The 230,686-nt window shown below is 70.8% G+C and carries 213 protein-coding genes, 1 other RNA gene, 1 pseudogene and 2 riboswitches (1 of these 217 running past the window's edge); of the genes and pseudogenes, 113 read left to right on the top strand and 102 right to left on the bottom strand.

Annotation, left to right across the window (positions count from 1 at the left end):
- Nucleotides 1-140, top strand: partial view of a glycerol-3-phosphate dehydrogenase/oxidase gene (locus ABEA24_RS23785; protein WP_345433211.1) — the 3' end only. 1,417 nt of this gene lie to the left of the window's left edge; the window shows 140 of its 1,557 coding nt (coding positions 1,418-1,557); its start codon lies beyond the left edge, outside the window; the stop codon is at nt 138-140.
- A 114-nt stretch (nt 141-254) separates the two neighbouring features.
- Here the strand turns inward: ABEA24_RS23785 and ABEA24_RS23780 are convergent, their stop codons facing one another.
- Nucleotides 255-956 carry a hypothetical protein gene (locus tag ABEA24_RS23780; RefSeq protein WP_345433210.1) on the bottom strand — a complete coding sequence of 234 codons (702 nt, stop codon included), beginning with the start codon at nt 954-956 and terminating at the stop codon, nt 255-257.
- Between the two features lie 170 nt (nt 957-1,126).
- On the opposite strand from ABEA24_RS23780, the gene ABEA24_RS23775 reads away from it, so the two are divergent.
- Entirely contained in the window at nt 1,127-1,774 is a 648-nt protein-coding gene (locus ABEA24_RS23775) for a phosphoribosyltransferase (RefSeq protein WP_345433209.1), read from the top strand.
- A 17-nt stretch (nt 1,775-1,791) separates the two neighbouring features.
- Nucleotides 1,792-2,379, top strand: a complete 588-nt coding sequence (locus ABEA24_RS23770; RefSeq protein ID WP_345433208.1) for a dienelactone hydrolase family protein — start codon at nt 1,792-1,794, stop codon at nt 2,377-2,379.
- Between the two features lie 80 nt (nt 2,380-2,459).
- On the opposite strand, the gene ABEA24_RS23765 is transcribed toward ABEA24_RS23770, so the two are convergent.
- Both ABEA24_RS23765 and ABEA24_RS23760 read right to left on the bottom strand, forming a co-directional pair.
- A complete protein-coding gene (locus ABEA24_RS23765; protein WP_345433207.1) occupies nt 2,460-2,756 on the bottom strand; it encodes a WhiB family transcriptional regulator in 297 nt (98 codons plus the stop codon).
- A 158-nt stretch (nt 2,757-2,914) separates the two neighbouring features.
- Entirely contained in the window at nt 2,915-3,826 is a 912-nt protein-coding gene (locus tag ABEA24_RS23760; protein ID WP_345433206.1) for a ferredoxin family protein, read from the bottom strand.
- A 313-nt stretch (nt 3,827-4,139) separates the two neighbouring features.
- Here ABEA24_RS23760 and ABEA24_RS23755 point away from each other — a divergent pair, with 313 nt between their 5' ends.
- From ABEA24_RS23755 to ABEA24_RS23740, 4 genes are all read left to right on the top strand, one after another.
- The gene (locus ABEA24_RS23755; protein ID WP_345433205.1) at nt 4,140-5,306 is read left to right on the top strand and encodes an EfeM/EfeO family lipoprotein; all 1,167 of its coding nucleotides are present in this window, start codon (nt 4,140-4,142) and stop codon (nt 5,304-5,306) included.
- Nucleotides 5,303-6,538: an iron uptake transporter deferrochelatase/peroxidase subunit gene (gene efeB / locus ABEA24_RS23750; protein WP_345433204.1), complete on the top strand. Its 1,236-nt coding sequence runs from the start codon at nt 5,303-5,305 to the stop codon at nt 6,536-6,538. Before ABEA24_RS23755 ends, efeB begins: the two co-directional genes overlap by 4 nt.
- Before the next feature lie 229 nt (nt 6,539-6,767).
- A complete protein-coding gene (locus ABEA24_RS23745) occupies nt 6,768-8,396 on the top strand; it encodes a phospholipase C (protein ID WP_345433203.1) in 1,629 nt (542 codons plus the stop codon).
- Nucleotides 8,397-8,521: 125 nt separating this feature from the next.
- Entirely contained in the window at nt 8,522-8,989 is a 468-nt protein-coding gene (locus tag ABEA24_RS23740; protein WP_345433202.1) for a hypothetical protein, read from the top strand.
- Between the two features lies 1 nt (nt 8,990).
- Here ABEA24_RS23740 and ABEA24_RS23735 read toward each other — a convergent pair whose 3' ends face one another.
- From ABEA24_RS23735 to ABEA24_RS23725, 3 genes are all read right to left on the bottom strand, one after another.
- Nucleotides 8,991-9,833, bottom strand: coding sequence for a TauD/TfdA dioxygenase family protein (locus tag ABEA24_RS23735; RefSeq protein ID WP_345433201.1), 843 nt, complete (start codon nt 9,831-9,833; stop codon nt 8,991-8,993).
- A gap of 135 nt (nt 9,834-9,968) precedes the next feature.
- Nucleotides 9,969-10,904 carry a YihY/virulence factor BrkB family protein gene (locus tag ABEA24_RS23730; protein ID WP_345433200.1) on the bottom strand — a complete coding sequence of 312 codons (936 nt, stop codon included), beginning with the start codon at nt 10,902-10,904 and terminating at the stop codon, nt 9,969-9,971.
- Between the two features lie 192 nt (nt 10,905-11,096).
- Nucleotides 11,097-11,879, bottom strand: a complete 783-nt coding sequence (locus tag ABEA24_RS23725; RefSeq protein WP_345433199.1) for a TIGR03084 family metal-binding protein — start codon at nt 11,877-11,879, stop codon at nt 11,097-11,099.
- A gap of 67 nt (nt 11,880-11,946) precedes the next feature.
- Between ABEA24_RS23725 and ABEA24_RS23720 the strand changes: the two genes are divergently transcribed.
- From ABEA24_RS23720 to ABEA24_RS23680, 9 genes are all read left to right on the top strand, one after another.
- The gene (locus ABEA24_RS23720; RefSeq protein ID WP_345433198.1) at nt 11,947-12,105 is read left to right on the top strand and encodes a hypothetical protein; all 159 of its coding nucleotides are present in this window, start codon (nt 11,947-11,949) and stop codon (nt 12,103-12,105) included.
- 335 nt (nt 12,106-12,440) lie between these two features.
- Nucleotides 12,441-14,096, top strand: coding sequence for a nitrite/sulfite reductase (locus ABEA24_RS23715; protein WP_345433197.1), 1,656 nt, complete (start codon nt 12,441-12,443; stop codon nt 14,094-14,096).
- Nucleotides 14,093-14,269, top strand: coding sequence for a PDDEXK family nuclease (locus ABEA24_RS23710; RefSeq protein WP_345433196.1), 177 nt, complete (start codon nt 14,093-14,095; stop codon nt 14,267-14,269). The genes ABEA24_RS23715 and ABEA24_RS23710 overlap by 4 nt, the downstream gene beginning before the upstream one ends.
- Complete coding sequence (locus ABEA24_RS23705) at nt 14,266-14,979, top strand: phosphoadenylyl-sulfate reductase (RefSeq protein ID WP_345433195.1); 714 nt, start codon at nt 14,266-14,268, stop codon at nt 14,977-14,979. The genes ABEA24_RS23710 and ABEA24_RS23705 overlap by 4 nt, the downstream gene beginning before the upstream one ends.
- A complete protein-coding gene (locus ABEA24_RS23700) occupies nt 14,961-15,722 on the top strand; it encodes a sirohydrochlorin chelatase (protein ID WP_345433194.1) in 762 nt (253 codons plus the stop codon). Before ABEA24_RS23705 ends, ABEA24_RS23700 begins: the two co-directional genes overlap by 19 nt.
- 492 nt (nt 15,723-16,214) lie before the next feature.
- Nucleotides 16,215-16,359, top strand: a riboswitch (cyclic di-AMP (ydaO/yuaA leader).
- 106 nt (nt 16,360-16,465) lie between these two features.
- Nucleotides 16,466-16,602: riboswitch (cyclic di-AMP (ydaO/yuaA leader) on the top strand.
- 13 nt (nt 16,603-16,615) lie between these two features.
- Entirely contained in the window at nt 16,616-17,380 is a 765-nt protein-coding gene (locus ABEA24_RS23695) for a CHAP domain-containing protein (protein WP_345433193.1), read from the top strand.
- A gap of 154 nt (nt 17,381-17,534) precedes the next feature.
- The gene (locus ABEA24_RS23690) at nt 17,535-18,131 is read left to right on the top strand and encodes an RlpA-like double-psi beta-barrel domain-containing protein (protein WP_345433192.1); all 597 of its coding nucleotides are present in this window, start codon (nt 17,535-17,537) and stop codon (nt 18,129-18,131) included.
- Nucleotides 18,132-18,384: 253 nt separating this feature from the next.
- Nucleotides 18,385-19,182 (top strand): TetR/AcrR family transcriptional regulator, encoded by a 798-nt coding sequence (locus ABEA24_RS23685; RefSeq protein ID WP_345433191.1) that lies wholly within the window; start codon nt 18,385-18,387, stop codon nt 19,180-19,182.
- Complete coding sequence (locus tag ABEA24_RS23680; protein WP_345433190.1) at nt 19,169-20,776, top strand: acyl-CoA dehydrogenase family protein; 1,608 nt, start codon at nt 19,169-19,171, stop codon at nt 20,774-20,776. Before ABEA24_RS23685 ends, ABEA24_RS23680 begins: the two co-directional genes overlap by 14 nt.
- A 3-nt stretch (nt 20,777-20,779) precedes the next feature.
- Here ABEA24_RS23680 and ABEA24_RS23675 read toward each other — a convergent pair whose 3' ends face one another.
- Nucleotides 20,780-21,490 carry a ThuA domain-containing protein gene (locus ABEA24_RS23675; RefSeq protein WP_345433189.1) on the bottom strand — a complete coding sequence of 237 codons (711 nt, stop codon included), beginning with the start codon at nt 21,488-21,490 and terminating at the stop codon, nt 20,780-20,782.
- A gap of 415 nt (nt 21,491-21,905) precedes the next feature.
- Here ABEA24_RS23675 and ABEA24_RS23670 point away from each other — a divergent pair, with 415 nt between their 5' ends.
- The 3 genes from ABEA24_RS23670 to ABEA24_RS23660 are packed head-to-tail and all read left to right on the top strand — an operon-like array spanning nt 21,906 to nt 25,036.
- Complete coding sequence (locus ABEA24_RS23670; RefSeq protein ID WP_345433188.1) at nt 21,906-23,216, top strand: ABC transporter substrate-binding protein; 1,311 nt, start codon at nt 21,906-21,908, stop codon at nt 23,214-23,216.
- Nucleotides 23,217-23,222: 6 nt separating this feature from the next.
- On the top strand, nt 23,223-24,107 hold the full coding sequence (locus ABEA24_RS23665) for a carbohydrate ABC transporter permease (RefSeq protein ID WP_345433187.1): 885 nt from the start codon (nt 23,223-23,225) through the stop codon (nt 24,105-24,107).
- Nucleotides 24,104-25,036, top strand: coding sequence for a carbohydrate ABC transporter permease (locus ABEA24_RS23660; protein WP_345433186.1), 933 nt, complete (start codon nt 24,104-24,106; stop codon nt 25,034-25,036). The genes ABEA24_RS23665 and ABEA24_RS23660 overlap by 4 nt, the downstream gene beginning before the upstream one ends.
- 40 nt (nt 25,037-25,076) lie before the next feature.
- On the opposite strand, the gene ABEA24_RS23655 is transcribed toward ABEA24_RS23660, so the two are convergent.
- From ABEA24_RS23655 to ABEA24_RS23645, 3 genes are all read right to left on the bottom strand, one after another.
- A complete protein-coding gene (locus tag ABEA24_RS23655; protein WP_345433185.1) occupies nt 25,077-26,660 on the bottom strand; it encodes a glycoside hydrolase family 43 protein in 1,584 nt (527 codons plus the stop codon).
- 76 nt (nt 26,661-26,736) lie between these two features.
- Nucleotides 26,737-27,804, bottom strand: a complete 1,068-nt coding sequence (locus ABEA24_RS23650; protein WP_345433184.1) for a LacI family DNA-binding transcriptional regulator — start codon at nt 27,802-27,804, stop codon at nt 26,737-26,739.
- Nucleotides 27,805-27,898: 94 nt separating this feature from the next.
- Nucleotides 27,899-28,921, bottom strand: coding sequence for a hydroxyacid dehydrogenase (locus ABEA24_RS23645; RefSeq protein ID WP_345433183.1), 1,023 nt, complete (start codon nt 28,919-28,921; stop codon nt 27,899-27,901).
- A gap of 260 nt (nt 28,922-29,181) precedes the next feature.
- Here ABEA24_RS23645 and ABEA24_RS23640 point away from each other — a divergent pair, with 260 nt between their 5' ends.
- The 3 genes from ABEA24_RS23640 to ABEA24_RS23630 are packed head-to-tail and all read left to right on the top strand — an operon-like array spanning nt 29,182 to nt 35,341.
- The gene (locus tag ABEA24_RS23640) at nt 29,182-30,699 is read left to right on the top strand and encodes a glycosyl hydrolase family 28 protein (protein ID WP_345433181.1); all 1,518 of its coding nucleotides are present in this window, start codon (nt 29,182-29,184) and stop codon (nt 30,697-30,699) included.
- A complete protein-coding gene (locus ABEA24_RS23635) occupies nt 30,696-34,070 on the top strand; it encodes an alginate lyase family protein (RefSeq protein ID WP_345433180.1) in 3,375 nt (1,124 codons plus the stop codon). The genes ABEA24_RS23640 and ABEA24_RS23635 overlap by 4 nt, the downstream gene beginning before the upstream one ends.
- A gap of 35 nt (nt 34,071-34,105) precedes the next feature.
- The gene (locus tag ABEA24_RS23630; protein WP_345433179.1) at nt 34,106-35,341 is read left to right on the top strand and encodes an alginate lyase family protein; all 1,236 of its coding nucleotides are present in this window, start codon (nt 34,106-34,108) and stop codon (nt 35,339-35,341) included.
- Nucleotides 35,342-35,391: 50 nt separating this feature from the next.
- On the opposite strand, the gene ABEA24_RS23625 is transcribed toward ABEA24_RS23630, so the two are convergent.
- Nucleotides 35,392-36,684, bottom strand: a complete 1,293-nt coding sequence (locus ABEA24_RS23625; protein WP_345433178.1) for an MFS transporter — start codon at nt 36,682-36,684, stop codon at nt 35,392-35,394.
- A complete protein-coding gene (locus ABEA24_RS23620; RefSeq protein ID WP_345433177.1) occupies nt 36,684-37,922 on the bottom strand; it encodes an aminotransferase class V-fold PLP-dependent enzyme in 1,239 nt (412 codons plus the stop codon). The genes ABEA24_RS23625 and ABEA24_RS23620 overlap by 1 nt, the downstream gene beginning before the upstream one ends.
- On the opposite strand from ABEA24_RS23620, the gene ABEA24_RS23615 reads away from it, so the two are divergent.
- The 4 genes from ABEA24_RS23615 (at nt 37,921) to ABEA24_RS23600 (ending at nt 42,618) form a co-directional block, all read left to right on the top strand.
- Nucleotides 37,921-39,327, top strand: a complete 1,407-nt coding sequence (locus tag ABEA24_RS23615) for an aminotransferase-like domain-containing protein (protein WP_345433176.1) — start codon at nt 37,921-37,923, stop codon at nt 39,325-39,327. The genes ABEA24_RS23620 and ABEA24_RS23615 overlap by 2 nt on opposite strands.
- A gap of 132 nt (nt 39,328-39,459) precedes the next feature.
- Nucleotides 39,460-39,948, top strand: a complete 489-nt coding sequence (locus ABEA24_RS23610; protein ID WP_345433175.1) for a DUF6194 family protein — start codon at nt 39,460-39,462, stop codon at nt 39,946-39,948.
- A 192-nt stretch (nt 39,949-40,140) separates the two neighbouring features.
- A complete protein-coding gene (locus tag ABEA24_RS23605; protein ID WP_345433174.1) occupies nt 40,141-41,253 on the top strand; it encodes a glycoside hydrolase family 53 protein in 1,113 nt (370 codons plus the stop codon).
- A gap of 168 nt (nt 41,254-41,421) precedes the next feature.
- A complete protein-coding gene (locus tag ABEA24_RS23600; RefSeq protein ID WP_345433173.1) occupies nt 41,422-42,618 on the top strand; it encodes a phosphodiester glycosidase family protein in 1,197 nt (398 codons plus the stop codon).
- A 267-nt stretch (nt 42,619-42,885) separates the two neighbouring features.
- Here ABEA24_RS23600 and ABEA24_RS23595 read toward each other — a convergent pair whose 3' ends face one another.
- Both ABEA24_RS23595 and ABEA24_RS53645 read right to left on the bottom strand, forming a co-directional pair.
- Complete coding sequence (locus ABEA24_RS23595) at nt 42,886-44,943, bottom strand: zinc ribbon domain-containing protein (RefSeq protein WP_345433172.1); 2,058 nt, start codon at nt 44,941-44,943, stop codon at nt 42,886-42,888.
- A 239-nt stretch (nt 44,944-45,182) separates the two neighbouring features.
- Nucleotides 45,183-45,260: a putative leader peptide gene (locus tag ABEA24_RS53645; protein ID WP_360890854.1), complete on the bottom strand. Its 78-nt coding sequence runs from the start codon at nt 45,258-45,260 to the stop codon at nt 45,183-45,185.
- Between the two features lie 125 nt (nt 45,261-45,385).
- On the opposite strand from ABEA24_RS53645, the gene ABEA24_RS23590 reads away from it, so the two are divergent.
- Nucleotides 45,386-46,699, top strand: a complete 1,314-nt coding sequence (locus tag ABEA24_RS23590) for an MFS transporter (protein ID WP_345433171.1) — start codon at nt 45,386-45,388, stop codon at nt 46,697-46,699.
- Here the strand turns inward: ABEA24_RS23590 and ABEA24_RS23585 are convergent.
- Nucleotides 46,684-47,064 carry a winged helix-turn-helix transcriptional regulator gene (locus ABEA24_RS23585; RefSeq protein ID WP_345433170.1) on the bottom strand — a complete coding sequence of 127 codons (381 nt, stop codon included), beginning with the start codon at nt 47,062-47,064 and terminating at the stop codon, nt 46,684-46,686. The two genes, ABEA24_RS23590 and ABEA24_RS23585, sit on opposite strands and share 16 nt — an antisense overlap.
- Nucleotides 47,065-47,164: 100 nt before the next feature.
- Here ABEA24_RS23585 and ABEA24_RS23580 point away from each other — a divergent pair, with 100 nt between their 5' ends.
- A complete protein-coding gene (locus ABEA24_RS23580; RefSeq protein WP_345433169.1) occupies nt 47,165-47,815 on the top strand; it encodes an NAD(P)-dependent oxidoreductase in 651 nt (216 codons plus the stop codon).
- A 149-nt stretch (nt 47,816-47,964) separates the two neighbouring features.
- Here ABEA24_RS23580 and ABEA24_RS23575 read toward each other — a convergent pair whose 3' ends face one another.
- Nucleotides 47,965-48,393 (bottom strand): SDR family NAD(P)-dependent oxidoreductase, encoded by a 429-nt coding sequence (locus tag ABEA24_RS23575; RefSeq protein ID WP_345433167.1) that lies wholly within the window; start codon nt 48,391-48,393, stop codon nt 47,965-47,967.
- On the opposite strand from ABEA24_RS23575, the gene ABEA24_RS23570 reads away from it, so the two are divergent.
- Nucleotides 48,352-48,903 (top strand): TetR/AcrR family transcriptional regulator, encoded by a 552-nt coding sequence (locus ABEA24_RS23570; protein WP_345433166.1) that lies wholly within the window; start codon nt 48,352-48,354, stop codon nt 48,901-48,903. The two genes, ABEA24_RS23575 and ABEA24_RS23570, sit on opposite strands and share 42 nt — an antisense overlap.
- Nucleotides 48,904-49,191: 288 nt before the next feature.
- Nucleotides 49,192-51,300, top strand: coding sequence for a glycogen debranching protein GlgX (gene glgX, locus ABEA24_RS23565; protein WP_345433165.1), 2,109 nt, complete (start codon nt 49,192-49,194; stop codon nt 51,298-51,300).
- 81 nt (nt 51,301-51,381) lie between these two features.
- On the opposite strand, the gene ABEA24_RS23560 is transcribed toward glgX, so the two are convergent.
- Entirely contained in the window at nt 51,382-51,792 is a 411-nt protein-coding gene (locus ABEA24_RS23560) for a hypothetical protein (protein WP_345433164.1), read from the bottom strand.
- 106 nt (nt 51,793-51,898) lie between these two features.
- Here ABEA24_RS23560 and ABEA24_RS23555 point away from each other — a divergent pair, with 106 nt between their 5' ends.
- The 4 genes from ABEA24_RS23555 to ABEA24_RS23540 all read left to right on the top strand — a co-directional run bounded on the left by ABEA24_RS23555 (nt 51,899) and on the right by ABEA24_RS23540 (nt 56,284).
- Nucleotides 51,899-52,609: a pyrimidine reductase family protein gene (locus tag ABEA24_RS23555; RefSeq protein WP_345433163.1), complete on the top strand. Its 711-nt coding sequence runs from the start codon at nt 51,899-51,901 to the stop codon at nt 52,607-52,609.
- Nucleotides 52,610-52,703: 94 nt separating this feature from the next.
- Complete coding sequence (locus tag ABEA24_RS23550; protein WP_345433162.1) at nt 52,704-53,753, top strand: ATP-dependent DNA ligase; 1,050 nt, start codon at nt 52,704-52,706, stop codon at nt 53,751-53,753.
- A gap of 110 nt (nt 53,754-53,863) precedes the next feature.
- Nucleotides 53,864-54,778: an alpha/beta fold hydrolase gene (locus ABEA24_RS23545; protein WP_345433161.1), complete on the top strand. Its 915-nt coding sequence runs from the start codon at nt 53,864-53,866 to the stop codon at nt 54,776-54,778.
- A gap of 69 nt (nt 54,779-54,847) precedes the next feature.
- Nucleotides 54,848-56,284 carry an aldehyde dehydrogenase family protein gene (locus ABEA24_RS23540; protein WP_345433160.1) on the top strand — a complete coding sequence of 479 codons (1,437 nt, stop codon included), beginning with the start codon at nt 54,848-54,850 and terminating at the stop codon, nt 56,282-56,284.
- Between the two features lie 10 nt (nt 56,285-56,294).
- On the opposite strand, the gene ABEA24_RS23535 is transcribed toward ABEA24_RS23540, so the two are convergent.
- Both ABEA24_RS23535 and ligD read right to left on the bottom strand, forming a co-directional pair.
- The gene (locus ABEA24_RS23535) at nt 56,295-57,035 is read right to left on the bottom strand and encodes a hypothetical protein (RefSeq protein ID WP_345433159.1); all 741 of its coding nucleotides are present in this window, start codon (nt 57,033-57,035) and stop codon (nt 56,295-56,297) included.
- Between the two features lie 69 nt (nt 57,036-57,104).
- Complete coding sequence (gene ligD, locus ABEA24_RS23530; protein WP_345433158.1) at nt 57,105-58,154, bottom strand: non-homologous end-joining DNA ligase; 1,050 nt, start codon at nt 58,152-58,154, stop codon at nt 57,105-57,107.
- Nucleotides 58,155-58,288: 134 nt separating this feature from the next.
- On the opposite strand from ligD, the gene msrB reads away from it, so the two are divergent.
- Entirely contained in the window at nt 58,289-58,690 is a 402-nt protein-coding gene (msrB, locus tag ABEA24_RS23525; protein ID WP_345433157.1) for a peptide-methionine (R)-S-oxide reductase MsrB, read from the top strand.
- Nucleotides 58,691-58,802: 112 nt separating this feature from the next.
- Here msrB and ABEA24_RS23520 read toward each other — a convergent pair whose 3' ends face one another.
- From ABEA24_RS23520 to hemG, 4 genes are all read right to left on the bottom strand, one after another.
- A complete protein-coding gene (locus ABEA24_RS23520) occupies nt 58,803-60,512 on the bottom strand; it encodes an amidase (protein ID WP_345433155.1) in 1,710 nt (569 codons plus the stop codon).
- Nucleotides 60,513-60,847: 335 nt separating this feature from the next.
- Entirely contained in the window at nt 60,848-61,375 is a 528-nt protein-coding gene (locus ABEA24_RS23515; protein ID WP_345433154.1) for a hypothetical protein, read from the bottom strand.
- Between the two features lie 124 nt (nt 61,376-61,499).
- Nucleotides 61,500-62,204 carry a hydrogen peroxide-dependent heme synthase gene (gene hemQ / locus ABEA24_RS23510; protein ID WP_345433153.1) on the bottom strand — a complete coding sequence of 235 codons (705 nt, stop codon included), beginning with the start codon at nt 62,202-62,204 and terminating at the stop codon, nt 61,500-61,502.
- Nucleotides 62,205-62,242: 38 nt separating this feature from the next.
- The gene (gene hemG, locus ABEA24_RS23505) at nt 62,243-63,703 is read right to left on the bottom strand and encodes a protoporphyrinogen oxidase (protein WP_345433151.1); all 1,461 of its coding nucleotides are present in this window, start codon (nt 63,701-63,703) and stop codon (nt 62,243-62,245) included.
- A gap of 191 nt (nt 63,704-63,894) precedes the next feature.
- Between hemG and ABEA24_RS23500 the strand changes: the two genes are divergently transcribed.
- Complete coding sequence (locus ABEA24_RS23500; protein WP_345433150.1) at nt 63,895-64,743, top strand: DUF4349 domain-containing protein; 849 nt, start codon at nt 63,895-63,897, stop codon at nt 64,741-64,743.
- 129 nt (nt 64,744-64,872) lie between these two features.
- Here ABEA24_RS23500 and hemE read toward each other — a convergent pair whose 3' ends face one another.
- Nucleotides 64,873-65,943: a uroporphyrinogen decarboxylase gene (gene hemE, locus ABEA24_RS23495; RefSeq protein WP_345433148.1), complete on the bottom strand. Its 1,071-nt coding sequence runs from the start codon at nt 65,941-65,943 to the stop codon at nt 64,873-64,875.
- Nucleotides 65,944-66,445: 502 nt separating this feature from the next.
- Here hemE and ABEA24_RS23490 point away from each other — a divergent pair.
- The 4 genes from ABEA24_RS23490 to ABEA24_RS23475 all read left to right on the top strand — a co-directional run bounded on the left by ABEA24_RS23490 (nt 66,446) and on the right by ABEA24_RS23475 (nt 68,993).
- Nucleotides 66,446-66,622 carry a hypothetical protein gene (locus tag ABEA24_RS23490; protein WP_345433147.1) on the top strand — a complete coding sequence of 59 codons (177 nt, stop codon included), beginning with the start codon at nt 66,446-66,448 and terminating at the stop codon, nt 66,620-66,622.
- 67 nt (nt 66,623-66,689) lie between these two features.
- On the top strand, nt 66,690-67,268 hold the full coding sequence (locus ABEA24_RS23485) for a DUF3000 domain-containing protein (RefSeq protein ID WP_345433335.1): 579 nt from the start codon (nt 66,690-66,692) through the stop codon (nt 67,266-67,268).
- Nucleotides 67,269-67,291: 23 nt separating this feature from the next.
- A complete protein-coding gene (locus tag ABEA24_RS23480; RefSeq protein ID WP_345433334.1) occupies nt 67,292-68,515 on the top strand; it encodes an HRDC domain-containing protein in 1,224 nt (407 codons plus the stop codon).
- Nucleotides 68,505-68,993: a GNAT family N-acetyltransferase gene (locus ABEA24_RS23475; protein ID WP_345433146.1), complete on the top strand. Its 489-nt coding sequence runs from the start codon at nt 68,505-68,507 to the stop codon at nt 68,991-68,993. Before ABEA24_RS23480 ends, ABEA24_RS23475 begins: the two co-directional genes overlap by 11 nt.
- Before the next feature lie 170 nt (nt 68,994-69,163).
- On the opposite strand, the gene ABEA24_RS23470 is transcribed toward ABEA24_RS23475, so the two are convergent.
- Nucleotides 69,164-69,976: a polysaccharide deacetylase family protein gene (locus tag ABEA24_RS23470; protein ID WP_345433144.1), complete on the bottom strand. Its 813-nt coding sequence runs from the start codon at nt 69,974-69,976 to the stop codon at nt 69,164-69,166.
- Between the two features lie 204 nt (nt 69,977-70,180).
- Here ABEA24_RS23470 and efeU point away from each other — a divergent pair, with 204 nt between their 5' ends.
- The 4 genes from efeU (at nt 70,181) to ABEA24_RS23450 (ending at nt 75,926) form a co-directional block, all read left to right on the top strand.
- The gene (efeU, locus tag ABEA24_RS23465) at nt 70,181-71,038 is read left to right on the top strand and encodes an iron uptake transporter permease EfeU (protein WP_345433143.1); all 858 of its coding nucleotides are present in this window, start codon (nt 70,181-70,183) and stop codon (nt 71,036-71,038) included.
- 152 nt (nt 71,039-71,190) lie between these two features.
- A complete protein-coding gene (locus ABEA24_RS23460; RefSeq protein WP_345433142.1) occupies nt 71,191-72,393 on the top strand; it encodes an FAD-dependent oxidoreductase in 1,203 nt (400 codons plus the stop codon).
- A 237-nt stretch (nt 72,394-72,630) separates the two neighbouring features.
- The gene (locus ABEA24_RS23455) at nt 72,631-73,833 is read left to right on the top strand and encodes a thiolase family protein (RefSeq protein ID WP_345433141.1); all 1,203 of its coding nucleotides are present in this window, start codon (nt 72,631-72,633) and stop codon (nt 73,831-73,833) included.
- Nucleotides 73,830-75,926 (top strand): 3-hydroxyacyl-CoA dehydrogenase NAD-binding domain-containing protein, encoded by a 2,097-nt coding sequence (locus ABEA24_RS23450; RefSeq protein ID WP_345433140.1) that lies wholly within the window; start codon nt 73,830-73,832, stop codon nt 75,924-75,926. The genes ABEA24_RS23455 and ABEA24_RS23450 overlap by 4 nt, the downstream gene beginning before the upstream one ends.
- A 75-nt stretch (nt 75,927-76,001) precedes the next feature.
- Here ABEA24_RS23450 and ABEA24_RS23445 read toward each other — a convergent pair whose 3' ends face one another.
- From ABEA24_RS23445 to dxs, 4 genes are all read right to left on the bottom strand, one after another.
- Nucleotides 76,002-76,817 carry a glycoside hydrolase family 16 protein gene (locus ABEA24_RS23445; RefSeq protein WP_345433139.1) on the bottom strand — a complete coding sequence of 272 codons (816 nt, stop codon included), beginning with the start codon at nt 76,815-76,817 and terminating at the stop codon, nt 76,002-76,004.
- A gap of 282 nt (nt 76,818-77,099) precedes the next feature.
- Nucleotides 77,100-78,455, bottom strand: a complete 1,356-nt coding sequence (locus tag ABEA24_RS23440; RefSeq protein ID WP_345433138.1) for an FAD-dependent oxidoreductase — start codon at nt 78,453-78,455, stop codon at nt 77,100-77,102.
- Between the two features lie 52 nt (nt 78,456-78,507).
- Nucleotides 78,508-79,989 (bottom strand): amino acid permease, encoded by a 1,482-nt coding sequence (locus ABEA24_RS23435; protein WP_345433137.1) that lies wholly within the window; start codon nt 79,987-79,989, stop codon nt 78,508-78,510.
- Between the two features lie 66 nt (nt 79,990-80,055).
- Nucleotides 80,056-81,957, bottom strand: coding sequence for a 1-deoxy-D-xylulose-5-phosphate synthase (dxs, locus tag ABEA24_RS23430; protein ID WP_345433135.1), 1,902 nt, complete (start codon nt 81,955-81,957; stop codon nt 80,056-80,058).
- A 120-nt stretch (nt 81,958-82,077) separates the two neighbouring features.
- Between dxs and idi the strand changes: the two genes are divergently transcribed.
- Entirely contained in the window at nt 82,078-82,650 is a 573-nt protein-coding gene (gene idi, locus ABEA24_RS23425) for an isopentenyl-diphosphate Delta-isomerase (protein ID WP_345433134.1), read from the top strand.
- Nucleotides 82,651-82,706: 56 nt separating this feature from the next.
- Here idi and ABEA24_RS23420 read toward each other — a convergent pair whose 3' ends face one another.
- Nucleotides 82,707-83,066, bottom strand: coding sequence for a MerR family transcriptional regulator (locus ABEA24_RS23420; protein ID WP_345433133.1), 360 nt, complete (start codon nt 83,064-83,066; stop codon nt 82,707-82,709).
- An 86-nt stretch (nt 83,067-83,152) separates the two neighbouring features.
- On the opposite strand from ABEA24_RS23420, the gene ABEA24_RS23415 reads away from it, so the two are divergent.
- Entirely contained in the window at nt 83,153-83,809 is a 657-nt protein-coding gene (locus ABEA24_RS23415) for an SDR family NAD(P)-dependent oxidoreductase (protein ID WP_345433132.1), read from the top strand.
- Between the two features lie 55 nt (nt 83,810-83,864).
- Here the strand turns inward: ABEA24_RS23415 and mug are convergent, their stop codons facing one another.
- Entirely contained in the window at nt 83,865-84,401 is a 537-nt protein-coding gene (mug, locus tag ABEA24_RS23410; RefSeq protein WP_345433131.1) for a G/U mismatch-specific DNA glycosylase, read from the bottom strand.
- Nucleotides 84,402-84,588: 187 nt separating this feature from the next.
- Between mug and ABEA24_RS23405 the strand changes: the two genes are divergently transcribed.
- Both ABEA24_RS23405 and ABEA24_RS23400 read left to right on the top strand, forming a co-directional pair.
- Nucleotides 84,589-84,861, top strand: a complete 273-nt coding sequence (locus tag ABEA24_RS23405; RefSeq protein WP_345433129.1) for a ribbon-helix-helix protein, CopG family — start codon at nt 84,589-84,591, stop codon at nt 84,859-84,861.
- Nucleotides 84,858-85,196, top strand: coding sequence for a type II toxin-antitoxin system PemK/MazF family toxin (locus ABEA24_RS23400; protein WP_345433128.1), 339 nt, complete (start codon nt 84,858-84,860; stop codon nt 85,194-85,196). Before ABEA24_RS23405 ends, ABEA24_RS23400 begins: the two co-directional genes overlap by 4 nt.
- Before the next feature lie 147 nt (nt 85,197-85,343).
- On the opposite strand, the gene ABEA24_RS23395 is transcribed toward ABEA24_RS23400, so the two are convergent.
- Entirely contained in the window at nt 85,344-86,825 is a 1,482-nt protein-coding gene (locus ABEA24_RS23395; RefSeq protein WP_345433127.1) for a GMC oxidoreductase, read from the bottom strand.
- Nucleotides 86,826-87,314: 489 nt separating this feature from the next.
- The gene (locus tag ABEA24_RS23390) at nt 87,315-90,071 is read right to left on the bottom strand and encodes an aconitate hydratase (protein WP_345433126.1); all 2,757 of its coding nucleotides are present in this window, start codon (nt 90,069-90,071) and stop codon (nt 87,315-87,317) included.
- 275 nt (nt 90,072-90,346) lie between these two features.
- Between ABEA24_RS23390 and ABEA24_RS23385 the strand changes: the two genes are divergently transcribed.
- Both ABEA24_RS23385 and ABEA24_RS23380 read left to right on the top strand, forming a co-directional pair.
- The gene (locus ABEA24_RS23385; protein WP_345433125.1) at nt 90,347-90,946 is read left to right on the top strand and encodes a PadR family transcriptional regulator; all 600 of its coding nucleotides are present in this window, start codon (nt 90,347-90,349) and stop codon (nt 90,944-90,946) included.
- Nucleotides 90,947-91,070: 124 nt separating this feature from the next.
- Nucleotides 91,071-91,559, top strand: a complete 489-nt coding sequence (locus ABEA24_RS23380; protein ID WP_345433124.1) for a DUF1707 SHOCT-like domain-containing protein — start codon at nt 91,071-91,073, stop codon at nt 91,557-91,559.
- Between the two features lie 120 nt (nt 91,560-91,679).
- Here the strand turns inward: ABEA24_RS23380 and ABEA24_RS23375 are convergent, their stop codons facing one another.
- The 5 genes from ABEA24_RS23375 to ABEA24_RS23355 all read right to left on the bottom strand — a co-directional run bounded on the left by ABEA24_RS23375 (nt 91,680) and on the right by ABEA24_RS23355 (nt 98,319).
- Nucleotides 91,680-93,674: a LamG-like jellyroll fold domain-containing protein gene (locus ABEA24_RS23375; protein WP_345433123.1), complete on the bottom strand. Its 1,995-nt coding sequence runs from the start codon at nt 93,672-93,674 to the stop codon at nt 91,680-91,682.
- A 153-nt stretch (nt 93,675-93,827) separates the two neighbouring features.
- A complete protein-coding gene (locus ABEA24_RS23370) occupies nt 93,828-95,033 on the bottom strand; it encodes an ROK family transcriptional regulator (protein WP_345433122.1) in 1,206 nt (401 codons plus the stop codon).
- A gap of 16 nt (nt 95,034-95,049) precedes the next feature.
- Nucleotides 95,050-96,369: a sugar ABC transporter permease gene (locus ABEA24_RS23365; protein WP_345433121.1), complete on the bottom strand. Its 1,320-nt coding sequence runs from the start codon at nt 96,367-96,369 to the stop codon at nt 95,050-95,052.
- Between the two features lie 9 nt (nt 96,370-96,378).
- The gene (locus tag ABEA24_RS23360) at nt 96,379-97,164 is read right to left on the bottom strand and encodes an ATP-binding cassette domain-containing protein (protein ID WP_345433120.1); all 786 of its coding nucleotides are present in this window, start codon (nt 97,162-97,164) and stop codon (nt 96,379-96,381) included.
- Between the two features lie 63 nt (nt 97,165-97,227).
- Nucleotides 97,228-98,319, bottom strand: a complete 1,092-nt coding sequence (locus ABEA24_RS23355) for a sugar ABC transporter substrate-binding protein (protein WP_345433119.1) — start codon at nt 98,317-98,319, stop codon at nt 97,228-97,230.
- Between the two features lie 880 nt (nt 98,320-99,199).
- Here ABEA24_RS23355 and gndA point away from each other — a divergent pair.
- Complete coding sequence (gene gndA, locus ABEA24_RS23350) at nt 99,200-100,624, top strand: NADP-dependent phosphogluconate dehydrogenase (protein ID WP_345433118.1); 1,425 nt, start codon at nt 99,200-99,202, stop codon at nt 100,622-100,624.
- A gap of 82 nt (nt 100,625-100,706) precedes the next feature.
- Here gndA and ABEA24_RS23345 read toward each other — a convergent pair whose 3' ends face one another.
- The 7 genes from ABEA24_RS23345 to ABEA24_RS23315 all read right to left on the bottom strand — a co-directional run bounded on the left by ABEA24_RS23345 (nt 100,707) and on the right by ABEA24_RS23315 (nt 111,523).
- The gene (locus ABEA24_RS23345) at nt 100,707-101,867 is read right to left on the bottom strand and encodes a GDSL-type esterase/lipase family protein (protein WP_345433117.1); all 1,161 of its coding nucleotides are present in this window, start codon (nt 101,865-101,867) and stop codon (nt 100,707-100,709) included.
- Between the two features lie 377 nt (nt 101,868-102,244).
- On the bottom strand, nt 102,245-104,899 hold the full coding sequence (locus ABEA24_RS23340; protein WP_345433116.1) for a polynucleotide kinase-phosphatase: 2,655 nt from the start codon (nt 104,897-104,899) through the stop codon (nt 102,245-102,247).
- Entirely contained in the window at nt 104,896-106,575 is a 1,680-nt protein-coding gene (locus tag ABEA24_RS23335) for a 3' terminal RNA ribose 2'-O-methyltransferase Hen1 (protein ID WP_345433115.1), read from the bottom strand. Before ABEA24_RS23335 ends, ABEA24_RS23340 begins: the two co-directional genes overlap by 4 nt.
- A 91-nt stretch (nt 106,576-106,666) precedes the next feature.
- Nucleotides 106,667-106,813 carry a hypothetical protein gene (locus tag ABEA24_RS23330; RefSeq protein ID WP_345433114.1) on the bottom strand — a complete coding sequence of 49 codons (147 nt, stop codon included), beginning with the start codon at nt 106,811-106,813 and terminating at the stop codon, nt 106,667-106,669.
- Between the two features lie 30 nt (nt 106,814-106,843).
- Nucleotides 106,844-108,604, bottom strand: a complete 1,761-nt coding sequence (locus ABEA24_RS23325; RefSeq protein ID WP_345433113.1) for a serine/threonine protein kinase — start codon at nt 108,602-108,604, stop codon at nt 106,844-106,846.
- 69 nt (nt 108,605-108,673) lie between these two features.
- The gene (locus tag ABEA24_RS23320) at nt 108,674-109,603 is read right to left on the bottom strand and encodes an LLM class F420-dependent oxidoreductase (protein WP_345433333.1); all 930 of its coding nucleotides are present in this window, start codon (nt 109,601-109,603) and stop codon (nt 108,674-108,676) included.
- A 36-nt stretch (nt 109,604-109,639) separates the two neighbouring features.
- Nucleotides 109,640-111,523 carry a hypothetical protein gene (locus ABEA24_RS23315; RefSeq protein ID WP_345433112.1) on the bottom strand — a complete coding sequence of 628 codons (1,884 nt, stop codon included), beginning with the start codon at nt 111,521-111,523 and terminating at the stop codon, nt 109,640-109,642.
- A gap of 193 nt (nt 111,524-111,716) precedes the next feature.
- Here ABEA24_RS23315 and ABEA24_RS23310 point away from each other — a divergent pair, with 193 nt between their 5' ends.
- On the top strand, nt 111,717-111,935 hold the full coding sequence (locus ABEA24_RS23310) for a hypothetical protein (RefSeq protein ID WP_345433111.1): 219 nt from the start codon (nt 111,717-111,719) through the stop codon (nt 111,933-111,935).
- A 226-nt stretch (nt 111,936-112,161) separates the two neighbouring features.
- On the opposite strand, the gene ABEA24_RS23305 is transcribed toward ABEA24_RS23310, so the two are convergent.
- From ABEA24_RS23305 to ABEA24_RS23285, 5 genes are all read right to left on the bottom strand, one after another.
- Nucleotides 112,162-112,533: a hypothetical protein gene (locus ABEA24_RS23305; protein ID WP_345433110.1), complete on the bottom strand. Its 372-nt coding sequence runs from the start codon at nt 112,531-112,533 to the stop codon at nt 112,162-112,164.
- A gap of 218 nt (nt 112,534-112,751) precedes the next feature.
- On the bottom strand, nt 112,752-113,159 hold the full coding sequence (locus ABEA24_RS23300) for a PaaI family thioesterase (RefSeq protein ID WP_345433109.1): 408 nt from the start codon (nt 113,157-113,159) through the stop codon (nt 112,752-112,754).
- Nucleotides 113,156-113,425, bottom strand: a complete 270-nt coding sequence (locus ABEA24_RS23295; protein ID WP_345433108.1) for a hypothetical protein — start codon at nt 113,423-113,425, stop codon at nt 113,156-113,158. Before ABEA24_RS23295 ends, ABEA24_RS23300 begins: the two co-directional genes overlap by 4 nt.
- Nucleotides 113,426-113,581: 156 nt before the next feature.
- A complete protein-coding gene (locus tag ABEA24_RS23290) occupies nt 113,582-114,868 on the bottom strand; it encodes a class I SAM-dependent RNA methyltransferase (RefSeq protein WP_345433107.1) in 1,287 nt (428 codons plus the stop codon).
- Complete coding sequence (locus tag ABEA24_RS23285) at nt 114,855-116,894, bottom strand: APC family permease (RefSeq protein WP_345433106.1); 2,040 nt, start codon at nt 116,892-116,894, stop codon at nt 114,855-114,857. Before ABEA24_RS23285 ends, ABEA24_RS23290 begins: the two co-directional genes overlap by 14 nt.
- 171 nt (nt 116,895-117,065) lie before the next feature.
- Here ABEA24_RS23285 and ABEA24_RS23280 point away from each other — a divergent pair, with 171 nt between their 5' ends.
- Together ABEA24_RS23280 and ABEA24_RS23275 are read left to right on the top strand one after the other, a co-directional pair.
- A complete protein-coding gene (locus tag ABEA24_RS23280) occupies nt 117,066-117,734 on the top strand; it encodes a potassium channel family protein (RefSeq protein ID WP_345433105.1) in 669 nt (222 codons plus the stop codon).
- Nucleotides 117,734-118,393 carry a potassium channel family protein gene (locus ABEA24_RS23275; protein ID WP_252778446.1) on the top strand — a complete coding sequence of 220 codons (660 nt, stop codon included), beginning with the start codon at nt 117,734-117,736 and terminating at the stop codon, nt 118,391-118,393. The genes ABEA24_RS23280 and ABEA24_RS23275 overlap by 1 nt, the downstream gene beginning before the upstream one ends.
- A gap of 108 nt (nt 118,394-118,501) precedes the next feature.
- Here ABEA24_RS23275 and ABEA24_RS23270 read toward each other — a convergent pair whose 3' ends face one another.
- The 6 genes from ABEA24_RS23270 to ABEA24_RS23245 form a co-directional block, all read right to left on the bottom strand.
- Nucleotides 118,502-119,323, bottom strand: coding sequence for a DUF3159 domain-containing protein (locus ABEA24_RS23270; protein ID WP_345433104.1), 822 nt, complete (start codon nt 119,321-119,323; stop codon nt 118,502-118,504).
- Nucleotides 119,320-119,727, bottom strand: a complete 408-nt coding sequence (locus ABEA24_RS23265; RefSeq protein ID WP_345433103.1) for an OB-fold nucleic acid binding domain-containing protein — start codon at nt 119,725-119,727, stop codon at nt 119,320-119,322. The genes ABEA24_RS23270 and ABEA24_RS23265 overlap by 4 nt, the downstream gene beginning before the upstream one ends.
- Nucleotides 119,728-119,782: 55 nt before the next feature.
- Nucleotides 119,783-121,771, bottom strand: a complete 1,989-nt coding sequence (locus ABEA24_RS23260; RefSeq protein ID WP_345433102.1) for an APC family permease — start codon at nt 121,769-121,771, stop codon at nt 119,783-119,785.
- A gap of 145 nt (nt 121,772-121,916) precedes the next feature.
- Nucleotides 121,917-122,591: a response regulator gene (locus ABEA24_RS23255; protein WP_345433101.1), complete on the bottom strand. Its 675-nt coding sequence runs from the start codon at nt 122,589-122,591 to the stop codon at nt 121,917-121,919.
- Nucleotides 122,588-125,119 carry a DUF4118 domain-containing protein gene (locus ABEA24_RS23250; RefSeq protein WP_345433099.1) on the bottom strand — a complete coding sequence of 844 codons (2,532 nt, stop codon included), beginning with the start codon at nt 125,117-125,119 and terminating at the stop codon, nt 122,588-122,590. Before ABEA24_RS23250 ends, ABEA24_RS23255 begins: the two co-directional genes overlap by 4 nt.
- 159 nt (nt 125,120-125,278) lie before the next feature.
- A complete protein-coding gene (locus tag ABEA24_RS23245) occupies nt 125,279-126,169 on the bottom strand; it encodes a LysR substrate-binding domain-containing protein (RefSeq protein WP_345433098.1) in 891 nt (296 codons plus the stop codon).
- Between the two features lie 71 nt (nt 126,170-126,240).
- Between ABEA24_RS23245 and ABEA24_RS23240 the strand changes: the two genes are divergently transcribed.
- Nucleotides 126,241-127,365, top strand: coding sequence for a YeiH family protein (locus tag ABEA24_RS23240; RefSeq protein WP_345433097.1), 1,125 nt, complete (start codon nt 126,241-126,243; stop codon nt 127,363-127,365).
- A 170-nt stretch (nt 127,366-127,535) separates the two neighbouring features.
- Nucleotides 127,536-129,008, top strand: coding sequence for a hypothetical protein (locus ABEA24_RS23235; RefSeq protein WP_345433096.1), 1,473 nt, complete (start codon nt 127,536-127,538; stop codon nt 129,006-129,008).
- Between the two features lie 26 nt (nt 129,009-129,034).
- On the opposite strand, the gene lysA is transcribed toward ABEA24_RS23235, so the two are convergent.
- Genes lysA through ABEA24_RS23220 form a run of 3 tightly spaced genes read right to left on the bottom strand, consistent with a single transcriptional unit; the run spans nt 129,035 to nt 131,015 of the window.
- Nucleotides 129,035-130,360, bottom strand: a complete 1,326-nt coding sequence (gene lysA / locus ABEA24_RS23230; protein ID WP_345433095.1) for a diaminopimelate decarboxylase — start codon at nt 130,358-130,360, stop codon at nt 129,035-129,037.
- Nucleotides 130,361-130,372: 12 nt separating this feature from the next.
- On the bottom strand, nt 130,373-130,645 hold the full coding sequence (locus ABEA24_RS23225; protein WP_345433094.1) for an Lrp/AsnC ligand binding domain-containing protein: 273 nt from the start codon (nt 130,643-130,645) through the stop codon (nt 130,373-130,375).
- 46 nt (nt 130,646-130,691) lie between these two features.
- Nucleotides 130,692-131,015, bottom strand: coding sequence for an SAV_915 family protein (locus ABEA24_RS23220; RefSeq protein WP_345433093.1), 324 nt, complete (start codon nt 131,013-131,015; stop codon nt 130,692-130,694).
- Nucleotides 131,016-131,183: 168 nt separating this feature from the next.
- Here ABEA24_RS23220 and ABEA24_RS23215 point away from each other — a divergent pair, with 168 nt between their 5' ends.
- Entirely contained in the window at nt 131,184-131,930 is a 747-nt protein-coding gene (locus tag ABEA24_RS23215) for a DUF4118 domain-containing protein (protein ID WP_345433092.1), read from the top strand.
- A gap of 21 nt (nt 131,931-131,951) precedes the next feature.
- Here ABEA24_RS23215 and ABEA24_RS23210 read toward each other — a convergent pair whose 3' ends face one another.
- From ABEA24_RS23210 to ABEA24_RS23165, 10 genes are all read right to left on the bottom strand, one after another.
- The gene (locus ABEA24_RS23210; protein WP_345433091.1) at nt 131,952-132,947 is read right to left on the bottom strand and encodes a sodium:calcium antiporter; all 996 of its coding nucleotides are present in this window, start codon (nt 132,945-132,947) and stop codon (nt 131,952-131,954) included.
- 47 nt (nt 132,948-132,994) lie between these two features.
- Nucleotides 132,995-134,827 (bottom strand): APC family permease, encoded by a 1,833-nt coding sequence (locus ABEA24_RS23205; protein WP_345433090.1) that lies wholly within the window; start codon nt 134,825-134,827, stop codon nt 132,995-132,997.
- An 11-nt stretch (nt 134,828-134,838) separates the two neighbouring features.
- Nucleotides 134,839-135,504, bottom strand: a complete 666-nt coding sequence (locus ABEA24_RS23200) for a response regulator (protein ID WP_345433089.1) — start codon at nt 135,502-135,504, stop codon at nt 134,839-134,841.
- Nucleotides 135,501-138,107, bottom strand: a complete 2,607-nt coding sequence (locus ABEA24_RS23195) for a sensor histidine kinase (protein WP_345433088.1) — start codon at nt 138,105-138,107, stop codon at nt 135,501-135,503. Before ABEA24_RS23195 ends, ABEA24_RS23200 begins: the two co-directional genes overlap by 4 nt.
- Before the next feature lie 73 nt (nt 138,108-138,180).
- Nucleotides 138,181-139,104 (bottom strand): potassium-transporting ATPase subunit C, encoded by a 924-nt coding sequence (locus ABEA24_RS23190; RefSeq protein ID WP_345433086.1) that lies wholly within the window; start codon nt 139,102-139,104, stop codon nt 138,181-138,183.
- Nucleotide 139,105: 1 nt separating this feature from the next.
- Entirely contained in the window at nt 139,106-141,289 is a 2,184-nt protein-coding gene (kdpB, locus tag ABEA24_RS23185) for a potassium-transporting ATPase subunit KdpB (RefSeq protein ID WP_345433085.1), read from the bottom strand.
- Nucleotides 141,289-142,950, bottom strand: a complete 1,662-nt coding sequence (kdpA, locus tag ABEA24_RS23180) for a potassium-transporting ATPase subunit KdpA (RefSeq protein ID WP_345433084.1) — start codon at nt 142,948-142,950, stop codon at nt 141,289-141,291. The genes kdpB and kdpA overlap by 1 nt, the downstream gene beginning before the upstream one ends.
- A complete protein-coding gene (locus ABEA24_RS23175) occupies nt 142,950-143,039 on the bottom strand; it encodes a potassium-transporting ATPase subunit F (RefSeq protein WP_345433083.1) in 90 nt (29 codons plus the stop codon). Before ABEA24_RS23175 ends, kdpA begins: the two co-directional genes overlap by 1 nt.
- 150 nt (nt 143,040-143,189) lie before the next feature.
- Nucleotides 143,190-143,600 (bottom strand): hypothetical protein, encoded by a 411-nt coding sequence (locus tag ABEA24_RS23170; protein WP_345433082.1) that lies wholly within the window; start codon nt 143,598-143,600, stop codon nt 143,190-143,192.
- 152 nt (nt 143,601-143,752) lie between these two features.
- On the bottom strand, nt 143,753-144,400 hold the full coding sequence (locus ABEA24_RS23165) for a hypothetical protein (protein WP_345433080.1): 648 nt from the start codon (nt 144,398-144,400) through the stop codon (nt 143,753-143,755).
- 552 nt (nt 144,401-144,952) lie between these two features.
- Here ABEA24_RS23165 and ABEA24_RS23160 point away from each other — a divergent pair.
- From ABEA24_RS23160 to ABEA24_RS23145, 4 genes are read left to right on the top strand one after another with little or no spacing between them, the layout of a single operon-like run.
- Nucleotides 144,953-145,357, top strand: coding sequence for a hypothetical protein (locus tag ABEA24_RS23160; protein WP_345433079.1), 405 nt, complete (start codon nt 144,953-144,955; stop codon nt 145,355-145,357).
- Nucleotides 145,354-145,752 (top strand): hypothetical protein, encoded by a 399-nt coding sequence (locus ABEA24_RS23155; protein ID WP_345433078.1) that lies wholly within the window; start codon nt 145,354-145,356, stop codon nt 145,750-145,752. Before ABEA24_RS23160 ends, ABEA24_RS23155 begins: the two co-directional genes overlap by 4 nt.
- Before the next feature lie 4 nt (nt 145,753-145,756).
- Nucleotides 145,757-145,999, top strand: a complete 243-nt coding sequence (locus tag ABEA24_RS23150) for a hypothetical protein (RefSeq protein ID WP_345433077.1) — start codon at nt 145,757-145,759, stop codon at nt 145,997-145,999.
- Nucleotides 146,000-146,027: 28 nt separating this feature from the next.
- Nucleotides 146,028-146,468 (top strand): YbaB/EbfC family nucleoid-associated protein, encoded by a 441-nt coding sequence (locus ABEA24_RS23145; protein WP_345433076.1) that lies wholly within the window; start codon nt 146,028-146,030, stop codon nt 146,466-146,468.
- A 489-nt stretch (nt 146,469-146,957) separates the two neighbouring features.
- On the opposite strand, the gene ABEA24_RS23140 is transcribed toward ABEA24_RS23145, so the two are convergent.
- The 3 genes from ABEA24_RS23140 to ABEA24_RS23130 form a co-directional block, all read right to left on the bottom strand.
- Complete coding sequence (locus ABEA24_RS23140; protein WP_345433074.1) at nt 146,958-147,338, bottom strand: hypothetical protein; 381 nt, start codon at nt 147,336-147,338, stop codon at nt 146,958-146,960.
- Nucleotides 147,339-147,482: 144 nt separating this feature from the next.
- A complete protein-coding gene (locus tag ABEA24_RS23135) occupies nt 147,483-149,201 on the bottom strand; it encodes an IlvD/Edd family dehydratase (RefSeq protein ID WP_345433073.1) in 1,719 nt (572 codons plus the stop codon).
- Nucleotides 149,202-149,270: 69 nt separating this feature from the next.
- Complete coding sequence (locus ABEA24_RS23130) at nt 149,271-151,442, bottom strand: MMPL family transporter (protein ID WP_345433072.1); 2,172 nt, start codon at nt 151,440-151,442, stop codon at nt 149,271-149,273.
- Nucleotides 151,443-151,611: 169 nt separating this feature from the next.
- On the opposite strand from ABEA24_RS23130, the gene ABEA24_RS23125 reads away from it, so the two are divergent.
- The 3 genes from ABEA24_RS23125 to sigJ are packed head-to-tail and all read left to right on the top strand — an operon-like array spanning nt 151,612 to nt 154,647.
- Entirely contained in the window at nt 151,612-151,734 is a 123-nt protein-coding gene (locus ABEA24_RS23125; protein ID WP_345433071.1) for a hypothetical protein, read from the top strand.
- Nucleotides 151,731-153,713, top strand: coding sequence for a zinc ribbon domain-containing protein (locus tag ABEA24_RS23120; protein WP_345433070.1), 1,983 nt, complete (start codon nt 151,731-151,733; stop codon nt 153,711-153,713). Before ABEA24_RS23125 ends, ABEA24_RS23120 begins: the two co-directional genes overlap by 4 nt.
- A 31-nt stretch (nt 153,714-153,744) precedes the next feature.
- Nucleotides 153,745-154,647, top strand: coding sequence for an RNA polymerase sigma factor SigJ (gene sigJ, locus ABEA24_RS23115; RefSeq protein ID WP_345433069.1), 903 nt, complete (start codon nt 153,745-153,747; stop codon nt 154,645-154,647).
- A 45-nt stretch (nt 154,648-154,692) separates the two neighbouring features.
- Here sigJ and ABEA24_RS23110 read toward each other — a convergent pair whose 3' ends face one another.
- The 4 genes from ABEA24_RS23110 to ABEA24_RS23095 all read right to left on the bottom strand — a co-directional run bounded on the left by ABEA24_RS23110 (nt 154,693) and on the right by ABEA24_RS23095 (nt 158,416).
- Nucleotides 154,693-155,145 (bottom strand): VOC family protein, encoded by a 453-nt coding sequence (locus ABEA24_RS23110; RefSeq protein WP_345433068.1) that lies wholly within the window; start codon nt 155,143-155,145, stop codon nt 154,693-154,695.
- 422 nt (nt 155,146-155,567) lie between these two features.
- A complete protein-coding gene (locus tag ABEA24_RS23105; protein WP_345433067.1) occupies nt 155,568-156,392 on the bottom strand; it encodes a DUF3710 domain-containing protein in 825 nt (274 codons plus the stop codon).
- Between the two features lie 3 nt (nt 156,393-156,395).
- On the bottom strand, nt 156,396-156,890 hold the full coding sequence (gene dut, locus ABEA24_RS23100; protein ID WP_425551224.1) for a dUTP diphosphatase: 495 nt from the start codon (nt 156,888-156,890) through the stop codon (nt 156,396-156,398).
- 110 nt (nt 156,891-157,000) lie between these two features.
- Nucleotides 157,001-158,416: an AI-2E family transporter gene (locus ABEA24_RS23095; RefSeq protein ID WP_345433066.1), complete on the bottom strand. Its 1,416-nt coding sequence runs from the start codon at nt 158,414-158,416 to the stop codon at nt 157,001-157,003.
- A gap of 316 nt (nt 158,417-158,732) precedes the next feature.
- Here ABEA24_RS23095 and ABEA24_RS23090 point away from each other — a divergent pair, with 316 nt between their 5' ends.
- The 6 genes from ABEA24_RS23090 to ABEA24_RS23065 are packed head-to-tail and all read left to right on the top strand — an operon-like array spanning nt 158,733 to nt 161,814.
- The gene (locus tag ABEA24_RS23090) at nt 158,733-159,329 is read left to right on the top strand and encodes a hypothetical protein (RefSeq protein ID WP_345433065.1); all 597 of its coding nucleotides are present in this window, start codon (nt 158,733-158,735) and stop codon (nt 159,327-159,329) included.
- Nucleotides 159,329-159,886, top strand: coding sequence for a MauE/DoxX family redox-associated membrane protein (locus ABEA24_RS23085; protein WP_345433063.1), 558 nt, complete (start codon nt 159,329-159,331; stop codon nt 159,884-159,886). The genes ABEA24_RS23090 and ABEA24_RS23085 overlap by 1 nt, the downstream gene beginning before the upstream one ends.
- Complete coding sequence (locus ABEA24_RS23080) at nt 159,883-160,503, top strand: thioredoxin domain-containing protein (protein WP_345433062.1); 621 nt, start codon at nt 159,883-159,885, stop codon at nt 160,501-160,503. The genes ABEA24_RS23085 and ABEA24_RS23080 overlap by 4 nt, the downstream gene beginning before the upstream one ends.
- Nucleotides 160,504-160,520: 17 nt before the next feature.
- A complete protein-coding gene (locus ABEA24_RS23075; protein ID WP_345433061.1) occupies nt 160,521-161,075 on the top strand; it encodes a hypothetical protein in 555 nt (184 codons plus the stop codon).
- Complete coding sequence (locus ABEA24_RS23070; protein WP_345433060.1) at nt 161,059-161,238, top strand: hypothetical protein; 180 nt, start codon at nt 161,059-161,061, stop codon at nt 161,236-161,238. Before ABEA24_RS23075 ends, ABEA24_RS23070 begins: the two co-directional genes overlap by 17 nt.
- An 18-nt stretch (nt 161,239-161,256) precedes the next feature.
- Entirely contained in the window at nt 161,257-161,814 is a 558-nt protein-coding gene (locus tag ABEA24_RS23065) for a hypothetical protein (RefSeq protein ID WP_345433059.1), read from the top strand.
- On the opposite strand, the gene valS is transcribed toward ABEA24_RS23065, so the two are convergent.
- On the bottom strand, nt 161,811-164,336 hold the full coding sequence (valS, locus tag ABEA24_RS23060; protein WP_345433058.1) for a valine--tRNA ligase: 2,526 nt from the start codon (nt 164,334-164,336) through the stop codon (nt 161,811-161,813). The genes ABEA24_RS23065 and valS overlap by 4 nt on opposite strands.
- A 118-nt stretch (nt 164,337-164,454) precedes the next feature.
- On the opposite strand from valS, the gene ABEA24_RS23055 reads away from it, so the two are divergent.
- Nucleotides 164,455-164,766 carry a DUF4235 domain-containing protein gene (locus tag ABEA24_RS23055; RefSeq protein WP_345433057.1) on the top strand — a complete coding sequence of 104 codons (312 nt, stop codon included), beginning with the start codon at nt 164,455-164,457 and terminating at the stop codon, nt 164,764-164,766.
- Between the two features lie 70 nt (nt 164,767-164,836).
- On the opposite strand, the gene ABEA24_RS23050 is transcribed toward ABEA24_RS23055, so the two are convergent.
- The 3 genes from ABEA24_RS23050 to ABEA24_RS23040 form a co-directional block, all read right to left on the bottom strand.
- Nucleotides 164,837-165,979, bottom strand: coding sequence for a hypothetical protein (locus ABEA24_RS23050; protein WP_345433056.1), 1,143 nt, complete (start codon nt 165,977-165,979; stop codon nt 164,837-164,839).
- 6 nt (nt 165,980-165,985) lie between these two features.
- Nucleotides 165,986-166,744 (bottom strand): hypothetical protein, encoded by a 759-nt coding sequence (locus tag ABEA24_RS23045; protein WP_345433331.1) that lies wholly within the window; start codon nt 166,742-166,744, stop codon nt 165,986-165,988.
- Between the two features lie 72 nt (nt 166,745-166,816).
- On the bottom strand, nt 166,817-167,113 hold the full coding sequence (locus ABEA24_RS23040; protein WP_141958915.1) for a DUF4193 domain-containing protein: 297 nt from the start codon (nt 167,111-167,113) through the stop codon (nt 166,817-166,819).
- A 319-nt stretch (nt 167,114-167,432) separates the two neighbouring features.
- On the opposite strand from ABEA24_RS23040, the gene ABEA24_RS23035 reads away from it, so the two are divergent.
- Entirely contained in the window at nt 167,433-169,025 is a 1,593-nt protein-coding gene (locus ABEA24_RS23035; protein ID WP_345433055.1) for a serine/threonine protein kinase, read from the top strand.
- Between the two features lie 32 nt (nt 169,026-169,057).
- The gene (locus ABEA24_RS23030; RefSeq protein WP_345433054.1) at nt 169,058-171,808 is read left to right on the top strand and encodes an ABC transporter substrate-binding protein; all 2,751 of its coding nucleotides are present in this window, start codon (nt 169,058-169,060) and stop codon (nt 171,806-171,808) included.
- Nucleotides 171,809-171,837: 29 nt separating this feature from the next.
- On the opposite strand, the gene ABEA24_RS23025 is transcribed toward ABEA24_RS23030, so the two are convergent.
- From ABEA24_RS23025 to ABEA24_RS23015, 3 genes are all read right to left on the bottom strand, one after another.
- Nucleotides 171,838-172,269 carry a hypothetical protein gene (locus tag ABEA24_RS23025; RefSeq protein ID WP_345433053.1) on the bottom strand — a complete coding sequence of 144 codons (432 nt, stop codon included), beginning with the start codon at nt 172,267-172,269 and terminating at the stop codon, nt 171,838-171,840.
- A 161-nt stretch (nt 172,270-172,430) separates the two neighbouring features.
- A complete protein-coding gene (locus ABEA24_RS23020; protein WP_345433052.1) occupies nt 172,431-173,531 on the bottom strand; it encodes a sensor histidine kinase in 1,101 nt (366 codons plus the stop codon).
- Nucleotides 173,532-173,560: 29 nt separating this feature from the next.
- On the bottom strand, nt 173,561-174,214 hold the full coding sequence (locus ABEA24_RS23015; RefSeq protein WP_345433051.1) for a response regulator transcription factor: 654 nt from the start codon (nt 174,212-174,214) through the stop codon (nt 173,561-173,563).
- A 156-nt stretch (nt 174,215-174,370) separates the two neighbouring features.
- Here ABEA24_RS23015 and ABEA24_RS23010 point away from each other — a divergent pair, with 156 nt between their 5' ends.
- Complete coding sequence (locus ABEA24_RS23010) at nt 174,371-174,541, top strand: hypothetical protein (protein ID WP_345433050.1); 171 nt, start codon at nt 174,371-174,373, stop codon at nt 174,539-174,541.
- Nucleotides 174,542-174,658: 117 nt separating this feature from the next.
- Here ABEA24_RS23010 and ABEA24_RS23005 read toward each other — a convergent pair whose 3' ends face one another.
- The 4 genes from ABEA24_RS23005 to ABEA24_RS22990 form a co-directional block, all read right to left on the bottom strand.
- A complete protein-coding gene (locus ABEA24_RS23005; RefSeq protein WP_345433049.1) occupies nt 174,659-175,483 on the bottom strand; it encodes an alpha/beta fold hydrolase in 825 nt (274 codons plus the stop codon).
- 158 nt (nt 175,484-175,641) lie between these two features.
- Complete coding sequence (locus ABEA24_RS23000; RefSeq protein WP_345433048.1) at nt 175,642-176,442, bottom strand: inositol monophosphatase family protein; 801 nt, start codon at nt 176,440-176,442, stop codon at nt 175,642-175,644.
- A 32-nt stretch (nt 176,443-176,474) separates the two neighbouring features.
- Entirely contained in the window at nt 176,475-177,473 is a 999-nt protein-coding gene (locus ABEA24_RS22995) for a ferrochelatase (RefSeq protein ID WP_345433047.1), read from the bottom strand.
- Nucleotides 177,474-177,565: 92 nt separating this feature from the next.
- Nucleotides 177,566-178,726: a lytic transglycosylase domain-containing protein gene (locus tag ABEA24_RS22990; RefSeq protein WP_345433046.1), complete on the bottom strand. Its 1,161-nt coding sequence runs from the start codon at nt 178,724-178,726 to the stop codon at nt 177,566-177,568.
- 172 nt (nt 178,727-178,898) lie between these two features.
- On the opposite strand from ABEA24_RS22990, the gene ABEA24_RS22985 reads away from it, so the two are divergent.
- From ABEA24_RS22985 to ABEA24_RS22940, 10 genes are all read left to right on the top strand, one after another.
- Nucleotides 178,899-180,209 carry a D-arabinono-1,4-lactone oxidase gene (locus tag ABEA24_RS22985; RefSeq protein WP_345433045.1) on the top strand — a complete coding sequence of 437 codons (1,311 nt, stop codon included), beginning with the start codon at nt 178,899-178,901 and terminating at the stop codon, nt 180,207-180,209.
- Nucleotides 180,210-180,607: 398 nt separating this feature from the next.
- Nucleotides 180,608-182,029, top strand: a complete 1,422-nt coding sequence (gene sepH, locus ABEA24_RS22980; protein ID WP_345433044.1) for a septation protein SepH — start codon at nt 180,608-180,610, stop codon at nt 182,027-182,029.
- A gap of 171 nt (nt 182,030-182,200) precedes the next feature.
- Complete coding sequence (locus tag ABEA24_RS22975) at nt 182,201-182,734, top strand: GNAT family N-acetyltransferase (RefSeq protein WP_345433043.1); 534 nt, start codon at nt 182,201-182,203, stop codon at nt 182,732-182,734.
- Between the two features lie 96 nt (nt 182,735-182,830).
- Nucleotides 182,831-183,268, top strand: a complete 438-nt coding sequence (locus tag ABEA24_RS22970) for a MarR family winged helix-turn-helix transcriptional regulator (protein ID WP_345433042.1) — start codon at nt 182,831-182,833, stop codon at nt 183,266-183,268.
- Complete coding sequence (locus tag ABEA24_RS22965; protein WP_345433041.1) at nt 183,265-184,329, top strand: MFS transporter; 1,065 nt, start codon at nt 183,265-183,267, stop codon at nt 184,327-184,329. The genes ABEA24_RS22970 and ABEA24_RS22965 overlap by 4 nt, the downstream gene beginning before the upstream one ends.
- Nucleotides 184,317-185,024, top strand: a complete 708-nt coding sequence (locus tag ABEA24_RS22960) for an MFS transporter (protein WP_345433040.1) — start codon at nt 184,317-184,319, stop codon at nt 185,022-185,024. Before ABEA24_RS22965 ends, ABEA24_RS22960 begins: the two co-directional genes overlap by 13 nt.
- Nucleotides 185,025-185,088: 64 nt before the next feature.
- Nucleotides 185,089-185,997, top strand: a complete 909-nt coding sequence (locus ABEA24_RS22955; protein WP_345433039.1) for an aldo/keto reductase — start codon at nt 185,089-185,091, stop codon at nt 185,995-185,997.
- 136 nt (nt 185,998-186,133) lie between these two features.
- Nucleotides 186,134-186,280, top strand: a complete 147-nt coding sequence (locus tag ABEA24_RS22950) for a hypothetical protein (RefSeq protein ID WP_345433038.1) — start codon at nt 186,134-186,136, stop codon at nt 186,278-186,280.
- A gap of 102 nt (nt 186,281-186,382) precedes the next feature.
- Entirely contained in the window at nt 186,383-187,048 is a 666-nt protein-coding gene (locus tag ABEA24_RS22945; RefSeq protein ID WP_345433037.1) for a hypothetical protein, read from the top strand.
- A complete protein-coding gene (locus tag ABEA24_RS22940) occupies nt 186,930-187,382 on the top strand; it encodes a M29 family metallopeptidase (RefSeq protein WP_345433036.1) in 453 nt (150 codons plus the stop codon). The genes ABEA24_RS22945 and ABEA24_RS22940 overlap by 119 nt, the downstream gene beginning before the upstream one ends.
- A 57-nt stretch (nt 187,383-187,439) precedes the next feature.
- Here ABEA24_RS22940 and ABEA24_RS22935 read toward each other — a convergent pair whose 3' ends face one another.
- Nucleotides 187,440-188,027, bottom strand: a complete 588-nt coding sequence (locus ABEA24_RS22935) for a TetR/AcrR family transcriptional regulator (RefSeq protein ID WP_345433035.1) — start codon at nt 188,025-188,027, stop codon at nt 187,440-187,442.
- 135 nt (nt 188,028-188,162) lie between these two features.
- Between ABEA24_RS22935 and ABEA24_RS22930 the strand changes: the two genes are divergently transcribed.
- Nucleotides 188,163-188,564: a nuclear transport factor 2 family protein gene (locus ABEA24_RS22930; RefSeq protein WP_345433034.1), complete on the top strand. Its 402-nt coding sequence runs from the start codon at nt 188,163-188,165 to the stop codon at nt 188,562-188,564.
- 63 nt (nt 188,565-188,627) lie between these two features.
- Here the strand turns inward: ABEA24_RS22930 and ABEA24_RS53640 are convergent, their stop codons facing one another.
- The 3 genes from ABEA24_RS53640 to ABEA24_RS22925 are packed head-to-tail and all read right to left on the bottom strand — an operon-like array spanning nt 188,628 to nt 189,711.
- A complete protein-coding gene (locus ABEA24_RS53640) occupies nt 188,628-188,786 on the bottom strand; it encodes a DUF397 domain-containing protein (protein WP_425551223.1) in 159 nt (52 codons plus the stop codon).
- Nucleotides 188,783-188,899 carry a DUF397 domain-containing protein gene (locus ABEA24_RS53635; protein WP_425551222.1) on the bottom strand — a complete coding sequence of 39 codons (117 nt, stop codon included), beginning with the start codon at nt 188,897-188,899 and terminating at the stop codon, nt 188,783-188,785. The genes ABEA24_RS53640 and ABEA24_RS53635 overlap by 4 nt, the downstream gene beginning before the upstream one ends.
- A complete protein-coding gene (locus ABEA24_RS22925; RefSeq protein WP_345433033.1) occupies nt 188,881-189,711 on the bottom strand; it encodes a helix-turn-helix domain-containing protein in 831 nt (276 codons plus the stop codon). Before ABEA24_RS22925 ends, ABEA24_RS53635 begins: the two co-directional genes overlap by 19 nt.
- Nucleotides 189,712-189,805: 94 nt before the next feature.
- Between ABEA24_RS22925 and ABEA24_RS22920 the strand changes: the two genes are divergently transcribed.
- Entirely contained in the window at nt 189,806-190,240 is a 435-nt protein-coding gene (locus ABEA24_RS22920) for an ATP-binding protein (RefSeq protein WP_345433032.1), read from the top strand.
- Nucleotides 190,241-190,304: 64 nt separating this feature from the next.
- Here ABEA24_RS22920 and ABEA24_RS22915 read toward each other — a convergent pair whose 3' ends face one another.
- Nucleotides 190,305-191,534, bottom strand: a complete 1,230-nt coding sequence (locus tag ABEA24_RS22915) for an MFS transporter (protein WP_345433330.1) — start codon at nt 191,532-191,534, stop codon at nt 190,305-190,307.
- 292 nt (nt 191,535-191,826) lie between these two features.
- Between ABEA24_RS22915 and ABEA24_RS22910 the strand changes: the two genes are divergently transcribed.
- The 4 genes from ABEA24_RS22910 to ABEA24_RS22895 all read left to right on the top strand — a co-directional run bounded on the left by ABEA24_RS22910 (nt 191,827) and on the right by ABEA24_RS22895 (nt 195,815).
- Nucleotides 191,827-192,825, top strand: a complete 999-nt coding sequence (locus ABEA24_RS22910) for an LLM class flavin-dependent oxidoreductase (protein ID WP_345433031.1) — start codon at nt 191,827-191,829, stop codon at nt 192,823-192,825.
- A 147-nt stretch (nt 192,826-192,972) separates the two neighbouring features.
- Nucleotides 192,973-193,950 (top strand): ATP-binding cassette domain-containing protein, encoded by a 978-nt coding sequence (locus tag ABEA24_RS22905; RefSeq protein ID WP_345433030.1) that lies wholly within the window; start codon nt 192,973-192,975, stop codon nt 193,948-193,950.
- A complete protein-coding gene (locus ABEA24_RS22900; protein WP_345433029.1) occupies nt 193,947-194,759 on the top strand; it encodes an ABC transporter permease in 813 nt (270 codons plus the stop codon). The genes ABEA24_RS22905 and ABEA24_RS22900 overlap by 4 nt, the downstream gene beginning before the upstream one ends.
- 102 nt (nt 194,760-194,861) lie before the next feature.
- A complete protein-coding gene (locus ABEA24_RS22895) occupies nt 194,862-195,815 on the top strand; it encodes an Lrp/AsnC family transcriptional regulator (RefSeq protein ID WP_345433028.1) in 954 nt (317 codons plus the stop codon).
- Here the strand turns inward: ABEA24_RS22895 and ABEA24_RS22890 are convergent.
- Nucleotides 195,784-199,011 (bottom strand): AfsR/SARP family transcriptional regulator, encoded by a 3,228-nt coding sequence (locus tag ABEA24_RS22890; protein WP_345433027.1) that lies wholly within the window; start codon nt 199,009-199,011, stop codon nt 195,784-195,786. The two genes, ABEA24_RS22895 and ABEA24_RS22890, sit on opposite strands and share 32 nt — an antisense overlap.
- A 135-nt stretch (nt 199,012-199,146) precedes the next feature.
- Nucleotides 199,147-200,481: an NAD(P)/FAD-dependent oxidoreductase gene (locus ABEA24_RS22885; protein ID WP_345433026.1), complete on the bottom strand. Its 1,335-nt coding sequence runs from the start codon at nt 200,479-200,481 to the stop codon at nt 199,147-199,149.
- A 341-nt stretch (nt 200,482-200,822) separates the two neighbouring features.
- On the opposite strand from ABEA24_RS22885, the gene ABEA24_RS22880 reads away from it, so the two are divergent.
- The 12 genes from ABEA24_RS22880 (at nt 200,823) to ABEA24_RS22825 (ending at nt 212,077) form a co-directional block, all read left to right on the top strand.
- On the top strand, nt 200,823-201,395 hold the full coding sequence (locus tag ABEA24_RS22880) for a YbhB/YbcL family Raf kinase inhibitor-like protein (protein WP_345433025.1): 573 nt from the start codon (nt 200,823-200,825) through the stop codon (nt 201,393-201,395).
- A gap of 249 nt (nt 201,396-201,644) precedes the next feature.
- A complete protein-coding gene (locus ABEA24_RS22875; RefSeq protein ID WP_345433024.1) occupies nt 201,645-203,564 on the top strand; it encodes a hypothetical protein in 1,920 nt (639 codons plus the stop codon).
- Nucleotides 203,565-203,788: 224 nt separating this feature from the next.
- Complete coding sequence (locus ABEA24_RS22870; RefSeq protein ID WP_345433023.1) at nt 203,789-204,061, top strand: hypothetical protein; 273 nt, start codon at nt 203,789-203,791, stop codon at nt 204,059-204,061.
- Nucleotides 204,033-204,548, top strand: a complete 516-nt coding sequence (locus ABEA24_RS22865) for a DUF6879 family protein (RefSeq protein WP_345433022.1) — start codon at nt 204,033-204,035, stop codon at nt 204,546-204,548. The genes ABEA24_RS22870 and ABEA24_RS22865 overlap by 29 nt, the downstream gene beginning before the upstream one ends.
- 28 nt (nt 204,549-204,576) lie before the next feature.
- The gene (locus tag ABEA24_RS22860; RefSeq protein WP_345433021.1) at nt 204,577-205,431 is read left to right on the top strand and encodes a DUF5753 domain-containing protein; all 855 of its coding nucleotides are present in this window, start codon (nt 204,577-204,579) and stop codon (nt 205,429-205,431) included.
- Nucleotides 205,432-205,531: 100 nt separating this feature from the next.
- Nucleotides 205,532-205,822, top strand: coding sequence for a hypothetical protein (locus ABEA24_RS22855; protein WP_345433020.1), 291 nt, complete (start codon nt 205,532-205,534; stop codon nt 205,820-205,822).
- 30 nt (nt 205,823-205,852) lie between these two features.
- Nucleotides 205,853-206,029 carry a hypothetical protein gene (locus tag ABEA24_RS22850; RefSeq protein ID WP_345433019.1) on the top strand — a complete coding sequence of 59 codons (177 nt, stop codon included), beginning with the start codon at nt 205,853-205,855 and terminating at the stop codon, nt 206,027-206,029.
- A gap of 191 nt (nt 206,030-206,220) precedes the next feature.
- Nucleotides 206,221-206,880: a lytic polysaccharide monooxygenase auxiliary activity family 9 protein gene (locus tag ABEA24_RS22845; RefSeq protein ID WP_345433018.1), complete on the top strand. Its 660-nt coding sequence runs from the start codon at nt 206,221-206,223 to the stop codon at nt 206,878-206,880.
- A gap of 125 nt (nt 206,881-207,005) precedes the next feature.
- Nucleotides 207,006-207,854 carry a metallophosphoesterase family protein gene (locus ABEA24_RS22840; RefSeq protein ID WP_345433017.1) on the top strand — a complete coding sequence of 283 codons (849 nt, stop codon included), beginning with the start codon at nt 207,006-207,008 and terminating at the stop codon, nt 207,852-207,854.
- Nucleotides 207,851-208,507: a 4'-phosphopantetheinyl transferase family protein gene (locus ABEA24_RS22835; protein ID WP_345433016.1), complete on the top strand. Its 657-nt coding sequence runs from the start codon at nt 207,851-207,853 to the stop codon at nt 208,505-208,507. Before ABEA24_RS22840 ends, ABEA24_RS22835 begins: the two co-directional genes overlap by 4 nt.
- A 682-nt stretch (nt 208,508-209,189) precedes the next feature.
- Nucleotides 209,190-211,181 (top strand): zinc ribbon domain-containing protein, encoded by a 1,992-nt coding sequence (locus ABEA24_RS22830; protein WP_345433015.1) that lies wholly within the window; start codon nt 209,190-209,192, stop codon nt 211,179-211,181.
- A gap of 32 nt (nt 211,182-211,213) precedes the next feature.
- Nucleotides 211,214-212,077, top strand: coding sequence for a DMT family protein (locus tag ABEA24_RS22825; protein WP_345433014.1), 864 nt, complete (start codon nt 211,214-211,216; stop codon nt 212,075-212,077).
- 17 nt (nt 212,078-212,094) lie between these two features.
- On the opposite strand, the gene ABEA24_RS22820 is transcribed toward ABEA24_RS22825, so the two are convergent.
- Both ABEA24_RS22820 and ABEA24_RS22815 read right to left on the bottom strand, forming a co-directional pair.
- Complete coding sequence (locus tag ABEA24_RS22820) at nt 212,095-212,757, bottom strand: 2'-5' RNA ligase family protein (protein WP_345433329.1); 663 nt, start codon at nt 212,755-212,757, stop codon at nt 212,095-212,097.
- Between the two features lie 20 nt (nt 212,758-212,777).
- Entirely contained in the window at nt 212,778-214,052 is a 1,275-nt protein-coding gene (locus tag ABEA24_RS22815) for an NsdA family TPR-like regulatory protein (protein ID WP_345433013.1), read from the bottom strand.
- A 148-nt stretch (nt 214,053-214,200) separates the two neighbouring features.
- Between ABEA24_RS22815 and ABEA24_RS22810 the strand changes: the two genes are divergently transcribed.
- Nucleotides 214,201-214,482, top strand: coding sequence for a hypothetical protein (locus ABEA24_RS22810; RefSeq protein WP_345433012.1), 282 nt, complete (start codon nt 214,201-214,203; stop codon nt 214,480-214,482).
- Between the two features lie 285 nt (nt 214,483-214,767).
- On the opposite strand, the gene ABEA24_RS22805 is transcribed toward ABEA24_RS22810, so the two are convergent.
- Complete coding sequence (locus tag ABEA24_RS22805; protein WP_345433011.1) at nt 214,768-215,238, bottom strand: hypothetical protein; 471 nt, start codon at nt 215,236-215,238, stop codon at nt 214,768-214,770.
- Nucleotides 215,239-215,688: 450 nt separating this feature from the next.
- On the opposite strand from ABEA24_RS22805, the gene ABEA24_RS22800 reads away from it, so the two are divergent.
- The 4 genes and pseudogenes from ABEA24_RS22800 to ABEA24_RS22790 all read left to right on the top strand — a co-directional run bounded on the left by ABEA24_RS22800 (nt 215,689) and on the right by ABEA24_RS22790 (nt 217,469).
- Complete coding sequence (locus tag ABEA24_RS22800; RefSeq protein ID WP_345433010.1) at nt 215,689-215,826, top strand: hypothetical protein; 138 nt, start codon at nt 215,689-215,691, stop codon at nt 215,824-215,826.
- Nucleotides 215,827-215,892: 66 nt separating this feature from the next.
- Nucleotides 215,893-216,153, top strand: a pseudogene (locus ABEA24_RS53630) (DUF2332 family protein); the annotation flags it as partial.
- Nucleotides 216,050-216,406: a DUF2332 family protein gene (locus tag ABEA24_RS22795; RefSeq protein ID WP_486303925.1), complete on the top strand. Its 357-nt coding sequence runs from the start codon at nt 216,050-216,052 to the stop codon at nt 216,404-216,406. The pseudogene ABEA24_RS53630 and the gene ABEA24_RS22795, both read left to right, overlap by 104 nt.
- Nucleotides 216,407-216,701: 295 nt before the next feature.
- Entirely contained in the window at nt 216,702-217,469 is a 768-nt protein-coding gene (locus ABEA24_RS22790) for a 1-aminocyclopropane-1-carboxylate deaminase/D-cysteine desulfhydrase (protein ID WP_345433328.1), read from the top strand.
- Between the two features lie 37 nt (nt 217,470-217,506).
- Here ABEA24_RS22790 and rnpB read toward each other — a convergent pair.
- The 4 genes from rnpB to ABEA24_RS22770 all read right to left on the bottom strand — a co-directional run bounded on the left by rnpB (nt 217,507) and on the right by ABEA24_RS22770 (nt 220,601).
- Nucleotides 217,507-217,893: RNase P RNA component class A (gene rnpB / locus ABEA24_RS22785), an RNA gene on the bottom strand.
- Nucleotides 217,894-217,909: 16 nt separating this feature from the next.
- Nucleotides 217,910-219,040 carry a bifunctional RNase H/acid phosphatase gene (locus tag ABEA24_RS22780; protein ID WP_425551221.1) on the bottom strand — a complete coding sequence of 377 codons (1,131 nt, stop codon included), beginning with the start codon at nt 219,038-219,040 and terminating at the stop codon, nt 217,910-217,912.
- Nucleotides 219,037-219,780 (bottom strand): zinc ribbon domain-containing protein, encoded by a 744-nt coding sequence (locus tag ABEA24_RS22775; RefSeq protein ID WP_345433008.1) that lies wholly within the window; start codon nt 219,778-219,780, stop codon nt 219,037-219,039. Before ABEA24_RS22775 ends, ABEA24_RS22780 begins: the two co-directional genes overlap by 4 nt.
- On the bottom strand, nt 219,777-220,601 hold the full coding sequence (locus tag ABEA24_RS22770; protein ID WP_425551227.1) for a Nif3-like dinuclear metal center hexameric protein: 825 nt from the start codon (nt 220,599-220,601) through the stop codon (nt 219,777-219,779). Before ABEA24_RS22770 ends, ABEA24_RS22775 begins: the two co-directional genes overlap by 4 nt.
- Before the next feature lie 181 nt (nt 220,602-220,782).
- On the opposite strand from ABEA24_RS22770, the gene ABEA24_RS22765 reads away from it, so the two are divergent.
- Together ABEA24_RS22765 and ABEA24_RS22760 are read left to right on the top strand one after the other, a co-directional pair.
- Entirely contained in the window at nt 220,783-221,061 is a 279-nt protein-coding gene (locus ABEA24_RS22765; protein ID WP_345433006.1) for a DUF6191 domain-containing protein, read from the top strand.
- A gap of 64 nt (nt 221,062-221,125) precedes the next feature.
- Nucleotides 221,126-221,494 carry a hypothetical protein gene (locus ABEA24_RS22760; RefSeq protein WP_345433005.1) on the top strand — a complete coding sequence of 123 codons (369 nt, stop codon included), beginning with the start codon at nt 221,126-221,128 and terminating at the stop codon, nt 221,492-221,494.
- A gap of 186 nt (nt 221,495-221,680) precedes the next feature.
- On the opposite strand, the gene ABEA24_RS22755 is transcribed toward ABEA24_RS22760, so the two are convergent.
- Nucleotides 221,681-224,530, bottom strand: a complete 2,850-nt coding sequence (locus ABEA24_RS22755) for an ATP-binding protein (RefSeq protein ID WP_345433004.1) — start codon at nt 224,528-224,530, stop codon at nt 221,681-221,683.
- 119 nt (nt 224,531-224,649) lie between these two features.
- Between ABEA24_RS22755 and ABEA24_RS22750 the strand changes: the two genes are divergently transcribed.
- From ABEA24_RS22750 to ABEA24_RS22735, 4 genes are all read left to right on the top strand, one after another.
- Nucleotides 224,650-225,417 (top strand): class I SAM-dependent methyltransferase, encoded by a 768-nt coding sequence (locus tag ABEA24_RS22750; RefSeq protein ID WP_345433003.1) that lies wholly within the window; start codon nt 224,650-224,652, stop codon nt 225,415-225,417.
- Between the two features lie 83 nt (nt 225,418-225,500).
- On the top strand, nt 225,501-227,300 hold the full coding sequence (locus ABEA24_RS22745; RefSeq protein WP_345433002.1) for a serine/threonine-protein kinase: 1,800 nt from the start codon (nt 225,501-225,503) through the stop codon (nt 227,298-227,300).
- A gap of 290 nt (nt 227,301-227,590) precedes the next feature.
- Complete coding sequence (locus tag ABEA24_RS22740) at nt 227,591-228,148, top strand: RICIN domain-containing protein (protein ID WP_345433001.1); 558 nt, start codon at nt 227,591-227,593, stop codon at nt 228,146-228,148.
- Nucleotides 228,149-228,555: 407 nt separating this feature from the next.
- Complete coding sequence (locus ABEA24_RS22735) at nt 228,556-230,130, top strand: alkaline phosphatase D family protein (RefSeq protein ID WP_345433000.1); 1,575 nt, start codon at nt 228,556-228,558, stop codon at nt 230,128-230,130.
- The last annotated feature ends 556 nt before the right edge of the window (nt 230,131-230,686 follow it).

Below are 230,686 nucleotides of genomic sequence, written 5' to 3'. Positions count from 1 at the left end.
TGCACGAAGGCGCCCTTGACGAGTCGGACCTCCTCGACCGCCGCACCCGTATCGGCCTCATCGCCGCCGACCGGGAGGCCGCCCTCCCCGCCGCCCGCCGCGCCCTCGCGCACGCGCCGGCCGGCACCGGCTCCCGCTGAACGTGCGCGGAAGCGTCGTCACCCGGCGGTGAGGGCGACGTTGATGATCACCAGCGCCCGACCGGATCCGAACCCGGGGAAACGCCCGCTGTGCGGGCGGACCGCCGGACTCGCTCATCGCGCCGGGGCGACGCATTCGAGGTGGATGTGCGACCGTGACGCCGGCGCCGTGACAGCCTCGCTGGAGACCGTGACGCGCGGCTCGGAGGCGCCGAGACGGGCGGCGACGTCGCCCAGGTCCGCGCCCGGGACGTCGATGTGCACGGTGAGCCGGCCGGGTGGGCGGGGGTCGGAGGCCATCTCCACCCGCGCGCCCGCCAGCCGGTCGGCGGGAATCAGGTCGAAGATCTGCTGGAGCACCGCGCCGACCTGGTGCGCGATCCCCCCGTCCGGGAGGTCCGCCCCACCGCTCAGGGTGATGACGGGACGCGCGGTGCCCGGCCCGTACGCGCGTTCGACCGCTCGTACGATGCTCGAGCGGATGCCGGGGGCGGTCCAGACCGGCGGCCAGAGGTCGAGCATCGCGCCCCGGAAGTCCTTGATCGCCTCGTCCAGGCCGGCGATCGCCTGTTGGATCATGCGGACGGCCCCCTCTTCGTCCACGTGCGCCTGGACATGGCCCAGTGCGCCGTGCAGGTCGAGGCCGACCGCGAACAGCCGGCGGATGAGCGTGTCCACCCGCTCGTGCGGGGCCCCGGCGAGGTCGTCGCCGGAGGCTCCGAGCGTCGGGTCCGGAAGCATGGGATCGACGAACGGCAGCCTGGGCTGGTCGGATGCCGGGGCGTTCCCACCGTACGGTTCCTCGGCGCGGCTCACACCGTCCCCCCTTCGCGCGATCCGCTGCGGGGGCAGCGCCGCGCAGGTCTGTCCGATTGATGGGGGATTGCGCTTTACATACTCCTACCCGACGGACGGCCGGATGCACATCTCCACCGCGGGGTAGGGCTTGAAGGAGAACGGCCGCTGACAAGCGCGGGGTGGTCATCGTGGGTTGGAGCCGTCAGGGAGTACGGCTGCCTTTCACCGACCGGGCGGAGGCCGGACGGCTGCTCGCGGAGCAGATCATGCCTCTGCGGCTGGCCGATCCGCTCGTCCTCGCGTTGCCCCGCGGCGGCGTTCCGGTGGGCCGCGAGATCGCGCGCCGCCTGGACGCGCCGCTCGACGTCCTGGTGACGCGCAAGATCGGCTGTCCGGGCCAGCCGGAGCTGGGCGTCGGCGCGATCGCCGAGGGCGGGGATCCGGTCTTCGACGCCGACCTCATGCGCCGCGTCGGCCTGACCGAGCGGGACCTGGACGAGACGGTACGGCGCGAGCGGGCCGAGCTGCGGCGCCGGATCGAGGCCTACCGGGGAGACCGGGCGCTGCCGCCCGTCAAGGGGCGGGACGTCGTGGTCGTCGACGACGGGCTGGCCACCGGAGGGACGGCGCGTGCCGCGCTCGCGGCGGTCCGGGCGGGAGATCCGGCAAGGCTCGTGCTCGCCGTGCCGGTCGGAGCGGCCCAGACGGTCAAGGCGCTGGCCGGCGACGCGGACGAGATCGTGGTGCTGGCCGCCCCCTGGACGTTCCGCGCGGTGGGCCAGTGGTACGTGCACTTCGACCAGCTGTCCGACGAAGACGTGCAGAGGCTCCTGTGAGGATCCCGGCGGCGGGCGTGTCGCTCGAAGCGGACCTGACCGACGGCGAACGCGGTCTGGTGGTCTTCGCGCACGGCAGCGGCAGCAGCCGCCGCAGCCCTCGCAACCGGCAGGTCTCGGCCGCGCTGAACACGGCGGGGTTCGGCACTCTGCTGTTCGATCTGCTCACGCCGGAAGAGGAGCTCGAAGACACCCGGACGGCCCGTTTGCGCTTCGACATTCCGCTGCTCGCACGACGACTTTCCGCCGTCGTGGACTGGGCCGGAACCCGGCCGATGGGCCTGTTCGGGGCGAGTACGGGAGCGGCCGCGGCCCTGGTCACGGCGGCCGAGCGCCCGGACGAGGTGGCGGCCGTGGTATCCCGGGGCGGCCGCCCGGACCTCGCCGGCGAGGCTCTAGCGGTCGTACGTGCGCCTACACTGTTGATCGTGGGCGGACGCGACCTGGAAGTGCTCTCGCTGAACGAGCGGGCGGCCGCGCGGATGCCGGCCGAGAAGGCGATCGTCGTGGTACCCGGTGCGGGCCACCTGTTCGCCGAGCCGGGCGCTCTCGAGGAGGTCGCCCGGCTTGCGGAAAACTGGTTCGCCCGCCATATGAGGGGGTGAAAATTCTGGATTGCTCGGCGCTCTGGCCGACCGGCCCGCGATCGGGCCCTCGTCGCGAAGCCGCAGGTAGCGGGGGGACGCTACGCGGCGTTGGCGCGACGCATGCGACGGCGACGCTCGGACGCGCGCTCGTCTTCGTTCAGACCGCCCCAAGTGCCATACTTCTCGGGCCGGGAGACGGCGTAGTCAAGGCAGTCGGTGCGCACGGGGCAGCGCATGCACACGGCCTTGGCCTTACGCTCGCGGATCTCACGCTCCGGCTGACGCTCGCCGTCGGGGCCGAAGAACAGGATGAGGTCCTCCCCCCGGCACTCGGCAGCGTCCTGCCAGCCCCAGCTGGGACGGGGGAGGTTTGCCTGCCGACGTACCTGAGCCATAGAACTACCACCTCGTAGCTTGCTGGGTGAGCAAATTTCGGTCACGGGCGCCATATCAGTAAGAACGCGCGCAAAACCTTGCAACGTCTTGAAGGGCCGTGATGTTCCCTGAGAGCCGCCGTGTCCGCACGGGAACGACGAATAGGGCCTCGCAGAGGCTACACGAGGGCCGCCCCGTTGAGAAGGGCCACCTCCCTTTTAACATACGTGGCGAGGTTCTCCGAACATCCCGGACCGCACGCGCCGGGGTCCACGCGCTCGACCCGGACGCGGTATCGCGCCAGGCCGGCGCGTACGACGGCGGTGTCGGCGATCATGGACTCCACCGTCACATCCGCCACCGCGACGATCCCGGTGTGCTCGCGGACGAAGTGCTCGGCGGCCTGCACGGGCTCGGGCAGACCCGCCCGGCCGCGGTAGCGGTCGAGCGTCACCTCGCCGCGATGGTACGCCCGCGCGGCGGCCACGGCGCCCTGCTCGTCCAGGTCCCCGTAGTACAGGCCGTGCGGGAGGCAGACGAGGTTGGCGGCGTAACGGTCGCCTCCCACGTGTGTCGTTTCCCACACCTGATCGCCGAAGCGCTCGCCGAGGGCGCGGGCCAGCGGCGCGCCGGTACGCGCGCAGCAGGCGTTCCGCCGCCCGTGGGCGCAGACCAGCAGCAGCGGATCCGCGACCGGCGGGCCGAACCCGGGGGCGCGCCCCGCGGCCACCGACGCCAGGTCCAGGCCTGCCAGCTCCGCCGGATCGGCCAGCTCCCGCCCCTCCAGCCACGGCGTCACGGGCCGGCCGTCCGGGGCGGTGTCGCCGGAGAACCCGGTGTACACCCACAACGGAGGCGTCGCGCGGCGCCGACCGGGAACCCGGATGAACTGGGCGCGCACGCCGTGCCGCGCGGCCCGCGCCAGCGCCTCGGCGACCGGCTCGGGTAGGTCGGTGTCCTCGATCCGTTCGGCCCAGGGACCCGGGTGCTCGATGAGCAGCCACGAACGCGCCTTCGTCGTGGCGCTGGCCAGGCACGGGCGCTCCCCGGTATGGCTTCCGGGGCAGTGGGTGCAGCGGCGGTCCGCCAAGGAGTCCCCCGTCGATCGGATGAGGTCGGGGATCGGCGGCGCCGATCCGATTAGGTAACCCTAACCTAACCCTTCGTCGCGCGATCTAACTTCTCCGGAGCCCATGCGCCCTGGTGACGCGCCGGTGACGGGGCGGTGAACCGACGGCGCGGACCCGGCCGTGCCCGGGGATACCCGCGAGAACGCCGTGCCGGGCGTCATACAGTGGCGTCCCGTGCGCCGCCGCCGGCGGCCGACGTCGCCGGACCGGCGCCGCCGGCCACGCGGAACGGAGCACGATCCCGCGTGGTGAGCCCCCTTTTTGAGGACGATGGTGACGAAAGTCTCGATGCGCGCTCCGGCGGTCGTCGCGGGAGCGGCGCTGCTGCTCGTCGCGGCCGGTGACCTCGCGCGCCCGGCGCCGCGGGCGTCGTCGGCGGCACCCGCGATCGAGGCGGGCGCCTCCGGCTGCGGCACGGGCCGGCCTCCGCTACGCCTGGGCCCGCAGGCTTTGCCGATGCGCAACGACGGTGACACCGCGGCCGACGTCACCCTCATCGACCCCGCGACGGGCGGGGTGTACGCCGAGGCCGAGGGGGTGGGCCCCGGGACCACCCGCACGCTGCGGATCACGCTCGGCCCGGGCGCGTACGCCTTCCACTGCGTGCAGGACGGGCCCGGCGACCCCGTCACCGGTCCCGTGACCCGGATCACCGGCTCCGGACGCGGCGCCGCCGCGATCGTCCCCGTCTCCGAGAACGACCTCTACGCGCCCACGCGCTCGTACCAGGCGTACGTCGCCGCGGGCCTCGACCGCCTGGTGGAGCGCACCGACGCCCTCCGCTCGGCCGTCGACGACGGCGACCTCGACGCGGCGCGCGCCGCCTGGACCCCGGCGCACCTGGCCTACGAACGCCTCGGGGCGGCGTACGGGACCTTCGGCGACTTCGACGGCAGCATCGACGGCCGTACGGAGGGGCTGCCCGGCGGCGTGCACGATCCCGGGTTCACCGGATTCCACCGCGTGGAGTACGGCCTGTGGCACGGCGAGTCCGCGTCCTCCCTGGCCCGCGTCACCGACCGTCTCGCCCGGGACGTCCGCGCCCTGCGGTCCGACTTCCCGAACGAGCGCATCGACCCGGCCGACCTGCCCCTGCGGGCGCACGAGATCCTGGAGAACACCCTGCAGTTCCAGCTCACCGGCGAGGCGGACCAGGGCAGCGGCACCACGCTGCGCACGTCCGAGGCCAATCTCGAAGGCACCCGGGAGCTGGTGGACGTGCTCCGCCCGCTGCTGCGCCCGCGTTACCCCGGCCTGGCCGGGGTCGACGCCGGGATGGACCGGATGGCCGCGCTGCTGAGGGGACGGTCGTCCGTCGACCGGCTCTCACAGGCCGACCGCGAACGCCTGAACGGCACGGTGGGCGAGCTCCTCGAACGGCTCGCCTCGATCGCCACGATCTGCGCCCCACGGCGGCGCTCCCAGGGAAGCGGGGGATGATGACCGACCGCCGATCCTTCCTGCGCGGCGCGCTGGCCGCCGGTGTGGCCGGGGCCGTGGCGGGTCCGTCCGCGGCCGGCGCGGCTTCGCCCGCCCGAGCCACCGAGGCGGCGACGCGGCCGTTCCACGGCGAGCACCAGGCGGGCATCCTGGAGCGGACGCGACGGCGGACCGTCGTCGTGTCCTTCGACGCCACCGCCGCCGGCCGTAGTGAGCTGACCGAGCTGTTCCGCACCCTCACCGACCGCGCCCGCGCCCTGACCGGCGGAGGAGCGCCGGGCGACACCGGCATCGCCGCGCCGCCCGCCGACTCCGGCGTGCTCGGGCCCGACGTGCCCGGGGCCGGGCTGCTGGTGACGGTCGGCGTCGGCGCGTCGCTGTTCGACGACCGGTACGGGCTGGCGGGCCGCAGGCCGCCCGGGCTGACGCAGATGCCCATGTTCCCCAACGACGCGCTCGAGTCCGCGTGGTGCCACGGCGACCTCAGCCTGCAGCTGTCCGCCGACGACGACGACACGGTCGTGCACGCGCTGCGGGACGTCGCCCGGCACACGCGCGGCGCCATGCAGGTGCGGTGGCGGATGAACGGCTTCTCCAGCCCGCCCCGGCCCAGCGGCACGCCGCGCAACCTCATGGGGTTCAAGGACGGCATCTCCAACCCCGACGTCGCCGACCCGCGAGCGATGAGCCGCCTGGTCTGGGCGGCCCCGGGGACCACCGGGAAGGGCCGGAACGCGCCGGAACCGGCCTGGACGGCCGGCGGCTCGTACCTCGTGATCCGGCTCATCCGGATGCTCGTGGAGTTCTGGGACCGCGTCGGGCTCGACGAGCAGGAGCAGATGTTCGGCCGCAGCCGCGACACCGGCGCCCCGCTCGACGGGAACCACGAGCTGGACGAGCCCCGCTACGCCGCGGACCCGATCGGCAAGGTCATCCCGCTGACCAGTCACATCCGGCTGTCGAATCCCCGGACGCCGCAGACCGCCGACAGCCGGATCCTGCGCCGTGGCTTCAACTACGACCGGGGCGTGGACGCGGTCGGCGACCTCGACATGGGGCTGATCTTCACCTGCTACCAGCAGGACGTCGCCCGGCAGTTCGAGACGGTCCAGCACAGGCTCAAGGACGAGCCGCTCACCGACTACATCCGGCCGTTCGGCGGCGGCTACTTCTTCGCGCTGCCCGGCGTCCGGGACTCCACGGACTTCTTCGCCCGCGCCCTCCTGAGCTGACCCCTGACGGGGCATGAAGCCCGAAGTGGGCGAATCACCCCGTTCGAGGGACAGATACCCCCAGGATCGGATAAAGATCAGTTAAAGATTCTTGAAGGAGTCATGGGGAGCTGTTTACGTCCTCGTCACCATACGTCAGCGTGATCGTCGACCCGGCCCGATGGGATCCCGGCTGTCCGGGACTCCGCCCGAGGACCGGCGCAGCAGAACCTTCACAGGAGGAAACACGATGGGTCCCGGAAAGTGGAAGGGCCGGCGGTCGGCGTTGATCGCCGGCTCGGTGGCCGCGGCCGGAGCGCTCGCGCTCGCCACGGTGCCGAGCTGGGCGAGCGGCGAGCAGCACCAGGGTGCCTCGCTGACCGCGGCCGAGAGGCCCGTCCGCACCAATACGCCGATCAAGCACGTCGTCGTGCTGTTCGACGAGAACATCTCGTTCGACCACTACTTCGGCACCTACCCGAAGGCCGCCAACACCGACGGGACGAAGTTCACCGCCGCGCGGCACACGCCCCGGGTCGACGGGCTGACGAAGAAGCTGCTCACGAAGAACCCGAACCAGTACAACCCGAAGCGCCTCACGCCTGCCCAGGCGATGACCTGCGACCAGGACCACGGGTACGCCAACGAGCAGAAGGCCGTCAACGGCGGCGCGATGGACAAGTTCGTCCAGTCCACCGAGAAGGACAAGTGCACCGGCCAGCCGATCCTGTTCGGCGAGCCGGGCCTGGTGATGGACTACTACGACGGCAACACCGTCACCGGGCTGTGGAACTACGCGCAGCACTACGCGATGAGCGACAACTCCTGGGACACGGTCTTCGGCCCGTCCACCCCGGGGGCGCTGAACCTGATCTCCGGGCAGACGCACGGCGGCTACGCGGTCGACCCGGTCAAGCACGCCAAGGTCAGTGACTCCTACGTCGTGCAGTCCCCGGACAAGGACGGCGTCGGCACGGTCATCAACGACCCCGACCCGGCGTTCGACGACTGCTCGGGCAGCAACCACACCTCGAAGAACAACCTGGCCGTGATGACCGGGAAGAACGTCGGGGACCTGCTCAACGAGAAGAAGGTCACCTGGGGCTGGTTCCAGGGCGGCTTCCGCCCGACCGGCACGGCGAACGGCTACGCCGTCTGCGGCGCGACGCACCAGAACGTCGGCGGCAACACGGCCACCGACTACAGCCCGCACCACGAGCCGTTCCAGTACTACAAGTCGACGGCGAACGAGAAGCACCTGGCGCCGTCCTCGGTCGCCGCGATCGGCCACACCGACCAGGCCAACCACCAGTACGACCTGAGCGACTTCGACTCGGCGCTCGCGGCGAACAACCTGCCCGCGGTCAGCTTCCTGAAGGCGGCCGAGTACCAGGACGGCCACGCGGCCTACTCCGACCCGCTCGACGAGCAGCAGTTCGTCGTGAACACGATCAACAAGCTCCAGAAGTCGCCGGAGTGGAAGTCCACGGCGGTCGTCATCGCCTACGACGACTCCGACGGCTGGTACGACCACAAGGCCCCGAAGATCCTGAACGGCTCGGCGGACGCCGCGGCGGACCAGTCCGCGCTGTGCGGCACGGCCAAGGCGGCCGGCGGCTACCAGGACCGCTGCGGCCCCAGCCAGCGTCTCCCGCTCCTCGTCATCTCGCCGTACGCGAAGGTCAACCACGTCGACCACCGCTACACCGAGCAGACGTCGGTGCTGAAGTTCATCGAGGACAACTGGGGCGTCGGCCGGATCGGCGACGCGTCGTTCGACCAGCGGGCCGGCGGCCTGTGGGGCATGTTCGACTTCTGGCACCCGCGTGCCGGTCGCCTGATCCTCGACCCGAAGACGGGCGCGCCGGTCTCCGGCTGATCCGCAGTCACCACCCTTTCCCGGAAGCCCCCGCCTCGGCGGGGGCTTCCGCCGTACGGGCGCCGGTTCCGGGCTCATGGCGTGGCGCCCTCGCGAGCGCTCCGGCGGAGTCCTAACGTGACGATGTGATCGCGATGGAGCCCGTTCCCGCATGGTGCCTGGTCAACGGCGAGTGGACGGAGCGCGAGGACCCGGTGATGGCAGCGTGCGACCCGCAGGGCGGCGACGTGTACGCCGCGATGGCCGCGCTCGGCTTCGAGCCGTGGTGCCGGATCGGCGACGAGGAGTTCGCCACGGGCCCGCTCACGCTGGCGGTCTACTCTCGCGAGAAGCCTCCGCTGCAGTTCCTGCTCCAGCTCGAGGGCAACGTCGGGAACGTCGTCGAGCACGTCTTCGCCGAGGCCCTGCCCGACGCCATGAACCTGCTGGCCTCCTGGGCGCCGGTGGCGCAGGCCGGCGCCCTCGTCGAGCTCGTCCGGCGGCTGGCCGTGGACGACGGCGAGGCGTCCCCCGTGCTGCGGCCTTCGGCCCCGCCCCGGCCGTTCACGACCGGGGCGACATCTTCGACGGCGATGGACCGCGTCGGCTCGTGAACTACGCGGACTGCGGGCCCTTGGGGACGCCGTCGTCGATCTCGGCGGGCGCGTTGATCGTGACGCGGTGCATCTTGCGGCGCTGGGTGTAGTCGGCGACCGCGTAGTGCTGGGTGGGCCGGTTGTCCCAGAACGCGAGCGTGCCGACCCGCCACTTGAGCCGGACCTGGAACTCCGGCGAGCGGACGGCGTCCTGCAGGAGCGGGAGCAGCGCCTCGTTCTCGCGGTCGTCGAGGCCGACCAGGCGGGTCGTCGAGCTGCGGTTGACGAACAGCGCCTTGCGCCCGGTCTCCGGGTGGACGCGCACGACCGGGTGCCGTACGGGCGGCCACTTGCGCTGCATCTCGGCCAGGTCCAGTTGGTGGCCCTTGTTGATGGCCTTGGTCACCGACATCGTGAGGTCGTGCTCGGCCTCGAGGTCGTCGCACAGCCGCTGGATCGACTTCGGCAGCGACTCGTAGGCGAGGTACATGTTGGCCCAGTTGGTGTCGCCGCCGACATCCGGCAGGATCACCGCGCGCAGCAGCGACCCCATCGGAGGCACCTTCATGAAGGTGTTGTCGCTGTGCCAGGAGTCTCCGCCCTCGCCCTTGGGGTCCTTCTGGTCGAGGATGTGGATCGCGCTCGTCGACGTCTTCATCGGCGGCTCGTTGAGCGTGCCGAACCGCTCGGCGAACGCCAGGTGCTGCTCGTCGGTGATCTCCTGATCGCGGAAGAACAGGACCAGGTACTCGAGCAGGCCCCGGCGGATCTCCGCGACCTCCTCGTCCGACGGTGGTTTGCGCAGGTCCAGCCCTGTCACCTCGGCGCCGATGTGCCGCGTTACGGGATGAAATTCGATCATGTCGGGAGCCTCCGTCGGTGAACCCCGCCGTACACAAGCAATCGCTAGGTTGCCACTTTTCCGCACGCCTGACCACCCCTGGGCGGGATGGGATGCCCGACGTCACGTCGGTGACAGGTGAGACGGCCGCGTGGGTCAGCGCCCGGGGGCGTCGTCCTCCAGGCGGGCGCGGGAGGTGAACTCCCCCGGCCAGAGCTTGTCGATCTCGGCGTTCAGGGCGGCGCCGATCAGGACGGCGAGCGCGGTGACGTACAGCCAGGCGAGCACGGCGATGGCCGCTCCCAGCGACCCGTACACCGACACCGCCGACGTGGAGCCGTCCAGGTAGAGCCGGAGGATCAGGCTGCCGAGCACCCAGATGGCCAGGGCGGTGACCCCGCCCGGCACCTCACGCCACCACGCCGTCCGCACCGGGACGCTGAGGTGGTAGAGCAGCGCCAGGAAGATGACCGCGACGATGACGAGGATCGGCCAGTAGAGAAGGCGCACGACCACGGCGCCGGACGGAATCCAGTGCAGCACCAGCGTCGGCCCGGCGACCAGGACGGGGATGATGATCAGGCCGACGCCGAGCCCGGCGAGGTAGAGGAAGAACGCGCGCAGGCGGGTCCGGATCACGCCGCGGACGCCCGACAGGCCGTGCGCGATGGTGATCGTGTCGACGTAGACGTTGAGAGCCCGGGATCCGGCCCACAGGGAGATCAGGAAGCTCAGTGAGACGATCCCGACCTTGCCGCCGCGCAGGACCTCGTCGAGGAGGGGCTCGACCACGGACTTCACGGTCTGGTCGGTGAGCACCGTCTCTGCGCGGTCCAGGACCCACTCACGGGTCTCGGCGATCGTCGCGGCGCCCAGGACGTTCCGGAAATGGCCGATCATGCCGATCAGCCCGAGGGCCAGGGGCGGCAGCGACAGCAGCGTGAAGAACGCCGCCTCCGCGGCCAGGCCGGTCACCCGGTAGCGGAACGCCGAGACGGTGGTGCCCCGGAGGATCTGCCAGAGGGCGGTGCGCATCCGGGAGACGGCGGACACCTCGGCAACGCCTGTCGGAGCGTCGGAGGCGGTGGTCACAACGATCTACCGTAGGGGCTTACGCACCCAGGATGGGTCATGACGCTCATCTCGCCGATCACCTTCGGCCGGCCGCCCCGGCCCCGAGGGGAAGCCGGGACCCCCGTCCCTGACGGGGAATCGAGGGCTCTTCGATCAGATGACCCGGTTCGAGCGACGGACGCATCGACAAGCTGTGACGATCATCACACATCAGGCGAACTGCCCTGGCCGCCGCCCGCTGCCGGGCGCTCCGGCGAACGCCTGCGCGACCTCCATCCATTCCTCGGCGACCGGGCCGGCGACCGTGAGGTCCACGTCGTCCCGGTGCCGTCGCTGCGTCACGACCAGGCAGAAGTCCAGCGCCGGCCCCTGGACGAGGTCGGCGGCCTCCTCCGGCCCCGCGGCCCAGCCGGCGCCGCTGGGGAGGGTGAGCTCCACGCGCACCGGCGTCTGCGGGACCGGCCTGCCGTGGACGGTGAAGCTCCACGGCAGCGTCCGCACGCCGATCTGGGCGATGTGGCGGAGCCGGTCGGTGGGCGTACGGCCGACGCCGACGGCGTCGGCCACGTCCTGTCCGTGCGCCCAGGTCTCCATCAGGCGGGCGGTGGTGAACGAGGCCGCGCCCATGTCAGGGCCGTACCAGGGGATCCGCGCCTTCGGCTCCAGGCCGGCCAGGACCTCGGCCATCCGGTCGCGGGCCGTCCGGAACCAGTCCAGGACCTCCTCGCCCGGCATGGAGCGCCGTTCGGCGACGATCCGGTCCGTGTCGAAGCCCTCGGCGATCAGCGTGCGGACCTCCTCGCGGAAGGCGTCGGGATCCGTCGCGGCGCGTACGGCCGCCTCGTCGAACCACGCCAGGTGGATGACCTGGTCGCGTACGGTCCAGCCCTCGGCGGGGGTGGGCAGGTCCCACGCCCCGGGCTCCAGGAGGCGCTCGAGGTCGCCCGTCTCCGCGCGCAGATCGGTGAGCAGTTCGTCCATTGCCACGGCCACGGGCCACAGCGTACAGAACCTCGTTCGGTCATCGCGGTGCGCGCGTGCGGGCGGGCACAATGGAGAGGTGGTCTGCCAAGCGTGTCGCGAGCGGCGGCACGATGAGTGCCGGGGCGGCACGTGGTGCGACTGCCAGCACCTGCCGCCCGAGGCCGCCCCTGACGAGGAGCGGTCCGCGTCCGGTGACGGCACCGAACCGGACGTCAACTGGCTGCGGCAGGGCTGAGATCAGGCCGCGCCGCGGCGGGAGATCGGCGTGCCCGGGCGGGCCGTCCCGCCCTGCGAGCACCAATGTGACGTTCGTCCGCATTTCGGACAAGGTTGGACAGTCATCGAACCACATGTCATCATCGGTGTATGGCTGCTGCGAATCCGTTGCTGGTTATGCGCCGGCACGTTGACTACCTCCGTGTGGGCAGCGCCATCTGTCGTTGACGCCTGATCACCGCCACTGCCTCATTGGCGCGCGGTATGCCGGTGTCACCCCCTTAGCTCAGCGTTGAGCCAGCAGTGCGACCTGCCGGCGTGCTTCGCGTCCACTCACCACGGAGGACGCGCACGATGCCACCCCGTCAGCAGCGGAAACGAGGCGAGGGCCAATGGGCCCTGGGCTATCGCGAACCGCTCAACAAGAACGAAGAGAACAAGAAGAACGACGATGGACTGAACGTCCGTCGTCGCATCATCGACATCTACGCCAAGGCCGGCTTCGACTCGATCGACCCCGCGGATCTGCGGGGCCGGTTCCGCTGGTACGGCCTGTACACGCAGCGCCGGCCCGGCATCGACGGCGGTAAGACGGCGGTCCTCGAGCCCGAAGAGCTCGACGACCGTTACTTCATGCTGCGCGTCCGGATCGACGGCGGCCAGCTGAACCTCGACCAGCTGCGCACGATCGCCGACGTCTCCTCGAAGTACGCCCGGGGCACGGCGGACATCACCGACCGGCAGAACATCCAGCTGCACTGGATCGAGATCGAGAGCGTCCCGGCCATCTGGGAGGCCCTGGAGTCGGTCGGGCTGGACACCACCGAGGCCTGCGGCGACACGCCACGGGTCATCCTCGGCTGCCCGCTCGCCGGGATCGACGCCGACGAGGTCATCGACGCGACGCCGCAGATCCACGACGTCCACGACCGGTACATCGGCCGCCCGGAGTTCTCCAACCTGCCGCGGAAGTTCAAGTCGGCGCTGTCCGGCTGCACGGCGCAGTGCACGATCCACGAGATCAACGACATCGCGTTCGTCGGCGTGGTGAACGACAAGGGCGAGGTCGGCTACGACATCTGGGCAGGCGGTGGCCTGTCCACCAACCCGATGTTCGCCAAGCGGCTCGGGGCGTTCGTCCGGCCGGAGCAGGTCCACGAGGTCTGGGCGGGCATCGCGGGCATCTTCCGCGACTACGGCTACCGCCGCCTCCGGCACCGCGCGCGGCTGAAGTTCCTGATGAACGACTGGGGCCCGGAGCGGTTCCGCGAGGTCCTGGAGAAGGAGTACCTCGGGTACGCCCTGGCGGACGGACCGGCGCCCGGAGGGCCCCGGAACGACCGCCGCGACCACGTCGGCATCCGCCGGCAGCGCGACGGCCTCTACTACGTCGGCTTCGCACCGAGGGTCGGCCGGGTCGACGGCGACCTGCTGCGTGTCATCGCGGACCTGGCCGAGGAGTACGGCTCCGGCCGGGTGCGCACGACGACCGAGCAGAAGATGGTCATCCTCGACGTCCCGGAGGACCGGACCGAGGCGCTGGCCGCCGAGTTGGAGGCGCACGACCTGCGGGTCCGCCCGTCGACGTTCCGCCGTCAGACGATGGCCTGCACCGGCATCGAGTTCTGCAAGCTCGCCATCGTCGAGACCAAGCAGCGCGGCATGGACCTGATCGACGAGCTGGAGCAGCGCCTGCCCGACTTCGACGAGCCGCTGACGATCAACATCAACGGCTGCCCGAACTCCTGCGCGCGCATCCAGACCGCCGACATCGGACTGAAGGGCCAGCTGGTCACCGACGCGAACGGCGACCAGGTCGAGGGCTTCCAGGTGCACCTGGGCGGCTCGATCGGCGGGGAGTTCGGCAAGAAGATCCGGGGACTGAAGACCACCGCCGAGGAGTTGCCCGACTACGTGGAGAGGGTGCTGCGCAGATTCCAGGAGGGCAGGCACGACGGCGAGTCCTTCGCCGCGTGGGTGCAGCGTGCGGAGGAAGGTGAGCTGAAGTGACCGAGAGAGCCGTTCCCTTCTACTGCCCCTACTGCGGAGACGAGGACCTCGAGCCGTACGAGAGCGACGGCGGCTGGCACTGCCGGGCGTGCACGCGCGCGTTCAAGCTCCGCTTCATCGGGCTCGGCGCGCTCAGCGCCACGGGCGCTCCCAGACGGGAGGGCTCGGCATGACACTCCTGTACGAGCGCGCCCCCGCGGCGCTCGACCTGACCGACATCGTCGAATCGGCCGCCGACGCACTGGAGGAGGCCTCCGCCGAGGAGATCATCCGGTGGGCGATCGCGACCTTCGGCGACCGGATCTGCGTCACGTCGTCCATGAAGGACGCCGTGCTGGTCGACATCGCCTCGAAGGTCCGCCCCGGCATCGACGTGCTGTTCGTCGACACCGGCTACCACTTCGCCGAGACGGTCGGCACGCGTGACGCCGTCGAGGCCGTCTACCCGGTCAACGTGGTCAACGTCACCCCCTCCCGGACCGTCGCCGAGCAGGAGCGCGACCTCGGGCCCCGGCTGTACGGCCGGAACCCGGACCTGTGCTGCCACCTGCGCAAGGTCGAGCCGCTGAACCGCGCGCTCGAGCCGTACCTCGCGTGGATCACGGGCATCCGGCGTGAGGAGACCTCGCACCGGCGCGGCTCGCGCGTGGTCGAGTGGAACGCCGCGCGCGGGAAGGTCAAGGTCAACCCCCTCGCCCGCTGGACCCAGGCCCAGCTCCACGACTACATCGAGGAGCACGGCATCCTGGTGAACCCGCTGCAGTACGACGGGTACCCCTCGATCGGCTGCGAGCCCTGCACCAAGCAGGTCGCGCCGGGCGAGGACCCGCGCAGCGGACGCTGGGCCGGCACCGGAAAGACCGAATGCGGCATCAACCTCTGAGCACGCGGACGATCCCGCTGGTCGTGGTGGCCCACGGCAGCCGGGATCCCCGTGCGGCGGCGACGATCGAGGAACTTCTCGATCTTGTTCGTCGTTCATCGGGGGTGCGGGTCGTGACCTCGTATCTCGACCACGCTCCCCCGGCCCCGGGGCAGGCGCTCGGTGGTCTCGTCGGAGAGGGGGCCGACGAGGCCGTCGTGCTCCCTCTGCTGCTCACCGCGGCGTACCACAGCAAGACCGACATCCCGGGGGCGCTCAGCGAGGTACACAGCGCCCACCCGCGGCTGACCCTGCACTACGGGGCGACGCTGGGCCCGCACCCGCTGATGACGCGGGCCCTGGAGCGGCGGCTCGCCGAGGTCGGCGTCCGCCCCGACCCGGGCACCGCTCTGGTGCTCGCCGCCGCCGGTTCCAGCGATCCGGCGGCGAACGCGACGATCGGCCGGATGGCGCGGGACTGGCGCGGCTGGCGCTCCGTCGTCCCCGCGTACGCCTCCGCGGCCCGTCCCACCCCTGCCGAAGCCGTACGCATGCTGTACGACGCGGGCGCGCCGCGAGTGGCGGTGGCGTCCTACTTCCTGGCCCCGGGCTACTTCGCGGACAAGGTCCGCGAGGAGTCCCTGGAGGCCGGGGCGGTGGCGGTCTCGCCCGTGCTGGGCGCCGCGCCCGAGGTGGCGGAGATCACCGTGCAGCGTTATCGCGAGATCCTGACGCGTGGCGATCGCGTCGCGGCAGCGGGCTGACACCTTCCCTCCGTGGCGCGCTGACACCTTCCCTCCGTGGCGCGCTGACACCTTCCCTCCGTGGCGCTCCGGCGCGCCTCCTACCGGGCGGCGGTCACCTGCCGTGACGGGCCGCGGAATACCCTGCGCCGTAAGGCTGTTCGGATATGTGGCGACGCTGATCGCCCTTTGCGGCCACTCATGATTGTTCTGGCCGGAAAGGTAAAAGTCGATCAAACGGCTGCCGGATTGATCTTTATAGCGATCTTTGTGGCACCCATCACGTGACTTATGTCCGACGGTGGTATTTGGCACGTCGCTATTTGTCTGATATGTTCCTCTCAGTCCGGCGACGCCCCCCACGCGCCGCCCGACATCCGCCGGCACGGCCGGCCCACCAGCGCAGACAGCGCGGCGCGAAGACGCGTGCGAGGGCCTCCGTACAGAGCCGAGACGGTTCATATCCCAAAACGCGCCACTCCCGTGGACTACCCGTTGATCCATTTTGGAGCGGGAGCGGCAACGTCGAGTCCGTGAAGATCACGGAGCCGGGGACCCATCAGAAGTCCCGGGGTGAATCGGCACATCCCCTGTGCCGTAGGGCCGACTTCCACGCCCGAACCCGTCAGCTAACCCGGTAGGCGTACTGGAAGTAAGGAGCAGAACCTTGTCCGCGAGTCCGCCCTGATCTGAATACCGGCCGTCACCGCTACCCCTAGCCCGGCGACGGCAGACGTGTCTCTTTGTTCGAGCCGCCCGCATGAGCGGGCGACCCGCTGAATCCGCACCTCGCGGAACCGGGGACCCACCGCATCACTGGGGTGAATCGGCACATCGTGCCGTAGGGCAGCTTCCACGCCCGAACCCGTCAGCTAACCCGGTAAGCGGCATGGAAGCCGAAGGAGTACCCCCCTGTGTCCCCTCGACACGCCAAACCCCGCTTCACCCTGAACCGCAAGACCCTCGCCGGCGTCATCGCCGGCACCGCCACCGCCGGCGCGGCCGCGATCACCGTGGCCTCCGCAGGGCCGGCTCTCTCCGCGCAGATCCCCGGTGCGACCCACCAGGCGGCGCACCATGTCGCGCAGATACCGAATCCCGGTATGGGTAGGGCGATCCAGACCAACGCCCTGCGCGACGACCCGCGCGTCAAGACGCGCGCCCTCGCCGCGCCGCAGAAGCAGGTGCAGAAGAGGCTGCCCTCGGCCACGGACGTGCTGAAGCTCGCCGTCTCCCAGGTCGGCACCACCGAGAACGCGGCCGGCGGCAGCAAGTTCAACCAGTGGTTCATGGGCACCCCGTACGCCGCGCGCGGCGTGGCGGAGAACGGCGGGTCCGTCGGCGACTACGCCAACGCCTCGTGGTGCGACATGTTCGTCTCCTGGGTCGGCGACCAGCTGGGCGTCAAGGGAATGGGCGCTGACGCGTTCACCCCGGCCCACGCCAAGTGGTTCATCTCGCAGGGCCGCTGGGGCAACGCGCCCAAGCCCGGGGCCGTCGTCTTCTTCTCCTGGAACGGCGGCGGTGTCGACGGCATCGACCACGTCGGCCTGGTCATCAAGGACAACCACGACGGCACCATCCAGACCGTCGAGGGCAACACGGACGACGCCGTGAAGATCCGGACCCGGAGCACCTCCTCTGTCGTGGGCTACGGCTACCCGGAGTACGCCCAGTAATCGCCCGGGCCGGCGCGTGCCGCGTCGCCGCCGAGCGATGCGGCGCGCGCCGACCTCCCCTTCCCGGGCGGTCCTTCGAATCCCCCTGGCATCGCCCCTGGGATCCCCCCATCCCTCATGCCCCCGTTCCCCCATGCCCCCGAAAGGAATTTCCATGATCAGGTTCTCGACGAAGGCCATCGCCACCGCGGCCGCCGGCGTCACCCTGGCCGGCGCCGGCGTGACCACCGCCCTCGCTTACGGAAACACCCCGGAGTCGGCATCCTCGGCGCAGAGCGCCCCCGCGGCGTCCGCCCCGCAGGCGCCCGAGCAGACCGAGAAACGCGTCGCCACGGCGAACCAGGACCGGCTGTTCGTGAGCATCAAGAAGGACCTCAAGAAGGAGAAGAAGGCGGCCCTGCCCGGCGGCGTCTCGACCGCGACGTCCTTCTGGGACCCGTCGACGGCCTCCGGCAAGCCGATGTCGTACCAGACGCTCGCCAGCCCGTACTGGCCGCTCGGCACCAAGGTGAAGGTCACCTACAACGGTAAGAGCGAGATCGGCATCGTGGAGGACTTCGGCCCGGCCGAGTGGGCCGTCGCGCAGCACAACCCGCCGGCGCTCATCGACCTGTCGGAGAAGATGATGCAGCACCTCACCGGCACCGCGTCGAACTCGATCACGGTCAAGTTCCAGGTCCTCGAACTGGGCAAGGGCGGCGTGTACCGCCACTCTGGCACCGGCTACGCCACGGCCACCGGCAAGGCGTAACCGCCCCCTCGACACCGGCAGGGCGTCACCCGCTCCCCCCCTCGCCTGCCGGTCCGGACGGCGCGGGATCCCCTCATTTGAGGAGATCCCGCGCCGTTCTGCCGTTCCCGACGGCTTGCTGTTCCCGGCGGCTCACCGTTCCCAGCTCACCGTTCCCGGCTTGTCCTTCCCCGGCGGCTTGTCCTTCCCGAGGGCTTGTCCTTCCCGACGGCCGCCCTTGCCCGGAAGGAATGAACTGCGGTTCAATTCTTGCGTGCCCTACCGCCGTACGCCCCGTGTCGAGGCCCGGCTCAGCGCCTCCCGGGACCGCATCCGCGCCGCCGCGCTGGCGGTCGTCGCCGAGCGCGGCTACGCCGGCTGCTCGATCGCGGCCGTCGCCCGGCGAGCGGGCGTCGCGACCGGCAGTGTCTACCGCCACTTCCCGGCAAAGGCCGACCTGGTCGCGGAGGTCTTCCGGGTGGCCTCCCAGCGCGAGGTCGACGCGTTCGCGCGCGCCGCGTCGCTGGAGAGCTCGGCGGCGGAGGGGATCGCGGCGGTGATCGAGACGTTCGCGGGCCGGGCCCTGCGGGCCCCGCGGATGGCGTACGCGCTCCTCGCCGAGCCGGTGGATCCCGCCGTCGACGCCGAGCGCCTGGTCTTCCGCCGGGCGTACGCCGCCGTCCTCGCCGGGCTCATCGGCCGTGGCATCGCCGCCGGTGAGCTCCCCGAGCAGGACGTCGAGGTCAGCGCCGCGGCGCTCGTCGGAGCCATCGGCGAGGCCCTCGTCGGCCCCCTCGCGATCGGTGCCGGCCGTTCCGCCGAGCCGCACGCCGCCGACGACGCGGACGTACGGGTGCATGCCGCCGGCCACGCGAGCGCACCGGAAGATGCCGCGGACAGCACGAACGCACCGGCACATGCCGCCGACGACGCAAACGTACCGGCGCATGCCGCCGATGGCGCGGACGCGCGAACACATGCCGCCGGCCACGCGGACGCGCAGGCCGGCTTGATAGCGCATCTCATCACCTTCGCCCAGCGCAGCATCGGAGCGGTCGATGACGACACATGAGGTCTTCAACCAGGTCCCCCCGCTCGTCGGTCATGACGTGGCCGACGACCCCGCCCTCCTGGACGGGCTCTTCCGCGAAGGCGGCGGCTGGGCGGCCGAGGCCGTCCACGAGCTCGGCCGGCTGGCGGGCACCGAGCAGGCGCGCGAGTGGGGCCGCCTCGCCAACGAGCACCCGCCGGTGCTGCGCACCCACGACCGGTACGGCCATCGCGTCGACGAGGTCGAGTTCCACCCCGCCTGGCACGAGCTCATGCGCGTCGCGGTGGGCCACGGCCTGCACGCCCGGGCGTGGACCGAACGATCCGGGGCGCACGTCGCCCGCGCCGCGAAGTTCCACGTCTGGCGGGTGGACGCCGGACACGGCTGTCCCATCTCGATGACCTATGCCGCCGTACCGGCGCTGCGCCACGCGCCCGAGCTGGCCCGGCAGTACGAACCGCTGCTGACGTCCGGCACGTACGACTTCGGCCTGCGGCCGCCGGCGGAGAAGCAGGGCATCCTCGCCGGCATGTCGATGACGGAGAAGCAGGGCGGCTCCGACGTCCGGGCCAACACGACGCGGGCCGTGCCCCGGCCCGACGGCACCTACCTGCTGACCGGCCACAAGTGGTTCACCAGCGCGCCGATGTGCGACGTGTTCCTCGTCCTCGCCCAGGCGCCGGAGGGCCTCACCTGCTTCCTGCTGCCCCGGGTGCTGCCCGACGGCACGCGCAACGCCCTCCGCCTGCAGCGACTCAAGGACAAACTGGGCAACCGGTCGAACGCGTCCGCCGAGGTGGAGTACGAGGACGCGGTCGCCTGGCGCGTCGGCGACGAGGGTCGCGGCGTCCGCACGATCATCGAGATGGTCAACATGACCCGGCTCGACTGCGTCATCAGCGCGGCCGCCGGAATGCGCGAAGGCCTCGTCCAGGCGACCCACCACGCCGCGCACCGCCAGGTGTTCGGCCGGTACCTCATCGACCAGCCGCTGATGCGCAACGTCCTCGCGGACCTGGCGGTCGAGTCGGAGGCCGCGACCGTGCTCATGCTCCGCCTGGCCGGGGCCACCGACCGCGGCGAGACCGCGTTCAAGCGGCTCGCCCTCGCCGTCGGCAAGTACTGGGTCTGCAAGCGGTGGCCCGCCCACGCCGCGGAGGCGCTGGAATGCCTCGGCGGCAACGGCTACGTCGAGGACTCCGGCATGCCGCGGCTGTTCCGCGAGTCGCCGCTCAACTCGATCTGGGAGGGTTCCGGGAACGTCGCGGCCCTCGACGTACTGCGGGCGATGGTGAAGGAGCCGGAGACGGTGGAGGCGTTCTTCACCGAGGTCGGCCTTGCCGCCGGTGCCGACGCGCGTCTGGACGCCGCCGTCGCCGAGGTCAAGGACTCGCTCACCGACGTCGCGACGCTCGAGCTGCGCGCCCGGCGAATCGTCGAGCGCCTCGCCCTGGTGCTGCAGGGCTCCCTGCTGGTCCGGCACGGGCACCCGGCGGTCGCCGACGTCTTCTGCGCCTCCCGCCTCAGCGGCGACTGGGGCCGCGCCTTCGGCACCCTCCCTCCGGGCGCTGACTTCGCCGCCATCGTCGAACGGGCCCGCCCCAAGATCGGCTAGCGCTCAACCCGGCGTCTCGGCGTCGCCCGCCGCAGGGCCGTCGGCGGACCCGTCGGGGGTCCAGCCGGCGGTCCAGCGCAGGGCGCCCAGCAGATGCTCGCGGAAGTCCGGCTCGGCGAAGGCCTCCGCGGCGTGGCCGAGCGCGGTGTAGAAGGTGCGGCCGGCGCCGTACTCACGGCACCAGACGAGCGGGTGATGTGGTCCCATGCGGCCGCCGCGGTAGCTGTGCTCGTCGACCGTCGCCAGCACCCGGACCTGTGCGGGACCGTCGCGGAAGTCGTACCACTCATCGGTCCGGTGCCAGCGTTCCGGCAGGTGGGCTGTTGCCGGATGAATCCGGTCGAGCACTTTTACCAGGCCCGGCTGCATCTCCGGATGCCCGTTGAAGCGGGCGCCGAGGAGCGCGCCGTATTCGGGCCAGTCGTACTCGGTGCAGGCGGCCGAATGGACTCCCAGGAATCCTCCGCCCTCGGCGACGTATCTCCGCAGCGCCTGCCGTCCCGCCGGTTCCAGGACGTCTCCGCTCGTGGAAAGGAAGACGACCGCGTCCCAGGCGGACGGCTGCTCCGTGGTGAACGCCGCGGGGTCCTCGGTGGCGTGCACGGAGAAGCGGTGTCGCGCGCCCAGCTCACGGAAGGCCGCGACGCCCGCGGAAATGGAGTCGTGCCGGTAGGCCGTCGTCCGGGTGTAGACGAGGATGCTTCGGCCGGCCATAAGTACTCCACAGATAGAAAACGTTTTCTACGCCATGGTACGACGTAGGGATGCCCGTGTCGACATGCGATCCCGGCACGGGTCCGGTCTCGGCCATGGCCGTGCGCAACCCGAACCGAACTCCGATGACCTGACAGGTGAGCGGGGCCGATGAAGCGGCAACCCAGCGGACACATCCCGGCAACAAACCGGCCCGCCCCTCTTGCCTGATCGGTGGCTGGTCCCTACATTCGACAGCAATCGTTTTCTATATCCCGCCCACAGCCCCCGCTATCAGGCGAGCCGTGACCACCCTCTCGTCAGCCGCCGGCGTCCACGCGCTCAGAGCCAAGGAACCGAACATGCCCCAGCCATGTCGGCCGTCCCGAACCCGCAAGCTCCCTCCCCGTGAACTCTTGATCCAAGGAGCAGCCCGATGAACCCGACCAGGAGGCGTCTTCCCGTGGCCGTGGCGGCCTTCGCCGTCGGCGGCCTGCTCACGGCCTGCGGCACGTCCGGTTCGAAGGCGTCCGGCCCGGCCACCTTGACCTACTGGGGGTGGGACCAGGGCCAGGCGGCCGCCGTGAAGTCCTTCAACGCAAGTCACAAGGACGTACAGATCAAGTACACGAAGATCACGGACGCCACGGCGCCGCAGCAGCTGACCAACGCGTTCAAGGCGGGCAACGCGCCCTGCCTGATGCAGAGCACCGCCGAGTACGTCACGACCTACGTCTCGCAGGGCATGCTGGCCGACATCAGCAAGTGGATCGCCCCGCACAAGGCGCAGTTCAACGCGGGCGCCTACGCCGGGACCCTCGTCCAGGACAAGGTGTACGGCGTCGCCACCAGTTCCTCGCCCGCCTTCACCATCTACCGCACCGACGTCTTCAAGAAGTACGGACTCAAGCCGCCGGCCACCTGGGACGACGTGATCGCCGCCGGCAAGACGCTGAAGGCCCACGGCATCAAGATCACCAACTACGCCGGTGAGGACCCCAGCACCCTGGAGACCCTCGCGATGCAGGCGGGTGCGCACTGGTACGGCATCGACGGCGACAAGTGGAAGGTGAACTTCCAGGACCCCGCCACCCTCAAGGCGGCCGCGGTGATCCAGCAGATCATCGACGACAACCTCAACTCCAGCCTGTCCTTCTCCGACTACGCCGCCGTCCAGCGCAACTACGACACCGGCGGAACGGTCACCCGCCAGATCTCCACCTGGCAGATGGCCGGCATGGTGAAGAACTTCACCAAGTCCCTGGGACAGTGGGCGCTCGCGCCCTGGCCCACCTTCAACGGCGAAGCACCCCGTACCCCGGCCGGTACGAACAAGAGCGGTGGCCTGAACGTCGTCACCTCACAGTGCAAGGACCGCGCGCAGGCCGCGCAGGCGGCGCTGTGGCTGTCGACCGACCCCGGAGCGGTCAAGATCATGGCCGACCCGGCCACGGGTGACGGCCTCATGCCCGCGGTGGCCGACGCCTCCCCCTTCATCGACAACGCGCTCCCCAAGACGTTGCTGGGCGACAGCTACGACGCCTCGAAGAAGGTGGTCACCGACAGCTTCCCCCTCGTCGCCACGGACTGGACGTTCGGCCCGGACTGGACCGCCATGTACACCGAGATGGCCACCGGCTGGGCGAAGGTGATGACCAAACAGCAGAAGGTCACCGATCTGCTGGCCCACATGCAGCAGTGGACGGTGAACGACCTGAAGTCCCGCGGTATCAGCGTCGAGGGCTGAGGCGGCATGGTACGCGCGCAGCGCTGGAAGGGCGCCGGGTTCACGGCGCCCTTCCTGCTCGGTTTCGTCTTCCTGTACGTGGTCCCGATCGGCTACGCCGTCGAACGCAGCCTGTTCACCGTCCGGCAGTCCGGGCTGGGGCTGAGCGGCGGCACGACGCGGTTCGCGGGCCTGCACAACTACCAGCGCGGGCTGTCCGACTCGACGTTCCTCGGCGCGGTGTGGCGGGTCTTCCTCTTCGCCTGTGTGCAGATTCCCGCGATGCTCGTCATCAGCCTGCTGCTCGCCCTGCTCCTCGACTACCTGGCCGGTCGTGTTGCCAACCGATTCCGGGTCGCGCTGCTGGTCCCGTACATGATCCCGGGCGTGGTCGCGGCGATCGTCTGGGTCAACCTCTACAGCCCGAACGTCGGCCCGCTCACCGCCCTGGGCAAGGTCTTCGGCTGGTCGTGGAACTTCTTCGCCCCGAGCATGGTCTGGCCCTCCATCGGCAACCTGCTCACCTGGCACGGCATCGGCTACAACATGTTGATCATCTACGCCGCGCTGCAGAGCGTGCCGCGCGAGTTGTTCGACGCCGCCCGCGTCGACGGAGCGTCCGAGCTGCGGATCGCGCTGCGCATCAAGGTGCCGTACGTCCGCGGCGCCCTGGTGCTCACCGGCATGATCTCCATCATCGGCATGCTGCAGATCTTCAACGAGCCGATGCTGTTCCGGCACGTCACCCCGCAGACCGTCACCGACAGCTTCACCCCGATCATGGTCATTTACAACCAGGCGTTCAACGCCGGCGACTACAACTACGCCGCCGCCCTGTCGGTGCTGCTGGCCGTCCTGCTGGGCGCCGCGTCATACGTCTTCTACCGGCTCACCACGCGGGAGGGCACATGACAGCGGTGTCCGACGACACCCCGAAGGCCGAGCCGCGGCCCGCTCACGCCGCGGTCCGGCGTCGTACCCGCCCCGACAACGTGAGCCCGGCGGCCCGCCGCGCCGGTCACCGTTTCGTCCTGCTCGGACTGGTCCTGTTCGCCCTGTACAGCCTGTTCCCCGTCTACTGGCTGCTGGTGGCCGCCACCAAGGATCAGGCGGGCCTCTACCAGACGAACGGGCTGTGGTTCTCGGGCATGCACCTGTGGCAGAACATCCGCCAGGTGTTCGGCTACGACGGCGGCATCTTCTGGCGCTGGATCGCCAACTCGTTCCTGTACGCCGGGGTCGGCTCCCTCGGCGGCACGCTGGTCGCGCTCGCCGCCGGCTACGGACTGGCCCGGTTCGACTTCCCGGGTCGCAAGGTCGTCTTCGCCTGCGTCGTGGGCTCGTTCCTGGTCCCCACCGCGCTGCTCACTCTTCCGCTCTACCTGTTCTTCTCTTCCCTCGGGCTGGTGGACACCCCCTGGGCGATGCTGATCCCCTGCCTGATCAACCCGTTCAGCGTCTACCTCGCCAAGGTCTACACCGAGTCGGCGGTCCCGTACGAGTTGCTCGAGGCCGCCCGCCTGGACGGCGCGGGAGAGCTGCGGATCTTCGTCAGCATCGTGCTGCGGCTGATGACCACCGGCGGCGCCACCGTGTTCCTGCTCGCCTTCGTGAACACCTGGAACAGCTTCTTCCTGCCGCTGACCGTGCTGCGCAGCCAGAACAACTGGACGCTCGCCCTGGGCCTGTACAACTGGAGCGGCAAGCGCGCCGAGACCGGCGTCGACCTCACCAGCCTGGTCCTGACCGGATGCCTGCTGTCCATCATTCCGATGGCCGTGATGATGGTGGCGATGCGCCGCTACTGGCGCTCCGGCGTGACCTTGGGAAGCCTGAAGTGACCGCGCGGCCCTCCGGCGCAGGGCACCGGAGGGCCGCTTTTCACAACGTGCGCAGTTCGAAGAGGTCGAAGTCGGCGGGGGTCCGGGTGCCACCGAGATCCTGGGCGCACACGCCCACGTGGGCGCCGGTGAAGCGGAGCCGCTCGCCGTAGTCGTCGGAGAGCCTGCTCGCGTCGAGGACCGGGCCCACCGGCCGCCAGTCGTCTCCGTCCGGAGAGGCGGAGAAGCGCAGTTCGGCGCCGTCGAAACGGGCGCGCAGGTGGACCAGCGGCCAGTCGGCGATCTCGATGTCGTCGTCGGGGAGTTCGCGGTAGACCCCGTCGTCGGTGAGGACGATCCCGAGGACGCGTCCGCGCCCCTCGGCGTGGGTCACCCGAAGGTAGTAGTGCGTGGTGGTGTCGTACCAGCAGATCAAGCCCGCCAGCTGGGAGAAACGCGAGGGACGGAAGTCCATCACCGTCCGGGCCTCGCAGCGCACGGCGGTGAGGGGCGTGGCGACGAGGCTCTGGTCGAACAGCGAATGGAGGCTCTGCCTGCCACGCAGACGCAGCCAGCCAGGGCGTTCGGTGAGGCTCAGCCAGGACGCGTCAGGGGGCACCCGAAGCGTGCTCCATGTCGGGTCCAGCTCAGGAGAGTCGAAGTCGTCGCGACTCGGCCGCGCCGACGGTGGCGCGACGGGCGCCGAGCATGGTGCCGGGACCTCCAGCCGCGGCGTGCTGCCGCCGTCGGCGAGCCGCAGCCAGCCGTCGCTCGTCCACTCCACCCGTTGCAGACAGGTCTCACGCCCGAGGATGCAGCGGGGCCCGTCGGGAGTGGCGACGGGCCGGGAGGCCAGGTGCGCGAGATACCACTCGCCGTCGGCGGTCTCCACGAGCTCGCCGTGCCCGGCCTTCTGCAGGGGGAAGCCGGGGGAATCGCGGGTGGTCAGCAGGGAGCCACCCGGGTCGATCTCGTACGGACCTGTCAGGGAGCGGGAGCGGGCCATCAGAACGCCGTGGTTCCAGCCGGTGCCGCCTTCGGCGAGCATCAGGTAGTACCGGCCGTCCCGGCGGTAGAGGTTGGGCCCCTCGATGAGCTCGTCGTGCCGCAGGATGTTGACCGGCTCCCCGACCAGGGCCCGTTCGCCGTGGTCGTACTCCTGGAGGACGATCCCCGCGAAGGACGGGTGCCCCGCACGGTGATCCCACTGCTGGTTCACCAGCCATGTGCGGCCGTCGTCGTCGTGGAACAGTGACGGGTCGAAGCCGGAGGAGTTGAGGAAGATCGGCTCCGACCACGGGCCGCCGATCGCGGGTGCGGTGATCAGGAAGTTGTCGACGTCCTTGAACGGGGAGCCGACGGTCCGCACGATGCTGTAGACCAGCCAGAACCGGTCGTCGTGGTACGAGAGAGAAGGCGCCCAGACCCCGGCGGAATCCGCCACGCCGCGCAGGTCGAGCAGATCGGGTCGGTCGAGGATGTGGCCGGCGGCCTCCCAGCGGACGAGGTCGGCCGAGCGGTGGACCATCACGCCCGGATACCACTCGAAGGTGGACGTCGCGAGGAAGTACTCCGCGCCGACGCGCACGATGCTCGGGTCCGGATGGAAGCCGGGCAGTACCGGGTTGTGCGTCCAGCCCGTCATCGTGATCCTTCCGTACACGCCGGCCACCGATGGGACCGGCCGTCTCCGGGTTCTGATGGGGACGAGGGACCTGTGGTCAGCTCCGCGCGGGGCCGACGGAGTCGCGGATGACGATGTGGGTCCCCATCTTCAGGTACTGACCGCCGCCGTGCTCGCTCCGGTTGAGGGCCATCCGGACCGCGGCGCGACCGAGCTCCTCGTGAGGGACGTGCACGGTGGTCAGCGCCGGGAAGAGATCTTCGGCGAGGGGGATGTCGTCGAAGCCGACCACGGAGACGTCGTCCGGAACGCGGACTCCCGCCTCGCGCAGCGCGAACAGCACGCCGGCGGCCACCATGTCGGTCATGGCGAAGATGGCGCTGAACTCGGCCTTCCGGTCGAGGAGGTCACGTGTCGCGCGGTATCCGAACTCGCGGGCGAAGGGACCCTTGACCATCAGGCCCGGGTCGACGGGAAGCCCGCGGCCGCGCAGCGCGCGCTCATAGCCGTGGATGCGCCCGGTCGAGGTCGGCAGGCCGTCGACCGTCCCGAGCAGCGCGATGCGTTCGTGACCGGCCGACAGCAGGTAGCTGGTCATCGCGAACGCGCCGCCCTCGTTGTCGTACTCGACCACGGTCTGCGGGACGTCCCCGTTCAGCGCCGGCCGTCCGCACAGGACCAGGCGGGAACCGCTCCCGTCCAGGGCGTGGGCGAGCTTGGCCATGCGGTCCTGGTACTCCGGTGTCTCCGGGACACCGCCGACCAGGATCACCGCCTCGGCGCGCTGCTCTCGCATCAAGTTGATCAGCGCGAGCTCGCGATCGGGGTCGCCGTGGGTCGTGCAGACGAGGCACAGCCTGCCCTCGGCGGTGGCCTGCTCCTCCACGCCGCGGGCGATGTGCGCGAAGAACGGCCCGGTGACGTCGTTCACGACGAAGGCGACGGTGTTGGACGTGGCGGCGACGAGCGCGCGGGCGTTGGCGTTGACGACATAGTCGAGCTCACGCATCGCCCGCCGTACGCGGGCCCGGGTGGCCGCGGCGACCGGGTAGGTGCCGCCGATGACCCGGGACACGGTCGCCGGGGACACCCCCGCGCGAGCGGCCACCTCTTTGATCGTGCGGCGTTGGAGCGATGCACCGTCGGCGGCCGAGCGTCTCGCCATCGATCCTCCCGCCTGTCGACCTGTCCAGGTCATGCTATTGGTTCCACCCGCCCATGGCGGGCGGGTGTCCCGGACGGTCATGCGACGCGGATGATCATGCCACGCGGTCCAGATCGGTCTGGTTCACCTGGTGGACGAGCGGCCGCCCGTCCGTCAGTCGTTCCAGCTCTTCGACCGCGCTCCGTCCCAGCCGTTCCAGCTCGTTGCCCATCGAGCCCGCGATGTGCGGGGTCAGGAAGACGTTGGACAGCCGGAACAGGGGTGAGTCGGCGGGCGGCGGCTCGGGGTCGGTCACGTCGAGGACCGCGCTGATCCGGCCGTCGACCAGCTCGGCGATCAGCGCGTCATGGTCGACGAGGGCTCCCCGCGCGGTGTTGATCAACACGCTCCCGTCCGGGATCAGCGCCAGGCGGCGCCGGTTCAGCAGTCCGCGGGTCTGTGGGATGTCCGGAGCGTGCACGCTGATGATCGTGCTGGTGCGCAGCAGTTCGTCCAGCGGCAGGAGCTCCGCGCCGAGGCGGCGGGCCTCGGCGGCGTCCAGGTAGGGATCCGCGAGTGTCAGGGTCAGGTCGTACGGCCGGAGCAGTTCGAGCACGCGGCGGCCGACCCGGGATGCCCCGATCAGGCCGACCCGGCGCCCGTAGTTTCCTACCGCGGGGTCGTCTTCGGGACGGCGGTATGCGGGGTCGGCGCGGTAGCGCTCCCGAGCCTCGAACACGCCCTTGCCGGCCATCAGGACCGCGGCCACGGTGTACTCGGCCACCGGCAGGGCGTTGGCCTGCGCCGCGCTGGAGACGAGGAGCCCGCGCTCCCAGCAGGCGTCGCCGACCAGGTGGCGCACGCTCCCGGCGGCATGCACCACGGCACGCAGCCGCGGGGCGGCCGCGAGGACGGCGTCGTCCAGCCCGGGAGAGCCCCATCCGGTGATCAGGATCTCGGCCTGGGCGAGGGCCTGGGCGATCTCCGGCTGATCGAACCGCTGAGCCACGAGTGAGGTGTCGATGTCCACCAGCTTCTCGAGGCGGCTCATGAGAGGCGCCGGGAAGAGCTGGGACACATACTGCGCGCGCATGGCGAACAGCGCTTTCGGCCGGTCGGCCATAGACCAACTCCCCATGATCTGATAGAAAACGATTTCTATCGTAGGACAGCCCATCCGAAGGGTCAACCACCGATCAACCGACCCGGCGGAACGCCGATCGTGACGCGTAGGAGCAGCTCATGACGGCATCGCGAAACCCTCGCGAAACATCGGCGCAACGTCTTCGCCATCAACCCCTTGTGGCGTCGCCCGGGTAGTCGTACATTCCGCAGTAAGCGTTTTCTATCGTCAGCTTCCTTCCCCGCCCGAGGCGGGCTCCCCCCCAGAGGTATCTGATGAACGCCTACATGTCCCGTCGTACGGCCCTGCGGACCGCGGGCGCCGCGGTCCTGGCGGGCCATCTCGCCGGCACTCCGGGCACCGCACGAGCGGCGGACGACGAGGCGGACGCCTCACTGGTCACCTACCCCGTTCCGAACGGGGCGCCGGTCAACGACAGCTTCGTCGTGAAGGTCCGCACACCACGGGGCCGCCGGCGCACGCTGGGCGTGTACCTGGCGACGCTCAACCTGATCAACACCACCACCGGCACCGGGCAGACGCAGAACTCCTCCATGGCGTACTTCGACTTCACCGGCTCCGTGGAGGTCTCGGTCACCTACACCAAGGGCCGCATCCACAGCGCGCGGATCCGGCCGGACTCCTACGGCATCCAGCCCAGGGTGCACGGCGACACGCTGACGTTCACCCTGACCGAGCCGCGCAACGTCGTCATCCAGGTCAACGACGACATCTTCGACTGCGTCCACCTGCTGACGAACACGGTCGAGACCGACGTTCCCCACCCCGACGACCCGAACGTCATCTACTTCGGCCCCGGCGTGCACACCACGGCCGACGGCACCGTGACCGTCCCGAGCGGCTCGACGGTCTACCTCGCCGGCGGCGCCGTGCTGAAGTCGCGGGTGGTGTTCTCGAACGTCCAGAACGCCAGGCTGATCGGGCGCGGCGTCATCTGGGCGGCGCCCGGGGGCGGCGTGACCGCCGAATACTCCTCCGACATCACCATCGACGGCGTCACCATGCTGGATCCGAACGGCTACGCCGTCACCGCCGGTCAGGTCACCGGGCTGACGATCCGGAACCTGCGGGCGTTCAGCGCCAAGGGCAACGGGGACGGAATCGACCTGTTCAGCTGCAAGAACGCCGTGATCGACGGTGTCTTCATGCGCAACGCCGACGACTGCGTCGCCATCTACAACCACCGCTGGAACTACTACGGCGACAGCAGCGACATCACCGTCAAGAACTCCACGCTCTGGGCCGACGTCGCCCACCCGATCAACGTCGGCACGCACGGCAACTCCGACAGCCCCGAGACGCTGTCCGGTCTGACCTTCAGCAACATCGACATCCTCGACCACCGCGAGCCGCAGATGCTCTACCAGGGCTGCATCGCCCTCAACCCCGGCGACAGCAACCTGATCAAGAACGTGCGGTGCGAGGACATCCGCGTCGAGGACTTCCGCCAGGGCCAGCTGATCAACATGCGGATCATGTACAACACGAAGTACAACACCTCGCCGGGGCGCGGCATCGAGTCGGTGTACATCAAGAACCTCCGCTACACCGGCACGCACGCCAACCCGTCAGTGCTGGTCGGCTACGACGACGAACACCTCATCAAGGACGTCACCTTCGAGAATCTCGTCGTCAACGGCACGGTGATCGCCGACAGCATGAAGAAGCCCAGCTGGTACCTGACGTCGGACTTCGTGCCGATGTACGCCAACGAGCACGTGACGGGCCTGAGGTTCATCACCACGGCCGAAGCCCAGGCGGCCCGCTCATGACCCGTGCGCTGAGCCGCCGCGGATTCCTCGGCGCGGCCTCCTCCGCGGCACTCGCGGCCGCCGTCCCGCTCCTTCCGCCGGCGCGGGCATGGGCGGACGAACGCGTCACGGGGACGCCGTTCGCCTTCACCCACCCGGGGCTCCTGCACCGGCAGGGCGACCTGGACCGCATGAAGGCGGCCGTCGAGGCCCGGCAGGACCCCGTCCACTCCGGCTTTCAGTCGCTGGCCGCGCATCCCCGCTCGTCCGCCGGCTACACCGTGCAGAACACGGGACAGATCACTTCCTGGGGCCGCGGCCCGACGAACCACATGAACGAGGCGGCCGCCGACTCCGCCGCGGCCTACCAGAACGCGCTGATGTGGTGCGTCACCGGTGAGCGGGCCCACGCGGACAAGGCACGCGACATCCTCAACGCCTGGTCGACGTCGCTGCAGGCCGTCACCGGAGCGGACGGTCAGCTCGGCGCCGGCCTGCAGGGCTTCAAGTTCGTCAACGCGGCGGAGCTGCTGCGGCACAGCGGCTACGACGGCTGGGAACCGGCGGACATCGCCCGATGCGAGAGGTCGTTCCTCGACGTCTGGTACCGGGCCGTGTCCGGCTACATGCTCTACGCCAACGGCAACTGGGACCTGACGGCCATGCAGACGATCCTCGCCATCGGCGTCTTCTGCGAGGACCGCACCCTGTTCGAGGACGCACTGCGCTTCGCCGCCGCCGGAGCGGGCAACGGCAGCGTGCCCCACCGCATCGTCACCGCCGACGGCCAGGGCCAGGAGAGCGGCCGCGACCAGGGGCACGAGCAGCTGGCCGTCGGTCTGCTGGCCGACGTCGCCCAGGTCGCCTGGAACCAGGGCGTCGACCTGTACGGGTACATGGGCGACCGGATCCTGGCGAACGTCGAGTACGCCGCGCGCTACAACCTCGGCCACGACGTGCCCTTCGTCCCGGACCTGGACCGGACCGGCAAGTACGTCAAGCAGTCCGTTTCAGCGACCTCGCGCGGCAACCTCCCGCCGATCTATGAGATGGCCTACGCGCACTACCACGGTGTCCGTGGCCTGCCCACGCCGTACACCGAACAGGTGGTCTTCCGCGGCCCTGGCGGCGCCCGCGTGGTGGAGGGCAGCAACGACGACCTGCCGAGCTGGGGCACCCTGACGTACGCGGGCACGGCCGCGCCGGCGCCGCCCGCAGCCCCGCCGGCCGCGCCCGCCGGGCTGCACGCCGTACCCGCGGACGGCACGGTCACGATCTCCTGGCTCGCCGCCGCGTGGGCGGACACCTACACGGTGCTGCGTGCCACCGCCCCGGGCGGACCCTACGAGCGGATCGCCGACGGGGTCGCGTCGACGTCGTACACCGACCGGCCGCCGCACCGCGGCCGGACGTACCACTACGCGGTTTCCGCGGCGAACGCCTACGGGCGTGGCGCTGCCTCGGCCGTGATCGCCGCCTGCGCCGGGCTGCCGGGACCGTGGACCGGCCGGGACGTCGGTGACGTCCGAACGCCGGGCGGCGCCGCCTTCGACGGCGAGCGATTCACCCTGGAGGCGGGCGGCGCGGACATCGGCGGCACGGCCGACGCCTTCCACCTCGTCCATCTGCCGCTGCGCGGCGACGGCGTCGTCACGGCACGAGTCGTGTGGCCGCTGAGCTCGCAGTACTCCAAGGTGGGCGTGACGATGCGCGGCGCGCTGACGGCGGACGCGCCGCACGCCTCGATGCTGATCCAAGGGCTTCCGCTCAGCACCTGGAGCGGCGTGTGGACCACCCGGACCTCGGCCGGCGGCGCGACCTCGGCCACCGGCAGCACGCCGGTGCCGCCGTCGCAGCAGCAGGCCATCACGACCGCGGCCGCCTTCCCGCTCTCGAACCTCGGCACGCTCCCGGACTCCGCGACGCCGCTGGCGGCGCCGTACGTGGAGGCGGCGGGCGACGGCTACCGGATGCGCATGCCGTACTGGGTGCGGCTGGAACGCAGGGGGCGCCGCCTCGTCGGATCGATCTCCCCGGACGGTACGGAGTGGACCGAGGTGGGCTCCACCGAGATCGACCTGGGCCCCGAGGTCCACGCCGGCCTGGTGCTCTGCTCCTGCCTCGGCATCGACGCACCGTACGCCGAGACCGGAACGGCCGCGTTCGACAACGTCACGGTGACCGCCCGCGGCGAGGGCGGCTGGACGACGCCTCCTCCCACCCGGACCGCCACCGACCAGCGGGCCGAGTCCGGACGCAGCGCGATCGAGTTGACCTGGAGCGACCCGGATCTGTCCGCGACGTACGCGGTGCTGCGCTCGACCAGCGCGAGCGGCCCCTACGCGCGGATCGCCACCGGCGTGCGACCCGTCGGCTTCGGCACCCGCATCCGGCACATCGACGCCACCGGGACGCCGGGAAGGACGTATCACTACGTCGTCGCCAAGACGAGCGCCGGCGGCCGGGGGCCGCGTTCGGCATCGGTGAGCGCGGTCATGCCGTCCCCGCCGGCACCCGTGATCACCAGCCCGGCCGCCGCGTACGCCGACCAGGGTGAGCCATTCCAGTACCTGATCAGAGCCTCGTCCGACCCGGTGCGGTTCTCCGCCCGCGGCCTGCCCGAGGGGCTCCGCCTGGACCACCGCACCGGTCTGATCGCGGGGAGGCCCGCCGAGACGGGCCGGTTCACGGTCGCCGTGACGGCGGCCAACGCCACCACGTCCGCCTCCGCCTCCCTTGCCCTCACCGTCGGCACGCCGCCACCCGCCCCCTGGACGTACGGCGATGTCGGCGATGTCGTCCTCGACGAACGGCTGTTGGGCACCTTTGGCGTCGCCGCCGTCCGCGCTCCGGGCGTCACAAGTCATGACGGCGGCGCCTTCACCGTGCGCGGCGCCGGTCCCGACCTCAACGTCAACGGCCAAGGCTGGACCGGCCAGTTCGCCCGCGTTCCCGTCACCGGCGACCGTACGATCACCGCCCGCGTCGTCTCCCGCGCGGGGGCGGTGACGGCCGACCGGGTGGGCCTGCTCATGGCCAAGTCCCTCTCGCCGTTCGACCAGGCGGCCGGAGCCATCGTGGCCGGCACGGGCAGCGCCGCCGCCGGGACGCCGCAGCTCCTGCTGCGCAAGACCGTCGCCGGCGGAGGCACCACGCTCGCGAGCGGCGCCGCGGTCCCGCTCCCCCTCTGGCTGCGCCTGACACGAAGCGGCACCACCTTCACCGCGGACTTCTCCTCCGACGGCGAGACCTGGACGCCCATCGGCCAGGGCACCATTCCCGCCTTCGGCGACGCGCCCTACTACGCCGGCCTCGTGGTCTGCTCCCGCGACCCGGACGCCCTGACCACGACGCTCTTCGACCACGTGAGCGTCACACAGACCACCTCCTGACCGGAAACCCCGCCCAGGGAAGGAGTTCCATCACAATGAGCCGCAGGAACACGCACGGGATGAGCCGACGCGACCTGCTCCGCGTGGCCGGAGGCGTCGCCGCGGCGAGCGCCGTCGGCGGCAGCGCGGCGCTCACCGCCGGCAGCGCGAACGCCGCGCCCGCCACCTTCACCCACCCCGGCATGCTGCACAACTGGGGTGACATCAACCGCGCCAAGGTGCGGGTGAAAGCCGGAGACGACCCGTGGCTGTCGGGCTGGAACAGGCTGATCGCCAACTCGCACTCCGCCAGCACCTGGAAGCCCAACCCGCAGGCCACCATCATCCGCGGCGGCACCGGCCAGAACTACGGCACCCTCTACAACGACATCGCCGCCGCGTACCAGAACGCGCTGCGCTGGAACGTCGCGGGAACCACCGCCAACGGCGACTGCGCGCGCGACATCCTCAACGCCTGGTCCGCCACCCTCACCACCGTCACCGGCAACGCCGACCGGTTCCTCGCCGCCGGGATCTACGGCTGGCAGTTCGCCAACGCCGCCGAGCTGATGCGCGGCTACAGCGGCTTCGACCTCGCCCGGTTCCAGAAGATGATGGTCAACGTCTTCTACCCGCTCAACAACCAGTTCCTCACCAAGCACAACGACGCGTGCATCACCAACTACTGGGCCAACTGGGATCTGTGCAACATGGCCTCCATCCTGGCCATCGGCATCCTCAACGACGACGCGGCAAAGTTCGACCAGGCCGTCAACTACTTCAAGACCGGCGCGGGGAACGGCTCCATCGCCCACGCCGTGCCCTTCCTCTACTCCAACGTGAACGGGAACGACCTCGGCCAGTGGCAGGAGTCGGGCCGCGACCAGGGCCACACCATGATGGGCATGGGCCAGATGGGCGCCATCTGCGAGATGGCCTGGAACCAGGGCACCGACCTGTACGGCTACGACGGCCGGCGCTTCATGAAGGCCGCCCAGTACGTCGCCAAGTACAACACCGGCAACGACGTGCCGTTCACCACCTACACCTGGGGCAGCGGCACCAACTGCTCGCAGCAGTCGCAGACCGTGATCTCCTCCGCCTCGCGCGGGCAGGTGCGACCGGTGTGGGACATGATCTACTACCACTACGCCCGTCGCCTCTACCTGGACGTCCCCTACATCGGTGCCATCGCCGGGAACGGACGCCCCGAAGGCGGAGGCGGCGACTACGGCTCCGACAGCGGCGGCTACGACCAACTCGGCTTCGGCACCCTGATGTACGCCAAGTGAGCGATCCCCCGGCGCGGGCGTCCCGGGTCCGGCGCCCGGCCGGGGCGTCCTCACCGGGTCAGGGCGGTAGCCGGCAGGGCGCGGAGCCTGCTGACCGGAGAGAGAATGAGGCCGATCACGACGGTGGCCGAGCCGATAGCGGCGATCGTCAGCGCGTGTTCGGCTCCGAGCCGACCTGACAGGAGCCCGGCGGCCAGACCGCCGAGTGCCCCGCCGCCGAACAGGAGGGTGCGGAAGACCGCGGTCATGCGGCCCATCATCGGCTGCGGCGTGAGGGTCTGGCGAAGGCTGACAATGATCACGTTCGCGATTCCCAGGCCAAGGTAGGTGGTGAAGAACGACAGGACGAACATGCTGATCATCAGCGGCTTCGGCCCTGCGGCGATGACGATCAGCGTCGGGCCGAGCAGGAGGGCGGACTGGGCGACCAGGTAGACCAGGCCGAGCCTGAAGCGCCTGATCACCCGGCCGGAGATCGCCGCGCCGATGAGGCCGCCGACGGAGGCGGCGGCGAAGATGCCGCCGAGGACCGCCGGGGAGAGGCCGAGGTCGCGGCCGCCGTACAGCAGGAACATGGTCCAGACGGCGATCATGGAGAAGTTGCAGCAGAACCCGACCAGCGCGAGCGCACGGAGGATGCGGTCTCCCACCACCCAGTGCAGGCCGTCACGCAGTTCGGCGAGCACGTGCCGCCTGGCCGCGGGATCAGGGGGCGGCTCGGCGGTACGGATGAGCAGCAACGACGCTACCGATGCCGCGTAGGAGAGGGCATCGACGACCAGCGCCACCGGTGCGGTGAGCGCCGACACCAGTAGCCCGGCCATTCCCGGGCCGGCCACGTCCGCCGAGGAGGAGCTGATGCTCATCTTCGCGGTGGCCTCGACATAGTGCTCGGGGCTTCGCACGAGTGCCGGGACGTACGACATCCAGCTCACGTCGAACACCACTGACGCGATGCCGACCGCACATGCGATGACCAGCAGTGTGCCCATGTTCAGCGCATGCGCCGCGTACAAGATGGGGACGAGGGCGATGAGGGTCATGCGGGCGACGTTGGCGGCGAGCATCGCCCGCCGTCGCCGTACGCGGTCGGCCCATACTCCGATGACCAGCGCGAGCCCCAGATAGGGCACGAGTTGGAGGAATCGCAGGAGGCCGACCTGTTCGTCGCTGGCGTGGAATGCCCGGATGGCCGTCAGCGGCAGTGCGAGGTTGGTCACCTGGGTGCCGAGCAGGGAGACGGTCTCGCCGAGCCAGAACGTGCGGAAGTCGCGGTTGCTCCACAGTCCCGTGCGCGGTGACGGCAGGGTGGCCGCGGAATCGGCCGGGGACGGGCGGCCCATCAGGCGCTGCCGCGGCGGGCGAGTTCGGCGACGGTGTCGGCGACGGCGTCGACTTCTTCCTCGGTGTTGTAGTAGTGCGGAGACAGGCGCAGACACCAGTCCACATCCTTGTCGCCGAAGTCGAACTGGGCGAACTCCCGGAAGCTCAACGCCGAGTTGACACCCCGCGCGTCCATCGCCTCCTTGAACAGGTGCGGCTCCCACCCGGCGATCTCGAAGGTGACCAGGGCGGCCAGGTCCAGGCCCCGGTCGAGAGTCCGGACTCCGGGGATCCGGGCGAGCCGTTCGCGCAGCCGATCCGCCAGAGCGGGTGTACGGCGGGAGATCGGCTCCAGGCCCACCCGCAAGGCGTAACGCACGGCCGCCGCGCAGCCGAGCACGGTCGCGTACGGGAACTCCCATTCCTCGAACCGTGCCGCCGTATCGACCGGCCGGTATTCGCCGGGCGCGACCCAGCGTGCGCCGTACATGTCGATGAAGAGCGGCTCGTATCCCTCGCGCAGGACCCGGTCGGAGACGTACAGGAAGCCGGAGCCGCGCGGGCCCCGGAGGAACTTGCGGCAGGTCGCGGTGAGCAGGTCGCAGCCGATCTCGGCCACGTCGATCTCGTACTGCCCGACGGACTGGCACGCGTCCACCAGATACAGCAGGTCGAGCTCGCGGCAGTGGCGGCCGAGCTGCGCTACCGGCTGTACGAGCCCGGAGTTGGTGGGGACGTGCGTCGCCGCCACCAATCGCGGGCGTCGCTTCCGCATGAGAGCCGCCATCGCCTCGACGTCGACGCCGCTGCCGTCCGCGTGGTCGGGAGCATGGACCACCTCGACGCCGAACCGCTTGCGCAGGGCAAGGAACGCGATCTGGTTGGAGATGAAGTCATTGCGCGTGGTGAGGATGACGTCGCCGGTCCGGAACTCGATCGCCGAGAGCGCTTTGGTGTACGCGTGCGTAGCGCTTCCAGAAAATGCGATGTTCCGAGGATCGGCCCCCAGCAGGTCGGCGATCGCCGCGTAGAAGTCGGCGACCCGGTCCGCCTGAGCAGCCGACGCCTCGTAACCGCCGATAGCCGCCTCAAGGCTCAGGTGGTCGCGCATCACCTCAAGCACCGAATCGACCAGGAGGCCGCAACCGGCGTTGTTGAAGTGGATGACCGATTCACAGCCGGGGGTGTCGGCCCGCAGGGCGGCGATGTCGAGAAGCGGTTCCCGATCATTGTTAGAAGCACTACCATTGATCTTCATGTCCGACGGTAGCAGTTCGGAAGAACTGGCGGCCATCCTGCGTGCCGAGATCGCCGCGTTCGCTCCCGGCGACCGGCTGCCCAGCAGCCGCGACCTGACCAAGCGCCATGCGGTCGGTCCGGCCACGGTGGCGCGCGCGATCGCGTTGCTGGCCGCCGAGGGCACCGTGGTGACCCGCCCCGGCAGCGGCACCTATGTGGCCGCACGCCGGCCCCAGGCGAACACGCGACCCGCGGACACTTCGTGGCAGGCCGTCGCGCTGGCCGGGCGCCACTTCGACCCCGGCACCCTGGACACGCCACGGGTGACCGACGGACTGATCGTCATGTCGGGCGGCTACCTGCACGAGTCACTCCAACCGACCAAGGCGCTGTCAGCCGCGCTCGCTCGCGCCGCCCGCCGCCCCGACGCGTGGCGTCGAGCGCCGGCGGCCGGCCTGGCCCCGCTCCGCACGATCTTCGCCCGATCGGCCGGGAGCGGCGTGAGCCCGCGGGATGTGCTGGTCACCAGCGGCGGCCAGGCGGCCTTGTCCATGGTGTTCCGGGCCATCGCCGCACCGGGCGGTCCGGTCCTGGTGGAGTCGCCGACCTACCCTGGCGCGCTGGCCGCCGCCCGTGCGGCCGGGCTCCAGCCCGTCCCCGTCCCCACCGACGACGACGGCATACGCCCCGACCTGCTCGCGGACGCGTTCGAGATGACCAAGGCCCGGCTGCTCTACTGCCAGCCGACCTTCCACAATCCCACTGGAGCGCTGTTGCCGCCCGGCCGCCGCCGGCAGATCGTGGACATCGCTCGCGCCGCGGGCGCCTTCCTCATCGAGGACGACTTCGCCCGCCACCTCGGTCACGGCCGCCCCGTGCCCCCTCCTCTGATCGCCGACGACAGCGACGGCACGGTCCTGTACGTCACCTCACTGACGAAACCGGCCTCGCCGAGCCTGCGTATCGGGGCCGTCATCGCACGTGGTCCCGTCATGCGACGGCTCCAGGGAATGCGGCTGGTGGACGACTTCTTCATCGCCAGGCCCTTCCAAGAGGCGGCCATCGAACTGCTCAGCACCCCGGCCTGGGACCGCCACCTGCGTGCCCTGTCCGCCGCCCTGCACGAACGCTGCACGACGCTGGCCACCGCCCTGGCCCGGCAGATACCCGACTGGACCATCACCCGGATCCCGCAAGGCGGCCTGCACCTGTGGGTCCGCCTCCCACCGGGACATACCGACACCGCCGCCGACGCGGCCCGTGCCCAGGGAGTCGCGGTCGAATCCGGCGACCGCTTCTTCCCCGCCGAGCCCTCCGGCGCCCATCTCCGCCTGAGTTTCGCCGCCACGGCAGACCTCGCCGAGCTCACCGAGGGCGTCCGCGGCCTCGCCGCCGCGGCTGACGACCTCGACCACAGACGCTGATGACTTCCGCGACTTGAGGGTCTGACATCGCCTTCCAGGTGGTCTGTCGGAAAAACTCTCAAATAGCACTTCAATGGAAGACTTGAAGGTAGGAGATCAGCCACATCTTTGATCGAGGAAGGGACGTACGCCGTGACGCAGGACGACATCGTCGAATTCGTGGCCGGCTTGCCGGGGGTGGCCGCGGAAACCGCGAGCGAGGCCACCGGAGCGCCGGAGATCGCCTGGGGCGACACGTTCTTCTACTACGACCCGGACGGCGACAGGCCCGTCGAACGGCTCCCGTTCGCGACGATCGTGATCAAGGACTACGACGGGTTCGACACGGCCTCCGACCTGAACCGCCCCGGCGTGTTCCGGCTGAACATCGCCGTCGGCCGGAAGAAGTTCGAAGAGCTCGTCGGCCACCCGCCCGCGGCGCACGCCGACCACAGAGCCGACTTCGACTACACGGTGACCGACCGGCTCCTCCCCCACCCGGTGTACGCCGCCCAGGGCTGGATCTGCGTCCTCAACCCCAGTGACGCGACCGCCGACCAGGCGCGTTCCCTTCTGAGCGAAGCGCACGCCCGGGAGGCCGAACGGCTCGACCGGCGCCGGCCGAAGCCCGGCCGGGCGTAGACCGCCCGCGCCGTACGGGAGCGGCGGTCGTTCGGGACGGGGAATCCGCACCGGCGCTCGCCGCTGACCGGCCCAGCGACGAAAGGGAATGAAAGCCGTTTACCCGGCTATTGACGTTCGCTTACCGTGACCGCTGACAGACCTGTAGCCGCGCCGGGGTCGCCGGTAACGGCCCGGTCAGAGGAGGTCGGGATGAGTGCGTACAGCCTAGGCTGCACGGCGAAGGTCCTCACGGCGCTCATCCTGTCGGCGATCACGCTCAGCGCGCCCACGCGCGTCTCCGCGGCGAACTCACTCGCCATGCTCGGCGCCGACGTGTCGAGCGCGCAGCGAGCCCTCGACCTCGGCGCGAAGTATTACGACGCGAGCGGGAACGCGAGGGACCCGCTCGACATCCTCAAGGGCCTCGGCGTGAACTACGTCCGGCTGCGGGTCTGGAACAACCCGGCCAGCGGCTACGACAACAAGGCCAAGGTGCTCGCGTACGCGAAGACGGTCAAGGCCAAGGGCCTCAGGCTGCTGATCGACTTCCACTACTCGGACACCTGGGCCGACCCGAGCCACCAGCGCAAGCCCGCGGCCTGGTCCGGTCACGCCATCAGCCAGTTGCAGACCGACGTGTACGACCACACCTACGACGTCTGCACCGCCCTCAAGGCCCAGGGCACCGCGCCGGACAGCGTGCAGATCGGCAACGAGATCAACGTCGGCATGCTGTGGGACGACGGCAAGGTGATCAACAACAACTTCACGAACCTCAGCCTGCTGCTCAAGGCGGGCTACAACGCGACGAAGGCGTGCAACGGCGGGACCAAGGTCGTCATTCACACCGCGGACGCCGACAGCGACGAGCACGCCCGCTGGTTCTACGACGGGATCACCGCCAAAGGCGTCAAGTGGGACATCACGGGCCTGTCGTACTACTGCATATGGCACGGCTCGCTGGCCAATCTTTACAACGTCATCGCCGACGTGAAGTCCCGGTACGGCAAGGATGTGGTCGTCGCCGAGACGGCGTACCCCTTCACCTCGGCGGATGCCGACGGCACGGCCAACTCCGTGACCTCGGGCTGCTCGGGCTACCCGCTGACGTGGGAGGGCCAGGCCACCAACTTCACCGACGTGCAGAACACCGCCCGTAACGCCGGCGCGATCGGCGTCTTCTACTGGGAGCCGACCTGGTACGCGGTCCCCGGCAACGGCTGGGATCCGGCGAACATCCAGGGCAGCGGGGACGGCTGGGACAACATGGCCGTCTTCGACTGGACCGGCCACGTGAACCCGAACGTCCGCTGGACCCCGTAGCCGGGGACCACGCCCGTTCCACACCGGAGCGGGCGCCTTCGTCATCCTCGGGACCCGACGGGGACGGCCTCTCCTCACCCGCGCGTCATATCGCCGCCACGGCCTTCAGGTCATGATCAGCCTGCCCTGGTACCCCAGAGAAAGGCGTGGCCCGTGATGAGGAAGTCGTTGATTGCGACATTCGTGGCCGCGGTGGTGGTGTGCTCCGGTGCGGGTGCGGCCACCGCGTCCGCCGAGGACGGACCGCTTTACACGAGTACGACGCGGGTCGCGCCCGGAGTGGTGTTCCGGACGTTCCAGACGAACAGCGCAGGCGGGCTGGTCATCGGTGACCTGCTCGAGGTCGACCTGCACGACCCGCACGTACGGGTCGGGTTGCTCCATCCCCCGGCGATCGCCCAGCGCGAACCGGTGTCGGCCATGGCCAACGCCCAGCAGGCGGTGGCGGGGGTCAACGGCGACTTCTTCAACATCAGCGAGACCCATCCGGGGATCGTCCCGACCGGATCGTCGGTCGGACCGGAGATCGCCGACGGTCACGACCTGAAGGCGGCGGTCCCCGACGGGCAGCGGTTCGGCCCGGCACTGCCCCCGGGCACGTCGACCCAGGACGTGCTCGGAGTCGGCCGGGACCACGAGGCGCGCGTGACCAACCTGCGCCTGACCGGCTCGATCCGCACCCGCCACGGCAGGCTGCCACTGCGCGGGCTGAACCAGTACGCCCTGCCGGTCGGCGGGATCGGCGCCTTCACCGCCGACTGGGGCGCGACCTCGCGGGCCCGCGCGGTCTGCGGCACCGACGCCGTGCGAAGCGATCCGTGCAGCCTCGACGCCGCCGAGGTGACCGTACGGCGCGGCGTCGTGACCCAGATGAGCGACGTGATCGGCGCGGGCCCGATCCCGGCGGACACGACCGTGCTGGTCGGCCGGGAGGCGGGCGCCGACACCCTGCGCGGTCTCCGGCCCGGCGACCGCGTACGGGTCCGGTACGACCTCGCGGGCCGCGGACACCTGCGGTTCGCGGTCGGCGGCTTTCCGATCCTCCGCGACGGCGCACCCCTGACGGGCCTGGACGCCGTCACCCGGGCCCCGCGCACCGGTGCGGGAGTGAGCCGGAACGGCCGGCGGCTGTACCTGGTCGTCGTCGACGGCCGCCTCGCGAACAGCGCCGGCATGAGCGTCGCCGAACTGTCCGCGTTCCTGGCCCAGGTCGGCGCCGACGACGGGATGAACATGGACGGCGGCGGCTCCTCGACCTTCGCCGTACGCGGGCCGGGCGAGCCGTACGTGACCGTGCGCAACACCCCGGCGGACGGCTCGGAGCGGGCGGTCGCCAACGGCATCGGGATCTTCACCCGCCCCTGAGCGTCGGCCGGCGCCGCCGTGCCCGCCTGAGCCGGGCGCGGCGGCGCCGAGCTTCTCGGCTCCGCCGACGGTATGAAGCCGCCGGCACGGCGCGGACCGTTCACCGGCGCCGGGTCGGCGCGCGATGGAGACGGGACCCGGAGCCCCGCCGCTCCGGGTCCCGAGCCTGTCAGGCGGCGACGGCCGACGTGTAGTGACGTGCCTCGTCGCCCTCGATGACGTGACTCTCCCTGCCGTCGACGCCGACCGGAACGTCGCCCGCGACGGTCACCCGGTGCAGCGTCTCTGATCAGCTTCGGGATCCGTAGTCACATTGAATTGGGTGCTGTGACTGGGGGATCTGTCCACCCGAGGTGGGGTGGCGTGGGCGTGTAGGTGGAAACCTGCGCCCAGCGCCGCTCCTTTGGGCCGGTGCCGTGGCCGGTTCCGGCTGGTGGGGATGGTTGAGCTGATCGTGTGCACGATAGTCGTTCGCACGCCCTGGTACCGGCAGGCCGCCCGAGGCGGTCTGTGGTCCGTGTGAGCGTGTCCCTCCGGACGCTGACCCGCCGGCCTTTGGAGGCTGGGGGTGGAGGGTGCCCTGCGTCGCCTGGGCACGGGGCGTGAGGTTCGGCGCGGGGTGGGGCCGGCTTTGGACCGGTCACCCCCACTGGCCTTAAGAGTCGCGGTCGGCGTGACGACCGCACTCGCTTCGAGTTCGTCGATCACGCGGGGGATGGCCATCTGGCCGGTGGCACGGTCGACGACGATGGTTTTGGTCTGGTGGGTGAGGCCGCGGGCGGCGATGCGCCGCCATGCGCCGTGGTCGCGGTCGCCTTGCCAGCCACAGTCAGGGTCGGGGCAGATCGCCCATTTCCACCCGGGTTCGCCGGGGCGGTCGGGTGCTTTGCAGTGCCGCAGCGGCATCAGACACTGCGGGCAGTGCTTGGAAGTGTTCTTCGGTGGGACGGTGACGACGGCGATGCCGGTCTCGGCGGCCAGGTGCCGCATGTTGCCGACGATCTGTCCGCGCACGGCCTGGGAGAGGCGGGTGTTGAGGGTGCGGCCCATGCCCTTGGCCTCCATCGACCGCAGATCCTCCACATAGATCACACTCGCCCCGGCGGCGATCGCCTGGTCCACTGCCCAGCGCGCGGCCGACCAAGCGAGCGCGTCGTTCAAACCTGTACGGCGGTCGGCGACGTGCCGGCGTTCGGCCGTCAATACTGCGTGCTTGGCGACCAGGTGGTGGTCCTCCTGGCTGCCGATGAGGCGTTCGTAGGCATCGGTTTTGGCGTGCAGGTGTTCGCCGTAGCGGCGCAGCCGGTGCTGGCGGGCCATCACCCCACCGGCCCGGAACATCGCCCCGGCCCCCAACGCGGTGATGGTGCCATCGGGACGCAAACGACAAGCCCCCGCACTGAGCAGGGTGTTCAGACCCCAGTCGATGCCCAGCGCCGTCGTGTGACCCTTCGGTTCGGCTTTGGGGACGGCGCGGGAGAACGCCAGGTCGGCATACACTTTGCCACCGGCCGGCCCAGTGGTGGGCCGGAGTGTGGGCAGGTGCAGCACCGCGCCAGCGGGCACGGTGGGCGGCAGAGTGAGTGGGCAGGCGACCCAGGCCCAGTCGACATACGAGCACGGATCCGGACGGACGGGCAACTGCAGCCGCAGCAACACCCTCGCTGGGTCATCGTCGGCGCGTTCCAGGGTGGCCTGCTGCCGGTCCACTGCGGCCAAAACCAGCATTCGCGCCACGCGCGGCGTATCTTCCAGGTCGAACACATCGGCCGGAAGCCGCCCATGAGCGTCGACAAAGGCGGTGATCTGCCTGGTGCGCGCTTTGACCACGCCGGCGGGCAGGGCCCTGCCGTCGGGGATCGCCTCGCGGACGGCGTCCCATTCGGCCAGGGTGCGTTTGGCGGGGTCGGCGGGCCAGGTCGCCAGGATCCCCGCGACCATCTCGGCGCGGTGCTGCGCGCCGCGCAGGATCCGTCCGGCCTGTTCTTGAGCCATCCGCATGATCCGGTCATTGACCTTGACCCCGCCTGGGACGGTTACGCCCCAGCCCAAGCGGCGCAACGCCATCCACGCATTCGACGGCAAGACACGGCCCGCACCATCCATCCCGGTGGCCAGAACGGCCACGTCGTCGGCATTCCAGTGCCCGGCCAATAGGCTGGCGGTCATCCCAGCAACCAGGCCCGTGGCCCAGCCCACCCGCTCGGCCACCACCCGCGCCGTCAGGGCCTCTCCGGTCTTCTCATCCACCCCGCCGCGCAATAGCGCGTGGGCGGTCGCGGTCCGGGCCACCTGACCGGCGGCCAACCGAAGTTTCCGGCTCATGCGACACGAACGGACGACACGCGACCAAGCATGTACGCACAGTAGCGACCTGTATCCGCATTCCGCCCGGTGATTCGAAAATCCGAGCGAGATCATCCCGTCAAGGTGCCGACCGCCCACTGGCGACGCACGCTTTCGCCATCTTGAGCGACCACAGCAACTCGCACCCTTACCGCTTCGCAATATTTCGGATTCCTAAGGAAACCTATGAGCCTGGCGAAGGGAGATCGGCGAGATCGTCAGCCGCGACAGCGGGCGGCGGCGACACGGACCAGGTCGACGTGCCGCCGGCGGGTGAGAGCGGGCCGGACGCGCATAAACAGATGCAAACATGCCGATACCGGGCTAGTCAACCTTCCCTACCGATTTAGCAGGGAATTGATTTCCCCATCCGTGGGTAAAGATCCGCCGGGGGATCGACGGACCGGACAAAGGACCAGACATGGGCATACCCCTGCTCGGCGACATCCGCGACCAGGCCGGCGGCCTCGACCGCGACCAGCGGAACGCGTTCCTCGCGGCATTCCTCGGCTGGATGATGGACGCGTTCGACTACTTCCTTCTCGTCTTCGTCATCACCGAGGTCGCCAAGGACTTCGGCACGTCGGCGGAGAAGGTCACCGTCGCGACGACGCTGACCCTCATAGCCCGGCCGCTCGGCGCGTACCTGTTCGGGCTATGGGCGGACAAGGTCGGCCGGCGGCTCCCCCTCATGGCCGACGTCATCTTCTACTCGCTCATCGAGATGATCTCCGGGTTCTCGACCTCGCTGACGATGCTGCTCATCCTGCGCTTCCTGTACGGCATCGGCATGGGCGGCGAGTGGGGGCTGGGCGTCTCCCTGGCGATGGAGAAGATCCCGCCGGAGAAGCGCGGCTTCTACTCCGGCATGCTCCAGGTCGGCTACCCCGCGGGCTACCTGGTGGCGGCGCTCGCCTACTTCGCGATCACCCCGCTGTTCGGCTGGCGCGGCCTGTTCATCTTCGGGGCGGTGCCCGCGCTCATCGCGCTGTGGGTGCGCTACCGCGTGGGCGAGTCGGAGGTCTGGGAGCGCACCAACGCCCGGCTGCAGATGACGCGCACGCCGCTGCGCAAGGTCTTCTTCGACCGGAAGGTACTGATCCGGTTCTTCTACCTGGTGCTGCTCATGACGGCCTTCAACTTCATGAGCCACGGCACGCAGGACGTCTACCCGACCTTTTTGAAGAAGGGGCTGCACCACTCCCCGCACTACGCGGTCGGCATCGCGGTGATCTACAACATCGGCGCCATCCTCGGCGGCGTCCTCTGTGGCACGCTCTCTCAGCGTTTCGGGCGGCGCCGGGCCATCGTCGGCTCCGCCATGCTCGCGCTGCTGGTGGTGCCGTTGTTCGCCTACTCCAAGAGCACGGCGCTCCTGGCGATCAGCGCCTTCCTGATGCAGTTCTTCGTCCAGGGCGCCTGGGGCGTCATCCCCGCCCATCTCACCGAGATGTCACCCGACGCCATCCGCGGCTTCTACCCCGGCGTCACCTACCAGCTCGGCAACCTGCTCGCCGCCATCAACCTTCCGCTCCAGGAGCGCCTGGCCGACTCGCACGGGTACTCATTCGCGTTCGGGGTCGTGGTGGCGCCGACGCTCCTGGCGGTGGTCCTGCTGACCGCGTTCGGGCGCGAGGCACACGGCGTGGAGTTCGGCAGCGCTCCCACCGCACCGCCGGACACCGAGAGTCCGGTCCAGGCCCCCGTGGCCGAACCTGGTCAGGCGACGTCGTAGCGCTCGCGGGAGCGGGCGATGGCCGTGATGTTCTCCTCCGCCCACGCGCGGAGGACGTCCAGCGGGCCGATCAGGCTCCGGCCGAGGTCGGTCAGCGCGTACTCGACGCGGGGCGGCACCTCCGCGTAGACCCGGCGGCTGACGAGGCCGTCGCGTTCGAGGGCGCGAAGCGTGCGCGTGAGGACCTTCGGGGTCACCCCGCGCACGCTTTCGCGCAGCTCGGTGAACCGCAGCTCGCCCCGCGCCAGGTGCAGGATGACCAGGACGCTCCACTTGTCGCCGATCCGGTCGATCACCTGCCGGGTGGGGCAGTCCGGGTCGTCGAGATCTCCCCTGACCGCGACCGCCACCGCGTTGGTATCCATGAGGACACTATAGGTCTTCAAAGACACTGATATCCGTTGGAAATCAACCGCCCACCTGGCCCGTTGAAGGCAGCGAGACCGAATCGATCAGGGAGAGACCATGGCGAAGATCGCAGTAGTGGGCGCGACGGGGAACATCGGCGGCAGCATCGTGCGGGAGGCCCTGAATCGCGGCCACGAGGTCACGGCCGTCGTCCGCGACCCGGCCAAACTCGGCGACCGCCCGGAGGCGCTCGAGGTGGCGGCGGTCACCGACGTCTTCGACCCCAAGACGATCGCCGAGACCGTCCGCGGCCACGACGTCGTCGTGAGCGCGCTCGGCAGCGCCGGAAAGGACTCGGGGGTGTACCAGCGGGCCGCCGAGGCGTACGTCGAGGCCCTACGCGGCCTGGGCGATGAGGCGCCGCGCCTCATCGTGGTCGGTGGCGCGGGCAGCCTGGAGATCGCCCCCGGCACGCGGGTCCTCGACCTTCCGGACTTCCCCGAGGCGTACCGGCCGGACGCCACCGCGCAGGCCGAGGTGCTCGCCTACTACCGCACGGTGCCCGACGTGAAGTGGACCTACTTCAGCCCCGCCGCGGAGATCGGCCCCGGCACCCGTACCGGCGGCTACCGGACCGACGCCGACCGGCTGGTCACCGACGCGGCCGGGGACAGCCGCATCTCCTACGAGGACTATGCCGCCGCCCTGGTGGACGAGATCGAGAAGCCGCAGTACATCGGCGCGCGCTTCACCGCCGCCGCCGTCTGATCCCTCGTACCCCCGTCCGAACGCGGCCGGTCGCCCGGCGAGGTGACCGGCCGCGCCGTACGAGCGGTCACCACCGGGCCGTACGAGCGGTCACCGCGGCACCGGTCCCGTCGTCCTCGAAGAAGCCACCGTCCGCGCCGTACGGGCGGTCACCACGGCACGGGTCCCTGGTCGTTGAAGAAGCCGCCGCTCGGGCCGTCGGCGGAGAGCGTGGCGAACTCGACGATGACCCGGGCGCCCTCCGCGACGGTACGCGTGCCCTGGTGGCCGGTCATGTCCGTCGCCGTGTAGCCGGGGGTGACCGCGTTGATCCGGATGTGCGCCAGAGTGGGATCCGCCGCGAACGCCCGGGCGTACTGGAGCGTCAGCATGTTCAAGACCGTCTTCGAGGTCGCGTACGCGAGCCGCCGGCCGGCGTCGCCGCCGAAGTCCGTGCCGTCGCCGGTCAGGGCGAGTGACGCGGTCGTGCTGGAGACGTTCACGACGCGCGCGCGGGCCTGCGCGCGGCAGGCGTCGAACGGACCCGCCGCAACGTCGTGGCCGCCGGACGCCGGCTCCTCGTCGAGCGGGGCTATCACCGGCTGAGTCTGGAAGACGTCGCCGCGGCGGCCGAGGTCACCCGCGTCACGATCTACCGCCGGTTCGGGTCCAAGCTGGGACTCCTGGACGCCATCGCCGAGGACCTCGCCCAACGCGCCCAGGTCGTCACCGCGGTCGGCGACGCCGCCGCGCTTGCCGACCCCGTGGAGGCGTTCCGGGCGATGGTGCGCGAGTTCTGCCGGTTCTGGGGCACCGATCCGGACCTGTTGCGCCGGCTCGTGAGCCTGTCCGCCGTCGCGCCGGAGGCGCAGCGGCTGATCGACGACCGGGAGCGGTGGCGCTACGACCAGATCGCCGGGTTCGTGTACCGCCTGGCCGTGACGGACCGGCTCCAGCCGGCGTTCGACGCGGACCACGCCGTCGCCGCCGTCGGAGCCGTCACCGGCTTCCCGGCCTGTGACGCCATGGCGAGCCGCCTGGGCGTCGGCCTCGCCGACCTGGACGGAGCCCTCATCGCCCTGCTCGCCGGTGTGGTCCGCCTGGAGTGACGCACCCGCCCGCCCGCGAATCCGCCGGTCGTGGAGCGGTCCGGCGGTGACGGCTCCCCGGGCGGGATGGGCGGGGACGTGGTTTCGGCATCCCCGCCCTGAGCGTTCGCGTCTACACATAGAGTGCATGCCTGGCGAACGCCGGGAGAACGACGAGTGCCGGGAAGGGTGGGTGCTCCGCGATGGCCGGACGGCACCGCTCTCGGCCGTTCCCGGGCGCGCCATTCGCGTATCGGCCGAGGTGCGGCAACAATCGATGAGTCTTGTCCGTGGACACCGAGGAGAACGATGCAGGAGGTCTGGCCGGGCACCCCTTACCCGCTGGGTGCCACCTGGGACGGCACCGGCACGAACTTCGCGCTGTTCTCGGAGGTGGCACAGCGTGTCGAGCTGTGCCTGTTCGACGAGGACGGCACCGAGACGCGCCACGCCCTGCCCGAGGCGGACGGCTTCGTCTGGCACGGCTATCTCCCCGGGATCGGTCCGGGTCAGCGGTACGGCTACCGGGTGCACGGACCGTACGACCCGGCCCAGGGCGACCGGTGCAACCCCGCCAAGCTGCTGCTGGACCCGTACGGCAAGGCGGTCGACGGCGACGTGCGGTGGCACGAGTCCCTCTTCTCCTACCGGTTCGCCGCCCCGACGGAGCTCAACGGCGAGGACAGCGCCCCGTACATGCCGAAGAACGTGGTGATCAATCCGTTCTTCGACTGGGGCGACGACCGCGCGCCGCGGACGCCGTACCACGAGACGGTGATCTACGAGGCGCACGTCAAGGGGCTCACACAACTGCATCCGGCGATCCCGGAGGGCCAGCGCGGCACCTACGCGGGGCTGGCCCACCCGGCGATGATCGATCACCTCAAAGAGCTGGGCGTCACGGCGATCGAGCTGATGCCGGTGCACCAGTTCGTCTCCGAGCACGCGCTGGTGGCGCGCGGCCTGGCGAACTACTGGGGCTACAACACGATCGGGTTCCTCGCCCCGCACAACGCCTACTCCTCGTCCGGGCAGCTCGGTGAGCAGGTCCTGGAGTTCAAGGCGATGGTGCGGACCCTGCACGAGGCGGGCATCGAGGTGATCCTCGACGTGGTCTACAACCACACCGCCGAGGGCGACCACCTGGGTCCCACGCTCAGTTTCCGCGGGATCGACAACGCGGCCTACTACCGGCTCCGCGACACCGACAAGCGGTACAACCTGGACTACACCGGCTGCGGCAACAGCCTCAACGGCCGGCACCCGCACGCACTCCAGCTGATCATGGACTCGCTGCGGTACTGGATCACCGAGATGCACGTGGACGGGTTCCGGTTCGACCTGGCGTCGGCGCTGGCGCGGGAGTTCCACGACGTGGACCGGCTGTCGGCGTTCTTCGACCTGGTCCAGCAGGACCCGATCGTGTCCCAGGTGAAGTTGATCGCCGAGCCGTGGGACGTCGGCGAGGGCGGTTACCAGGTCGGCAACTTCCCGCCGCTGTGGACCGAGTGGAACGGCAAGTACCGCGACTCGGTCCGCGACTTCTGGCGCGGCCAGCCGGCGCTGCAGGAGTTCGCCTCGCGCCTGACCGGCTCCAGCGACCTGTACGCCGACGACGGCCGCCGGCCGCTCGCCTCCATCAACTTCGTCACCTGCCACGATGGCTTCACGCTGCGCGACCTCGTCTCGTACGACCGCAAGCACAACGAGGCGAACGGCGAGAACAACCGCGACGGCACCGACGACAACCGCTCCTGGAACCACGGCGTCGAGGGCGAGACGGACGACCCGGCGATCAGGGCGTTGCGCGCCCGGCAGCAGCGCAACCTCATCGCCACGCTCTTCCTCTCCCAGGGCGTGCCCATGCTGTCGCACGGCGACGAGCTGAACCGCACGCAGCGCGGCAACAACAACGCCTACTGCCAGGACAACGAGCTGGCCTGGGTCTCCTGGGACGGAGACGAGGACCTCGTCGACTTCGTCCGTACGGTGTCGCGGCTGCGCAGCGAGCACCCGGTGTTCCGGCGGCGGCGGTTCTTCCAGGGGCGCACCCAGGGCGGCGAGCTGGACGGGCAGCGCGACATCGGCTGGCTCACGCCCGCGGGGGCGGAGATGACCGACGCGGACTGGAACATCGGATACGCCAAGGCGGTCGCGGTGTACCTCAATGGGGACGCGATCACCGAGCCGGACCCACGCGGGCAGCGGGTCCGGGACGATTCGTTCCTGCTGCTGCTGAACGCGCACTCCGACGGCATCGTGTTCCGCATTCCCGACGAGCGCTTCGGCGAGCGGTGGGAGGTCGTGCTCGACACCTCGCTGTCGAAACCGGCCGAGCGCGGACCCGTCAAGGCCAACGACCGGCTCGAGGTCACCGACCGGGCCCTGGTGCTGCTGCGCCGGGTCGTCTCGGGCTGAGACCGGCCCGGCACCGGCCGGCCTGAGGCTCGGCCGGTCGGTGACGTGCCTTGGTATGTGGCCGGCTTGTGGCGAAGGCCGTCAGCCGCGGCTGACCTTGATGGCGGTGAGCAGCACGAGCACGAACGTCAGGATGGCGACCGTGCCGTGGGCGAGCACGGCGATCAGCGGGAAGCTCTGTTCCGCGCCGCGCGCGTGCTTGCCGCCGCGTCCCGTGAGCCACCGGGTCAGCAGGGTGAAGCCCAGCAGCGCCACGACCGCGAGCGCGCCGAAGGCGCTCCACGCGTAGACGGTCCGGGCGGTCAGCAGGAACTCCACCCACGTCGCCAGTGCCACGACGGCGAGCGCGGGATGGCCGAGGACCAAGGCGGCGGGAAAACGGGTGATCTTGGTGGCCTGCTGCCGCAGGCCGCCGTTGGCGAGCCAGATGAACAGGAGGTAGGAGCCTGCGATGGCGGTCAGTATCCACATCACCAATGCGGCGATCTTCACGCCTTTCACCCCTCTTAACCGTTGTCCCACGGCAAGTCTCGTTTAAACGACACTGCGCAAAGAGCGCGATCCCGTCACGAACCGGCCGCTGTGCCACCCTGGTGCCATGCGACGACTAGAACCATCCGATCTCGTCGAGCTCACGGAGGCGTACGCCTATCCGGAGACCACTCCCTGGCTCCGGGGCAACATGGTGGCCAGCGCGGACGGGGCGGCGACGTCCGGGGGCAAGTCGGGCGGTCTGGGCAGTGCGGCCGACCGGCGGCTGCTGTCCCTGCTGCGCGGACTGGCCGACGTCGTCGTCGTGGGCGCCTCGACCGTCCGCGTCGAAGGCTACGGCCCCGTCCAGCCCCACGACTCGTGGAGAGAGCTCCGTACGGGCCGTGCGCTGGCGCCGCCGCTGGCCATCGTGTCGCGCTCGCTCGAACTCGACTTCGACGCCCCGCTCTTCACCGAGGCGCTCAGCCCCACCATGGTCATCACGTGCGCGTCGGCTCCGGACGACCGGCGCCGCGGCTGTGAGAAGCACACCGAGGTGATCGTCGCCGGTGAGGAGACGGTCGACGTCGCCGCCGCGCTGGACGCGCTGGCCGAGCGGGGGTTCACCCGCCAGCTGACCGAGGGCGGTCCGCGGCTGCTCGCCCAGTTCGTCGCGGCGGGGCGGCTCGACGAACTGTGCCTCACCGTCAGCCCGCAGATCACGGCCGGCGACGCGGCCCGGATCATCAACGGCCCGGGCCCGGCATCGACGCCGCTGCGTCTCGGGCACGTCCTGGAGGAGGAGGACTTCCTGTTCCTCCGCTATACACGCAGGTGAGAAGGGCCGCGCCCGCGATGGCGCCGCTGTCGTAGGCGTGGTCTATAACAGGGGGATCGTCTTCCCACGAGGGGGTCAGGTCATGGAGTTGCCCGTGAGCCCGCCGCTGGCGCCGATGCTGGCCAAGGCCGTCAAGGAGCTGCCGCGGGGGGATCTGCTCTACGAGCCGAAGTGGGACGGGTTCCGGGCGGTCGTGTTCCGCGACGGTGACGAGGTGGCGATCTACGGCCGCAACGGCAAGCCGCTGGATCGCTACTTCCCGGAGCTGGTCGAAGGCTTCCGCCGCGAACTGCCGGAGCGGTGCGTCCTCGACGGAGAGATCGTCCTGCGGAAGGGGCACGTCCTCGACTTCGACTCCCTGCAGCAGCGGATCCACCCGGCCGCCTCGCGGATCAAGCTGCTGTCCGAGGAGACCCCGGCGAGCTTCGTCGCCTTCGACCTGCTCGCGCTCGGCGACGAGTCGCTGATGGAGACCCCGTTCGGTGACCGGCGCGGCCGGCTCACCGCGGCGCTCGCGGGGGCGAAGGCCCCGGTGCACGTCACGCCCGCCACCGACGCGTACGACGTGGGCCTGCGCTGGTTCGAGGAGTTCGAGGGCGCGGGGCTGGACGGCGTGGTCGCCAAGCCGCTGGACGGGCCGTACGAACCGGACCGGCGGGCGATGTTCAAGGTGAAGCACGACCGCACCGCCGACTGTGTCGTCGCGGGCTTCCGCTGGCACAAGTCCGGCCCGATCGTCGGCTCACTGCTGCTCGGTCTGTACGACGGGGACCGGCTCCAGCACGTCGGCGTCTCCGCGTCGTTCCCGATGAAGCGCCGCCAGGAGCTGGTGGAGGAGCTGGAGCCCTACCGGGTCACGGACCTCACCGGTCACCCGTGGGCCGGATGGGCCGAGCAGACGGAGGCGACGGTCGACCGCATGCCGGGCGCGATCAGCCGGTGGACCGGCAAGAAGGACCTGTCGTGGGTGGCCCTGCGGCCGGAGCTCGTCTGTGAGGTCGCCTACGACCAGATGGAGGGCCGCCGGTTCCGCCACACCGCGCGGTTCCGGCGCTGGCGGACGGACCGTACGCCGGAGTCCTGCGGTTACGACCAGCTCGAGGTCCCGGTGGCGTACGACCTGGACGACATCCTCGGCGGCTGACCGCGGTACGAGCCCGGAGCACCGGTCCACTAATGCATCTTTTAATGATTGACGCATTAGTGCGGCAGTCGATATAACTAATGCATCTTCAGTGAAGAGAGGCGTTAGTCATGCCGGTGCTCCCTGTCGCCCGTACCGTCCACCGCCAGATCGACGTCGACGGTGTCCGCGTCTTCTACCGCGAGTCGCTCCCCGACCGGCCCGACGCGCCCGTGCTGCTGCTGTTGCACGGCTTCCCGTCGGCCTCACACCAGTACCGCCGCCTGATCGACGCGCTCGGCGCCGACCACCGGCTCATCGCCCCCGACTACCCCGGGTTCGGGCTCACCGAGGCCCCCGAGGACTTCGCCTACTCCTTCGATCGGCTCGCCGACGTCACCGAGGGGTTCGTCCAGCGGCTCGGTCTGTCCCGGTTCGTCATGTACGTCTTTGACTTCGGCGCGCCGGTCGGGTTCCGCCTCGCCGAGCGGCACCCCGAGTGGATCGCCGGCCTGGTCGTCCAGAACGGCAACGCCTACGCCGAGGGTCTGTCGGACGTCGCCCGCGACTTCATCGCCCTGCGCCCCGACATGCCCGGCGCCGAGGACACCATCCGCGGCCTGCTGACCCCGTCCGGCACCCGCGGCCAGTACGAGACCGGCGTCGCGGACCCCGAACTGCTCGCCCCGGACGGCTGGACCCTCGACCAGCACTTCCTCGACCTGCCGGGCCGTAAGGACGCGCAGGTGGCGCTGGCGTTCGACTACCACTCCAACGTCGAGCGCTACGACCGCTGGCAGGCGTGGCTGCGCGAGCACACTCCGCCGACGCTGATCACCTGGGGCGTCGGCGACCCGTTCTTCCCCGAGCCCGGCGCCCACGCCTATCTGCGCGACGTGCCCGATGCCGAGCTGCACCTCTTCGACACCGGGCACTTCGCCCTCGAGACTCACCTGCCGGAGATCGCCCCGCTCGTCGCCGGCTTCCTCGACAGCGCATGGAAGGACGCTTCTCCAATGACCACAACCAAGCGTACGCTTGGCTAGGTTCAGGCCGACGGCCGTGCGCGGCCGAAGATCGGTCGCGCGGAGGTCGCGCGTGGAGAAGGGATCACGATGCGGGAATTCTCGAACCTGATCGGCGGCGAACCGCGCGGGACCGATCGCATGCTCGACTCGGTCGACCCCGCGACCGGGACGGTGTGGGCGAGGATCCCGCGCAGCACGGCCGACGACGCGGACGCGGCGGTGGCCGCCGCCCGCGCGGCGTTCCCCGCCTGGTCGGCGATGCCGGCCGCCGGCCGGGCGCACGTCCTCCGCAAGGTCGCCGGCGTCTTCGCCGCCAACGCCCGGGAGCTGGCCGAGCTCGAGACCCGCGACAACGGCCGCATCATCACCGAGACCTCCAAGCGCGACGTGCCCGGCATGACGTACCTGTGGCAGCTGGCCGCCGCCGAGTGCGCGGCCGCCGTCGAGGGCAAGACCGTCATCCTCGGGCCGGGCAGCATGGGCTTCACCCGCCGGGTCCCCTACGGCGTGGTCGTCGGGATCATCCCGTGGAACTCCCCCATCTCCACGTTCTCGGCGAAGGCCGCGTTCGCGCTGGCCGCCGGCAACACCGTCGTCATCAAGCCCGCCGAACAGGCGACCGCGTCGACGCTGCGCCTCGGCGAGTTGCTGCGCGAGGTGTTCCCGCCCGGCGTGCTCAACATCGTCTCCGGGCTGGGCGAGGAGGTCGGCGACGCCCTCGTCCGCCATCCCGGCGTGAACCGGATCAGCCTCACCGGCTCCACCGAGACGGCCAAGCTGATCACTCGGGCCAGCACGGACGCCCTTAAACCGCTCGCCTTCGAGCTCGGCGGTAAGTCGCCCAACATCGTGTTCGCCGACGCCGACCTGGACCGCGCGGCCCTCGGCGTGACCACCCAGAGCATCTTCACCGCCAACGCGGGCCAGGTGTGCGTGGCCGGGTCACGGATCCTCATCCAGCGGCCGATCTTCGACGAGATGATCGACCGGATGACCGCCATCGCCCGCGGAATCCGCCTCGGCGATCCGCTGTCGGAGGAGACGACGATGGGGCCGATCGTCTCCGCGGAGCAGTTCCAGCGCGTCACGGGCTACCTGGAGATCGGCGCCAAGGAGGGCGCGGAACTTGTGTTCGGCGGGCGCTCGGGCGGCGAGATCGTCGACGAGGCGTACGCGGGCGGTTACTGGGTCGAGCCGACCCTGTTCACGACCGAGGACAACGGGCTGCGCGTCTGCCAGGAGGAGATCTTCGGCCCGGTCGCCGTGGCGCTGCCGTTCGACACCGAGGAGGAGGTGGTCGCGATCGCCAACGACTCGGCGTACGGCCTGGCGGCGGGTGTGTGGACGCGGGACCTGGGCCGCGCGCACCGCATGTGCCGGGACGTCGAGGCCGGCACGGTGTGGGTGAACACCTTCCGGAAGATGCCGCCGGGCCTGCCGTTCGAGGGCCTCAAGGACAGCGGCTACGGCCACGACTCCGTACTGGCCAACACCCGCGAGAAGTCCTGCATCATCGAGACCTAAGCGTGGCCGGTCACGACTCCCAGGGGATCTTGTTCAGTGCGATGTCGGCCGCCCGCCGCATCGCGGCCCGGACGTCGTCGCCGACCTCGGGGGCCGAGCAGTTGATCATCGCGATGACGTTGCCCCTGCGGGCGGCGAACAGGACCCAGCCCTTGGAGATCCCCTCGCACGCCTCCTGCCACTTCTTCCCGGCCGTCGCGCCCTGATATCTGAGGCAGCCCATGTCGGCGCGGTGGAGGCCGCTCGCCGCCGCGCCGGCCGACTCGATCCGCCCGCCGTAGAGGTAGAGGTTGAGCTGCACCTGGAAGGTGTCCTTCGGCGGGAACATGTTCGTGCCGTACGCGCACAGCGACCAGTGGTAGCCGCCCATCGGTACGCGCTTGGTGCCCTTGGAGCCGAACTCGGCGAGGAGGGCCCTGCCCTGCAGGTCGTCGTAAATCCGGCACGGGTCGGAAAGTCGTTCGGCGTGCGTACCGCGTGCTCCCCGCTCGAGGATCCCCGACGACCGGGCGACCAGAATGACGGCACCGACGGCCAGCATGAGGACGACCGCCCCGCCGACGACGAGCCACGGCCAGATCCGAGAGCGTCGTGGCGGCCCCGCGGGCGTCCCCTGCCACGGCACCTGGCCCGGCCACGGTGGCGGGAGCGCTGGGGAGTGCGGGACCGGCGCGGACGGCGGCCCCGGATCCGGCCTCGCCCAACCGCCGGCCGACGGGCCACCGGGCTCGGCAGGCGGCCACGATGACATGCGTTCCTCCCATAGCGGGAAAGCGCGGCGAAGTCCGCGAACGGGACGCACCATACCGCTACGGACGGGTCAGTCCTTGCGGGCCTTGCTCGGCTGGACGCGCTTCGGCTCGCCCTCCATCTTCGGGTAGTTGGGCGGATACGGCATGTCGCCGAGGCCGCGGTCCTGCTCGTCGCGGTCGGCCCACTCCAGCAGCGTCTCGAGGGAGAACGCCTGATCGTCGATGGCCGCGTGGAGGTCGCCGAGCTCGGCGAAGCGCTCCGGCATCGTCGCGATCGTGAAGTCCTCGGGCTCCACGTCGGGAAGCTCCTCCCAGGTGAGCGGGGCCGAGACCGGAGCGTGCGGCTTCGGGCGGACGCTGTAGGCGGAGGCGATGGTGCGGTCGCGGGCGTTCTGGTTGAAATCGATGAAGACCTTCTCGCCGCGCTCCTCCTTCCACCAGTTCGTGGTCACGAGGTCGGGCATCCGGCGCTCGACCTCACGGCCGAAGGCGAGCGCGCAGCGACGCACCTCGGTGAAGGTCCACCGCGGCTCGACACGTACGTAGATGTGGACGCCACGGCCTCCGGAGGTCTTCGGGAAGCCGGTGAAGCCCAGCTCGCCGAGGATTTCGCGGACGGCCTCCAGGGCGATCTTCTTGGCGTCGGCGAAATCGGTGCCGGGCTGCGGGTCGATGTCGATCCGCAGCTCGTCCGGATGGTCGACGTCGTCGCGGCGCACCGGCCAGGGATGGCAGGTGATGGTGCCGAGGTTGGCGCACCAGGCCACGGTCGCGAGCTCGGTCGGGCAGATCTCGTCGGCGAAGCGCCCGCTCGGGAAGGCGATCCGCGCCGTCTGGATCCACTCCGGGGCGTTCTTCGGAATGCGCTTCTGGTAGAACGCGTCACCCCGGTTGTCGGCACGAGTGGCGATCTTCGCCCCCTCGAACACCCCGCCCGGCCAGCGCTCCAGGGTCGTCGGCCGGTCGCGCAGTGCGCGCAGGATGCCGTCGCCGACGGACAGGTAGTAGTTGACCAGGTCCAGCTTGGTGTGCCCGCGAGCCGGAAAGTACACCTTGTCCGGATTGGTGACCTTGACGACCCGGTCTCCGACCTGGATCTCCACGAAAGGCGATGCCATAACGGCACGGTACAACCGCCCGCTGACAGATCATCCGGCGACGTGCGCGGGGACGCCGGTCCGCGTCTCTTACGCGTTTCTTACGGCGGCGGCGGGCCCGGAATGGCCGCCCGGGGACCCCGGTTATGCAGGGCATGACAGTCATTCGCAAGAGCGACGAAGAGTGGAAGGTCCAGCTGTCGCCCGAGGAGTTCCACGTCCTGCGGCAGGCGGGCACCGAGGCACCCTGGTCCGGGGAGTACGTCTCCACCAAGACGGAGGGCGTCTACCGCTGTCGCGCCTGCGGCGCGGAGCTCTTCCGCTCGGACACGAAGTTCGACTCGCACTGCGGCTGGCCGAGCTTCTACCAGCCGACCGAGTCCGACGCGGTCACGCTGCTGCGCGACACCTCGCTCGGCATGGTGCGGATCGAGGTGCGCTGCGCCCGATGCGACTCCCACCTGGGGCACGTCTTCGAGGGCGAGGGCTACCCGACCCCGACCGACCAGCGGTACTGCATCAACAGCGTCTCGCTGACCCTCGAGCCGGCCGAGTGAGCAGGGCCCCGGCCTGGCGGCCGGGGCGTATCGCTACCGCTCGAAGCGGACGATCCGGTAGCCGACCGGGTCGCACAAGCCGGGAGGCGGCGCGAGGCCGACGGGAGCCGTCTTAGAACTCCTTGGGGTACCGGTCGTACCAGGGCAGGTGGTTCTCCACCGCCTTCGCGGCGTTGAGCACATCGACGTCCGCGAATCGACGACCGACGATCTGCATCCCGACGGGCATCGTGCCGGCGAATCCGCCGGGCACGCTGGCGACCGGGTGGCCGGTGAAATTGAACGGGTAGGTCATGCACCATCCGATGGTGCGCTCGGTCGGTACTCCGTTGACCGAGGCGGGGCCCAGTGTGTTGCCGTCGGTGGTGTTGCGCACCGACGCGGTCGTCAGCGTGGGGCACACGATGTAGTCATAGCCTTTGGCGAACACGGCCTCGACCGCGTCGTTGACGGCGATCTCCAGGAATTCCCCGTGCTTGTACTGCATCACGCTCGTTCTCTCGGCGCGCTCCAGCATTCGGCGGAACTCCGGGTTCAGCTTGCCGACGTGCGGCTCCCGCATCAGGTCCACCGGGATGCCGTAGTGCAGGAACAAGTCTCGGGCGAAGCCGTAAAGAGCGCTTTGCATCATCACCCAGAGGTCGCTGAGCATCTCCTGGGTGACCGGCCGCTGTGTCCCCGACAGCAGATCCGTGGTGGTCATCTTGTCGAACCCGAGCGGCACCTCGTCGACCCGGGCTCCCGCTGCGGCCAGCGCGGTCACCCCGGTCCGGACAGCTCGCACCACCTCTTTCTCGACCGGGAAGATGTCCAGGTCGGGGCTGAACGCAACTCGCTTGCCCTTGAGTCCGCCACCGAGCCTCTGCAGGCTCCGCAGGTACGCCGGCCGATCCTGGATGCTGAACTTGTCCCCGGGGTGGAACCCGCCCATCACCTCCATGCTGAGGGCCGTGTCCTCGACCGTGCGGCAGATGGGGCCGGGGTGCAGCATCGGGTTGTACGGCAGGGGCGGGGCGTCTTGAGGGATGCGCCCGAATGTGGCCTTGAACCCGACTGTGCTGGTGAACGCCGCCGGGATGCGGACGCTGCCTCCGGCGTCGGAGCCTTGGCTGAGCGCTGTCAGGAAGCCGGCCACCGCGGCGGCGCTGCCTCCGCTGCTGCCGCCGGCATTCTTGGTGAGGTCGAACGGGGTGCTGGTGGGTCCGAAGGCGTAGTTGTCTGTGACGCCCTCGTGCCCGAACTCCGGAGTGTTGGTCTTGCCCATCGGGTTGATCCCCGCGTCCAGCACCCGCTGGATGTAGATGGAGTTGGACGGGGGGCGGAACCCCATCTCCTTGAAGACCACCGAGCCGAAGGTGTTGGGGGCGTCCTTCCAGAAGTCGAACAGGTCCTTGATGAGGTAGGGCAGCCCTTCCATCGGGCGGGCGGCGCCGTTCACGTACCGCTGCTCCGCGTCCCGTGCCCGGGCCAGCACAAGTTCCTCGGGGTGCCGGTACACGATGGCGTTCACCTTGTGGTTCAACCGCTCGATCCGCGCCAGGTACGCCTGGGCCACCTCCACCGGGGAGATGCGTCTGGCCCGCATCCCACGGAGTAGCTCGCAGGCGGAGAGGAAGCACAGCTCCTCGCCGTGCGGGGCCTTGTGGTTCCGGTCCCACCTGCCGATGGCGTTGGTGACCTCGTCAGGCGACGGGCCGGCGAGGGACGCGTCCCCGGTGGCCTCCGTGGCCTGGGCCGCGGAGCCCGCGAGGAGCGCGGGCGTGGCCGTCGCTGCCGCGAGGGCGGCCCCTCCTGCCACAACCTGACGTCTGGACATCTTCATGCGAGGGGGTTCTCCTGCCTTGGTGGTGATCCGCTCTCAGTCGCTGATCACTCGTCCTTGCCCCAGAAAGGTGCTGGAGCGGACAACGCGGGTCAACCCCCTCGACGCTGTTCGCGTCATCCCCGAGCCGCGGCCCGTCGCGAACATGGCCTTCACGGGATTTGGAGCCCTTCTAGGGCCTGTCTCGAAGTCCCCGTCCGTAGCGAGCGGCGTCCAGGTGGTGCCTCGCAAGGCGGAGGAGGGAGTCAGCCCGGTGTTGGCTGGCGACCGACGACAACGCGGCGAGGCGCCGCCTGGGCGCCGCGCAGTAGGACAGCGGGACTTCGAGACAGGCCCTAAGGCACGCTGGCCAGACGGCAGCCGTCTCCGGAGTCCATCTTGTTGGCGATGACGGGATATCCGTCGTTCTCCCGCGCGTGGACGAACACGACCGGCGCCCGGTCCCGGCTCTCGAGGTAGGCCGCGGCGACCCGGCACAAGGCGAGGGCGTCCGGCGCGTTCGCGTCGGAGCCGGGCAGGTCGGTGTAGACGCGGAGGATCGGCGCGGTCCAGATGACCTGCCGGACGTGCGCGGCGACCGCGCCGCCCTTCGCCCGGTAGTACGCCAGCGCGGCCTCGTCCCGGGCGTCGTCACGGGACACCGGCCCGGTCGGCGACGCGCTGGGGGTCGCCGTGGCCGGCCGGGGACGGTCCATCTCGGCCGCCGGCCGGCCCGGCCGCCGGGGCGGAGAGTCCGGCGGGAGCATGACGACGAGGACCAGCACGAAACCGGCCGCCCCTGCGAGGGCCACGCACACCGGACGCGCGGCCGCGCCCGGCAGCAGCCGGACGATCATGCCGGGCGCGTCGGCGGGCGGCCGCACGTGTCTGCCTCTGCGACGCCGCGATCGAGTCACGCGTGGAATACTCCGCCGCGGCAAGGCGACCCACCCGCCCGATGGGCGAGTCTTCCACCTTCCTTGACCCGTGGATGAGGAAGCGGCCGGATCAGGGCAGGTCGGCGACGAGCTCGGAGACCGGCTTGCGGGCGCCGGTGTAGAACGGCACCTCCTCGCGGACGTGGCGCCGGGCCTCGGACCCGCGCAGGTGCCGCATGAGGTCGACGATGCGGTGCAGCTCGTCCCCCTCGAACGCCAGGATCCACTCGTAGTCGCCGAGCGCGAACGAGGAGACCGTGTTGGCGCGTACGTCGGGGTAGCCGCGCGCCATCTTCCCGTGCTCGGCGAGCATCGCCCGGCGCTCCTCGTCGGGCAGCAGATACCAGTCGTAGGACCGGATGAACGGGTAGACGCAGACGTACCCGCGCGGCTCCTCCTCGGCGAGGAACGCCGGGATGTGGCTCTTGTTGAACTCCGCCGGGCGGTGCAGGGCCATCACCGACCACACCGGCTCGGAGGCGCGGCCGAGCGCCGTCCGCCGGAAGCGGTGGTAGATCTCCTGCAGATCGTCGGAGGTCGGCGCGTGCCACCAGAACATGTAGTCGGCATCGGCACGCAGCCCGGCGACGTCGTACAGGCCGCGCGTCGTGACGTCCTTGGCCGCCGCCTGCTCGAGCAGGTCCTCGACCTCGCGGGCGACCGCCGCGCGATCGGCCTCGGCCAGGTCACGGACCCGGAACACCGACCACATGGTGTACCGGATCACCTGGTTGAGCTCGCGTGCCTTCGGTCGGTCCGTCTCTGCGGCACTCACGGTCGCACTCCTCTTCGCTTTCCGGGGGACACCGGGGTTCACCCGGGCCGGCCGCCTCGCTCACCGACCGGCTCTCCGCTTCGATCCGATTCTCCCCGACCGCTCAGGTGTTCGAGCACCCGGGCCGCCGCGACGCGGGCGGATCCGACGCACGCCGGAATGCCGACGCCGTCGTAGGCGGCGCCGCACACCGCCACGCCGGGCAGCGTCGCGACCGCCGCGCGGATCCGCGCGACCCGCTCGAGATGCCCGACGGTGTACTGCGGCAGACCGCCGCCCCACCGGGTGACCCGCGTGTCGATCGGCAGCTCGGTGACGCCGCTGGTGCGGGCCAGTTCCGTCATGGCCGCCGCCTTCAGCTCCTCGTCGGAACGCTGGAGCGCCTGCTCGTCGCCGTACCGGCCGATGGAGCAGCGGGCCACGACGAGGGTGCCGTCGGTCAGGTGCGGCCACTTGGTGCTGCTGAACGTGACGGCCTTGACGTCCTTCGTCTCGACGGCGGGCACCAGATATCCGCTGCGGCGCGGCGGCTCGGGGAACGCCGTGCCCGCGTACGCGAACGTGACGACCGCCATACTGGCGTACTCGACGCGGCCGAGTTCGGCCGCCGCCGACGGCGACGCCTCCTTCAGGAGACGTCCGGTGGCGCGGGCGGGCACCGCGAGCACCACGGCGTCGACCTCGAGGGACTCCGGGTCGCGCGCGGGACCGATGGTGAGCCGCCAGCCACCGGGCGTACGGCTCAGCTCGCGGACCATCGTCTCGGTGCGTACAACGCCGCCGAGCTCGGCGACCTTCGCGGCCAGCGCGCCTGGCAGCGCGCCCATCCCGTCGACGAGCGTCGTGAACAGCGGCCCGGGAGCGGCGGGCGCCGCCTCGGTCACCGCGCGGGCGGCGGCGATCAGGGACCGGCGGCTCCGCGAGGCCGCGGCCAGGCCGCCCATCGTGGCCTCGAAGGACAGCTCGTCGACGCGCCCGGCGTACACCCCGCCGAGCAGCGGCTCGACCAGGCGGTCAACCACCTCGCGGCCGACGCGCGCGCCGACGAACTCGGCCACCGACACGTCCTCGCCCCGCGGCGTCTCCCGGCGGACCAGATCGAAGGGCACCCTGGCCAGGCCGCCCGGCGAGAGCACCTGGGAGTGGGCGAGGGCGACCAGGTCCGCGGGCACGCCCATGACCTGGCCGGCGGGCATGGGGTGCAGGGCGCCACGGCTCCAGATGGCCGACGAGGTGGTACCGGGGAAGGCGAGGTGGTCCCCGAGGCCGAGCTCGCGCACGAGCTCCAGGCCCTCCGGACGCCGCGCCAGCATCGCCTCGGCCCCTTCGTCCACGGGAACGCCGGCGATCTCGCTCACCTTGAGCTTGCCGCCGACGTCGGCGCCGCCCTCCAGAAGGGTGACGCGGGCGCCGCTCTTGGCCAGCTCGTACGCTGCGGTCAGCCCGGCGACGCCCCCGCCGACGACGGCGACGTGATCGCGATGTGACTCATCGGTCATGGGTCCACGATCGCAGACGTTCCGGGCAACCGGCATTCAGGGTGGCGGCGCGTCCCGCGACCGCAGCGCGGCCCCCGAACCCGGCGCGGGCCGTGATCGCGGCGCGTCGGCATCGTGACGGGATCGCGACCGCGGACCGGCAACGGTGACGTACGCCACAGCGTCCCTTTCATATGAGGGCTTTACTCTGCATGCTGATCGCCGTTCTGCTCCTCGGAGGCTGTGCCGGTTCGAGCAACTCGGGCGGCTCGAGCGGAGCCGCGGGCTCGGCGAAGGCGGAGGGCGCCGCGCCGTTGAGAGGATCGAACGGAGGCGGCCCGAACACCGCCCAGCAGGTCCGTCTGGAGCCCGCCCAGGCGATCGTCTACACCGCCTCGCTCACCGTACGCGCCCAGGACGTCACCGCCGCGGCGGCGAGGGCGAAGCAGATCGTCACCGGCGCAGGCGGGTACGTCGGCAGCGAACAGGCCGAGAACTCCTCCGGCGCGCGGCCGGGATCGACGATCACGTTCAAGGTCCCGTCGGCGAGGTACGCGGAGGTCCTCGACCGGTTGGGCTCCGCGCAGATCGGCAGGCGAACCTCCCTGCAGCAGCAGGCCGAGGACGTCACGCAGGAGGTCGCGGACGTCGACAGCCGGGTCGCCTCGGCCAAGGCCACGCTCGCCTCGTTCCGCGCGCTGCTCGCCAAGGCGACGACCGTGAGCGAGATCATCCGCGTCGAGCAGGAGATCTCTCAGCGGCAGGCGGACCTGGAGTCGCTCCAGGCACGCCAGCGGTCCCTGGCGCGGCAGACCGCGTACGCGACCGTGACGCTGCGGATCGATGGCAGCGGGCCGGCGAAGCGGCGTGCGCACGGCTTCACCGGCGGGCTCGCGACGGGCTGGCGGGCGTTCACCGCGTTCGTGAGCGGACTCGCGCTGGTCCTCGGCTGGGCACTGCCGTTCCTGACCGTCGCCGCGTTGATCGGCCTGCCGTTGTACGGCCTCCGGCGACGCCGGCGTCCCTCGAGGCCCAAAGCCGATCGCCCGGGAGCGGCCTGAACCCTGGCGTTCCGGAACGGAATGGCGAGAAGCGACCCGAGCCCCCACGCTCCGAAGCCGAGGGCGCCGCCGACTCCGGCCGCGCGGAGGGCTCCGCGCGGGACGCGAGGTGCCGGGCCTCGGCCGTGGTCAGCGGGCCGCCGACTCCTCGTGCACGAAGTCGGTGAGCCGGGCCAGCATGTCGGGGTCGGTCGTGGGCAGCACGCCGTGGCCGAGGTTGAAGACGTGCCCTTCGGCGGTGCGGCCCCGGGCGAGCACGTCGCGGGCGCGCGTGGCGATGACGTCCCACGGGGCGAACAGGATCGCCGGGTCGAGGTTGCCCTGCAACGCCTTGCCGGGCCCGACGCGCAGCACCGCCTCGTCGAGCGGCACTCGCCAGTCGACGCCGACGACGTCGGCGCCGGCCTCCCCCATGAGGCCGAGGAGCTCGCCGGTCCCGACACCGAAGTGGATGCGCGGCACGTCGTACGGCTCGAGAGCGGTGAAGATCTTGCGGCTGTGCGGCAGCACGGACGTGCGGTAGTCCTCCGGACCGACGCCGCCCACCCACGAGTCGAACAGCTGGATGGCGCGCGCCCCCGCCTCGACCTGGATCTTCAGATACGTCGCGGCGATGTCGGCGAGGCGGTCGAGCAGCCGGGCGAACAGCTCGGGCTCGCCGTACATCATCGCCTTGGTCCGGTCGTGGGTCTTGGACGGGCCGCCTTCGATGAGGTACGAGGCGAGGGTGAACGGGCCCCCGGCGAACCCGATCAGCGGGGTGCCGCCGAGCTCTCCCATGAGCGCGCGGACCGCCTCGCTGACGAACGGCACGTCGTCGGTTTCGAGCGGGCGCAGCCGGTCGACCGCGGCGGCGTCGCGGATCGGGTCGGCGATGACGGGGCCCACGCCGGGCTTGATGTCGAGGTCGATGCCGATCGCCTTGAGCGGGACGACGATGTCGCTGAAGAAGATGGCGGCGTCGACCGCGTAGCGGCGCACGGGCTGCATCGTGATCTCGACGACGAGGTCGGGCCGGGCGCACGCCTCGAGCATCGGGATGCCCGCCCGGGCCTCGCGGTACTCCGGCAGCGAGCGGCCCGCCTGACGCATGAACCAGACGGGGGTGTGCGGCACCGGCCGGCGACGGCAGGCGAGCAGGAAGGCGCTCTCCTCGCGCTGCTCCGGCCCGGCCCCGTGGGGCACGCTGTCTTGCGGCATGACGGTGCTCTCCTGTCTGGTTTTCGTGGAAGGTGCGGGCATGCGGCCCGCCCTGGATCGTCCCACGAACCGGCGCCTCACCGCGCACCACCCCGCAAGACCGGCGCCCCGTCCCGCCGGCCCACCAGGGTCCAGGTACCCGCTCCGCACGCACCGCCCCGCGAGACCGGCGCTCCCGTCCGGCCGGCCCCTTCTCGGGGTCCCCGGGCGGCGGCTCCGCACGCACCGCCGCGCGAGACCTGGGCGCCCGTCCGGCTCCCCCGTCGAGGCCGGGCGACGGCTTGGTCCGCATCACCCGACTTGCCCGCTGGAACGGTCCCGCAGCGGTGTCCCGGTCCCGTACGATGAGGCCGCGACGACGTCTGGCGGACAGACCGCAGGGGCATGGCCCTACGTCCGTTATGAGAATCTTCAGGACACGCCGAGCGATGTCCTGCAATCACGCCGGGGCGCATGCGAACGTGTGAACGCTCCCCCTGCCGGATCGAGGGAGGTCACCGAGATGGCCCTCACACGTCATTGTTCCGCCTGTGGCGGCGAACGCCGCTTCGAGCAGCCGCCGTGCGCGGACGGCCACGGCGCGGACTGCCCCGAGTGGGCGTGTGTGGACTGCGGCATGGCGATCCTGATCGGCGACACGCCAGAGCCCCCCGTGATCGCCCGCGCCGAGGCGGCCTGAGGGTCGCTGTGCACATGCGTGAGTCAAATCGTTCCGAGGCGTGCCCGGTGGATCGGCCGTACGCCCGATGACGGCCCCGAACGACCCCGTGCCCGGACCGTTCCAACGCGTGGTCGAGACGCTGCGGGCCATGGTCGACGCCGAGCCCGCGCGTCCCGAGCTCCTGCTCGAGGACATGCCCGCGCCACAGCGGCTGGCGCCCTACGCCGCGGCGATCATGGCGACGGTGTACCGGGAGGACGACACGGAGCTCGCCGTCGGCCGTCTGATCGTCCTGTACGACCCGGAGGGGCAGCGCGGCTGGGATGGGGACTTCCGGCTGGTCGCCTACGTACGGGCGGAGCTGGAGCCGGAGATCGCCGCCGACCCGCTGATCGGGCCCGTGGGGTGGAGCTGGCTGACCGAGGCGCTAGAGGCGCATCGGGCCGGGTACAAGGCCGCGTCGGGCACGATCACCCGGGCGGTGTCAGAGAGCTTCGGCGACAAGGACGCCGATCCGGCGACGACCGAACTGGAGCTTCGTGCTTCCTGGTCGCCGACGTGTGAGGATATTGCAGGACATATCAGTGCATGGTGCGATGTTCTATGTCAGGCGGCCGGCTTGCCGCCGGCGGGAGTGACCTCACTGCCGAGTTCAGGAGTTTGAGCACATACGGTAGGCGCGTGGAAGTGTCGGAAGCAGAAGTCGTACCCCTACTCGAACCACGGGAGGGCATCCCTCCGGTCATCGAGACGCCGGAGGCGTTCCAGGACGCCGTCGAACGCCTGGCCGCCGGGGAGGGCCCCGTCGCGGTGGACGCCGAGCGCGCGTCCGGTTACCGCTACGGTCAGCGGGCCTACCTCGTGCAACTGCGTCGCCGCGGTTCCGGAACGTTTCTGATCGACCCGGTGCCATGCCCCGACCTGTCCGCACTGGACGCCGCGCTCGCCGACACCGAGATGGTGTTGCACGCCGCCAGCCAGGACCTGCCGTGCCTGGCCGAGCTGGGGCTCGTGCCGCGCTGTCTGTTCGACACCGAACTGGCGGGGCGGCTGCTCGGCTATCCCCGCGTCGGCCTGGGCACGATGGTCGAGACGGTCCTCGGCTTCACGCTGGAGAAGGGCCATTCGGCGGCCGACTGGTCCAGCCGTCCGCTGCCCGCCGACTGGCTCCGCTACGCCGCGCTCGACGTCGAGCTCCTGGTGGAGCTGCGCGACGCGCTGCGCGGGCAACTGGAGGAGGCGGGCAAGCTGCAGTGGGCCGAGGAGGAGTTCGCCGCGATCCTGGCCACGCCCCCGAAGGAGCCCCGGCAGGACCCGTGGCGGCGCACCTCCGGCATCCACCGCCTGCGCAGCCGTCGCAGCCTCGCCGTCGTCCGTGAGCTGTGGACGACCCGTGACCGGATCGCCCGCGACCGCGACCTGTCCCCCGGCCGGGTGCTGCCCGACTCCGCGATCGTCGAGGCGGCGCTCGAGCTCCCGCGCACTCCGGACGATCTGACGGCGCTGGCGTCGTTCCGCGGGCGCAACACCCGGCGGCACGCTCCGGCCTGGTTCCGGGCCGTGCAGCGAGGGCGGACCCTTCCGGACGCCTCGCTGCCCGAGCACAGCATCCCCGGAGACGGGCCGCCGCCCGCCCACCGCTGGGCCGAGCGCGACCCGGCGGCCGCCGAGCGCCTGAGCGCGCTGCGGGCCGTGGTGGCCGCGCTGGCCGACGAGCACACCCTGCCCACGGAGAACCTCCTCCAGCCCGACACCGTACGGCGGCTCGCCTGGGATCCGCCGGAGGAGGTCACGCCCGAGTCGATCGGCGTCGTGCTCACCGCGCTCGGGGCCCGTGCCTGGCAGGTGGGGCTGACGACCACACCCCTCGCCAAGGCGCTGCTCCGGCTGGCCGCCAAGCGTGAGGTCTGACCGCCCGCCCCGCGCCGAACCGATCGTCACCCGGCGGCTCGTGCTGCGGCGGCTGGAGCGCGGGCCGGCGCGTGCGCTCGCCCGGGGCGACTGCTCGGGGATCGTGACGGCCGGCGGGTGGCCGACGGACGCGACCGCGATGGTCGCCCAGCGGGCGGCCGCCGACCCCGGCGCCCTCACCTGGCTGATCCACCACGAGGGCGCGGTGATCGGAGAGTGCGGGCTCAAGCACGGGCCGGGCCCCGACGGGGCGGTCGAGATCGCCTATGGCCTCGGCGGCCCCTGGCGATCACGGGGGTACGGCACCGAGGCGATCCGCGGGCTCCTGGGATGGCTCGAAGGATCCGCCGCCTGCCGTCAGGTGATCGCCGAGGTGCATGAGGGCAACGTCGCGTCCCGGCGGCTCCTGGAGCGCCTCGGATTCACCGTCGACCTCCTCACGCCGCCGTACGTCTGGTACGCCCGCGCCCTGGGATGAAGCCGGGCGCCCCGGACGCCCCCGCCCGATGGCCGGGCCCGCCGCACGGTACGCCGCCGTAGGTCCGGACGCCCGCGCCCCGCAATATGGCCGGGCGCGCCGTACGCTACGCCCCCGTACGTCCGAACGCCCGCGCGCCGCGATGAAGCCGGGTATACCGCGCGATGCGGTCAGAGCAGGACGAAGGACAGGCCGCGGGCCTTCAGCTTGGGGATGACCTGGCCCAGGGCTTTGATCGTCTCGGAGCGGTCGCCTCCGCCGTCATGGCAGAGGAGGATGTCCCCGCCCTTGGCCTCCAGCAGACTCCGCTTGATGCGGTGGGTGCCCGGGCGGGCCCAGTCGCGCGGGTCGATGTCCCAGTCGATCGGCAGCATCCCGTGCCGGGCCGCCGAGCCGAACACCGCGCGCGACCACGCCCCACCGGGCGAGCGGAAGAACTTCGGCACCACCCCGGTGGCGTCGCAGATGCGCTCGTGCGCCTCGGTGATCTCCTTGTCGACCTTCCGGGACGACAACGAGGCGATATCCAGCGGGTGGTTCATCGTGTGGTTGCAGATCTGGTGGCCCGCAGCGGCGATCCGCTGCGCCAGCTGCGGGAACTGCTTCACCTGGATGCCGATGAGCGAGAACGTCGCCTTCACGTCGTGCTCGGCCAGCAGGTCGAGCATCTTCGGCGTCCACTCCGGATGCGGGCCGTCATCGATGGTCAGCGAGATCGCGTTGGGCGGTGCGGTCGGGAGGACGTCGTGCACCGTGTGGATGGCCTCCTTGCGGCGCGGCAGCGGCGTCGGCGACGGAGGCTTGGGCGTGGGGGTGGGCGACGGGGTGGTGTTCGCGGGTGGGATGACGGCGCGGCCCCGGGCGAGGGGATGCCGGTTCGCGGCGGGGGCCCCTTTGACCTTGTCTCCGGCGAGCAGAAGAGCGGCGCTCGCCGCACCGAGAGTGATCATGCGACGACGCGTCACGACATCCCGAAACTCCACGTGTCAAACGGTATGCCCTAGTCGGTACCACTGGACACACGTGACCGGATCGCAACAGAGGAATCGCTACAGGGACGTGACGCATTAGACACCGTAATCGGCCTTTGAGTGACATTCCGGGCTTGCGTTCGGCGACCCCCTCCCGCACACTCGGTTAGGTTAGGTTTGCCTAAGACTCCCCCTGGTTCAAAGGAGCGCGTCCCCTTGCTGCTCGGCAACTTCCTCATCGGCCTGCGCGAAGGGCTCGAAGCATCGCTGGTCGTCAGCATCCTCATCGCGTACCTGGTGAAGTCGGGCAACCGACGGGCGCTCGCTCCGGTCTGGGCCGGCGTCGGCACCGCCATCGGGATCAGCGTCGCGTTCTGCGTGCTGCTGAGCTTCGCCTCGGGCGAGATGCAGTTCAAGACGCAGGAGGCATTCGGCGGCGTCCTCTCGATCGTCGCCGTCGGCCTCGTGACGTGGATGGTCTTCTGGATGCGCCGGGCCGCCCGGTTCATGAAGGCCGAGCTCGAGGGCAAGCTCGAGGGGGCGCTGTCCCTCGGCACCGGCGCGCTGTTCGCCGTGGCGCTCCTGGCGGTCGGACGAGAGGGCCTGGAGACCGCCCTGTTCCTGTGGACCAACATCAACGCCGCCCAGAGCAGCACCGAGCCGATCATCGGCGCCATCCTCGGTCTGCTCACCGCCGCCCTGCTGGGCTACCTGCTGTACCGCGGCGGGCTGAAGCTCAACCTCAAGCGCTTTTTCACCATCACCGGCGCGGCGCTCATCGTGGTGGCTGCCGGCGTCTTCGGCTACGGCTTCCACGACCTCCAGGAGGCCGGGATCCTGCCGGGGCTCACGTCGTACGCGTTCCAGCCGCACACCTGGTTCCACGGCATGGGCACCACCGGTCAGTGGCTGCAGACCGCCCTGCAGGGCGTCTTCAACCTCACGCCTCAGGTGACCGTGGTCCAGGCCGTGATGTGGGTGCTCTACCTCGTACCGGTCATGATCCTCTTCCTCCGCCCGGCCAAGCCGGCCGCTCCCAAGCCGCAGCGGCAACCGGCACCCGCCCAAGGCTGACCCCCCAGACGCCCAGCCCGACCGCCCCCGGCCGTCCCGGCCGGGGGCTTTCGCGTTTCCGGACGAAATTTCTCTTGACTGACAAGATACTCTAGTCTCAAGATGCTCCTATCAAGAGAAAGACCATCTCCGAGCGAACAGAGGGTGTCGTGATGCGAGTACTGATCGTGGGCGGCGGCGTGGCCGGCGCGGTGGCGGGGATAGCCGCGAAGAAGGCGGGGCTGGACCCGGTGATCTACGAGGCGTACGAGCACAGCTCCGGCCTCGCCCACGGTGTCTACCTGACCGTGGCGGTGAACGGCCTGGACGCGCTACGGGCGGTCGACGCCGACAAGGCGGTCACCTCCGGCGGCTTCCCGTCCGGCCGGATACGGTTCCTCAGCGGCACGGGCAAGCAGCTCGGCACCATGCCCCTCGGACCGGCGCTTGCCGACGGCACGGTCACGCACACCGTCCGGCGGGCGGACCTGTACGGCGGCCTGTACGAGGAGGCCGAGCGGCGCGGAGTCCCGATCGAGCACGGTAAGCGCCTGGTCGACGCGAAGACGGCCGGCGGGCGCGTGGTGGCGCGGTTCGCCGACGGGAGCACGGCCGAGGGAGACCTCCTGGTCGGCGCCGACGGCGTGCACTCGCCCACCCGCTCCATCATCGATCCGGCCAACCCGGGCCCGCGCTACACGGGGCTCGGCAACACCGGCGGGTTCACCCGCGACGCGGGGATCGACACCGAGCCGGGCGACTACGTCATGATCTGGGGGAAGAACTGCTTCTTCGGGTACACCGTGAGTCCCGACGGCGAGATCTGGTGGTTCGCCAACCCGCCCCGGGCGGCCGAGCGGTCACGGGAGGAGCTCCGCACGCTGACGACCGACCGCCTCCGCGAGGAGCTCGTCGGCCTGCTGTCGGCGGACCGGACGCCGGGGGCGCGCATCGTACGGGCGACGTCCGGCGACTTCCCGCTGACCAACCAGTACGACCTGCCGAACGTGCCGACCTGGCATAACGACCGGATGGTCGTCATCGGCGACGCGGCCCACGCCGTCTCCCCCTCCTCCGGCCAGGGCGCCTCCCAGGCCGCCGAGGACGCCGTCACACTCGCCCGCTGCCTGCGCGACGCCCCGGACGTCCCGCGCGCGCTCGCCGCGTACGAGAGGCTCCGCCGCGAGCGCGTGGAGCGGGTCGTGGCCTGGGGCTCGGGAATGAACAACACCAAGAAGCAGGGCGTGACCGGCCGCGTCCTGCGGGACCTGGCCCTCCCCCTCATCCTGCGGAACGCCGGGGGCCCGAAGGCGATGGCGAAGATGGCCTGGCTGTTCGAGCACCACATCGACTGGGACGCGCCCGTCGCGTCCTGACCGCCTGCCGTGTTCTGACCGCCCGGCGCATACTGACCGGCCGTCGCGCTCTGACCGGCCGTCGCGCTCTGACCGGCCGTCGCGTTCAGACCGGTCGGCGGGCACGGACGGGGCCCGCTCCGGGCCTGGGCACGGGACGGGCGACCCCGGGTTACCCGCCAGTCGTTACTGACGAGTAACCTATGGGTAGGAGTACTCAGGAGTGCTCCGCAGGCTCTGTCAGAAGGAGAACCGACCGTGCCCCGTACCGCACGTGACGTGGTCTTCGTCGACGGCGTTCGCACGCCGTTCGGCAAGGCGGGCCCCAAGGGGCTCTACGCCGAGACCCGCGCTGATGATCTCATCGTCCGGGTGATCCGCGAGCTGCGGAGGCGCAACCCCTCCCTGCCTGCCGACCGGATCGACGAAGTCGCCATCGCCGCGACCACCCAGACCGGCGACCAGGGCCTCACCATCGGCCGCTCGGCCGCCGTCCTGGCCGGGCTGCCGAAGAGCGTCCCCGGGTACGCCATCGACCGCATGTGCGCCGGCGCGATGACCGCCGTGACGACCGTGGCCGGCGGCATCGCCTTCGGCGCGTACGACGTCGCCGTCGCCGGCGGCGTCGAGCACATGGGCCGGCACCCGATGGGCGAGGGCGTCGACCCGAACCCGCGGTTCCTCGCCGAGAAGCTCGTCGACCCCTCCGCCCTGGTGATGGGGTCGACGGCGGAGAACCTCCATGACCGGTTCCCGCACATCACCCGCGAGCGCGCCGACGCGTACGCCCTGCGCAGCCAGCAGAAGGTCGCCGCCGCGTACGAGGCCGGGAAGATCCAGCCCGACCTGGTGCCGATGGCGATCCGCTCGCAGGAGAAGGGCTACGGCCTGGCGACCGCGGACGAGCCGCCGCGCCCGGACACGACGCTGGAGGGGCTGGCCGGCCTGAAGACGCCGTTCCGGCCGCACGGCCACGTCACCGCGGGCAACGCCGCCGGGCTCAACGACGGCGCCACCGGCTGCATCGTCGCGGCCGAGGACGTCGCCGCCGAGCTCGGTCTGCCGGTCCGGATGCGGCTGGTCGACTACGCCTTCGCGGGCGTCGAGCCGGAGGTCATGGGCGTCGGCCCGGTGCCGGCCACCGAGAAGCTCCTGGCCCGCAACTCGATCACGATGGACGACATCGGCCTGATCGAGATCAATGAGGCGTTCGCCGTACAGGTCATCGCCTTCCTCGACCACTTCAAGATCGCCGACGACGACCGGCGGGTGAACCCCTGGGGCGGCGCGATCGCGCTGGGCCACCCGCTCGCCTCCTCCGGGGTGCGGCTGATGATGCAGCTGGCCCGCCAGTTCGCCGAGCGCCCGGACGTCCGCTTCGGCCTCACGACGATGTGCGTGGGGATGGGCATGGGCGGCACGGTCCTGTGGGAGAACCCGAACTTCGAGGGGGGCAAGTGAGCACGGTGCAGACCTGGCGGTCGCTGCTGGAGGGCGACGGCCCGAGCCACGACGAGGTCGTGACGCACGCGCGCGTACGCGACGTCGAACTGCCGTACGGCGCGGGCACCATGGCGCTGATCACGCTGGACAACGGGTTCGACCACACCAAACCGAACACCTTCGGGCCGCGCGGCCTGCTGGAGCTGAACGACGCCCTCGACCAGGTCGCGGCGCGTGACGACGTCGCGGCCGTCGGCGTGACCGGCAAGCCGTTCATCTTCGCGGTCGGCGCGGACCTCAAGGGCGTGTCGGCGTTGGCCGGCCGCGAGGAGGCCGGGCTGGTCGCGCGGCTGGGGCACGACGTGTTCCGGCGGCTCGGCGAGCTGCCCGTACCGTCGTTCGGGTTCGTGAACGGCGCGGCGATGGGCGGCGGCGTCGAGGTGGCGCTGCACTGCACGTACCGGACGATCTCCTCCGGCGTGCCCGCGCTCGCGCTGCCCGAGTGCTTCCTCGGACTGGTCCCCGGCTGGGGCGGGACGTACCTGCTGCCCCGCCTGATCGGCGCGGAGAAGGCCCTCAAGGTCATCATCGAGAACCCGCTCAACCAGAACAAGATGCTCCGCGGGCCGCAGGCGTTCGAGCTGGGCATCGCGGACGCGATGTTCGAGCCGGCCGACTTCCTGGAGGAGTCGCTGCGCTGGGCCGCCCGGGTGCTGACCGGAGAGGCGACGGTCGAGCGCGCCGAGGTCGACACCGGCAAGGCCTGGGACGACGCCGTCGCGCAGGCCCGATGGTTCGCCGAGGGCAAGCTGCACGGCGCGGCCCCCGCGCCGCTGCGGGCGCTGGACCTGGTCGCGGCGGCCAAGGACCGCACCCGCGACGAGGGCTTCGCCGCGGAGGACGAGGCTCTCGCCGACCTGATCATGAGCCCCGAGCTCCAGTCCGGCCTGTACGCCTTCGACCTGGTGCAGAAGCGCGCCAAGCGGCCCGCCGGTGCGCCCGACAAGGCCCTCGCACGACCGGTGACCAAGGTCGGCGTGGTCGGCGCCGGGCTGATGGCCTCGCAGCTGGCCCTGCTGTTCGCCCGGCGGCTGAACGTCCCCGTCGTGCTCACCGACCTGGACCAGGAGCGCCTCGACAAGGGCGTCGGCTACGTCCACGCCGAGATCGACAAGCTGCTCGGCAAGGGCCGCGTCTCGGCGGACGAGGCGTCGCGGCTCAAGGGCCTGGTCACCGGCTCGCTGACCAAGGACGCCTTCGCCGACGCCGACTTCGTGATCGAGGCCGTCTTCGAGGAGATGGGCGTCAAGCAGAAGGTCTTCGCCGAGGTCGAGGCGGTGGTCTCGCCGGAGTGCGTGCTGGCCACCAACACCTCGTCGCTGTCGGTGACCGAGATGGCGTCCAAGCTGAAGCACCCGGAGCGGGTCGTCGGGTTCCACTTCTTCAACCCGGTCGCCGTGCTGCCGCTCCTGGAGATCATCCGGGGCGAGCGGACCGACGACGCCGCGCTGGCGACGGCGTTCGCCACCGGTAAGGCGCTGAAGAAGTCCTGCGTGCTGGTCAAGGACGCGCCCGCGTTCGTGGTCAACCGCATCCTGCTCCGGCTCCAGGCGGCGATCCTCACGACGGTGGAGGAGGGCACGACGATCGAGGTCGTCGAGCGCTCCACCAATCCGCTGGGCCTGCCGATGTCGCCGTTCGTGCTCATGGGCCTCGTCGGCCCGGCCATCGCCCTGCACGTCGGTGAGACGCTGCACGCGGCGTTCCCGGACCGGTTCCCGGTCTCGGAGGGCCTGGCCAAGCTGGTCGCGGCGGGCAAGCCCGGGGTCTACCGCCCCGACTTCACGCTCGACCCCGAGGCCGTCGCCCTGTTCGAGGGCGGCACCTCTCCGTCCACCGAGGAGCAGGTCCTCGCCCGGGCGCTCGACGCGCTCGCCCAGGAGATCAGGATCATGCTGGACGAGGGCGTCGTCGCGGCGCCCGAGGACATCGACCTGTGCCTGATCCTCGGCGCGGGCTGGCCGTTCCACCTGGGCGGCATCACGCCGTACCTCGACCGCACCGGCATCGCCGAGAAGGTCAACGGCACCCGCTTCGCGCGCGGGGCCTGACACCGGAATGGGACCGTCGGCGGTCACCGCGTTCCGTTCGCGATGGCCGCCGGCGGTCGACGTCTCGGGGCTCGATCAGGCCTTGTACAGCTTGATCCAGTCGACCTGCATGTTGCCGCCGGTGTGGGTGCGACTGTCGCCGGGGAACCAGTCCAGCTGGATCGTCGGCGCGAGCGTGCCGCGCGGGATCGCGGCGCTCTTGGTGGTGTGGAACCACCGCTTTCCGTCGACGTAGCCGTTGACCTGCGTGGAGGTGACCTCCACGGCGAAGGTGTGCCACTTGGTCAGGTCGACCCTGACTTGCTGCTGCAGCTGCTGGTCGTTCCCGTAGTGCAGGAAGAAGTTGGGGTGCGTACGGTTCGGGTCCTGGATGTCCTCCATGTAGTCGACCTCGGCGGGCTTGCTCTCACCCCAGAGCAGCAGTACGGGGTGGTAGCAGCCGCAGCCTTTGGCCGCGCGGACGCGGGTCTCCCAGCGGCCGTACTTGCGGATGCCCTTGTGCCAGGCCATGCCCTCCGACCAGCCGTTGGCCAGGCCCGTGATCGTCAGGATGCCGTTCTTGACCTTGGCCTGCGACGGGCGCCGCTTGGTCTTCTCGCCGCCCGGCTTGTTCTTGCCCGGGTCCTCGTACAGCTCCCAGTCCTTCTTGTTGACGGCCTTGCCGTTGAAGTTCTCCGCCCGGAGCGGCTTGCCCCACTTGTACCGGGCGGCGGCGGTACCGTCCGCCGCCTGCGCGGTCACGGGGGCGGCCTGCCGTGCGGCGTTGTCCGAGTAGCCGATCTTGGAGGCCTTCGACGACGAACCATCCGAGACGGCGATGCCGGTGACGACCGCACCGACGGCCACGGCGGTCCCGGCCGCGCAGACGGCGAGACGACGGGATTGGCGCATGGAACGACTCCTTCGAAAGGGGACAGGACACGGCGAGGGCCGTACGGCCACTCCCCCCGAAGCCGTCGAAGATCATACGGACGCCCCCGACGCGTGTCGGGGGTTTCGTCGAGCGTCGAACCCCTCGCATGCCAAGTTGAGGCCCCGGTCCCCGTACGGGGAGAGCCCGAAGTCCCGGTGCGCGATCGGGTCAGGAGAGACGGTTCAAAGGCCGGTACGCGGCGGAGTCAGGGGTACGCGGAGGGCACGCACGGCAGGGTCAGAAGAGCAGGCGCGGTGGTGTCAGGAGGTGCGCGGGCGGCAGGCGCGGCGGAGGGCGTCCCAGCCGGCGAGCTTGACCCGTTCGCCGCGGGCGAGCGTCCGGGCGAGCGCGATCTCCTCGGCGTCGATGCCGAGCCAGTCGTCGTACGTCACCGCGCGGACGTTCCGGGCCTCCAGCAGCGTCTCGATCGACGGGTGCTCGCGGACCCGGCCGTTCAGGTCGGCGAGCAGCGCGCGGACGGTCTCGGCGGCGTCGGCCTTGTTGGTGCCGATCACTCCGGTGGGGCCCCGCTTGAGCCAGCCGGCGACGTACTCCCCCGGCCGCGGCCGGCCGTCCTCGCCGAGCACGCGCCCGGCGTCGTTCGGCACGACGTACGCGCGCGCGTCGAACGGCACGCCGGGCAGGGGCACGCTCTGGTATCCGACCGAGCGCAGCACCATCCCGACGGGCAGGGTCTCGTAAGCGCCGGTGCCGACGACCCGGCCCTCGTCGTTCAGCGTCGTGTGCTCCAGGCGCAGGCCCTCGACCCGCTCGGTGCCGAGGATCTCCACGGGCCGCAGCCAGAACCGCAGGTCGAGCCGGCGCGGGCGGCCCTCGGCCGGTTGTCCGGTCCACTCGCGCATGACCGCGACGTTGCCGCGCACGTGCCGGTCGGACTCGGCCAGCGCGGCGCTCATCGGGTCGAGCTCCATGTCCTCGGTGCGGATGTGCACCTCGGTGTGCGGCAGCCGGCCGAGCTCGCGCAGCTCCTTGGTGGTGAACTTGGCCTGCGCCGGCCCCCGCCTGCCGATCATGTGGATGTGGCGCACGGCGCTGCCGCCGAGCAGGTCGAGCACCGGCTCCGGCACGTCCGTGGCGCGGAGCTCGTCGGCGGTCTTGGCGAGGATCCGCGCGACGTCGACGGCGACGTTGCCGACCCCGATCACCGCGACCTCGTCGGCCGACAGGTCGACGTCGAGGTCGAACGCGTCGGGATGGCCGCAGTACCAGTTGACGAAGTCGGTGGCGGCGACGCTGCCGGGCAGGTCCTCCCCCGGCACGCCGAGGTGCCGGTCGACCATGGCGCCGGTCGCGTAGATCACCGCGTCATAGCAGGTGACCAGGTCGTCCCGCGTGAGGTCGCGGCCGAGCTCCACGCCGCCGAGGAAGCGCACCCCCGGGTGCTCCAGCACCCGCTGCAGGTAGTTCGCGATGGATTTGATCGACGTGTGGTCCGGGGCGACGCCGTACCGTACGAGGCCGTACGGCGTCGGCAGCCGATCGAAGACGTCGACCTGTACGTGCCCGTCCGCCTGCTTCACCAGGGCCTCGGCGGCGTAGATGCCCGCCGGCCCGGACCCGATGACCGCCACGCGGAGCGGATGTGTGACCGCCACGTCGCCATTGTGCGCACAGATCGCGCCGGACGTCAGGACCGGCGCGGCCACATCACCGGGATTCGACCGTCGGTTTTACCGCCGGTTCACCCGCCCGGCTGTGGCGCTGCCCGTACGCGAAGTAGATGACGAAGCCGATGAGCATCCAGACCACGAACCTGATCCACGTCTCGACCGGCAGGTTCAGCATGAGGTATATGCAGGCCAGGACGGCGAGGATCGGCACCACGGGCGACCACGGGACGCGGAACGACCGCGGCAGGTCCGGCCGGGTCCGGCGCAGGATCACCACGCCGATCGAGACGACCACGAACGCGAACAGCGTGCCGATGTTGACCAGGTCCGCCAGGGCCGACAGCGGCACGAAACCGGCGATGATCGCGACGATGGCACCGATGATGACGGTCATCCGGGCCGGCGTGCCGAACCGCGGGTGGACCTCGGCCAGCCACTGCGGCAGCAGCCCGTCGCGGCTCATCGCGAAGAAGACCCGGCTCTGGCCGAGCAGGAGGATCAGCACGACGGTGGTCAGCCCGGCGAGCGCCCCGATGCTGATGATCGTGGCGAACCCGGAGTGCCCGACCGCCTTGAACGCGTCTGCCAGGGGGGCCTCGATGCTCAGCCGCCGGTAGTTCTCCATGCCGACGACGACGAGGGAGACCGCGACGTACAGCGCGGTGCAGATGATGAGCGAGGCGATGATCCCGACCGGCAGGTCGCGCTGCGGCTTCTTGGTCTCCTCGGCGGCGGTCGCGACGACGTCGAAGCCGATGAAGGCGAAGAAGACGATCGCGGCGCCCGCGAAGATCCCGGCCCACCCGTACGTGGAGGGCGTGTAGCCGAACAGCACCTGGACCAGCGGTTCCTGGCTTCCCTGAACCGAGGGCGTCGGAACGGACTTCGGGACGAACGGGTGGTAGTTCGCGCTCTTGATGAAGAACAGCCCCGCGAAGATCACGAAGAGGACGATCGCGAGCTTGATCGTCACGATGACGGCGTTGACCCGCGAGGAGACCTTGATGCCGAGGACGAGCACGCCCGTGACGATCAGGACGATCAGGGCCGCCGGGATGTTGAAGGTGGCGTGTTCTCCGGCCACGGAGGAGGGCAGGTCCCAGCCGAGGTCGCCGAGCAGGCTCTTGGCATAGCCGGACCAGCCCACCGAGACGGTCGCCGCCGCGAGCGCCAACTCCAAAACGAGGTCCCAGCCGATGATCCACGCGGGCAATTCGCCGAGCGTGGCGAAGGAGAAGGTGTACGCGGAGCCGGCCACCGGCACGGTGGAGGCGAACTCCGCGTAGCACAGCGCGGCGAGCGCGCAGGCGATGCCCGCGGCCACGAACGACAGCGCGACCGCGGGTCCGGCCTTCTCCTTGGCGACCTCGCCGGTGAGCACGAAGATGCCCGTGCCGATGATCACCCCGACGCCGAAGATCGTCAGATCGAGTGCGCTCAGGTCCCGCCGTAGTCGGTGACCAGGCTCGTCCGTGTCCTGAATGGACCGTTCAACCGTTTTGGTACGGAAGACACTCATCTGACTCCCTCTACGACGTATGGCCTCCTCTACCCGGTGATGGCAAAACTAACGGACTGTTAGATCTCAGGACTCGGTGGGTTCGAGTACCTCGTCGCGCGCGGTGGCCGCCGTGATGTCCCGGGCCAGCCCCTGCGGCGTCAGCCCGATGTCGGTGAGGATCTGCGCGCGCTTCGCGTGGTCCAGGAAGCGGTCCGGGATGCCGAACGTCCGGACCGGCACGTCGACGTCGGCGTCGCGCAGCGCCCGCGCCACCGCGTCGCCCACGCCGCCGACCCGGCTGTTGTCCTCGACGACCGCGACGAGCCGGTGCCCGGACGCCAGGCCGGGCAGCTCGGGGTCCAGCGGCTTCACCCAGCGCGGGTCCACGACCGTGACGCCGATGCCGTGCGCGTCGATGAGCCGGGCCGCCTCGACCGCCACGCCCGCCATCGGGCCCGCCGCGACGATCAGCACGTCCCGCTTCTCGCCCGACCGGACGAGCACGTCCATCCCGCCGACCCGGTCGACGACCGCGACGTCCTCGGCGACCGGGCCCTTCGGGAACCGGACCACCGTCGGGCCGTCATTGACGTCCACCGCCTCGCGCAGCAGCTCCGTCAGCCGGGTCTCATCACGAGGAGCGGCGACCCGCAGCCCGGGGACGACCTGCAGGATCGACATGTCCCACATGCCGTTGTGGCTCGGCCCGTCGTCGCCCGTGACCCCGGCCCGGTCCAGGACGACGGTGACCGGCAGCTTGTGCAGGGCGACGTCCATGAGCAGCTGGTCGAACGCGCGGTTGAGGAACGTGGCATACACGGCGACGACCGGGTGCATGCCGCCGAAGGCCAGGCCCGCCGCCGAGGTCACCGCGTGCTGCTCGGCGATGCCCACGTCGTACGTGCGGTCCGGGTAGGCCTCGGCGAACGCCGCCAGCCCCGTCGGGTGCAGCATCGCCGCGGTGATGGCCACCACGTCCGGGCGCTCGGCGCCCACCGCCACCAGCTCCTCGCTGAACGCCTTGGTCCAGGTACGCGAGCTCTTGGCCAGCTTCCGCCCGGTGGCCGCGTCGAACAGGCCGGGGGCGTGGAAGGCCTCCTCCTCGTCGTTCTCGGCGGGCGCGTAGCCGAAGCCCTTCCGCGTCATGCAATGCACGATCACCGGCTCGCCGAAGTCCTTCGCCTTGCGCAGCGCGTGCTCAACGGCCTCCTCGTCGTGGCCGTCGATCGGCCCGAGATACTTCAGGCCCAGGTCCTCGAACATCGCCTGCGGCTGCAGGATGTCCTTGATGCCCTTCTTGATGCCGTGCAGCGCCTCGTACGCCATCGGCCCGACGACCGGCGTTCGCGGCACCGTGCGCTTGATCAGGTCGAGGGCGTGCTCGTACCCCCGCGTCATCCGCAGGTCGGCGAGGTGGCTGGCCAGCCCGCCGATCGTCGGGGAGTACGACCGGCCGTTGTCGTTGACCACGATGACGACCCTGCGGTCCCGGCCCGCCGCGATGTTGTTCAGCGCCTCCCAGGCCATGCCACCGGTGAGCGCGCCGTCGCCGATGAACGCCACGACGTACCGGTCGCCCTCCCCGCGCAGCTGGTACGCCTTGGCGAGCCCGTCGGCGTACGACAGCGCGGTGGAGGCGTGGGAGTTCTCGATCACATCGTGCTCGGACTCCGCCTGGGACGGGTAGCCGGACAGGCCGCCCGCCTGGCGCAGCGAGCCGAAGTCCTGCCGGCCCGTCAGCAGCTTGTGCACGTACGCCTGGTGCCCCGTGTCGAAGAGGACGCGGTCGTGCGGCGAGTCGAAGACACGGTGCAGGGCGATGGTGAGCTCGACCACGCCGAGGTTCGGTCCGAGGTGACCGCCGTTCTTCGATGTCGACACCGCGGTGACGAGGAGATCTCGTATCTCGCCGGCGAGCTGCGGAAGCTGCTCCGGAGCCAGGCGCTTGAGGTCCTCGGGCCCTCGGATCGACTCAAGAAGGGTCACGCGGGTCATCTCCTCGTATTTTCTGCGGATGCTGATTTTAGTGGTCGCTCGACCATGAGACGCCGAGCCCCCCGGCCGAGTTCACGTGGCGCAGCGTAGCGATCGGATATAAAGACAGTGATGGATGACGAACGAATCGTGCTGCTGGGCGCCGACGGCCACGCCATCGGCACGGCCCCGAAGGCGTCGAGTCACCACGAGGCCACTCCGTTGCATCTGGCGTTCTCGTGTTATCTCGCGGACGCCGCGGGGCGCATCCTGATCACTCAACGAGCGCACGCCAAGCGAACGTTCCCGTCGGTGTGGACGAACAGCTGCTGCGGCCACCCCGCCCCCGGCGAGGGCCTGCGCGACGCCGTCCGCCGCCGGGTACGGCTGGAGCTCGGTCTGGAGATCGAGAGCATGACGCTCATCCTGCCGGAGTTCCGCTACCGCGCGACCGCCGCCGACGGAATCGTCGAGAACGAACTCTGCCCGGTGGTCCGCGCCGTCGCCGTCGGCGACGTCCGCCCCCACCCGGACGAGACCGCGGCCGCGGGCTGGCGCGACTGGGAGGACTGCGTGGGGCTCGTGGACGACCCGTCGGCCTCCCCGTGGTACCGCGAGCAGATGGCCGAGCTCGTGCCGCTGGGCAAGCCGGCCGACTGGCCGGCCGCGCCGACCTCGCTCCTGCCGCCCGCCATCGCCTGGTAGTCCGCGGTTCGACGCCCGGCCCGGCGGCTCAGACCGCTCGCATCGCATGATCGCGCTCAGCGTTGTAGCGCGGTGGTGAGCATGGCGTCGATCGCCCGCCTCGACGCCTCGAGCCGAGTGATCGATTCGGCGATGCGGCCGCGTTCGCGCCGCAGGTTGTTGATCATTCCCGGACACGCCGACGGTACGAGACGCTCTCCCTCTTCGTGCACGCAGTGCAGGAGCCGGGCGATGACCGCGGTGGGCAGTCCGGCGGCGAGCAGGGCACGGATGTGGCGCACCGCCTCGACGTCCGCCTCACCGTACTCGCGGTATCCGTTGGCCAGCCGCACCGGCCGCAGCAGCCCCTGCTCCTCGTAGTAGCGCAGCAGCCGCCGGCTCACACCGGTCCGTTCCGCCAGAACGCCGATCCGCACGACCCCTCATTCCCGGCTTGACCTTCACATCGATGTGACGGCTTACCGTCCCGATTATCCAGTGATCCCCGATAAAGGAATGTCTAATGCCGAGTGCAGTGATCATCGGTGCCGGACCGGGAATCGGCCGGGCGGTGGCCCGCCGGTTCGCACGCGAAGGCCTGCCGGTCGCGCTGATCGCGCGAAGCGAGGCGACCCTGGAGGCGTCGGCCGACGCGGTCGCCGCCTCCGGCGTACGGTCCGTGTCCCTGACCGCCGACGCGACGGACGAGACGGCGCTGCGCCAGGCACTCGACGAGGCCGCCGCCGAGCTCGGACCGCCCGAGGTCGTCGTGTACAACGCCGCGATCATCCGCGCCGACCGACCGGGCGAGCTGTCCGTACGCGGGCATCTGGACGCCTGGGCGGTCAACGTCGTCGGCGCGCTCACCGCCGCCGCCCACGTGGCCCCCGCGATGACGGCGCGCGGCGGCGGATCGTTCCTCATCACCGGAGGGATGCCGGAGCCGAAGCGCGAGTACGTCAGCCTCTCTCTCGGCAAGGCGGGGGTGCGCACCCTGGTGGAACTGCTCGACCAGGAGTACGGGCCGTCAGGCGTCCACGTGGCGAGCGTGACCGTGGCCGGCCCGGTCGCCCCGGGAACCCCTTTCGACCCGGACGACATCGCCGAGCACTACTGGCGCCTGCACGCCCAGCCCGGCGAGCAGTGGACGCGGGAGGTGGTCTTCAGGGGCACACCATGATCGCCGAGGGTCTTCGTCGCCAGGGCCCCGGAAACCCTCGGCGGGAGTCCTCCCGTCAGTCCCTCAGCCGGCGGAACTCCTCGGCCAGCGCGTCCAGGGTGTAGTGCGCGTTGAGGCCCGAGGGGTTCGGCAGGATCCACAGCGCCGCCCCGGCGAGCCTGTCCTCCTGCGGGCCGATCTTCACCTTCGGGCGCCCGAACGCCGTCCGGAACGCGGTCACGCCGAGCACCGCGACGACCCGCGGCCGGTGCTCCGCGACGAACTTCTCCAGCAGCGCACCGCCCTCCCGCAGCTCCTCGGCGGTCAGCTCGGCCGCCTGGGCCGTGGCACGGGCCGCCAGATTGGTGATCCCGGCGCCGTACGACGGCAGCAGGTGCTGCTCGCTGGGATGCAGCAGCCGGTCGGTGAAGCCGGAGCGGTGCAGCGCGGGCCAGAACCGGTTGCCCGGACGCGCGAAGTGCCATCCGGTCGCGGCCGAATAGAGCCCCGGGTTGATCCCGGAGAACAGCACCCCGTCCGGCGGCGGCACGACGTCGGGGATCGTCCGGTCCTTGGCGGCCTCCAGGTCGGCGGCGGTCGGTCGGCTCGTCACGATCGGACGATACCGCCCGGCCGCCCCCGTCAGGGCAGGACCTCGCAACGACGCCCAGCGCACCCGCCGGCACGACCGGAAGCGATGATGTCAACTCTAAGTTGCAGGGCGTTTACTGTCCGCACAGCATCACGCCTGTGTCGGCAACTGTGTACAGAAAGTGTCGACAGGTTCGTACACTACGAGCATGGGGACGGTGACCGTGAGGGTCAGCACAGACACCCGTGACCGCATCGCCGAGTTGGCGAGAGAGGCCGGCCAGCCGATGTCCGCCGTCATCGACGAGGCGATCCGCGACTACGAGCGCAAGAGGTTCTTCGAAGATCTCAACCGACAAGTCGCCGCTACCAGAGCGGACCCGGAGGCCTGGGCCGACCATCAAGCGGAGACGGCCGTCTTCGACAAGGCCGCCGGCGACGGCCTGGCGGATCTCGACGACACCGACTACTCCACATGGTGAACACGCCGCGGAGAGGGGATATCTGGCTGACCGACTTCGGAGAGCCGCTTGCACACGAGCAGGGGTTCCTCCGCCCCGGGATCATCGTGAGCGCCAATGGATTCAACCGAGCGGGGTCAGGTCTCGTCTTCACGGTGCCGACCACGACCACCAAGCGTGGGTGGCGAACCCATGTCGAGGTCGGAACCCATACCGGACTCCGGCAGACGAGTTGGGCGCTGGTCGAACAGATGCGCAGCGCTTCGACCGATCGGTTGAGACGCCGCATCGGCGAGGCCGACGCCGTCACCATGGAGCGCATCTGCGCGATCGTCCGGAGACTTCTGGAGATGTGAGACGGGCGGCCTCCCCTGGGCCGCCTGCGTTCTGCGGCTTACGCTGAAACGACAGTTTTCTCGCCCGAGTAGAACGCGTTAGACGGACATGCCCGCCCCGGCGCCCGTGTTCTCCCGTCGCACCCGGCCTATCCGCGCGTATCTGCGTTACTGCAGGTCGGTCGCGATGATCTTCTCCATGTTCCGTTCGGCGAGCGCTGTGATCGTCACGAACGGGTTCACACCGATGCTGCCGGGAATGAGCGACCCGTCCACGACGTACAGGCCGTCGTAGCCCGGAAGCCGGCCATAGTTGTCGGTGGCCTGATTGAGTACGCACCCGCCGAGCGGATGGTAGACGAAGTCGTCGCCCCAGGTCTTGTTAACGCCGAACAGGTCGGACCGGTAGACCGTGCCCGCCTTGCTGTTGATGGCGTCGAACACCCGCTTCGCGGCGTCGATCGACGGCTGCGTCTGTGACGCCTTCCATGAGAGATCGACCTTGCCGGTCGTGGAGTTGAATGAGAACGCGGCGCGGTTCGGGTTCTTCGTGATCGCCAGATAGAGGTTGATCCAGGTTTCGGTACCGGCCGGGAACGGAGCGATCTCGGCGAACACCGGACCATTCGTGTCGGCCCAGTTGTCGATCCCCATGGCGGGCATTCCCGACTGCAAGGCGCCGGTCAGGTCCAGCCCCGCCCGTGCGACCATCACGTTGCCGTTGTTACCCCAGCCCGTGCCGACCGCCGAGGGGAGATTCGACAGCTTGCCCTGGGCTCGCATGGAGACCAGCAGCTTGCTCGTGCCCACGCTCCCGGCCGCGAAGAACACCCGGTCGGCGGTGACCGTCTTTTGGGTGACGGTGTTGCCCGAGGTGTCGATCTGAACCATCTCGACCGTGTATCCGCCGCCTGATGCCGAGGCCACGGAGGTCACCGTGTGCAGCGCCGAAATCGTGAGTTTTCCCGTCGCGGCCGCCGCCGCGAGATAGGTCTTGTCGAGCGACTTCTTGCCGTAATTGTTGCCGTAGATCACCTCGGAGGCCAGCGCCGAGCGCGGCACCTGGTTCGCCGCTTCCTGCTTCATGTAGTCGAAGTCGTAGACGTTGGGCACGAACGTCGTCGCGAAGCCCGCGTCGTTCGCCCGCTTGCGGCTGACCCGGGCATACTGGTAGCAGTCGGTCGTCTCGAACCATGCCTGGTCGATGTTGTTGACCCCGAGGCCGGTGTTCGCGCGCGGGAAGTACGTCGAGTACATCTCGTTGGAGTTGACCGACGGCAGCACCTCTTCGAAGTAGGCGCGCTTTGGCGTGACGGCCATGCCCCCGTTGACGAGTGAGCCGCCGCCCACTCCGCGCCCTTGGTAGACCCGGGTCGCCGCGAAGCTCTCGGAGTCGAGCGCGCCCGTGTACTTCGAGATGCTCTTGTTGGCCGGGGAACCCAGGAAGTAGCCGACCGGCTGGTCCGTCTGGGTTCGCAACCAGAAAGACCGCCCGTCGGGGTTGAGCATGTTGCAGAAGATCTTTCCGTCGGACCCCGGTGTGGTCCAGCTCTGCCCCATCTCCACGATATGGGTGTCGATGCCCGCTTGTGTGAGACGCAGCGCTGCGACGGCCCCGCCGTACCCGCTGCCGATGATGAGGGCCGGCACGTGATCTCCGGTGGCGAGCGCCCGCCGTGGGGCGGCGGCCGCGGCTGTCCACCACGAGGGCATCGCGAGAGCCCCCAAAGTGGAACCTGTTCCAATCAGGAATCGACGACGGGAGATACCGTCCAGTCGCCGTCTTCTGCCTGGTCGCGAAGCTCTGCCGTTGCTCATGGCGCCACTCCCTGGAAATAAAAAGTGAACTTGTTATATATGCATTGCGCAGGCATGTCAGCAGTTACTAACGAGTAACATTTGATCGCGGGTGGGCTTGCGGGGGCCGAATACCGTGTCGCCCCATACGACCTGGGCGTATTCGTGAAACAGGCCACAGAGCCGGCCTCGCCGGAGGCCTCTGATCTCGGCGTCGAGGGGATCGGGCAGTGCCCGCGGCGGACCGGCCTGGTTCAGAGAGCCAGGCCAGCGGCACCCTCGGAGCATGAAAGGGCCGCCCCACCTCCGGCTGGAGGTAGGGCGGCCCTTTCGGTCAGCGGGTTACTTCTTCAGGAGGGAGCGCAGGACGTACTGCATGATGCCGCCGTGGCGGTAGTAGTCCGCCTCGCCCGGCGTGTCGATGCGGACGACCGCCTGGAACTCCTTGTCGCCCGCCCGCACCGTGACCTCGCGCGGGGTCTCGCCGCCGTTCAGCGCCTCGACGCCGACGATGTCGAAGGTCTCCTGGCCGGTGAGGCCGAGTGACGTCGCCGACTCGCCGTCCTCGAACTGCAGCGGCAGGACGCCCATGCCGATGAGGTTCGAGCGGTGGATGCGCTCGAACGACTCGGCGATGACGGCGCGGACGCCGAGGAGGCGGGTGCCCTTGGCCGCCCAGTCGCGCGAGGAGCCGGAGCCGTACTCCTTGCCGCCGAGGATGACCAGCGGCGTGCCCTCCGCGGCGTACGCCTGCGCGGCGTCGTAGATGGACAGCTGCTCGCCGTCCTTGACGGTGACGCCGCCCTCGGTGCCGGGGGCGAGCAGGTTGCGCAGCCGGATGTTGGCGAATGTGCCGCGGATCATCACCTCGTGGTTGCCTCGGCGGGAACCGTACGAGTTGAAGTCCCGGCGCTCGACGCCGTGCTCGGTGAGGTACTTGCCGGCCGGGCTGTCCGCCTTGATCGCACCGGCCGGCGAGATGTGGTCGGTGGTGACCGAGTCGCCGAGCAGCGCGAGGACCTTGGCGCCGCGGATGTCCTCCACCGCCTCCGGCTTGTCCGTCATGCCGTCGAAGTACGGGGCCTTGCGGACGTACGTGGAGTCGGGGTCCCACTCGAAGGTGTTGCCGGTCGGCACGGGGAGGGCCTGCCAGCGCTGCTCGCCGGCGAACACGTCGGCGTAGTCGCGGGTGAACATCTCCTGCGCGATGGCCGACTCGACGACCTCCTCGACCTCCTGCGGCGACGGCCAGATGTCCTTGAGGTACACCGGCTGACCGTCGGAGCCCGTGCCGATCGGGCCGTTCACGATGTCGACGTCCATGGAGCCGGCGAGGGCGTACGCGACGACGAGCGGCGGCGAGGCCAGGTAGTTCATCTTGACGTCGGGGTTGATCCGGCCCTCGAAGTTACGGTTGCCGGAGAGCACCGAGGTGACGGCCAGGTCGTTGTCGTTGACGGCCTTGCTGATCTCCTCCGGCAGCGGGCCGGAGTTGCCGATGCAGGTCGTGCAGCCGTAGCCGACGAGGTTGAAGCCGAGCTTCTCGAGGTACGGCGTGAGGCCCGCGCGGTCGTAGTAGTCCATGACGACCTTGGAACCCGGAGCGAGCGAGGTCTTCACCCACGGCTTGCGGGAGAGGCCCTTCTCGACGGCCTTCTTGGCGAGCAGCGCCGCGCCGATCATGACCGACGGGTTCGAGGTGTTGGTACAGGAGGTGATCGCGGCGATCACGACCGCGCCGTGGTCGAGCTCGAACTCGGCGCCGTCCAGGCTGACGGTGACGGGGTTGCTCGGCCGGCCGGCGGCCGGGTCCACGGCGCTCTCGTGGGGCCGGTCGCCGTTGGCGCCGTGGGAGATGGCCGGCGAGTCCGAGGCCGGGAACGACTCGGCGGACGCCTCGTCGGTCGGTCCCCCGATGCCGTTGTCCGGGACGTAGTCGCGGACCGCCGTGCGCCACGCCGTCTTGGCGTTCGACAGCGCGATGCGGTCCTGCGGGCGCTTCGGGCCGGCGATCGACGGGACGACGGTGGACAGGTCCAGCTCGAGGTACTCGGAGTACTCCGCCTCGCGGGACGAGTCGTGCCAGAGGCCCTGCTCCTTGGCGTACGCCTCGACCAGGGCGACCTGCTCGGCCGGGCGGCCGGTGAGCCGCAGGTAGTTCACGGTCTCGTCGTCGATCGGGAAGATCGCGCAGGTGGAGCCGAACTCGGGGCTCATGTTGCCGATGGTCGCGCGGTTGGCCAGCGGCACCGCCGCGACGCCCTCGCCGTAGAACTCGACGAACTTGCCGACCACGCCGTGCTTGCGCAGCATCTCGGTGATGGTGAGCACCAGGTCGGTCGCCGTGGTGCCCGCCGGGAGCTCTCCGGTCAGCTTGAAGCCGACGACGCGCGGGATGAGCATCGAGATCGGCTGGCCGAGCATGGCGGCCTCGGCCTCGATGCCGCCGACGCCCCAGCCGAGGACGCCCAGGCCGTTCTGCATCGTGGTGTGGGAGTCGGTGCCGACGCAGGTGTCGGGGTAGGCGACGCCCTCGTTGTCGAAGACGACGCGGGCCAGGTGCTCGATGTTGACCTGGTGCACGATGCCGGTGCCCGGCGGCACGACCTTGAAGTTGTCGAAGCCGTTCTGGCCCCACTTGAGGAACTGGTAGCGCTCCTTGTTGCGGCCGTACTCGAACTCGACGTTGCGCTCGAACGCGTCCTCGCGGCCGAAGACGTCGACCTGGACGGAGTGGTCGATGACCATCTCGGCCGGGTTCAGCGGGTTGATCCTCGCCGGGTCGCCGCCGAGGTCGCGGACGGCCTCCCGCATCGTCGCCAGGTCCACCACGCAGGGAACGCCGGTGAAGTCCTGCATGATCACCCGAGCCGGGGTGAACTGGATCTCCTGGTTCGGCTGGGCGCCCGGGTCCCAGGCGGCCAGCGCGCGGACGTGGTCGCCGGTGACGTTCGCGCCGTCCTCGGTGCGCAGCAGGTTCTCGAGCAGGACCTTCAGGCTGTACGGGAGGCGCGCCGAACCCTCGACGGCATCCAGCCGGAAGATCTCGTAGGACGCCTCGCCGACGCGCAGGGTCTGGCGGCTGCCGAAGCTGTTCAAGTCGTCTCCTCCTCTACGCGCTCCCCGAGCGCGGCTACCGCTCGCATGGCGTACGCGGGGGTTCTGTTGGTGGATACGTCAGGATCCTCCCCCAGCCGCCCACTTCCGCGCGCACTGAGGCTCGCCTAACTTCTCCGCAATTTCTCTCGACATCAAGGTATCACGTTTATCTCGACATCAAGGTATCGAGGGCCGGCCTTGACAACGAGCGTTTCCGATATATCGTTTGAGTATCGCGAACGATCTGAGATGGCTCTCAGAAGGGAGAACCGAACATGCATAACGCGACATTCGACGCTCCGTGGCAGGCATGGGCCGGCGGCCGCCGTGGTGGCCGCGGCCGTGGCAGGCGAGGTGGCCCGTGGGGCTGGGGTCCCCCCGGATTCGGCCCGTTCGGCGGTCCACCGCCCTGGGCGGAAGGCCGGGCGAAGGCCCGGCGCGGCGACGTCCGCGCCGCGATCCTGGCCCTGCTGGCCGAGGAGCCGCGCAACGGCTACCAGCTCATCCAGGCGATCGAGGAGCGCAGCGACGGCGAGTGGCGGCCGAGCCCCGGCGCGGTCTACCCGGCGCTGCAGCAGCTCACCGACGAGGGGCTGATCGAGGGCACCGAGGAGGAGGGGCGCAAGACCTTCCGCCTCACCGAGGCCGGCCGCGCGTACGTCGAGCAGCACACCGACGAGGTGAACGCGCCGTGGGACGCGATGACCTCGGACGTCCGCGAGGACGTCCGGAATCTGTTCAAGACCGCCGGCGGAGTCGCCGGGGCCATGATGCAGGTCGTCCGTACCGGCTCGGAGGCCCAGGTCGCCCAGGCCAACGAGATCCTGGCCGAGACCCGGCGGCGCCTCTACCACCTCCTCGCCGAGGACGAGTGACCCGGCCGCCGGCCGAGTCGGAAGGGTGAGTGAGGTGATGTCCGAGCGCACCCGACGCAGCGAGTGGAGCGGCCGACCGAGGCACGACGTCGGCCGCGGAGCGAGTGAGGAGGGTGAGCGAGGGATGAAGCACGACGACCTGCGGGTCGGGGACGCTGAGCGCGACGAGGTGGCGTCGGCCCTGCACGAGCACTTCGCGCAGGGCCGGCTGACCCGGGAGGAGCTCGACGAGCGGCTGTCGGCCGCGCTGTCCGCCAAGACCGTCGGCGACCTGCGGAAGGTCACCCGGGACCTGCCCGCCGGCCCGGACGCGCTCTCGCGCCCGCTGGCCGGGCCGGGCCTCCCCGACTGGCGCGGGCCGCGGCGGGCCGGGCCGCCCTGGGCCGGTCCCCACTGGGGCGGCCCGCCGTGGGCCCGGCACGCCGAGCGGATGGCTCATCGGGGGCGGCATCCGCGGTTCGGCCCACCGGCCGGCGTGTTCCTCATCGCGCTGTTCGTGATCGCGTTCGTGACGCACGGCTGGTTCGTCTTCCCGCTGTTCGCCGTCGTCTGGTTCACGATGGCGTTCGTCGGGATCCGGCACGCTCGCCGGTGGCATCGCCTCACGAGGTGACTCACGGCGGAGAACGAACCGCAGGGCCCCTTGCGGGCCCCTGCGGCGACAACGGCAGGGCCCCGCAAGGGCCCAACAACGGGCGGCAGGGCCCTTTGCGGGGCCCTGCCGCCCGTGCCGTCAGCGGGCCGTGACGGCGAAGCGGTCGAACTGCGCGGGCACGTACGAGTCGAGCGCCAGGCCCGACTGGCCGTGGTCGAACGTCGCGTCGGTGACGGCGGCGACCTGCCGGCCGTCGACGAACGCGCTCACGGCCGTGCCTTCGAAGCGCAGCGCCAGGTGGTGCCATCGCCCGGTGCCGAGGGCATCGACGGTTCCGGTGGCCAGGGTCCGCGTGGTGCCGTCGTTCTGGACGACGTACAGCGACCACGCGCCCGTGTCGGCGACCTTCAGGTGGTAGCCCTTCCACAGGACGAGGTTGGGCTTCTTCCGCGGGTCGAGCTGGCCGACGATCCGGCCGAGCAGTTCGGCGGAGCCGGCCTGCTCGAGCTGGACGTCCGTCCCCGTCTCGTAGTCGGTCCAGGCGGCGTCACCGACCAGGGTGAGCGGCGCGGGCACCTTGGTCCACTTGTTGGGCTGGGTGGTGATGACCTGGCGCAGGCACTTTCCACGGTGCGACCCGTGGGCGCACTTCGCCACCTCGAACGCGCCCTCCATGTCGGAGAAGTAGCGGGGGGTGGCGCCGCGCCGGTACCCGTCGAACGACTCGGTGAAGGGCAGCGGCAGGTTCGCCGCGGCCGGGGAGACGGCGGATCCCTTGCCGCCCCCGCCGAGGGTCGTCAGCGTGTAGACGCGGCCGGGCTCGAGGGTGATCCGGTACGAGCCGTCGGCGTCCGCCCGCAGGTCGTCGCCTCGGGCGAACCACGTCGCGGGATCGGCCGAGGACAGCTCGGTGGACCACACGTGCAGCCGTCCCCGGGAGAGCCCTCTCGCCGGGCTCACGGTGATCGTCTGCGGTCCGGTCGCGGCGGTGGTCTCGACGACCGTGGTGTGGTCGGGCCGCGCGGCGGGCGAGCGCAGCGTCACGTACGTGCCACCGCCGTCGAGGTAGCCGCTCGCGGAGTCGAGGTAGCGCCAGCCGGGACGGGCGAACTGCGAGGTCTGGGCGACCGTCCACAGCGTCGGGCCGAGCTCGTAGTGGCCCGTCCAGGGTTCGTTGGCGCGCAGGAAGCCGCTGCCCGCGTACTGGACGGTCGGGTACCAGCCGTACGCGGCCGGCCAGTTGATGAACGCCGTCATGCGCCCGTCGACGTACTCGTGGTTGATCTCGGCCGCGAGCCGGGGCGCGCCGGTCAGGTAGTCGTTCCACCCGGACTCGCTGGCGAAGATCGGCTTGCCGAGGCCGATGGCGTCGGCGGAGCTGGAGCAGTGCACCGCACTGCACGGGTAGTGGATGCCGACGACGTCGACGGCCGCGTCGAAGGCAGGGTCGTTCTTCAGGTCGGTGGCGACCTGCCAGCCCGCGTTATCGGCGGCGACCAGCTTGACGTGACCGTATCCCGCGCGGTTCAGCGCGGCCCGCAGGTCGACGTACCACTGCTTGTCCCAGCCCTTCTCGTTCCAGCCGCCGAGGTAGTCGATGCTCAGGTGGTGCCGCCGGGCGCACCCGAGCCAGTCGGTCAGGTAGGCGATGTTGTCCTGCGACCAGAACCCACCGTGGAACCATCCGGGCGCGCCCCACTCGAGGCCGTACAGCTTGATGGCGGGGTTGCGCTTCTTCGCCTCGCTCATCAGCCACCACTCGTAGCCGCGGTCGCAGTTCACCTCGCCGGGAACGCGCGCGTGGCTCGGCTCCGCCCCGTTGCTGGAGTCGGTGTCGCTGCCGATCTCGACCTTGAGGATGTCGAGCGAGGCCCCGTAGCCGGGCTTGAACAGGTAGTCGAGGATCTGGCGGCGCTGGCGTTCGGGGTAGTCGACGATCAGGCGTGAGGTGCCGCCGCCGCCACTGATGGCGCCGACGCCCTCGTACACGCGCCCCGTCCCGTCGGGGTCGACAGTGATCTTCTGTGGCTCGGTCTGCGCGGTGGCGGGCACGGCCAGGCCGGTGACCAGTGTCGCCGCGAGGGCGAGCGCCGCCAGCGGCCCTCGCCGTACCGATCGTTTCCAGCGTCTCATCGGACTCCTCTCACGTGGCCCCCGAGACTCGTGGACAACGGCATGGCGGACGCGCCGGCCAAGCGTTCGATATTTCGAACCGCGTCCGACCATGCCGGGACCATGGAAGCCGGGCCGCGCGATCACGTCAAGATCGCGGTGAGAGAGGGAGGTTCAGGCGGCCAGGCTCGTCAGGACGCCGATCGGGTCCTCCAGGAGAGGCGCGAAGGCGAGTTCGGCGGCGCCGATGACCTGGGCGTCCGTACCGAGGGCGGAGACCGCCAGCCGTACCTGCTCATGCGGGGCGACCAGGGACGATCGGGCGACGGTCCTCCGTACGACGTCCTCGGTGACGGCGAACAGCTCGCCGAGCGGACCGCCGAGGACGACGATGTCCGGGTTGAAGGTGTTCACGAGCATGCCGACGCCGGCTCCGAGCCACCGGGCGACCCCGGCGGCGGCCTCCGCGGCCTTCGGCTCACCGGCGGCGACCCGGGCGAGCACTTCCCGGTAGGCCCGCAGGCCGCCGTCGACCGGCCGGCCGGCGGCGCCCAGCAGCGCCTCGACGCCGGCCTCGGTCTCCAGGCAGCCGACGGACCCGCACCGGCAGAGGCGGCCGTCCGGGTTGACGCGCAGGTGCCCGATCTCGCCCGCGTACCCGCCGCGGCCGCGCAGGGGCCGCCCGCCGACGAGGATTCCGCCGCCGATGCCGATCTCGCCGGAGATCACGACGACGTGGTCGTATCCGACCGCGGCGCCGCGCCAGTGCTCGGCGAGCGCGCCCAGGTCGGCGTCGTTGGCCAGGAACGCCGGCAGGTCCAGCCGCTCCCCCAGCCGCGCCCCGAGGGGCAGGTCGATCCAGCCGAGGTTCGGCGCGAACCTCAGCAGCCCGTCCTCCTGGCGGACGACGCCGGGCACGGACAGGCCGACGCCGACGCAGCGGGCGCCGTCCGGCGCTCCGACGCGCAGGCGACGGCAGGCTTCGACGATCGCGTCGACCGTCGCGTCGAGCTCGCTCCAGTCCCGGCCCGGTTCGGCCTCGACCCGGTCGAGCACGTCGCCGCCGAGCCCGACCCGGGCCACCACCAGATGGCGGACGCCGAGGTCGACGGCGAGGACGTACGCCGCGTCGGGACAGGGCACGACCTCCAGCGACGGCCGGCCGGCCCGCCCTCGAGCGCTCGCGGAACGCTCGAGGACGAGACCGGCCTCGACCAGCTCGGCGACCAGGTCGCCGATCGTGCTGCGGTTGAGCCCCATCTCCGCGGTGAGCTCGGCCCGGGACCGGCAGCCGTGCCGGTGCACCTCGGTGAGGATCGTGCCCAGGTTGTGACGGCGTACGTCGTCCTGCGTCGATCCACGGATGCGCCGGCGTGTCACGAGATCGCTCCGGCGCTCAGCGGCCGGTCGCGGAGCGCCGCCGCCTGGCCAGAGCGTCGATGCTCGCGGCGAGGAGCAGGAACCCGCCCGTGACGATGTAGTTGAGGTACGCCTCGGCGCCGAGCAGGCCGAGACCGTTGATGATGGTCGCGATGACGAGGCCGCCGAGGACCGCGTCCCGCGCCTTGCCCCTTCCGCCGAACAGGCTCGTCCCGCCGATGACCGCGGCGCCCACGGCGTACAGCAGGGTGTTGCCCGCGCCGGCGTCCGGCGTGACGGAGTTCAGGCGGGACGCCGCGACGATGCCGCTGATCGCCGCCAGCACCGAGCCGATGACGAACACCGACAGCCGGATGGCGTTGACGTTGATGCCCGCGCGGCGGGCCGCCTCGGCGTTGCCGCCGACCGCGTACACGTGCCGTCCGTAGCGCGTACGGGCGAGGACGAACGTGCAGATGATCAGCAGTACGGCCACGAGCGGGACGCCCCACGGGACGCCACCGTAGAACAGGGCGCCGTTCGGGTTGGCGGCCCGGTTCAGGTTGAGGACGTACGCGCCGCCGAGCAGCGCGATCGCGACCAGGGCCACCTGAACGGCGACCAGGGCGAACGGGCGCCGGGACAGTCCCTTGGCCGTCTGCCGCTGATGCCGCAGCAGCTGGATCGCCGCGTACCCGACCGCACACACCGCCGCGACGGTCCAGCCCAGCCAGACGGGCATGTACTTGTTGGCCACCGCGTAGATGACCTTGTCGTGGACGGGGACCGTTCCACCCTGACCGATCAGCTTCAGCGCGATGCCCTGCAGACCGAGGAACAACGCCAGCGTCACGACGAAGGACGGGATGCGGACGATCGCGACGAGCGCGCCGATCATGGTGCCGATGGCGACCCCGGTGACCGCCGCGGCGAGCACGGCGACCATCCAGTTCTGGCCGCCGTCGACCAGCAGCTTGGCCATGACCGCGGCGCACGCGCCGCTGGCCACACCGGCCGACAGGTCGATCTCGCCCAGCAGCAGCACGAAGATCAGGCCCATCGCGAGGATCGTCACCGGCATGGCCTGGACGAGCAGGTTCGCGATGTTCCGGGCGCTGAGGAAGGTCTCCGGGCGCAGCCCCCAGAAGAAGATGATGAGGACGGCCAGACCCAGGATGGCGGGCAGCGCGCCGAGGTCACCGGTGCGCAGCTTGATGAAGTAGTCGTTGACCGCGGACGAGACCGTCTTTTCGCGGGTGTCGACGGAGAAGTCGGAGTCGGCGAGCGTGGGCACCGCGGTCCGCGCGGAGCCCGGCGCCGGCTCGACGATGTTCGGCTCGGGTGTATCGGTGGACATCGTGGAACCTCAGATGCTCTCTGCGGCGGTCGAGGGCGCCAGGCCCAGGTCGCCGGATCGCCCGGTGGTGATGAGCTCGACCACCTGGCTGTGCGTGACGTCGGACCGTTTGACATCGGCGGCGACGCGGCCCAGGTAGAGGGCGGTGATCCGGTCCGCCACCTCGAACACGTCGTTCATGTTGTGCGAGATCAGCACGACCCCGTGCCCGGTCTCGGCGAGCCGGCGGACGAGGTCGAGGACCTGCCGGGTCTGCGCGACGCCGAGCGCCGCGGTCGGCTCGTCCAGGATCACGACCTTGGACTCCCACAGCACGGCCTTGGCGATCGCCACGGTCTGCCGCTGGCCGCCGGACAGGCTCGCGACCTGCTGGCGGACCGACTTGACGGTGCGCACCGACAGCTTGGCCAGCGTCTCGCGGGCGGCCTGCTCCATGGCCGCCTCGTCCAGGACGATGCCCTTCTTGCGCTCGCGACCGAGGAACATGTTCTGGGCGATGTCCAGGTTGTCGGCCAGCGCGAGGTCCTGGTAGACGATCTCGATCCCGAGCCCGGCCGCGTCCCGAGGACTGTGGATGCTCACCGGCCGGCCCTCGAACATGAAACGGCCGGAGTCGCTCGGGTGGATCCCGGCGATGCACTTGATCAGCGTCGACTTGCCGGCGCCGTTGTCGCCGACGAGCGCGGTCACCTGTCCGGGGTAGACCGCGAAGTCGACGTCGTGGAGCACGTGGACGGCTCCGAAGCTCTTGTTGACCCCCACCAGTTCGAGGGTGGGGTTTCCGTTCTCAGACAACGCTCGCACTCCCTCGGGAGGCGGAAAGGGGCGCCCGGGCGAGACCCGGGCGCCCCTCCGCACTCACTGGATTCCGGCCGCCTTGCACTTCGCGGCGTAGGCGCCCTTGCACAGCTCGTCCTTCTTGACGAAGCCGTCGTCGACGACCTGCTTCACGTTGTCCTTGAAGATGCCGATCGGCTTGAGCAGGATCGACGGCACCTGCCGCTTGCCCTGCGGGTCGTTGGAGGTGGCGTTGGTCTGCGGCTTCTGGCCCTTGGCCAGCGCGGTGACGACCTGGATGAGGCCGTCGGCCTCCTGCTTGATCGGCTTGTAGACGGTCATGCACTGCGTGCCGTCGAGGACGTTCTGCAGGCCCTGCGGGGTGGCGTCCTGACCCGTGACCGGCACCTTGCCCGCCACGTTGTTCTTCTTCAGGATGGACACCGCGGCGTTGCCGAGGCCGTCGTTGGCGGCGAGCACGCCGTCGATCTTGCCGTTCTGCTGGGTGTACATCTGCTCGAAGATGGTGACGGCCTGCTGGTTGTCCCAGTCCGGCACGTCCTGCTCGGCGACCTTCTTGTAGTCGGTCACCTTGTCGAGCACCTCGTGCGCGCCCTGCTTGAAGAGGGTGGCGTTGTTGTCGGTCGGCGAGCCGTTGAGGTAGGCGATGTTCGCCTTCTTGCTGCCCAGGCACTTCTGCAGGCCCTGGCCCTGGACCCGGCCGACCTCGACGCCGTCGAAGGACACGTAGTAGTCGGCGGAGCCGCCGAGCGTGAGCCGGTCGTAGTCGATCGTCTGGACGCCCTGCGCCTTGGCCTTGCTCTCGATCGCCGCGCCGGAGTTGGAGTCGAGGTTGACGATCGCCAGCATCGTCACGCCCTGCGTCAGCATCTGGTCGGCGATGGACTGCATCTGCTGCTTGTCGCCCTGGGCGTTCTGAATCGTGTAAGGAATCCCGGCCTGCTTGAACGCCTGCTCCAGCAGCGGCCGGTCGAAGCTCTCCCAGCGGACGGACGACTTCGTGTCCGGCAGGATCACGCCGATCTTGCCGACCTTCGACTTGCTCGTGCCACCGGACTTTTTGCCGTCGTCGCTGTTGCTGCCACAGGCAGCGAGGCCGGCGGTCGCCATGGCCGCGATCGCAGCGATACATGCCGTGCGCTTCAAGATCACGTCGACACCTTCTTCGGGGGTCCCCAGGAACGGTTTGTTTGGGCGCACAACGTATTCCGCGCCCAGCAGTTCGTATAGAGGGAGGAAGCCGGAGAAATCTGACGGTTACGACATCGAAATCTGGTCGTCACATAACACTAGGGAGCCGCAAGACTACACACAGCCACACACGCCATCCAAGCGCTCTGTAAACCTTCCGAACAGTAAAAAAAAGTTAACCTTGAGCAGGCACGATGGGGTCCGGACGGGAGGTCGAGGCCACGAGGCGGCGACGGCACCACGCGCGCGTCCGCCCGGCGACGGGGACCCGGGTCCTGCCCGCGCCACCGAAAATTAAGCATCCAGCCCCTACCGGACGCTGCCGGAGCGTGCTAGTCCGATCCGCGTACGCGCGCCGAGCGAGCACGCGGATATCGGCCGAAAAGGGCGGGAGATTTCCCCGGTCGACGGTCTTTCGGTCACCGCCGCCGGGTCGGCACAGGCGTCCGCGGGCGGTGTCTCCGCGGCCGCACAACCATGGACCGGACGCCCGAGAACGCCAGGCCTGATAGCTCCCCTGAGCACTGGAAAGCCGAATCGGGTACGAGCCGGTGTCGCGGCATCAGAAGCAAGATCGCAATAATTGCGGTCCGGGTCCGAATCGCGGCGATCTCCGGGGCGATATCTCCGGTCGCGGCGGTGAATCGGACGGCCGAAAACAGCGGCCCGTACGATTCTCCCGGAAAAACCACGCACATTAACCAGCGTGACGGCACAGGCCGTCGGACCCGGAACGGTGGCGCCGCGACAGCCCTCGGCGGGTCGCCCGATCACACGGCCGCGGACGCCGCGCCGAGCCCTGCGGAACCCCGGCGCCGTCGCGCTGACTAGTGTCGTCTTCATGGGTAGCCAGATCGGTGTCACCGGGCTCGCCGTCATGGGCCAGAACCTCGCGCGCAACATCGCCCGCCACGGGTTCCCGGTGGCCGTGCACAATCGGACCGAGAGCCGTACCAAGCAGCTCATCGAACACCACGGCAGCGAGGGCGACTTCACGCCCGCCTACTCCCTCGAGGAGTTCGTCGCCGCGCTCGACCGGCCCCGCCGGATCATCATCATGGTCAAGGCGGGCGCGCCCGTCGACGCCGTGATCAAGGACCTCATCCCGCTGCTCGACGCCGGTGACATCATCATCGACGGCGGCAACTCGCACTACGCGGACACCCGGCGGCGCGTCGCCGAGCTCGCCGAGCACGACCTCCACTTCGTCGGCGCCGGGATCTCCGGCGGTGAGGAGGGCGCCCTGCTCGGGCCCAGCATCATGCCGGGCGGCCCGCGCGAGGCGTACGAGCCCGTCGAGCAGATCCTCACCGCGATCGCGGCGCAGGTGGACGGCACGCCGTGCTGCGCCTACATCGGCCCGGACGGCGCCGGCCACTACGTCAAGATGGCGCACAACGGCATCGAGTACGCCGACATGCAGCTGATCGCCGAGGCGTACGACCTGCTCACGCACGCCGCCGGTCTGAGCGCCCCGGAGATCGCGCAGGTCTTCGAGCAGTGGAACGAAGGCGACCTGGAGTCGTTCCTCATCGAGATCACCGCGAAGGTGCTCGCGCACACCGACGCGGCGACCGGTAAGCCGCTCGTGGACGTCATCCTCGACCAGGCGGAGCAGAAGGGCACGGGCCGCTGGACCGCCCAGTCGGCACTGGAGCTCGGCGTTCCCGTCACCGCGATCACCGAGGCGGTGTTCGCGCGGGCGCTGTCCTCGCGCAAGGACGAGCGGACCAAGGCGTCCACGATCCTCCCGGGCCCGGCCGGCGGGAAGGTCGAGTCGGACTTCGTCGACGCCGTGCGCGACGCGCTGTACGCCTCGAAGGTCGTCGCCTACGCCCAGGGTTTCGAGCAGATCCGCGCCGCGTCGAACGAGTACGGCTGGGACGTCGAGCCGGGCACGCTCGCGACGATCTGGCGGGGCGGCTGCATCATCCGGGCGCGGTTCCTGAACCGGATCAAGGACGCGTACGACCGCGACCCGGAGCTGTCGAACCTCCTGCTCGACGACTACTTCCGGGATGCCGTCGCGGGCGCCCAGGACGCCTGGCGGAAGGTCGTGCGCACGGCGGTGGAACTGGGCGTGCCCACGCCCGCGTTCTCCTCGGCGCTGGCCTACTACGACGGCTTCCGCCGCGAGCACGGCCCGGCCTCGCTGATCCAGGGCCTGCGCGACTACTTCGGCGCGCACACCTACCGACGTACCGACCGGGACGGCGTCTTCCACACCCTCTGGTCGGAGGACGGCCGCGAGGTGTCCGCCGACTGAGTCGCTCCCGGCGACCGAGCCGCTCCCGGGCGCCGGCGCCCGCATGGACGCCGGCGGCCCGGGTGACGTCGGCGGTCATGCGTCAGCGGGCGAACGGGCCGCCGTCGGCGAACGCGAGCGCGGCGAAGCGCTCCCCCATCCGGCGGTACCCGGCCGCGTTGGGATGCAACGCGTCGGGCAGGTCGGCGAGGTCCGACTCGCCGAACAGCTCCCGGCCGTCCAGGTAGTGCAGATTCGGGTCCGTGGCCGAGCGCTCGGCCACGATCCGGCGCAGGGCGTCCCGGATCACCGAGAGGCTCAGCGCGCCCTCGGCCAGCCGCGCCGGGTCGCCGACCGTGTCGAAGCGCAGGACGCCGTCCTCCATGACGGGGAGGGTCGGTCCCGGCCGGTCCTCGACCATCGGGCAGAGGATCGGCGAGATCACCAGCAGCGGGGTGTCTGGGTGCCCCTCCCGTACGGTGTCGATGAAGCCGTGGACCGCCGGCTCGAAGGCTCTCAGCCGCATCGTGTCGCCGTTGACCACGTTGATGCCGAGTTTGAGGCTGATCCAGTCGGCGGGCAGGTCACGGATCGTCCGGGCGGTGAACGGGTCGAGCATCGCGTTCCCGCTGAACCCGAGGTTCAGGACGTTCACGTCGGCGGTGTGCGCGGCCACGACGGGCCAGGTGCCCAGCGGGCTGTCCGCCTCCCCGCAGTGGCTGATCGAGCTGCCGTGATGCACCCAGCGCGGCCGGGGGTCCGGCTCGGCCGGATGCACCGGCCCGTCGGCGCGCAGCGCGATCAGCTCGACCTGGGCGCTCTGCGGCAGCCAGATCTCCACCTGCTTACGCCCGGACGGCAGCGGCCCGAAGCGTACGGTGGCGGGCTCGCCGGGGATGATCTCGGGCGGCTTCACCCCGGCCGGGTCGAGCACCAGCACGTTGCCGTCCGGTGTGACGACCCGCTGGGCGGGCGTGCCGTCGACCACGAGCTCGAACACGCCGCCGGGCCCCACCTCCTCGACGGCCACGTTCAGCGTCTTGGTGATGAGCACATCGAGCTCCAGCGCCGTCGCCTCGGTGCCGAAGACCATGCGCACGCCGGACGGCTGGGCCACCACCATCTCGCAGAACGGGGTCGGGAACTGCGGCCTCGTCCAGCTCGGCAGTCGCCAGGGCCGCACCCCGGCCTTGGTGCGTTCCAGGTCGAGCGCGCCCCGGATGTCAACCGGGCCGTCGAGCAGAGGGACGTCGGCAGGCGCCATGGATCCACCTTTCGTCTCCGGGCCGCAGGCAGCGGCCGTTCCGAACGTACGACGCCGGAGCGCGGTGCGGAAGATCGCGGACATATGGCACGTCCCTCACCGGACGACCGCCGACGAGTCCCGGCGCGGCACGCGGACGATCACCGGCGGCTCTTAGAGGCCGTCCCAGCCCGTGGCCTGTGCCATCAGCTGGTCACGGACCTCGGCGAGCGCGGGGAACACGGGCGCGCCCCGCCGGGCCGGCCGGCCGAGCGCCGCCCCTCCCCCACGCGCCGCCGGCAAGCCGAGTCACGGTCGGTCTGCGGGCGGCGCGTCGCACACCGCCACTCGACCAGGCACGCCGGGCCTGATCGGGCGCGTCGCTCAGCGGCCGTTCCTCACAGGCGCGGGTCGACCGGCTCGGACTCCAGGGCGAGCACGCCGAACACCGCCTGGTGCACGCGCCACAGGGGCTCTCCGGCGGCCAGCCGGTCGAGGGCCTCCAGGCCGAGGGCGTACTCCCGCATGGCGAGCGACCGCTTGCGGCCCAGCGACCGTTTCCGCAGCCGCTCCAGGTGCTCCGGCTCGGTGTAGTCCGGCCCGTAGATGATCCGCAGGTACTCCCGTCCCCGGCACTTCAGTCCGGGCTGCACGAGGCGGCGTCCCCCGTCCGGACCGGCCGGCGCCGGTCCGCCGTCCACGTCCCACCCGGCCGGCTCCGCGCCGCCATGCCCGCCTCGGCCGGCCGGGACCGGTCCGCCGTGCCCGCCTCGGGTGGTCGGGACCGGCCCGGCGTTCCCGTCCGGTGGCATCGGCTTGACGACCATGCCCTCGCCGCCGGCCGCGGTCAGTTCCGTCCACCAGGCGATCGCGGCGGACTCGTCACCGGACAGATCGAGGACGTACGACCGCGTCGGCGCGAACAGCTCCCCGTCGGCGGCGGCCAGCCGGTCGGCGGTCGCCAGGTGCCAGAGGTGGTCCCGTTCGGCGTAGGAGCGGCCCTCCGCGGCCAGCACCTGGAACGGTGCCAGGCGCAGCCCCTTCAGCCCCTCCGTCGGCCAGCAGTAGCGCGCGTACGCGTCCCGGAACAGGTCCGCGTTCGCGGAGCGGCGCGCGACGCGGTCGCGCAGCGCCCCCACGTCCAGGCCACGGGCGGCGGCCCGGTCCAGGACGTCGACGGCCATCGGCAGGGCGGCCCGGGCGGCGGCGCCGGTCGCGGCGTACTGCGTGCGCAGCAGTTCGACGGCCTTGGCCGACCAGGGCATGAGCTCGCAGTCGAGGACGAGCCACCCGGTCTGGAGCTCCTCGAACAGGCCCCCGGCGGCCGTACGGACCCGCTCCAGGAACTCCTCGGTCGTCGCCGGGTCCGGGAAGAACGACCGGCCGGTCCGGGTGTAGACCGCTCCGGTGGTGCCGTCGTCGACGCCGAAGCGACCGGCGGCGGTCTCGGCGTCGCGGGTGACGACCACGATCGCCCGCGATCCCATGTGCTTCTCCTCGCACACGACCCGCGCGACGCCCTGCCTCCGGTAGGCCTCGAACGCCTCGGCCGGGTGCTCGAGGAACCCGTCGAGCGCGGACGTCGGCGCGGGGGCCATCGTCGGCGGCAGGTACACGAGCCAGCGAGGGTCGACCGCGAACCGGCTCATGACCTCCAGGGCGGGCCAGACGTTCTCCTCGCGGACGCTGACGCGTCCCATCAGGCGCGTCTCGACCGCCTCCCCGATGTCGGTGACGCGCAGCACGCCCGACTCCCGGTGCGTTCCGGGAGCGGTCTCCGGGACGAGCGGCCGGACCGGCTCGTACCAGACCTGACGGGCCGGGACCGAGACGATCTCCTTCTCCGGGTAGCGCAGCGCGGTGAGCCGGCCGCCGAACACGCAGCCGGTGTCGACGCAGAGCGTGTTGTTGATCCATTCCGGCTCGGGCACGGGCGTGTGCCCGTACACGACCATGGCCGCGCCCCGGTAGTCGTTCGCCCACGGGTAGCGCACTGGCAGCCCGTACTCGTCGGTCTCCCCCGTCGTCTCGCCGTACAGGGCGAACGACCGTACGCGGCCCGACGCCCGCCCCTGGTAGGCCTCCTTCAACCCCGCGTGCGCGACGACGAGGCGGCCCTCGTCGAGGACCAGGTGGCTGACCAGGCCGTCCATGAACGCCAGCGCCTCCGCGCGGAACTCCTCCGGCTCGTTCGCGAGCTGGTCGAGCGACTCCGCCAGCCCGTGGCCGACCGTGACCCGGCGGCCCTTGAGGGCGCGTACGAGCTTGTTCTCGTGGTTGCCGGGGACGCACAGCGCGGTCCCGGCGGCGACCATGCCCATGGCGAGGCGGAGGACGCCAGGGGTGTCCGGCCCCCGGTCGACGAGGTCGCCGAGGAACACGGCGGTACGGCCCTCGGGGTGCGCCGCGCCCACGGCACGGCCGAGCGGGTCGCGCTCGACGGCGTAGCCGAGCGAGGCGAGGAGGTCCTCCAGTTCGGCCCGGCAGCCGTGCACGTCGCCGATCAGGTCGAACGGGCCGGTCAGGTGCCGCCGGTCCGACCAGGACTTGTCGTACGTGACGACCGCCTGGTCGATCTCCTCGCCGCGCAGCACGTACGCGCGCCTGAACTCCCGGTCCAGGGCGCGCAGGCCGCGCCGCAGCTCCCGGCGCTGCCGGGGGACGACGTGGTCCGGCAGGTCGCGGTCGGTCCGGGCGGCGTTGCGCTCGATCGCGACGGACTCGGGGACGTCCAGCACGATCGCGACGGCGAGCACGTCGTGCTCCTTGGCGATCCGCACGAGCTGCTCGCGGGGGCGCGGCTGGACGTTCGTCGCGTCGACGACCGTGAGCAGGCCGCGCCGCAGGCGCGTACGCACGATGTGGTGCAGCAGGTCGAAGGCGTCGGCCGTCGCCGACTGGTCGTTCTCGTCGTCCGAGACCACGGCCCGGCAGTGGTCGGAGGAGACCACCTGCGTCGGGGCGAAGTGACGGCGCGCGAAGTACGACTTGCCGGAGCCCGACACGCCGACCAGCACGACGAGCGCCATCTCCGGGATCTTGAGCTCCGTCATCGCGCGAACACCCCCATCTGCGTCGGCGAGCCGACCTCACCGTCCTCGTCTCCGACCGGGACGTACCTGACCCGGTAGCCGTATCTCCCGGCGACCTTCTCCGCCCATTCCCGGAACTCCGCCCGGGTCCACTCGAACCGGTGATCCGGGTGCCGGAACCCGGTGAGCCCCTCGTAGCGCACGTTGTACTCGGCGTTCGGTGTCGTGACGACCACGACACGGGGCTGCGCGTCGCCGAACACCACGCGTTCGACGGCGGGCAGCCGGGGCACGTCCACGTGCTCGATGACCTCCATGAGCACCGCCGCGTCGTGCCCGCGGAACCGGTCGTCGGCGTACGTGAGCGCACCGGTGAACAGGTTCGATCGCTCCTCCTGCGCCCGCGTCAGGCGAGCGGACTTGAGCCGGCGCTGAGCGATCATGATCGCCCGGGGCGAGACGTCGGTGCCGAACACCGACGTGAAGTACGGGTCCTTCAGCAGGCGGGTCAGCAGCTTCCCCGAACCGCAGCCGAGGTCGATCACCGTGTGCGCCTCCTCGGCCCGCAGCACGTCGAGGACCGCCTGGATCCGGCGCTCGGCGAGCGGCACCGGCGGGACGGCCGCCTCGGTCTCCGGCTCGACGTCGCCCGGGTCGACGTGACCCGACTGGGCGTGACCCGGCGTGGCATCCCGCGGCTCGACGTAACGCGACTCCGCGCCGCCCGGCCGGGCGTCAGCCGACTCGGCATCCCGCGGCTCGGCCTCCCCCGGCTCCACGTGACCCGGCTCCGCGTCGTCCGGCTGCGCGTCAGCCAGCTCGGCATTCCCCGGCTCGGCGCCCCCAGGCTCGGCATCCTCAGGCTCCACGTCGGACAGCTCCGCGTCGCCGGGCTCGACGGCGGTCGGGTCGGCCTGGGGCGGCTCCTCGTCGATCGGGGCGCGGTCGAGCGCGTCGTCCGGCGCGTCGTCGATGTCGGCGAGGCGGGCCAGCGCCGTACGGACGAGGCCACGCCCCTTCGCCAGGTAGCGGCGGGTGATGTGGCCGCGCTCCGGGTGGACCGCCAGCCAGCCCTCCCCTGCCCGGATCAGCTTGTCGACCTCGTCGGAGGCGACCCAGTAGTGCTTCGCGTCGTCGAGGACGGGCAGCAGGACGTACACCTGGTTGAGCGCGTCGCAGAGCCGCAGTTCGCCCTCGAGCGTCAGCGTCACGTAGCGCGAGTCACCCCACTGAGGGAACTCCGGGTCGAGCGGGACCGGCCGGGCCTCCACCCGCCAGCCGAGCGGCTCGAACAGCCGGCGGGCGGCGTCCGGGCCACCCCGGCACGGCAGTGCGGGCAGGGTGATCGTCAGTGGGATCGGCGTGGCCGCCAGCTCCGCGCGGTCCCGGCTCGCGCCGCGCATCGCGGTGCGGAAGACGTTCGCCATGGCCGAGGACAGGAGGGAGGACGCGGCGTACGGCCGGTCGTTGACGTACTGGCCGAGCGAGAGGTCCGGCGTCTTGCGGGCCTTGGCCAGCTTGATCGGATCGACGTCCAGAAGCAGCGCCGCCGTGCACTTCTCCGGTGACGCGTCGGGGTAGAACACGTGCGCCGTGCCGAAGGACTGCGCGAACGCCTGGACCCGGCCGGGGTGCTTGACCAGCAGGTATCCGAGATCGGTGGCCGGGCGTGTGGTCGTCGTGATCGTCAGCAGCACACGGCACAGTGTCCCGGATGTCGTGGCATGTCCCCCACCGATTTTCTCGAGGCCTTTCCGGGGCCGGGCGAAGAATCTCGCCTTCTCGGCGTTAAGCGGCGGCTGGATGCTCGGCGTCGACGACGTCTGCCGGAGCCGACACCGTGAAGGGGGCGTCGTAGTCCAGGAAGTCGAGGTGCTGGGCCTTCGCAGCGCTGGAGCGGAGTCCGGGAGCCGCTGGAACCTGTTTCCTGACCATTCGATCAGGGTTGAAAGCCTCGCCTTTCGCTCAGCGCCAGGACGCCTTGGCGAGGACATCTGGAACGTTCGGGTCGGAGCTGACGTCGATGATGAGGACCTGCCGGTCGGGGACGTACCATTCGCGCTCGGAGTACCCGTCGGCCGTCTTGTGAGGGTCTGACTGGTCGACGCAGTCGACGACGTACTCGCTGTAGGTCGCCGGGCGCCCGCCGATCTGACGCTGCTCGGTGAAGGTCGGCTTCTGTGGCGTGACGATGAAGGTGCTCGGTCGGCCCGGGCACGACTCGGCGCCCGAGGACGGATAGTACATCCGGTGTCCCGCCTGGTAACTGCCGAAGCCCTCCGATCCGAGGGTGATCTGCTTCGCGCCCATGACCCAGAACCCGGTGCACGACGCCTCGAAGAATTCCTCTTTCGGCTTCGTGCACGGTTCGGTCAGCACGTGCCGTCCGGTCCCGGTGTCGGCGACGGTCCAGCCGGTCGGCAGCGGCAGGCCGAGCGTGTCGAACCACGTGAGGTTCGCCGCGTGCGTCGGTGAGGGCGAGGTCCGGGCGTGGCCGGGACGGGACCTCCCCGGGAGAAGCGTCGTGGCGGCGACCGCGAGAGCGGCCACGCAGGCCACGGCGCCACCGGCGGCGAGCAGCGTCCGCGCCGGCCGCCGGATTCGCAGCGGCGTCCCCGAGACGGTCGACCACCCGTCATCCTCTCGCCGGGACCCGTCGGCCGAAGCAGAGCCCGGCTCTGTAACGGAGATCGTGGCGCCGGGGCCCGCCTTCTCCGCGCGGAGGCCCGGGTCCCCGGAGAGGGACTCGTCCGCCGCCGTACGCTTCCCGCCGACCGACCACCGATTCTCCCCGCCGGCAGACCGTACGCCTTCCCCGCCGACCGATCGCCGGTCCTCCCCGCCGGCCGACCATAGGCCCTCCTCGTCGCCCGGCCGCAGGCCCTCCCCGCCGGACGACCGCAGGCCATCCTCGCCGGGCGATCGGCGGTCCTCCTCGCCGAGCAGCCAGGACAGGGCCTGCCGCGCCGACGGCCGCCGGGTGGGGTCCTTGTCCAGGCAGGCCGCCGCGATCTCCCGTAGGGGCCCGTCGAGGTCGCCGAGGTCCGGCTCGGCGTGCTGGATCCGGCTGACCACCGCACCGAGGTGGTCCTCCCCGAACGGCGCCCGGCCCGTCGCGGCGTACACGATCGTCCCGCCCCACGCGAACATGTCCGCCGCCCGTCCCGGCGGCTCGTTCCGCAGCTGTTCGGGCGCCATGAATGCGGGTGTGCCGGTGACGTGGCCGCTGAGGGTGGCGTCGACGACGTGCGCCACCCCGAAGTCGATCACCCGGGGCCCGTCGGGGCCCAGCAGGACGTTGGCGGGCTTGAGATCCCGGTGGACGACGTCCGCCTGGTGGATGGCGACAAGGGCGGTCGCCGTGCCGATCGCGAGGCGGTGCAGCGCCGAGCCGTGCAGCGGCCCGTCCTCGCGGACGACCTGGCGCAGCGGGGGCCCGTCGATGAACTCGCTGACGATGTACGGCAGATCGCCCTCGACGTCGGCGGCGAGGATCCGCGCCGTGCAGAACGGGTCGACCTTCCGCGCGGCGGCCAGTTCCTTGGCGAAGTAGCGCCGCTCGCGCGCGTCGCCGCCGAACCGCAGGAGCTTGACCGCCACCCGCTCGCCCGACGGCGACTCGCCGAGGTACACCACTCCCTGGCCTCCGGCGCCCAGGCGGCCGATCAGCCGGTGGCCGCCGACGGCGGTGGGGTCCTGGGAGTTCAGCGGCTGGACGGAGGGCATGCCGGGATTCTGCCGCAGGATCGGTCGTCCGGAATCCACGGATCCCGGACGACCGACGCGGCAGGGCGGTCAGACCTGCGGAAGGACCTCGTTCGCGATGAGCTCGAGGTGGTCCAGGTCGTCGAGGTCCAGCACCTGGAGGTACATCCGCTCGGCGCCGATCTCCCGGAACCTCCCGATCGTGTCGACCAGCTCGGCGGGCGTGCCGGCCAGGGCGTGCTGCCGCAGATCGTCGACGTCCCGGCCGATCGCGCCGGCCCGGCGCGCGAGCTCCGCCTCGTCCCGCCCGCAGCACACGACCTGCGCGGCCGAAAAGATCATCGACTGGCAGGACCGGCCGCCCTGCTCACACGCCGCGCGGACGCGCTCGAACGCCGAGCCGGTCTCCTCCAACTGGTGGAACGGCACATTGTACTCGTCGGCGTAGTGCGCGGCAAGCTGCGGCGTGCGCTTGGCGCCGGCCCCACCGATGATCACCGGCGGGCGGGGCTGCTGCGCCGGCTTCGGCAGCGCGGGCGAATCCACCAGCCGGTAGTGCCTCCCCTCGAACGAGAAGGTCTTGCCCGTGGGGGTCTCCCACAGCCCCGTCACGATCCGCAGCTGTTCCTCCAGCCGGTCGAACCGCTCGGCCAGGCTGGGGAACGGGATGCCGTACGCGGTGTGCTCCTCCTCGTACCATCCCGTCCCCAGGCCGAGTTCGACGCGTCCTCCGCTCATCTGGTCGACGTTCGCGACAGAGATGGCCAGCGGACCAGGCAGGCGGAAGGTCCCGGCGGTCACGAGCGTGCCGAGACGGATCCGCCGGGTCTCCCGGGCCAGCCCGGCCAGGGTGATCCAGGCGTCCGACGGGCCCGGCAGGCCGCTGTCGCCCATTATCTTCACGTAGTGGTCCGATCGGAAGAACGCGTCGAAGCCGTACTCCTCCGTGGCCTTGGCGACGCGGAGCAGGGTGTCGTAGCTCGCCCCTTCCTGGGGCTCTGTGAAGATCCGCAGAAGCATGCCTTCCATCCTGCTACTCCACCGCCGCCCCGCGCACTACCGGATCTGACCTTCTTCGCTCCGCCGGCGACCGATCCGAAGGAGGAGCAGCCCCGCGCCCGCCAGCCCGAGACCGCCCAACGCGACCGTCCCGTAGGGGAAGCCGGTGTGCGGCAGACGGCCGGCGTGCGGTAGCCGGCCGGCACTCGGGACCTGCCGCGCGGGGATCGGCCGGGCGTTGCGCGTGTGGCACGCCACGCTGTTGTTCCCCGGGTTCTCGTCGGGCGTTCCGGAGCCCACCGTGCTGACGCAGCGGAGCCTGCCGGGGTGGGTGTGCGGCCGGCCGCGGACGGCCAGCCGGAGCGTGCGGGTCTTCCCCGGCGGGATCGAACCGAGCGGGCAGATGAAGCCGGAGCCCTGGGTGACGCAGTGGTGCCGGCCCTTGCCGATGACGATGGGCGTGTCGCCGCCCGTGGCCTCCTTGCTGCCAGACCCGGCCGGAACCTCCGCCCTGCCGCCGGGCACGGTCGGAACCTCCGCCCTGCCGGCGGTCCCGGCCGATGACTCGGCCTTGATCCCGGGGCCGGCCGGCGTCTCGGCCGGACCGCTGCGGTGGATCCCGGACTCGGCCCCGACCGCGTCCGCCTTGCCGGGCGTGGCCGCGACCCGCGCCGACGGCGACCCGCACGGCGCGGCCTGGACGGCGGCACCGCACGCCGATGTGGTGTCTCCGCGCTGCGACGCGCAAGCGCCACAGGACTGCTGCGTCACCGGAGGCCGCACGCCCGCGCACGCGCCGCAGGCCTGCTGCGTCACCGGAGGCTGCACGCCCGCACACGCACCACAGGCCTGCCCGGCCGCGGAGTTCGGCGCGGCGCAGGGAGGCGGGACCTGCGCCGCGTGGGCCGCGCACGGCGGGTTCCCCGCGGTCGGCCGCGAATTGTCCTGCGTGCCCCCGCACACCGGGATGGCGGGCTTGAGCGGCGCGATCTTCCCCGCGAGCGTCTGCACCGGACCGAACGGGGAACCGCAGGGCGCGCCGACCAGGTCGTCCACCACGGAACTGCGGACCACAACGGCCTCGGCGGTCTCCGGGCCTTCATTGGTCACGGAGATCTCGTACGGCACCTCGCCCCCGGGCCGTACGACCTCCGGAAGAACGCTGTCGGTGACCGCCAGATCGGTGGGCCGCGACGCCTTCACGGGCGGAAACACCGCCTCCCGCGCCGTGGACCCCGGCCGCCCCTGCCACGAGACCTTGGCCGGGCTGGACAGTGGCCGCCCGGTCGGCGTGTTCGGGTCGACCTTCGCCGTCAGCGAGCCGTGCTTCGTCTGCCCGCCGGAGACGATCCCGATGTCGCAGACGAGGTCCTTACCGCCTCGCCAGTGGCACTTCTGCGGCGTGGCGACCACCTTGAGGTCGCGGTTCGGCCTCGTGGTGAGCGTGACGTTCTTCGCCGGCGCGGATCCGGCGTTGGTGACGGAGTACGGCCAGTTGTAGGTCCGGCCGGGCACGACGGGTCCCTGCGGAGCCCGCGCGTCGAGGATGATCCGCGTGCGCGGCGGGAGGCGCCGCCCCTTGCGGTCGCGCTTCGCGCCCGCGGTCCGGTGCTGCTGTTCCCGGCCCGAGGGCCCGTGATCCCGTTCCGTCCCCGCCGGGTCGCCGGCCTGCTCGCCCGCGCCGGGCCGGCCGTCGTTCTCTCGTCCGCCGGGGCGCACGGCGTGCTCCCGCGCGCCGTCCTCCCGCCCGCCTGACCGGACGTCGTGCTCTCGGCCCGCCGGCCGGTGGTCGTGCGTGCGTGACGCCGAGTCCCCCGGCCCATCGGCGTGCGCGGATTCGTGAGACGCGAGCTGTGGCGTGATCGTGAGGCACGAAACGACCGCCGCCGCCGCGATGCCCCGGGTTCCGGCACGCGTGGCGCGGCCAGAGAAGTCGATCATCGTTGTCCCCCGTGACGTGCTCGGATGGTTTGACAACGACCCGTTGTAACCGACCCCCGGGAGGCCTCCTAGCAGCGTGTCGGCGTGTCGTCACAAAGTGTGATGGTAAAAACCTGGGCGATCGTACAGAGATCCTGAACGGCCGGGACACACGGCGATAGTTTGATCAGCCCCCCACGTGAAGGAGCCGACCGTGCTTGAGAAGAAGGTGACCGCGGCCGCGATCGCCGGCGCCGTCGTGACGATCGCCATCTGGATCCTGCACCTCGCCCACATCGACGTCCCCCCGGAGGTCGCGGCGGCGGCGACCACGCTGCTGTCCGCCGTCGCCGGCTATCTCGCCCCGCACACGCATCGCCCGGACCTGACGCCCCCGGCGACGACGGCACAGAACCCACCCGCCACGCCGTGACAAGGGGCGCCGAGCCGACGGTCGCCCCCGGAGACACCGGCGGCCCGCCCGACGCGACGACGGCCGGCCCGGCGCGGTCCCGCATCGGGCGGACGCCCCGTACCCGCTCACAGCCCGGTGCGGTCCCGCATCGGGCTGACGTCGCGTACCGGCTCACAGCCCCGCATCGGGCTGACGTCGCGTACCGGCTCACAGCCCCGCATCGGGCGGACGCCCGCGTGCCGGCTCAGAGCCCCATGCGGTCCTCGCAGGCCGGGCAGGCGGCCTCGAGGTAGCGCACGGGTATCTGGTCCTCGCTCCACTCGACCGACGCCAGGGCCCCGCATCCGAAGCACACGGGGCACAGGCCGACGCCGGTGAGGGCCTGCCGGACGGCGACCAGCAGGCGGCTGGGCGGCAGGCTGCGGATGACCTCGTCGACCTCGTCGCGGGTGCAGCGGATGCGGATGTGCCCGGTCCCGTCGCACTGCGGGCAGTCACCCCTCCGAAGCAGGGCGGGGTCCTTCTGCAGGGTGACCAGCTCGCCGCTGCCGAGGCACATCTGGCAGGGCATCACGATGCCCTGGAACGCCCCGTCGCCGACGGTCTCGTCGTTCACCGGTTCCCCCCTTCGGCACCACCCGTCCCCCGGCCGCCACCGGTCCGAGACGGACGGTGACCGGCCAGGCCTCCCTCTGCCAGCTTCCTCCAACCTGAGCGCTCGCACCGGCCTTTCTCCGAGCTCGCCGCCCTCCCGAACGGCGATAACTCGGTAATGATCGGCGAAATCAGGCGGAGAATTTCATGATCCTCGGCGGTCGACGCGCCGAGAGGTCATCAGCCGAGGAGGGCGTACACGGTGCTCGCGCGGGCGGCGACGGCTCCGTCCACGGTCATCTCGATGTCCGCGAAGGCCAGCGTGCGACCGATCTTGGTGATCCGCGCCGTGACGAGCACGTCCGTGTCCACGACGGGGCGCTGGAAGGTGCTGGACTGCTGCACCGTGGTCATGGGCACGTACGCTCCGCGCGCCGCCGACACCGCGATCACGGTCGCCGTGTCGGCCGCGGCCATCAGCGCCTGGCCGGACAGCGCGCCGCCCTCCCGGGCGAGCCGCGGCGACCAGGGCAGGCGCAGCACCGCCTCCCGGTCGCCGACCTCCTCGACGACCAGGCCGAGGTCCTGCACCCACGGGGCGAAGCTGTCCTTCAGGATCGCGTTGCCGTCAGCGGCGCTCAGCGTCATGGCGCCATCATCTCCCGGCGGGCGTTCAGCACCTCGTCCTCCGCGCGCATGCGGCGCGCGCTCTCGAGGGAGCGTTCGAGCCGACCGCGCAGGTCGTCGAGGTCCGGCGGCCGGCCGGTCGCGGCCGCCACCTGCAGGAGCAGCCGGTCGCGATCGCCTGAGCACAGGATCGATCGGTTGCGGGTCGCCCACCATGACCCGTCCTGGCCTTGGAAGATCAGGCATCCATGGACGATGACGCCGTCTTCCAGCCGGATACGCTCCATGGTCGGCATTGTCGCCCTCCGCCGCCCTGGCGGACGCCCCGCAGGGGCGCCCGGTGGTCAGGTCGGGGTGGCCGACTGTGGCCACGGCCCCGGACGTCCACGACACGCCGGGGTCGTGGCGTCCTGAGCCGCCGGGCGGCGCGAACGCCGGCCGGATCAGCCCCTGACCAGCGTCGCGACGCACTCCACGTGGTGCGTCATGGGGAAGGCGTCGAAGGCGCGCAGTCCGGACAGCGTCCAGCCGTGTTCGGAGAAGAAGGCCAGGTCACGGGCCAGCGTGGCGGGGTCGCACGAGACGTAGGCGATCCGGCGGCCGGCGAGTTCGGCGACGCGCTTGACGACGTCGCGGCCGGCGCCGGTACGCGGCGGGTCGAGGACGACGAGGTCGGCGCGGTTCAGGGTGGATTCGCCGCGGCCGAACCGGATCTCCTGCAGGACGCTCTCGACGTCGCCGCGCTCCACGGAGACGTGCGGGAGGTCGCGGAGGTTGAACCGGGCGTCGCGCACGGCCTGGGCGTCCGACTCGATCCCGACCACGAGGCCGCTCGGGCCGATGGCCTCTCCGAGCACGCCCGCGAACAGGCCCGCGCCGCAGTACAGGTCGACGGCGATGTCGGTCTTCCGGGGCTCCAGAGCGTCGACGACCGCCTCGGCGAGGGTCGCGGCGGCGCCGGGGTGGACCTGCCAGAATCCGCTGCCGCTGACCTGCCACAGCCGTCCGGCGACGTCCTCGCGGACGAAGGGCGGCCGCTCCGGCCGGGCCGACCGGTCCTGCCGGTCGCGCCGGTCCGGCTTGCCGCCGACGAGGCGTACGGGCGCGTCCATGCGGGGAACGCGGACCCGGCCCTTGGAGGACAGGACGGCGAGGCGGTCGCCGGTGCCGGCGGAGGCGACGGCCTCGACGCCGGTCGCGCCGGGCCAGCGCTTGCGTTCGATGCCGAGCGCCTCGACCTGCGGGTGCGCGATCAGGCACTCGTCGATCGGCTCGACCTGGTGCGAGCGGTGCTTGCGCAGGCCGACGACGCCGTCGCGGCGGACCGCGAACTGCACGCGCGTGCGCCAGCCGAGCCCGTCGGGAGCGCCGGGCACCTCCTCGACGATGACGTCGCGCTCGACGCCGGCCAGCCGGCGGAGCTGCTCCTTGACGACCTCGGCCTTGAGCAGGCGCTGGGCGGGCAGGGAGGCGTGCTGCCAGTCGCAGCCCCCGCAGCGGCCGGGGCCGGCGAACGGGCAGGGCGCCTGCACCCGGTCGGGCGACGCCTCGAGGATCTCCACGGCGTCGGCGCGCAGGAAGTTCTTGGTCTCCTGGGTCACGCGGGCCAGGACACGCTCGCCCGGCAGGGTGTGCCGGACGAACACGACGCGCCCTTCGTGCCGGGCCACGCACCAGCCGCCGTTGGCGACCGCTCCGATCTGGAGTTCGATCAGCTCAGACGATTCCACCGGCGGCACGGGTCCCCTCCGATTCGACTTCTTGCTCTGGACCGTACGAGCGGCGCACGGAACCGGGGGCCGGCGGCTCCTGCCGGCCCTTGAGGCGGTCGGACGAGACGAGCTGCCACGGCACGCTCGTCACCATCACGCCGGGCTGGAACAGCAGGCGCGTCTTGAGCCGCAGCGCGCTCTGGTTGTGCAGGAGGTGCTCCCACCAGCGGCCGACGACGTACTCCGGCAGGAAGACGGTCACGACGTCGCGCGGGCTGCGCCGGCGGACGCTCTTGACGTACTCCAGGATGGGCCGGGTGATCTCGCGGTAGGGCGAGTCGAGGATCTTCAGCGGCACCGGCAGCTCCCGCGCGAGCCACTCCTCCTGGAGCTTCTGCGACTCCTCGGGGTCGACCGCGACGGTGATCGCCTCGAGGGTCGTGGGCCGGGTGGCCCGCGCGTACGCCAGCGCCCGCAGCGTCGGACGGTGGATCTTGGACACCAGGACGATGGCGTGGTTGCGGGAGGGCAGGGCGACGTCCTCGCCGGTGGCCTCGAGTTCGGCGGCGACCCGGTCGTAGTGCCGCCGGATGCCCCGCATCATGACGAACAGGACGCCCATAGCGACGCAGGCGATCCACGCGCCGAGCAGGAACTTGGTGACGAGCACGACGACGAGCACGACGCCGGTGACGCACCCGCCGAAGGTGTTGATGGCGCGGGAGGTCTTCATCCGGCGGCGCGCGGCGGGGTCGGTCTCGGTGCGCAGCAGGCGGTTCCAGTGGCGCACCATGCCGGTCTGGCTGATCGTGAAGGACACGAACACGCCGACGATGTAGAGCTGGATCAGCGACGTCACCGAGGCGTCGTACGCGTAGATCAGCAGGCCCGCCATCGCGCCGAGGATGATGATGCCGTTGCTGAAGGCGAGCCGGTCGCCGCGGGTGTGCAGCTGGCGGGGCAGGTAGCGGTTCTGGGCGAGCACCGACCCGAGCACCGGGAAGCCGTTGAACGCGGTGTTGGCCGCGAGCACCAGGATGAGGGCGGTCATCACGGTGACGTAGGCGAACCCGGGCGTGAAGTTGCTGAACACGGTGTGGGCGACCTGGGCGATCACCGGATCCTGGTCGGAGACGTCCTTGCCCGCGGCGTTGACCAGGTGGGTGTCCACGCCGGGATCGGCGAACTTGGCCTTGGTGATGTAGGCGAGCGCGACGATGCCGCCGAACATCGAGGCGGCGACGGAGCCGAGCAGCAGCAGGGTGGTCGCGGCGTTCTTCCCCTTGGGCGGCCGGAAGGCCGGCACGCCGTTGCTGATCGCCTCGACGCCGGTCAGCGCGGCACAGCCGGAGGAGAACGCGCGCAGCAGCAGGAAGACGAGCGCGAAGCCGCCGACGCCGACCTCGGGCCCCTTGACCGTCAGGTGGGCGGTCTCGGCCTCCAGGTGCGCGCCGAACGCCAGCCGCGTGAAGCCCCAGAGCAGCATGACGAAGACGCCGAACATGAACAGGTACGTCGGGATGGCGAAGGCGACGCCGGACTCCCGGATGCCCCGCAGGTTCATGATCGTCAAGATGGCGACGACCACGATCGCCGCGAGGACCTGGTGGGGCTGCAGGAAGTGCAGCAGCGCGCCGAGGTTCTCGATCCCGGAGGAGACGGACACCGCGACGGTCAGCACGTAGTCCACCAGCAGCGCGCTGGCCACCACGATGCCGGAGTTGCTGCCGAGGTTGGTGGTGGCGACCTCGAAGTCACCGCCCCCGCTGGTGTAGGCCCGGACGTTCTGCCGGTAGGAGGCCACGACGGTGAGCAGAATGACGACGACCGCCCCCGCCACCCAGGGCGTGAAGTGGTACGTCGCGAGCCCCGCGAGGCCGAGGGCGATCAGGATCTCCTGCGGTGCGTACGCCACGGACGACAGCGCGTCACTGGCGAACACCGGGAGGGCGATCGTCTTAGGGAGTGTCTGCTCGTGTTGCTGGGCGCTGCGGAGCGCCCGGCCGAGCAGGAGCCTCTTGACGAGGTCGGGAGCCTTCGACACGACAGGTAAGGCTAGTCGCTCTCGGAACCGTGAGATCCACCTCGCCCGGGGGATGAATGCAAGTGCCGCCCTTAAGACGGGTCAGGAAGTGCTCTGGAGACCCTGGCCTGTGTAGGTTTCATCAGGTCAAGCGGAGCCAAGCGGACGGCACCGGCGCTGGGAAGGACGACCGTGCATATCGTGATCATGGGCTGCGGGCGAGTGGGTTCGACCCTCGCCCACATCCTGGAGGACAAAGGCCATACCGTGGCCATCATCGATCAGAGCCCCGAGGCCTTCCGCCGCCTGCGCGGTGGCTTCAAGGGGCGCCGGATCACCGGGTTCGGGTTCGACCGCGACGTGCTCGTCGAGGCCGGGATCGAGCAGGCCTCCGCTTTCGTCGCCGTCAGCAGCGGCGACAACTCCAACATCATCTCGGCCCGGGTCGCCCGCGAGACCTTCGGTGTGGAGAACGTCGTCGCGCGCATCTACGACCCCCGGCGCGCGGAGGTCTACCAGCGGCTCGGCATCCCGACCGTGGCGACCGTGCGCTGGACCGCCGACCAGATGATCCGGCGGCTGCTGCCCGAGGGCGTGTCGTCGCTGTGGCGCGACCCGACCGGCGAGGTCGTGCTCGCCGAGGTGCAGACGGACCCCAAGTGGATCGGCGCCAAGGTCTCGGCGCTGGAGGAGACCGCGAAGACCCGCGTCGCGTACCTGTCCCGCATGGGCGAGGCGCTGGTGCCCACGGGTGACACCGTCATCCAGGACGGCGACGTCGTCCACGTGATGGCGGCCTCCGGCGACATCGAACGGATCAACGACGCCGTGTCCCAGCGGCCCGAGCAGAGGGTGGAGTAATGCGGGTCGCGATCGCCGGAGCGGGTGCCGTGGGCCGCTCCATCGCCCAGGAGCTCCTGGAGAACGGCCACGAGGTCCTGCTCATCGACAAGAACCCCCGGTCGATCAAGGTCGAGGCGGTGCCGCGCGCCGAGTGGCTGCTCGCGGACGCCTGCGAGATCGCCTCGCTCGACGACGCCGGGCTGGAACGCTGCCACGTCGTCGTCGCGGCGAGCGGCGACGACAAGGTCAACCTCGTCGTGTCGCTGCTGGCCAAGACCGAGTACGGCGTGCCCCGCGTCGTCGCGCGGATCAACCACCCCAAGAACGAATGGCTCTTCAACGAGTCCTGGGGCGTCGACGTCGCGGTCTCCACGCCGCGCCTGCTGTCCGCACTGGTCGAGGAGGCGGTCAGCGTCGGTGACCTGGTGCGGCTGATGACCTTCCGGCAGGGCGAGGCGAACCTCGTCGAGCTGACCCTGCCCGAGGACGCCCCACTGGCCGGTCAGCTGGTCGGCTCGGTGACCTGGCCGCGCGACACCGCGCTGGTGGCGATCCTGCGGGAGGGCCGGGTTCTGGTGCCGAGCCCGGACGACACCCTGGAGGCCGGGGACGAGCTGATGTTCGTCGCCAGCCAGGACGTCGAGGACGAACTCGGCGATCTGCTGTCGGCGCACTAACGCGCGCCGCCGGACGCTCTGGCGGCGCACCGACCGCGTGCGCCGCTGGACGCTCCCTGAGGGCGGGCCGACCGCCCGCCGGACGGCTCCGGCGGACGCGGCGCCGCGTCAGGACTTCGACGCTCCCGTGGCCGTCTCCAGCGGGGTACGGCCACGGGCCAGCAGCCAGACCATGGCGGCCAGCGCCGCGACCTGCAGCGGCCAGCCCATCACGACCTTGGCCGCCCCGAGCCAGCCCACGTGCCCCGCGAGGTAGAGCGGATACTGCACGGCGACCCGCACCAGGCAGGGGATCAGCAGCAGCCAGGTGAGGCGGGAGCAGAGCCGGACGATCTCGCGGTCGCGGTGCCAGGCGGTCGGATCGCCGGTGACCGACCCGATGAGGAACCCGACGACGGGCCAGCGGACGACGATGGACAGGAGCATCGCCGCGGCGTAGCCGGCGTTGTAGAGGATGCCGGGCAGGAAGGCGTCCGCCGCCTTCCCCGAACGCAGGGCGAAGAACGCCGCGATCGCGATGCCGAAGATGCTGTTAAGGACGAACTGGACGGTCGAGCGCTGCACGAGCCGGACGACCAGCAGCACGACGGCGAGGCCGGCCCCGATGCCCAGGGACAGCTGGAGCTTGTGACCGACGATCCAGGAGACGGTGAAGCCGATCGTCGGGATCGCCGCCTCGACCACGCCGCGCGGGCCGCCGAGCGCCTTGGACAGCTGCCTGCGCACCGCCTCCTCGACGGTGTCGTACGCGGCGTGCCCGGCCTCGGCCGGGCTCGCGCCGTCGGCGTCCTCCGCCGGGCTCGCGGCCTCGGCGGCGTCCTCGACCGGCCGGACCCCAGCGTCGGCGGTGTCGTCCTCGACCGGCCGGGCCGCGGTGTCGGCGGCGCGGGCGTCGCCGTCCGTGGCCTCCGGGCGGCGCCGCTCGGTCATGACCCTCCCCGCAGTTCGTACCGCGGGTTGAACATCACCTTTCGGCCGTCCTGGACGCTCACCAGGCCCTCGGCGCGCACGAGGCGGCCGGGCTCGATCCCGGCGATCCGGCGCCTTCCGAGCCAGACCAGGCTGATCACGTCGGAGCCGTCGTAGAGCTCGGCCTCGAGGGACGGGGCCCCGCCACGCGGTCGGAGTGTCACGGTACGTAGCGTACCCGCCACGCAGGCACGTCGCCGCTCGGCACACGACTTGATCGGGGTGGCCCCCTCCTCGCCGGTGGTCTTCTGCAGCTCTTCCGCCTCGAGCTCCGCCTTGCTCGACGTCAGGCGGCGCAGAAAGCCGCGCAGACCCCGAGCACCCTGGGGGCTCTCCTGCGCCGTACCGGCCGGCACTTCGTCCATGATTCGCAAGCGTATGCCATCGCCTGGCGGAGCAGACCACTACGTAAGGGTTAAATCATGCTGCACCGGGGCGAACCCGCTTACGAGCCGCGAATTCCGCGTCGTCGGGGTGCCGCGCGAGGGCCGCCTCGGCCGATCCCAGCTGCCACGGCACGCTGGTGACCATCACGCCCGGCCGGAACAGCAGGCGCGCCTTGAGCCGGAAGGCGCTCTGGTTGTGCAGGAGGTGCTCCCACCAGCGGCCGACGACGTACTCGGGAATGAAGACGCAGACGACGTCGCGGGGGCTCTTGAGCCGGATCCGGGCCACGTAGTCGAGCACCGGGCCGGTGATGTCACGGTAGGGCGAGTCGAGGATGGTCAGCGGCACCGGAATGTCGCGCCCGTTCCACTCCCGCTCCAGCTTCTCGGCGTCCTCCTGGCTCGTGGCCACGCTCAGCGCGGTCAGCGTGTCGGGCCGCGTCGCGCGGGCGAAGGCCAGCGCCCGGAGCGTGGGAGTGTGCACCCTCGAGACGAGCACGACGGCGTGGATGCGGCTGGGCAGCGGCACTCCGTTCTCGCCCGGCTCCAGCTCGGCGGCGACCCGCCGGTAGTGCCGCTGGATCCCCTTCATCATCAGGAACACCAGCGGCATCGTCACCACGACGATCCACGCCCCGTGCATGAACTTGGTGAGCAGCACGATCACCAGGACGAGCCCGGTGAGGACCGCGCCGACGAGGTTGATCGCCCGCGCCCGGTGGACGGAGCGCCGGGCCGCCGCGTCGGTGAGCCGGCGCAGCTCGTCGCCCCAGTGCTTGACCATGCCGCTCTGGCTGAGGGTGAACGAGACGAACACGCCGATGATGTAGAGCTGGATGAGCCTCGTGGTACTGGCGTCGAACGCCCAGATCAGCGCGCCGGCCAGCAGGGACAGGATCACGATGCCGTTGCTGAACACCAGCCGGTCGCCGCGCCGCGCGAACTGGCGGGGCAGGTACCCGTCGCCGCCCAGGATCGAGGCCAGGATCGGGAAGCCGTTGAACGCGGTGTTCGCGGCCAGCACGAGGATCGCCGCGGTGAACGTCTGCACCAGGAAGAAGAACACCGAGCCGTGCCCGAACACCGCCGCGCCGAGCTGGGCGATGACCGTCTTCTGCTCGTACCCTCCGGGCGCGCCGAGGAGCTGGGCCGGGTTGTCGGCGATGTGCACATGGGTGACGAGCGCGAGGACCGTGATGCCGGCGAACATCGTGACCGCCAGCAGGCCCATGATCGTCAACGTGGTGGCCGCGTTCCGGCTCTTGGGCGGCTTGAAGTTCGGCACGCCGTTGCTGACCGCCTCGACGCCCGTCAGCGCCGTACACCCCTGGGCGAAGGCGCGCATGGCCAGCAGGACGGCCGCCACCCCGACCGTGTTGTGCGTCGCGTGCACCCCGAAGCCGGCCGACTCGGCGGTCGGCGCGTGCCCGGCCAGGATGCGTACGAGGCCGACGGCCAGCATGAGGAAGACGCTCGCCACGAAGCCGTACGTCGGGATCGCGAACGCCATGCCGGACTCCTTGACCCCGCGCAGATTCATCACGGCGAGGATCGCGATCAGCACGAGCGAGATCAGGACGGCGTGCCGGCCGAGCGCAGGGAAGGCGGAGACGACGTTCGCGACGCCCGCGGCGACCGACACCGCGACCGTCAGGACGTAGTCGATCAGCAGCGCGCTCGCCGCGACGAGGGAGGCGTTCTCCCCCAGATTGGCCCGGCTGACCGCGTACGCGCCGCCGCCGTTCGGATAGGCGTGACAGGTCTGCCGGTAGGAGGCGGTGACCACCAGAAGCAGGAAGACGACGCCCGCCCCCACCCACCAGGACAGGTAGAACATCGCCAGGCCGCCGAGGCTCAGCGCGAGGAGGATCTCCTCGGTCGCGTACGCGACGGACGAGAGGGGGTCGCTGCAGAAGACGGGGAGGGCCAGCTTCTTAGGCAGCAGCGTCTCCCCCATCTGCCCGGTCCGGAGCGGCCGGCCGACGAGGAAGCGTTTGGGCAACTGCAAGACGGCTTGCTTCACGATTGCCAGCAAACCGGTCGAGGTCCGGTGAATCGGGGTTTCCTAACGCCGCCCTAACGCTCCCGCCGTTCTTCTTAACGCTTCCTTAACGCCCCGCCGACGCCGAAGAGCGACGCATCGGCACCGGGCCGGGATCAAGCGGGGGTCAGCGTTCGAAGCGGTAGCCCATTCCGGGTTCGGTGATCAGGTGGCGGGGGCGGGACGGGTCCTTCTCCAGCTTGCGGCGCAGCTGGGCGAGGTAGACGCGCAGGTAGCCGGTCTCGTTCTCGTACGACGGGCCCCAGACCTCGCGCAGCAGCTGCTGCTGGCTGACGAGCCTCCCGGCGTTGCGCACGAGCACCTCGAGGACGTGCCACTCGGTCGGGGTGAGGCGTACGTCGGCGCCGTCGCGCACGGCCTTCTTGGCCGCCAGGTCGACGGTGAAGTCGTCGGTGACGACCACGGCGTCCTCTTCGGGCGGGGCGGCCCGTCGTACGGCGGCGCGCAGCCGGGCCAGCAGCTCGTCCATGCCGAACGGCTTGGTCACGTAGTCGTCGGCGCCGACGTCGAGCGTCTCGACCTTCTCCTCGGAGGCGTGCCGAGCGGACAGGACGATGATCGGCACGCTCGTCCAGCCGCGCAGGCCCTTGATCACCTCGGCGCCCTCCATGTCGGGCAGGCCCAGGTCGAGGACGATGACGTCGGGATGGCGGCGGGCCGCCAGGTCGAGGGCGGTGCGGCCGTCGGGGGCGGCGTCGACCTCGTAGCCGCGGGCCCGGAGGTTGATGCGCAACGCGCGGACGATCTGCGGCTCGTCGTCGACGACGAGTACTCGTGTCACGTTTCCCCCTTGCCTGCCCGCACCGTACCGATCGTTCCGGTCGGCAGTGAGAACACCATGGTCAGTCCGCCGCCGGGGGTGTCCTCGGCGCGGAGGTCGCCGCCGACGGCCTCGGCGAAGCCTCGCGCCACCGCGAGGCCCAGGCCGACCCCGCTGCCGCGCGGCCGGTCGCCGAGCCGCTGGAACGGCTCGAACATCCGGAGTTTGGCGGAGTCGGGGACGCCCGGCCCGCGGTCGGCGATCCGCAGCTCCACCATGCCGCCGTGCTCGCTCGCGGTGACCCGGACCGGCTCGGGACCGCCATGCCGTACGGCGTTCTCGATGACGTTGGCCAGGGACCGCTCCAGGAGACCCGGGTCGGCCACGACGGGCGGCAGGTCCTCCGGAACCTCGATCTTGACCTGATCGCCGGGAACGTTCGCGAGCGCCGGCTGGATCACTTCGTCGAGGGAGACGGTGCGGGCGAGCGGGTTGACGACACCGGTCTGCAGCCGGCTCATGTCGAGCAGGTTGGCGACCAGGCCGTCGAGACTGTCGGCCGACTCCTCGATCGTGGCGAGGAGCTCGGCCTCGTCCTCGGGGTCCCAGCGCACGTCGGGTGAGCGAAGGCTGCTGACGCTCGCCTTGATGGAGGCCAGTGGCGTTCGCAGGTCGTGGGAGACGGCGGCGAGCAGCGCCGTACGGATCCGGTTGCCCTCGGCGAGCCGGCGGGCCTCCTTGGCCTCCTCGGCCAGCCGCTGGCGGTCGAGGGCGGCCGCCGCCTGGTAGGCGAAGGCGGCTAGGACGCGGCGGTCGGCGGCCGGCAGCACCCGGCCGTCCAGCGCGAGTGTCAGGGTGTCGCTGACCTGGACGGTGACGTCGGCGTCACCGGGCCGCGCGCAGGTCCCCGGGCCGACCGACGCAACGGGCGCCCAGTCGTCGCCGGAGCGTTCGAGCAGCGTCACCGAGGACAGCCCGAACGTCTCCCTGACGCGTTCGAGCAGCTCGGGCAGGGCGTCCTCGCCGCGCAGCACGCTCGTCGCGAGCATGCTGAGCGTGGTCGCCTCCGCGCGCGCCTGCGCCGCCTGGGAGCTGCGCCGCGCCGCGACGTCCACGACGGTGGAGACGGCGACGGCCACGGTCACGAACACCGCGAGGGCCATGGCGTTCTCCAGCTCGGCCACGGTGAGGGTGTGCAGTGGGGGCGTGAAGAACCAGTTGACGAGCAGGAACCCGGCGACGGCGGCGACGATCGCGGGCCACAGCCCGCCGACGAGCGCCACGCCGACGGTCAGCGCGAGGAAGAACAGCAGCTCCGTGGGGAGCCCGAAGTGCCGCCCGCCCGCCGACAGCAGCGCGGTCATCGCCGGCGGGCCGAACAGCGCGAGGAGCCAGCCGGCCGTTCGCCGTCCGCGGCCCAGCGACGTGGGCGGGACGGCCGCCGGTCCCCTGCCCTTGCCGGCGTAGTCGTGGGTGACGATGTGCACGTCCACGTCGCCGGACAGGCGGGCGACGGTCGCGCCGACGCCCGGCCCGAAGGCGTACTGCCAGCGGCTCCGCCGGCTCGACCCGAGGACGATCTGCGTGGCGTTCACGGCGCGGGCGAACTCCATGAGGGCCTTGGGCACGTCGCCGCCGGTGACCTGGTGGTAGGAGCCGCCGAGGCTCTCCACGAGGGCGCGCTGGCGGGCGAGCGCCTCCGGTGCCCCGTCGGCGAGGCCCTCTCCCCTGGCGACGTGCACGGCGACCAGGTCGGCCCGGCCGGCCCGGGCGGCGATGCGGGCGGCGCGGCGGATGAGTGTGTCGCCCTCGGGGCCGCCGGTCAGCGCGACGACGATCCGTTCCCGCGCCTCCCAGGTATCGGTGATGCCCTTCTCGTCCCGGTAGCGGGCGAGCGCGTCGTCGACGCGGTCGGCGACCCAGAGCAGGGCCAGCTCGCGCAACGCGGTGAGGTTGCCGATGCGGAAGTAGTTGGACAGCGCCGCGTCGATCTTCTCCGGCTCGTAGACGTTGCCGTGGGCGAGGCGGCGGCGCAGCGACTCCGGCGCCATGTCGACCAGCTCGATCTGGTCGGCGCGCCGGGCGGCCTCGTCGGGCACGGTCTCCCGGGGCCGTACCCCCGTGATGCGCTCGACGACGTCGGCGAGCGACTCGAGGTGCTGGACGTTGACGGTGGTGACGACATTGATGCCCGCGTCGAGGAGTTCCTCGACGTCCTGCCACCGCTTGTGGTTGCGGGAGCCGGGGATGTTGGTGTGCGCGAGCTCGTCGACCAGCGCCACCTCGGGGCGGCGGGCGAGGATCGCGTCGACGTCCATCTCGGTGAAGACCCGGTCGCGGTGGGCGACCTCGCGGACGGGCACCGTCTCCAGGCCGTTGAGCAGCGCCGTGGTACGCGCCCGGCCGTACGTCTCGACGTAGCCCACGACGAGATCGACGCCGCGCTCCATCCGCCGGTGGGCCTCGTTGAGCATGGCGTACGTCTTGCCGACCCCCGGCGCGGCACCGAAGTAGATCTTGAGCCTGCCTCGCGTTGCTATCTGATTCACCCCCTTCCTGAATTGTGTCCCCGATGACGGTATTCGAGACGGACGGCCCGGTCCGCAGGCAGTCAACACCTGAAAACGCCCATTTCCGGCGTCCTTGACGGCCCCGTGGCGGCGCCCGGCACCGCCTTAACGCCGTTCTAACGCCCGCCAGGACGCGGCTCACGAGCGGGCGACGCGCAGGAGGTGGAGGGCGTGCTCGGGGAGTTCGCGGCCGCGCGGCCACACCGCCCGCAGCACCCGGTCGAGCCGCAGCTCACTGGGGACCTCGACGAGCCGCCCCGCCGCGATCTCATCGGCGACGACCAGGGCGCTGAGCACGGCCGGCGCCGTGCCCGCGATGGCGGCGGCGCGCAGCGGGGCGGTCGCGCCGAGCTCCAGGGCCGGTTCGGCCGGCCCCCCGTACGGCGTCAGCGCGGCCTCGAACGTCTCGCGGGTGCCCGACCCGGCCTCCCGCAGGAGCAGCGGCGTGCTCGCCAGTTCGACCGGCCGCAGCGGCCGGCGCTTGCGCGCCCACGGGTGCCCCGGCACGACGACGACCACGAGACGGTCGCGGCCGACGGCGCGGCTGTGCAGGTCGCGCGGGGCGCCGCGCCCCTCGATGAACCCCAGGTCCGCCTCGTCCGACCGCAGCCGCTCGATCACGTGGGTGCTGTTGGCGACGTTCAGCTCGACGTGGACGCCGGGCGCGGCCTCGCGCAGCGCCACGAGCCAGCCGGGGACGAGGTGCTCGGCGATCGTGAGGCTGGCCGACACCCGGAGGCGGTCCTCCTGCCGGGAGCGCAGCGCGGCGACGCCCTCGACGAGCGCGTTCGCCTGGACGAGAACGGCGCGCGCCCAGTCGGTGACCACCGCGCCGGCCGAGGTCAGCCGGGAACCGCTGGTCGAGCGGACGAGGAGCCGCACGCCCAGCCGCCGCTCCAGCGTGCGCATCCGGGCGCTGGCCGAGGGCTGGCTGATGCCCTGGCGGGCGGCGGCCTGGCCCAGGCTGCCGGTCTCGGCGACGGCCACCAGCAGCTCCAGCGCTTCCAGGTCGGGCAGCCGCGAGGTCATAGGGGAACTCTATGACCTGACAGGGAAATGGCTGCTACTGCGGGGGCCGTCCGGGACCGATGCTGGAAGTCATGTCGATCTCCACGCCGCACCGCCCCGCAGCCGGGTGGCCGAGCGGAGCCTCCCCCGACCGGCGGGCCGAGCCAGTCGGCGGCGCGACGCCGCCGCACGCGCCGGCCGCCGGACCGGCCGCGCTCCGGCGTGGGCGGGCGCTGGCGCCGGGCGTCGCCGCCAGTGCCCTCGCCGTGGCGGCGGCGTACGCCGTGCACCGGGTGGCCGGCGCGGTGCCGATGCTCACCGCGGCGCTCATCCTCGGCGTGCTCGCCGCCAATCTCGGGCTGCTGCCCGCGGCGACGCGACCGGGCCTGCGCTTCGCCGCGACCAGGTTCATGCGCCTGGGGGTGGTGCTGCTGGGGCTGCAGGTGTCGTTCGGGGACATCCTCGCCCTGGGGGCGCGGACGATCGGCATGGTGGTGACGGTGCTGATGGTGACGTTCACCGGCACGCGGTGGCTGGGCCGCCGGCTGGGCCTGTCCGAACGCCTCTCCCTGCTCGTGGCGGCCGGCTTCTCGATCTGCGGCGCGTCGGCTGTGGCGGCGGTGGACGGCGCGCTCGGCACGCGTCCGGGCGATCCCGAGGCGGAACGCGAGACCGCGACCGCCGTCGGTCTCGTCACGCTCTGCGGCAGCCTGGCGATCGCCGTGCTGCCGCCCGTCGCCCGCCTGCTCGGCCTGTCGCCGTACGACGCGGGCCGCTGGATCGGGGCCAGCGTGCACGATGTGGGCCAGGTGGTCGCCACGGCCGCCATCGCCGGTTCGGCCGCGCTCGTCCCGGCGGTCGCGGTGAAACTGGTCCGGGTGGCCATGCTCGCGCCGATCACGGCCGGGGTCGCGCTGCGCACCCGCCGGGGTGCCCGGACCGACGGGCGACGCCGGCCCGCGGTCCTGCCGCTGTTCGTGGTCGGATTCCTGGCGACGATGGCGCTCCGCTCGGCGGTGACCGTCCCACCGGGCGCCCTGTCGGCCGCGACCGCCGTCCGCGACGTGCTGTTCGCGGCCGCCCTGTTCGGCCTCGGCGGCGCCGTACGCCTGCGGGAGCTCGCACGGACCGGTCACCGCGCGCTCCTGCTCGGGCTGCTGTCCTGGGTGCTGATCGCCGGCGTCTCGTACGCCGGTGTCCTGCTCACCTCCCGGTAAGGGACGCCGCCGGCGTGACAGCGGCGTCCGTTGGCACCCGGCGGTTGCGCTAAGGACGCGTTAAGAATCCGGTCGCCGACGGCGCGAGGGCGTTAAGAGAAACGCCGCGAGGAACGCCCGACAGGAAGATCGCTTCGTATTCGCATGACGGACATGGCGGGCGAGAAGCGATGACTGTAGTGATCCCCCGCGGTGCGACGCCGAGCCCCGCCAGGGCCGGTGACGAGCCGCATCGGCCCATACGACGCCGGTCCCGGGTGACGACGCCGCAGCGGATTCTGGCGCTGACCGGGTGTGCGGCGGTCCTCGCCGTGGTCCTGGCCGCCGTGATCGCGCAGGGTGTGGCGGGGTTGCACGGCGGGCTGCGGGACATCGGAGATCGTTCGGGTCCCGAGGTGGTCGCGACGTCGGACGCCTACTTCGCGCTGAACGATATGGACGCCCAGGTCGCCAACGTGCTCCTGGTCGGCGACGAGCACAATCTCGGCGTCGGCCGGGAGAAGGCGCTGGGCATCTACGAGCAGCGTCGCCGGCAGGCCGACGCGGACCTGCAGCAGGCGGCCGCCGCCGGCGCCGGAGATCCCACGGCGCAGCGGGCGATCCGCGCGGTGCTGGACGCCCTCGGCCGGTACGAGGCCCTGACCGCCCAGGCCATCCTCGTCGACGGCGAGACCCACCACGCGGCCGGCCGGCCGTCGCCCACGGCGGTGGGGTTGTACCGGCAGGCCACCGATCTGCTCAAGACGCAACTGCTGCCCGCCGCGGCAGGCCTGACGAGCGCGAACTCAGGCGCCCTGGAACAGGCCTATGAGGCGAAACACGCACGGGCGGTGCGGACCGCCGTCGGAATCGCGCTGACCGGCGCGGTCCTGATCGGCGTGCTGATCGGGCTGCAGATCATGCTCACCCGCCGGTTCCGCCGGCGGTTCAATCCGTTCCTCCTGATCGCCACGCTGGTCGCCGGGATCGTGACGGTCGCGGGGACGAGCACGCTGACCGGTGAGGCCCGGCATCTGCGGGTCGCGAAGAAGGACGCCTTCGACTCGGTTCTGGCGCTCTCGCAGGCGCGGGCGGTCGGGTACGACGCCAACGCCGACGAGAGCCGTTACCTGGTCGACCCCGCACGCCGGCCGGAATACGAACCGGCGTTCCTGGCCAAGACACAGCAACTCGCCGGGCTGCCCGCGGTGACCACGCCGGCCGGCTACCCGGCCGCGCTGCGCCAGGCCTGGAACGCCTACGGCGCCGACCACACCGACATCGGATGGAGCGGGTACCTGGGGACCGAGTTCCGCAACATCACCTTCCCCGGTGAGCGGGACCTGGCCGAACGGACGCTGCAGGCGTTCCTCACCTACGAGCAGGACGACTCGACGATGCGGGCGCTGGCCCGCCGGGGCAGGCTCCACGACGCAATCCGGTTCAACACGGCCTTCACGCCCGGCAACTCCAACTACGACTTCGACCAGTACGACAAGAACCTGACCGCCCTGATCGACCTCAACCGGTCCCACTTCACCAAGTCGATCCACGCCGGGGAGAAGGACCTGAACGGCTGGAGCCTCATCCCCTGGGCGGCCGCGCTCGGCGTGATCGGCCTCGCTTTCGCCGGCGTACGCCCGCGTCTCGCCGAATACCGTTGATCCGTCAATTCTCCAGCTCCCCGCCCTCAGCCGACGTCGCGGAGAAGGAGGTCCGTCTCGGTCTCGCGGCGGATCAGCAGGCGGCTCTCTCCGGCCCGTACGCCGACAACGGGTGGCCTGGGGACCAGGTTGTAGTTGGAGGCCATGGAGTGGTGGTAGGCGCCGGTGGAGGCGCTGGCGAGCAGGTCTCCCGGGCGCAGGTCCGCCGGTAGCTCCGCGTCCTCGACGAGCACGTCGCCCGCCTCGCAGTGCCGTCCGGCGACGGTGACGGATCGGTGCCCCGGAACGGCGTGCCGGCCGACCAGCCGCATCGAGTAGCGGGCGCCGTACAGGCTCGGCCGCGGATTGTCGCTCATGCCCCCGTTGACGGTGACGAAGACACGGCCGGTCGCGGTGTGCTTGATCCCGAGGACCCGGTAGAGGGTGACGCCGGCGCGGGCGCTGATCGCGCGGCCTGGCTCAAGGGTGACCCGCGGCATCGGGACCCGGCGAACCTCGCATGCCGACCTGAGCGTGGTGAGCAAGGGTTCGGCCAGTGTGAGCGGGTCGAGACCGTGCTGGTCCCGCAGGTAGGGCACTGCGAAGCCGCCGCCCAGATCGAGCTGGGGCAGCACCAAGCCGTGTTCGTCCTGTACGGCCGCGAGCAGGTCCGCCATCCGCCGGGCGGCCTGCTGGTAGGCGGTGACGCTGGTGATCTGTGATCCGATGTGGCAGTGCAGGCCGGTCAGCACGAGGCCGGGCTGGGCGAGGACGCGGCGTACGGCTTCGGCGGCCACGCCGGAGGCCAGGGAGAAGCCGAATTTCTGATCCTCGCCGCCGGTCGCCACGGCGGGGTGGGTGTGGCCGTCCACGCCGGGGGCCACGCGGATCAGCACCCGCTGGGCGGGCCTGTCCGCGCTCACGAGGGCGGCGAGCCGTGTGATCTCCGAGGCGCAGTCCAGGACGATGCGGCTCACGCCGTAGGACAGGGCGGCTCGCAGGTCCTCCGGGGTCTTGCCGTTGCCGTGCATGAGGATCCGCTCCGCCGGGAACCGCACCGATCGCGCGACGGCGAGTTCACCGGCCGAGCAGACGTCGAGGGCGAGCCCTTCCTCGGCGATCCACCGGGCCATGGCGCGGCACAGGAAGGCCTTGCCGGCGTAGGCGATCTCGGCGTCCGGGAACGCGCTGCGGAACTCACGGCAGCGCTGCCGTACGTCGAGTTCGTCCATGACATGGACCGGGCTGCCGTATCGCTCGGCGATGTCGCTCAGCCGCACGCCGCCGACCGCGACATCGCCGTCGGGGGTGGCCCGTGCCGTCGCCGGCCAGATCGCGTGGTCGAGAGTGTTCCGTTCCCGGGTCAGAACCATGGGAGTCCCCTCCTAGAAGATTTCTCGCAGCAGCAGGCAGGTGTTGGTCTGCTCGACGCCTTGGTGGCGCAGGGCGCGCAGTTCCGCGGTGAGCTCGTCGAGGCTCGCGGTGGTGAGGCGGATCTCGTAGTCGCAGTCGCCGCTGAGCGACCAGACCCCCCGTACGGCCGGTCGGTCGCGCAGCCAGGTCTCGAACGGTTCCGGCGGCACCTGATCCGCCATCCGGATCCGGACCAACGCCTCTATCACGGTCGTCCGGTCGCTCTTCGTGGAAACGGTGGCCATCAGCCCACTCCTTCCGCCAGTGGTCCCAGGGCGGGCGGCCGGCCGGTCATCGTTCCGCCGCCTGCGCCGTCGCCGGTCTGGGGACGTTCCGCACCGGCGTCGGCCGGTTGACGTCGGCGGCGACCAGCACCGGGTCGATCTGGATCCGGTCGACCCCGAGTGGGAGCAGGAGACCGCGTAGAGCATGCTCGCTCAGCCGGACCCATTCCTGCGTCGGCCCCGAAGCGGCCCGCAGGGCGGCCAGGCCGGTGAAGGCCACCCCGACACGTGGGCCGGCGGGAAGCCGCGCGGTCAACAGCGTCAGCGTGCCCGCGGAGGAACGACGGACCGGAACGAACAGCGGATCAGGGGGCTCATCGATCTCTTCCATGACCTTGTGCTTCCTTTCACAAGCGGCCGACGAACTCACGGTAAGCCCAGAAAGAGGGGATATGAGGTCCCGCTACGGGATCCGCACATGGCGAACGTCATCCCTAACATCGCCTTAATGTCCGAATCCCCGGGCATGCCTCTACACAGGAAGAGGGGGGTGTGACCGATGCCTCGCTACCTGACAAGCCCGGGCTGGGCCGTGGCCGCCGGACTGGTCGCCCCGTTGGTCCTCTCGGCGGTGCTCCTGCCCGCCAGGTCGGGGCTGGCCAATACCGACGTGGCCCTCATCCTGGTGGTGGTCGTCGTCGCGGTGGCCGTGAGCGGAAGCCGCCTGGCGGGGGCGGTGGCGGCGCTGTCGGCCGCCGTGTGGTTCGACTTCTTCTTCACCCGGCCGTACGAGCGGTTCACCATCGACAAGACCCGCGACGTCGAGACGGCGGTGTTGCTGCTCGTGGTGGGGCTGGCGGTGTCGCAGCTGGCCGCCCGGGCCCGCCGCCTGCAGGTGATCGCCGTGACCGACGCCGACTACCTGTCCCGGATCCACGACACCGCCGAGCTGACGCAGTCGGCCAGGTCGGCCGGTGCCGTGGTCGATCTCGTGAAGAAGCAGCTCACCGACCTGCTGACCCTGCGCGACTGCCGGTTCGAGTACGGCTCCCTCCTCGGACACCCGCCGCGCCTGGAGCAGGACGGCACGGTGACCGTCGGCCGCAGGCACTGGGACGTCGAACGGCGGGGCCTGCCGGACGAGGAGATCGAGCTGCGGACCTTCGGCAATGGCCACTTCTACGGCCGGTTCATGCTCCGGCCCGCGCCCGGGGCCGCGCCGTCGTTGCAGGCCCGCCTCGTCGCGGTCACGCTCGCCGACCAGGCCGGGCGCGCACTGGACACCGCTGAGACGACCAGGGAATGAAGGCGCGACGGCGGGCGTGGGTCAGGTCAGCACGATGATCGAGGCGATCGCCCCGGCGTACAGCCCGGTCCAGCAGCCGATGTAGGGGCCGGAGAACCGGCCGGAACGACGTATGGCGATCACGGCGAGGATCGCACCGCCGAGTGCGGCGAGCGCGGCGACCCGGGCGGGGGCGGTCAGGTGCCAGTCGGTGAACGCCATCCCCACCGCGACGGGCAGCATCGACTGAAAGACCATGGCGCCGGTGATGTTGCCCAGGGCGAGGGTGTCCTTGCCCTGCCGGATCCACAGCACACTGTTGATCTTCTCCGGAAGTTCCGTCGCCAGCGGCGCGACCAGGAGCGTCAGGACCAGGGGGTTGACGCCCAGGGCGTGTGCGAGTCGCTCGATCACGGTGACGAACAGCTCCGCGCCGCCGACCAGCAGGGCGACGCCGGCGATCGTCTGCGCGACGATCTGGTACGTCCGCGGCGCGGCGTCCTTGCCGCGGCTGAAGTACAAGGGGCCGGGCAGCTCCTCCTCGCCGCCCTGCCGCCTGGCTCTGACGATCGTGGTGGCCAGGTACGCCCCGTACGCGGCGACCAGCAGCACCGCGCCGATGAGGTGCACCGGGCGGGACCGGACGTTGCCGATCACGATGGCGATCGACAGCGTGCCGAGGAAGACGAGCAGGTCCCGGCTCATCGCGTGCCGGTCCAGCCGCAGGGCGGTTCCCTTCCGACGCACCCGGTAGAACAGCGCGGCCGCGCCGCACACCGCCATGGCCAGGGTGCCGAGCAGGAACGGCGCGCCGACGATCGCGCCGATCGCGATCGGGCCGCCCTGCTCGCCTCGGATGATCGCGACGATGGGGACGAGGGACTCGGGCATGGCCGTCGCCACGGCCGCCAGCACACTGCCGACCGCTCCATGACCGAGGTCGAGCCGGATTCCCGCCCATTCCACCGCGTTGGTGAACACGAGCGCACCGGCCACCAGCAGGGCGAAGCCGGCCACGAGCAGCACACTGTCGAGCACGATAGAGACCCTTTCACGTCGTACCTCAAGGCGCGTTCGATCGCCCGTCAGGGCACGGCGTGTCGAGGCTCGTCGATCGGGGTGAGGCGGAACCGCAACCGGCAGACGACCGCGTCGGTGTCGCGGCGCAGCGCGTGCGCGAGCACGGCCCCACGCTGATTCTGCAGGACCCGCTGCCAGGCGTGCGCCGGTTCCACCTCGGGGATCAGAACGAACACGTGCCGCTCGTCGACGCCGCGGACATAATCCACGATCGGTTCGACCAGGCGACGGCGGGTGTCGTTGACCAGAGTCAGGTTGACGTCCGGGGCCCAGCGTTCCCACGCCTCGATGAAGTGCCTGGTCTCTTCCGGCTCGTCAGGGTGGGTGACGCGCAGGGCGACCACCCGGTCGCCGATGGACAGGGCGGCCGACATCGCCTCCTCCGTGAGCCGGTTGACCGCTCCGATGGGAACGATGACGAGGGCGCGTCGTGGGCGCGGACGCGTGGGGACCCGGTTCATCTCGAGCCGCTCCCCGATGCGGTCGTAGGCGCGGTGGATGGCCGCCATGAGCGCGACCATGAGCGGCATCGTGGCGACGATCAGCCAGCCGCCCTCGGCGAACTTGGTGGCGGTCACGATGATCGCGGCCAGCGCGGTGAGGAAGGCGCCGAGGCCGTTCAGCGCGGCACGCGGGCGCCACCCGCGGGGCCGTACGGTCCACCAGTGCCGGACCATTCCCGCCTGGGACAGCGTGAAGCCGACGAAGACGCCGATGGCGAACAGCGGCACGAGCGTGTTCATGTCGCCGCCGGTGCCGATGAGCAGCAGCGCCGCCGTCGCGGTCAGGAAGTAGATGCCGTAGCGGTGGACCTGCCGTTCGGCGCGCAGGGCGAACAGGTGCGGCAGGTTGTTGTCCTTGGCCAGGAGCTGCGCCAGGACGGGCATGCCGCCGAAGGAGGTGTTGGCGGCCAGCGCCAGGAGCAGGACGGTGGAGAACTGGACGACGTAGTACCCGATCCCGTGCCCGAGGGAACCGGCGGTGACCTGGGACAGGATCGTCACACCGTGGACCGGGCGGATGTGGAACCGCACGATGAGTGCGGCGATGCCGATCAGCATCAGGCCGAGGATGGCGCCGAGCGCGACCTCGGCGCGCTGGGCCCGCTTGACCCGGGGGCTTCGGAAGGTGGGCACCGCGTTGGCGATGGCCTCGACGCCGGTCAGTGCCGCGCATCCGTTCGCGAAGGCCCGCAGCAGCAACAGCACCCCGACGGTTCGCAGCGTGTTCGCCTGCGTGACGGCGTGCTCGGCCGACACGGGATGGTGCCGGAACATCCCGACCACGATCACCACGACGATGGAGAGCACGAAGACCGCGGTGGGCGCGACGAACAGGCGGGCACTGTGCGCGATGCCCCGCAGGTTGACCGCGGTGACGAGGACCAGGACCGCCAGGCACAGCCAGATCGTGTACGGCAGCAGGCCGGGCACCGCGGAGGTCAGAGCCGCGACGCCCGCGGCGATCGACACCGCCACGTTCAGCACGTAGTCGACGACCAGGGAGGCGGCGGCCACCAGTGATGCCCGGCGACCGAGATAGGTCTTGGAGACCCCGTACGCTCCACCGCCCTCCGGGAAGGCGGCGATCACCTGCCGGTAGGACAGGGTGAGCACGCCCAGCAGCCCGGCGATGGCCAGGGTGACCGGGACGGTGTAGCCCAGTCCGGCCCCGCCCGCGACGGCCAGGACGATGACGATGGCCTCCGGGCCGTACGCGACCGACGCCATGGCGTCCAGCGACAGCGCGGCGAGCCCGCCGACGACCGACAACCGGTGCCGGTCGTCCTCGGCCGGAGACCTGGGCCGGCGGGTGCGTTTGCGCTCGAGCAGGGACATGGGAGAACCCTTCAGGGCTGGAAGCGGTAGCCCATTCCGGGCTCGGTGAGCAGGTGCCGCGGATGCGCCGGATCGGACTCCAGCTTGCGGCGCAGCTGGGCCATGTACTGGCGCAGGTAGTTCGTCTTGCGCTCGTACGAGGGTCCCCATACCTCGGTCAGCAGCCAGCGCTGGCTGATCAGCTTGCCCGGGTTGCGCAGCAGGATCTCCACGAGCCGCCACTGTGTGGGCGTGAGATGGACCTCGGGCGTGATGGTCTTGGCGGCGAGATCGACGAGGTGGTCACCGATCTGGACGGTCGGTGCCCGGCCCGAAGAACCCGTACGCCGGCTGACGGCGCGGATGCGGGCGAGCAACTCGTCCATGCCGAAGGGTTTGGTGACGTAGTCGTCGGCTCCGGCGTCCAATGCCGTGATCTTGTCTTCGGCGCCGCTGCGCCCGGACACTACGATGATCGGCATCTTGCTCCAGCCGCGCAGCCCGTGAATGACGTCGACGCCGTCCAGGTCGGGCAGTCCCAGGTCCAGCACCACGACGTCGGGATGCCAGTCGGTGGCCCTTCGCAGCGCTTCGCTGCCGTCGGCGGCGGTCGCCACCTCGTACTGACGGGCACGGAGGTTGAGGGAGAGCGCGCGGGCGAGCTGGGGTTCGTCGTCGACGATGAGGACGCGTGTCACCGGTTCCGCCTTTCCCGCAGTGCGTCGACGTGCGAGGTCAGTGCCGGATCTGCCATGTCGGGAGGGGCGACGGGAAGTGTGACGATCATGGTGAGGCCTCCGCCGGGCGTCTCTTCAGGAGTCAAGGTGCCGTCCATCGCTTCGACGAGCCCGCGGGAGAGGGCCAGGCCGAGCCCGACGCCGGTTCCGTTGTCCCGGTCGCCGAGCCGCTGGAAGGGCTGGAAGACACGATCGCGGTCGGCCGGCGGGATCCCGGGTCCTCGGTCGATGACCCGGAGTTCGAGGTGGCCGGCGTGGGCGCTGGCCGTGATCAGCACCGGCTCGCCGGGTGGGCTGTGGCGCACCGCGTTGGAGATGAGGTTGACCAGGACCCGCTCCAGCAGGATCGGGTCGGCGAGCACCTCGGTCAGATCATCGGGGATCTGCAGCCTCACGTCAGGCACGTCGAGCTCGTCGACGGCGTACGGGACGATCTCCTGGACGGCGACGGGCTGGGCGGACACGCCGAGGACTCCGGCCTGCAGGCGGCTCATGTCGAGGAGGTTGGCGACGAGGCGGTCGAGCCGTACGAGGGACTCGTCGGCGGTGACGAGCAGTTCGTCGCGTTCCTCGTCGGACCAGGAGACGTCGTCGGCGCGCAGGCTCTCGACCGCGGCCTTGGCGGAGGCCAGCGGGGACCGCAGGTCGTGGCTGACCGCCGTGAGCAGCGCGGTCCGGAGCCGGTCGGCCTCGGCCAGCGGGCGGGCCTGCTCGGCCTCCTCGCTGAGGCGCTGCTGGCGCAGCGCGACGGCGGCCTGGGCGGCGAACGCCTCGAGCACGCGCCGGTCGGTGGCCGACGGCGTACGGCCGCGCAGGACGAGCGCCAGGTCGTCGTCGACCGGGATGTCGGCGTCCCCGTCGTCGGGCGTGCAGGTGGGTTCGCCGCCGACGGTGGCGATGATCCGCCAGCAGTCCGGGTCACGCTGGCGGTTCGGGGTCAGCGGTGTCTCCGGGCGGCGTTCCAGCAGGGTCACCGACGTGAGGGCGAAGGTGACCCGGAGGCGCTCCAGCAGGTCGTTCAGCGCACCGTGGTGCCGTCCGTCCGCGTCCCAGCCGCGGAGCACGCTGCCGGCCAGGTCGGACAGCAGTTCGGCGTCCGCGCTCGCGCGGGCCGCCTCGCGGGTGCGCCGGGCGGCGATCTCCACGACGACGCTGACCGCGATGCCCACGACGACGTACGCGATGAGCGCGAGGACGTTCTCGTGCTCGTTGATCGTGAACTTGTACAGCGGCGGGGTGAAGTAGTAGTTGAGCAGCAGCGAGCCGAGGACGGCGGCGAACAGCGCGGGGTAGATGCCACCGGCGAGGGCGACGCCGACCACGGCGACGATGAAGAGCAGGATGTCGCTCGGCAGGGACAGCTGACCGCGCAGGCCGGCCAGCAGCAGGGTGAGCAGGGGCAGTCCGGCTGCGGCGAGGATGAACCCGGCGGCCTGACGGCGTCGCGTGATCCCGCCGGCGCGGCGGGTGCGCAGCCGGGGCTTGTTGACCTCCTCGTGGGTCACGAGGTGGACGTCGATCGGCCCGGACAGCGCGGTGGTGGTGACGCCGACGCCCCGGGAGAACAGCTGGGCGAACCGGCCGCGCCGCGAGGCACCGAGGACGAGCTGGGTGGCGTTCACGCCGCGGGCGAAGTCGAGCAGGGCGTTCGGGATGTCGTCGCCGACGACCTGGTGGTAGGTGCCGCCCAGGCTCTCGACGAGCGCCCGCTGGCGGGCCAGGTTCGCGGGGCTGGAGCCGGAGAGCCCGTCACCCGTCGTGACGTGGACGCCGAACAGGTCCGCGCCCTTGGCCCGGTCGGCGATGCGGGCCGCCCGCCGGACGAGGGTGTCGCCCTCGGGGCCGCCGGTGAGCGCGACGACGACGCGCTCCCGCGCCTCCCAGGTGGTGTGGATGTCATGGTCGGCTCGGTAGCGGTCGAGCTGGTCGTCGACCTTGTCGGCCAGCCAGAGCAGGGCCAGCTCGCGCAGCGCGGTGAGGTTGCCGACGCGGAAGTAGTTGGCCAGGGCGGCGTCGATCTTCTCCGCCTGGTAGACGTTGCCGTGCGCCATCCGGCGGCGCAGTGCCTCGGGCGCCATGTCGACGAGCTCGACCTGGTCGGCGCGCCGGACGACCTCGTCGGGCACGGTCTCCCGCTGCGGGATGCCGGTGATCTGCTCGACCACGTCGTTGACCGAGTCGAGGTGCTGGATGTTGACGGTCGTGATCACGTCGATGCCGGCCTCGAGGATCTCCTCGATGTCCTGCCAGCGCTTCTCGTTGCGAGATCCCGGGATGTTCGTGTGCGCGAGCTCGTCGATCATCGCCACCTGGGGAGCACGGGCGATGACGGCGTCGGCGTCGAGCTCGGTGAACGTCGTTCCCCGGTACTCCATGGTCTTGCGGGGAACGGTCTCCAGACCCTCCAGCAGCTCGATGGTGCGGGGCCGGCCGTGGCACTCCACGTAGCCGACGACCACGTCGGTGCCCCGGTCGCGGCGCCGGTGCCCTTCGGACAGCATGGCGTAGGTCTTACCGACACCCGGCGCGGCGCCGAGATAGACGCGCAAGCGCCCCCGGGTCATGTCGCCTCACCTCCTCGTCTGGGGGGAGCGGCGTGCCGCGCGCTCCCACGCGCGGCACGCCGGCCGTCCACGGTCATCCGCGGAACGGGTACTTCTTGTCGAGTTCGACGTTGAGCTGAAGGACGTTGACGCGGCCTTCGCCGATGAAGCCGAGCGTCCGGCCGTCCTCGTTGTCCTTGATCGCGGACAGGACCTGCGCCACGGCGATCTTGCGGGCCTGCGCGACCCGAGGGGCCTGCAGCCGGGCGTACGCCGGGGAGATGTGCGGGTCGAGCCCGCTGCCGCTGGCGGTGACCGCGTCCGCGGGCACCCTCGGCTCCGCCGGTGCGCTGCCCCGGATCGGCGTGATCTCGCCCGCCGAGTAGTCCTCTCCGGCCTTGGCGCACTCGACGGCGACACCCTTGTAGGTGGCGAGGAACGGCTTGGTCACCACGCCGCACTGTTCGTTGACGCTGACGACGCGGGTCGGCCGGGTCACGTGGCCCGAGCGGTCGCGGGGGCCGATGACCGACAGGACCGCGCCGACGCCGCCGGGGGTGCAGAACGGGCGGGCGCCGCTGACGCCCTCGAGCTCGCCGACCGCCTTGCTGCGGGAGCACACCTGGGTGAGCAGGCTGTCCCGGGCGGTCTTGGCGGTGATCTCGTCCGCCTTCTTGGCCGGGTTCTTCGGGAGGGTGTCGACGATGTCCTCCGGGCCGAGGTTGCTCGCGGCCGTGGAGGTCGGGTCGTAGCCCGTGCCGGCGTTGGACGGGCGGCTCTGGACGTACTGCTTGAGCGGGTTGCCGTCCTTGTCGGTGAAGGCCTGGCCGATGAGGCGGCTGCCGACGACCTTGCCGTCCGCGCCCTTGATCATCGATCCTTCGGCCTGGTCGTGCAGGCCGGGGATCTGAGCGACGGCCCAGACCGCGAGCGGATAGATCACCCCGGTGATCACCGTCAGGACGAGCAGGGCGCGGACCGCGGCGAGATGCTGGCGGATCCAGATGGGCAGGCGCATGTCAGGACATCCCCGGAAGGAACATGATGAGTAGATCGATGAGCTTGATCCCGATGAACGGCGCGATGATGCCGCCGAGCCCGTAGACGTACAGGTTGCGGGAAAGCAGCTTCGACGCGCTGCTCGGCCGGTACTTCACGCCGCGCAGGGCGAGCGGGATCAGCGCGATGATGATGATCGCGTTGAAGATGACGGCCGACAGGATCGCCGACTGCGGGCTGTGCAGCCGCATGATGTTGAGCTTGTCGAGCCCGGGGTACACCGCCGCGAACATCGCAGGGATGATCGCGAAGTACTTGGCGATGTCGTTGGCGATCGAGAAGGTCGTCAGCGCGCCCCGGGTGATCAGCAACTGCTTGCCGATCTCGACGATCTCGATGAGCTTCGTCGGGTTCGAATCGAGGTCGACCATGTTGCCGGCCTCCTTGGCGGCCGACGTGCCGGTGTTCATGGCCACGCCGACGTCGGCCTGGGCGAGGGCGGGCGCGTCGTTGGTGCCGTCGCCGGTCATCGCGACGAGCTTGCCGCCCTCCTGCTCCTTCTTGATCAGCGCCATCTTGTCCTCGGGCTTGGCCTCGGCGAGGAAGTCGTCCACGCCGGCCTCGTCCGCGATGGCCTTGGCCGTCAGCGGGTTGTCGCCCGTGATCATGACCGTACGGATGCCCATGCGGCGCATCTCGTCGAAGCGCTCGCGCATGCCCTCCTTGACCACGTCCTTCAGGTGGATGACGCCGAGCACGTGAGCCGTCGTCGCGCCGTTGTCACGGACGACCTCGCCGACCACGAGGGGCGTGCCACCGCTGGCCGAGATCCCGTCCACGATGTGGCCGACCTCGTCCGTGGGGTGACCGCCGTTGTCGCGGACCCACTTCATCACGGCCGTCGCCGCGCCCTTGCGCAGCATGCGGTCCCGGCTGGGCGTGCCGTCGCCGTCCAGGTCGACCCCGGACATCCGGGTCTGGGCGGTGAACTCGATCCAGGTCGCGTGCGACAGCTCGCCCGGCGTGCGCTCCCGCAGGCCGTACTCCGTCTTGGCGAACACGACGATCGAGCGGCCCTCCGGCGTCTCGTCGGCGAGGCTGGACAGCTGGGCGGCGTCGGCGAGCGTCTGCTCGCTCACGCCGTCCACCGGGGTGAACTCCGCGGCCTGCCGGTTGCCGAGCGTGATGGTGCCGGTCTTGTCCAGCAGCAGCGTGTTGACGTCGCCGGCCGCCTCGACGGCGCGGCCGCTCATGGCGAGGACGTTGCGCTGGACGAGCCGGTCCATGCCGGCGATGCCGATCGCGCTGAGCAGCGCGCCGATCGTCGTCGGGATGAGGCAGACCAGGAGCGAGACCATGACGATGCCGGTGACGCCGTGCCCGTTCAGGGCGAGGGAGTCCGCCACGCCGGGCTGGTTCGCCTTGGAGAAGATCGCCAGCGGCTGCAGGGTCGCGACCGCCATCACGAAGATGATCGTCAGCGAGGCGAGCAGGATGTTGAGGGCGATCTCATTCGGGGTCTTCTGCCGGTTGGCGCCCTCGACCAGCGCGATCATCTTGTCGATGAAGCTCTCGCCCGGCTTCTGAGTGATCTTGACGATGATCTGGTCGGACAGCACCTTGGTGCCGCCGGTGACCGCGGACCGGTCGCCGCCGGACTCGCGGATGACCGGCGCGGACTCGCCGGTGATGGCCGACTCGTCGACGCTGGCGATGCCCTCGACGACGTCCCCGTCACCGGGGATGATCTGACCGGCCTCGACGATCACGTGGTCGCCCTGCTGGAGCTGCGGTGCGGGCACCGACTCCTCCCGGATCGGGCTCCCGGGCGTCCAGCCGACCAGGCGGCGGGCCATCGTGTCGGTCTTGGCCTTGCGCAGCGTGTCGGCCTGGGCCTTGCCCCGGCCCTCCGCCACGGCCTCGGCGAGGTTGGCGAAGATCACGGTCAGCCAGAGCCAGGCCACGATCAACCAGGCGAACCAGCTGGGCTTGGCGAACGCCAGGATCGTCGACCATACGGCGCCGATCTCGACGATGAACATGACCGGATTGCGCCACATCGTGCGCGGATCCAGCTTCTTGGCGGCGTCCGGCAGCGATGTGAGCAGCTGCTTGGGATCCAGGAGACCGCCCTGGACACGCCCGCCCGAGGGCTTCGGCGGCTCCGGAGCCCTGGTCGGAGCTTCAGTGACCTGTGCAGACATCAGTGGATTCCTTCGGCCAACGGCCCGAGCGCGAGCGCCGGGAGGAACGTCAGGGCGACGAGGACCACCGTCACGCCGGCGACCATGCCGACGAACTGCGGACGGTGGGTGGGCAGGGTGCCCTCCGACGCGGGGGTGTGCCCCTGGCGGGCGAGAGACCCGGCCAGCCCCAGCACGAAGATCATCGGCAGGAAGCGCCCGAAGACCATCGCGAGGCCCAGCGCGGTGTCGTACCAGGTGGTGTTCACGGTGATGCCGGCGAACGCCGACCCGTTGTTGTTCGACGCCGAGGTGAAGGCGTACAAGACCTCCGACAGCCCGTGCGGGCCGCTGTTGGCCATGCCCGCCCGCTCACCGGGCAGTGCCATCGCGAACGCGGTGCCCACGAGCACGCAGATCGGAGTGATCAGGAAGTAGGTCGCCGCGAACTTGATCTCGCGGCTGCTGATCTTCTTGCCGAGGTACTCGGGGGTACGGCCGACCATGAGCCCGGCGACGAACACCGTGACCACGGCGAGGATCAGCATGCCGTACAGGCCCGAGCCCGTGCCGCCGGGCGCGACCTCGCCGAGCATCATGTTGAACATCGTCATCATGCCGCCGAGGCTGGTGTACGAGTCGTGGAAGGAGTTCACCGCGCCGGTCGAGGTCAGCGTGGTGGCGTCCGCGAACGTCGCGGAGTTCGCCACTCCGAACCGCGTCTCCATGCCTTCCATCGACGACCCGATCGCCGTCGGGACCGTGCCATGGTGGGCGAGTTGGAAGGCCGACAGCAGCGTCACGCTGATGATGGCCAGGGTGGCCATGACGGAGACGATGGCGTAGCCCTGCTTGTTGCTGCCGACCATCCGGCCGAACGTCCGGGGCAGGCTGAAGCTGATCACCAGCAGGAGGAAGATCTCCAGCCAGTTCGTCCACACCGTCGGGTTCTCGAACGGGTGGGCGGAGTTCGCGTTGTAGAACCCGCCGCCGTTGGTGCCGAACTCCTTGATGGCCTCCTGGCTCGCCACCGGTCCCCCGGTGATCGACTGCTTGGCGCCGGCCAGGGTCTGGATCGTGTGCGGGTCGTGGAAGTTCTGCACCGCCCCGCCGATCACCAGGATGATCGCGGCGAGGAAGGCGAAGGGCAGCAGGATCCGCAGGGTGCCGCGGACGAGGTCCACCCAGAAGTTGCCGAGGTGCTCGGTCTTCTTGCGGGCGAAGCCGCGGACGAGGGCGATCGCGACGGCGATGCCGACGGCCGCCGACACGAAGTTCTGCACGGCCAGACCGGCCATCTGCACCAGATGGCCCATGGTCGACTCACCCGAGTACGACTGCCAGTTGGTATTGGTGGTGAAGCTGATCGCGGTGTTCCACGCCTGGTGCGTCATCACCGGCTTGAAGCCCAGGCTCAGCATCAGGTGGTTCTGCAGCCGCTGGAATCCGTACAGGAACAGCACGGACACCGCCGAGAACGCCAGCACGCTGCGGGCGTAGGAACCCCACGTCTGCTCGGCGTCCGGATGGGCTCCGATCAGCCGGTAGACGAGGCGTTCGACCCGCGAATGCTTCGAACCGGTGTAGACCCGGTACATGTAGTCGCCCAACGGCCGGTAGGCCAGGGCGAGAGCGAGCACGAGAGATCCCGTGAACAGGACTCCCGCGACCGTCGTACTCATCAGAAGCGCTCCGGGAACAGTAGGGCGGCCGCGAGGAAGATGATCAGCAGCACGGCCAGGATCAGGCCGACCACGTTCTCCAGACTCAAAGCCGCTCGACCGCCTTCACGACCAGGCCGAGCAGGGCGAAGATCGCCACTGTCAGCAGGATGTACACCAGGTCAGCCATTTCTTTCGGTTTCCTCTATTCGATTCACGGGGGGATGACCCGTCTCGCCGAGCGCCGCTGGGGATCGCGTTCAGACCGTCGGTTCCCTGCGGTCCGCCGGCTCGAGGCCGGACTCGGTGGCGTGGAAATCGACCCAGACCGGGTCGGCTCGCCGGTAGCGGCCCACGGCGTCGATCACCGCGTGGACGAGGGCCGCCATGATCCCGGCGAGGACGAGCACCGCCGCCCGGGCGATGTCGTCACCGCCGGCGATCCCGATGTGGCCGAACCGGTGCACATCGAAGCCGGTGACGCACATCCACGCGATTGCGCCGATCGCGGCGCCGACGATGATCCGGCTCCGCCATGCCCAGGCCGCGACGGCCACGGCGACCGCGGCGAACGCGGCCGGCCAGGGCAGTCCGGCCAGCACGACGGCCAGAGCGAAGACGCAGGCGCTGCCGCCGGCCAGTGACCAGGCGGAGAGATCCGAGCGCGTCATCGCATCCTCCTTGAGCACGCCGACGGCATGCCTCGCCGACCCCTCTCTCGGGGCTTACGGCAGGAGTAAACGCCGCTTTTGAGGGGTTTCGGCCTCCATTGACAGAGCCTTAGCGCGCCCCCTCGGCGCCTTAACGCATCCCTAACGGCCCATCAGTCGATCGGCTCGAGCCGGGGAACCGCGGCGTTGTTGAGCCACGGCTGGATGTCGATCAATCGGAGGGCGAGCGGCAGGGCGACCAGCAGCGGCCGGAGCGGCCCGTCGGCGGACGGTTCGATGTGCAGCCGCAGACCCTCGAACCTGGCGAGCAGCACCGCCCGATGGTTGGGGAGATCGAGCAGCGCGACGCGTCGTCCGCTGCCGTCGACGATGGTGTTCATGGCGGACCGCCGCGGCTCCCGGGTGCGGCCGATGAGCCGGCCGTCCGCGTCGTACAGGCACAACGGCCGGCCATGGCCCTGCGACGGGGTCCATGCCCGCCGACCGATCTCGCTGATGCCACCGAGCGGCGTGCCGTCCGGCGCGGTCACCCGGACTCCGGTCCGAAGCCGTCTGGTGAAGCGCTCCAGCATCAGCACCGGCTCCGCGCCCTCGTCCCGGAGGATCATGCTGTGCCGGACCTCGACGGTGCCGCCGATCACCTCGCCGGCAGTGTGATGGCCACCCGTGAGGTCGACGGTCAGTTCGGTCGTGGTGAGGAGGCGGACCGGCCGGGCGGCCCTGCTGTGCCAAAGGCCGGGCCAGAGCGTCTCGACGCGGTCCCGGACGCGTGCGATCTCGCGGTCTCCGATCTGTGACACGGCGAGAAGGCGATCGGGTGGAGCGGAGCGCCCCCGGCGGCCGGTTCGCGCCAGAGTGCGAGCACGGGGTCGTGCACGGGCCCGGTGAGACCGACGGCCCGGATCGCCGACGCCGGTGTCAGCACGCCTTGCACCGAGACTCCGTCCGGGGTGATGTCCACGCGGACGCGAGCCTTCATTCTGGCCAGATACAGCGGGAGTGCCGAGGACAGCGCGCCGAGACCCGCGATGCCGACGACGACGACCCAGACGGCGTCGCGTCCCCGTGGCGCCTCTGCCTGGTGCCAGGCGGCGATCGCCAGGCAGAGTACGGCCGCTCCGGCGACCGCCAGGAACAGCGGGAGCCGATGAGCGCCGTGCGCCGTCCGTAGCGTTATCGAATGGCCCGGTGCGCTACTGCGGGGTTTCACGACGTCGTGACATTACCTCAGAGTGACCGCTCGACGGCGTTAAAAATGTGTACGAAGATCGTATTTTTCCCGTTTAGGACGCAAGGCCGGCGTCTGGCGATCTTGTACGATCTCCGAGCGTTTCAGGCTAGGAGTGGGGGACATGGGCCAGAGCATCGATGAGCTGTTGAATCGTTCGATTCCTGCACCTTCTCGATCGTCGGGACCGCCCGCAGCGGCACCCACCGCACGTGGTGGCTCCGGAAATCACACGATCGAGTATCGGCATGAAGATGTCGCAGGGTTGGGCGACAGAATCGAGCGCCAGGTCGGGGACTTTCTCAAACAGGCACGGTACAAACTGAACGGCGACCCGCGGACCATCTCCACCGGATCCTTCACGACATTCGCCTATCCCCTCGCCATGACGTACACCGAGGCAGTGGCGTTCGAGGACCAGGATCTGCGGACGAAGATACAGGCACTCATGCATATCAACGACCTACTGCACGAGACCGCGGCCAATCAGAGCGAGGCGGAGCGCAAGAGCACGGTGCGCGAGACGTGAGCTTCTTGGGAGCGGCGAAGGTCGCCTACTACGAAGCCATGGGTGCAGCGATCGTCATTCCGACGGCATGGCCGGTCGTGGCCATCATCTATCTCGCCGAATCCGACCCGCAGGCGCTGTGGTCGGCGGCTCAGGGCTGTTTCGACACGGCGGACGAAATCGACAAGGCCCACCGCGAGGCGCAGCAGTTGATCGATGGCCTCAGCGCCGAGAGTTGGACCGGCGACGATCGCGACGCGTTCCAGTCCCGCATGACCGATTACATGGACCAGCTGAACTTCCACGAGGACCGTCCCCGACCTCGTACAGGCGACCGTGCACGCCTCCGGCCTCATGATCAAAGGCACCCTCCAGTACGGCGAGCGGAAACTGCTGGCAGGGGGGCTCGGCGGTAAGAGTGTGGACCTGTTCTTCCGCGACAGTCTCCTCGGCCGGACGCTGACGAAAGGCATCGGCTGGCAGCTTCCCGTTCCTGGGACGGCGCGGCTGGGCGGCCGGATCTTCGGCTCCATCGCCGGCGTCGGCTCCACCCGAAAAGGCGACACGATTTTCAGCGGCAACGTACCCACCGGCTGGAGCGACCCGGCGAGCAGCGACGGTTACGGCGATTCCTACGTCGATGAGACCCAGCCGCACCGGTGAGGACGCCGGAAACCGGTAAAGGAGTTCGATGATGGCATCCCAGAGTGCGCGCCCCGAACTGGATGAGGTGCTTCGCCACGCACGCGCTCAAGCCGACCAGGCGCGCAAGTTGAAGGAGGCGGTGACCGGCCTGAGGGGCACCGCCGAGTCTCCGGACGGCCGGGTGAAAGTGGAATGCACCGCCGATGACCCGCTGGCGACCCTGTTGATCGATCCGCGCGCGATGCGGCTCGGATCCCAGGAGCTGGCCGAGGTGATCGCGACAGTTGCGCTGCACGCCCGGCAGGATTTGGAGCGACGCACGAATGAGGTGACCACCGAGATCTACGGCGGCGCTGATCCGCTCGAGCTGTTCAAGGCACGGGAGGCGATGACGGAGGCACTGACCGAGATCCGGGAGAACATGGCCAAGGCGTCCGAGGACGCCATCGGCCTTGTGCGCCACTTCACCGAGAAGATGCAACGGTAGGCCCCGGACGTCTCGGCACCGGCCTGAGGGCAGGTGCGACGATCTCGTGCGGCACGTTCGGACGGCGGTGGCCGTGTACGGAAGGCGTTAAGACTCGGCCTGCTGGCGGAGAGGGACCGTCAACGGACTTGCCTTCCGGCCTGACCGGTATTGGACTCGAAGGTGTCCCACCTGACGCCTTCCGACGAGGACGAGGAATGAGTCGGCAACACCCCCCGCGAGTCTCGGCGTTCCGCGGTGACTCACATCCCCTGAAGCATCCGCGGCCGGATGGACGCGAACGGTCGAGGCGCGGCCGGGTCGGCATCCAGGTGCTGACGCACAGCCCGGCTGTCTTCATCGTCACCATCGGCGCCCTATGGGCCAGCGTGAGCGCACCTCACGACCCCATGGTGATGTGGCCGACCGCCGCGTGGCTGTGGCTGACCGCTCTCTTCCTGATCCGCCGCTCCCTCCCCGCCCGGAAACGCGTCACACGCGTCCGATGAGCTACTCCAGGGAGCCGATCGGCGAGATCGGTGTCCCTTCGCTGGGACACACCCACATCGCCGACCGGGCGCGCGTCGACGCCCGCAACGGATGGGTCGCAGGATGCCCCGGACACCGCGGCCAGTTCGTCGCCGCCTGCCCCCAAAGCTCTTCGATGACCCACTCCTGCACCTGATCGGCCACCTGCACCACGCGATCGGCCTCGGCCGCGGCACGATCGACACGTATCCCGACGGCGCTGCCATCACGGCTCCACAAGAACGCCGACGCACTCAGATCGTCATCTGCCCAGCCATCATCACGAACATCCGGCTCTGGCGCCCCCGTCGCGCGGATGTCGCGCAACACCGGCTCCAGCGCCTGCCTGAGAACCTCGTCCACAACTCCCCCGCATTGCGGTGCGACCGGACCACAGATCACTGCGGCGCCAGGCGACCCTAGCGGCCCGGATCCCGCTGACATCAAGCCCCGCGCCCGGCAGGGCACGCGGTCGATGGCCTACGGGGACGGAACGACCGAGATCGGTCAGTGCGACTCGCGGGCGACCTGGTCACCCGAGGAGCCGACGAGGAAGTCGAGGTCGGCGCCGGTGTCCGCGCCCATCACGGTGTCGACGTACAGCCGCTCCCAGCCCCGGTGCGGCCGGGCCACACCGTCCAGCAGGGCCTTCGAGGGTTCCCGCCGGTCGAGCTCCTCCTGCGGGATGTCGACGTCGATCCGGCGGTTCTCGACGTCCAGGACGATCGGGTCGCCGGTCCGGACCCGGTCCAGTGGGCCGCCCGCCGCCGCCTCGGGCGCGACGTGCAGGACCACCGTGCCGTACGCCGTGCCGCTCATGCGGCCGTCGCAGACGCGGACCATGTCGCGGACGCCCTGCTTGAGCAGCTTCTCGGGCAGCGGCATGTTCGAGACCTCCGGCATGCCCGGGTAGCCCTTCGGGCCGCAGCCGCGCAGCACGAGAACGGAGTCGGCGTCGACGTCCAGGTCCGGGTCGTCGAGGCGGGCGTGCAGGTCCTCGATCGAGTCGAACACCACGGCACGCCCGCGGTGGCGCATCAGGTGCGGGGAGGCCGCCGCGGGCTTGATGATGGCCCCGTCGGGCGCGAGGTTGCCGCGCAGGACGGCGATCCCGGCGGCGGCCTGCAACGGCGCCTCCCGGGTGCGGATCACCTCCGGGTCCCAGATGCCGGGGTGGCCGCCGAGGTGGTCGACGAGCGGGCGGCCGGTGACGGTGAGCGCGGCCGGGTCGAGGAGGTCCTGGACCTGGCGGAGGACCGCGTGCAGCCCGCCCGCGCGGTGGAAGTCCTCCATCAGGAACCGGCCGGCGGGCTGAAGGTCGACGAGCAGCGGCACCTCCGCGCCGATCCGGTCGAAGTCGTCGAGGGTGAGCGGGACGCCGAGCCGGCCGGCGATCGCCAGGAGGTGGACGACCGCGTTGGTGGATCCGCCGAGGGCGGCGAGCGCGACGATCGCGTTGTGGAACGATCCAGCCGAGAACAGATCGCTGGGCCTGCGCCCCTCGCGGACCATCTCCACGGCCAGCCCGCCCGTCTCGTGCGCCCGGGCGAGCAGGCGGCTGTCCGGGGCGGGCAGGCCCGCCGTGCCGGGCAGCGTGGTGCCGAGCGCCTCGGCGAGCAGGCCCATCGTGGACGCGGTGCCCATCGTGTTGCAGTGCCCCCGGCTGCGGATCATGCACGACTCGGACTCCAGGAAGTCGCGTTCGGACAGCTCCCCGGCGCGCACCTCCTCGCTGAGCCGCCAGACGTCGGTGCCACAGCCGAGCGGCACCCCGCGGAACGTCCCGGACAGCATCGGCCCGCCCGGGACGACCACGGCGGGCAGGTCGACCGACGCCGCCGCCATCAGCAGGGCCGGGATCGTCTTGTCGCACCCGCCGAGCAGGACCACCCCGTCGACGGGGTTGCCGCGCAGCATCTCCTCGGTCGCCATCGCGGCCATGTTCCGCCAGAGCATCGCGGTCGGCCGCAGCTGCGTCTCGCCGAGGGAGACGACGGGCAGGTTCAGCGGGACGCCCCCGGCCTCCCACACCCCCTGCTTGACGCTCTCCGCGACCTCGTCGAGGTGGCTGTTGCAGGGCGTCAGGTCCGACGCGGTGTTGGCGATGGCGATCTGCGGGCGTCCGTCGAAGGCATGACCCGGCAGGCCCCGTCGCATCCAGGCCCGATGGATGTAGGCGTTGCGGTCATTGCCGGAATACCACTGGGCGCTGCGCAGATCGGACAAGATTCCATCCCTTCGAACGCGACTCCAGTGAATGGAATCACATGTCCCGCGTCATCGCCGTGGGGCATCTCACTCGGCGGATACGGGGATCCGGGGTGCGGGCCCCTCGGCGTCCTCCCGGAGGCCGAACCGGGCGTGCAGGCGGCGCAGCGGAGCAGGGGCCCACCACGTGGCGCGCCCGCCGAGGCGCATCGCGGCGGGAAGCAGCACGCCCCGGACGAGCGTGGCGTCCATCAGCACCGCCAGCGGCAGCCCCACCCCGAACGCCTTCATGTACGTGATGCCGGACGCGGTGAAGGCGAGGAACACGAGGGAGATCAGCACCGCCGCGGCGGTCACGATCCGGCCGATGCGCTCGAGGCCGACGGCGACGGCCGTGGTGGCCGAGCCGCCGCGCTCGTACTCCTCCCGGATCCGGGAGAGCAGGAACACCTGGTAGTCCATTGCCAGGCCGAAGGCGAGCGCGAAGAGCATCACCGGGATCGTCGCCGCGATGTCGCCGGTGACGGTGAACCCGCCCAGCATCCCGTTCAGGTGGCCGTACTGGAAGATCCAGACCAGCGCCCCGAAGGTCGCGGTCAGGCTCAGCGCGCTGAGGACGAGGGCGAGCAGCGGCAGCAGGAGGCTGCCCGTCAGCAGGAACAGCAGCACGACCATGACGATCGCCACCGCGCCGACCGCGTACGGCAGGCGGTCCCGCAACGCGGCCGTGGCGTCGACGTTGACCGCCGCCGTTCCGCCGACCATGACGCCGAACGGCGCCGGGACCGCGCGGACGTCCCGGACGAGACGACCGGCGTCACCGGGCCCGGGCACGATCGACAGGTAGACGGACCCGCCGGCGGCGAAACCCGGTCGCCCCGGCGAGACCTGGGCCCCGTGGGCGTACGCTCCGGTGACCGTGTCCACCCGGACGACGTCGGGCAGCCGTGACAGGCCGGCGGCGTACGCGGCGAGCGCCTCCCGGCCGCCGGCCGGATGTGCCACGACGACCTGGAGCGCGTCCTGCTCGGCGGAGCCGAACTCGGTCCGCACCGCGGTCGCGACCTGACGGGCCGACGACGAGGCCGGCATGACCCGTTCGTCCGGAAAGCCGAGCTTGATGCCGAGGAACGGCGTGCCGAGCAGCAGCAGGGCGGCCGTCACGACCGTCGCGATCGGCACCGGACGCCGCATGACGAACGAGGCCAGACGACGCCAGAAGCCCGCCCCGTCGTCCCGGGCCGGACGACGACCCGCGCCGACACGCGCTCCGAAGACGCTTAGCAGCGCGGGCAGGACGGTCAGTGAGACGGCCGCGGCGAGCAGCGCCGTCGTCACCCCGGCGTACGCCAGCGACCGCACCGCCAGCAGCGGAAACAGCGCCAGGCCGCCCAGCGCGACGGCGACCGTGATCGCCGAGAACACCACGGTCCGCCCGGCGGAGGCCATCGTCACGCGGATGGCCTCGCCGGGTTCCCGCCCCCGGCCGAGCTCCTCCCGGTACCGGTTGACGATCAGCAGGCTGTAGTCGATCGCCAGGCCCAGGCCGAGCAGCGTCACCGCGTTCACCGCCAGGACCGACAGATCGGTGACGCTCGCCAGCACCCACATCAGCCCCATGCCGAGCAGCATCGTCACGAACGCCACGGCCAAGGGCAGCAGCGCGGCCACGACACTGCCGAAGACGACCACGAGCGCCACCAGCGTCACCGGGAAGACGATCATCTCGCCGGTCGTGGCGTCCTTCTGGCTCTGCCGGTTCATCTCGTGCTGGAGCATCGCGTACCCGCCGACCTTCACCTCCAGCCCGTCCCCGGTGCCCGCGTAGCGCTCGGCCAGCCGGCCCACGCGCTTGTCGACGGCCGTGTCGTCACCGGTGATCGTCGCCAGGACGAGCGCCTTGTCCCCCTTGGCGCCGCGCAGCTGCGGCGCGTGCCCGGAGTTCCAGTAGGAGGTGACGTTCACCACCCCCGGCTCGGCCGCGAGCCGCCGGCCGAGCGCCGCCCCGGCGGCGTCCCGCGTGTCGACGCCGCCCGCGGCGGTCACCAGCAGCACCAGGTTCGGCCGCCCCTGCCCGAACACGTCACGCAGCGCCGTCGCCGCGCGGCCCGACTCGGCGCCCGGATCGTCGAACCCGCCGCCCTTCGTCCTCTCGAACAGCGTGGCCGCCGCCGCTCCGCCGATCAGTGCCAGCACCAGTGCCGCGACGAGCACCGCCCGGCGCCGCCGCAGGACCGTCCCCGCGAGTCTCTTCAGCATCTCTTCCTTCTCCTCCGGTGATGCCGTTTCACCCGTAGGAGAAGAAAGAGACCTTCGGTGTGACATGGGGAGACCGATGTCACATCCGGGCGGTCCCGCGCGTCCTACGCTCTGGAGGTGCTGCACTCGAAGAAGTCCAGCGGCCGAGACGAACACCCTGGAAGACTTCGTGTTGCTTGTCACCACCTTCGCGGGCCGCCTGCACGGCATGCGCAGCGCGGATGCCCGCAGGCGGTTGCTCGCCGAGACCGGCCAGCGCATCGGACAGTGCACCAGGGAGGGGGCCGGGTGAGCCGGAAACTTCAGCTCGCTGAGGGCGAGACCTCCCGCACCGTGTGTTCCCCTGTCGTGCTGCGCCGTGGGGTGGATGAGAAGACCGGTGAACTGCTGTCGGGTTCGGTGCTGGCCGAGCGTGTCGGCTGGGCTGTGGATCTGGTGTCGGCCATGGCCTCCGATCTGCTGGCCGAGCACTGGAACAGCGCCGATGTGGACGTGATCGCTTCGGGTGAGGACACCGCTGGACGGCGGCTGCCGTCGAACGCGTGGATGGCGCTGCGGCGCCTGGGCTGGACGGTCGCTGCGCCGCAGGTGGTGAAGGTCAACGACCGGATCGTGCGGATGGCTCAAGAACAGGCCGGGCGGACGCTACGGTCAGCCAAGTGGCGGGCTGACCTGGCCGCCGGGGTGCTGGCGACCTGGCCCGCTGATCCGGCCAAGCGCACCCCGGCCGAATGGGACCAGGTCCGCGCGGCGGTACCCGATGGTGAGCACCTTCCCACCAGTGTGATCAAGGCCCGCACCCGGCAGATCGCCGCCTTCACATCCAGGCACGGCCGTCTCCCCGCCGGGCTGTTCGAGTTGGAGGACGCGCCTCGCGTCGCGCGGATGCTTCTGCTGTCGGCGTGTGACCGGCAGCAGGCAACCATCGAACGCGGCGACGAGCCGGGCCGTGCCCTGCTGCGCATGCAGTTGCCCATCCGCCCCGACCCGCGCTCGTACGCCGACTGGATGTGGGTCGCCTGCCCGATCGCGCTGCCGCCGACCATCCCGCCAGGCGCGGTGCTGCACCTTCCTACGCTGCGCCTGCATTCCGGCGGGGTGCGAGCCGATCTGGCCTGCACCCACGCGGTCCCCAAGACCCAGCGCGCCGGGCACACCATCGCCCTGGGCGTGGACTGGGGCCTGAACACCCTGCTCAGCGCAGGCGCCGCCCGTCTTTACCCAAACGGCACCATCACTATTGTCGGTGCGGGAGGCATGTTCCGCGCCGCCGGAGTCCTGGCCAAGCAGCACCGGTTGCGCCGCCTGTCCGAACGCCTGCACACCAAGGCCGACCACTACCAGCGCCTTACCGGCGGTGATGATCAGGGCACCTGGCAGCACCTGGCCGCCAAGCATGCGATCCTGACAGGCGAGATTTGCGCCGTGTCCGACCGGCGGGGCAACCTCAATGACGCCCTGGCCTGGTCCGCCGCCCGCTGGGCGGTCGACCAGGCCATCACCGCCGCCGCGAGCGTCATCTACGTCGAAGATCTGCGGTCGATGCAAGCCCAAGGCATGGGCCGGACCATCGACACCCGGCTCTCCCAAACGGTGCGAGGACAGATCGTGGACCACATGCGGCATCTGGCCGCAGAGGTGGGCATCGCCGTCGTCACCGTTCCCGCCCGGGGCACTTCCAAGCACTGCCCGGCCTGCCTGGTCCCGCTCCGGCACTGCAAAGCCCCCGACCGGCCTAACGCTCCCGGCTGGAAATGGGCCATCTGCCCCAACCCCGACTGCGGCTGGCAAGGCGACCGCGATACCGGCGCCTGGCGCCGTATCGCCGCCCGCGGACTCACCCACCAGGCCACCACCATCACCGACCACGCCAACGGTGCCATGAAAATCGGCTCGGTGGTCGACGAACTCGAAGCCACGGCAGTCATCACCACTGCCGGAAAGACCAGCCGGAAAGACCGGTCCAAGACCGGTCCCACCCGGCGGCAGCCACCACGCCCCGCGCCCAGGCGACGCAGGGCACCCTCCCCCACCAGGCCCCAAGGCCCGGTGAGCAAGCGTCCGGAGGGACACGCTCACATGGACCGGACCCGGCCGCCCCGCGCAGCCCACCGGCACCAGGGCGTGAAGACGATCAGCACACCCACCAGCCGACACCGGCCACGCGGGTCAGCACTGGGCGCGGGTTTCCATCTCCACGCTCACGCCACCCCTCCACGGTGGGCAGATCCCCCGCCAGACACCACGTCTGACATGGGATCGCGCAGCTGATCAGAGACGCTGGACCGAAGGAGGTGCACCAGTGAGCGACCCGCTCGACACGGCGACGACCGAGTTCGCCCGGCACCGGGAGATGCTCTTCGCGATCGTTTACAACCTGCTCGGCACCGTCGCCGACACCGAGGACGTGCTGCAGGAGACGTGGCTGTCATGGACGTCGGCACGGGGAGAGCACATCAACGACGTGCGCGCCTACCTCGCACGCATCGCCGTCAACGCGGCGCTGTCCCGGCTGCGCCGGGCCCGGCACGAGGCGTACGTGGGACCGTGGCTGCCGGAGCCCGTCGTCACGGACGCCGCCGACGACGTCGTACGGGCCGACACCGTGTCCTTGGGTTTGCTCGTCGTCCTGGAGACGCTCTCCCCCTTGGAACGGGCCGTGTTCGTCCTCCGGGAGTCGTTCGGTTACGAGCACGCCGAGATCGCCGAGATGCTCGGCCGCAGCCCCGCCGCCGTACGCCAGCTCGCGCACCGAGCACGCGAGCACGTACACGCCCGCCGCCCCCGCTTCTCGCCGGCACCCGCCGTACGGCGGAAGGTGACCGAGCGGTTCCTGGCCGCCGCGGCCGGCGGGGACCTGACCGCTCTGATGGAGGTGCTCGCCCCCGACGTCACGCTGTGGACCGACGGCGGCGGCACGCGGCGGGCGGCACACCGCCCCATCCTGGGACGCGACAAGGTCGGCCGGCTGCTCGCATCGGTCGCCCCCGATTTCCCCGCCGAACTCGACATCCGCCATCTGGACCTGAACGGCGAGCCGGGGGTGGCGATCGTCGACGGCGACCGGCTGTTCGCCGTCGTGGTCATCGAGCTGAGTCCCGAGGACGGCCGGATACGGGCCATCTACGGTCTGGTCAACCCGGCGAAACTGACGGGCGTGGCCGACGCCCTGGGGTTGGTCACGGACGCGCCGGCCGCACCTTAGCGGCCGGCCCGGGCGGTGCCGGAGGCAGGCGGGGATCGTCCCCGGTCAGGCGACGCCCCACAGCCGTCGTACGGTCTCGAAGACCTTCTGGTTGTGGGAGATCTCCACGACGTTGCCGTCCGGGTCCTTCAGCGCGCATATGTAGCCGACCGGGCCGGGCATGTCGCGCGGCTCCCAGTGCAGGCACCCGAGCTCGCGGGCGCGGTCGGCGAGCGCGTCGACGTCCTCCCGCCGGGGCACCTCGATGCCCAGGTGCGCGAACGGGGCCAGCAACCCCAGCCTGCCGCCCTTGTCATCGTTGAAGGACACGAGGACGAGCACGAACGGCGTCTCGACCTGCTTGTCGTTCGACAGCCACGCGCTCTCCCCCGCGTCGTCCTCGAAGCGCTCGACCACCACCAGGGGCGTCAGCGTCGTATAGAACTCGATCGCCTTGTCGAGATCCCCGGTCGGCAGCGCGACGTGGGTCCATCGAGCCTGCGTCAAAGCCGTCCCCATAGGGCCCTCCCGAGCGCCGTGGCGGACATGGGCGTCCCTCTCAGGCTACGAACCCACTCGTTCCCGGTCCACGCCTCGGCAACGGGCGCGACCTCAGCGTCGCGGCCCCACCAGCTCGGCCGGGTCGAAGCAATGAGCATCAGCTGCTTGGCGACCCACTGGTGCGAGTTCGGAGGGTTGGGGGATTCCACGCGTCTCCCGGCGACGAGCTCTTGGCGCATGCCACTCTCCGGCAGAGCGAGAACCTCGTCGATCGTCCACCTCGTCCGGTAGGGAACGGGCGGTCTGGCAGACGCTTCCGTCATCGGTGGATCACCTCCATGCACATCACAAATCGTCACTCTATGCATTTGAGTGATCACAGGACGGAAAACGCGAAATCCCGCCCCGGGGCTTGTGCCAGGGGCGGGATTCGGGGTCGGTCAGCGGACCTCGGTGATCTCCGGGCCGCGTTCAAAAGGGTTGAACGGGGACCTTCCGTCCTCCTCTTCCTCCTCGCCGGCCTGCTGAGCCATCGCCTCCTGCGCCTCTGCGGGCAGGGTCAGCTCGAGCAGTTCGCGGGGCGGCATCGGGGAGTCACCGCGCACGACCACGACGTTGGAGAAGATCTCCTCCATGATCCGGGCCTGCTCCTCGTCCTGCAGAGCGGCGCCCTGCAGGACGCCGCGCAGGAACCAGCGAGGGCCGTCCACGCCCAGGAACCGCACCGGCTGCCAGCCGAAGCCCTGCTCGGCGATCTCCGGCGGCACCTGGTCGAGCATCTCCTCCGGGATGGCGACCGGGACCATGGCGTGCAGCTCGGTGCCGAAGGGCCCCTCGGCCTCCTGGGTCTCGCCCTGGGCCTGCTTGATCTCCTCGGCGATCTCCTCGCGGAGCTCGTCCCAGATGCCGCTCTTCTTCGGCGCGGCGAACGGCTGGACCTGCAGGCCGCTCTCACCGTAGACGACGGTGACGGCAACGAACTGGCCGCCGACGGGGTTGCCCTCGGCGTCCTGTTCCACTCCGTCGATGTTCAGCTGGATCTCGATGTTCTCCCCGATGGGCACCTGGATCGCGCCGAAGTCGACGCGCTCCACCTCGGGGATCCCGTCCGCCTCGGCGTCCCAGGGGCCGCCGTGGGACACTGCCGCGCGCTCCTGCTCCTCCTCGGATCCGGACTCCTCGGACTCCTCGGCCGCGACGGTCTCCTCGTCGGTCGGCTCGAGGTTCTTCTCGGGCTCCTCGTCCCGACGACGGCGTCGAAACACGACTCACGCTCCTTCGCTGTGCTGTAGGGCCACGTCAGTGCGACCCTCCACGGCTCCTGCGTACCCGCCCGTGGATCCGAAACCACCGTCTCCGCGGGCGGATCCGGGCAGTGCCTGGACCTCATGGAAGACGGCCCGCTCGACGCGCTGGATGACCAGCTGCGCGATGCGGTCGCCGCGCGTGAGCCGCACGGTGTTCTCGGTGTCGGTGTTCAGCAGGGTGACCTTGATCTCTCCCCGGTAGCCCGCGTCGACGGTGCCGGGCGCATTGACGATCGTCAGTCCCAATCTAGCCGCCAGACCGGAGCGCGGGTGCACGAAGGCCGCGTAGCCGTCGGGAAGGGCGATCGCGACCCCTGTCGGCACCATTGCGCGGGCCCCGGGCGGCAGCTCGACGTCGACGGTCGTGACCAGATCGGCGCCCGCGTCGCCGGGGTGGGCGTACGACGGCGCGGGCAGGTCGGGATCCAGCCGCTGGATGAGAACGTCCACAGTCAAGAGCTCCACCTCGTCACGATCTGATGGCGGCGCGCGCCTCGGCGCGCGTCACAGGGCGTGACACTACCGCTTGTACGGCCCCACGCCGGTGAGCACGGCCCGTAGGCGGCTCAGTCCGGCCGCTGGTCGTCGGGCGTCCGCTCCACTGGCGGATCGTTCTCCGCCGCCGCGCCGCCCGGCACGGCCGACTCGGAACCCGCCTGCGGATCATCCAAGGATCCGCCGCCTGACGCGGCCGGCCCGGAACCCGCCCGCGGATCGTCCTCCGCCGCTCCGTCACCCGGCGCCGCCGACCCGGGCCCCGCGGGCGGATCGTCGTGCGCCGCTGCGCCGCCCGGTGCTGCGGCGGGTTCCGTGGGCGATCCGCCGGTCGGCGAGCCGCCCGCCGGCGCGGTGTCGGGGGACGCGCTGTCCGGCGTGGCGTCCTTCCGGCGGCCGGTCAGGAGTGGGGCGCGGGCGGACGGCTCTTCGACCGGGACGGGCTCGCCCGAGCCGCGGAGCGCCGGCCACGCCCGGTAGATGACCGCCGCCGTGGGCACGGCCACGGCGGCGCCGGGGATGCCGCCGACGACCGCGCCGACCGAGATGGCGATGATGATGCCCAGCGGGTGGAAGCGCACCCACCGGCCGACGACGAGCGGCTGGAGGACGTGGCCCTCGAGCTGCTGCTCGAGGATCAGGATGCCGAGGAAGATCAGCGCGGCGACGAAGCCCTTGAAGCTGAAGACGACGAGGACGGCCAGCGCCCCGGCGACCAGGATGCCGACGATCGGGATGAAGCTTCCGAAGAACACGATCACGGCGAGCGGCGCGACGAGCGGCACACCCATGATCACCAGGGTGACGGCGATGACGACCGAGTGGATGAGGGCGACGATCACCGTGCCGTGGACGTACTGCGACAGCGTCTCCCACGCCGCGCGGCCGGCCCGGTCGATGCGGTCGCGGTGACGTCCCGTCCCGCTGATGAGCCACCGCCAGATCCCGGGCCCGTCCTTCAGCAGGAAGAACGTGACGAAGAACAGGAAGACGATCGACGCCAGCAGCTCTCCCGCGACGGTGGCGCCGGTGAAGGCCGTGCTCACCAGCTTGCCGCGCTGCTGCTGGATCTGCTCGAGCAGCTGGTCCACGGCCGACTGGAGCTGGGAGCTCTTCAGGTGCAGCGGCCCGGTGACCAGCCAGTGCTGGACGTCGGTCGCCGTCCGCTGGATCCGGTTGACCAGGTGCGGGAACTGGTCGTTGGCCTGGATCCCGACGAAGGTGCCCACGCCGCCGAGCACGCTGAACGCCAGCAGCATCGTGAGCCAGGTCGCGGCGAGTGACGGCATCCACCGCCGCAGCCGGCCGGTGACCGGGTACAGCAGGGCGCACAGCAGAATGGCGATCGCGCACGGCAGCACGACCAGCCGCAGCATGTCGAGGATGCGCACGACCGCGTACACCACGACCCCGACGACGATCAGCCGCCAGCAGAACGTCGCGGCGGTCGCCAGCGCTCCCGGCACTCCCGGATCCCGATCGCTCACTGTTCTCCTCCGACGACGCCCTACCCGGACGGTAGTCCTCGACTCGTCACCCGCACGACGTCTTCATGACCCGATGCGTTCGCAAGGGCGAGGGGTTGGCCACATTCGGGCATCCCGGCTCCGGTATCTCGCCAACGGGCCGGAATAAGCTTAGTTTGTTTTCCGTCACGACCTTCATTTAGGGCGAGTCGGTCGAACGGGGAAGGTTTGCGTCATGGCGCACGGCGTGGTGCATAGAGCATTGGACGGTTACCGATTTCAGATCTCGGGCAATCTGGACCTTACCCTCCCTTTCACGTCGGTAGCGCGGTTCGCCGTGGACGGGAGGATCTACGAGCTGACCTCCGGTGACCACGGCGCGGCGGCCGCGTGGACCCAAGATCTCGACATCCGCCACTTCGACGATGAATTCTCCGTTCAAGGCGGCACCCTCCGGACCACGCGAGTGACTCATTATGACGACCGCGTCGGCCTGGAAGACCATCTCCTCGCCGTGATGTGGCAGGGCCGCCATTTCTCAATGTTCATTCCGATGTACAGCGCCCAGGCCACCGACGCCGTGCGTCTTTTCCAGCTTCTAAAGATCACCGAGCACAGCGACGGCATCACCGTCGCCTCCCGCAATCCGAAGCGGGCGGGCATCGCCGAGCCCGCCGACGTGGCGAAGGAGATCCCGGGGCTCGGCCTGCTGGAGATCACCGCGCTCACCAAGACGACGGCGCGGAGGCTCCCGGCGTGGTCCGGCGCTCGCGTGCCGAGCGGCGAGTTGTTCCGGGACACGCTCGACGACGACACGACGTACTTCCTGCTCGCCACCCCGTCCGCCATGGTCACCGTGCTGCCGCACGAGGCCGAGCACGCCGTGAAGGTGGCGAACCGCCTCGGCGGTCTGCGCGTCGAGACCGTCGCCTGATGGCCGAGATGCTGGCCGGCGTGTCGGCCGGGACGGTCGCGCTCATCCTGCTGGCGGGGTTCGCCGGGCACCTGCTGCATCCGCGCGCCCTGCCCGCGGCGCTGGCGGCGCACCGTACGCTGCCGGGCCCGCTGGTGTGGCCGGCGGCCATCGCGGTCGGCGCCCTGGAGGGCGTGCTCGGGGCGGCCACCGGCTACGCGCTGCTGGCCGGGCGGCCCCGGGCGCTGGAGCTCGGGGCGACCGGCAGCGGCCTGCTGTTCACGGCGTACGCGATCTATGGGCTGTACGTGCTGCGCACCCGGCCGAGCGTGCCGTGCGGCTGCGCGGCCGACGGCACCCCGATGAGCGGCTGGGTGGCGGGGCGGGCCGCGGCCCTCGCGCTGGCGTCCGTGACGGCGTCGGCCGGTGCGGGCTCGGCCGTCGCCTCCCACGGTGTCCACGTCACGATCGTGGGCCTGTCGTCCGTCGTGTTCGCGGCCCTGCTGTGGTCGCTGCCACCGGCTCTGTCCGATCCCGAGACGGCCCTGTCCGATCCCGAGAGGAGCCCCGCCGGATGAGCTTCGAGACCACCGCGCTCCTGGTGACCTGGGCGGCCCTCGCACTGCTCGCCCTGGTGGTGGCCGGCCTGGTCCGCCAGGTGCACCACCTGACCCGCGGACCGCGGACGCACGACGTCGGCCCGACCACGGGGATGCCCGCGCCGGGTGTCGACCGGCTCGCTCCGGAGCCGGGCCGTCCGGCGCTGCTGCTGTTCCTCAGCGACGAGTGCCCGGCCTGCCAGGACGTCTTCGAGGAGGCCCGCGGCCTGACCGGCGCTCCGCCGATCCGCGCGCTGTTCTCCGGCGACGCGCCGGCCGTCGCGCCGCCGGACCACATGATGATCTTCGCCGGCCAGGGCGAGTTGTTCCAGGAGTACCAGGTCCCGGCCACGCCGTACGCCGTGCTGGTCGGCTCGGACGGGCGGATCCGGACGACCGAGCCGGTCGGCTCGATCCGCGCGCTGCACGCGCTCGTCGTACAGGCCGGCGGCCGGGTCGTCGACACCGGTGAGCCGGTGACCGATGAGCCGACGACCAGAAAGCCCGCAGCCGGGGAGCCCGTGGCCGAGGAGGCGATGGCCGGGGAGCCGGTGCCGCCGCTCACCGACGCGGATGCGGCGACCCGGGTGAGATGAAACGGGGAGGATGCCCGATGCTCGAACTCGACGAGATTCCCACGCTGAGCGGCCCACGGCCCGAAGGCGCCCTGCGGGCCGTCCGGCGGGTGCCGCACGCGAAGGCCGAGGGCGTCGCCCGCCGGTCCATGCTGGGCGGCGCGCTGGCCGCCGGTACCACCGTCGGCCTGTCCGCGATCGGGGTGTTCACCCCGGCGCGCAAGGCGCTCGCCGACGGCTACACGCTCAAGGCCAGCGGCTACTACGACATCTACGGCAAGTGCCCGGCCTACGCCGGGCCGTTCGACTGCTCCCCCGGCTGCGGACCGAGCGTCGTCGTGGCCAGCGCGTGCCGCACGAGCGGCACGTACAAGGGGTTCCACCGCTCCGGCGTCTCCGATCCGGGCAAGTTCAAGCTGCGGCCCAACCAGTGCTACGCGGGCAAGTACGACGGCTGGATCTGGGCGTACGCCCACAAGTGCGGCAACTGCGCCAAGTCGGTGACCTGGCGCTGCCACGACGGCTGGAAGAAGAGCGCCGCCGGGCATTGGTACAAGTCGGTCTGCCGGTGGGCCCTTGCCTGCAAGAGCTGAGACCCGACCCGCCGGCCGCCTGCGCCGGGGGCTGACCGAGCCGCTGCTGCCGTTCGCCGTGCTGGCCCTCCTGGCCGTCGCGGCGGCGGCCGCGCAGCACACGGTGCTGTGCTGGGCGTCGGTCGGTGCGCTGGCCGGATACTCCCTGTCCGGCTCCGTTTGAACGCGCAACAGCGATTTCGTGCTGTTCTCGCCAGGTTGGCGGGCCCACGTACGGCAGGGCGAGGTCCTCGCCGTCTTCTCCCTCGGTCTCCTCCTCGGGGGCACGCTCAGCGCGACCGTGCTGTGGCTCCTGTCCGGCTTCGCGGAGCCGCTGCCCCGGACCGTCCGGATCGCAGCGATCATGGCGATCGCGGTGGCGGGCGTCGCCCGTGAGGCGGGCTGGATCCGTGTTCCGCTCCCGCAGAACGCCCGGCAGATCCCCCGGGAGGTGCTGCAGCGCCGGATCAGGCTCGGCTCCCTGCAGTTCGGCTTCGAACTGGGCACCGGGGTCCGCACGTACGTCTCGGCGAGCGCGCCGTACGTCGTCGCCCTGGGGCTCGTGCTCGCGCACCAGGGCCCGCTCGCCACGATCCTCACCGGCACCGGATTCGGCATGGGACGGGCGGTCACCGCGACCGCCCGCTACGCCAGCCGGAACGACGAGTGGGACGACCGCCGGATCACCCGGATGCCGATCCTGACCAACGCGATCGGCATCGTGGTCCTGGCCGCCCTGGCCGTCCTGCTGCTTCGCTAGGACGCCAGGGTCACGTCTACCGTGAAGCCCTCCTCGGGCGCGGCCTCCAGGCTCAGGTCGGCGATCCGGCCGGCCGCCCGCAGGTCGGTCACTGCCAGGTGCCCGACGTCCGCACCGCGGACCGCGGCCCGCTCGACGTCGGCGCGCATCGAGACCTTCGCCGTCGACTTGGCCTTGCGGACCTGCCGGAGGACGTCGGAGGTGGCCGCGAGCACCGTCGCGTCGCCGCCGGCGGGCAGCGCGTCGGCGGAGGGCCACGCCGCGTGGTGCACCGAGCCGTCCTGCCACCACGACCAGACCTCTTCGGTGACATAGGGCAGGATCGGCGCGAACAGCCGCAGCACGACCGACAGCGCCTCGCGCAGCGCGGCCCGCGCCGAGATCGCCCCCTGGTCGGGCTCGCCGTCCGGCGCGCCGTACGCCCGTGCCTTGACCAGTTCGAGGTAGTCGTCGCAGAGGTCCCAGAAGAACCGCTCGGTGCGCTCGAGGGCGCGGGTGTAGTCGTACGCCTCGAACGCGGCCGTGGCCTCGCGGACGGTCTCGGCCAGCGTCGCCAGCATCGACAGGTCCAGCGGCTCGGTCACCGTCGCGCCGGCCGGCACGTCGCCGAGGCCGAGGACGAACTTCGAGGCGTTGAGGATCTTGATGGCGAGCCGGCGGCCGACCTTGATCTGGCCGACGTCGAACGCGGTGTCCGTGCCGAGCCGGCCGCTGGCCGCCCAGTAGCGCACCGCGTCGGAGCCGTGCTGGACCAGCAGGTCCATCGGCGTCACGACGTTGCCCTTGGACTTGGACATCTTCTTGCGGTCCGGGTCGAGGATCCACCCGGACAGCGCGGTGTCGGTCCACGGAAGTGAGTCGTGCTCCAGGTGCGCCCGCACGACGGTGGAGAACAGCCAGGTGCGGATGATGTCGTGTGCCTGGGGCCGCAGGTCGAACGGGAAGACCCGGGCGAAGAGGTCCGGGTCGCGCTCCCAGCCGCCGGCGATCTGCGGGGTGAGGGACGACGTGGCCCAGGTGTCCATGACGTCGGGGTCGGCGGTGAAGCCGTTCGGCTTGCCGCGCTGGTCCTCGGTGAAGCCCGGCGGGGTGTCGGAGGACGGGTCGACCGGGAGGGCGTCCTCCGCGGGCGTGATCGGCCGGTCGTGGATCGGCTCCCCCTCGTCGTCGAGGGGGTACCAGACCGGGATCGGCACGCCGAAGAACCGCTGCCGGGAGATCAGCCAGTCGCCGGCCAGCCCCTCGACCCAGTTGTCGTACCGCCCCTTCATGTACGCGGGGTGCCAGGACAGTTCGGCGCCGCGGGCGAGCAGCCGCTCGCGCAGCTCCGGGTCGCGCCCGCCGTTGCGGATGTACCACTGGCGGGTGGTGACGATCTCGAGCGGCTTGTTGCCCTTCTCGTAGAACTTCACCGGGCGGGTGATCGGCCGCGGCTCGCCGTCGAGGTCGCCGGACTCGCGCAGCAGCTCGACGACGCGCTCGCGGGCGGCCTGCGCGGTCAGCCCGGCCAGCTCGGTGTACGGCTCCGGGGCGACGCCGGCGGGCGGGTCGGGCAGGATCCGGCCGTTCCAGTCGATGATGGCCCGCGTCGGGAGGTTCAGCTCGCGCCACCAGATGACGTCGGTGAGGTCGCCGAACGTGCAGATCATCGCGATGCCGGAGCCCTTGTCGGGCTCGGCGAGGTGGTGCGCGACGATCGGCACCTCGACGCCGAACAGCGGGGTCCGCACGGTCGTGCCGAACAGCTCGCGGTAGCGCTCGTCGTCCGGGTGGGCGACCAGCGCGACGCAGGCGGGCAGCAGCTCCGGCCGGGTCGTCTCGATGTAGATCGGGCGCGCGCCGGAGCCGTGGAAGCGGATCCGGTGGAAGGCGCCGGGCTGCTCGCGGTCCTCCAGCTCGGCCTGGGCCACGGCGGTGCGGAACGTGACGTCCCACAGGGTCGGGGCCTCGGAGACGTACGCCTCGCCGCGCGCCAGGTTGCGCAGGAACGCCCGCTGCGCGGCCGCGCGGGCCGGCGCGCCGATCGTGGTGTAGAGCAGGGACCAGTCGACCGACAGCCCGACGCGGCGCCAGACGTCCTCGAAGGCCTTCTCGTCGATCTCGGTCAGCCGGTCGCACAGCTCGACGAAGTTGCGCCGCGAGACGGGAATCTGCCGGCCGGGCTTCTCCGGCGGTTCGAAATCCGGGTCGTAGGGCAGAGAGGGGTCACATCGGACGCCGAAGTAGTTCTGCACCCGGCGTTCGGTGGGCAGGCCGTTGTCGTCCCAGCCGATCGGATAGAAGACCTCGCGGCCGCGCATCCGCTGAAAGCGGGCGATCGTGTCGGTATGGGTGTAAGAGAAGACGTGACCGACATGCAGGGAGCCGCTGACCGTCGGCGGCGGCGTGTCGATCGAGTAGATCTCCGAACGCGCCTTCGACCGGTCGAAGCGGTAAGTGCCGCGCTCGGCCCAGAGTACGGCCCATTTCTCCTCGAGACCGTCGAGGGTGGGCTTCTCCGGCGGGCGTGGCTGCTCTGTCATGGCGCCAATGGTATTGGGCACCACGGCGGAGTCGATCCAGATCAGGTGATCGCCTGTGAGAGGGTCGGACTACGAACGGCCCGGAAATCACACGGGTAACGCTGGAAAGGGAGAACGCATGCCGGACAAGGGAGAGCTGGGCTGGCGGCTGGTCGCCGGCGCGGCGGCCTTCGGGGCCGGGTTCGTGGCCCGCAAGGCCATCACGATCGGGTGGAAGCGGGCCATCGGCAAGGAGCCCCCGACCAACCCGGAGTCTCCGGAGGTCGCGCTGACGGAGGCGATCGCCTGGGCCGTCGTCATGGGCGTGGGCATGGAGGTCGCGCGGCTGCTGGCCACGCGCGCGGCGGCCAACCGCTGGCACAAGAGCACGGGCGAGCTGCCGTCCGCGCTGCGCTCGGCGGCCGACAAGGCCAAGAGCGTCGCCTCCTGACCAGGACCGGGGGCATCGCCTCCTGACCGACGAGGTGCGTCCGGCGCCCCACGGGTTCTCCCGGGGGCGCCTAAATGCGTTCCAGCACGTGGAAGGGCGTCAGGCCGTACGCGTAGTAGTCGACGGCGTCGGCGAACCCGGCGGCGGCCTTGACCTTCTCGGCCAGGTGGCCGGCCGAGTCGGTGTCCGGGAATCCGGGGCGCAGCACGGCGCGCAGCTCGCGGTCCGGCCCCAGGGCCGTCCGGTAGGCCGCCAGGTCGGCGGCGACGCGCGCGGCGTCGCGGGCGTACGCCAGGACGGCGTAGCCGGAGGCAACGGAGCCGACGGCCGCCGGGTCCACGCCGATCCGCCACGCCTCCGAGGCCGCGAGGCCGCCGGTGGGCAGCCCGTCGGCGTATCCCTTCGCGGCGCCGGTCAGGTCGATGAAGATCAGCCGCGAGCCCTCGTCCGCGACGGCCTCGGCCACCTCCGCGACGAGCGTGGTGACCGTACGGCGGCGGGCCAGCGAGAACTCCATGATCGCGGCGGGCGGCTCGTCCGCCTCCGGCCACGGCCTGCCGTCCAGGGCGTCCTCGACGAGGCGTACGGCCTCGGCGCGGGCGGCGTCGGCCCCGTCGATCCGCCGGCAGTGGGCGCAGAAGCACAAGCCGAGGGCGTACTCCGCGAGCCCTCCGAGCTCGGCGAACGAGCGCTCGTGGTGGTAGCCGTGCCCGAACAGGCCGAAGTGCAGGGACTCGGCGACCACCGCGTCCGGCTCGTACCGGGCGAGCGATCGGGCCAGCGCCACCGCGTACGCGCGGACGTCCGGGTGGGACGGGCACAGGTCGGCGGGGGCGGCGCGGTCGCCGAAGCAGTTCTCCTGGGTCACGTCCGGGTGCTCCAGCCCCAGGGTCGTGTTGTGGCAGAACACGCCCCATGCGTGCAGCGCGGCGCCCCGCTCACGGGTCAGTGGCCGCAGCGTACGCAGCGGGTCCTCCTTCGCCCACGGCTGGACCGGCGGCACGAGCCGGCCGAACAGGTCGCCGGGCGGAAAGTGGACCCCGTCCCGGCGGAAGGTGACGCGGGCGGGGCCGTGCGGCGTCACGTCGCGGGCCTGGTGGTAGGCGGCGGCGACGGTGAGCCCGGTGCAGCCGTAGCCGAGCACGCGGTCGAGGACCCGCCCGGCACCCTCGCCCCGGACGTCCTCGACGAAGGCGTAGACGGAGGATTCCATTGACCGTCAGGCGGGGCGGTCGTCGGCCGAGCGGTCGTCGATCGGCGGCCGGGAAGAGGGGGCGCCGATGGTGCGGCGCAGGTCCGTGCGGACGCTGTCGGCCAGGCGCCTGGTGGCCGTGCGGTTGAGGGCGCCGCCGGCGACGGCGCCGGTCAGGAAGGGGCCCATCGTGGTGAGGTGCCGGCCGAGCGTGCGCATGAGGCGCTTGCGCAGGCCGGTCTTGGCGGCCACGCCGAGCGCCGCGGTGACGCTGCCGGGCTTGAGCGGGTCGAAGCCTCGCTGCTGGGCCCACAGCTGGAGGAACACGGCACCGCGTGCCGCGCCGCTGCCGGGAACCTGTATGCCGTACACCTCGTGCAGTTCGGCGATCAACTTGACCTCGATCGTCGCGACCACGACGGTCTCGGCGACGATCTGGGCGGGCGCGCTCAGCAGGAGCGGCGGCGCGGTGAACTCGATCGCGGCGAGCGCGCCACCGGCCGCGCCGACCCCGGTCGTGGCACGCTGCGCGGCGCGCACCACGGAGTCGGCCAGCGCCTCCCCCGTCAGCCCTTCGTGGTGGGCCCGCAGGGTCTCCAGGTCACGGACGGGAATGCGGGGCGCAATGTCCGCGACCACCTCGGTCAGCCAGCGTCCCCGCGCGACGCCCGCGGCCCCTGCCCGGCGCGCGCTCGCCGCCAGAAGGCGTGCGAGCCGACCGAGCAGGCGGCCGCGGGTCTCGCGGTCGACATCGTCGTCGGACAGTCGGCCGACCAGCTCCGCCATCTCCTGGCCGAGCCGGTCGTCACCGTCATCCCAGCGGGCGAGCTCTCCCTCGGACACGGGCACGACCCGGCGTCAGGCGGCGCACTCGCGGCAGATCAACTGGCCGTTCCTCTCCTCCGCCAGCTGACTGCGGTGGTGCACGAGGAAGCAGCGGGCGCAGGTGAACTCGTCCGCCTGGCGCGGCAGAACGCGGAGGCTCAGCTCCTCGTTCGACAGGTCCGCGCCCGGCAGCTCGGTGACCTCACCGGCGTCCAGGTCCTCGTCGATGACGCCCGTGCTCTTGTCGGCCCGGCGCGCCTGCAGCTCCTGCAGGCTGTCCTCGCTGAGGTCGTCGTCAGTCTTGCGTGGGCTGTCGTAGTCGGTGGCCATCTTCTGTCTCCATCCCCCTCGGTCCTTAGTTATGCGCCCCGTCGCGCGGGTCTAACGCTCGGGAGGCCCATCTTGTGCCCGATCCGGGCGGGAAATTCTGTCACGGGTTTTAACCCCGAACACGCAAGGCGCGTCGCATCACACCGTGAGTCCTCTCACCGCTCATCCGAGATGTCCGATGTGGCGCAAATCACACCTTCTACGAGCGAAGCAGTGACAAGGCACGCCTTGAACCGGATGATGACGACGAACGTCACAGGTAACGCGATATGGTTTCCCGCCTGTACGGACCTGGCGGGTGCACAGGATAAGGGTTGTGATGGGGTCACACATGCCGGATGGCGCTCCACTGGAGCCGGGCGATCCGACAACACTGGGGCGGTACCAGGTCGTCGGACGGCTGGGGGAGGGCGGCCAAGGCGCGGTCTTTCTCGGCCGGTCACCCTCGGGTGACCCCGTGGCGATCAAATTGCTGCACCAGCAGATGAGCTCCGACACCTCCGCCCGAACGCGGTTCGCGCGCGAAGCGGAGGCGGCGCAGAAGGTCTCGCCGTTCTGCACGGCGCAGGTCCTGGACTACGACCTGACCGGCCGGCCGCCGTACATCATCAGCGAGTTCATCGACGGACCGCCGCTGTACGACGTGGTGCTCCAGGAGGGGGCCTTCGAGGGGGCCGCGCTCGAGCGCCTGGCGATCGGCACCGCGACGGCGCTCGCCGCCATCCACGAGGCCGGCATCGTCCACCGGGATTTCAAGCCGAACAACGTGCTGCTGGCCTCCGACGGCCCGCGCGTGGTCGACTTCGGCATCGCCCGGTCCGTCGACTCCCAGCAGAGCTCGGTCACGGCGACCGGCATGGTCGTCGGCACGCCCGGGTACCTCGCCCCGGAGCAGCTCACCGGCGAGCCGCTGACGCCCTCGGTGGACATCTTCGCGTGGGGCGCGACGATGGTCTTCGCCGCGACGGGGCGGTCGCCGTTCGAAGCGGAGACGCTCCCGGTGATCATCAACCGGATCCTCAACGAGGAGCCGGACCTGTCCCGGCTGCAGGGGACCATGCGCGAACTGGTCGGCGCGGCGCTGGACAAGAACCCTCGCCGCCGCCCGGCCGCGCACCAGCTCCTGCTGCGCCTGCTGGGCCAGGTCGGCGCGACGCCGGGTCCGGCCGCCGACCGGAAGGACCTGCTCGACAAGGGCACCCAGATCGCCGCACAGCTGCCCCCTCCCCCGCCGATCATGACCCCGCCGCCCGCGATGCCGCCGATGCATCACGGTCCCTCCACGCCGCCGCCGATGATGCCGCAGGGCCCGGCCACGCCGCCGCCGATGATGCACCCGGGTCCCGCGACGCCGAACCCGATGATGCGGCCGGGCCCGCAGACCCCGCCGCCGTGGCAGAACCAGGGGCGGCCGACGCATCCGCAGGGCGCGTACGTCCCGCCCCCGCCGCAGAAGAAGAACACCAACGCCCCGCTCTTCATCGGCCTCGGCTGTGTCGTGGCGCTGATCCTGGTGGTCGGCCTGCCGATCGCCATCGGCGCGGGTCTGCTCAACAAGGCGAAGAGCGACCGCCTGCCGGAGGGCTTCGCGGGCAGCTGGTCCGGCAGGGCCGTCCCCACCAGCAACGTGGCGTTCGGCACGAGCGCGTCGCGTGGCATCGACCTGACCCTCTATCAGATCCTCAAGGAGGGCAACGTCAGGTACGACACGTGCTCGGGTGAACTCAACAGCGCCCAGATCTCCGACGACAAAAAGCAGGTGACGTTCCAGCAGACGCTGACGTCGTACGGGTCGAGCCAGTGCCTGTCCCCGTCGTACGTGACGCTGACCCTCAACGGCTCGTCGATGACGTGGCAGATGAGCCAGACCGCCGGTGGCGCCGTGCTCGCCTCCGGGACCCTCACCAAGTGATAGGCCTCTGACCAGTCCCAGGGAGGACGCCCATGCCCGGAAGCCCCCTTCGGGCGAACGACCCGACGCGCGTGGGGTCGTACGCCCTCACCGGCCGCCTCGGCGAGGGCGGTCAGGGGGTCGTCTATCTCGGCAAGGCGCCGGACGGCGAGCAGGTCGCGGTGAAGCTCCTGCACGCGCAGTTCAGCGGGGACACGAAGGTACGGGCCCGGTTCGCCGGTGAGCTGGCCAGCGCCAAGCGGGTCGCGCCGTTCTGCACGGCGCGCATCCTCGACGCCGACGTCGAGGGCGACACGCCCTACCTGGTGAGCGAGTTCATCGACGGCCCGTCGCTGCGCCAGGTCGTCGACCGTGAGGGACCGCGCAGCGGAGAGGCCCTGCAGCGCCTGGCCATCGGCACGGTCACCGCGCTCGCCGCCATCCACGAGGCCGGCATCGTCCACCGGGATTTCAAGCCGTCCAACGTGCTGCTCGCCGCGGACGGGCCACGTGTGATCGACTTCGGTATCGCCCGGGCCCTCGACGCCACCGGCACGCTGTCGAGCACGGCGGTGGGCACGCCGTCGTACATGTCGCCCGAGCAGATCTCCGGGCACGCCGTCGGCCCGGCGACGGACGTGTTCGCGTGGGGCTGCACGATGGTGTTCGCCGCGACCGGCAATCCGGCGTTCGGCCAGGACTCCATCCCGGCCGTGATGCACCGGATCCTGAACCAGGAGCCGTACCTCGGGATGCTCATGGGGCCGCTCCGGGAGATCGTCACGGCGTGCCTGTGGAAGGACCCGAACCGGCGGCCCACCGCCCAGCAGATCCTGCTGCGCCTGCTCAGCCATGAAGGCGTCGTCCTGCCGGGCGCGGGGACGCCCGCGCCCACGACGATCCTGCAGGAGGGCGCCCAGGTGGCGGCCGAGGGCGCGCCCTCGAACCCGTACGCCCCGGCGGGCGACACACCGCCGCCCGGGACCTACCGGAACGACCTGCCCTCCAACCCGTACGTGGGCGACACGCCGCCGTACGGCCGCGCTCCGGGAGCGGACACCTCCCCGCCGGGACCGTACGGGCCGCCGACGCCGTACGACCCCTACCGGACCGACCCGGCATCCCTCCCGTACTCGCAGCAGACGGTGCCCGCCGGGCGGCGGCGGACCCGGCCCGGTGTCGTCGCCGCCATCGCGGCGGGCGCGGTGGTGCTCATCGCGACGGCCGCCGTGGCCGGCACCGAGCTCGGCAACCGCAGCCACAACAAGCCGAAGCCGAACCCGACCGGCGGCCGGGCCGGCGGGACCTTCCGGATAGCGATGTTCACCCCGGAGAACATCGACCCGTCGAACGCCGTGCTCACCTCGGACGTGTTCGCGGCCGAGAACCTCTTCACCGGCCTGACCACGATCCAGCCGAACGGCTCGGTCGCGAAGGCGCTGGCCACGGAGATGACGCCCAACTCCGGCTGCACGCAGTGGCACTTCACGATCAAGCAGGGCACGACCTTCAGCGACGGTTCGCCCGTCGACGCCGCCGCCTTCGTCCGCGGCTGGAACCGCGCCGCGCACGGCAACAAGGGCATGGGCTACCTGATGACGGGGATCCAGGGCTACTCGGACGTGCTGACGGGCAAGAGCACCTCCATGTCCGGCGTCGTGGCGGAGGGGACGAGCGGCCTGCGGGTGACGCTGACCAAGGCCGACTGCGACTTCGCCATGCGGGTGGCGTCCCCGCCGTTCGCGCCGGTCCCGTCCTCCGCCGGGGACGCGACGAACGCCACGTTCAACAACCAGCCGGTCGGCAACGGCCCGTTCAAGGTGAGCCAGTACACCGCGCGCTCCCGGCTGACCCTCGTACGGAACGACTCCTACGCCTTCGCCAAGCCGAAGCTCGACAGGGTCGACATCTCCTTCGTCTCCAGCCTCGACCAGTCGCTCACGGACTTCGGCCGCGGCCAGTACGACTGGGTCGAGGTCGAGGGCTCGACGATCAACACCGCGCGCTCCCTGCACTCCTCGGACCACAAGCTGGTCACCGCCGCCTCCAGCACGATGACGTACCTCGCGCCGACGACGGACAAGGGGCCGATGCAGAAGAAGGAAGCGCGGCTCGCCGTCTCCTACGCCCTCGACCGGAACGCCCTGACCACCGCCCTCAACCAGGGCTACACCCCCGCGACGTCCCTGGTGCCGCCCGCGGTCCCCGGTGCCGACGTCAACGGCTGCACCGCCTGTACCTACAACCCCACGCAGGCCAAGCAGCTGGCGCAGCAGGCGGGCCTCGGCCCGGGCTCGAAGGTCACCTTCACCTCCACCAACCTGGCCACCTACGACCAGTTGGTGACGCTGGTGCAGAACCAGCTGAAGTCGGTGCTCGGGTGGGACGTGCAGGTGCGGAGGCTGGACCCGGCCAAGTTCTACCCGGACATGTCCGGCAAGGACGCCGCAGGGCTGTACCGCTTGTCCTGGGCCGCCGACTACCCCTCGGCCGAGAGCGTCCTCGACGCGCTGCTGTCCAGCGACAACATCCAGCGCAAGAACGACGGCACCATCTCCGGCACCAACTACGCCCGGTACAGCAGTCAGGCGTTCGACTCCGCCCTGAACACCGCCCGCGCCACCAACGACGCGACCCAGCGGACCCAGCGGCTCCAGGCGGCCGAGAAGGTCGCGCTCGACGACATGGCCCTCATCCCGCTGTACTCCCACACGCAGTACCGGGTCGCCGACACCACGAACTTCGTCGGCATGGACCTCGACTACACCGGATTCCCGGTGCTCACCGCGACGGCACGGAAGTGAGGTCCCGCCCCTGAGGCCCGCGTACGGCCTCAGGGGCGGACACCGCGCATGCGCTGCAGGCCCAGCGCGCATGCCCCGCAGACGCCGCCCCACAGGGCGTTGACGCCGATGACGGGCACGATCGCGATGGGGTTCGCGAGAGGACCCTGCAGGCGGCCGGTCAGGATCGGCGACAGGATCGCGCTGAGCACGATCGCGGCCAGCCCGTAGCCGACGCCGGCGGCGATGAGGGTGAGCACCGGTTCCCGTACGCGGCTGAGGCCGGCGATGAGGATCCAGGCCAGCGAGATCGCCGCGGTTAGGACCAGGGGCGTGGCGGGTTTGCCGAGCCTGTCGTCGAGGCCGACGATCGAGAAGACCGGCCGGACGAGTGCGATGGCCGTCAGCACGGTGGCCATCGGCCAGTTCACCCGCCGTGTCAGGGGAGCGTTCGGGTGCGGGGGCATGTTGGAGCTGTTCACGCCGTCAGCGTTCCGGTGAAGAGGCGGCCGGCGGATCGTCCTCGGGCCGACACCTGCCGTACGCCGCCGGTCGCGGGTGACCGACGGCGCCTACACCCGTGGTCGCGGGCGCATGCGGCGCGGTCGGTCCTGAGAGCGACCCGTGACCCTAGGTGCGGCGGTCAGGCGTGCGGGAGGCGGACGGTCACGATGAGGCCGCCGTCCTCGCGCGGCGTGGCGATGACCGTCCCGCCGTGCGCGGAGACCACCGAGCGCACGATGGACAGTCCCAGACCCGCGCCCTTGGACGACTCGATCCGGTCGGTGTGCAGCCGGCGGAACGGCTCGAACAGGCTCTGCACCTCGTACGCCGGCACCACCGGACCGGTGTTCTCCACCTGGCAGGTGGCCCACCCCTCCAGGACCCCCGTACGGACGACCACCATGCCGTCGTCGACGTTGTGGCGGATCGCGTTGTCCAGGAGGTTCGAGACCAGGTGCTCGAGCAGCACCGGATCGCCGACGGTGGGCGCGTCGGTCAGCTCCGACTTCACCTCGATGTCCGGCCGGTCCCCGCGGACCGCCGTCTTCAGCACGGTCGAGGCGACCTCGCCCAGGTCGACCGGCGTGCGGTTGGTCAGCTCCCGCTCACTGCGCGCCAGCAGGAGCAGTCCCTCGATCAGCCGCTCGTGCCGGGCGTTGTTGGCCAGGAGGGTCTTGCCGACCGTCTTCATGTCCTCCGACGCCTCCGGGTCGGTGACCGCGACCTCGAGGAGGGTCCGGTTGATGGCGAGCGGAGTGCGCAGCTCGTGCGAGGCGTTGCTGACGAACCGCCGCTGCGTGTCGAACGCCTGGCTCAGCCGGTCGAGCATGGCGTCGAACGTGTCGGCCAGCTCCTTGATCTCATCGTCCGGGCCCTGCAGGGCGATGCGCTGGTGCAAGGTGCTCTCCGACAGCTTGCGGGCGGTCGCCGTGACCTTCTGCAGCGGCGCGAGCGCCCGGTCGGCGACGAACCAGCCGAGGGCCAGCGCGATGAGCCCGACCCCCAGCAGCGCGAACGCCGACTGGGTGATGAGCCGGTGCTGGACGCCCTTGATGAAGGCGCGGGCGAAGGCCTCGGCCTGCTGCTGCGTCAGCCCGGCGCCCGGCTCGGTCGGCTGCACGGTGAACGGCAGGTTCTCCAGGATGTTGGTGACCAGGACGTACGCGACCGTCAGCAGCAGGAGCCCCGCCGCGAAGAACAGCCCGCCGTACAGCAGGGTGAGTCGCAGCCGCACCGTCATGCGGCGCGGCAGAGAGCCCGGCGAGGGGATCAAAGACGGTACCCCGCGCCGGGAACGGTCTCGATGACCTGCGGCTCACCGAGCTTCTTGCGAAGCGTCATCATGGTCACCCGCACCACGTTGGTGAAGGGATCGATGTTCTCGTCCCAGGCCTTCTCCAGGAGCTGCTCGGCGCTGACGACGGTGCCCTGCCCTCGCATGAGCACCTCGAGCACCGCGAACTCCTTCGGCGTCAGGTCGACCGGCCGGTCGTCCCGGGTGACCTCGCGGCGGGCCGGGTCGAGCCGCACGCCGGCGCGCTCGAGCACAGGCGGCAGCGGCGGCGCGGAACGTCGGCCCAGCGCGCGGATCCGGGCGATCAACTCGGCGAAGGCGAACGGCTTGGCGAGATAGTCGTCGGCCCCGATCGACAGTCCCTCGACCCTGTCGTCCAACTCGCCCGCCGCGGTCAGCATCAGGACGCGCGCCGCGGCCCCTTCGGCGACGAGGCTCCGGCAAACCTCGTCGCCGTGGACCCGCGGCAGATCGCGGTCCAGCACGACCACGTCGTAGTCGTTGACGCTGGTCCGCTCCAGCGCGCTGGCGCCGTCGTACGCGACGTCGACCGCCATCGCCTCACGCCGCAACCCGGTGGCGATGGTGTCGGCGAGCACGCGCTCATCTTCGACGACCAGGACTCTCACCTGTTTCCACCCCCTGGAAGGCCACGCGCTGGACCGGCGATTCAGTTATGTCACGCCGCGTGTAAGTCCCTGATAAGCGTGTCCAGGATATTCGCAGGTTTACCGAGAACGGGGACCTGGGTAGGGGAGCCTGGCGACCTATCGAAGGGAGACCGCGTGGGCGAGTTGACGAACACGATTCAGCAGCGTCTGTCCGATGCGTACGATTCGCTCCGGACAGCCCGCGACGCTGGTGACGATCTCCTGGTCGATGCCCAGGAGGCGGAGATCGACGACCTGCGTCGCACGGCCGCCGATCACGGGATCGACCTGCCGCGCCGCGGCTGACGGGATGGTCGGCGGGCGCCGGGCCCGCCCAGAGACGTCCGGGGGCCTCGCACCTGAGGGTGTGAGGCCTCCGCGTACGTGTCTGATGGCGCGGACGGCGTCCGCTCACGGGTGCCGTCAGGACTCCAGGACCTCGCGCAGGCGGGCCGCGTAGGCCCGCGGGTGGCTCGTGTTGCCGTTGTGCCCGCCGGGGAAGTCGGCGATCTCGACGCCCGTCAGCGTCGCCAGTTCCTGAGCGCAGCGGTGGTCGAAGACGGTGCGCGGGGTGTTCCGGCCCGCGGCGGGCACGATTCGGGTGGTCGTACCCCGCAGCGCGGTGACGTCCAGCGTGTCGCGGATGACCGCCGTGAAGTCGCGCTCGATGAAGAAGTCGAAGTTGGCCTTCCGGGTCTCGGTCATCGGGGCCGGGGTCCGGCCGGGCTCGGCGGTCGGGTCGGACGGGTCGATGCCGAGGACCTCGGCGATGAGTTTGAAGGCCGCGGCCAGCCCCTCGCGCCGGTACACCTCCTGGAGCTCGGCGAGCTCACGCTCGTGGTGCGTGCGCTCCGCCTCGGGCAGCAGCCATGGCGCGACCGGCTCGTGCGCGATGAGGGTCGAGATCTGTTCCGGGTGGTCGACGGCCAGGTGCAGGCCGATGACCGCGCCGAGGCTGCAGCCGAGCATGGCCACCGGCTCGTCGGTCAGCGACGCGAGCAGCCGGTGCGCGTCGTCCGCGTGCTCGGCGATCGTCACCCCGGCCCCGGCGTCGTCCAGGGTGCTGCGGGACAGGCCGCGCCGGTCGTAGGTGACGACGGTGTAGTCCTCCACGAGCCGATCGACCAGGTCGACGCTGCGGTCGGCGTCGCCCTCACCGCTCTGGGAGATCAGCAGCATGGGGCCGGTCCCACGGACCTGGTAGTGGAGGTCGGCACCGGCGACGCGGAGAGATTTCGAGGTCGTCATCGGGGATTCCTTCTCGTGAGGAGGAGAGCCGTGCGCGCTCTATCGAGAACGACGATAATCCATCGAGTTAGATACATCAAGATAGATGCATCTAATTCGATGCTTTTCACGGCCGCGTCCCACCCACAGGCGATCCGTCCCGGATGTTCCTCCGCAGCTCAGCCGCGTGCGGCGCCGACCTCGTCGAGGAGGTCGTGCAGTGGGCCGAACAGGTCCGGGCCCGCACCGATCGTGAGCTCCGCGCTCGGCGGGGCGCCGTGCAGGCCGCCGACGGTCCCGCCGGCCTCCTGAAGGATGAGCGCCCCCGCGGCGAAGTCCCACTCCTGGGGGCCGCGCTCGTAGTAGGCGTCGACGCGGCCGGCGGCCACGGAGCACAGGTCCACGGCGGCCGAGCCGCCGCGCCGGATGTCGCGGACGTGCGGGAGCAGGCCCAGCAGGGCCTCGGCCTGGTGCGTGCGGCGTTCGGCGGAGTACCCGAACCCGGTCGCGACCAGCGCCTTGTCGAGGGAGACGCCGGTGTTGCAGCGGAGCCGTTCGGTCGACCCGTCCTCGCGGATCAGGTGCGCGCCCTGCCCCCGCGCGGCGGTGTACAGCTCGCCGCGCATCGGCACGGACACGACGCCGACGACGACCTCGCCGTCGACCTCACCGGCGATGCTCACGGCCCAGTCGGGCAGGCCGTACAGGTAGTTGACGGTGCCGTCGATCGGGTCGACGATCCAGCGGACGCCGCTGGACCCGCCGCTCTCGCCGCCCTCCTCACCCAGGAAGGCGTCGCCGGGCCGGGCGGCCCGGATGCGGTCGACGATGAGCCGCTCGGACGCCTTGTCCATCTCGGTGACGACGTCGGTCGAGCTCGTCTTGGTGTACGCGACGCCGAGGTCGGCGGGTCGCTTGTCGACGAGCATGACCGAGGCGACCTCGGCCGTGCTGATCGCCAGTTCGAACAGGTCCTGCACGTTCCCCCCTTGGGATCCCGGCCGCGTGTCGGTCATCGGCCGGTCGTCACGTCCGCGCGGCGGCAGTGGCCCGCGGCGCAGTGGTCGGGGCGCGGCCCCAGGCTTCCCAGCGCCGGGCGGTCGGTCCCGTCGCGTTCGAGGACCAGCTCGCGGACCATCGCGACGAACCGGGGATGGACGCCGGGCGTGGCCGCCCGCTCGATCCGCAGCCCGAGGCGGCCGGCGAGCTCCGCGGCCTCGATGTCGAGGTCGTACTTGACCTCCATGTGGTCGGAGACGAAGCCGACGGGCACGATGACGGCCGCGCGGGCGCCCTCGGCGTGCATCTTCGCCAGGTGGTCGAGGATGTCCGGCTCCAGCCACGGCACGCTCGGCGGGCCGCTGCGGCTCTGGTACACCAGGTCCCAGGGGCGGCCCTCCGCCACGACGGCGGAGATGTCGGTCAGCTCCGCGACGTAGTCCTCGCGGCCCGGCTGGGCGAGCGGCACGCTGTGCGCGGTGAAGACGACGCGGGCGTCGTCGCGCAGCTCGGCGGGCAGCCGGTCGAGGGCGGCCCGGGTGTTCTCGATCATCGGCTCGACGAAGCCGGGGTGGTTGTAGTAGATCCGGAGCTTGTCCACCTCGGGGGCGTCCTCGACCTCGGCCCGCGCCCGATCGATGTCCTCGAGGTACTGCCGGCAGCAGGAGTAGCCGCTGTAGGCGGACGTCACGAACGCCGCCGCCCGGCGTACGCCGTCGGCCTTCATCTGCTCCAGCGTGTCGGCGAGGAAGGGATGCCAGTTGCGGTTGCCCCAGTAGACCGGCAGGTCGAGGCCGTGCGCGGCGAAGTCCGCCTCGATGGCGGCCTTGAGGTCGCGGCACTGCTGGTTGATCGGGCTGGCCCCGCCGAAGTGGTGGTAGTGCTCGGCCACGGCCTCGAGGCGTGCGCGCGGGACGCCCTTGCCCCGCGTGACGTTCTCCAGGAACGGCATGACGTCCTCGGGCTTCTCCGGCCCGCCGAAGGACAGCAGGAGCAGCGCGTCGTAGGGCATGCCCCCATCCAACCAGCAGCCCGCCGATGCCCGGCACCCACCCGACCGAGCGGCTGGACCGACCCGGCGACCCGGCGGGGCGATGGGACCGGTCAGGAGTAGCGGCGGGCGTACGCGCGGGCCAGGGACAGCACGTTGTTCACGTACGCCGGCGAGTGGTTGTACGCGAAGACGGCGTGGTACAGGCCGCTGCCGCCGCGCCCGGCGCCGCTCGCGCACAGGTACTTGGCGGCGGCCGGCACGGCGTCGTAGGGGTCCATGATGTCGGCCTTGCCGTCGCCGTCGCCGTCCACGCCGTAGATCCGCCAGGTCGCCGGCATGAACTGCATCGGGCCGAGCGCGCCCGCGCTCGACGGCCCGGCGTTGCGCCCGTGGTCGCTCTCGATCTGCCCGATGGCGGCCAGCACGGTCCACGAGAGTCCCGGGCAGACGCCGGCGGACTGCTGGTACAGGGCGAGGTACGTGCCGGGGCGGCCGGAGGACGGCTGCTTCTGCGCGGGCTGCCCCTTCGGCTGCGTCGCGGACTGGTGCAGGTCGATCACCTGGCTGTGCTCGCCGACGACCTTGCGCAGCCGCGTCCCGAGGTTGTTGAGATCGGCGCCGGGCGCGTTCACGAGGAGGGCGATGTCGCGGACCAGGCCGATCTTCCGCCCGGTCTCGCGTCCGACGAGCACGTTGATGCCGGGCAGGCCCAGCGAGCCCGAGCCGCCCATGGTGACGAACATCTGCGCCCGGCCCAGGACCGGGTACTGCATCGACTCGCGCAGCCCGAGCTGCTGCTGGACCTCGTCGGAGACGACGAACCGGTCCTGGGCGAGGGCGTTCCACAGCCCGTCGTTCTTGGCCGTGCCGGGCGGGGTCCAGGAGCGGAAGGCCGACGGGTCGACGGCGAACATGTTCACCCGGCCGCCCTGCAGCTGCACCGCCCCGGCGTCCACGGTGATGACGTCACGGACGCGCTTGAGGTGGGAGACGCCCTGCAGTTTCTTCGCGGTCACCGGGCCGTCGGCGACGACGAGGAAGTCGGGGTCCACGACGCGCTTCAGTGCGGCGGGCTGCTCGGTGTTCGGCACGACGGTGGTGACGGACCGGTCGCCCGCCTTCGGCCCCGAGGCCGCCGCGCGCCCGCCCTTGGGCGCCGTCCTGGGCGCGACGGTCACGACGTACACCGCGCCGCTCGCCGCGGTCGCGGTGGCCGCCAGCGCGATGGCCGCCACGGCGGCCGGGAGTCCTCTGCGAACGAAGCGTCTCATCGCTACTCCCAACGATCGGACCCGGACGGTAGTTACCGATGACTCGACAGCACTTCGACAGGTACGGTTCGGACAAAGATGTGATCCGCCCGGAGACGGCCTGGTCACGAGCCTCAATGATCATGGTCATGGGGTTGCCGAGACCGGTCGAAAGATGAGTAGATTTCACCTTATGCCCCCCGTAACACCGCAGACGTGGCGAAATTGGGCCGGAAACCAGCGCGCCACCCCCCGGCGCGTCGTGACGCCCCGGTCCACCGCGGACGTCGCCTCCGCCGTCAAGGCCGCGGCCGCCTCCGGCCTGACGGTGCGCATGGCCGGCGCCGGGCACTCCTTCACCGACGCCGCCGCCACCGAGGGCCTCCTGCTCCGGCCGGACGGCCTCACGGAGCTGCGGTCGGTCGACACCGCGACCGGCCTCGTCACCGCCGAGGCGGGCATGCCGCTGAAGGTGTTCAACGCGCAGCTGGAACAGCACGGCCTCGCCCTGGCCAACATGGGGGACATCCAGGAGCAGACCGTCGCCGGCGCCACGCAGACCGCGACCCACGGGACCGGGCGCGACGCCGCCGGCCTCGTGTCACAGATCGCCGGGCTCGAACTCGTGCTGGCCGACGGCAGCGTCGTCACCTGCTCCCGCGAGGACCGGCCCGAGCTGTTCGACGCCGCCCGCGCCGGCCTGGGCGCGCTCGGCATCGTCACCGCGATCACCTGGCAGACCGTCCCGGCGTTCCTGCTGCAGGCGCGCGAGGAGCCCATGCGGTGGGACGAGGTCCTGGAACGCCTCGACGAGCTCGCGACCGAGAACGAGCACTTCGAGTTCTACTGGTTCCCGCACACCGACGGCTGCCTGACCAAGCGCAACAACCGTGTCTCCGGCCCCGCCCGGCCGCTCGGGACGTTCCGGCACTGGCTGGACGACGAGTTCCTGTCCAACTCGGTGTTCGAGGTCGCGAACCGCGTCGCCCACCGCGTCCCCGGCGCCATCCCGACGATCAACGGCGTGTCCGCGCGGGCCCTGGGCGCCCGGACGTACACCGACGTGTCGCACAAGGTGTTCACCAGCCCGCGGCGGGTCCGTTTCAAGGAGCAGGAGTACGCCGTCCCGCGTGATGAACTGGCCGGCGCGCTCCGCGAGGTCCGCGCGCTCATCGAGCGCCGGGGCTGGCGGATCTCCTTCCCCATCGAGGTGCGCCTGCTGCCGCCGGAGGACGCCTGGCTGTCGATGGCGTACGGGCGGGACAGCGCCTTCATCGCGATCCACGTCTACCACGCGACCCCGCACGAGGAGTACTTCCAGGGCGTCGAGGAGGTCCTGACGCCGCTCGGCGGACGGCCGCACTGGGGCAAGCTGCACACGCGGGACGCTTCGTACCTCGAGGGCGTCTACCCCCGATTCGGCGACTTCCTGGCGCTACGCGACCGTCTCGATCCCGAACGCCGCTTCGACAACCGCTACCTGACCCAGGTATTCGGCACCTGAAGCCCGTAGACTCGGCGTGAATCGCATCCCGCTTGCGCGGCGTGCAGATCCCTCGTGCTCCGACCGGTAACCGCGTACGACCCCCCGAACCGTCAGCATCCACCGATCTCCCGACCGCGTCCCGTGACAGCGGCCGCGTGAGCCACGCCAGACAGACGGCATCACGCGGCAAAGGATCCACAAGAATGGTTAAGCCCCCCGTCGCCGCCGTCCTCGAGCGGGCAAGCTGGGACGACACTGCGGGAACTTGACAAGGATCACGTCGTGGGGGCGGCGATGTTCGGACATGCCGGGTACGGTGCTGGCGGGCAGGTGCGTCCTGACGCGAGACTGGTAGGACCGGGGGAAGGGCACGCATGCGCCCCGAGCCGCGTCGGACAGGGCACGAAAGGACACGCATGCAGGAGCTGCGCCTCGTCGCGGTCAGTGAGGACGGGTCGTACCTCGTCCTTGCCACCGCGGGACGGGGCACCCGGTTCACGCTGCCTATCGATGATCGGCTGCGCGCCGTGGTCCGTGGGCATTTCTCCCGCCTCGGCCAGTACGAGATCGAAGTGGAGAGTCCCTTGCGTCCCAAGGAGATCCAGGCTCGTATCCGCGCTGGAGAGACAGCGGAAGAGATCGCCGAAACGGCAGGCATCCCAGTGGAGCGTGTCCGCTGGTTCGAGGGACCGGTTCTTCAGGAGCGCGAGTACATGGCCCAGCAGGCCCAGCGCGTGCCCATCCGACGCCCGGGTGAGTCCTCGCCCGCCCCTGCCCTCGGAGAGCTCGTCGAGGAGCGCCTCGGCCGGCGCGGCATCGACCTGGAAGAGGTCGAGTGGGACTCCCGTAAGTGCGAGGACTCGACGTGGCGGGTCAGCCTCTCCTTCTACTACGACGGCCGTCCCTACTCGGCAGAGTGGGCGTACGACCCGCGCCGCCGCCACATCTCGGCCGTGAACGACGAGGCCTCGCGCCTGTCCTCCCTCGACGTCGACGAGTCCGCCGACGACACCGTCACCCCGTTCGTCCCGCGCCGCGCCATGAAGATCGTCGGCGACCCCGTCCGTGAGCAGGCTCCGCCGCCCGCTCCCGTCGTCCAGGTCCCCGGTCCCGCCCGCCGCGAGGAGTTCCCGGCCGAGGAGCCGGCCGTCGTCCGCGAGGTTCCGCGGCCGGCCCCCGCGGAGGAGCCCGCAGCGCTGGCCCCGCGCCCGCGCGAGGCCCGCCCGGAGATCGCGGCCAGGCCGCAGGAGCTGACCGTACCCACGCGGCCCGCTCCCCCGGTCGCCGCCGAGCCCCCGGCTCCCGCGCCGCAACCGGCCAGGCCCGAGCCCGTCGCCCCGCCCGCCGCCGAGCGCACCCCGGTCGAGGCCGCACCGGCGGAGACGCCGCGGGTCGAGGCGCCGCAGGTCGAGGCGCCGCAGGTCGAGGCGCCGCAGGTCGAGGCGCCGCGGGTCGAGGACAAGCCGGCCGAGGTCGAGCAGCCGGAGCGGGAGACCGCCGAAGTCAAGCCGCAGGCGCCCAAGCCGGCTCCGCCGAAGCCGCTGGCGCCGAAGCCGGCCGCCGCCAAGCCCGCTGCGACGGCGAAGCCCGCCGCCGCGAAACCGGCCGCCGTCCAGAAGCCGGCCCAGACGCGGCCCGCCGCGCAGAAACCGGCGCCGCAGAAGCCCACGGAGAAGCCGGCCGAGAAGGCTCCGGAGCGTCCGGCCGCGGCCACGAAGCCCGCGACCCCGCCGGCTGCCCCGGAGAAGCGACCGCCCGCCCGGAAGCGTGCCCGCAGCAAGCGCGCCTCGGTCCCGTCGTGGGACGAGATCATGTTCGGCGCCCGCCGCCCCGAGTAACCCGGAGGAAGGCACCGGCGGTCACCATCGCCGGACACCGGCTACGGAAGCCATGAGGTCGACCCTTTCAGCCACGGCAGCAGGCTACGGGATGATGTGCGGCGGGATCGGGTGATTCGGGTGAGGTGCCCGTGTTCCTGCCCAGATCAGGCGGGCTGAGATACTCCGGCCATGGATGCCGGGGCGATGGGGAACGGTAGGCGATCGGACGCGACGGTGCCCGCACGGGCCACGTCGGCGCATGCCGCGGGCTGGGTGTTGCGTTCAGCGGTCGCGGCGGACGTCGAGGCGATCGCGGAGTTGCGCGCCACGGTCATGCGCGCGGATCTCGAACGCCTCGGGCGCTACGACGAGCACCGCGTACGGCAGCGGCTGCGGGACTCCTTCTCTCCGCAGTACACGTCGATCATCATGGTCGACCGTGAGCTCGCGGGATGCGTCACGGTCCGTCCCGCCGAAGACAGGCAGTGGCTGGAGCACTTCTACCTCGCTCCGCACTGGCAGGGCCGAGGGCTGGGATCCGCCGTCCTGCGCACGGTGCTGGAGCGGACGGACGCGCAGGGCGTGACCGTGGGTCTGAACGTCCTGCAGGGCAGCGCCGCCCGCCGGCTCTACGAACGCCATGGATTCGTCCTGGAGGCCCAGGACCCGATCGACGTCTTCATGGTGCGCCCGCCAGGGGCGAGCACCGCCGCAGAATCCTGACCCGCGGCAGCGCCCTACTTCCGCTGACCGAGGAACGCCGGCACCGGCCTATCTGCGGAAATATACTAACCTAAGCTTATAAGTTAGGCTTAGCATATGACCGACGAACCGGACGTTCAGCAGATTTCCGAGGCGCTCCTGGCCGGGATCACGATGCTGGTCCGCCGCGTGCGGCAGGTGCAGGTGGACGACGAGCTCTCGCTGCACGAGAGCTCGGCCCTGAAGCGGCTGAACCGCGCCGGCCCGACCACGCCCAGCGCACTGGCCCGCCTCGAACAGATCACCCCGCAGTCGATGGGGAGGACCCTGGCCGGACTGGAGGCACGCGGCCTGGTCGAACGGCGCCCGGACCCGCAGGACGGCCGGCGCGTGTTCCTTTCGCTGACCGAAGCCGGGGGGCAGGCGCTGCTCACCAGGCGTAACACGCGGATCGAGACGATCGCGGCGGCACTCTCGAGCGACTTCACGCGGCCGGAACAGGAGCAACTCATGGCGGCCGCGCGGCTGATCGAGCGACTCGCGGAGGGCCTGTGAGCTCGACCGGGCAGAAGGGCGATCGGTCGGAGCACACGGCCGCGCCGGGAACGCGCCGGCGGTCGGCGGACGACCGTTACCGGTGGGCGGCACTGACGAACACGACGGCCGCGATCTTCATGGCGGCGCTCGACGGTTCCATCGTCTTGATCTCCCTGCCGGCGATCTTCCGCGGCATCCGCCTGGATCCACTGGCGACGGGCAACCTCGGCTATCTGCTGTGGATGATCATGGGCTACCGGCTCGTACAGGCCGTTCTCGTGGTCCCCCTCGGCCGTCTGGGCGACATGTTCGGCCGGGTCAGGATCTACAACGCGGGGTTCACCGTGTTCACCGCCGCCTCCATCCTGCTGTCCTTCGACCCGTTCCACGGCGGAGGGGGCGCGCTGTGGCTGATCGGCTGGCGGATGCTGCAGGCGGTCGGCGGGTCCATGCTCACCGCCAACTCGGCCGCGATCCTCACCGACGTGTTCCCCGCCGACCGGCGCGGCTTCGCCCTCGGCATCAACCAGGTCGCCGGTCTGGCCGGCCAGTTCGTCGGCCTGGTCGCCGGCGGTCTGCTCGTGCTCTGGGACTGGCGGGCGGTGTTCTGGGTCAACCTGCCGGTAGGGATCTTCGGAACGCTGTGGGCGTACGCGAAGCTCCGCGAGACCCGTACGCCGAGCCCCCGCGCGCCCGCCCGCGTCGACTGGTGGGGCAACGTCACCTTCACGGTCGGCCTCAGCGCGATCCTGATCGCCATCACCGACGGCCTCCACCCCTATCACCACCACACCATGGGCTGGACGAATCCCGAGGTCATCGGCCTGCTCTCGGTGGGCGCCGCCGCCCTGACGGCGTTCGTCGTGGCCGAGACAAGGGTCGCCGAGCCGATGTTCCAGCTCAGTCTGTTCCGCATCCGCGCCTTCACCGCGGGCAACCTGGCCGGATTCGCCAGCCGCCTGGCCCAGGGCGGCCTGCAGTTCATGCTCATCATCTGGCTGCATGCATCTGGCTTCCGCTCCACGGCTACGACTACGGCGACACGCCGCTGTGGGCCGGCGTCTACATGCTGCCGATGACCTTCGGCTTCCTGGTCGCGGGCCCCGTCGCCGGCTGGATGTCCGACCGGCTCGGCTCTCGCGGCCTGGCCACCTCGGGCATGGTGCTGTACGCCGCCAGCTTCATCGGGCTGACGCTGTTGCCCATCGACTTCCCGTACTGGGCGTTCGCGCTGCTCATCGCGGTGAACGGGATCGGCGTCGGCGCCTTCAGCTCGCCCAACTCCTCCTCGATCATGAGCAGTGTCCCCGCGTCACGGCGCGGCGTCGCGTCCGGCATGCGCTCGACGTTCCAGAACACCGGCATCGCGCTGTCGATCGGCGTGTTCCTCTCACTCATGATCGCCGGGTTGGCCGCCAGCCTCCCGCACACGCTGACCACCGGACTGCGACAGCAAGGAGTGCCGCCCCAGGTCGCCGAGCAGGTCGGCGCGCTGCCGCCGGTGGCCTCGCTGTTCGCGGCGATTCTCGGCGTCAACCCGGTCGAGCGGCTGCTCGCGCCCAGCGGGACGCTCTCCTCGCTTCCGGCGGGGAACCGGCACACCCTCACCGGGCGAGAGTTCTTCCCGAACCTGATCGCCACCCCGTTCCACCACGGCCTGGTGATCGTGTTCGGCGCGGCCGCCGCCCTGGCCGTACTGGCCGCCATCGCGTCCCTGCTTCGTGGTGCCCCGGACACCCGGCTCCGGCGACAGGCTGGGGCGCAAGTGCGGTGATATGGTCTTGAAATCGCCTAAGCCTTCTCGGCCCGGATCTTGGTCCGCCGAGGAGGCTTTTTTCATGCCTACGACCACCTTCATGACCGGTGCCGCAGCGGCCGCGGGCACCTGGAAGCTCGGCGACCTGACCGTCAACCGCATCGGGTTGGGCGCGATGCGGCTGACGGGCAGTGCCGCGTTCGACCTCGGCAGGCCGAGCGACCGCGAACGGTCGATCCGCGTACTCCGGCGCGCGGTCGATCTCGGCGTCAATCACATCGACACGGCCGCGTTCTACTTCTCGTCGCTTCGCTCGGCCAACGAGCTGATCAACCGGGCGCTGGCGCCGTACCCCGATGATCTGGTCATCGCGACCAAGGTCTGGCCGGGCCGCGATCCCTCGGGCGAGTGGTGGTGGGCCACCCCCGCGCAGCTGCGCGGCCAGGTCGAGGAGAACCTGCGGCAGCTCGGCCGCGACCACCTCGACCTGGTGAACCTGCGCATCCCTCGATCGCGGCAGGCCGAATCGATCGCTGAGCACTTCGGGGCGCTGGCCGAACTCCGCGACGCCGGCCTCATCCGGCACCTGGGCATCTCCAACGCCACACCCGAACACCTCGCCGAAGCGCGGTCCATCGCGCCGGTCGTCTGCGTCCAGAATCCCTACGGCATCGGCGCACCGCCCGAGGCCACGGCGTTCCTGCGCGCCTGCGGGGAGCAGGGCGTGGCGTTCGTGCCGTTCTTCACCATCGCCGGTGAGGGACGCGAAGCCGGTGCCCCCGGAACCGACAGCGCGCAGGTCCGTTCCGTCGCACGCGCGCACGGTGCGACGGCCGCCCAGGTGCGACTGGCCTGGGCGCTCGAGCAGGGCCCGCATGTGCTGGTCATCCCCGGTACCGGCGATCCGGAGCACCTCGCGCAAAACGTCGCCGCAGGCGCACTACGCCTCTCCGACGAGGAAATGAAACGCCTTGCGGTTAACGGCGGGTAAATCCCGACTTATCAGGCTTTCACAAAACTGGTATTGCATTCCTTGATCGTTCCGATGCACCATGGCGAAGATCCGCTAGACGATCTTGAGCAGCGGGTCCGACCGAGTTCCGCATCACGGAGAGGAGTCCGCAGCGATGTCGACCGTGACCGCAGACCACCCCCAACTCGATGCCCTGGATCCATCACTCGACCTCGGCGAATTCATGATCGAGAGCACGACGAGAAGCAGCAGGGCGGGGACCCTGAGCAACTTCAACACCCCGCAGTACTTCTGGGTCTGACCAGGTAGGCGCGTGCGCCGCGGGCTCCGGGCCGGCGGTGCGCGCGCTTCCCGGTGAAAGGTCCGGCACCCCGGATAAGACACCTGCTTCGGAGGCTGACGAGTGAATGACGTCTGGGAAGAGTCGGTCGAACGCTTCACGGCGTACCTGCCGGAATCCGTGTCGACCTGGCTGGTGATCATCGATGCCGCCGCCCACGCACGCCTGGCGGCATCCCTGCTGCCCCGGCTCGGCGACGATGTGCGGGTCCTCCGTCTCGGCGAGGTGTCCATCGACGACGTACGGGCGGCGGCACTCGAGTACGTCGACCAGGACCACGTCGGCCTCATCGGTTTCCACGCCCGGAACTATCCGGAGTACCAGGAGGCACTGGTGCTCTTCGCCGACTGGCCGAGCCGCCGCGTGAAGCTGTGCCTCGAGGTCTGGGACGACAACTTCGCCACGCTTTTCGCCGAGGATCCGCAGGAGGTGGCCCGTCGATGCGACGGGCTCCGCCGGCAGTTGACCGGCGAACGGACTCTCACCTATCGGGCCGCCGACGACGCGGCCGAGTTGCTCTCCTTCGACTGCGCGCCGGACGACTGGGTCGCCTACAGCGGGCTCGAGGACCTGGGTCGCCTACAGCGGGCTCGAGGACTACGACTACCTCTTGCCCAGCGGGGAGGTCGCGTGCGTCCCGGAGAGCGCGAGCGGCACCCTGCCGGTCGAGGGGTGGATCATCGGGACCATCCCATTCGGCCGGAAGTACGGCCGGATCGGCCCGGGTGACCTCACCGTCCGCATCGAGAACGGCCAGGTGACCGGCGTCACCGGGCGTAACACCGAACTCTGCCGGGACCTGGAGATGGCGTTCGACCGGCTGCCGGGGGTGCGTTCGATCGGCGAGCTCGGGATCGGTCAGTCGAAGGCCGTCACCGAAGCGGCCAAGTCGCACAAGGCGGCGTTCACCTGGCACGAGCGCAACTACGGGGTGCACATCGGGTTCGGCGCCGAACTGAGCGAGACCGCCGACCCCGACCAGCGGGCCACCGCTCACCATCTGGACGTCGTACTCTCCCGGGGGCGGCTGACCGGACAGGCGGGACCGCTACTGACCTGGTGACCGCGCGGCACGGCACCCGAGGCATGGCCACGTCACGAGTACGGGAGCAGGGACGGCTCACTGCGCCTGGGCGCCACCGAAGCCGTGACGCATGACCCGGAGAAGTTGCCGTGCGTGGTCTGCGCCGGTGGCCGCGATGGCTGCCGCGCTCGTCAGAGCGAGCAGGTCGTCCACGCCGAGGCCGGTGTCCACGACACCGGCCTGCTGGGCTCGGGCGAGCAGCTTCTCCGCGGTCGACCGCATGGATCGGTGCCAGTCATCGAACAACTCGGTACGGCGCTCGTCGTTGTTCTCGGTCCCGGCGAGCGCCAGGTCGCGCTTGGTGGCGACGTGGACGACGAAGTCGTCGAGCCAGGTGAACAGGGCCTCTCCCGCCGATTCGGCCTCGAGCAGGGCGGCACCCTGCTCGCAGAGCGCCGTCACCTCGTCCGCGTACACCGCCACGACCAGATCGGCGCGGGTCGGGAAATGCCGGTAGAGCGTCGCGTTGCCGACCCCCGCCCGGCGGGCCACCTCGTCCAATGCGACGTCGGGCCCGCGTTCGTCGAAGAGTTCCTTCGCCGCCGTGAGCAGCGCCTGGGCGTTCCTGGCCGCGTCCGTCCTGCGCGGCCGCCGCGGAGCCGCCGGCTCGCCCGGATGCGCCATCCTCGCCTCCTCGTTGCGAAATGGGGACTTCCCCATTTATCGTACGCGAGTGGGGAGCTCCCCACATAACCGCCCGGCTGTCCGTCGACTGGCCGAGCGGTGAGCCTCTCGCACCTCGCGAACAAAGGATCCTTCATGGCCCTCACCTGCGAAGATCGGTTTGTCATCACCGAGCTGATCGCGATGCACGGACACCTGTGCGACAGCGGAGAACTCGACCGCCTGGACGAGGTGTTCACCGCCGACGTCGTCTACGACGTCACGGACTTCGGACAGGACGTCTTGAGAGGGGTGGCGGCGTGCGCCGACGCGGGGCGCGCCTTGGGCGACCGCAATCCGGTCGGGCACCATGTCACGAACATCGTCCTGAGCGAACAGGCCGACGGCCGAGTGCACGCACGCTCCAAGGGCATCGGCATCTACGCGGACGGCCGGAGCGGCAGCCTCACCTATGAGGACACCGTCGTACGCGTGGACCAGGGCTGGCGGATCACCCACCGAAAGGTGCTCGCCCGAAGGGCTCCCCTGGGCAAATGAGCCCCGCCGCCTCGGCCCGGCAGGCGGCCATCGCTTTCCACGGCGTGCTGCCAGGCGAGAAAGTTATCGTCTGGCGAGAACCCTGGGAACGAACAGGCGCGGCCGCGATGCCAACGAGCGCCCCTCCGCCAGCCACGCAGTGGCCACTTCGACGCAGCTTGATTGGGCTTCTCCGCTACGGCTCGACTTACGCCACGTGGTAGCCCATCGCCCGACGATCACGCCGAACCTTCCGAATGAGGCCACACCGCTGCTACTTCTACGCAGCTGGACTGCGCCTCGGCACTACGGGTGGACTTTCGCCAAACAGCTGAGGTCAGGTTCGGTCGATCCATATCTGGCCCATCGCTCCGACGATCATGCCGATCGATGCTTCGGGAGGCAGAGCTGCCGCCCGCAACTGATCGTAAGCCAGCACCACCTCTCTAAGCTCTTCTGGTTCGGAGATCAAACGCCCGATTCGGCGCCCCTCAGCGAACGCCACCTGCGGCTGATCAGAGAACTCGAACATCGAGAACGGTCCAGCCACGCCTGCAAGCTCGCCCGTTGCCATCGGCAGAACTTGTATGTGGACAAAGGGCAGCCGAGCGAACTCGACGAGTTGCTTGAGCTGCTTCCGCATGGTCTCGATGTCGCCGACCGGCTGTTTCACTGCCGTCTCGTGCAAGACGACCCAGATGGAGGGCGGGTCGGGGCGGTGGAGGATCGACTGCCGCCTCAGGCGGTCGGCGACTCCGGCTTCGACCGCCGCCTCGTCGGCCAGGGGCTGTGCGGCTCGGATGATGGCGCGAGCGTACGCCTCCGTCTGGAAGAGGCCGGGGATGAGGCTGTTGGCCCAGATGCTGATCTTGTTGGCCTGGGACTCGAGTTCGATGTAGTGCTCGAACCAGCGGGGCGCGGAGCGTACGAACTCGGCGAGGCGGGTGAGCATGTCCGGCAGAGCGAAGAGCGTGTCCGCGCGTTCGGGGAAGCCGTCCGGCGGGTTGCGGCGGGCGGTTTCGACGCTGGCGACGGTGGACAGCGCCCAGCCGAGCTTGTGGGCGAGTTCGTCGAGCGTCCAGTCGTTCCGCTCGCGCAGGCGGCGGATCTCCGCGCCGAAGAACGCGCCGAGCGAGGAGAAGGCGTCGAGCTTGCGGGGTGGGGGCATGTGGCACCTCGATTGTGAAACCGGAACACCTGCGCAGCGTAATCACACGACGACAGTCTGTCCTCGGTAAATCACCAACCGACGGGAGGAAGTCGTGACACGGTGCGTTCTGCCGGGAGAGATCAGTGGGGTGCTGCTGGCCGACGTGCGGCTGGTCAACGCCCCGGAGTCGGCGTCGGCGGCGCGCCGGATCGTCAAGGCGGTCGCCTGCGCGTGGGGCGCGGCGGCGGTCGCCGACCGGGCCGAGCTGCTGGTCTGCGAGCTGGTCGCCAACGCCACGAAGCACGCCCGCGACCGGCTCGGCACGAACCTGCGGCTCGTGGTGTCGCGCGACGACGACCGGCTGCGCATCGAGGTCCATGACGCCAACCCGGCACTCCCTCGCGTACGGCACGGCGGACTGCTGGAGGAGAACGGCCGCGGCCTCCTGCTCGCCGAGACGCTGGCCGACCGACTCGGCTGGCAGGTGCTCGCCCGGGGCAAGGCCGTGTACGTCGAGCTGGCGGCGTGGCCCGTTCTTCCGAAGTAGAAGACGGGACGCCGGCAGCGGTGCGGTTGCCCCTTGCACGGGTGAAGCCCGACGAGGTCGGAGGTCAGGAATTCCCGGCTTGGCACGTCCGGCCGTCGTGGGCGGCAGTGCCGGGGATGGCGTTGGCGGTCGCAGCGGCGTCGGCGCGGGTTATCGGTCCGGCGGGCCAAGCGGCGACGACGGTGGCCGCACCGATGACCGCGGCCGCGAAGAGGAAGGACCAAGGTATTCCGCCGGGCTGATCGACGATCAGGCCGGCGATCGCACCACCGGCCGAGTTGGCCGCGACGGGAACCGTCACCAGCCAGGTACCGGCCTCGTTGCGCATCCCGGCCGGCACGATGCGGCCGACGATGGTGGTGTAGACGGTCAGTGTGGGGGCGATGGTGGCGCCGCCGATCGCGAGTGCGATGCCGAGCGTCAGCGCATCCGGCATGATCGCCAGGACCGCTGTGCTCAGTGAGACGGCACCGAGCAGCCATGCGAACTGCCGTGGAAGCGGCGCGCGTGGCCGCGCCATGCCGTACCCGAAACCGCCCAGACCAGATCCCAAGCCCCATACCGCGAGCAGGACACCCGCCAGTCCGTCGGCGCCGGCACCCGTGTGCCGGGTCGCGTACGCCGGCACGGTGACGCTGACCGCGCCGAACGCCGCTCCCAAACTGCCTACGCAGACCAGCACAACCGCGAAGCCCGGCACCAGCAGCGGACCCAGCCCTCGGGTCCTCGTATCCGGCGAGGCCGGGCGCTGCCCGCGCATCGCGGAGCCACGGGCGAGAACCAGCGTGCCTGCCATGGTCACGATCGCCGACCCGGCGATGGCCGCGGCCGGCGAGGCGACCAGCACCACAACCGCCACCAGGAGCGGACCGGCCACGAACACCAGCTCGAACAGCGAAGTCTCCACCGCCAATGCGGCACTGCGGAGGTGATGCCGGCCGGTGCCGTCCTCGGTAAGGCCGATCCACGCGCTGCGGATCGCCGCCGTCAGCGGCGGATAGGTCCCGCCCGCGAACACCGCTGCCGCGCAGATCAACGGCAGCGAACCGCCACTGGCCGCGAGCAGGAGCGCGACCAGACCGACGGGGTGAGCCGCGGCGGACGCGCGGAGCACCGGCGTGGATCCGAGCCGATCGGCGACTCGGCCGACGACCGGGCTGATGAGCGCACCCGACAAGGCGTAGCTACCAGCCGCGATGCCGGCCGACGCATAGCGTCCGGTTGCTTGTTCGACCACGAGCAGCAAAGCGAGGGGCGTCACGCCCATGCCCAGGCGGGCGAGCACACCGGCCACCAGCAGCAACGGCGCCCCAGGGATCCGCCAGACCGCCACGTACTGCCGCAAAGCAGATCCCTTCCCGCCGCCTGGCAAGCACCAACCGCCGCCTCGACGGCGTTGTTCCGAAATGGCGACCAGGCCGATGCATACACCGCCACCCGGCCGTGCCCACGGCCGCCGGTACCGCCGAGGCCGGGTCCGCACCGATAGCGGCCGGCGATCGCCTGCGACAATCAGGGCGCCATCGGCCAAGACGGAGCATCTCCGTGGAATCGGGAGGGTCGCTGTGCCGACTACCTCGCAACCGTTGCGAAAGCTCGGTTTCCTGACCATCGGGTTGTTCGACGGAGCCGATCCGCGCCCGGGCCACGAGTCGACGCTGGACGTCATCGAACTGGGCGAACAGCTCGGATTCGACAGCGCCTGGGTGCGCCACCGCCATCTGCAGTACGGCATCTCCTCCCCGGTCGCCGTCCTCGCTGCGGCCTCGCAGCGCACCAGCCGGATCGAACTGGGCACCGCGGTCATTCCCCTCGGCTGGGAGAACCCGCTGCGGCTGGCCGAAGACCTGGCGACGGTGGACATCCTGTCCGGCGGACGACTCAACCCGGGCGTCAGCGTTGGGCCGCCCATGCACTACGACCAGGTCAAACAGGCGCTCTATCCCGACACCGCCGACGCCGAGGACTTCGGTTACGACCGCGTGCGACGGCTGTTGGACTTCGTGTGCGGTGAACCGGCAGCCGGGTTCAGCGGTACGGAGGGCTTCGAGGTGTTCTCCGACCGGGTCGAGCCGCATTCACCCGGCCTGGCCGACCGAATGTGGTACGGCGGCGGGAGCCTGCGGTCGGCGCGATGGGCCGGCGAAAACGGCATGAACCTGCTGACGAGTAGCGTGGTGAAAGCCGAGGAGTCCGAGGACTTCGCCGAGATCCAGCTCTCCCACATCCGGGCGTTCCGCTCGCATCACCCCGACGGCGAGCGCGCCCGCGTCTCTCAGGGGCTCGTCGTCATTCCCACCGACACCGCCTCGGCGGAGCAGCGCGCGAGGTACGAGGAGTACGCGCGGAAACGGACACCGCGCACAGCGACTCCGCAGGGCCCGGCTCGGATGATGTTCGCGCCCGACCTGGTCGGCACCTCCTCCGAGATCGCCGAACGACTGTACGCGCACGCCGCGTTCCGTGAGGTCGACGAGGTGGCCTTCGCGCTGCCGTTCACCTTCGAGCACCAGGACTACGTCCAGATCCTCACCGACATGGCCACCAGACTCGGCCCGGCACTCGGATGGAGCCCGAGCGACTGAACCCGCGGCTCCGCAACCGGGAACACCGCTCTCCGGCAGGGGCTCTCAGCGGGCTGTCAGGGCGTCTCAGGCTGATGTGCGTGGGATGTCAGGGCGATCCGCGACAGTGAGGTCATCACTTCACGTACCTCACGGGGAGAAGACTCCATGACTTACGCGATCCAGGCAGAGGGCCTGGTGAAGCGGTTCGGCGAGACGGTCGCCCTGAACGGTGTGGACCTCACGGCTCGCGCCGGCACCGTACTCGGCGTGCTCGGCCCCAACGGGGCGGGCAAGACCACCGCCGTCCGCATCCTCGCCACGCTCCTGCGGCCCGACGAGGGCCGCGCGCTCGTCGACGGCCACGACGTCGTCCGGGAGGCCCACCAGGTCCGCCAGCTCATCGGCCTCACCGGGCAGTACGCCTCGGTCGACGAGATGCTGACCGGCACGGAGAACCTCGTCATGATCGGCCGGCTGCTGGAGCTGTCCCGGGCCGAGTCCAAGGCGCGGGCGGCGGAGCTGCTCGAACGGTTCGAGCTGTGGGACGCCCGCGACCGCCCGGCCAAGACCTACTCCGGCGGCATGCGCCGCCGGCTCGACCTGGCCGCCAGCCTCGTCGGGCGGCCCTCGGTGCTGTTCCTCGACGAGCCGACCACGGGCCTCGACCCGCACGCGCGCGGCGGCATGTGGGACACCGTCCGCGGCCTGGTGGACGACGGCGTGACCGTCCTGCTGACCACCCAGTACCTGGAGGAGGCCGACCAGCTCGCGGACGAGATCGTGGTCATCGACCACGGCCAGGTGATCGCCAACGGCACGCCCGACCAGCTCAAGAACCAGGTCGGCGGCCAGGTGCTCCAGGTGCGGCCGGTGGACGAACGGGACCGCGAGACGGTCGCCGGGCTGGTCAGCGTCGTGGTGGGCGATGGAATGCAGGTCGAGGGCGATCTGGTGACCGCGCCGGTGACCGACCCGTCCGTGCTGCCGACCATCGTCCGCCGCCTCGACGACGCCGGCGTGGTGGTGGCCGAGCTGTCCCTGCGCAGGTCCACGCTGGACGAGGTCTTCCTCGTCCTGACCGGCCATCGCACCGAGAGCACCGATGAAACCCCGGAACTCGTCATCGAAGGGAGCCGGGCGTGACCGCCTCCACCCTCGCCGCACCCCGTACGCTGACCCGGCGCGTCAGCCCCGCCGCCACCCTGCGGCACACCGCGACGCTCGCCTGGCGCAGCCTGGTGCAGATCAAGCACAACCCGATGGAGCTGATCGATCTCAGCATCCAGCCGATCATGTTCGTGCTGCTGTTCACGTACGTCTTCGGCGGCCAGATGACCGGTGGCCATCCGGTGCAGTACCTGCAGTTCGCACTGCCCGGCATCATCGCGCAGAACGCCATGTTCGCCACCATGAACACCGGCTTCCTGCTGAACACCGACATCACGAAGGGCGTCTTCGACCGGCTGCGGAGCCTGCCGATCGGGCGGATGGCGCCGCTGGCCGGCCGGATCGTCGCCGACACGGTCAAGCAGGCGTGGTCCATGGCGATCCTGCTCGCCGTGGGCCTGCTCATCGGCTTCCGCGTCAAGACGAACATCGGCGGCCTGCTTCTGGCGTTCCTGCTGTTGCTGGCGTTCGCCCTGGCCTTCTCCTGGATCGCGGTGCTCATCGGCGTCCTGGTCAGCGAGCCCGACAAGGTGATGATCTTCGGCTTCACGACCATTTTCCCGCTGAGCTTCACGAGCACCGCGTTCGCGCGGGTCGACACGATGCCGGGCTGGCTGCAGGCCTGGGTCAAGGTCAATCCGGTCACCCATCTCTCCGACGCGACCCGCGGCCTCATCAGCAGCGGCCCCGTCGCCTCCCCCGTGATCAAGACCATGGTGTGGGGCGTGGCGATCGCAGCGGTGTTCGCGCCCCTGGCGGTGCGTGCCCTGCGCCGCCGTGTCTGAGACGGAACCCGAGCGCGGGTCCCGCACCGGCGGAGGCCCGCGCTCGCGTCATCCGATGAGGCCGTCGGACGGCGGATACCGGCGGGCTGTTACGGTGCCGCGATGGATTCCGTCGACCGGGGGATCGCGCACGCGCTGCACGTCGACGGCCGGGCGCCGTTTCGTACCATCGCCGAGGTGCTCGGCGTCTCGGAGAACACCGTGGCGCGCCGTTACCGGCGGCTGCGGGGCGAGGGCCTGCTGCGGGTGGTGGGCATGGTCAACGGCGCCCGCCTCGGACACGTCCCCTGGACGATCAGGCTGCGCTGCACGCCGGACGCGGCGGGCAGGGTCGCCGAGGCGCTGGCCGCGCGGGAGGACACCTCATGGGTGTACCTCCTGTCCGGGGGCACAGAGGTGTCCTGCAACGTTCAGGCGCGCAGCTCCGACGAGCAGGAGGCGCTGCTCCTGCACAAGCTGCCGCGTACGAGCCGCGTCATCGCCGTGTCGGCCCATCTGCTGCTCCGCGGTTTCATGCTGCCGACCGGATGGTCCGGGCTCGCCTGTCTCACCCCGGACCAGGTAGAGCGGCTCCGTCCCGATCCGGTGGAGCCCGACGGCGACCCGATCATCCTGGACGACGCGGACCGGGCGCTGCTGGGTGCGCTGGCCCGTGACGGCAGGGCGTCGTACGCGGAGCTGACCTCGGTCACCGGCTGGTCGGAGACCACGGTGAAACGGCGGACGACCGCGCTGCGCCGCGCCGGGGTCCTCCGCTACCAGCTGGACGTCCCGCCGGCGGTGGTCGGCTTCCCGGCCGAGGCGCGACTGTGGATGAGCGTCCGGCCCGCCAAGGCCGTCGAGACCGCCGAGGCGCTGTCGCGGCACCCGGAGGTCTCGTTCGCCGCCCTCACGACCGGTCCGACCAACCTTCTCGCGGCCGTCAACTGCCGCGACTCCGGGGATCTGGCCCGCTACCTCACCGAGCGCATCGCCGCCCTCGACGAGATCCGGTCGATGGAGACCGCGCCGATCATCCGCACCGTCAAGCGGGCGGGGGCGCTGCTCCTCGGGTGAGCCCGTCGGCGACGGTGATCGGCTCGATCGCCAGGTAGGCGGCGGCGTCCGCGATCCCCATCGCGCGGCCGCGCGCGTACGCCGCGTCGAAGCGTTCGTCACCGAGTGCCTCTCGCGCCGTGCGCGCGATCCGGGGCGGGTCCGGCAGCGACCGGTCCTCCACGCCGCGTACGCCGACGGCGGCGCCGAGGAGCGTCGCCGCCCGTTCGTGGTCGCCGCTGCGGGCGGCGTGGTCGGCCATGCCGACGAGGGCCTGCCCGACGATCGGCGCGTCGTGGGGGAACCACGCGGTCCGGAACGCCTCGACGTGGTGCTCGAGCGCCGCGTCGAGATCGCCCCCCAACCCGTGGATCATGCCCAGCTGGGTGTGGACCATGGAGACGAACTGCGGCGGGCCGCCGCTCCACGCGTGGGTGACGGCGTCCTCCAACAGGGCCCGGGCACCGGCCAGGTCGCCGCGCCGCCGGGCCGCCTCGGCGGTCGTGTAGCGGACCAGCGCGACGTCCCGCTGGTCCCCGCGGCGTTCGGCGCCGCGCAGGGCGGTCTCCAGCTCGGCCCGGGCGGCGTCCTCGTCGCCGAGCGCCGTGTACGCGTCGGCAAGGCGCACGCGCAGGTGGCTGGAGTCGTCCTGACTGCCCAGCTCCAGCGAGCATCGGAGGGCCTCTTCGATGTGGGCCTTGGCCGACGTCGGATCGCCCCGCCACAGCGCGATCTCGGCGAGCCCGATCAATGTCATGGACATCCCCCAGCGCTCCCCGAGCACCCGGAACGCGTCGATCGCGCTCGTGAAGTGCTCCTCGATCGCCTTCACCCGGCCGAGGTTGATCAGCACGTGACCGCGGAACATGTCGAAGGCCGCCTGGAGCCACGGGTCACGTACGTCATCGAGGCGGTCCACTTCCCCGAGCGCCTCGTCGACCCGCCCGTCGAACATCAGGAGACCCAGCGGAGCCATGCGGACGACGGGATGCAGCTCCTCGGAGGGAAGGTCCGCGCAGTCCGCCAGGGCGGCCGAGATCCGCCGCCCGACGCCCTCCTTGTCCCGCAGCAAGGGATCGTCGTCGACCGACCCGATCACCCGGAAGAGGGTGGCCACGGCGACGGCGTGGGCGGGCGCCCTCCCCGCCAGCGCGAGCGCCTCCTGGGCCAGCAGATAGCACTCGCGTCGCTGCCCGCGCAGGAACCAGAACCAGCCGAGGGCGGCGACGTAGCGGACGGCGAGTGCGGCGTCCTGGACGTCGATGGCCCAGTGCAGGGCGGAATGCAGGTTGTCGTACTCGGCGGTGAGGCGTTCGAGCCACCGCAGCTGCTCCCGGGTGCGCAGCAACGGCTCGGCGGTCTCGGCCAGCCGGAGGAAGTGGTGGGCGTGCGCGCGCCGCACCCTCGTGGCCTCGCCGGCCTCGGCGAGCCGCTCGGCGCCGTACGCCCGGATCGTCTCGAGGACGCGGTACCGGCCCGTTCCGTCCACGCTGACGAGCGACTTCTCGACCAGCCCGGTGAGCGCGTCGAGCACGTCGCCGTCGCACACCTCCTCGACGCTGTCGAGAGTCGCGCCGCCCGCGAAGACCGAGACGCGCCGCAGCAGCGTCCGCTCGGCGTCGTCGAGCAGATCCCAGCTCCAGTCGACGACGGCGCGCAGTGTCTGGTGGCGCGGCAGGGCCGTACGGCTGCCGCCCGTGAGCAGGCGGAACCGGTCGTCGAGGCGGTCCGCGACCTGCGCGGCGGTCATCGTACGGAGCCGGGCGGCGGCCAGCTCGATGGCGAGCGGCATGCCGTCGAGGCGGCGGCAGATGGCGAGCACCGCGGGCAGGTCGGTCTCGGCGGTGAACCCGGGACGGACCGCGGTGCCCCGCTCGACGAACAGGCGGACGGCGGGGTAGTCGAGCGCCTCCCCGAGCGAGGTGACGTGCGCGGGCCCGTGAACGTCGGACGGGTCCGCCGGGGGGAAGGCGAGCGGCGGCACCGGCCAGAGGCTCTCGCCGGTGATGCCGAGGGCCTCGCGGCTCGTCGCCAGGACGCGGACGCCGGGGCAGTCGGCGAGCACCCGGTCCGCGAGGCGGGCGCAGGAGTCGATCAGGTGCTCGCAGTTGTCCAGCACGATCAACAGTCGCTCGTCGGCCAGCGCGGCGACGAGCCGCTCGACCGGTTCGACGCTGGTGGGCGGCGCGCCGCGTACGCCGGTGGTCAGCGCGGTCTCGCGGAGCCCCAGCGTGCTCAGCAGCGCCTGTGGGACCTCTCCCGGGTCGCCGACGGGAGCGAGCTCGATCAGCCAGACGCCGCCGGGCATGCGGTCGGTGAGGCGCGCGGCCGCCTCGATCGCCAGCCGGGTCTTCCCGGCGCCGCCGGGGCCGGTGAGGGTGACGAGGCGGTTCTCCTCCAGCAGCTTCCCGACGCGTTCGATCTCCTCCTCGCGGCCGATGAAGCTCGTGAGCCGGGCCGGCAGGTTGCTGCGGCCCCGCGACCGGGCCGGGGTCTGCTCGCCCCGGAGAACGGCGAGGTGGACGGCCTGAAGCTCGGGCGACGGATCCACGCCGAGCTCCTCGGCGAGCGTGCGGCGGGCGTCCTCGAACGTGGCCAGCGCGTCGGCCTGGCGGCCGGCGGCGGACAGCGCCCGCATGTACTGCCCGCGCAGGCGTTCCCGCAGAGGGTGGGCGGCGACCAGCGCCTCCAGCTCGGCGGTGTCGGCGCGGCCGAGCAGCAGCAGCGCCTCGGCGTGGTCCTCGACGGCGCCGAGGCGCTGTTCGGTGAGGCGGGACACGTGCCCCCGGGCGAAGTCGGCGTCGGCGACGTCGGCGAGCGCCGTCCCGCGCCACAGGCCGAGCGCCTCGGCGAAGGAGTCCGCCGCGCGCGCCGGGTCGTCGGTGAGGAGGCGGCGCCCGTGGGCGACGAGCCGGTCGAAGCACCGCAGGTCGAGCGCGGCGTCGCCGATGACGAGGCGGTAGCCGGCGGGGTGTGACTCGATCACGGCATCGGGCAGCGCCCGGCGCAGCCGGGAGATCAGCGACTGCAGCGCGTTCGGGGCCCCGGCCGGGGGGTCGCCGCCCCACACGCCGTCGACCAGGCGGTCCGTGGTGACGACGCGGGGGGCGTCGAGCGAGAGCAGGATCAGTAGCGTGCGCAGGCGGGCGCCGCCGACCTCCACCGGCCGGCCGACGTCATCGGTCACCTCGAGGGGGCCGAGCAACGAGATCCGCACGGGTCGATTCTCCCTTGTCCGCCCGGGGAGAGCACCTGAACCGTTCCCGGCCAAGGCGCGATATATCTCGTTGAGTCTCGCACAAAAACGGCGGACCGGCCTCCCGGCCGGCCCGCCGTACGCGGGAACGAAGGATCAGGCGGCGCGGTCCTGCCCGCTGGCCAGCCGGAACTCCGCGCGCGGCTGCTCAAGGCCGCCGAGGGAGACGGTCTCGCGGCGGAAGAACAGCGCGAGCGTCCAGTCGGCCACCACCCGTACCTTGCGGTTGAACGTCGGCACCCGCGACAGGTGGTACGTCCGGTGCATGAACCAGGCGGCGAACCCGCGCAGCTTCACGCCGTACACGTGCGCGACGCCCCGGTAGAGCCCCAGGCTGGCCACCGACCCGGCGTAGGAGTGCCGGTACGGCTTGCGCTCCTTCCCACGGAGCGTGGCCACGATGTTGTCCGCGAGCCGCCTGGCCTGGCGTACGGCGTGCTGGGCGTTGGGCGCGCAGAACTCCCCGGGCCGGGTGAGGTCCGGGACGGCGCCGCAGTCGCCGGCCACGAAGGCGTCGTCGACCCCCTGGACGGTGAGGTACTCGGTGGCGACGATGCGGCCCTGCCGGTCCAGCGGCAGGTCGGTGGAGCGGTTGAGCGGGTTGGGCTTCACCCCCGCGGTCCACACGAGCGTGCCCGTGTCGAACTCGGTGCCGTCGTCGAGCACGACGCGCCGGTCCACGGCGGAGGTCAGCCGCGTGTTCAGCCGTACGTCGATGCCCCGCCCGCGCAGCTCCTCGACGGTGTAGCGGCCCATCGTGTCCCCGACCTCGGGCAGGATCCGGCCGCTGGCCTCGACGAGGACCCAGCGCATGTCCTCGGGGCCGAGGTCCGGGTAGTACGTCAGGGCGCCGCGCGCCATGTCCTCGAGCTCGGCCAGCGCCTCCACGCCGGCGAAGCCGCCGCCGACGAAGACGAACGTGAGCGCGCTGCGGCGTACCTGCTCATCGGGGGTGGAGGCGGCGATGTCGAGCTGCGCGAGCACGTGGTTGCGCAGGTGGATGGCCTCGGCGACGTTCTTGAACCCGATGCCGTGCTCGGCGAGCCCGGGGATCGGCAGCGTGCGGGACACCGAGCCCGGCGCCATCACGAGGTGGTCGTAGGAGATCTCGGTCGCCGGCCCGGAGATCGGGCGCACGGTGGCGACGTGCCGGGCGTGGTCGACGGAGACGACCCGCCCGTTCAGGATGCGCGCCTTGGGCAGCACGCGGCGCAGCGGCACCACGACGTGGCGCGCGGACAGGTGGCCGGCGGCCACCTCGGGGAGGAACGGCTGGTAGGTCATGAACGACTGCGGGTCGACGATCGTGATCGTCGCCTCGTTCGAACGCAGTCGGCGCTGCAGGCGCAGCGCGGTGTACATGCCGACGTAACCGCCGCCGACGATGAGGATGTGGGGAGTGGTCCGGCTCGGATTCGGGCTCGTGGCCACGGGATGCTCTCCTCGGTTGATTTGTGAATCCATTCACAAGCTACCGCATCGAACCGGACATACCGGCCGACGGAACCGTGAAGATCGCCAGAACTTCACGGGACGCCAAACCGACCACACTGTTCTCCTGTGAATTACCTCATGTCTTCCGCACCCCTGCCCGTCGCGCTCCAGCGGCCTTCCGGTGGGCTCCCCGGATTACCTCTAGTGTGAGCCGCACGCCCGGCGCCGATCCGCGGGTGAGGAGCGCCGCGTCGCAGGGTCCGCACGGCCCCGATGCGGCGAATACGCGGACACCGGTCGGGCGCGGCGTACGATCGTCCCCCGGGAGCTGTGTATCGATGATGACCAGGTTGTGGCGGCCGGTGTGCCTGGCCGCCGTCGGAGTGCTGTCGCTCACGGGCTGCGGCCTCTTCGGGCAGAACAAGATCATTCGGGGGAGCGTGGCCGAATCGATCACTGTGACCAGCCCGGCCTTCCGTGACGGCGCGCCGATGCCCGTCCGCTTCGCGTGCGCGCAGTACGGCGGCAGGTCCAAGACGCCGCCGCTGCGGTGGTCGGTCGCGCAGAGCGGCGTCGGATCCCTCGCGCTGATCATCGACGACCCCGACTCCCCCAGCGGCGCGTACGTCCACTGGGTGCTGTTCAACATCGACGCGACAGCGGCTGAACTCCTGGAGAACACCACGCCGCCGCACTCCGAGCAGTCGATGAACACGGCGCACAAGGTCGGGTACGCCCCGCCCTGCCCGCCGAAGGGTGAGGTGCACCGATACCGCTTTACCCTTTATGCGCTGAAGGAGAAGGTCCCGCTGAAGAACGGCGCGAGCCTGAGCGAGACCCTTTCGGCGATCGCCAGCCGTACGATCGCTCGCGGCCGGATGACCGCGACGTTCCGGGGAGCGATGATGTGATGTCCTGAGGGGCGGGCGCGCCGGACGCGTCGGGTGCGCGTCTCGCGCCAAGGGGTACGGAAGCGAGCGGACGGCGCTCGCAGGCCTCAGGGCAAGTAGGGTGAAGATAGATGTTCGCGAACCGTATGACAAGGGTCATAGCGGTCGGCAACAATCGGTCTAGCTCCTTGGGGGCCCCGGTGCCGGTGATCATGGGAAAAGGTCTCCGCGTCGGCGTCGACCGCTAGACCATGGCGTTGGGTGGTAGCTATGTGGGGTCTGATCGTTGTCCTCGGCCTGGTCGCGGTCGTCATTCTCGTCGGGGTGCTCGTTGCCCTGGGGATGAGAGCGAGCCGCTCCGGCGACGAAGACGACTGGATGTCCGACGAAGAGCAGCCCCAGGGCCGCCGCGCCGGCCGATCCCGCGGCCGCCGCGGTGGTGGCGAGTCGGAGGAGGAGGCCTACGGCGGCAGCGACATGCGCGTGGCCGGCGCCCCCATCGCCCCGCAGCACCAGCTGCCCGCCGCGCCCATCGCCGGCCCCGGCGCCGGCCCGGCCCAGCTGCCGCCGCCGTCCCCGACCCCGGTCCCCCAGGCGCCTCCGCGCTCGAGCGAGGACATGGACGACGACGAGTACTGGTCGACCATCACCTTCGACAAGCCGAAGTTCCCCTGGCGGCAGGACGCCGGACAGCCCTCCGAGGCGCGGGGGCAGGACCCCCTCGCCGGACAGGCGGCCCAGGTTCCGCAGCCGCAGCCGCTCGTGAGCGGGCCGCCCCAGGGCATGCCGCTGGCGGGCCCGCCGCCGCAGGACGCCCCGTTCAACTCGCCGGCGCCGGAGACCAGGCCGCAGCCGGCCGTCCCGGCCCTCGACGACGCGCCTACGACGCTCGACACGCCGGCGACGCCGGCCGGCCCGCTCGACGTCCCGTCGCTCCCGTCGGCGCTCGACGTCCCCTCGCGGACGGGCCAGACCGACCCCGGCGGCGCCATCCCGGCGTACGGCTCGGCCGACCAGAGCGGCGGCTTCGGGGCGCCCACGTACTCGAGCGAGCCGTCCCCCTACTCGAGCGAGCCCTCGTATTCGAGCGAGCCGTCCTACTCCGCCGAGCCCGCCTACGGCGGTGACCGCCCGTACGGCACGGACCCGGGGAGCGGGTACGGCGACGACCCGCTGAACACCGGCGAGCGGCCGGCCTTCGGCTCCCCCGCGGCGCCCACTCCGCCGGCGCCCTCTCCCCTGACGTCCCCGTCGCCGGTGGGCTCCATCGCCGGCAGCGACGACGGACCCGCCGTCCCGTCGGTCGACGCGCTGCTCGCCAAGATCCAGCGCGAGCGCTCGGGAGGCGGCGAGGCGGCGTCGACGGGCTCGGCCTCCTCGAGCCCCGCGCCTAGCTCCGGTTTCGACCCGCTCACCGACCCGCTGGACACCGGGGACCGCTCGTACCGCTCCTCCTCCACGGACGGGTCCACCAGCGGGGGCTGGTCGACGGGCTCGTACAGCTCGAGCGGTTCGTCGTCGGACTCCTACAGCGGGTCCTCCAGCGACTCCTACGGCTCCTCCTCGACCGGCTCGTACGGGTCGGACCCCCTGTCGGGCGGCTACAACGCGACCGGCGGCTACAGCACCCCGTCCTACGACGGCGGCTACGGCTCCTCCGATAGCGGCTACGGCTCCACCGGCTCCTCCGACAGCGGCTATGGCTCGACCGGCTCCGCCGACAGCGGTTACGGCTCCACCGGCTCCTCCGACGGCGGCTACGGTTCGACCGGCTCCTCGTCGTACGGCGGCGACTCCTCCACGTACGGCTCGGGCTCCGGGCGCCAGGACGACCCGCTCGGCGGCGGGTACACCGGTTCGTCGTCGGACTCCTACGGCTCCTACGGGGCCGGCCAGGACACCACCTCCTCCGGCGGCTATTCGAGCACGGGCGGCTACTCGACGTCCGGCTCGTCCTACGGCAACGGCTCTGGCTCGGGCTACTACGGGTCCTCCTCGACCCCGGGGCAGGGCTACGACCCGGCCTCCTCGACCCCGGGGACCCCGGGGACCGGGCAGCCGGCCGACGACGCGAACGCGACGCAGGCCTACCCGAGAAGCCCGTACGGCACCTCGTACGGCGACCGGAAGAACGACGAGCAGCACCCCGACGGCTGGGGGTCCTACGGCGACCACCGCAACGGCGGCTGACGCCTAACAGCGAAGAGGCCGTGGGCCCCGTGGTTCGTACGAACCACGGGGCCCACGGCCTTTCGCGGGCGAGGGTCGCTTTTCTCCGCCGAGCGGCCCGTGCCGGGAGACACGTCTTCCGCGGGATATAAGGATCCCGCCGAGGATCGGTTGGACTCCGGTTCGATTGCGTGGCAATCTCTTGACCGGTTCATCACTCTGCGTGAATCTCTCATGTGCACTCCGTGCACAACACCGAGCTCAGGAGGTCATCCATGCCCCTCAGGTTTGTGGGGATCGATCCAAGTACCAACGGGGATAACTGCCCCACCGTGTGGGTCGACGAAGCGAAGAGCGAGATCGTCATTCAAGGCTGGACCGCCGACCCCGATACTCGGAGGGAGTGCCTGGCGACCGGCCCGATCCCCGACCACGAGACGGTCCTGCGGCTTCCGGCGCGGATGGCACCGATCCTTAAGGAGGCGTGCGATGTCGCCGGAGGTCCCATCATTCAGTGACCTGCTGGCCGAGTGCGACGAGTCGGCCGTTCACCTGGAGATGCGGGACAGTTACACGCCCTCCGACCCCGTCTTCCGCGACTGGAAGGCGGGAGTGCGGATCGACGGGCCGAAGCACTACCCCGAGTGGTTCGGCCTCGTCAGCGCGACCGTCGCCCGTGGTGTCCAGATCCGGCGCCTCCGCATCGTGTCGGAACCACTGGCGGATTTCATCCGTTTCGAGTACGACGTAACGGTAGGGCTGAACGTCGCGGCCGGCGAGCAGGTACGGTGGCTGCCTCGCCGGCGGGCGTCGGATCTGGCCCTGCCGGGCAATGACTTCTGGGTATTCGACGGTCGGATCGTCCGATTCGGCTACTTCACGGGTGACGGGGAATTCGTCGGCCAGGACGTCTGGGAGGATCCTGACGTGGTGAAGCTATGCACCTCCGCCTTCGAGGCGGCCTGGGAGCGAGGGGTCGATCACGATGACTATCGCCCCGCCTGAACGGCCCCGACCACCGCGGAGAGCGGCCGTGCCCACGACGTCACCGTCGTCGTCCGTCCAGGCGGCCCGCCAGGCCATCGCCGACCGGCTGCGGGATATCAGGGTCGACGCCGGCCTGACCGCCAAGGCGCTCGCCGCCGCCGCCGAATGGGACCGCACCAAGGTCTCCAAGATCGAGCACGCCACGCGACCGCCGTCCGCCGACGACATCCGCCGCTGGTGCACCGTCTGCAAGGCCGACGACGAGGCCACCGACCTCGTGGCCTCGCTGCGGACCGTCGAGGGCGCCTACATCGAGTGGCGCCGCCTCCAGCGCACCGGCCTGCGCCGGCTCCAGGAGTCGCGCGTGCCGCTGTACGAGCGGACCCGCAACTTCCGGGTCTACTGTTCGCAGGTCGTGCCCGGCCTCTTCCAGACCGCCGCCTACGCCGGCGCGCTGCTGTCGGCCATCACGACCTTCCATGGCAGCCCCAACGACGTCGAGGAGGCGGTGGCCGCCCGCATGGCCCGCTCGCACGTCGTACGCGACGGCGACCATCGCTTCGCCGTGCTCGTCGAGGAGGCGGTCCTCCGCTACCAGGTCGGTGGTCCCGACACGATGGCCGGGCAGCTCCACCACCTGCTGGACGTCATGGCGCTGCCGTCGGTGTCGCTCGGCGTGATCCCCTTCGAGCACGGCGGCCGCCGGATCTGGACCCTGGAGGCCTTCAACATCTTCGACTCCGAGCGGGTGTCGGTGGAGCTGCTGTCGGCGGCGGTGACGGTCACCACCCCCGGCGAGGTGGAGCTCTACGAGAAGGCGTTCGGCGAGCTGACCGGGATGGCGCTCTTCGGCACGGAGGCGCGGACACTGATCTCCGCCGCGATCGACGCTCTCGACTGAAGTCGCGCGCCACACTTGGGCACACTCCTCGCACGCAGCGGCCCGGTGATTTTACCGTCACGGCAGGCGGCCAAGATCCCCGCGCGATGAGGAGACACCCATGGGTGAGGAGACCGTCACCGCGTTAATCGTCCGGCACCTTCGTGAGCTCCGAGGTGCTCTCGACCAAGCCGGATTCGAGACCACTCTCGACCATCCCCACGGCACGACCCCCTACCTCCGGGCCACCAACCGGCACGCGCCCGTCATGTCAGAGACGATCCGCTGTGAGCACCACATCGTCGACGGCGACGCGTACTGGTTCTTCTACTCCTGGGGCCAGCCGATCTGCCCGGCGGTGGACAAGGCCTTAGCGGCCCGGGAGATCAGCCGTGTCATCGGGAACCGCTGAAGACCGCCCACTCCCTCACCGGACGGACACATGAGCTACGACCAGGAACTGACAGAGTTCCGGCGAATCCTCGACGAGATGACCGTCGTCGGACACCTCCGCCGCGACGCGGAAATCGCCGAGTTGCACCGGCTGATCCAGCGCTACCCGGACGAAGCACGTGAGATCTGCGCGAAGTTCGGCGGTGCCTATGACCAACCCGCGTGAACGATCCGATGGGTCGGGCCCACGCGCACGGACCGGGCCGCGGTGGCGGTGACCATGCCCCGCCTCCGCGGCTCAACCATGTGCGTGAAAGTTTCACGCGTAAAGTTCAGCAACTTTGCTTGTCAGGTTAGGATCCGTGATCAGGTGCGCTCCCACCGTCCGATCTGTCCCCCTCGAGACGGAGAACGCGCATGCACCACCGAGGTTCCCGCCGGGCGCTCCGCGTCCTGACGCTGCTGTCCGCGGCCGTGCTCTTCCTGGTCCCCTGGGCCGACGCGGCCTTCGCCCACGGCTCGGTCGTCGACCCGGCCTCCCGCAACTACGGCTGCTGGCTCCGCTGGGGAAGCGACTTCCAGGACCCCAAGATGCAGCAGGAAGACCCCATGTGCTGGCAGGCGTGGCAGGACAACCCGAACGCCATGTGGAACTGGAACGGCCTCTACCGCAACGGCCTGGCCGGTAACTTCCAGGCCGGGCTCCCGGACGGGCAGCTCTGCAGCGGCGCTCTGACCGAGAGCGGCCGGTACCGCTCCCTGGACGTCCCCGGCGCGTGGAAGACGACCGACGTCCACAGCACCTTCTCGGTCCACCTGCTGGACCAGGCCCACCACGGCGCGGACTACATCCTCGTCTACGTCACCCGCCAGGGGTACAACGCCCTCACCCAGCCCCTGCGCTGGAGCGACCTCGAGCTGGTGCGCAAGACCGGCAAGTACGCTCCGGGCGGCGACTACATCGTCGACAGCCTCAGCGCCCCGGGCCGTACGGGCCGCCACGTCGTCTTCACGATCTGGCAGGCGTCGCACATGGACCAGGCGTTCTTCTTCTGCAGCGACGTGAACTTCACCTGATCGCCCATCCCGGCCGCCCGGTCTCCGCGCCGACGGGGGCCGGGCGTATTCCCGGCAGGCGCGGCCCTGACCCGTATCGGTCAACGCGAGGTTCCCCGCGGCAGGCCCCACGTAGCATCACCGATGTGATCACCACGCCAGAAGACGGACCGCGCCTTCTCGCCATCAGCGACCTCCACGTCGCGTACCCGGAGAACCGGAAACTGGTGGAGGAGCTGCGTCCGTACTCCGGTGACGACTGGCTGCTCGTCGCCGGCGACGTCGGTGAGAACCTCGACGACATCGAATGGGCGCTCGACACGCTGCGCCGGCGCTTCGCGACCGTCGTGTGGACGCCCGGCAACCACGAGCTGTGGACCCCGCGCGGCGACACGACCGGGCTGCGCGGCGAGGACCGCTACCTGCGGCTGGTCGAGCTGTGCCGGGGCATGGGCGTGCTCACGCCGGAGGACCCGTACCCGGTCTGGAGCGGCCCCGGCGGCCCGGCCGTGATCGCACCGCTCTTCCTGCTGTACGACTACACGTTCCGCCCCGCCGGCGCCGCCACCCAGGAGGCCGCGCTCGCACAGGCGTACGCGGAGGGCGTGGTCTGCACCGACGAGATCTTCCTGCATCCGGACCCGTACCCGAACCGCGAGTCCTGGTGCCGGGCCCGGCTGGCGGCGACCGAAGAGCGGCTGGCGGAGCTCGACCCGGAGCTTCCCACCGTGCTCGTGAACCACTATCCCCTCGTTCGGGAGCCCACCCGCGTCCTGCGGTACCCGGTGTTCGCCCAGTGGTGCGGAACCGTGCACACCGCCGACTGGCACGTGCGCTTCCGCGCGGCCGCGGCCGTCTACGGCCACCTGCACATCCCGCGGACCACCCACTACGACGGCGTACGGTTCGAAGAGGTCTCGGTCGGCTACCCGCGCGAGTGGCAGAAGCGGCCTGTGAAGCCTGCCCTACGGCAGATCCTCCCGGCGACGTCGTGATCGAGGAGTTGTTGCCGCCGGGAGCGGTGGGCGAGGAGACGTACGACGACGCGCCCGCGACGGCCCTGTTCCCCGAAGAAGAGGCGCTGCTCGCCCGCGCCGTCGACAAGCGCCGCAGGGAGTTCACCACCGTACGGGCCTGCGCGCGGGCGGCCCTCACACGACTCGGCGTCGCCCCCGCGCCCCTCCTCCCAGGGGAAGGCCGCGCCCCGATCTGGCCGGCCGGGATCGTGGGCAGCATGACCCACTGCGACGGCTACCGGGCGTCCGCCGTCGCCCGCGCCGGGGACCTCCTGACGATCGGCATCGACGCCGAACCCAACGGCCCGCTGCCCGACGGCGTCCTGGAAGCCGTCTCCCGCCCCGAAGAGCGCGCCTGGCTGACCGGCCTGCTCGCCGCGGAACCCGACGTACGGTGGGACCGCCTGCTGTTCAGCGCGAAGGAGTCGGTCTACAAGGCATGGTTCCCGCTGACCCGCCGCTGGCTGGGCTTCGAGGGCGCGAACATCACCGTGGACCCCGAGGCCGGCACGTTCGCCGCCGCGCTGACCGTCACACCACCGGAGGTCGACGGCCGCCCGCTGACCGGCTTCACCGGCCGCTGGCTCGCCCGCGACGGCCTCATCGTCACCGCCATCACCGTCACCCGCTAATTCGACCGGTCCGGTAATTCGACCGGTCCAGGCTCAGTCACCGCGATGCGCGTCCCTGTTGTTCCCTGTCGCCGGATGCCCGGGCCGTTTCGAGGGGGCGGGCCTTCAGCGGCGCGGGAATGGCGGCGATGTCCCTCTTCTGGTGACGTCGGCTCTTCCAACCGGCGAGATGGCGCACGGCACCTCTGTCGTGGCGGACGTCGGCACGCGGGTCTTGCAGGCCGGCGACGATGTCAGTGATCGGCAGGTCCTTGAGCAGCAGGCTCGGACAGCGGTCAGGTCCCGGCCGTCCTCGTCGAGGAAGTCGAACCGGACGTCCCCGATGTTGAGCTCCTTCCCTTGGCGATCCGAGCCGTACGGCGGCTTGCGCGCCGGTCCGTGTAGCGGGTCTCGGAGGCCGAGTCATATCGATCGTCCCCCGGGGACGGGCACCGCTCGGACCGTCCGTAGGTTCACAGGTTTCCTAGGATCTGATATGTCACGTAGCGGTCACGAGAGGGCGTCGAGTTGCCGTGGTTGCTCAAGATGACGAAAGCGGCGTGCACTCGATGACGGTTCGCCGGTGGGCAGTCGACGCCCTGACGGGCTGACCTCGCTCAGATTTTCGGATCACCGAGCGGAACACCGACGAGGATCGCTACTATGTGTACATGCTTGGTCGCGTACCGTCCGATCGTGTCGCATGAGCCGGAAACTTCGGCTGGCCGCCGGTCAGGTGGCGCGGACCGCGTCCGCCCGGGTCCTGCTGTGTGGTGGGGTGGATGAGAAGACCGGTGAGGCCCTGACGGCGCGGGCGGTGACCGAGCGGGTGGGCTGGGCCGCGGACCTGGTCGCCGACATGACCGCCGGCCTGCTGGCCGGGCACTGGAACGCCGAGGACGTGGCTCGACTGGCGGCCGGGGTGGATGAGGCGGGCCGTGTCTTGCCGTCGAATGCGTGGATGGCGTTGCGCCGCTTGGGCTGGGCCGTGAACGTCCCTGCGGGGGCCAAGGTCAATGACCGGATTGTGCGGATGGCTCAAGAGCAGGCCGGGCGGGTCCTGCGTGGTGCCCAGCACCGCGCCGAGATGGTCGTCGGGGTCCTCAACACCTGGCCTGCCGATCCGGCCAAGCGCATGGCGGTCGAGTGGGATGCCGTCCGTGAGGCGATCCCGGATGGCCGGTCCCTGTCTGGCAGCGTGATCAAGGCGCGCACCCGGCAGATCAGCGCCTTTCTCAACGCTCATGGGCGGTTTCCGGTCGATGTGTTCGAACTGGAGGAGGCGCCACGCGTGGCGCGGATGCTGGTGTTGGCCGCGGTGGACCGCCAGCAGGCCACCTTGGAACGCGCCGAAGACGACCCAGCCAGAGTGCTGTTGCGGGTGCAGTTGCCCACCCGCCCGGATCCGCGCTCGTACGCCGACTGGTCCTGGGTGGCCTGCCCTCTCACGTTGCCGCCCACCGTCCCGCCTGATTCGGTGCTGCACCTGCCCACTCTGCGCCCCGCCAGTCGGCCGGGCGGTGGCAGGGTGCACGCCGACCTGGCGTTCTCCTATCCCGTCCCCAAGGCCAAACGAACCGGGCACACCATCGCACTGGGCGTGGACTGGGGGCTGAATACTCTGCTCAGTGCCGGGGCTTGCCGTTTGCATCCCGACGGGACCATCACCGCGCTGGGGGCGGGGGCGATGTTTAGGGCTGGTGGGGTGATGGCCCGTCAGCACCGGCTGCGCCGCCACGGCGAACACCTGCACGCCAAAACCGACACCTACGAATGCCTCATCGGCGACCGGGAGGGCCACTACCTGACCGCCAAACACGCCGTCCTGACGGCCGAACGCCAACACGTGGCCGACCGCCGCACCGGCCTGAACGACGCACTCGCCTGGTCGGCCGCACGCTGGGCCGTGGACCAGGCGACCGCCGCGGGCGCGAGCGTGATCTATGTGGAGGATCTGCGGTCGATGGAGGCCAAGGGCATGGGCCGCACCCTCAACACCCGCCTCTCCCAGGCCGTGCGCGGGCAGATCACCGGCAACATGCGGCACCTGGCCGCCGAGACCGGCATCGCCGTCGTCACCGTTCCGGCCCGCAACACCTCCAAGCACTGCCCGCACTGCCTGCTGCCACTGCGGCACTGCAAAGCCCCCGACCGGCCCACCACACCCGGATGGAAATGGGCGATCTGCCCCGACCCGCAATGCGGCTGGCAGGGCGACCGTGACCACGGCGCGTGGCGGCGCATCGCCGCCCGTGGCCTGGCGCACCAGCACAACACCACCGTCGTCGACCGCGCCACCGGCCACATGGCCATCGGCCGCGTCATCGACACGCTCGAAGCGGGCGCGGTCATCACCCCGACCGCCGCTCCCAAGGCCAGCGGGGGTGACCGGTCCAAGACCGGCCCCACCCCGCGCCGAACCCCACGCCCCGCGCCCAGGCGACGCAGGGCACCCTCCACCCCCGGCCCCCAAAGGCCGGCGGGTCAGCGTCCGGAGGGACACGCTCACACGGACCACAAGCCGCCCCGCGCGGCCTGCCGGCACCAGGGCGTGCACACGATCAGCTCAAACACCCCCACCGCCGGCCGGCACCGGCCAAAAGGAGCGGCACTGGGCGCAGGCTTCCACCTGCACGCCCACGCCACCCCACCCCGGTGGGCAGATCCCCCAGTCACAACACCCCAATGTGACTAGCGATCCCTAGGCTGATCAGAGACGCTCAGGGAGTGATCTGGAGTCTCCTCGGGGCGATCGCCGCGGCCGTGTGTTTCGGCACGGCGAGTGTGCTGCAGGCGCTGGCGGCGCGCACCGCGCCGACGAGCACGGGCGTCGACCCTCGCCTGTTGGTCCGCCTGGTCCGTCGGCTTCCGTTCCTGCTCGGTACAGGCCTGGACCTTCTGGGCTTCGTCGCCGAACTGGCCGCGCTGCGGTCGTTGCCGCTGTTCGTGGTGCAGGCGATGGTCGCCGGGAACCTGGCGGTGACCGCGGTGGTCGCCGCCCGGGTCCTGCACTTTCGGCTGGCGGTGCGAGAGTGGGCCGCCGTGGCGGCCGTGTGCATCGGCCTGGCTCTGCTGGGACTGGCCGCCGGGCACGAGAACCCGGCGGCGGTGAGCCTGACGTTCCGGATGGCGCTGCTCGGGTGTGTCGCCGTGATCGCCGTGATCGGGGTCGCAGCGGGGCGGCTTCGCGGAGCGATCAGGTCTGCGGTGCTCGGACTGATCGCCGGACTGGGCTTCGGTCTGGTGGCCATCGGCGCACGGGTCCTGGTGAGCCTGTCTCCTCTTGATCTCCTGCGAGACCCGGCGACGTACGTCGTGGCGGGCGGCGGGCTGGTGGCGTTCCTGTTCTTCGCGACCGCGCTGCAGCGCGGCTCGGTGACCACGACCACCGCGGCGATGGTCGTCGCCGAGACCGTCGTGCCCGCGCTGGTCGGGGTTCTCCTTCTCGGCGACGGCACCCGTCACGGATACGCCTGGAGCGCCGTGCTGGGATTCGTCATCGCCGTCGGCGGCACGCTCGCCCTCGCCCGCTTCGGCGAACCCACCACGGAGACCGACGAGATGAGACCTTCCTCAGCGTCCCTTCAGTGAGCCCACGTCCGGAGGGGCTAGTCCGCCGCGTTCTGAGCCGAGCGGGCTGGCCTCTGGCCGCGAGATGCCACCGATTCTGCCTGACCAAGGCGAACCTCTGCGACTGGATGCCAATCCCACCGCCGTTCTGCCCCTTCTTGAACGATAAGACTGACAGCGCTGACGGTGGCGTTGCACGGCGGCAGTTCATACCCAAGAGCATCGATCAAAGGCTGAGCAGGTTGATTCGTCGTGCTGTAACACAATGTGACATGAGGCATCCACGTCTTAGATTCGCGCAGACTGAGTTTTCCAGTTACCTCACACGTGGCTGTTTCCAGCATCTCAACGAGCGGTTGCAGGGCATCCCCGGGATCGACCCTTACCATGATTGCTTCCGGGTGATAGATAATCTTTCGAAGGCTTACGGGCATCGGTTCGATGACGGACGCACGTTGTGAAGCTCGATCGGCGAGCTCAGCCAAGGCGCTCGATGAGAGTTCTTCGGTGTGACCAACGACCAGGGTTGTCATATGCAGCCAACGTAGTGGCGTCATATGGAGGCCGGTGAACTGGGACAACCTCTCCTGAACATACTGAGCTTGATGGCATACACGAGGGTCGGCGCCGAAGAGAACATGCCAGTAGGCGACTCCCTGACCAGGCCCGGGCTCTGAGCGACTATGCCACCGGTCGATCATCTGCTTAGGCAATGGGCTCATCAATTCACCCTTCCGGAGTTCTCAGTCAGCGCACCAGCATTGAACTCACGTATTTGATGGAGCAGACTAACGGCTGCAGGGCTCTTCAGGAACCTCCGTTGTCGAAGGAGGCCTGCCAGATCTGCGAGATACCGAGTGACTGTCGCCATACGGAACTCCGGCTCTAGTGTCAAAAGAGGTTCGACCTGCTCAACTGCACCGTCCAGCGAGCCCTTCATCAGGTGGGCGATCTCCGAACCGACCCGGATCTGCCCCCATAGGCTGGGTGACCGTGGCGTTCCGGCCGCCCACGTGGCGTCAGCCGTGGCGACTGCTTGAAGCGCCGCATCGGGGTCACCGATGCGAGTCAACACGGAGATCGCCAGAAGCGCCTGCCTCGGCCGCGGAAACGACCACACACAGGTCTCCGGACCTGGGTTTGCGAGCTCATCGGCTGCCCGTTCAGCTTTAGCGAGCGCCTCACGTGCTCGCCGGACGTCTCCAAGAAGGCCGGCCGCTCGGGCCTCGTAGCTTGCCAACATCGCTCGGACGGGTGATGGAGCGCTGTGCTCGAATCCTCGCCGAGCCAGGTCCGCCGACTCCACGAACTTGTTTCGCCATCGCGCCGTCTTCGCCAGTGCGGCCCATGCGAATGCTTCGTTGGCCTCCGCTTCCTGCGCTGCAAGCAGCGCCGCCTGACCGAAGATCTCGGCTACTCGATCCTGGTTGAGATCACCGAGGATCACACAGGCGTGCGCGAGGAGATCTGCGTCCACGCGAAACAATTCGCGGGTCTCCCGCAGGCGCTGCTTCCCTGATCGCAGTAACTCCTGGACTTGACCGTGAAGCCGAACGACATCGGCGATAAGTCGCCCTGCCGGTGTACATGCATGGTCCTGGGCGAGCCGCGCCGTCGTCTCGAGTAGGTGATCTATAGCGTCTCGGCTTGTGTTCGTCGCGGCGAGCCAAGACGTGAGCGCCAGCGCGTCCGCCAAGGTCGGTGCGTCACTGGGATTTCCTCTGTCGACGGCGGGATCATCGCCGAACAATGCCGCGTGAGACAGTCCAAAGACCCGGCAGTACAGCTGGGCATAGAGGTCTCCGGGCTTGTGATCACCGGCTTCGTAGCCCCGTACATACCGCTGAACGCTCTCGACACTGGGCAGGGCGCGCCGTGTGTCGGCATCAGCCGCCCGGACGAGGCGGACGGCCATCGTCTTCTGGCTCCACAGCCGGCGCTTACGTTCGTCGCGTAGCCGGATGGCCCAGGTCGGAACCTCGCCGCCTCCGGTCATCACTACGGCCACCTCTAGTCGATGACGAAAATCCGTCTCCTAATTTATCCCCCTGTCATTGAAACCACTCGCGGCCAGGCTGAGACCAACAGGGCGGCGACCAAGACAGGAACCCCGTCCCATACCGAGGCACGAGGAAGGAGGAACTGTGACCTCAGACAACCGCAATCTCGGCATATTAGTGGAATTGTGCCGCGAGCTCATCAAGCTCGGCGTCAACGTCGGCCTGAGCGATGCGCGCCCAGCGTTGTCCGTACGCGGCGACCTGATCAGCAAGAAGGTATGGATCGAGATCGATCAATCCGGGGAGTCGTTCGTATGGCGCCGGAACGATCAGGCCCGCCACTCGGTCGGTGATCCTGCAGGCGCGGCGGCAAAGATCGCAGAGTACGTGAAGGGACGGGATATTGATTCCGGTGAGACGCGGTGATCTCTGTCTCCGCTTCCGTCCTGAGTCGACGATTCCCGGGTCTGGTGTTCTGGTTCGGCCACAGAACGGGGACTTGGTGGACGCTCGTGTACACACCGAGAGGATGGCGACTGGTCGAGGCGAATGATCCGGATGAGCTGACCCGAGCAGTCATCCACTCCCACGGGTGGCCGTGGCCTTGTCCGCGCCAGGGAGCCCGCTGGAGCCTCGGTGTCCGATCACGCCCGTGAGGCTTCTCGCGGTCGCGTCAAGGCCGTTCCCGTCTGGCGTCAGGCGGGAACGGCCTTACGGCCGACGTTCAGCGAAGCCGACCGCACGGCGCAGCCACTCCTCCTGGTAGGCATCCTGTTCCGCGACGGTTCCGACTTTTGAAGCGGGGGCCGGCGAGAATATGTATCGATACGGAAGTCGTAGGCGGAGATAGCCGAGGAGGTTGCTGATCAGCATCAACGTCGGCGACCTGTATCTGATGACCAGTTCCGCCCCACCGCCCATCTGACGGCTCATCTGGGTTGGCCAAGAATCGATCCTCGCGCCGACGACCAGGAACCGAAAGCCCTGCGCCTCAGGGTTCTCACGAAGGGCTCTGAACGCGTCGAACAGATCGCTTCCAGATCCTGTCCAGACCCGCCTGTTCTTGTCGCTCGCCTCAACGCGCCACTCCCCCGAATCCTCGGCAACCGCGACCACGGACCAGGTCTCCGGATCTCCGTGAGGGGTGAGCACAGAGATTTCTTCCCTCAATTCATCAGCCACCGAACAACATCCGTTCTCCAGCCGAAGTCTCGCCTCGATACCCTCGCAGTGGCATCAAACCGCCTTCAAGGGTGCGGCACCATGCGGATGCGCGGATCAGAGCCGGACGGCTCCGGAGCGGAGCCTGTCCTTATTCGCGGACGGGCTGGCACCTGCCTGCCCGCAATGGCCCGTCGCGAGGTATCGGCGTACGGCTTCGCGTACAGAGCCAGGTAGTACAGGTAAACATGCCGAGGTGATCAGCGTCTCGGTGGTGGTGCCGTAGTGTTGATCATGGACTCTGCCGGGTCGTCTTGATCGTCTGGCAGGTCGTCGTGGCGCTGAAGTCCTCATGATCAAGGTTGGTGAACTCGTTGCCCGAGGGGCAGAGCACAGATGAGGCCGTAGAGGCCGGACGGCTGCGCCGCCTGTTCCAGTTCTTCGCCGACACGCAGTGCCGGGGCCGCTCCGATGGTCTACGAGACGCTGAGCAAAGGCGTAGCCGGCAATGACGCTTTGCTCGACATGCTCATGCGCACGCCCAGCGAGCAGCGGCGGCCCAGCCTGCTGTTCGCTGCGGTGAACCTCATCCTGGCCGCGCATCCTTGACGCGGCGCTCGCGGCCTATTACCCGGTGCACGGCGGCCGGCGGCCGGTGGACGAGCATCTCGTCGCGGCGTTCGCCGCTTCTGCGCCGAGCACGAGGACGAACTCGGTCGGCTGCTGCGCACCAAGTCCACCCAGACCAACGAGATCCGCCGATGCGCGGCTCTCCGGCTCGGGCTCGGTCACGTCCACCAGCACTGGCCCGGACCACTGGCCCTGGCCGAGGCTGCTGGACGGCCTACCGGGCCGCGAGCCCGTCGTGGTCTCCACCGCTTCCCTGCTCAGCTACCTCAACGCCGGCGCCCGGACCGCCTTCCTCGGCCGGCTTGACGAGCTCGCCCAGCGGCGCCCGGTGGCCTGGGTCTTCGCCGAAGCCCCCGGTCTCGTCGCCACCACCGGCCTCTCCGTGTCCGCCCTGCAGGGGCCGTTGGCCGGGCGCAATGGCCTCTATCTGGTCGGTGCCAGCCTGCGCGACGCGGGCCGGCACGACGACAGCCTGGTCGCCATGGCCGACCCCTACCTGCGCTGGCTCGCCCCGGCCCGGACCCCCGCCGACGACTTCCAGTGGCTGCCCGCCGACTGACCACCAGGCGTGCCCGCGCCGTCGGCCGGTCCGAGGGCAGGCCGGCCCAAGTCGCCGGACAGCTTGAATGCCCCCGGGTTCCCGCCCCACGGCAGGCCGCCGGCCAAAGATCGTGCCCGCCCCTCCGTCGCTGCGTACGGTCGGGGTATGGCGGCAACCGAACGCGAGTGGATCAGGCAGAGAGACGCTTCCTTTCGCTTGCCCTCGCCTGTCGAGGAGCTGGTGGATTCTCGGCTGGCTGATCGCTCGGTACGGCTGTTGCTCAAGCGGGATGACCTGATCAACCCGGAGATTCCTGGGAACAAGTGGCGCAAGCTCAGGTACAACCTCGAAGCCGCCCAGCGCGATCTACGAGACGCTGCTGACCTTCGGGGGCGCCTACTCCAACCACATCCGGGCGACTTCGGCCGCCGGTCACCACTTCGGGTTCAGGACGATCGGGGTTATCCGCGGCGAGCCGCACGAGCCGTTGAACCCTGTGCTGGCCTATGCCGTCGAGCATGGTATGACCCTGACGTACTGGGACCGTACGACCTACCGACGTAATCATGAGGCGGACGTCGTGCAACGGCTACACGATGAGTTCGGTGAGTTCTATCTGCTGCCAGAGGGAGGAAGCAACGCTCTGGCACTACGAGGATGCGCGGAGATTCCCGAAGAGATCACCGAGCACTTCACCACCATCTGCTGCCCGGTGGGAACGGGTGGCACCTTGGCCGGTATTGCCGCAGGACTCCAGGTCGGACAGGAGGCGATCGGGTTCTCCGCGCTCAAGGGAGGCGGGTTCCTCAACGAAGAGGTCCGAGAGCTGCAAGAGCAGGCCTACGGTCGAGAACGCGGTCGCCGGCGGATCGAGCTTGACTACCACTTCGGTGGATACGCAAAGCAGAAACCGGAACTGACCGCGTTCATCGATGACTTCGCCGACAAGCACGGCCTGCGACTGGATCGCATCTATGGCGCAAAGATGATGTACGGCGTCTTCGACCTTGTTGAGCGTGGTCGATTCGCCAAAGACTCAGTCATTGTCGCAGTCATTACCGGCATCGCAGGGGATGTCTAAGGCTTCTCGCAGCACGCCAGATCAGGGGCGTGGATGACGGACGAGTCGGCCTGTAGGCCGGGTTCTGTGCCTCCGCTCGCGCGGAGCGACGGTCATCCATCTAGGGCCGCCGTTGCCGGCGGCCTCGAGCGGTCTACCCGCAGGCCTCGGGCGGGCCGCCCTCGAACGCCTGCGCGGGCCCGCCGAGGCGGGCCCTTCTTGACCTTGCTCCGGGTGGGGTTTGCCGAGCCGCCCCAGTCACCTGGGGCGCTGGTGGTCTCTTACACCACCGTTTCACCCTTACCTCCGGCAGGCGGAGGCGGTCTGTTCTCTGTGGCACTTTCCCGCGGGTCGCCCCGGGTCGGCGTTACCGACCACCCTGCCCGGTGGAGCCCGGACCTTCCTCGTCGGAGCGAAACTCCGACGCGACCGTCCGGCCGACTCGTCCGTCTCGGATCATTTTACCAAAGGGCCTGGTTTTCGGCCGCCTCGCGCAAGTGGTGGGTGTCGTTGAGGGACCGTACGACGGCGGGGCCGTCGGCGTACCAGTCGACGACCGACAGCGATCCGACGTCCAGGTGCATCCGGTACAGCGCGGAGGGCGGGGCGTCGAGGGCCAGGCGGACGAGCGTCTTGATCGGTGTCACGTGCGACACGACCAGGACGGTCTGTTTCCGGTAGCGGACCAGGAGCTTGTCGCGGGCGGTGCGGACGCGCTTGACGGTGGCGTCGAAGCTCTCGCCGTACGGGGGTGCGACGGACGGGTCGGCGAGCCAGGCGTCGAGTTCGGCGGGCCAGCGTTCGCGGACCTCGGCGAAGGTGTAGCCCTCCCAGTCGCCGAAGTCGGTCTCGCGCAGGTCGTCCTCCGTGCGGACCGGAACGTCGATGACCTGGGCGATCTCCTGGGCGGTCTGCAGGGTCCGTTTGAGGGGCGAGGTGACGATCACGTCGATGCCCCGCCCGGTCAGGGCCTTCCCCGCGGCTCGGGCCTGGGCGAGGCCCGTGTCGGTCAGTGGGATGTCGCCGGTGCCGGCGAACCGGCGTTCGCCGGAGAAGGGCGTCTCGCCGTGCCGGAGCAACAGCGTCGTCGTCGGTTCGGTCGTCGGCGGCGCCCATCCGGTGCTGGTGGTGGGCGGGTCCGGCTGCTCGTCGTCCTCGACGGTCGACGGCGCCCAGGTACGGCCCTCGGCGGCGGCGTCCATGGCCTCATTGGCGAGCCGGTCGGCGTGCTTGTTGCGCTCCCGGGGGATCCAGGTGTAGCGGACCGACGAGAGTCCGGAGGCGATCCGCTGCGCCTGGAGGGCCAGCGGCTTCATGTCCGGATGCTTGATCTTCCAGCGGCCGGACATCTGCTCGACGACGAGCTTGGAGTCCATCCGGACCTCGACGTCGGCGCCGGAGTCGAGCTGGGCCGCGGCCTCCAGGCCGGCGATGAGGCCGCGGTACTCGGCGACGTTGTTGGTCGCCACCCCGACGGACTCGGCCCGCTCGGCGAGGACCTGACCGGTCAGGGCGTCGCGGACCACCGCGCCGTACCCGGCCGGGCCGGGGTTGCCGCGCGATCCGCCATCGGCTTCGACGATGAGTTTCACAGGCCGGATTCCGGGGTGCGGACGAGGATCCGGCGGCACTCCTCGCAGCGGACGACCTCGTCCTTGGCCGCGGCGCGGATGGCGTTCAGCTCGACGGTGTTGAGCTGGAGGTGGCAGCCCTGGCACTGGCCGCGCAGCAGGGCCGCGGCGGCGACGCCCCGGTGCTGTTCGCGCAGCTTCTCGTAGAGCTTGAGCAGGTCGTCGGGGACGTCCCCGCTGACACCGGACCGGGCGGTGCGGGTCAGCTCGGCCTGGCCGTCGATCTCCTGGTAGGCGGCGTCGCGGCGCTCGGCCAGCTCGGCCAGCTCCTTGTCGGCGGCCTCCTTGTCCGTCTCGACGGCGCGCAGGCGGTTCTCCGCCTCCTCGCGGCGCTCCATCACCTCGAGGACGATCTCCTCGAGGTCGGACTGCCGCTTGTTCAGGGACGCGATCTCGGACTGGAGGTTCTCCAGGTCGCGAGCGGAGGAGACCTGGCCGGAGTCGAGCCGCTTCTGGTCGCGCTCGGCGCGGGCGCGGACCTGGTCGACGTCCTGCTCGGCCTTCTTCTGCTCCCGGTCGATGTCGCTGATCTCGGTCTGGGCGGCGACGAGCGCGTCGGCGACGCCGCCGATGCGCTCCTCGACCTTCGCGATCTCCGCGAGCTCAGGGAGGCCGCGCCTCCGGTGGGCGAGCCGGTCCAGTGTGGTGTCCAGCTCCTGCAGGTCGAGGAGGCGCAACTGGGCTTCAGGTGCTGCTTTCACGAATTTCCTTCATGGGATCGAAAGGTCCACGCGTCGGTCACGACGGTGGAGATCCGGGTCTCCACGCCAGTCTGGCGCACCAGGCCCGCCGCGTCGCCGAGCCACGGCCATTCCGTCGCCCAGTGTGCGGCGTCGACGAGCGCAATACCCCCATCTTCGCGGAACTCCGACGCCGGGTGGTGACGGAGGTCGGCCGTGAGGTAGACGTCGGCCCCCGCGGCCCGCGCCGTGCCCAGCAGCGAGTCGCCCGCTCCCCCGCAGACCGCGACCGTACGGACCGGCGCCTCCGGGTCGCCCGCGACGCGGAGACCGGCGGCCGTGGCGGGCAGGCCCTTCGCCGCCACGTCCGTGAACTCCCGGAGCGTCACGGGGGCGGGCAGCTCGCCGATGCGCCCGAGCCCGCGGCGCGGGTCGTCGGCGGACGGGCTGAGAGGGCGCAGCGGCCCGGTGAGCCCGACGGCGCGGGCGAGCGCGTCGGACACGCCCGGGTCGGCGACGTCGGCGTTGGTGTGCGCGGTGTACAGGGCGGTGCCGGCGGTGATGAGCCGGTGCACGATGCGGCCCTTCGGCGTGGTGGCCGGCACGCCGTGCACGGGCCGCAGCAACAGCGGATGGTGGGTGACGATCAGGTCGGCGCCCCAGTCGAGGGCCTCGTCCACCACGGCGGTCACCGGGTCGACGGCGAACAGCACCCGGCGGACGACGGCGTACGGATCGCCGCAGACCAGGCCGACGGCGTCCCACGACTCCGCCCAGGCGGGGTCGTAGCGGCCTTCCAGGAGTGTGATGATGTCGGCCAGTGTGGTGGGCACCCTCCGCAGCGTACCGTCCGAGATCGCGGGAATCGCGCATACCAAGATCACTAGAATCGCGCATAGCATCGGCGGGGCCCCGGTGCGGAATCCTGGTGCCCGGCCGAACGTTGGAGGTTGCGTGAAATCACCGTTTCGACGGCGCCGCAGGCGTCCGCGTAAGCGTCCCGCTGTTGCCACTGAGCCGGAAGTGATCGACTGGCCGAAGGACGGCAGCGGCAAAGGCAGTGGCCTGATGTCGGCGATCCGGGGCGACTCGTCGTCCGGCGCCGGGTTCGGGCCGGGAATGTTCGCGGACCTGCAGGCCGCGTTCGGTGGTGCGGGCAAGCAGATCCAGCTGGAGGAGCAGGAGAAGGAGAAGACGCGCCGGCATGAGCTGCACACGCACAGCACGCCGGGCCGCGACGACCTCGACTCCGGCACCATCAGGATCACGAAGCGCCGTGAGCCGGAGGACGAGGAGAAGTAGCGCCCGCGGTATTTTCTCCTACCCTTACTCGAACATTCTTTCGAGTTGAATCTATCCTGACGTTGTGACCGCGTACGTGCCGCCCGGCTGGCCTTCGGGAGTGCATCCACCGGGCTCCGAGAGATTCGAGGACACGGCGGTGGCCTGGCTGTTCGACCTGGTGCCGCCCGAATACCGCAGGTACGGCGTGCTGCGGCGCTATCCGGTCGTGCTCTCGCGCATGGCCCGTCAGCACGTCGGCGCCGCGCTGGAGGCCGCGCGCGAGGGATTCCGTACGGCGCGCGCCGAGCTGTCGGACCTGGTCCCCGCTCACGGGCTGGAGTCGGTGCTCGAGATCTACCGCCGCGAGGGCACCCGCCTGGCGGCGGTGGCCCGTGCGGTGGAACTGGTGGACACCGGGCTGCGCGGCGGCACGTTCACCCCCAAGCTCTGAGCGGTCGGCACGATCCTCCGGCCCCGGGCTCCAGGGAACCCGCGACCCGGCTGAAAGGATTCGGAAAAGGTCGCTCCCGCCCAGGCTCCGGGCGACTCGGCCGAAAAGATCCTGAAAGGTCCCTCCCGCACTATGCTCCGGGGCTCCGGGGGACTCTCGAGCCGGGCTGTGAGGATCCCGAAAACGTCAGCCGGACGCCCGGAACAGGTGGGCGGCCGCCCCGCGGTTGGGCACGCCGAGCTTGCGCAGGATGCGCGACACGTGGACGCCGACGGTCCGTTCGCTGATGAACAGTGTCTCGGCGATCTGCCGGTTGGTCCGCCCGCTGCTGAGCAGCGTGAGCACCTCGGCCTCCCGCGCGGTCAGCCCCGGCACGGACTCCTCCGCCGGGACGAGGTCCAGCCGCGCTCGCCGCGCCAGGTCCTCGACGTTCTGACCCACCCCGCCGGCGCCGAGTGCGCCGATGGTCTCCCACGACGCACGCAGCGCCTCGACCGCCTCGTCGCGCGGGCCCCGCACGGCCAGGATCGCCTCCGCCTCCCGGAACCTGCAGTACGCCGCGCGGTAGGCCTCGCCGAGGCGTTCCCACACCTCGGTCACCGATCGCCACAGCGCCGGATCCGGCGTGCCGAGACGAGTGGCCTCAGCCTCGGCCTGCAGGGCGTACGCCTCCGCCTCGGGCGTGGCGGGCATCGCCGCCAGCAGCTCCCGGCACTCCTCCAGCAGCGGCTCGGCCTCGCCCCGTACGGTCGCCTCCACGAGGATCCCCGCCGAGCACAGCTCCGGGCCGATCCTCGTGAACTCGCTGCCCCGGATGACGTCGAGCCCGGCCCGTACGTGCGTCCGCGCGGCGGACAGGTCCTTGTCGAGGATCGCCAGCCGGGCCCGGCAGGCGTGGTAGGCGCTGGCCAGGTCGATGCCGTCGGTGCGGTCCACCGTCTCGGCGAGGCTGGCCAGGTGGCGCCGCGCGCCCTCCCCGTCGCCCCGGCGCAGCTGCAGCTCGGCCATGGCGAGGGTGACGCCCCAGCGCTGCCAGGGCGGCGCCTCGATGTCCATCACCTCGCCGGCGAGCCGATCGGCGTCGGACCAGCGGCCCAGGCGGATCAGCGCGGCGAGCGTGTTGCCGGCGGCGCACAGGCAGGTCGTCCGGCCGTATCCGAGACCCCGGCAGATGCTGACGCCCTCCATGCCGACCTCGGCGGCCCTGGCCCAGTCACCCGCCCACAGCAGCGCGTCGGTGTAGTTGACGTAGGCGCGGCCGATCTCCCAGGCGTCGTCGCGCTCCTTGGCGCTGCGCAGGGCCTCGGCGAGCTCGGACAGGCCGGTGGTCACCTCACCGAGCATGCCGAGGCTGACGCCCATGGTGTTGCGGGCGTGCCCCTCGATGTCGCGGGCACCGACCGCGGCGGCCGCCTCGATGGCCTCCCGGCAGGAGGCCACGGACTCGCGGTACCGGGCCTGGATCATCAGGGCGTGGCCCTGCAGCCCGCGGACCCGGGCGCGTTCGCGGGCCGACTCCTCGGCCGGCAGCAGCGCGATGGCCTTGTCGTAGGCGGCGGACGCACCCGCCATGTCGCCGGCCACCCAGCGGATCCGGCCCATGAGCGTCCACAGGCTCGCCGCGCAGGCGGGCGCGGTCGCCGGGTCGACCTCGGCCATCGCCTCCTCGGCGAGGCGGGCGGCCCGGTCCACCTCCCCCGCGGCCGTCGCGGCATCGGCGGCCCGGCGCATCAACTCGGGGTGGGGCATCCCGGCGCGGGACTCGGCGTCGGGCACCTCCGGCCACAGCCGGAGCGCCCGCTCGTAGTGGGCGAGCGCGACGGCCCAGGCGTACGTGGCCTGTGCGGCCCCGGCGGCGCCGACGAAGCCGCTCAGCGCCCGTGCCGCGTCGCCGGCGGCGTGCCAGTGGCGGGCCAGCTCGGCGGACGGGCCCCGCTTCTCCAGCGCCGTCGCGACGGCGACGTGCAGCCGGGCGCGCTCCCCCGGCAGCAGTTCGGCGTGCAGCGCCTCGCGCAGCAGCGCGTGCCGTACGTCGTATCCGTCGCCCGTGACGACGAGGAGCCGGTGGGCGACCGCCTCGTGCAACGCGTCGTCCAGCTCCACGGGGGACAGCCGGGTCACCGCGGCGATGAGCTCCTCGTCGCTGACCCGGCCGATGGTGGCCACGGCGCGCAGCACGCGCCGGGTCTCCGGGGCGAGGCGCTCGACGCGGGTCAGCAGCACCTCGCGGAGGCTGGCCGGCAGCTCCTTCGTGGTCGGCCCGGCGGCCACGAGCTCCTCGACGAAGAACGCGTTCCCCTCCGACCGGTCGAACAGCGAACCGACCTGCCGCGTCGCGGGCCGGGTGCCGAGGATCCCGGCCACCTGGGCGGCCACCTCGTCCCGGGACAGGCCGGCGAGCTCGATCCGCTCCGCGTGCCCCGAGCGTTCCAGCTCCAGGACGGTGCCGTGCAGTGGGTGGTCGCGCCCGACCTCGTCGCTGCGGTACGTCCCGACGATCAGCAGGCCGGCACGGCGCAGGTTGGCGCCCAGCAGCGACAGCAGGTCGGCGGAGGCCGGGTCGATCCAGTGCAGGTCCTCCAGGACGAGCACGGCCGGGCGCAGCGCGGCCATCCGCTGGAACAGCCCCAGGGCCAGCTCGTACAGGCGGCCGCGTTCGGCGCCGTCCCGGCGGGCCGGCGGGCGCCCGCACAGTTCGGGCAGGAGGGCGCCGAGCTCGCGCGGCGCCTCCCCGAGGACGTGGGCCAGCTCCTCGGCCGTCAGCTCGTCGGCCAGCGGCCGGAGCGCGGCGACGAACGGCGCGTACGGCGCGGCCCCCTCGGCCAGGTCGAGGCAGCCCCCGGTGAAGACCAGGGCGTCGCGCCGTCGGGCGCGCTCGATGAACGTCGCGACCAGGCGCGACTTGCCGATCCCGGCGTCCCCCGCGACGAAGAGCAGGACGGAGGAACCGCCCTGCGCCTGGGTCAGGGCGGCGTCGAGTCGGTCGAGCTCGGCGTCACGGCCGATGAGCGTGGGACACGAAACCCGCCTTGTCACATGGTGAGTATGAACCACGTACGTCGTACACGTAGTTGAAAAGTAAGCAATTATGCTGATGCACTCGATCGGCGGCCTAGTGATCATTAGGCCATCGGCAGTCGACACGGAGGACGACGATGGGGACCGTGCAGGTCCAACCGCACGACAGTACCGGCCGAACGCGCGTACGGGAGGAGCAGGTTCGCCCCCTGTACGCCGCGACCCTCGCGGCGCTGGGCCCGCAGCCCGGCACCCGCCTGCTGCACGTCGGATGCGGAACCGGCACGGCACTGGCCTTGGCGGCGTTCACCGGCGCCGACCTCGCCGGGAGCGACCCCGCGGCGGACCTGCTGTCGGTGGCCCGCGACCGGCTGCCCGACGTCGACCTGCGCGCCGCCGAGAACATCGAGCTGCCCTACGACCGCGGCTGCTTCGACCAGGTCATGGCGTTCGACGCCATCCAGTACGCCGCGTCCCCGGCGGTGGCCGTGGCGGAGCTGGCCCGGGTCACCCGCCCGGGAGGCGTCGTCGCGATCGGCCTGTGGCACAACTGGTCCGGCCGCGAGGCGAGCGCCTTCCTCAGCGCCGTACGGGGCCGGGTGCCCACGCCGCCTACGGAGGGGCCGCCGGTGCACGACCTGTTCCGGCTCCGGGAGGTCATGGTCGAGGCGGGGCTGGACGTCTTCGCCAGCGCGGAGGTCACCCACCGGCACGACTTCGCCTCCCTGGACAGCGCCTGGCACTCCATGACGGCCTCGCCGAACGTCGCGCGCGCCATCCAGATCATGGGCATCGAGGCCGCGCACGAGATCTTCATGGCGAACTTCGCGACCATGCAGCGCGCCGACGGCTCGATCCAGCAGGAGCACCTCTTCCAGTACGCCCTCGGCCGCGCCACGAGCTGAGCTCCGCGGAGTCACGCGCCGTCCGCCAGGTGCCCCGGATCGGCCTGTAGGGCGGTGGAACCGGCGCTATCGTTACCTCTCGCGTGACCGACGGTAAAGACCGAGAGGACGACCAGATGCCTGAGGGCCATCCGCTGCGACCGGGCGACCCGGCGCGGCTCGGGGCCTACCGGCTCGTGGAACGTCTCGGGGACGGCACCCAGGGGGTCGTCTTCCTCGGCCGGGACGCCTCCGGCGCCCATGTGGCGATCAAGCTGCTGCACGCCCGCATGGCGGCCCACCCCGACGCGCGCAACCGGTTCGTCCGGGAGCTGGCCGCCGCCAAGAAGGTCGCCCGCTTCTGCACCGCCCAGGTCCTGGACGCCGACCTCGCCGGCGACCAGCCGTACATCGTCAGCGAGTACGTCGAGGGCCGGTCGCTGCGCGCGGAGATCCTCACCGAGGGTGCGCGCTCCGGCGGAGCGCTGGAGCGGCTGGCGATCAGCACGCTGACCGCCCTCGCCGCGATCCACCAGGCCGGGGTCGTCCACCGGGATTTCAACCCGCAGAACGTCCTGCTCGGAGCGGACGGGCCCCGGGTCATCGACTTCGGCATCGCCCGCGCCCTCGGCGCCGCCCGGAAGAACGAGAGCAACAGCCTCGGCACGCCCGCGTACATGGCGCCGGAGCAGGTGACGGGCGGCGAGATCGGGCCGCCGGTCGACATGTTCGCCTGGGGTGCCACGATCCTCTTCGCCGCGACCGGCCGCCCTCCGTTCGGCAACGAGTCGGTGCCCGCGGTGATGGACCGGATCGTACGCGCCGACCCGGACGTCACCGCCCTGCCCGAACCCCTCCGATCGGTGGTCGCCGCGTGCCTGGCCAAGGACCCGGCCCGCCGGCCCACCGCCCAGCAGGCCCACGCCGCCCTGCTGGGCCAGGATCCCGTCGACGGACTCACGCCTCCCCCGGCGTTCGGCACCGCCGCCGCGGCCGGCGCGGACCCGGTCGGTGGCGGGGTGTTCGCGGCTCCCGGAGGCGTGTCCCACGGCCCCGGTGCCGCTGCCGCCGGAGGCGGTCCGGGCGGCTTGGCCGCCGACGGGACACCCGCGGCGACCGCAGGTGTGTCCCCCGGCGGCGCACCCAGCGGCCCCGGTGGCATGGCCGCCGGAGGTACACCGGCCGGTACCGGAGGCCCGGCGGGCGGGTCGCCGGTCGGTCATGCTCCGGACCCCGTCGGCGCCGGCGAGCCGTCCCGGGCCGAGGCGTCCTTCGTGTCACGGCTCTCCACGACCCGCTGGGTGGTCGGCGCCGGGGCCGTGACCGCCCTGGCGGCCGTCGTCCTCGCCGTCGCCCTCTGGCCCGACGGCGGCAGCGCCGCCACTTCCCCGAAGACGGTGGCCGCCGCCGCGACCCCGTCGCCGTCCTCCTCGGCGCCGAACACGCCTCCGAACGACGCCCTGCTGCAGAGCCGGACCCCTCACCCGTCCGCGACTCCCAGCAAGAAGAAACAGTCTCCCGCCCCCAAGGGACCGGGCTGCAAGGGCTACACCCGCGCGTACGGCCTGCCCGGCACGGGGACGGTGCTGCTCAAGGGCACCGTCTGCCGGACGGCCTACTCCGGCACCCTCGTCCTGGTGGACACGGCACCGAAGGACCAGTGGCAGGCCTGCGCACAGCTCAGGGGGCACCTCACCGGGTCCCCGGGCGGCTTCATCAGCACCGCGCTCATCGCGTCGAAGGGCGGCAGCGTACAGTCCTTCGACAACGGGCCGACCGTCCGATTCGGCGCGAAGACGAAGCGCACCGAGGACTGGGTCCAGCTGAACGCCGGCCGCTGCCGCCGTTCCGGCGGAAAGCTCGTCTCCTCCTGGCAGACCTACGAACGGCTGGCCCCCGGCTGACGCCGGGGCCCGTGGGACAGGCCGTCGCCGCTCAGATCAGGTTGTCGTAGGTCCAGCGCAGTGGTTCTTGAGTCGCGATCAGTCCTCCTGGCCGTCGGGTTACGGACCGGGCTGACAGCGCTCCGGCAGGTGGAGGGCGCTGTGCGGCTCCGGGGTGACGGTGAGGCCAGACGTGTGGGACGGGTCGCGTGAGATTCATGCCGCCGTCGGCGAGGACGCCACGAGCTCACCCGCAGTAGCGTGACGGCATGTTCACAGTCCGTGATGAAGCGTGTCGGGAGGAGACTGATATGCGCGTGCTGGACAGGCCTGGCGGTCGGGTCGTGGCGGGGCGGGCGGCAGCAGGAGCACGGCGGTTCGCGGTGGCGGCCGCCACCGCGGCCGCGGTGCTCAGCACCGGTCTCGGCGGGGCCGTGCCGGCCCAGGCCCATGGAGCGGTCACACCCGGCACCGCCGCCGTCATCCCGCCCGGCCCCTTCAGCATCGAGAACGTCGGATTCCGCGGGCAGGCGCTGACCGCGGACGCCCAGAGCAACACGGTCGTCGGTTCGCGAGCGGGCGAGACCGCCACCCAGCAATGGACGGTGACGTTCGCCGAGGGCGCCTACACCATCAAGAACGTCCAGACGGGCCAGTACGTGGACAGCGACGGCGACCGGGTCGTCCTGCAGGATGCTCCTGCCAGGTGGAACCTGGTCCCACAACCAGGGCACCATTACGTGATCCGAAAGTCTGGGGAGGGCCGGGTCATGTCACTGACCGGCGGCTCCGACGGCGCCCCGGTGCAGCTCAGGCACTACGCCGGCGCCAACCAGCAGTGGGTCATGATCTTGCGCCGCGTGGATTGACGCGGGTTGGGGCCGGGGAGCTCGTGCACCGACGTGCTCGCGGCATACCCCGGGATCCCGGGCCGGTCGTCTCGGCCGGTGTGCAGGATCGTGTCGTCCGGTCCGCCCGTCACCCGCGGTGACGGGCGGGGTGGGTCGGGTGGACATAATGTCTGAACCCGACCACCGCCCAGCCTGCGCTCCGGCCCGCCGGAACCCGCCGCCGACTTGCGGTGGTGTTCCACGGACAGCCCAGAAACGGGCGGTGGGCCACTTCTCGCGCTTAAAACCACCGCCGAGGTGGATCGCTGTTCGCCCATGATGCATCCGGCGCGGAGCGGGTCCGGTCACGAGGCGTCCACTGGAAGTTGTCCGGTCTGTCAGCGTCGCGTCTTGTGACCCTCAGCAGCGGGATCTGAACTAAAGGCGTGGAACTGACACGCCGCACCTTCCTGATCGGCACGGCCGGAATGTCGCTGGCTCCCCGGCGGACGGGCGACCCGTTCACCCTGGGGGTGGCCTCGGGCGACCCGACGCCCGACGGCATCGTCCTGTGGACCCGTCTGGCGCCCAGCCCGCTCGCGGACGGAGGGCATGGAGGCATGCCCGACCGGAACGTCGACGTCGAGTGGCAGCTCGCCGAGGACGAGAAGTTCACCCGCGTCGTACGGTCCGGGACCGCGACCGCGCAGCCGTCCTGGGCGCACAGTGTGCACGTCGAGCCGACCGGGCTCCAGCCCGGCCGGGAGTACTTCTACCGGTTCCGCACCGGCCGGCACCTCTCGCCGACCGGCCGGACACGAACCGCGCCCGCCCCGGGCACCGCTCCGGCGCTGGCGTTCGGCGTCGTGTCGTGCTCCAACTACGAGCAGGGCTACTTCACCGCCTACCGGCGTCTCGGCGAGCAGCATCCCGACCTCGTGCTGCACCTCGGGGACTACATCTACGAGTACGCGCCGGGCGGCTACAAGAACTCCGACGGGAAGATCGTCCGTTCGCACACCGAGCACCGGTGCCAGACGCTGGCCGAGTTCCGGCTCCGGCACGCCCAGTACAAGACCGACCCGGACCTGCAGGCGCTGCACGCCCTCGCCCCCTGGATCGCCGTCAACGACGACCACGAGGTGGAGAACAACTGGGCGGGCGTCCACCCCGGCACGTCCGGCAGGCCGAACTTCCCCCAGCGCAAGACTGCGGGCTACCGCGCGTACTACGAGCACATGCCGCTGCGCCGTACGTCCCTGCCGCACGGGTCCCGCATGCAGCTGTACCGGCGGCTGGCCTGGGGCGACCTGGCGACCTTCCACGTCCTGGACACCCGGCAGTTCCGCGACGACCAGCCGTGCGACGACGGCGTCCGGGCGAACTGCTCCGACCGCCTGCTCACGAGCCGGGTGCTGGTCGGGGGCAAGCAGCGGCAGTGGCTCGCCTCCGGACTCCAGGCCTCACGGGCGCGCTGGAACCTCCTGGCCCAGCAGATCTTCATGGCCCAGCACGACTACCACCTCGGCCCCGGCAAGGAGGTCGTGCTCGACACCTGGGACGGATACACCGCCGAACGGGACCGCGTGCTCGGCGACATCGTCGCCTCGGGTGCCCGGAACCCGGTCGTGCTCACCGGCGACATCCACTGTCACTACGCCAGTGACCTGCTGACCGACTTCGACGACCCCGACTCGCGGCGGGTCGGCGTCGAGCTGGTGACGACCTCGGTCACGAGCGACGGCGACGGGTACGACGTCCCGGCCGCCCGCGCGATCGAGCTCGAGGAGAACCCGCACATCGCCTACGCCGACCAGCGGCGCGGCTTCATCTCCGCCCGGCTGACGCCCACGGAGCTGAAAGCGGACTTCCACACGCTCCCGTACGTGACCCGCCGGAACGCGCCGAGCACCGTGACGGCGAGCTTCACCGTCGCCGACGGCGCCCACCGCCTCTCCCGGTCGAACGCGACGGCCGCCCGCGCCCCGCAGGCGGCAGCGGCCGCAGCCCCCCACCGGTAACCGGACGACATGATCGCCGAGAGGTTTCGGGGCCAGAACCCCGAAATCTCTCGGCGATCGCCGCTGTCCGGGCCGTCAGGCCGCGGAGATACCCGCGCGGACGAACTCGATCACGCGATCCAGGTCGGCGGCGCGTGGCTCGTCCGCCTCGTTCGGCCTTGGCGTACGACGCGTGGGCCCGGCCGCGGAGTCCCTCATCGTCCGCGATCGCCCGGGCGCGCAGCGACCGCAAGCGCCGCGCTTCTCCGCTCCGATGCGTACGACCTCGCTCCGTCCACCGGCCGCGACGGCCGCCGGCAGGAGTCGGCCTGAGCCAGCAAAGGCCCCGGCGGCAGGGCGCGGGACTCAGGAGATCGCCTAGCCGAGCAGCTGCGCGCCCTCGGCGACCAGCGCGACCTCGCTCCGTCCACCGGCCGCGACGGCCGCCGACAGGAGTCGGCCTGAGCCAGCAAAGGCCCCGGCGGCAGGGCGCGGGACTCAGGAGATCGCCTAGCCGAGCAGCTGCGCGCCCTCGGCGACCAGCGCGACCTCGCTCCGTCCACCGGCCGCGACGGCC

The sequence above is a fragment of the Actinoallomurus vinaceus genome (genome assembly GCF_039542055.1).
GTDB classification, from domain to species: Bacteria; Actinomycetota; Actinomycetes; order Streptosporangiales; family Streptosporangiaceae; genus Actinoallomurus; species Actinoallomurus vinaceus.
The sequence above is the reverse complement of the archived record's forward strand: the minus strand, read 5'-3'. Positions and strand labels throughout refer to the sequence as shown.

Coding starts and splice junctions, on each gene's coding strand:
- ABEA24_RS23765 (WP_345433207.1), bottom strand. CDS start 2,756: ATGGCTCAGGTACGTCGGCAGGCAAACCTCCCCCGTCCCAGCTGGGGC.
- efeB (WP_345433204.1), top strand. CDS start 5,303: ATGATGACCGACCGCCGATCCTTCCTGCGCGGCGCGCTGGCCGCCGGT.
- ABEA24_RS23745 (WP_345433203.1), top strand. CDS start 6,768: ATGGGTCCCGGAAAGTGGAAGGGCCGGCGGTCGGCGTTGATCGCCGGC.
- ABEA24_RS23735 (WP_345433201.1), bottom strand. CDS start 9,833: ATGATCGAATTTCATCCCGTAACGCGGCACATCGGCGCCGAGGTGACA.
- ABEA24_RS23715 (WP_345433197.1), top strand. CDS start 12,441: ATGCCACCCCGTCAGCAGCGGAAACGAGGCGAGGGCCAATGGGCCCTG.
- ABEA24_RS23705 (WP_345433195.1), top strand. CDS start 14,266: ATGACACTCCTGTACGAGCGCGCCCCCGCGGCGCTCGACCTGACCGAC.
- ABEA24_RS23700 (WP_345433194.1), top strand. CDS start 14,961: ATGCGGCATCAACCTCTGAGCACGCGGACGATCCCGCTGGTCGTGGTG.
- ABEA24_RS23690 (WP_345433192.1), top strand. CDS start 17,535: ATGATCAGGTTCTCGACGAAGGCCATCGCCACCGCGGCCGCCGGCGTC.
- ABEA24_RS23680 (WP_345433190.1), top strand. CDS start 19,169: ATGACGACACATGAGGTCTTCAACCAGGTCCCCCCGCTCGTCGGTCAT.
- ABEA24_RS23675 (WP_345433189.1), bottom strand. CDS start 21,490: ATGGCCGGCCGAAGCATCCTCGTCTACACCCGGACGACGGCCTACCGG.
- ABEA24_RS23670 (WP_345433188.1), top strand. CDS start 21,906: ATGAACCCGACCAGGAGGCGTCTTCCCGTGGCCGTGGCGGCCTTCGCC.
- ABEA24_RS23665 (WP_345433187.1), top strand. CDS start 23,223: ATGGTACGCGCGCAGCGCTGGAAGGGCGCCGGGTTCACGGCGCCCTTC.
- ABEA24_RS23660 (WP_345433186.1), top strand. CDS start 24,104: ATGACAGCGGTGTCCGACGACACCCCGAAGGCCGAGCCGCGGCCCGCT.
- ABEA24_RS23655 (WP_345433185.1), bottom strand. CDS start 26,660: ATGACGGGCTGGACGCACAACCCGGTACTGCCCGGCTTCCATCCGGAC.
- ABEA24_RS23650 (WP_345433184.1), bottom strand. CDS start 27,804: ATGGCGAGACGCTCGGCCGCCGACGGTGCATCGCTCCAACGCCGCACG.
- ABEA24_RS23645 (WP_345433183.1), bottom strand. CDS start 28,921: ATGGGGAGTTGGTCTATGGCCGACCGGCCGAAAGCGCTGTTCGCCATG.
- ABEA24_RS23640 (WP_345433181.1), top strand. CDS start 29,182: ATGAACGCCTACATGTCCCGTCGTACGGCCCTGCGGACCGCGGGCGCC.
- ABEA24_RS23635 (WP_345433180.1), top strand. CDS start 30,696: ATGACCCGTGCGCTGAGCCGCCGCGGATTCCTCGGCGCGGCCTCCTCC.
- ABEA24_RS23630 (WP_345433179.1), top strand. CDS start 34,106: ATGAGCCGCAGGAACACGCACGGGATGAGCCGACGCGACCTGCTCCGC.
- ABEA24_RS23625 (WP_345433178.1), bottom strand. CDS start 36,684: ATGGGCCGCCCGTCCCCGGCCGATTCCGCGGCCACCCTGCCGTCACCG.
- ABEA24_RS23615 (WP_345433176.1), top strand. CDS start 37,921: ATGTCCGACGGTAGCAGTTCGGAAGAACTGGCGGCCATCCTGCGTGCC.
- ABEA24_RS23620 (WP_345433177.1), bottom strand. CDS start 37,922: ATGAAGATCAATGGTAGTGCTTCTAACAATGATCGGGAACCGCTTCTC.
- ABEA24_RS23605 (WP_345433174.1), top strand. CDS start 40,141: ATGAGTGCGTACAGCCTAGGCTGCACGGCGAAGGTCCTCACGGCGCTC.
- ABEA24_RS23595 (WP_345433172.1), bottom strand. CDS start 44,943: ATGAGCCGGAAACTTCGGTTGGCCGCCGGTCAGGTGGCCCGGACCGCG.
- ABEA24_RS53645 (WP_360890854.1), bottom strand. CDS start 45,260: ATGCGCGTCCGGCCCGCTCTCACCCGCCGGCGGCACGTCGACCTGGTC.
- ABEA24_RS23590 (WP_345433171.1), top strand. CDS start 45,386: ATGGGCATACCCCTGCTCGGCGACATCCGCGACCAGGCCGGCGGCCTC.
- ABEA24_RS23585 (WP_345433170.1), bottom strand. CDS start 47,064: ATGGATACCAACGCGGTGGCGGTCGCGGTCAGGGGAGATCTCGACGAC.
- ABEA24_RS23580 (WP_345433169.1), top strand. CDS start 47,165: ATGGCGAAGATCGCAGTAGTGGGCGCGACGGGGAACATCGGCGGCAGC.
- glgX (WP_345433165.1), top strand. CDS start 49,192: ATGCAGGAGGTCTGGCCGGGCACCCCTTACCCGCTGGGTGCCACCTGG.
- ABEA24_RS23555 (WP_345433163.1), top strand. CDS start 51,899: ATGCGACGACTAGAACCATCCGATCTCGTCGAGCTCACGGAGGCGTAC.
- ABEA24_RS23545 (WP_345433161.1), top strand. CDS start 53,864: ATGCCGGTGCTCCCTGTCGCCCGTACCGTCCACCGCCAGATCGACGTC.
- ABEA24_RS23540 (WP_345433160.1), top strand. CDS start 54,848: ATGCGGGAATTCTCGAACCTGATCGGCGGCGAACCGCGCGGGACCGAT.
- ABEA24_RS23535 (WP_345433159.1), bottom strand. CDS start 57,035: ATGTCATCGTGGCCGCCTGCCGAGCCCGGTGGCCCGTCGGCCGGCGGT.
- ligD (WP_345433158.1), bottom strand. CDS start 58,154: ATGGCATCGCCTTTCGTGGAGATCCAGGTCGGAGACCGGGTCGTCAAG.
- msrB (WP_345433157.1), top strand. CDS start 58,289: ATGACAGTCATTCGCAAGAGCGACGAAGAGTGGAAGGTCCAGCTGTCG.
- ABEA24_RS23520 (WP_345433155.1), bottom strand. CDS start 60,512: ATGAAGATGTCCAGACGTCAGGTTGTGGCAGGAGGGGCCGCCCTCGCG.
- hemG (WP_345433151.1), bottom strand. CDS start 63,703: ATGACCGATGAGTCACATCGCGATCACGTCGCCGTCGTCGGCGGGGGC.
- ABEA24_RS23500 (WP_345433150.1), top strand. CDS start 63,895: ATGCTGATCGCCGTTCTGCTCCTCGGAGGCTGTGCCGGTTCGAGCAAC.
- hemE (WP_345433148.1), bottom strand. CDS start 65,943: ATGCCGCAAGACAGCGTGCCCCACGGGGCCGGGCCGGAGCAGCGCGAG.
- ABEA24_RS23490 (WP_345433147.1), top strand. CDS start 66,446: ATGGCCCTCACACGTCATTGTTCCGCCTGTGGCGGCGAACGCCGCTTC.
- ABEA24_RS23485 (WP_345433335.1), top strand. CDS start 66,690: ATGACGGCCCCGAACGACCCCGTGCCCGGACCGTTCCAACGCGTGGTC.
- ABEA24_RS23460 (WP_345433142.1), top strand. CDS start 71,191: ATGCGAGTACTGATCGTGGGCGGCGGCGTGGCCGGCGCGGTGGCGGGG.
- ABEA24_RS23445 (WP_345433139.1), bottom strand. CDS start 76,817: ATGCGCCAATCCCGTCGTCTCGCCGTCTGCGCGGCCGGGACCGCCGTG.
- ABEA24_RS23435 (WP_345433137.1), bottom strand. CDS start 79,989: ATGAGTGTCTTCCGTACCAAAACGGTTGAACGGTCCATTCAGGACACG.
- idi (WP_345433134.1), top strand. CDS start 82,078: ATGGATGACGAACGAATCGTGCTGCTGGGCGCCGACGGCCACGCCATC.
- ABEA24_RS23415 (WP_345433132.1), top strand. CDS start 83,153: ATGCCGAGTGCAGTGATCATCGGTGCCGGACCGGGAATCGGCCGGGCG.
- ABEA24_RS23405 (WP_345433129.1), top strand. CDS start 84,589: ATGGGGACGGTGACCGTGAGGGTCAGCACAGACACCCGTGACCGCATC.
- ABEA24_RS23385 (WP_345433125.1), top strand. CDS start 90,347: ATGCATAACGCGACATTCGACGCTCCGTGGCAGGCATGGGCCGGCGGC.
- ABEA24_RS23380 (WP_345433124.1), top strand. CDS start 91,071: ATGAAGCACGACGACCTGCGGGTCGGGGACGCTGAGCGCGACGAGGTG.
- ABEA24_RS23375 (WP_345433123.1), bottom strand. CDS start 93,674: ATGAGACGCTGGAAACGATCGGTACGGCGAGGGCCGCTGGCGGCGCTC.
- ABEA24_RS23365 (WP_345433121.1), bottom strand. CDS start 96,369: ATGTCCACCGATACACCCGAGCCGAACATCGTCGAGCCGGCGCCGGGC.
- gndA (WP_345433118.1), top strand. CDS start 99,200: ATGGGTAGCCAGATCGGTGTCACCGGGCTCGCCGTCATGGGCCAGAAC.
- ABEA24_RS23345 (WP_345433117.1), bottom strand. CDS start 101,867: ATGGCGCCTGCCGACGTCCCTCTGCTCGACGGCCCGGTTGACATCCGG.
- ABEA24_RS23340 (WP_345433116.1), bottom strand. CDS start 104,899: ATGACGGAGCTCAAGATCCCGGAGATGGCGCTCGTCGTGCTGGTCGGC.
- ABEA24_RS23330 (WP_345433114.1), bottom strand. CDS start 106,813: ATGGTCAGGAAACAGGTTCCAGCGGCTCCCGGACTCCGCTCCAGCGCT.
- ABEA24_RS23325 (WP_345433113.1), bottom strand. CDS start 108,604: ATGCCCTCCGTCCAGCCGCTGAACTCCCAGGACCCCACCGCCGTCGGC.
- ABEA24_RS23320 (WP_345433333.1), bottom strand. CDS start 109,603: ATGCTTCTGCGGATCTTCACAGAGCCCCAGGAAGGGGCGAGCTACGAC.
- ABEA24_RS23315 (WP_345433112.1), bottom strand. CDS start 111,523: ATGATCGACTTCTCTGGCCGCGCCACGCGTGCCGGAACCCGGGGCATC.
- ABEA24_RS23300 (WP_345433109.1), bottom strand. CDS start 113,159: ATGACGCTGAGCGCCGCTGACGGCAACGCGATCCTGAAGGACAGCTTC.
- ABEA24_RS23295 (WP_345433108.1), bottom strand. CDS start 113,425: ATGGAGCGTATCCGGCTGGAAGACGGCGTCATCGTCCATGGATGCCTG.
- ABEA24_RS23275 (WP_252778446.1), top strand. CDS start 117,734: ATGCGGGTCGCGATCGCCGGAGCGGGTGCCGTGGGCCGCTCCATCGCC.
- ABEA24_RS23270 (WP_345433104.1), bottom strand. CDS start 119,323: ATGACCGAGCGGCGCCGCCCGGAGGCCACGGACGGCGACGCCCGCGCC.
- ABEA24_RS23265 (WP_345433103.1), bottom strand. CDS start 119,727: ATGGACGAAGTGCCGGCCGGTACGGCGCAGGAGAGCCCCCAGGGTGCT.
- ABEA24_RS23245 (WP_345433098.1), bottom strand. CDS start 126,169: ATGACCTCGCGGCTGCCCGACCTGGAAGCGCTGGAGCTGCTGGTGGCC.
- ABEA24_RS23240 (WP_345433097.1), top strand. CDS start 126,241: ATGTCGATCTCCACGCCGCACCGCCCCGCAGCCGGGTGGCCGAGCGGA.
- ABEA24_RS23235 (WP_345433096.1), top strand. CDS start 127,536: ATGACTGTAGTGATCCCCCGCGGTGCGACGCCGAGCCCCGCCAGGGCC.
- lysA (WP_345433095.1), bottom strand. CDS start 130,360: ATGGTTCTGACCCGGGAACGGAACACTCTCGACCACGCGATCTGGCCG.
- ABEA24_RS23225 (WP_345433094.1), bottom strand. CDS start 130,645: ATGGCCACCGTTTCCACGAAGAGCGACCGGACGACCGTGATAGAGGCG.
- ABEA24_RS23220 (WP_345433093.1), bottom strand. CDS start 131,015: ATGGAAGAGATCGATGAGCCCCCTGATCCGCTGTTCGTTCCGGTCCGT.
- ABEA24_RS23215 (WP_345433092.1), top strand. CDS start 131,184: ATGCCTCGCTACCTGACAAGCCCGGGCTGGGCCGTGGCCGCCGGACTG.
- ABEA24_RS23205 (WP_345433090.1), bottom strand. CDS start 134,827: ATGTCCCTGCTCGAGCGCAAACGCACCCGCCGGCCCAGGTCTCCGGCC.
- ABEA24_RS23195 (WP_345433088.1), bottom strand. CDS start 138,107: ATGACCCGGGGGCGCTTGCGCGTCTATCTCGGCGCCGCGCCGGGTGTC.
- ABEA24_RS23190 (WP_345433086.1), bottom strand. CDS start 139,104: ATGCGCCTGCCCATCTGGATCCGCCAGCATCTCGCCGCGGTCCGCGCC.
- kdpB (WP_345433085.1), bottom strand. CDS start 141,289: ATGTCTGCACAGGTCACTGAAGCTCCGACCAGGGCTCCGGAGCCGCCG.
- kdpA (WP_345433084.1), bottom strand. CDS start 142,950: ATGAGTACGACGGTCGCGGGAGTCCTGTTCACGGGATCTCTCGTGCTC.
- ABEA24_RS23170 (WP_345433082.1), bottom strand. CDS start 143,600: ATGACGCGCTCGGATCTCTCCGCCTGGTCACTGGCCGGCGGCAGCGCC.
- ABEA24_RS23160 (WP_345433079.1), top strand. CDS start 144,953: ATGGGCCAGAGCATCGATGAGCTGTTGAATCGTTCGATTCCTGCACCT.
- ABEA24_RS23145 (WP_345433076.1), top strand. CDS start 146,028: ATGATGGCATCCCAGAGTGCGCGCCCCGAACTGGATGAGGTGCTTCGC.
- ABEA24_RS23130 (WP_345433072.1), bottom strand. CDS start 151,442: ATGCTGAAGAGACTCGCGGGGACGGTCCTGCGGCGGCGCCGGGCGGTG.
- ABEA24_RS23110 (WP_345433068.1), bottom strand. CDS start 155,145: ATGGGGACGGCTTTGACGCAGGCTCGATGGACCCACGTCGCGCTGCCG.
- ABEA24_RS23085 (WP_345433063.1), top strand. CDS start 159,329: ATGGCCGAGATGCTGGCCGGCGTGTCGGCCGGGACGGTCGCGCTCATC.
- ABEA24_RS23080 (WP_345433062.1), top strand. CDS start 159,883: ATGAGCTTCGAGACCACCGCGCTCCTGGTGACCTGGGCGGCCCTCGCA.
- ABEA24_RS23075 (WP_345433061.1), top strand. CDS start 160,521: ATGCTCGAACTCGACGAGATTCCCACGCTGAGCGGCCCACGGCCCGAA.
- valS (WP_345433058.1), bottom strand. CDS start 164,336: ATGACAGAGCAGCCACGCCCGCCGGAGAAGCCCACCCTCGACGGTCTC.
- ABEA24_RS23055 (WP_345433057.1), top strand. CDS start 164,455: ATGCCGGACAAGGGAGAGCTGGGCTGGCGGCTGGTCGCCGGCGCGGCG.
- ABEA24_RS23050 (WP_345433056.1), bottom strand. CDS start 165,979: ATGGAATCCTCCGTCTACGCCTTCGTCGAGGACGTCCGGGGCGAGGGT.
- ABEA24_RS23045 (WP_345433331.1), bottom strand. CDS start 166,744: ATGGCGGAGCTGGTCGGCCGACTGTCCGACGACGATGTCGACCGCGAG.
- ABEA24_RS23040 (WP_141958915.1), bottom strand. CDS start 167,113: ATGGCCACCGACTACGACAGCCCACGCAAGACTGACGACGACCTCAGC.
- ABEA24_RS23035 (WP_345433055.1), top strand. CDS start 167,433: ATGGGGTCACACATGCCGGATGGCGCTCCACTGGAGCCGGGCGATCCG.
- ABEA24_RS23030 (WP_345433054.1), top strand. CDS start 169,058: ATGCCCGGAAGCCCCCTTCGGGCGAACGACCCGACGCGCGTGGGGTCG.
- ABEA24_RS23020 (WP_345433052.1), bottom strand. CDS start 173,531: ATGACGGTGCGGCTGCGACTCACCCTGCTGTACGGCGGGCTGTTCTTC.
- ABEA24_RS23005 (WP_345433049.1), bottom strand. CDS start 175,483: ATGACGACCTCGAAATCTCTCCGCGTCGCCGGTGCCGACCTCCACTAC.
- ABEA24_RS22995 (WP_345433047.1), bottom strand. CDS start 177,473: ATGCCCTACGACGCGCTGCTCCTGCTGTCCTTCGGCGGGCCGGAGAAG.
- ABEA24_RS22990 (WP_345433046.1), bottom strand. CDS start 178,726: ATGAGACGCTTCGTTCGCAGAGGACTCCCGGCCGCCGTGGCGGCCATC.
- ABEA24_RS22985 (WP_345433045.1), top strand. CDS start 178,899: ATGCCCCCCGTAACACCGCAGACGTGGCGAAATTGGGCCGGAAACCAG.
- sepH (WP_345433044.1), top strand. CDS start 180,608: ATGCAGGAGCTGCGCCTCGTCGCGGTCAGTGAGGACGGGTCGTACCTC.
- ABEA24_RS22975 (WP_345433043.1), top strand. CDS start 182,201: ATGGATGCCGGGGCGATGGGGAACGGTAGGCGATCGGACGCGACGGTG.
- ABEA24_RS22970 (WP_345433042.1), top strand. CDS start 182,831: ATGACCGACGAACCGGACGTTCAGCAGATTTCCGAGGCGCTCCTGGCC.
- ABEA24_RS22960 (WP_345433040.1), top strand. CDS start 184,317: ATGCTGCCGATGACCTTCGGCTTCCTGGTCGCGGGCCCCGTCGCCGGC.
- ABEA24_RS22955 (WP_345433039.1), top strand. CDS start 185,089: ATGCCTACGACCACCTTCATGACCGGTGCCGCAGCGGCCGCGGGCACC.
- ABEA24_RS22950 (WP_345433038.1), top strand. CDS start 186,134: ATGTCGACCGTGACCGCAGACCACCCCCAACTCGATGCCCTGGATCCA.
- ABEA24_RS22935 (WP_345433035.1), bottom strand. CDS start 188,027: ATGGCGCATCCGGGCGAGCCGGCGGCTCCGCGGCGGCCGCGCAGGACG.
- ABEA24_RS22930 (WP_345433034.1), top strand. CDS start 188,163: ATGGCCCTCACCTGCGAAGATCGGTTTGTCATCACCGAGCTGATCGCG.
- ABEA24_RS53635 (WP_425551222.1), bottom strand. CDS start 188,899: ATGGATCGACCGAACCTGACCTCAGCTGTTTGGCGAAAGTCCACCCGT.
- ABEA24_RS22925 (WP_345433033.1), bottom strand. CDS start 189,711: ATGCCCCCACCCCGCAAGCTCGACGCCTTCTCCTCGCTCGGCGCGTTC.
- ABEA24_RS22905 (WP_345433030.1), top strand. CDS start 192,973: ATGACTTACGCGATCCAGGCAGAGGGCCTGGTGAAGCGGTTCGGCGAG.
- ABEA24_RS22895 (WP_345433028.1), top strand. CDS start 194,862: ATGGATTCCGTCGACCGGGGGATCGCGCACGCGCTGCACGTCGACGGC.
- ABEA24_RS22880 (WP_345433025.1), top strand. CDS start 200,823: ATGATGACCAGGTTGTGGCGGCCGGTGTGCCTGGCCGCCGTCGGAGTG.
- ABEA24_RS22875 (WP_345433024.1), top strand. CDS start 201,645: ATGTGGGGTCTGATCGTTGTCCTCGGCCTGGTCGCGGTCGTCATTCTC.
- ABEA24_RS22865 (WP_345433022.1), top strand. CDS start 204,033: ATGTCGCCGGAGGTCCCATCATTCAGTGACCTGCTGGCCGAGTGCGAC.
- ABEA24_RS22855 (WP_345433020.1), top strand. CDS start 205,532: ATGGGTGAGGAGACCGTCACCGCGTTAATCGTCCGGCACCTTCGTGAG.
- ABEA24_RS22850 (WP_345433019.1), top strand. CDS start 205,853: ATGAGCTACGACCAGGAACTGACAGAGTTCCGGCGAATCCTCGACGAG.
- ABEA24_RS22845 (WP_345433018.1), top strand. CDS start 206,221: ATGCACCACCGAGGTTCCCGCCGGGCGCTCCGCGTCCTGACGCTGCTG.
- ABEA24_RS22830 (WP_345433015.1), top strand. CDS start 209,190: ATGAGCCGGAAACTTCGGCTGGCCGCCGGTCAGGTGGCGCGGACCGCG.
- ABEA24_RS22820 (WP_345433329.1), bottom strand. CDS start 212,757: ATGATCGACCGGTGGCATAGTCGCTCAGAGCCCGGGCCTGGTCAGGGA.
- ABEA24_RS22815 (WP_345433013.1), bottom strand. CDS start 214,052: ATGACCGGAGGCGGCGAGGTTCCGACCTGGGCCATCCGGCTACGCGAC.
- ABEA24_RS22800 (WP_345433010.1), top strand. CDS start 215,689: ATGGTCTACGAGACGCTGAGCAAAGGCGTAGCCGGCAATGACGCTTTG.
- ABEA24_RS22750 (WP_345433003.1), top strand. CDS start 224,650: ATGGGGACCGTGCAGGTCCAACCGCACGACAGTACCGGCCGAACGCGC.
- ABEA24_RS22740 (WP_345433001.1), top strand. CDS start 227,591: ATGCGCGTGCTGGACAGGCCTGGCGGTCGGGTCGTGGCGGGGCGGGCG.